The sequence below is a fragment of the Akkermansia sp. 54_46 genome (assembly GCF_001917295.1).
Classification (GTDB): domain Bacteria; phylum Verrucomicrobiota; class Verrucomicrobiia; order Verrucomicrobiales; family Akkermansiaceae; genus Akkermansia; species Akkermansia muciniphila.
Window position 1 is genome coordinate 1 of sequence record NZ_MNUD01000034.1, and the last position, 170,621, is coordinate 170,621.

The 170,621-nt window shown below is 55.1% G+C and carries 143 protein-coding genes, 1 tRNA gene, 1 other RNA gene, 2 pseudogenes and 1 riboswitch; of the genes and pseudogenes, 77 read left to right on the forward strand and 70 right to left on the reverse strand.

The features are described from left to right. Nucleotides 1–3,358: hypothetical protein (locus BHW66_RS08595; RefSeq protein ID WP_286689007.1), on the forward strand; the 3,358-nt coding region annotated here is incomplete at its 5' end. A 288-nt stretch (nucleotides 3,359–3,646) separates the two neighbouring features. Then, the gene (locus BHW66_RS08600; protein ID WP_286689008.1) at nucleotides 3,647–4,366 is read left to right on the forward strand and encodes a hypothetical protein; all 720 of its coding nucleotides are present in this window, start codon (nucleotides 3,647–3,649) and stop codon (nucleotides 4,364–4,366) included. Between the two features lie 190 nt (nucleotides 4,367–4,556). Here BHW66_RS08600 and BHW66_RS08605 read toward each other — a convergent pair whose 3' ends face one another. Further along, on the reverse strand, nucleotides 4,557–5,363 hold the full coding sequence (locus BHW66_RS08605) for a S24 family peptidase (RefSeq protein WP_102758387.1): 807 nt from the start codon (nucleotides 5,361–5,363) through the stop codon (nucleotides 4,557–4,559). Between the two features lie 161 nt (nucleotides 5,364–5,524). On the opposite strand from BHW66_RS08605, the gene BHW66_RS08610 reads away from it, so the two are divergent. From BHW66_RS08610 to BHW66_RS08660, 11 genes are all read left to right on the forward strand, one after another. Then, nucleotides 5,525–5,791, forward strand: a complete 267-nt coding sequence (locus tag BHW66_RS08610; protein WP_128153538.1) for a hypothetical protein — start codon at nucleotides 5,525–5,527, stop codon at nucleotides 5,789–5,791. 979 nt (nucleotides 5,792–6,770) lie between these two features. Further along, on the forward strand, nucleotides 6,771–7,643 hold the full coding sequence (locus BHW66_RS08615) for a DUF3737 family protein (protein WP_046435512.1): 873 nt from the start codon (nucleotides 6,771–6,773) through the stop codon (nucleotides 7,641–7,643). Next, on the forward strand, nucleotides 7,640–8,845 hold the full coding sequence (locus BHW66_RS08620; protein ID WP_046435510.1) for a MalY/PatB family protein: 1,206 nt from the start codon (nucleotides 7,640–7,642) through the stop codon (nucleotides 8,843–8,845). The genes BHW66_RS08615 and BHW66_RS08620 overlap by 4 nt, the downstream gene beginning before the upstream one ends. Nucleotides 8,846–8,884: 39 nt before the next feature. After that, entirely contained in the window at nucleotides 8,885–9,892 is a 1,008-nt protein-coding gene (locus tag BHW66_RS08625; RefSeq protein ID WP_046435508.1) for a DUF362 domain-containing protein, read from the forward strand. A gap of 46 nt (nucleotides 9,893–9,938) precedes the next feature. Beyond that, nucleotides 9,939–10,787, forward strand: coding sequence for an aldo/keto reductase (locus BHW66_RS08630; protein WP_102733399.1), 849 nt, complete (start codon nucleotides 9,939–9,941; stop codon nucleotides 10,785–10,787). Nucleotides 10,788–10,808: 21 nt separating this feature from the next. After that, nucleotides 10,809–11,888, forward strand: a complete 1,080-nt coding sequence (locus tag BHW66_RS08635; protein ID WP_046435505.1) for an alpha/beta hydrolase — start codon at nucleotides 10,809–10,811, stop codon at nucleotides 11,886–11,888. Nucleotides 11,889–11,930: 42 nt separating this feature from the next. Next, nucleotides 11,931–13,049, forward strand: coding sequence for an aldo/keto reductase (locus BHW66_RS08640; protein ID WP_022198207.1), 1,119 nt, complete (start codon nucleotides 11,931–11,933; stop codon nucleotides 13,047–13,049). A gap of 80 nt (nucleotides 13,050–13,129) precedes the next feature. After that, entirely contained in the window at nucleotides 13,130–14,266 is a 1,137-nt protein-coding gene (locus BHW66_RS08645) for a metallophosphoesterase (RefSeq protein ID WP_022198208.1), read from the forward strand. Nucleotides 14,267–14,452: 186 nt separating this feature from the next. Next, nucleotides 14,453–15,031: a flavodoxin gene (locus tag BHW66_RS08650; protein WP_233465482.1), complete on the forward strand. Its 579-nt coding sequence runs from the start codon at nucleotides 14,453–14,455 to the stop codon at nucleotides 15,029–15,031. Between the two features lie 7 nt (nucleotides 15,032–15,038). Next, complete coding sequence (locus BHW66_RS08655; RefSeq protein WP_022198210.1) at nucleotides 15,039–15,500, forward strand: antibiotic biosynthesis monooxygenase; 462 nt, start codon at nucleotides 15,039–15,041, stop codon at nucleotides 15,498–15,500. A 7-nt stretch (nucleotides 15,501–15,507) separates the two neighbouring features. Continuing rightward, nucleotides 15,508–16,326 (forward strand): carboxymuconolactone decarboxylase family protein, encoded by an 819-nt coding sequence (locus BHW66_RS08660; protein ID WP_180975764.1) that lies wholly within the window; start codon nucleotides 15,508–15,510, stop codon nucleotides 16,324–16,326. A gap of 124 nt (nucleotides 16,327–16,450) precedes the next feature. On the opposite strand, the gene BHW66_RS08665 is transcribed toward BHW66_RS08660, so the two are convergent. Then, nucleotides 16,451–16,936 (reverse strand): MerR family transcriptional regulator, encoded by a 486-nt coding sequence (locus tag BHW66_RS08665; protein ID WP_012420842.1) that lies wholly within the window; start codon nucleotides 16,934–16,936, stop codon nucleotides 16,451–16,453. 236 nt (nucleotides 16,937–17,172) lie between these two features. Between BHW66_RS08665 and BHW66_RS08670 the strand changes: the two genes are divergently transcribed. Next, nucleotides 17,173–17,622: a YhcH/YjgK/YiaL family protein gene (locus BHW66_RS08670; protein ID WP_180975765.1), complete on the forward strand. Its 450-nt coding sequence runs from the start codon at nucleotides 17,173–17,175 to the stop codon at nucleotides 17,620–17,622. Nucleotides 17,623–17,705: 83 nt separating this feature from the next. Here the strand turns inward: BHW66_RS08670 and BHW66_RS08675 are convergent, their stop codons facing one another. Beyond that, complete coding sequence (locus BHW66_RS08675; RefSeq protein ID WP_102758389.1) at nucleotides 17,706–19,184, reverse strand: alpha-amylase; 1,479 nt, start codon at nucleotides 19,182–19,184, stop codon at nucleotides 17,706–17,708. Between the two features lie 322 nt (nucleotides 19,185–19,506). Continuing rightward, entirely contained in the window at nucleotides 19,507–20,892 is a 1,386-nt protein-coding gene (locus BHW66_RS08680; protein WP_102758390.1) for an MATE family efflux transporter, read from the reverse strand. Between the two features lie 177 nt (nucleotides 20,893–21,069). Between BHW66_RS08680 and BHW66_RS08685 the strand changes: the two genes are divergently transcribed. Both BHW66_RS08685 and BHW66_RS08690 read left to right on the forward strand, forming a co-directional pair. Next, entirely contained in the window at nucleotides 21,070–21,516 is a 447-nt protein-coding gene (locus tag BHW66_RS08685) for a hypothetical protein (protein WP_146023890.1), read from the forward strand. A 110-nt stretch (nucleotides 21,517–21,626) separates the two neighbouring features. Beyond that, a complete protein-coding gene (locus BHW66_RS08690; RefSeq protein WP_180975766.1) occupies nucleotides 21,627–23,804 on the forward strand; it encodes a family 20 glycosylhydrolase in 2,178 nt (725 codons plus the stop codon). Nucleotides 23,805–23,934: 130 nt separating this feature from the next. On the opposite strand, the gene BHW66_RS12825 is transcribed toward BHW66_RS08690, so the two are convergent. Beyond that, nucleotides 23,935–24,684: a LamG-like jellyroll fold domain-containing protein gene (locus BHW66_RS12825; protein ID WP_102737298.1), complete on the reverse strand. Its 750-nt coding sequence runs from the start codon at nucleotides 24,682–24,684 to the stop codon at nucleotides 23,935–23,937. A gap of 861 nt (nucleotides 24,685–25,545) precedes the next feature. Next, on the reverse strand, nucleotides 25,546–26,496 hold the full coding sequence (locus tag BHW66_RS08700) for an enolase C-terminal domain-like protein (RefSeq protein WP_102737299.1): 951 nt from the start codon (nucleotides 26,494–26,496) through the stop codon (nucleotides 25,546–25,548). Between the two features lie 91 nt (nucleotides 26,497–26,587). Between BHW66_RS08700 and BHW66_RS08705 the strand changes: the two genes are divergently transcribed. The 3 genes from BHW66_RS08705 (at nucleotide 26,588) to BHW66_RS08715 (ending at nucleotide 31,356) form a co-directional block, all read left to right on the forward strand. Continuing rightward, on the forward strand, nucleotides 26,588–27,493 hold the full coding sequence (locus BHW66_RS08705) for an SDR family oxidoreductase (protein WP_164917463.1): 906 nt from the start codon (nucleotides 26,588–26,590) through the stop codon (nucleotides 27,491–27,493). Next, nucleotides 27,490–28,791, forward strand: a complete 1,302-nt coding sequence (locus BHW66_RS08710; protein WP_102733397.1) for a class I SAM-dependent rRNA methyltransferase — start codon at nucleotides 27,490–27,492, stop codon at nucleotides 28,789–28,791. Before BHW66_RS08705 ends, BHW66_RS08710 begins: the two co-directional genes overlap by 4 nt. A gap of 96 nt (nucleotides 28,792–28,887) precedes the next feature. After that, complete coding sequence (locus BHW66_RS08715) at nucleotides 28,888–31,356, forward strand: hypothetical protein (RefSeq protein WP_128153539.1); 2,469 nt, start codon at nucleotides 28,888–28,890, stop codon at nucleotides 31,354–31,356. Nucleotides 31,357–31,370: 14 nt separating this feature from the next. On the opposite strand, the gene BHW66_RS08720 is transcribed toward BHW66_RS08715, so the two are convergent. Together BHW66_RS08720 and BHW66_RS08725 are read right to left on the reverse strand one after the other, a co-directional pair. Beyond that, nucleotides 31,371–31,652 (reverse strand): KH domain-containing protein, encoded by a 282-nt coding sequence (locus BHW66_RS08720; RefSeq protein WP_012420852.1) that lies wholly within the window; start codon nucleotides 31,650–31,652, stop codon nucleotides 31,371–31,373. Nucleotides 31,653–31,983: 331 nt separating this feature from the next. After that, the gene (locus tag BHW66_RS08725; protein ID WP_094139163.1) at nucleotides 31,984–33,168 is read right to left on the reverse strand and encodes a class I SAM-dependent rRNA methyltransferase; all 1,185 of its coding nucleotides are present in this window, start codon (nucleotides 33,166–33,168) and stop codon (nucleotides 31,984–31,986) included. A gap of 185 nt (nucleotides 33,169–33,353) precedes the next feature. Between BHW66_RS08725 and nagB the strand changes: the two genes are divergently transcribed. The 3 genes from nagB to BHW66_RS08740 all read left to right on the forward strand — a co-directional run bounded on the left by nagB (nucleotide 33,354) and on the right by BHW66_RS08740 (nucleotide 36,668). Beyond that, on the forward strand, nucleotides 33,354–34,097 hold the full coding sequence (gene nagB / locus BHW66_RS08730) for a glucosamine-6-phosphate deaminase (protein ID WP_022198221.1): 744 nt from the start codon (nucleotides 33,354–33,356) through the stop codon (nucleotides 34,095–34,097). Nucleotides 34,098–34,482: 385 nt separating this feature from the next. Beyond that, nucleotides 34,483–36,102 (forward strand): PA14 domain-containing protein, encoded by a 1,620-nt coding sequence (locus BHW66_RS08735; protein ID WP_286689009.1) that lies wholly within the window; start codon nucleotides 34,483–34,485, stop codon nucleotides 36,100–36,102. Then, entirely contained in the window at nucleotides 36,102–36,668 is a 567-nt protein-coding gene (locus BHW66_RS08740; protein WP_094139166.1) for a hypothetical protein, read from the forward strand. Before BHW66_RS08735 ends, BHW66_RS08740 begins: the two co-directional genes overlap by 1 nt. 295 nt (nucleotides 36,669–36,963) lie before the next feature. On the opposite strand, the gene BHW66_RS08745 is transcribed toward BHW66_RS08740, so the two are convergent. Beyond that, the gene (locus BHW66_RS08745) at nucleotides 36,964–37,692 is read right to left on the reverse strand and encodes a TlyA family RNA methyltransferase (protein ID WP_022198225.1); all 729 of its coding nucleotides are present in this window, start codon (nucleotides 37,690–37,692) and stop codon (nucleotides 36,964–36,966) included. A gap of 184 nt (nucleotides 37,693–37,876) precedes the next feature. On the opposite strand from BHW66_RS08745, the gene BHW66_RS08750 reads away from it, so the two are divergent. The 3 genes from BHW66_RS08750 (at nucleotide 37,877) to BHW66_RS08760 (ending at nucleotide 40,537) form a co-directional block, all read left to right on the forward strand. Further along, nucleotides 37,877–38,440: a DUF2062 domain-containing protein gene (locus tag BHW66_RS08750; RefSeq protein ID WP_164917464.1), complete on the forward strand. Its 564-nt coding sequence runs from the start codon at nucleotides 37,877–37,879 to the stop codon at nucleotides 38,438–38,440. Nucleotides 38,441–38,584: 144 nt separating this feature from the next. After that, nucleotides 38,585–39,643 carry a hypothetical protein gene (locus BHW66_RS08755; RefSeq protein WP_094139400.1) on the forward strand — a complete coding sequence of 353 codons (1,059 nt, stop codon included), beginning with the start codon at nucleotides 38,585–38,587 and terminating at the stop codon, nucleotides 39,641–39,643. A 45-nt stretch (nucleotides 39,644–39,688) separates the two neighbouring features. Then, nucleotides 39,689–40,537 carry a hypothetical protein gene (locus BHW66_RS08760; RefSeq protein WP_146023891.1) on the forward strand — a complete coding sequence of 283 codons (849 nt, stop codon included), beginning with the start codon at nucleotides 39,689–39,691 and terminating at the stop codon, nucleotides 40,535–40,537. Nucleotides 40,538–40,653: 116 nt separating this feature from the next. Here the strand turns inward: BHW66_RS08760 and BHW66_RS08765 are convergent, their stop codons facing one another. Further along, entirely contained in the window at nucleotides 40,654–41,352 is a 699-nt protein-coding gene (locus tag BHW66_RS08765; RefSeq protein ID WP_286689010.1) for a pirin family protein, read from the reverse strand. A 205-nt stretch (nucleotides 41,353–41,557) separates the two neighbouring features. On the opposite strand from BHW66_RS08765, the gene BHW66_RS08770 reads away from it, so the two are divergent. Next, a complete protein-coding gene (locus tag BHW66_RS08770) occupies nucleotides 41,558–44,719 on the forward strand; it encodes an AsmA-like C-terminal region-containing protein (RefSeq protein WP_180975767.1) in 3,162 nt (1,053 codons plus the stop codon). 381 nt (nucleotides 44,720–45,100) lie between these two features. Here the strand turns inward: BHW66_RS08770 and BHW66_RS08775 are convergent, their stop codons facing one another. The 8 genes and pseudogenes from BHW66_RS08775 to BHW66_RS08810 form a co-directional block, all read right to left on the reverse strand. Continuing rightward, nucleotides 45,101–45,961: an autotransporter outer membrane beta-barrel domain-containing protein gene (locus BHW66_RS08775; protein WP_286689011.1), complete on the reverse strand. Its 861-nt coding sequence runs from the start codon at nucleotides 45,959–45,961 to the stop codon at nucleotides 45,101–45,103. A gap of 2 nt (nucleotides 45,962–45,963) precedes the next feature. After that, nucleotides 45,964–46,986 (reverse strand): hypothetical protein, encoded by a 1,023-nt coding sequence (locus tag BHW66_RS08780; protein WP_286689012.1) that lies wholly within the window; start codon nucleotides 46,984–46,986, stop codon nucleotides 45,964–45,966. 62 nt (nucleotides 46,987–47,048) lie between these two features. After that, nucleotides 47,049–47,663 (reverse strand): hypothetical protein, encoded by a 615-nt coding sequence (locus tag BHW66_RS08785; protein ID WP_146018686.1) that lies wholly within the window; start codon nucleotides 47,661–47,663, stop codon nucleotides 47,049–47,051. Between the two features lie 718 nt (nucleotides 47,664–48,381). Next, nucleotides 48,382–49,197: a class II aldolase/adducin family protein gene (locus BHW66_RS08790; protein WP_031931298.1), complete on the reverse strand. Its 816-nt coding sequence runs from the start codon at nucleotides 49,195–49,197 to the stop codon at nucleotides 48,382–48,384. A 13-nt stretch (nucleotides 49,198–49,210) separates the two neighbouring features. After that, complete coding sequence (gene fucK / locus BHW66_RS08795; protein WP_102758398.1) at nucleotides 49,211–50,635, reverse strand: L-fuculokinase; 1,425 nt, start codon at nucleotides 50,633–50,635, stop codon at nucleotides 49,211–49,213. Nucleotides 50,636–50,659: 24 nt separating this feature from the next. Continuing rightward, on the reverse strand, nucleotides 50,660–50,956 hold the full coding sequence (locus BHW66_RS08800; RefSeq protein WP_102758399.1) for a four helix bundle protein: 297 nt from the start codon (nucleotides 50,954–50,956) through the stop codon (nucleotides 50,660–50,662). A gap of 119 nt (nucleotides 50,957–51,075) precedes the next feature. Beyond that, complete coding sequence (locus BHW66_RS08805) at nucleotides 51,076–52,854, reverse strand: L-fucose isomerase (RefSeq protein ID WP_065529157.1); 1,779 nt, start codon at nucleotides 52,852–52,854, stop codon at nucleotides 51,076–51,078. 618 nt (nucleotides 52,855–53,472) lie between these two features. After that, nucleotides 53,473–54,816 (reverse strand): annotated as a pseudogene (locus tag BHW66_RS08810) (sugar MFS transporter); the annotation flags it as partial. Between the two features lie 188 nt (nucleotides 54,817–55,004). Here BHW66_RS08810 and BHW66_RS08815 point away from each other — a divergent pair. Both BHW66_RS08815 and BHW66_RS08820 read left to right on the forward strand, forming a co-directional pair. Further along, nucleotides 55,005–55,517 carry a hypothetical protein gene (locus BHW66_RS08815; RefSeq protein WP_102739423.1) on the forward strand — a complete coding sequence of 171 codons (513 nt, stop codon included), beginning with the start codon at nucleotides 55,005–55,007 and terminating at the stop codon, nucleotides 55,515–55,517. Between the two features lie 146 nt (nucleotides 55,518–55,663). Next, entirely contained in the window at nucleotides 55,664–57,712 is a 2,049-nt protein-coding gene (locus BHW66_RS08820; protein WP_102739422.1) for a sialidase family protein, read from the forward strand. Between the two features lie 207 nt (nucleotides 57,713–57,919). Here BHW66_RS08820 and BHW66_RS08825 read toward each other — a convergent pair whose 3' ends face one another. After that, a complete protein-coding gene (locus tag BHW66_RS08825; protein ID WP_012420868.1) occupies nucleotides 57,920–58,513 on the reverse strand; it encodes a sigma-70 family RNA polymerase sigma factor in 594 nt (197 codons plus the stop codon). Nucleotides 58,514–59,354: 841 nt separating this feature from the next. Here BHW66_RS08825 and BHW66_RS08830 point away from each other — a divergent pair. From BHW66_RS08830 to BHW66_RS08865, 8 genes are all read left to right on the forward strand, one after another. Further along, nucleotides 59,355–59,630, forward strand: a complete 276-nt coding sequence (locus tag BHW66_RS08830) for a metal-sensing transcriptional repressor (protein ID WP_012420869.1) — start codon at nucleotides 59,355–59,357, stop codon at nucleotides 59,628–59,630. Nucleotides 59,631–59,762: 132 nt separating this feature from the next. Next, nucleotides 59,763–61,640 (forward strand): cation-translocating P-type ATPase, encoded by a 1,878-nt coding sequence (locus tag BHW66_RS08835; RefSeq protein WP_102758400.1) that lies wholly within the window; start codon nucleotides 59,763–59,765, stop codon nucleotides 61,638–61,640. A 135-nt stretch (nucleotides 61,641–61,775) separates the two neighbouring features. Next, a riboswitch (TPP riboswitch) is annotated at nucleotides 61,776–61,895 on the forward strand. A 65-nt stretch (nucleotides 61,896–61,960) separates the two neighbouring features. Next, nucleotides 61,961–63,784: a phosphomethylpyrimidine synthase ThiC gene (gene thiC, locus BHW66_RS08840; RefSeq protein WP_102758401.1), complete on the forward strand. Its 1,824-nt coding sequence runs from the start codon at nucleotides 61,961–61,963 to the stop codon at nucleotides 63,782–63,784. Nucleotides 63,785–63,884: 100 nt separating this feature from the next. Then, complete coding sequence (locus BHW66_RS08845) at nucleotides 63,885–64,829, forward strand: thioredoxin family protein (RefSeq protein WP_102758402.1); 945 nt, start codon at nucleotides 63,885–63,887, stop codon at nucleotides 64,827–64,829. Nucleotides 64,830–64,924: 95 nt separating this feature from the next. Then, the gene (locus BHW66_RS08850; protein ID WP_022198241.1) at nucleotides 64,925–65,539 is read left to right on the forward strand and encodes a sigma-70 family RNA polymerase sigma factor; all 615 of its coding nucleotides are present in this window, start codon (nucleotides 64,925–64,927) and stop codon (nucleotides 65,537–65,539) included. Nucleotides 65,540–65,554: 15 nt separating this feature from the next. Next, a complete protein-coding gene (locus tag BHW66_RS08855; RefSeq protein ID WP_102738883.1) occupies nucleotides 65,555–66,226 on the forward strand; it encodes a hypothetical protein in 672 nt (223 codons plus the stop codon). A gap of 191 nt (nucleotides 66,227–66,417) precedes the next feature. After that, on the forward strand, nucleotides 66,418–67,371 hold the full coding sequence (locus BHW66_RS08860; protein ID WP_180972111.1) for a PDZ domain-containing protein: 954 nt from the start codon (nucleotides 66,418–66,420) through the stop codon (nucleotides 67,369–67,371). A 269-nt stretch (nucleotides 67,372–67,640) separates the two neighbouring features. Beyond that, a complete protein-coding gene (locus BHW66_RS08865; RefSeq protein WP_102738885.1) occupies nucleotides 67,641–69,998 on the forward strand; it encodes a PDZ domain-containing protein in 2,358 nt (785 codons plus the stop codon). 37 nt (nucleotides 69,999–70,035) lie between these two features. Here the strand turns inward: BHW66_RS08865 and dgt are convergent, their stop codons facing one another. The 4 genes from dgt to BHW66_RS08885 all read right to left on the reverse strand — a co-directional run bounded on the left by dgt (nucleotide 70,036) and on the right by BHW66_RS08885 (nucleotide 74,858). Beyond that, complete coding sequence (gene dgt / locus BHW66_RS08870; protein WP_215836771.1) at nucleotides 70,036–71,355, reverse strand: dGTP triphosphohydrolase; 1,320 nt, start codon at nucleotides 71,353–71,355, stop codon at nucleotides 70,036–70,038. Nucleotides 71,356–71,423: 68 nt separating this feature from the next. Further along, entirely contained in the window at nucleotides 71,424–73,625 is a 2,202-nt protein-coding gene (locus BHW66_RS08875; RefSeq protein ID WP_102732680.1) for a multicopper oxidase domain-containing protein, read from the reverse strand. Nucleotides 73,626–73,774: 149 nt separating this feature from the next. Then, nucleotides 73,775–74,701, reverse strand: a complete 927-nt coding sequence (locus BHW66_RS08880) for an EamA family transporter (protein ID WP_146023892.1) — start codon at nucleotides 74,699–74,701, stop codon at nucleotides 73,775–73,777. Between the two features lie 82 nt (nucleotides 74,702–74,783). Then, nucleotides 74,784–74,858 (reverse strand) — tRNA-Val (locus tag BHW66_RS08885). Between the two features lie 209 nt (nucleotides 74,859–75,067). Between BHW66_RS08885 and alr the strand changes: the two genes are divergently transcribed. Further along, entirely contained in the window at nucleotides 75,068–76,171 is a 1,104-nt protein-coding gene (gene alr / locus BHW66_RS08890; protein ID WP_102758404.1) for an alanine racemase, read from the forward strand. A gap of 118 nt (nucleotides 76,172–76,289) precedes the next feature. Here alr and BHW66_RS08895 read toward each other — a convergent pair whose 3' ends face one another. The 12 genes from BHW66_RS08895 to BHW66_RS08950 all read right to left on the reverse strand — a co-directional run bounded on the left by BHW66_RS08895 (nucleotide 76,290) and on the right by BHW66_RS08950 (nucleotide 90,872). Then, nucleotides 76,290–77,297, reverse strand: a complete 1,008-nt coding sequence (locus BHW66_RS08895; protein WP_102758405.1) for an oligopeptide/dipeptide ABC transporter ATP-binding protein — start codon at nucleotides 77,295–77,297, stop codon at nucleotides 76,290–76,292. Nucleotides 77,298–77,315: 18 nt separating this feature from the next. Further along, nucleotides 77,316–78,293, reverse strand: a complete 978-nt coding sequence (locus BHW66_RS08900; RefSeq protein WP_102739411.1) for an ABC transporter ATP-binding protein — start codon at nucleotides 78,291–78,293, stop codon at nucleotides 77,316–77,318. 3 nt (nucleotides 78,294–78,296) lie between these two features. After that, nucleotides 78,297–80,546: an extracellular solute-binding protein gene (locus tag BHW66_RS08905; RefSeq protein ID WP_102739410.1), complete on the reverse strand. Its 2,250-nt coding sequence runs from the start codon at nucleotides 80,544–80,546 to the stop codon at nucleotides 78,297–78,299. Between the two features lie 24 nt (nucleotides 80,547–80,570). Then, the gene (locus BHW66_RS08910) at nucleotides 80,571–82,178 is read right to left on the reverse strand and encodes an ABC transporter permease subunit (RefSeq protein ID WP_215833460.1); all 1,608 of its coding nucleotides are present in this window, start codon (nucleotides 82,176–82,178) and stop codon (nucleotides 80,571–80,573) included. A 5-nt stretch (nucleotides 82,179–82,183) separates the two neighbouring features. Continuing rightward, complete coding sequence (locus tag BHW66_RS08915) at nucleotides 82,184–83,539, reverse strand: ABC transporter permease (protein ID WP_257227961.1); 1,356 nt, start codon at nucleotides 83,537–83,539, stop codon at nucleotides 82,184–82,186. A gap of 202 nt (nucleotides 83,540–83,741) precedes the next feature. Further along, complete coding sequence (locus tag BHW66_RS08920) at nucleotides 83,742–84,479, reverse strand: metallophosphoesterase family protein (protein ID WP_102758604.1); 738 nt, start codon at nucleotides 84,477–84,479, stop codon at nucleotides 83,742–83,744. A gap of 125 nt (nucleotides 84,480–84,604) precedes the next feature. Further along, nucleotides 84,605–85,480 carry a hypothetical protein gene (locus BHW66_RS08925; RefSeq protein WP_102737324.1) on the reverse strand — a complete coding sequence of 292 codons (876 nt, stop codon included), beginning with the start codon at nucleotides 85,478–85,480 and terminating at the stop codon, nucleotides 84,605–84,607. Nucleotides 85,481–85,499: 19 nt separating this feature from the next. Continuing rightward, nucleotides 85,500–86,417 (reverse strand): 2-dehydropantoate 2-reductase, encoded by a 918-nt coding sequence (locus BHW66_RS08930; protein WP_102758408.1) that lies wholly within the window; start codon nucleotides 86,415–86,417, stop codon nucleotides 85,500–85,502. 27 nt (nucleotides 86,418–86,444) lie between these two features. Further along, nucleotides 86,445–88,067 carry a formate--tetrahydrofolate ligase gene (locus BHW66_RS08935; RefSeq protein ID WP_257227962.1) on the reverse strand — a complete coding sequence of 541 codons (1,623 nt, stop codon included), beginning with the start codon at nucleotides 88,065–88,067 and terminating at the stop codon, nucleotides 86,445–86,447. A 188-nt stretch (nucleotides 88,068–88,255) separates the two neighbouring features. After that, entirely contained in the window at nucleotides 88,256–88,855 is a 600-nt protein-coding gene (locus BHW66_RS08940) for a DUF1287 domain-containing protein (RefSeq protein ID WP_102734600.1), read from the reverse strand. 30 nt (nucleotides 88,856–88,885) lie between these two features. Then, complete coding sequence (gene purD, locus BHW66_RS08945; protein ID WP_022198256.1) at nucleotides 88,886–90,142, reverse strand: phosphoribosylamine--glycine ligase; 1,257 nt, start codon at nucleotides 90,140–90,142, stop codon at nucleotides 88,886–88,888. A 229-nt stretch (nucleotides 90,143–90,371) separates the two neighbouring features. Next, nucleotides 90,372–90,872, reverse strand: a complete 501-nt coding sequence (locus BHW66_RS08950) for a single-stranded DNA-binding protein (protein WP_012420891.1) — start codon at nucleotides 90,870–90,872, stop codon at nucleotides 90,372–90,374. 192 nt (nucleotides 90,873–91,064) lie between these two features. Here BHW66_RS08950 and BHW66_RS08955 point away from each other — a divergent pair, with 192 nt between their 5' ends. Genes BHW66_RS08955 through def form a run of 4 tightly spaced genes read left to right on the forward strand, consistent with a single transcriptional unit; the run spans nucleotide 91,065 to nucleotide 93,969 of the window. Continuing rightward, nucleotides 91,065–92,282, forward strand: a complete 1,218-nt coding sequence (locus BHW66_RS08955) for a hypothetical protein (RefSeq protein ID WP_012420892.1) — start codon at nucleotides 91,065–91,067, stop codon at nucleotides 92,280–92,282. 38 nt (nucleotides 92,283–92,320) lie between these two features. Then, nucleotides 92,321–92,953, forward strand: a complete 633-nt coding sequence (locus tag BHW66_RS08960; RefSeq protein ID WP_022198258.1) for a MotA/TolQ/ExbB proton channel family protein — start codon at nucleotides 92,321–92,323, stop codon at nucleotides 92,951–92,953. 7 nt (nucleotides 92,954–92,960) lie between these two features. Beyond that, the gene (locus BHW66_RS08965; protein WP_022198259.1) at nucleotides 92,961–93,389 is read left to right on the forward strand and encodes a biopolymer transporter ExbD; all 429 of its coding nucleotides are present in this window, start codon (nucleotides 92,961–92,963) and stop codon (nucleotides 93,387–93,389) included. A gap of 31 nt (nucleotides 93,390–93,420) precedes the next feature. Continuing rightward, a complete protein-coding gene (def, locus tag BHW66_RS08970; protein ID WP_012420895.1) occupies nucleotides 93,421–93,969 on the forward strand; it encodes a peptide deformylase in 549 nt (182 codons plus the stop codon). A gap of 158 nt (nucleotides 93,970–94,127) precedes the next feature. Here the strand turns inward: def and BHW66_RS08975 are convergent, their stop codons facing one another. Together BHW66_RS08975 and BHW66_RS08980 are read right to left on the reverse strand one after the other, a co-directional pair. After that, on the reverse strand, nucleotides 94,128–95,315 hold the full coding sequence (locus tag BHW66_RS08975) for a glycoside hydrolase family 57 protein (protein WP_022198260.1): 1,188 nt from the start codon (nucleotides 95,313–95,315) through the stop codon (nucleotides 94,128–94,130). A gap of 50 nt (nucleotides 95,316–95,365) precedes the next feature. After that, the gene (locus BHW66_RS08980) at nucleotides 95,366–96,664 is read right to left on the reverse strand and encodes a glycosyltransferase (protein ID WP_022198261.1); all 1,299 of its coding nucleotides are present in this window, start codon (nucleotides 96,662–96,664) and stop codon (nucleotides 95,366–95,368) included. Nucleotides 96,665–96,989: 325 nt separating this feature from the next. On the opposite strand from BHW66_RS08980, the gene BHW66_RS08985 reads away from it, so the two are divergent. After that, nucleotides 96,990–99,281, forward strand: a complete 2,292-nt coding sequence (locus BHW66_RS08985; RefSeq protein WP_215833462.1) for a TIM-barrel domain-containing protein — start codon at nucleotides 96,990–96,992, stop codon at nucleotides 99,279–99,281. A 38-nt stretch (nucleotides 99,282–99,319) separates the two neighbouring features. Here BHW66_RS08985 and BHW66_RS08990 read toward each other — a convergent pair whose 3' ends face one another. After that, nucleotides 99,320–100,333, reverse strand: a complete 1,014-nt coding sequence (locus BHW66_RS08990) for a chorismate-binding protein (protein WP_123052329.1) — start codon at nucleotides 100,331–100,333, stop codon at nucleotides 99,320–99,322. A gap of 345 nt (nucleotides 100,334–100,678) precedes the next feature. Between BHW66_RS08990 and nrfD the strand changes: the two genes are divergently transcribed. The 6 genes from nrfD to BHW66_RS09020 all read left to right on the forward strand — a co-directional run bounded on the left by nrfD (nucleotide 100,679) and on the right by BHW66_RS09020 (nucleotide 107,385). Continuing rightward, nucleotides 100,679–102,016 (forward strand): NrfD/PsrC family molybdoenzyme membrane anchor subunit, encoded by a 1,338-nt coding sequence (nrfD, locus tag BHW66_RS08995; RefSeq protein ID WP_046436345.1) that lies wholly within the window; start codon nucleotides 100,679–100,681, stop codon nucleotides 102,014–102,016. Then, on the forward strand, nucleotides 102,013–102,573 hold the full coding sequence (locus BHW66_RS09000; protein ID WP_046436206.1) for a quinol:electron acceptor oxidoreductase subunit ActD: 561 nt from the start codon (nucleotides 102,013–102,015) through the stop codon (nucleotides 102,571–102,573). The genes nrfD and BHW66_RS09000 overlap by 4 nt, the downstream gene beginning before the upstream one ends. Beyond that, entirely contained in the window at nucleotides 102,570–103,232 is a 663-nt protein-coding gene (locus BHW66_RS09005; protein WP_046436207.1) for a c-type cytochrome, read from the forward strand. Before BHW66_RS09000 ends, BHW66_RS09005 begins: the two co-directional genes overlap by 4 nt. Next, on the forward strand, nucleotides 103,229–104,461 hold the full coding sequence (locus tag BHW66_RS09010; RefSeq protein ID WP_022198268.1) for a hypothetical protein: 1,233 nt from the start codon (nucleotides 103,229–103,231) through the stop codon (nucleotides 104,459–104,461). Before BHW66_RS09005 ends, BHW66_RS09010 begins: the two co-directional genes overlap by 4 nt. Beyond that, a complete protein-coding gene (locus tag BHW66_RS09015; protein ID WP_183164000.1) occupies nucleotides 104,458–106,785 on the forward strand; it encodes a c-type cytochrome in 2,328 nt (775 codons plus the stop codon). The genes BHW66_RS09010 and BHW66_RS09015 overlap by 4 nt, the downstream gene beginning before the upstream one ends. Before the next feature lie 204 nt (nucleotides 106,786–106,989). Next, on the forward strand, nucleotides 106,990–107,385 hold the full coding sequence (locus BHW66_RS09020) for a hypothetical protein (RefSeq protein ID WP_022196893.1): 396 nt from the start codon (nucleotides 106,990–106,992) through the stop codon (nucleotides 107,383–107,385). A gap of 32 nt (nucleotides 107,386–107,417) precedes the next feature. On the opposite strand, the pseudogene BHW66_RS09025 reads toward BHW66_RS09020, so the two are convergent. Then, nucleotides 107,418–107,678 (reverse strand): annotated as a pseudogene (locus BHW66_RS09025) (VOC family protein); the annotation flags it as partial. A 152-nt stretch (nucleotides 107,679–107,830) separates the two neighbouring features. Here BHW66_RS09025 and BHW66_RS09030 point away from each other — a divergent pair. Beyond that, complete coding sequence (locus BHW66_RS09030) at nucleotides 107,831–108,952, forward strand: acyltransferase (protein ID WP_022196891.1); 1,122 nt, start codon at nucleotides 107,831–107,833, stop codon at nucleotides 108,950–108,952. 83 nt (nucleotides 108,953–109,035) lie between these two features. Here the strand turns inward: BHW66_RS09030 and icd are convergent, their stop codons facing one another. The 3 genes from icd to BHW66_RS09045 form a co-directional block, all read right to left on the reverse strand. Beyond that, complete coding sequence (gene icd / locus BHW66_RS09035) at nucleotides 109,036–110,283, reverse strand: NADP-dependent isocitrate dehydrogenase (RefSeq protein ID WP_022196890.1); 1,248 nt, start codon at nucleotides 110,281–110,283, stop codon at nucleotides 109,036–109,038. Between the two features lie 126 nt (nucleotides 110,284–110,409). Further along, entirely contained in the window at nucleotides 110,410–111,102 is a 693-nt protein-coding gene (locus BHW66_RS09040) for a DUF4230 domain-containing protein (protein ID WP_022196889.1), read from the reverse strand. Between the two features lie 23 nt (nucleotides 111,103–111,125). Then, a complete protein-coding gene (locus tag BHW66_RS09045) occupies nucleotides 111,126–111,413 on the reverse strand; it encodes a YkvA family protein (RefSeq protein ID WP_046436211.1) in 288 nt (95 codons plus the stop codon). Between the two features lie 539 nt (nucleotides 111,414–111,952). Here BHW66_RS09045 and BHW66_RS09050 point away from each other — a divergent pair. Both BHW66_RS09050 and tmk read left to right on the forward strand, forming a co-directional pair. Next, nucleotides 111,953–113,323: an MBL fold metallo-hydrolase gene (locus BHW66_RS09050; RefSeq protein ID WP_046436215.1), complete on the forward strand. Its 1,371-nt coding sequence runs from the start codon at nucleotides 111,953–111,955 to the stop codon at nucleotides 113,321–113,323. Next, nucleotides 113,320–113,940, forward strand: coding sequence for a dTMP kinase (tmk, locus tag BHW66_RS09055; RefSeq protein WP_022196887.1), 621 nt, complete (start codon nucleotides 113,320–113,322; stop codon nucleotides 113,938–113,940). The genes BHW66_RS09050 and tmk overlap by 4 nt, the downstream gene beginning before the upstream one ends. Nucleotides 113,941–114,003: 63 nt before the next feature. On the opposite strand, the gene queC is transcribed toward tmk, so the two are convergent. The 4 genes from queC to BHW66_RS09075 all read right to left on the reverse strand — a co-directional run bounded on the left by queC (nucleotide 114,004) and on the right by BHW66_RS09075 (nucleotide 119,077). Beyond that, entirely contained in the window at nucleotides 114,004–114,675 is a 672-nt protein-coding gene (queC, locus tag BHW66_RS09060) for a 7-cyano-7-deazaguanine synthase QueC (RefSeq protein WP_012420913.1), read from the reverse strand. Between the two features lie 8 nt (nucleotides 114,676–114,683). Continuing rightward, entirely contained in the window at nucleotides 114,684–115,094 is a 411-nt protein-coding gene (gene queF, locus BHW66_RS09065) for a preQ(1) synthase (RefSeq protein ID WP_022196886.1), read from the reverse strand. Between the two features lie 25 nt (nucleotides 115,095–115,119). Then, a complete protein-coding gene (locus BHW66_RS09070) occupies nucleotides 115,120–117,555 on the reverse strand; it encodes a mechanosensitive ion channel family protein (protein WP_046436216.1) in 2,436 nt (811 codons plus the stop codon). A gap of 220 nt (nucleotides 117,556–117,775) precedes the next feature. Further along, a complete protein-coding gene (locus BHW66_RS09075) occupies nucleotides 117,776–119,077 on the reverse strand; it encodes a glutamate--tRNA ligase family protein (protein ID WP_046436349.1) in 1,302 nt (433 codons plus the stop codon). Nucleotides 119,078–119,228: 151 nt separating this feature from the next. Between BHW66_RS09075 and tatC the strand changes: the two genes are divergently transcribed. Together tatC and BHW66_RS09085 are read left to right on the forward strand one after the other, a co-directional pair. Next, the gene (gene tatC, locus BHW66_RS09080) at nucleotides 119,229–120,377 is read left to right on the forward strand and encodes a twin-arginine translocase subunit TatC (protein ID WP_022196971.1); all 1,149 of its coding nucleotides are present in this window, start codon (nucleotides 119,229–119,231) and stop codon (nucleotides 120,375–120,377) included. A gap of 24 nt (nucleotides 120,378–120,401) precedes the next feature. Then, nucleotides 120,402–121,238 carry an undecaprenyl-diphosphate phosphatase gene (locus tag BHW66_RS09085; RefSeq protein WP_046436218.1) on the forward strand — a complete coding sequence of 279 codons (837 nt, stop codon included), beginning with the start codon at nucleotides 120,402–120,404 and terminating at the stop codon, nucleotides 121,236–121,238. Between the two features lie 189 nt (nucleotides 121,239–121,427). On the opposite strand, the gene BHW66_RS09090 is transcribed toward BHW66_RS09085, so the two are convergent. After that, nucleotides 121,428–122,234, reverse strand: a complete 807-nt coding sequence (locus BHW66_RS09090; RefSeq protein WP_022196973.1) for a hypothetical protein — start codon at nucleotides 122,232–122,234, stop codon at nucleotides 121,428–121,430. A gap of 127 nt (nucleotides 122,235–122,361) precedes the next feature. Here BHW66_RS09090 and BHW66_RS09095 point away from each other — a divergent pair, with 127 nt between their 5' ends. Both BHW66_RS09095 and BHW66_RS09100 read left to right on the forward strand, forming a co-directional pair. After that, the gene (locus tag BHW66_RS09095) at nucleotides 122,362–123,198 is read left to right on the forward strand and encodes a hypothetical protein (protein WP_128191330.1); all 837 of its coding nucleotides are present in this window, start codon (nucleotides 122,362–122,364) and stop codon (nucleotides 123,196–123,198) included. Next, nucleotides 123,199–123,552, forward strand: a complete 354-nt coding sequence (locus BHW66_RS09100) for a YkgJ family cysteine cluster protein (protein ID WP_094139600.1) — start codon at nucleotides 123,199–123,201, stop codon at nucleotides 123,550–123,552. Between the two features lie 85 nt (nucleotides 123,553–123,637). Here the strand turns inward: BHW66_RS09100 and aroA are convergent, their stop codons facing one another. Continuing rightward, the gene (aroA, locus tag BHW66_RS09105; protein ID WP_217730134.1) at nucleotides 123,638–124,945 is read right to left on the reverse strand and encodes a 3-phosphoshikimate 1-carboxyvinyltransferase; all 1,308 of its coding nucleotides are present in this window, start codon (nucleotides 124,943–124,945) and stop codon (nucleotides 123,638–123,640) included. 367 nt (nucleotides 124,946–125,312) lie between these two features. Here aroA and rnpB point away from each other — a divergent pair. The 5 genes from rnpB (at nucleotide 125,313) to BHW66_RS09130 (ending at nucleotide 129,643) form a co-directional block, all read left to right on the forward strand. Then, nucleotides 125,313–125,731: RNase P RNA component class A (gene rnpB, locus BHW66_RS09110), an RNA gene on the forward strand. Between the two features lie 140 nt (nucleotides 125,732–125,871). Continuing rightward, nucleotides 125,872–127,149: a UDP-N-acetylglucosamine 1-carboxyvinyltransferase gene (gene murA, locus BHW66_RS09115; protein ID WP_022196978.1), complete on the forward strand. Its 1,278-nt coding sequence runs from the start codon at nucleotides 125,872–125,874 to the stop codon at nucleotides 127,147–127,149. Nucleotides 127,150–127,230: 81 nt separating this feature from the next. After that, nucleotides 127,231–127,500, forward strand: a complete 270-nt coding sequence (locus BHW66_RS09120) for an HU family DNA-binding protein (RefSeq protein WP_012420924.1) — start codon at nucleotides 127,231–127,233, stop codon at nucleotides 127,498–127,500. 131 nt (nucleotides 127,501–127,631) lie between these two features. Beyond that, on the forward strand, nucleotides 127,632–128,717 hold the full coding sequence (aroC, locus tag BHW66_RS09125) for a chorismate synthase (protein WP_046436231.1): 1,086 nt from the start codon (nucleotides 127,632–127,634) through the stop codon (nucleotides 128,715–128,717). Nucleotides 128,718–128,749: 32 nt separating this feature from the next. Further along, nucleotides 128,750–129,643 (forward strand): hypothetical protein, encoded by an 894-nt coding sequence (locus tag BHW66_RS09130; RefSeq protein ID WP_022196980.1) that lies wholly within the window; start codon nucleotides 128,750–128,752, stop codon nucleotides 129,641–129,643. A 205-nt stretch (nucleotides 129,644–129,848) separates the two neighbouring features. On the opposite strand, the gene BHW66_RS09135 is transcribed toward BHW66_RS09130, so the two are convergent. The 3 genes from BHW66_RS09135 to BHW66_RS09145 form a co-directional block, all read right to left on the reverse strand. Then, entirely contained in the window at nucleotides 129,849–130,283 is a 435-nt protein-coding gene (locus BHW66_RS09135; protein ID WP_022196981.1) for a flavodoxin domain-containing protein, read from the reverse strand. A 143-nt stretch (nucleotides 130,284–130,426) separates the two neighbouring features. Beyond that, the gene (locus BHW66_RS09140; protein WP_102737345.1) at nucleotides 130,427–130,906 is read right to left on the reverse strand and encodes a hypothetical protein; all 480 of its coding nucleotides are present in this window, start codon (nucleotides 130,904–130,906) and stop codon (nucleotides 130,427–130,429) included. Between the two features lie 93 nt (nucleotides 130,907–130,999). Continuing rightward, a complete protein-coding gene (locus BHW66_RS09145; RefSeq protein ID WP_253822211.1) occupies nucleotides 131,000–131,857 on the reverse strand; it encodes a metallophosphoesterase in 858 nt (285 codons plus the stop codon). Nucleotides 131,858–132,010: 153 nt separating this feature from the next. Between BHW66_RS09145 and BHW66_RS09150 the strand changes: the two genes are divergently transcribed. Continuing rightward, nucleotides 132,011–132,703, forward strand: a complete 693-nt coding sequence (locus BHW66_RS09150) for a hypothetical protein (RefSeq protein ID WP_022196984.1) — start codon at nucleotides 132,011–132,013, stop codon at nucleotides 132,701–132,703. A gap of 45 nt (nucleotides 132,704–132,748) precedes the next feature. After that, a complete protein-coding gene (locus BHW66_RS09155) occupies nucleotides 132,749–133,756 on the forward strand; it encodes a GGGtGRT protein (protein ID WP_012420931.1) in 1,008 nt (335 codons plus the stop codon). Nucleotides 133,757–133,882: 126 nt separating this feature from the next. On the opposite strand, the gene BHW66_RS09160 is transcribed toward BHW66_RS09155, so the two are convergent. Next, nucleotides 133,883–134,473, reverse strand: a complete 591-nt coding sequence (locus BHW66_RS09160; protein WP_128153925.1) for a hypothetical protein — start codon at nucleotides 134,471–134,473, stop codon at nucleotides 133,883–133,885. Nucleotides 134,474–134,685: 212 nt separating this feature from the next. On the opposite strand from BHW66_RS09160, the gene BHW66_RS09165 reads away from it, so the two are divergent. From BHW66_RS09165 to BHW66_RS09190, 6 genes are all read left to right on the forward strand, one after another. Next, nucleotides 134,686–135,780, forward strand: coding sequence for a DNA adenine methylase (locus tag BHW66_RS09165; protein ID WP_022197223.1), 1,095 nt, complete (start codon nucleotides 134,686–134,688; stop codon nucleotides 135,778–135,780). 25 nt (nucleotides 135,781–135,805) lie between these two features. Continuing rightward, on the forward strand, nucleotides 135,806–136,693 hold the full coding sequence (locus BHW66_RS09170) for a tyrosine recombinase (RefSeq protein ID WP_022197222.1): 888 nt from the start codon (nucleotides 135,806–135,808) through the stop codon (nucleotides 136,691–136,693). A 224-nt stretch (nucleotides 136,694–136,917) separates the two neighbouring features. Beyond that, entirely contained in the window at nucleotides 136,918–137,988 is a 1,071-nt protein-coding gene (locus tag BHW66_RS09175) for a hypothetical protein (protein WP_217730133.1), read from the forward strand. A 593-nt stretch (nucleotides 137,989–138,581) separates the two neighbouring features. Beyond that, nucleotides 138,582–139,058 carry a hypothetical protein gene (locus BHW66_RS09180; RefSeq protein WP_240043186.1) on the forward strand — a complete coding sequence of 159 codons (477 nt, stop codon included), beginning with the start codon at nucleotides 138,582–138,584 and terminating at the stop codon, nucleotides 139,056–139,058. Between the two features lie 111 nt (nucleotides 139,059–139,169). Further along, on the forward strand, nucleotides 139,170–140,450 hold the full coding sequence (locus tag BHW66_RS09185; protein ID WP_217730131.1) for a hypothetical protein: 1,281 nt from the start codon (nucleotides 139,170–139,172) through the stop codon (nucleotides 140,448–140,450). Between the two features lie 101 nt (nucleotides 140,451–140,551). Beyond that, on the forward strand, nucleotides 140,552–141,712 hold the full coding sequence (locus BHW66_RS09190; RefSeq protein ID WP_102733355.1) for an iron-containing alcohol dehydrogenase: 1,161 nt from the start codon (nucleotides 140,552–140,554) through the stop codon (nucleotides 141,710–141,712). 238 nt (nucleotides 141,713–141,950) lie between these two features. Here the strand turns inward: BHW66_RS09190 and crcB are convergent, their stop codons facing one another. Continuing rightward, nucleotides 141,951–142,319 (reverse strand): fluoride efflux transporter CrcB, encoded by a 369-nt coding sequence (gene crcB, locus BHW66_RS09195; RefSeq protein ID WP_022197217.1) that lies wholly within the window; start codon nucleotides 142,317–142,319, stop codon nucleotides 141,951–141,953. Nucleotides 142,320–142,598: 279 nt separating this feature from the next. On the opposite strand from crcB, the gene BHW66_RS09200 reads away from it, so the two are divergent. After that, nucleotides 142,599–143,561 carry a PfkB family carbohydrate kinase gene (locus tag BHW66_RS09200; protein WP_046436248.1) on the forward strand — a complete coding sequence of 321 codons (963 nt, stop codon included), beginning with the start codon at nucleotides 142,599–142,601 and terminating at the stop codon, nucleotides 143,559–143,561. 180 nt (nucleotides 143,562–143,741) lie between these two features. On the opposite strand, the gene BHW66_RS09205 is transcribed toward BHW66_RS09200, so the two are convergent. After that, the gene (locus BHW66_RS09205; protein WP_022197214.1) at nucleotides 143,742–145,058 is read right to left on the reverse strand and encodes a bifunctional UDP-3-O-[3-hydroxymyristoyl] N-acetylglucosamine deacetylase/3-hydroxyacyl-ACP dehydratase; all 1,317 of its coding nucleotides are present in this window, start codon (nucleotides 145,056–145,058) and stop codon (nucleotides 143,742–143,744) included. A gap of 155 nt (nucleotides 145,059–145,213) precedes the next feature. Here BHW66_RS09205 and BHW66_RS09210 point away from each other — a divergent pair, with 155 nt between their 5' ends. Both BHW66_RS09210 and BHW66_RS09215 read left to right on the forward strand, forming a co-directional pair. Next, complete coding sequence (locus tag BHW66_RS09210) at nucleotides 145,214–146,125, forward strand: nucleotidyltransferase family protein (RefSeq protein WP_215833463.1); 912 nt, start codon at nucleotides 145,214–145,216, stop codon at nucleotides 146,123–146,125. Between the two features lie 2 nt (nucleotides 146,126–146,127). Further along, nucleotides 146,128–146,877: a phosphodiester glycosidase family protein gene (locus BHW66_RS09215; protein WP_161994040.1), complete on the forward strand. Its 750-nt coding sequence runs from the start codon at nucleotides 146,128–146,130 to the stop codon at nucleotides 146,875–146,877. Here BHW66_RS09215 and lnt read toward each other — a convergent pair. After that, on the reverse strand, nucleotides 146,844–148,733 hold the full coding sequence (gene lnt, locus BHW66_RS09220; protein WP_215833464.1) for an apolipoprotein N-acyltransferase: 1,890 nt from the start codon (nucleotides 148,731–148,733) through the stop codon (nucleotides 146,844–146,846). The genes BHW66_RS09215 and lnt overlap by 34 nt on opposite strands. 137 nt (nucleotides 148,734–148,870) lie before the next feature. Here lnt and BHW66_RS09225 point away from each other — a divergent pair, with 137 nt between their 5' ends. From BHW66_RS09225 to BHW66_RS09235, 3 genes are all read left to right on the forward strand, one after another. Then, the gene (locus BHW66_RS09225; RefSeq protein ID WP_012420949.1) at nucleotides 148,871–149,104 is read left to right on the forward strand and encodes a ferredoxin; all 234 of its coding nucleotides are present in this window, start codon (nucleotides 148,871–148,873) and stop codon (nucleotides 149,102–149,104) included. A 72-nt stretch (nucleotides 149,105–149,176) separates the two neighbouring features. Next, nucleotides 149,177–149,620 carry a DciA family protein gene (locus BHW66_RS09230; protein ID WP_094139589.1) on the forward strand — a complete coding sequence of 148 codons (444 nt, stop codon included), beginning with the start codon at nucleotides 149,177–149,179 and terminating at the stop codon, nucleotides 149,618–149,620. Between the two features lie 82 nt (nucleotides 149,621–149,702). Then, nucleotides 149,703–151,703, forward strand: a complete 2,001-nt coding sequence (locus BHW66_RS09235; protein ID WP_046436255.1) for a family 20 glycosylhydrolase — start codon at nucleotides 149,703–149,705, stop codon at nucleotides 151,701–151,703. 48 nt (nucleotides 151,704–151,751) lie between these two features. Here BHW66_RS09235 and BHW66_RS09240 read toward each other — a convergent pair whose 3' ends face one another. The 14 genes from BHW66_RS09240 to BHW66_RS09305 form a co-directional block, all read right to left on the reverse strand. Then, on the reverse strand, nucleotides 151,752–152,708 hold the full coding sequence (locus tag BHW66_RS09240; RefSeq protein ID WP_046436257.1) for an acyltransferase family protein: 957 nt from the start codon (nucleotides 152,706–152,708) through the stop codon (nucleotides 151,752–151,754). Nucleotides 152,709–152,782: 74 nt separating this feature from the next. Then, a complete protein-coding gene (locus BHW66_RS09245; RefSeq protein WP_046436258.1) occupies nucleotides 152,783–153,061 on the reverse strand; it encodes a hypothetical protein in 279 nt (92 codons plus the stop codon). Nucleotides 153,062–153,120: 59 nt separating this feature from the next. Continuing rightward, nucleotides 153,121–154,935: a cytochrome c biogenesis protein CcsA gene (ccsA, locus tag BHW66_RS09250; protein WP_094139587.1), complete on the reverse strand. Its 1,815-nt coding sequence runs from the start codon at nucleotides 154,933–154,935 to the stop codon at nucleotides 153,121–153,123. Continuing rightward, the gene (locus BHW66_RS09255) at nucleotides 154,925–155,659 is read right to left on the reverse strand and encodes a cytochrome c biogenesis protein ResB (RefSeq protein WP_237970219.1); all 735 of its coding nucleotides are present in this window, start codon (nucleotides 155,657–155,659) and stop codon (nucleotides 154,925–154,927) included. The genes ccsA and BHW66_RS09255 overlap by 11 nt, the downstream gene beginning before the upstream one ends. Before the next feature lie 105 nt (nucleotides 155,660–155,764). Further along, on the reverse strand, nucleotides 155,765–156,688 hold the full coding sequence (locus BHW66_RS09260; protein ID WP_022197205.1) for a siderophore ABC transporter substrate-binding protein: 924 nt from the start codon (nucleotides 156,686–156,688) through the stop codon (nucleotides 155,765–155,767). 42 nt (nucleotides 156,689–156,730) lie between these two features. Next, nucleotides 156,731–157,489, reverse strand: coding sequence for an ATP-binding cassette domain-containing protein (locus BHW66_RS09265; protein WP_094139585.1), 759 nt, complete (start codon nucleotides 157,487–157,489; stop codon nucleotides 156,731–156,733). After that, on the reverse strand, nucleotides 157,486–158,496 hold the full coding sequence (locus BHW66_RS09270; protein WP_094139584.1) for an iron chelate uptake ABC transporter family permease subunit: 1,011 nt from the start codon (nucleotides 158,494–158,496) through the stop codon (nucleotides 157,486–157,488). The genes BHW66_RS09265 and BHW66_RS09270 overlap by 4 nt, the downstream gene beginning before the upstream one ends. After that, nucleotides 158,489–159,454, reverse strand: a complete 966-nt coding sequence (locus BHW66_RS09275) for an iron chelate uptake ABC transporter family permease subunit (RefSeq protein WP_217730127.1) — start codon at nucleotides 159,452–159,454, stop codon at nucleotides 158,489–158,491. The genes BHW66_RS09270 and BHW66_RS09275 overlap by 8 nt, the downstream gene beginning before the upstream one ends. 4 nt (nucleotides 159,455–159,458) lie before the next feature. Further along, nucleotides 159,459–160,547: a RidA family protein gene (locus BHW66_RS09280; RefSeq protein WP_217730125.1), complete on the reverse strand. Its 1,089-nt coding sequence runs from the start codon at nucleotides 160,545–160,547 to the stop codon at nucleotides 159,459–159,461. A gap of 14 nt (nucleotides 160,548–160,561) precedes the next feature. Further along, nucleotides 160,562–161,965 (reverse strand): di-heme oxidoredictase family protein, encoded by a 1,404-nt coding sequence (locus BHW66_RS09285; protein WP_286689013.1) that lies wholly within the window; start codon nucleotides 161,963–161,965, stop codon nucleotides 160,562–160,564. A 369-nt stretch (nucleotides 161,966–162,334) separates the two neighbouring features. Beyond that, nucleotides 162,335–163,441, reverse strand: coding sequence for an imelysin family protein (locus tag BHW66_RS09290; protein WP_102732638.1), 1,107 nt, complete (start codon nucleotides 163,439–163,441; stop codon nucleotides 162,335–162,337). A 254-nt stretch (nucleotides 163,442–163,695) separates the two neighbouring features. After that, nucleotides 163,696–164,295 (reverse strand): GNAT family N-acetyltransferase, encoded by a 600-nt coding sequence (locus tag BHW66_RS09295; protein ID WP_022197198.1) that lies wholly within the window; start codon nucleotides 164,293–164,295, stop codon nucleotides 163,696–163,698. A 329-nt stretch (nucleotides 164,296–164,624) separates the two neighbouring features. Then, nucleotides 164,625–165,056 carry a hypothetical protein gene (locus BHW66_RS09300; RefSeq protein ID WP_022197197.1) on the reverse strand — a complete coding sequence of 144 codons (432 nt, stop codon included), beginning with the start codon at nucleotides 165,054–165,056 and terminating at the stop codon, nucleotides 164,625–164,627. 94 nt (nucleotides 165,057–165,150) lie between these two features. Then, nucleotides 165,151–165,693, reverse strand: coding sequence for a phosphoribosyltransferase family protein (locus BHW66_RS09305; protein WP_022197196.1), 543 nt, complete (start codon nucleotides 165,691–165,693; stop codon nucleotides 165,151–165,153). A gap of 238 nt (nucleotides 165,694–165,931) precedes the next feature. On the opposite strand from BHW66_RS09305, the gene polA reads away from it, so the two are divergent. Together polA and BHW66_RS09315 are read left to right on the forward strand one after the other, a co-directional pair. Next, on the forward strand, nucleotides 165,932–168,769 hold the full coding sequence (gene polA, locus BHW66_RS09310) for a DNA polymerase I (RefSeq protein WP_094139580.1): 2,838 nt from the start codon (nucleotides 165,932–165,934) through the stop codon (nucleotides 168,767–168,769). A 128-nt stretch (nucleotides 168,770–168,897) separates the two neighbouring features. Further along, nucleotides 168,898–169,083 carry a hypothetical protein gene (locus BHW66_RS09315; RefSeq protein WP_217730123.1) on the forward strand — a complete coding sequence of 62 codons (186 nt, stop codon included), beginning with the start codon at nucleotides 168,898–168,900 and terminating at the stop codon, nucleotides 169,081–169,083. Here the strand turns inward: BHW66_RS09315 and BHW66_RS09320 are convergent. Continuing rightward, nucleotides 169,049–169,387 (reverse strand): hypothetical protein, encoded by a 339-nt coding sequence (locus BHW66_RS09320; RefSeq protein ID WP_217730121.1) that lies wholly within the window; start codon nucleotides 169,385–169,387, stop codon nucleotides 169,049–169,051. The genes BHW66_RS09315 and BHW66_RS09320 overlap by 35 nt on opposite strands. Before the next feature lie 424 nt (nucleotides 169,388–169,811). Here BHW66_RS09320 and BHW66_RS09325 point away from each other — a divergent pair. Next, nucleotides 169,812–170,621, forward strand: an 810-nt coding sequence (locus BHW66_RS09325) for an IS1595 family transposase (RefSeq protein ID WP_286689014.1), incomplete at its 3' end; no start/stop codon positions are given.

Sequence of the window (170,621 nt, forward strand, 5' to 3'; positions counted from 1 at the left end):
TTTTTGGGATGGAGAAGATGGCACGAAACAGGAGGCACAGAAGGCCGCCAGCGTGTCTTTGCTGTCCAGCGATATTAAAGGCATCAGGTACGCAGACGGGCTATCCCGCTGGAAAGAGAAGGAGAAGCAGACGTATAATTACGTGATTTTTGACGGCAACGATATTAAGATTACGGCGTTTGCGGACGAGTCCACCGGGGGAGCGTGGGCGGATTATGAGGATCCGACGGCGAGTTTCTCTCTTGCCACGAGAGAAAGTGTCTGGGTGACGCTGGAGCGGGAGGCGCAGAAGAACCGTTTGGAGGTGCTGCGCAGCCAGACGGCAAAAGCGTTGGAGACATGGCGCCGGGTTTGCGCGGCCAACGATGTGAAGCAGGGAGACGGCGCGGAGGCGTTCGGAAGGGTCATGGCCGTGGTGGCTTCCATTTACAAGACGCTGCCGGAGGGGTACAGGTTTGGCCTTTACCCTTACATGAGAGCTGCCGAGAATCTTGCCACCCGTCTGGAGGACGGTCAGGTATGGCTTTCCGATGAGCTGAAGAAGGAGACGCTGATGGACGATACCAGCGAGCGCATGGATGCCGTGATTGACAAGCTGCTGGCCCGCACGCTGGAACAGGCAGACCGATATGCCGTCGACCAGATGCGGGCGGAGATGGTTGCCCGCATCAAGGCCGTGCAGCCGACGAAGAAGGCCAGCGGGAAGTTTAACAAGGGCAAGTTGAGCGCGGAGGATTACAGGCATTTGCACGGGATAGTCGCCATGATGAATACGGACCAGGAGGCGAAGGAGAAGCGAATGCTGGAGCTGGAGGGCGTGCTTTCCAGCAACCAGTCCACCGAAGAGGAACGGGATGCGGCCGAGCTGGAATTGAAGGATTGGCACACGTTCGGATATCTGGCCGGGATGGGACTGGAGCAGACGCGCGCCTGCGCGCGCGCCCTTGCCCTGTTTATCACGACGGGACGGACGGCTTGGTCCACCCGGTTGGACGAGGAGAGGCGCCGGACGAAGTTCAAGGCCGAGAAGATTGTGGAAGGGCTTGGGCAGGCCACTCCCCAGGGAGGACGTGACGCGGAAGAGGATGCGAAGGCGTCTACGAGAACGAAGGCGGCCAAGTACCTGAAGTACGGTTTGCAGTCTTATTCCCAGATGTTGAATGGATGGAAGAAGATTCCCGCCCTGCGCGGTCTGGCGCATGCCGAGGTTACTGCGATTGCCGAGGCGAATGTGGCGTTGAGGAATATGAAGCACGCCCGGGATCGGGAGGTGACGGCCCTGGTTAAGCGGTGTTTTGGCGTTCAGCGCACCAAAGATGTGGCAAGGGTTCTTTCCGATTTCAAGAAGACAGGGGATTCCGGCGTAGTGCTGAATCCGCTGGTGAAGGTGGAGCGCACCGTGAGGATCGCCGAGGCCCGCGAGTGGGTGGGGTTGTCTTTTGAGGAGAGGGAGGAACGACGCAAGGCAATCAGGAAGGAGTACAATGACCGGGGGCTTTCCGACGATAAGGCGTCCGTGCCGGAAGCGCTTATTCCGGAGATGCGCCGGCAGCTTGCCGAGCTGGATGAATTGGTGAAGGCCGGAGACGGACGGGCTAGAAGGAGGAAGAATATTACGGCGAAGGCGGAAGTGGTGCGCCCGGGCAGGAAGGGCGAGACGTTGAAGGTTTCCCGCGCCCAGGCGATGTATGCCATTTTGCTTTACGAGCAGGCCGAGTACGTGGAGACGATGCGGAATGAAGGCATTGGAGAAGCGGAGGTTGCCCGCCTGCGCGAGTTTGTGGGCGCCGAAGGGCTGGCGTTCGGCTACGGCCTGCGGGAGCTGATGAACCGGCAGGGAAAGCTGCTGGCCCGTGTGTATGAGGAGCGTGAGGGGGTTCCCTTCCCCGCGGTGGAGAATTATTTCCGGGCCGTGTTCCGGGCGGACCACAAGCTTGATACGAAGGCGTCTTTCGGGGAACAGACGAATGCCGTGGCCGGCGGGGCGAAGTACGGGATGCTGATTCCCAGGCGGAAGCACAATTTGCACCTGGCCTGGAATATGGATTGCGAGGCCGTGTTCCAGGCGGCGAGCGCCGAGGTGGAGAATTATATTTGCACGGCGGATATTACTGCCCGCTGGCGCGGCATTCTGGCGGACAAGGAGGCGGCAGCGTCCCTGAAGGAGCACATGGGGCGCCACGGGATTGATTCCCTGCGGCACTGGCTGGATGTGATTGACGGGGCCGGAGTGATGGAGGGGGGCGCCCTGCTGGCCGGAGCCCAGGCGACAAGCCGCTTCCAGAGCGCCAAGGCGGTGGCCTTGCTGGCCTGGAACGTGCTGACGATGCTCAAGCAGACCAGCGGCCTGATGCACGGGATGTTTGCCGGGGAGGTGGGCATGGGGAGTTTCCTGCTGCACCTGGGGCAGACGATGTCCATGACCGGACGCATGGGGGTGTTTGAGATGATGAAAACGGAGGCTTTCCGGGCGAGGACCAATGACGCGCAGGCGGAACTGGTGAGCCAGCTGATGGGGTATGCTTCCGATCAGAAATACACCGGAGCGATCAGGTTTTCCATGGCCGGCATGAGGGCTATTGAGAAGATGGACGTGTGGAGCAATGCCGTGTCCATGGCCGCCCTGTATAACGCAAAGTGGTCCGAGCTGGAAGAGGCAGGAAAAAGGACCGGAGCCCCGATGACGGAGGATGAGATGCACGCCCTGTGCATGCAGAGCGTGACCCGGGCTCTGGAGCTGGTGGCCCAGCCGCTGACGCAGAGCCAGAAGAGCATGCTGGGGGCTTCCACGGGCCTGTTTGCGAAGATGGCCTGTTTTATGAGTTCCGATGTGTTGAATAAGGTGGGGATGATCGTTTCTCATGTGAGCTCCGGGAATTGGGGGCAGGCTCTTGCTTTATATGGAATGATGTCCGTTGCCGAACAGACGGTGATTGCCCTGTGGCACGCCCTGCTGGATGACGAGGACGAGTGGGAGAAGAACGGCGGATGGTTCGGCGCCATGCTGGGAGCTCCTGTTGCCATGATTGGCGGCGTGCCGATGCTGGGGGCGGCGGTGGAGTTTGGTTACAAGCAGGCGACTGGCCAGCGTATTTACGCAGGCACCGCGTCCGGAGTGATTGATTATTCCGCGATTTACCGGGCGGCCAAAAATACGTGGAAAGCCGCCACCGGGGAGAAGGAGATGACGTTTGCCGATTGGGCGGAATTGATTCTGCTGGATGCCAAGGCGGCCGCTTACGTGGTCGGAGCGGGCGCCGGGAGCCGCAGCAAGGCGGCTGATTCCGTGGCGTCCTGGCTCTTGTCCGTGGCTGGGGTGGCGAATTTGTCCAAGCCTGGGTTTAAGCTGGCGGAATAAGATTGAATATTAAGGAGTGTACGGTGTATGTTGAGTTTACCATGCGCACTTTGCTCTACACTTTTTCCATATTTTTTACTGCTGTATCCTATGGAATAGATCGTCCTTTAACAGACTTTTTCCCCTTGGCGCAGGAGGCGAAACATTCCAACCTTCTTCCCGAGTCCTTTGATCATTTGCAGGAGAATGACGCCCCTACTTCCTTGCAAGACTGGGGACAGGTGCCGGGTTCCCGGAAGCTTCCGGAGTTCAAGCCCGACGAAAGTCGCCTGAGAAGCAAAAGGGTTGGTGAAGGCGGAAGGCTACCAGCCCCCAGTCACACCGGACGAGGAATATGATTTAGGATTAGGCATCTTCACTGCTTTATTTGGAGTAGAGAACATTAAATATCCATACCTTTATTGGAAGGTCCAAGGGAAGGAAACTCCTATATTCAATAACTCTAAAGAAATTTTTCGTACTGTTTGGAATGATTTTTCGCACAAAGTGCGAAATGCTCACAAAAGACGTATTAATGATGTATGGAGGCGTATTGAGCAAGAAAAGTACAACACGAAATCTCCTTCTGAAGCTCTTGTGCTGCATTTCCAAAGCGTCGTGAAGAATAACCCTGGACAGGCATGGCTGGATATTCAGTCTGGTGCATATCGCCAATTTGGAAACACTTTTAAGGAGAAGGCAATTCGTGAAATAGTCACAGAAATAAAATATCATATTAAAACTGATGAAAAGAAGAAAGCCATGCTTGACGCAGTAGCTTTAGATGCTCTAAAGCCATGCAATCTATGGAAAGATGAAACAAGATTCTTTGAGAAGTATCGAGATGTTGCAGGTGTTTTTGTAGTTAAAGTTATTCTTGGAGATAAATTTTTAGACTATCCTTATTGCTATTGGATTATGCAGGCGAAACCTATTCCTGAATATAAAACAACATATCATGCACTGGCTGATATATGGGAAGATTATAAGAGGCAAGTACAACTATTAGATTTGAAGAAAGCGCAATAATGCTATTTAACAAAAAAGCCCCTGACCAGCCCCTGACCAGGAGGCCAAGGGCTGAACAGGAGCGCTTTTCTGGGAGGATGCTACTGTACACGGCTGTAATGGCAATAAAAAACCGCCCGCGTTTCCCAACGTGGACGGCTAACGGAAAATAAAAAAAGATGATTTACCTATAGCACATTTACCCGGTGCGTCAAGCTTTCTCCCACCTGTCCAGGGTTTCCACATAGATGCCGGAGATTTTGCCGCCGTCCATGGGTTCGATGTCTCCGAAGTCGGGATTAAGTGGATGTAATACGTATTCCATTTTTCCGGTTTCCGGATTTTTTTTGCGGCCGAGCTTTTTCAGAGTAACCCCTCGTTCGTCATGGTATTGAACAATGGTTCCGGGTTTGGGGATGGGGGGGACGGTATGGCGCCGCATAATTACCAGGGAGCCGTCCGGGATAAGGGGTTCCATGGATTTCCCTTCTACGCGAACCACGTATTCGTTTTTACCCAGGGGCCTTTCCATGTAAATGGTAGACGGGACAGTGTCGCTTTCCGCAAGAGAGCCTGCGGCGATGTTGCCGATTATTTGCGTACTGTATTCACGCCTGGCGTGTCCAGCATGGGACGGAAATTGTCTGACCAGGGGAACCAGGGGGGAGTGTGTTGGCCGCAGCTGGCGTTCCTCCGCCGCTTCGTCCGCCAAATCCGTCAGCCACTGGCGGAGGGGGACGCCTTTTTCAGAGGCGGCCCGTTCATATTTCCTCATGCGCTCTTCCGTGATTTCCAGCACGAGGCGATTGGTCTGGACAGGTTCGTCTTCCGGTTGAACCGTTTTGTATTGAGACATCAGGGATTGGATTTTCAACATGGCGCTGGCGGGGAAGGGGCCGGAGGGGGAGAGCCAGTTATTCACCGTACCTTTTTCCGTACCGCATTCCATGGCAAGCCAGTCACGGTTTTTCCCAATGGCCTTCAACCAGTGTTTCACATCCCCTTTTGTCGGTGTCATGGCTTGATGATACACGATTTTCGTGAATTGTCGATAGAAAGAAATAAATTGAATTCGTTAAAATATGTTGACGCATTAACGAAAATCGTTAAAAAGGCGCTATGAAGTACATGCCTTTAGACCTTTCCGTAATGCAGCCGGAGCCATTTCCGCATCCCGTGATGATGAGGTCCGACCTGTATCCCAGAAGACAGCCCTCCCGGGAAGAAAAGTGGGGCATTTGCCCCGGTTCCGTCTGCGGCGCGCTGCGGGCGCTGGTTCGTCGATGCAGGGAAGAGGCGAAGCGGCGGAAGCTGGCAATGAACATTCTTTCCGTCGCCGGAGCCTGCGTTTTCGGCCTGATGGCTGTCGGCGTGTTCTGGCTGGCTGTTGAGATGGATAATTCCGCTTTGCAGGCTTCCAAGTCTTCCTGTTCCATAAAACCGTAAACCGGCCCTTGCCCAAGGAGTTCGGAACGCTTTTTCCTGCGGAGCTTGCTTTCGGAAATGAACGGCCGCGTTTGAGGCCTCCCGGTTTGTTTTTTCCGGTTGAAACGCCTGCGGACGCATGAAAGGTTCCGGCAGGAGTGGGCGCCGGATTTCCAGAGGGGCTTTTTTTATCCGCAGAGCAATTTGAACGGGAGAGACGGGGAAGGGCTGGAGTTTGGATAATTGCATTATTTGCCGGCTGCATCACCCGGGTTCCGGAAATGCCGTCCTCCAATGCCGTTCCTGTGCGGGAATAGCGGTTGGTCATGCGGGCGGGCAGTATGGTGTCCGTTTGCGAAGAGGATGAAGCTGCGGTTCCGGATTTCTGTCCGGAGGGAACCGTATGAGATGGAGCAGGGAAGCCTTTCCTCCACGTGGTCGTTTCCCGTTTATCTGGCGCGGTTTGATTTCATTCTGGCGTGGCCGCCGGGACCGGCTGTTGAAGTAGCTTCCTGAGGCGCAAGCGGGCGCAGGACTGTATGGAAATACCCTGTGGTGTCTGTCGTGCCGGGATGCGAGGCGGGGATGATGCGACCTGGGTCCGGGGCGCCCATCATTCCGGGCGTTATGGCGCTGGTCGGGAGACTGGAGACGGAAGATGCCGCCTGAAACGGCGGCCTTCCGCTTCTGGATTCTTTCCGGGTAAAAGATGCGCCTTTTGCGGAGAAAGTGAAAAATGAAGAGGCTTTTCTCGATTTTGCATGTTGAGAAATAATTTTATGACAGTTAATATGTATTTATTATAAATGAATTAAAAATAATGAAACAGAAAGTGCTAAAATTTTTTTGCATTATAGTTACTATAAGGAATAGCCTGAATGAAGAAAGAAGAGGGCATGGTACGCGGCCGGCGTCCTTTCCCTTCTTTTTCCGGAAGCCGGCCGTCGCCGTTTAAAAGGCACATCATGAAAAACAACAGACTTTTTATCAAATCATCGCCATGACCAAGAGAATGATTAAAAATGCTTCCTACGAAGGGGAACGCCCCCTGTTCGCTTCCCGCCATCTTAGGCTGGAAGACGTCATTATTTATCCGGGGGAATCCGCCCTGAAGGAATGTTCCGACATTGAAGCCGTACGGTGCGAGTTCCGGGGGAAGTACCCTTTCTGGCACAATGACGGGCTGCTGGTGGAACATTGCCTGTTCAGGGAAGGCGCCCGGGCCGCCATCTGGTATTCCTGGAATCTGCACATGAAGGATACCCGCGTGGAAGCGCCCAAGATGTTCCGTGATATGGACGGGATGGTTCTGGAGAACGTCGTTTTGACGGATGCCCTGGAATGCTGCTGGCACTGCCGGAATGCGAAGCTTCGCGGCGTTCAGGCGGAGCATGGGGATTACCTGTTCATGCACGGGGAGAATATAGATGTTGACGGCTTCCGCCTGAACGGAAATTACTCTTTCCAATATTGCAGGAATGTGGTGATACGGAATGCGGAAATCCATTCCAAGGACGCTTTCTGGAATACGGAGGACGTGACGGTGTACGATTCCGTGGTGGATGGGGAGTATCTGGGCTGGCATTCCAGGAACCTTCGTCTGGTGAATTGCCGCATTTCCGGCACGCAGGCGTTGTGCTACGCGGAAAACCTGGTTTTGGAGAATTGCACGCTCGGAGAGGATGCGGATCTCTGCTTTGAGTATTCCTCCGTGCATGCGGAAATCAAGGGGCGTGTGCACAGCGTCAAAAATCCGCGCAGCGGCCGCATTGTTGCGGAAGAGTACGGGGATATTATTCTGGACGAGCATTGCAAGGCTCCGGCCAATTGCTCCATTGAAACGGGAAAAAAACAATCCGGAGAAGCCGCATGAAGTACGATTTTGACACTGTTGTTCCGCGCCGCGGCACGAATTCCTACAAGTGGGATTCCATGCCCAGGGAGGATATTCTGCCCATGTGGGTGGCAGACATGGATTTCCGTACGGCTCCGGCGGTGACGGAAGCCATCCGGAAAAGGGCCGAACACGGCATTTTCGGTTATACGCGGGTTCCGGATTCCTATTATGAGGCGGTTACAAACTGGTTTGAACGCCGCCACGGCTGGAAGATTAATCCGGAATGGATGATTTATACCACGGGGGTGGTTCCCGCGCTGTCTGCCGTCATACGGGCCCTGACGGTCCCTGGGGACAAGGTGCTGGTGCAGACGCCTGTATATAATTGCTTTTTTTCCTCCATCCGCAATAACGGATGCGTGGCGGAAACCTGCCCTCTGAAATATGAGAACGGCAGATATGCGCTGGATGCGGAGGAGCTGGAACGGAAAGCCTCCGATCCCGCCGTCAAGCTGATGCTCCTGTGCAATCCCCATAATCCAGCCGGGCGCGTCTGGACGAGGGAAGAATTGGAGGAGATGGCCGCCATTTGCCGGAGAAACGGCGTTTTCGTAGTGGCTGACGAGATTCATTGCGAACTGACGTATCCGGGCCATCCCTATACGCCGTTCGCCTCCCTCTCCGAGGACGCCCTGCACCATTCCGTCACCTGTATTTCCCCCAGCAAGGCGTTTAATCTGGCAGGCATTCAGATAGCCAATATCGTCGCGGCGGATGAAGAAGTTCGGAAGAGGATTGACAAGGCCATCAACATCAATGAGGTGTGTGACGTCAATTCCTTTGCCGTAGATGCCCTGGAAGCGGCTTATAACGGAGGGGAGGAATGGCTGGAGGAACTGAAGCTCTACCTTTACGGGAATTACGAGATTGTCCGGGATATGCTGGCAGAACGTCTGCCGCAGCTTCGTGTGGTGCCGCTGGAGGGGACCTACCTGGTCTGGGTAGATTGTTCCGCGCTGGGATTTCCCTCCGCAGAGATTGTCCGCCTGCTGGAAGAGGAGGGGCGGGTGCTCGTCAACGGCGGGGAAATGTACGGGGAAACGGCGGGGTGCTTCATTCGCCTGAACGTCGCCTGTCCCAGGAAGCTGCTGCTTGAGGGGCTGGAAAGAATCATCCGCACGCTGTGCGGCCTCATTTCCGGAACACGGACGTGCCCGTCGGGTCCTGCAGGCTCTTAACAGGGAGAACGGTTATTAATCATCAACAATCAAGTTGCCATGGAAAATAAGATGACGAGAAGAACATGGCTCCAGTCTTCCACCGCAGCCCTGGCATGCCTGGCTTTGCCGGAGTATGCCCTGGGCGCGATTGCGGAGAAGGGTGGAGCTTCCAGGGTCTGGATGACGAAAGAAATTTCTCCGGAGGCTCTCGTGAGGATTTACGAGGCTCTGGGGCGTCCGGCCGGGGGAAAGGTAGCTGTCAAGATCAGCACCGGGGAACCGGGAGGCCGCAATTTTCTGAGTCCGGCCTTAATCAAAGACCTGGTGCGCCGGGTGAACGGCACCATCGTGGAATGCAATACGGCTTACGGAGGCAAACGCTCCCGGACGGAGGACCATTTGCAGGCTGCGAAGGATCACGGTTTTTCCGATATTGCGCGGGTGGACATCATGGACGCGGAAGGGGAGTTCACTATCCCGGTGAGGGACAGGAAGCACCTGGAATACGATATCGTGGGGGATCATTTAAAGAATTATGATTTCATGGTCAATCTGGCCCATTTCAAAGGGCATGCCATGGGCGGCTTCGGCGGTGTGATCAAGAACCAGTCCATCGGTGTTGCCTCGGCAGCCGGGAAGGCGTACATCCATTCCGCCGGAAAGACGCGGGATGTTTCCTCCGTGTGGAACAATCTGGCCAGTCAGGATGATTTCCTGGAGTCCATGGCGGCTTCCGCGCAGGCGGTGGCGGATTACTTCGGGGACAGAATTTTGTACATCAATGTGATGAATAATCTGTCCATTGACTGTGATTGCGATTCCCACCCCCATGCGCCGGAAATGAAGGACATCGGTATTCTGGCCTCCCTTGATCCGGTTGCTCTTGACCAGGCCTGCCTGGATCTCGTTTACGCCGTCAGGCCGTCCGAAGGGAATGACAACAGGCCCCTGGTGGAGCGTATTGAAAGCCGCCATGGGCGGCATACGGTAGAGTATGCCGAGAAGATAGGTCTTGGCAGCAGGAAGTATGAACTGAAAGAGCTGAAACCGCAGCAGGCCGTTTAGTCGGTCATTTCCTTTTTAGCATCAAAAAACAATAGAAAAAACTGTGATGGAAAAAGTGATGTTGAACAATGGCGTTACGATGCCTGTCCTGGGGTTTGGCGTTTTTCAGATTCCGGACGCTAAGGAGTGCGAACGCTGCGTGCTGGATGCGATTGAGGTCGGCTACCGTTCTATTGATACCGCGCAGATTTACGGCAATGAGGAAGCCGTAGGCCGCGCAGCGGAGAAGAGCGGGGTTCCGCGGGAAGAGTTGTTTCTTACCACGAAGGTGTGGATTTCCAACGGCGGGTATGAGAAGGCGAAGGCGTCCATTGATGAATCCCTGCGCAAGCTGCGCACGGATTATCTGGATCTGCTGCTCATCCACCAGCCTTTCAACGATTACTACGGCACTTACCGGGCCATGGAAGAAGCGAACCGGGCCGGAAAGGTACGCGCCATTGGCGTGAGCAATTTTTATCCGGACCGTTTTGTGGACCTGGCGGAGTTCTGCGAGATCAGACCCGCCGTCAATCAGGTGGAAACGCATGTGTTCCACCAGCAGGAAAAAGTCCGGGAGGTGATGGAAAAGTACGGTACCAGAATGGAATCCTGGGGGCCTTTTGCGGAAGGTCGCAATGGGTTTTTCTCCAACCCCGTGTTGAAGGGCATTGGAGAGAAATACGGCAAGACCCCGGCGCAAACAGCCCTGAGGTTCCTGATTCAGCGTGGAATTATCGCCATTCCGAAGACGACCCACCGGGAAAGGATGGAGGAGAATTTCAACGTCTTTGATTTTGCCCTTTCCCTGGAGGATATGGGCGCTATCGCCAGGCTGGACCGCGGAGAGAGCCTTTTCCTGTGCCACCGGGATCCGGAATCGATCCTGTACCTGATCAATTACGGGAAGCAGTAATTCGCATGAAGTTCCAGAAAGATGATACGTTACTCATTTAAAATATTTTGTGTGGCTTTTTCCGCCTGCTTTTGCTGTGCGGGGAGCCTGTTGGCAGAAGATAATAACCCCCATACGGACAAGATGATGAACGAGAAGCTGAATTTAACGCAGGAATGGGACAAAGTGTTTCCTAAAAGCGACAAGGTAACCCACCGCAAGGTAAGTTTCCGCAACCGTTATGGCATTATGCTGGCTGCGGATTTGTATATGCCCCGGAATGTTAACGAGAAATTGCCGGCTATTGCCGTTTCCGGCCCTTTCGGAGCTGTAAAGGAACAATCTGCGGGCCTTTATGCCCAGACGATGGCCGAACGAGGTTTTTTGACGATCGCGTTTGATCCCTCGTATACGGGAGAAAGCGGAGGATTTCCCCGCTATGTCGCGTCTCCGGATATCAATACGGAGGATTTCTGCGCCGCCGTCGATTACCTTTCCACCCGCGATGACGTGGATTCGGAACGTATTGGAATCATTGGCATTTGCGGCTGGGGCGGCATGGCGGTCAATGCGGCGGCTATCGACACCCGCATCAAGGCAACGGTAACCTCCACGATGTACGATATGAGCCGCGTGAACGCGAACGGCTATTTCGACGCGATGGATGCCGACGCCCGTTATGAGCTTCGCAAACAACTGAATGCCTGGCGCACGGATGATGCGAAGAACGGTTCTTATGCCCTCGCGGGGGGCGTGCCTGATCCTCTGCCCGCGGATGCGCCCGGATTTATGAAGGATTATTACGATTATTATAAGACGCCCCGCGGCTATCACAAGCGTTCGCTCAATTCAAATGGCGGATGGAACGTTACCTCGGCGCTTTCTTTCATCAATATGCCCCTTCTGGCGTACAGCGGTGAAATCCGCAGCGCCGTGCTCATGATTCACGGAGAAAAAGCCCATTCACGTTATTTCAGCGAGGACGCCTTCAAGAAGTTGAAGGGGGATAACAAGGAGCTGATGATCATTCCCGGCGCGAGCCATGTGGATCTTTATGACAATCAAGCCGGCGTTATTCCGTTCGATAAAATCGAACAGTTCTTTTTGAAGTATCTGAAATAAGGCGATTCTGCGGCTGAATTTGGGGAAGAAAGATGGAACGTAATGAAACGCAAGGATTTTCTCAAAATAACGTCCGGTTTTGCCTTATCCCTGGTTTCCCGGGGATGGGCCGGGGAGGGTTCTTCTTTGCTTCTTGATGGTCCGGGGTCTTCTTCCGGGGCGCCGAAGAAGGGTTTTCTTGGGGAATCCCGGCGCCTTGGAGACCTGGAAGTGTCCCCCATCGGGCTGGGTTGCCTGCCGATGGTGGGTTATTACGGCGGCAAGTATGATAAACAGGAGATGATTGCCCTGATACGCCGGGCTTTTGACAAAGGAGTTACTTTTTTTGATACGGCGGAAGTGTATGGGCCTTATACCAGTGAGGAATGGGTGGGTGAAGCTCTCGCCCCTGTCCGCGACCAGGTCAGGATAGGTACCAAATTCGGTTTTGGCGTGGAGGAAGGCCGCCCTTCTTCCCTGAACAGCAGGCCCGACCATATCCGGCGTGCGGTAGAAGGTTCCTTGAGACGTTTGCGTACCGACCATATTGACCTGCTTTACCAGCACCGGGTGGATCCGGACGTTCCCATGGAAGAAGTGGCAGGTACGGTGAAGGAACTGATGCGGGAAGGAAAAGTGCTGCATTTCGGCCTGTCCGAAGCCGGCGCCCGTTCCATCAGGAAGGCCCATGCCGTGTGTCCGGTGAGCGCCGTCCAGAGCGAATACGCTATCTGGTGGCGGGAAGCGGAGACGAAGATTTTTCCCACGTTGGAAGAATTGGGCATCGGTTTTGTTCCGTATTGTCCGCTGGGGCGCGCCTTTCTGGCAGGGGCCGTCCGGGAGGACAGCCGTTTTCAAAAGCGGGACCGCCGCGCCACTTTGCCCCGGTTTACTCCGGAAGCCCTCAGATTCAACATGCCGCTGGCTGTTCTTGTCCGGGAATGGGCGGAACGCAGGGGCATGACTCCGGCCCAGTTTGCCCTGTCCTGGATGCTTTCCCGGAAACCGTGGATTGCGCCTGTTCCCGGAACAACCAATCCAGCCCATCTGGATGATTTTCTGGGAGGGGCTTCCGTCCGCCTGTCCGAACCGGAACTCAAGGAATTCGACCTTGCCTGTTCCAGAATTCCCCTGATGGGGCACCGGGCGGATCCGTTTACGGAGAGCCAGATTGACAAGTAGTTTTGCCGGCGCGTTCCCTTCCGTTGAGTTGTTTGCGGCGGTGGAGGAAGGATGTTAAGCTGTTTTTAAGAAAGAGACATATGATTCTGATTTTCGGAGCATTGCTGGCGGTTTACGTTTTCTGCCGCGCTATTTTGCCGCTGAAGCTGAAATGGGGCTGGAAGCTTCTGCTTGCCGCCCTGTTGGCGGTGGCGGCATTCAAATTCCACTTGCTGCATTTGTTGGGAGGCCCCATGTTTTTCTCCCCGGTTTTGCCGGGAAACGTTCTGCTGGCGGCCGCGTGGCTGTTCTCCGTTCTTTTCCTGTTTTTTTTCCTGCTGCTGGCGGCGGATGTGGTGCGGGCGCTGTATCTGCTGGTTTTGTTCTGCCTGCGGAGGAACAGGACGGAAAGGTTCCGCATCATTGGCAACCGGGTGAATGCTGTTTTGCTGGTTCTTTCCGCTGTGCTGGCAACTGTGGGCCTGATCGGAGGCACCAGAGTGCCCCAGGTGAAGGAGGAAACGATTGCCGTGAACCGTCTGCCGGAGGAGGCGGACGGATTGACGGTCGCCGTGCTGGCGGATCTGCATGTGGACGGCATTACAAGGGAGGAGCGCATTCGGAAGATTGTGGAGCGCACGAACGCCCTGAATCCGGACATCGTCGTGATTGCCGGAGATTTCGTGGACGGGACGGTGCCCGTGCATGGCGGCGATTTGAGGCCGCTTGCGGATTTGAAGGCCAGATACGGGGTGTTCGGCGTGCCGGGCAATCATGAGTATTACTCCGGTTATGAGGAGTGGATGGAGTTCCTGCCCACTCTGGGCATTCGTATGCTTCTTAATGAACACGCGCCGGCGGGAGGGGAGGCCGTGGTATTGGCCGGTGTGACGGATCCTGTGGCCGGCATCATGAGGAAGGAGGAGCCGGATATAAGCAAGGCGTTGAAGGATGCCCCGGAAAAGGGAGTGCGCATCCTTGTTTCCCACCAGCCGCGGCTGGCCCGGGAGGCGGCTGCGCACGGCGTGGATCTTCAAGTGTCCGGCCATACGCACGGAGGCATGATTGCCGGCGTGGACCGGCTGGTGGCGCGTTTTAACGAGGGATTCGTCTCCGGGCTGTACACGGTGGGTAATATGAAGCTGTACGTTTCCAATGGGGCGGGGATTTGGAACGGCTTTCCCATCCGCATCGGCGTTCCATCGGAAATTGTTCTGATTCGGCTTCGGAACGAATAACATATATTGATAAAGCAGTTTAGGAAGTGATGCGGTCAGGCTTGCCGGAATTGTTGAAAAAATATTGACTTATAGTTACTCTAATGTTTAGACAGAAATAAGGAACAAGGTCAGGCAAGGGAAATGCCGGATGAAACCGTTTTTTCCGGACGCCTTTTGCCGCTCCTTTTAACCGGATAAAAATATATGAAAACGATATCAATGATATGCACGCTGGCCGCGGCCCTGATGACAGGAGCCGGATGTTCGGGACAGGAACAACCCAAGGTTTCCGCGGAACCTTCCAGGGTTCTCATTGCCTATTATTCATGGGGAGGCAATACGAAGTACGCCGCTGCTCAAATTCAGAAGGCGACGGGTGGAACGCTGTTTGAAATCAAGCCGGTCAAACCCTATCCCTCCGAATATCGGGAATGTACCGTGCAGGCCAGGAAGGAGATTCAGGAAGGGGGTCGGCCGGAACTGGCCGCCAAGGTGGAGGATATGGGCAAGTACGATGTGATTTTCATCGGCAGCCCCAACTGGTGGAGCACCATTGCGCCGCCGGTCGCGTCTTTCCTGGCAAGTTACGACCTTTCCGGCAAGACGGTGATTCCATTTGTGACGCATGGTGGCGGCGGCATGGCGCGCTGTGCGGACGAGGTTCGGAAGCTGTGTCCCAAGTCCACCGTTCTCAAGGGAGGCGCTTTTGCCGGGGAAGGAATACGGACGACGAGGGCCGCGCTCGTCAAGTGGGTCAATGAGACGATTTCCATCAACAAATAATGATTTTATGAAACGAACCATTGCGGGAATGGCTTTTTCCCTTGCCTGTCTGATGAACCTTTCAGGAGCCCAAACCATAAATCACGATAAAGTGGAAATGGAGAATGGCAAAAATACGGGCATGTGCGTCAAGCTACCGATGCAGCCTGATGGTATCGTTCGTCTCTCAAAAATAGAAGTGCATTCTGAATATTTGGAGGAATATATGAAGTACGCCATCGAAGTGGGGGAAATCTCCCTGCGCACGGAACCGGGCGTGTTGACCATGTACGCTGTTGCGGAGAAAGAAAATGCCTGCAAGATAACCATTCTCGAAACTTACGCCAGCCAAAAGGCATATAAGTCGCACATCGCATCGGCTCATTTCCAGAAATACAAGCAGGGAACGAAGCACATGGTTAAGGCATTGGTTTTATCCGACCAGACGCCGCTGAATCCTTCAAGCAGCATTGCTAATATTATTAAATAACATAATAATGAATAAGATTATTTTATTTCTTTCAATTAGTTTTTTCATAACAAATTCTATGTCGCAGGAAAAGATAGTACAGACGGCGGGACGCACTCAGTTAGGAGAGTTTGCTCCCAAATTTGCGGAACTCAACGATGATGTTCTTTTCGGTGAAGTATGGAGTCGGACTGACAAGCTCGGTCTGCACGACCGCAGTTTGGTAACCGTCACCTCCCTGATCAGCCAGGGCATCACCGACAATTCGCTCGTTTTCCATCTTCAGTCGGCAAAGAAGAACGGCGTTACCCGTACCGAGATTGCTGAAATCATCACCCACATCGGTTTTTATGCCGGTTGGCCGAAAGCATGGGCGGCATTTAATCTGGCCAAAGACGTATGGGCGGAAGATACGGCGGGCGAAGACGCCAAAGCCGCTTTCCAACGTAAGATGATTTTTCCTGTAGGCGAGCCGAATACGGCATACGCCAAGTATTTTACAGGCAACAGTTATCTTGCGCCCGTTTCACGCGAACAGGTGAATATCTCCAATGTGACCTTTGAACCCCGCTGCCGCAATAACTGGCATATTCACAAAGCGACGAACGGCGGCGGGCAGGTGCTTATCGGCGTGGCCGGACGCGGCTGGTATCAGGAAGAAGGAAAGCCTGCTGTGGAAATTCTTCCTGGCACAGTCATCCATATTCCCGCCAATGTGAAGCACTGGCACGGGGCTGCCGCCGACAGCTGGTTCTCCCATTTGGCTATCGAGATTCCCGGTGAGAATGCGTCTAATGAATGGCTTGAGCCGGTGACGGATGATGAGTACGGTCAGCTTCAAAAATAAAACGGATTTTTTATGACCGACGCGGAATATGCGGAGGCGGCGGGAAACAGATAAGAACGCAGAGCGGCCGGGATTCCTCATTGGGAAATCCCGGCCGCTTTCTGTTGCGGATTTAAGGCAGGGCTTATTCCTCAGGAGCGATGTTCGGCTCGCTGGCGCTGATGTAGTTCAGCGGATTGCAGCTGTCCGGCCTGCGGTTATCTAAAAGGTCCTGATAAAATTTTTTCTTGTATTTCAACACTTCCATTTGTTTTTTCAGGATGCGGAGCTGTTCCCGGAGACTTTTCTCCTGCTTGAAAATCAGTTCGGCGCGCTCCGGAATGGTGGAGTCCCCTTCCTGGCACAGGTCGATGTAGTGTTTGACGCCTTCAATCGGGAGGCCCGTCATCCGGAGGCAGTGGACCAGGCGGAGCCACCCCAGGGTATAGTCGGAAAACATACGGGCATTCCCTCCGCTGCGGTCCACGTCCGGGATTAATCCGGCGTTTTCGTAATACCGGATGGTGTAGGCTGACATTTCCATCATTTCCGCAACCTGCTTGACAGTGTATCTGGGGGTGCGGTCATAAGAAGGGCGGTAGGTGCCGGATGGATTTTTCTGTTTAATCATCGTGTGACTGATAGCTTACAGTTACTCCAATATACGAGGTGTTGCCGGATGACAAGTTTTTTACTGTGCTTCACGGGAATAACGTATTTAAAGGCTTGGGAAAACGGCGGTAACTTCATTCCGTGGAGGAAGGAACGGGCTGTGCGTCGGAATATCGGGGGAAGGGGGGCAAATGAGTTGACTGGCTTTTCCTCCCCGTTACAATGAAGCCCGCTCCGGGGACGGAGCCTGTAATTATGATTATTGCCTCCCTTTCCGATTCTGCCCGTTACGAAATGTTGAATCCCCTGTTCAGGAGAGCTTTCGATTTTATCAGGGAGGCTGCTCCGGCAGCCCTGGAAACTGGCCGCCATGTCCTGGAGGAAGACGCCCTGACCGTGATGGTGAATGAAGCGGTGATGAAGAAGCGGGAGAACGCCCGCATGGAAGTGCATGACCGGTTTATTGACATCCACGTGCCCCTTTCCCGGGAAGAGGGATTCATGTGGAAAGAGCGCGCGGCGCTGGAAAAGCCTTCCGAACCATTCAGCAGGGAAAAGGACGCGCAGCATTATGATGATGCGCCGGACACCTCTTTTGTCGTGAGACCGGGGCAGTTCGCCATTTTTTTCCCGGAGGATGCGCATGCCGGCTGCATTGGGGAAGGGAAGCTTCTGAAACTGGTGATTAAAGTCAGAACGGCCTGAACCCCATTCCGGAAAAACAGTCCGGAGTGGAGAACAGGCCGTTTCTTCATGCCCGTTCTGGCTCTTTGCGGGCGGGAACCGCGTTATTTGCCGTTTTCCTCCCGTGTGTGCTGAGATGCGTGTTCCGGAATCCATACGGCCACATTGCCGCCGTGAACGAGAAACCGGCCGTTGCCTTCTTCATCAATGATGACGGTTTCTTCCACGTTGCCGGTGGCTTCCTTCCAAGTTTCCCCTGCGTGCTGCTTGCCCACGTTCATGACTTTGTCTCCATCCTCTCCATTGGAAATGAGCACAGCTACGCCGGAATGCGGGTGTTCTTCATCTCCCACACGGGTAAAGCCGATGGTGTTCGGGTGGTCAAAGTAGTAATTTTGTTCCCCGAAAGCATGGTTTTTACGGATTTCCAGCAGATTGTCGATGATGGCGCGGTGCATGGGCGGATTGCCGCTCACACCGTAATAGTCCCCGTAGAAGAGGCAGGGATAGCCTTCCTTCATGAGCAGGATGAGCGCGTAGGCGGAGGGCTTGAACCAGTCTTCCACAGCTGATTCCAGGGAACTGCCCCACTGGGAATCATGGTTGTCCACAAAGGTAACGGCCAGCGTAGGGTGGTTCTGAACCAGGGTTCCGTCCAGAATTTTGGAAAGATCGTAATCGCGGCCCTGCTTGGAGGCCTGGTACATGTTGTAGTGCAGGGGGACGTCAAACAGGTCCACTTTGTAGCGTTCCTCCTTGAGGTAATCGTCCAGGGATTCCAGATCCTGTTTCCAGTATTCGCCCACGGCGTAGAAGTCTGCTCCCCTTTCCTTGCGGACGGCCGCCAGGAATTTCCTGATGAATTCGTCATTGATATGCTTGATGGCGTCCAGCCTCATGCCGTCCAGATCCAGTTCCCGGGATACCCATATTCCCCATCTTTCCATTTCTTTCACCACTTCCGGGTGGTTGAAGTCCAGATTGGCGAACATAAGGTAGTCGTAGTTGCCGTTTTCTTCATCCACGCCTTCGCTCCAGCTTTTGCCGTCTCCCATAATCTTGAAGATGGAGGTTTTTTCCGTGCGCGCGTCGTAGTCCGTTCCGGTGAAGTGGTACCAGTGCCATTTGAAGTCGGAATATTTGTTTCCGCGGCCGGGAAAGTTGAAGCCGGTCCAGCCTTCAATCTCGTAGGCGTCCGTAATTTCCTTGTCGCGGTTCTGCTGGTCCACTTCCTTGGCCATGAATTTTTCCGTATAGTCTGCTCCCGCTTTGTGGTTCATGACGGCATCCAGATAAACGCCTACATGGTGTTCATGAAGAGCCTTGATGGCCTCCTGGAGTTCCTGCCTGGTGCCGTATTTGGTGCGGACGGTGTTTTTCTGGTCGAATTCCCCCAGGTCAAAAAGATCATAGGTGCCGTATCCTACATCATTTTGTTCCTTCCCTTTATAGGCTGGAGGAATCCAGACGGCCGTGACACCCATTTCCTCCAAGTGGGGGGCGTCTTCTTTTAACTTGTTCCAAAACTGTCCGTCGTTGGGCAGATTCCACTCAAAATACTGCATCATGATTCCGTTTTTCATTTGATCTGATTCCTTGTCATACCGTTCGGGTTGTCGTGCTTCCAGGGGCTGTCCGGTGGAAAAAGCGGTTTTCCCGGGCGAGGTTCCGGATGATGAATCCATACGAAGAGCCCAACAGAATAGAGTCCTGAAAGTACGGCGCGTTAGGCATACTGCCGGTCTTATGTCCTGCAAAAATGCCAGCGGCAAAACGGTAGGCGGGGAGGGCTTTTCTCCAGAGGATGGGAAAAAGCGGTTTCACTCCCCCCCTGCCGCACCCCGGAAAGAACGAGGCCGGGAACGCGGATTCGTGCAAATAAAATAAGGCAGATAGGGAGAAAGGTTATGCCTTTCCCGTGCCGGGAACCAGGTAGTGCCTGTTTTTCAGCCGGTAGTATTTCAGGAACCGGCGGATGAAGAGCAGGGTGACGATAAAGGAAAGCACGTCTGCCAGGGGGAGGGATGCCCAGATTCCGTCCTGCCCCCAGAAACGGGGCAGGACCAGCAGGAACGGCAGCAGGAAGAGCATCTGGCGCGTCAGGGACAGGAAGATGGCCAGACGGGCTTTTCCGATGGCCTGGAAGAAGTTCCCGATGATGATCTGGCTGCCGATGAGCGGAAAGGCCAGCACGCAGATGATCAGGCCGTTGGCCGCCAGGCTGATGAGTGAGGCGTCATCCGTGAAGAGGCCGGCAATGCCGCGGGGAAAGAAGACGCAGGCCAGGAAGCCCAGCGTGGTAAAGGATGTTCCGGCCAGAACTCCGTATTTGAGGGTGAGCAGAACGCGGGCCGGTTTCATGGCTCCGTGGTTGTAGCCGATGATGGGCTGCATTCCCTGCGTGAGGCCGATGACGAGCATGGCGAACAGGATAAGAATGCGGTTGATGATGCCGTAGGCCCCGATAGCCAGGTCTCCCCCATGGTCCGCAAGCTGCCTGTTGATGGCGACGGTGACCGCGCTGCCGCAGACGTTTACCAGGCAGGGAGCCAGCCCGATGGACAGGATGCCGGTGATGATGGTCTTGCGCAGCTGCCAGATGCCGCGGCGGAAGTGGACCGTGCTGGCCGCATCGGAAAAGTGTAACAGCACACGCACCATGCCGACGACCTGGGCGAGAAGGGTGGCCACGGCGGCTCCGGTAATGCCCCATTTGAACCAGAAGATGAAGATGGGAGCCAGGATGATGTTGATTCCTACGGAAAGAAGGGTGGAGCCCATGGCTTTTTTAGGGTAGCCGGTAGCTCTCATCACATGATTGAGGTTGAAGAAGACGTATGTGACGGGCAGGCCCAGCAAGGTAATGAGCATGAAGTCGTACGCATAGGTGAGGGTTTGCCCGCTGGCTCCGAAGGCTGTCAGAATTTCCGTAAGGAAAAGAAGCGTGGGAATCACCAGCACCACAGCGGCAATCAGACTCATGATGAGGACGTTGCCAAGCGTACGCTCAGTTCCTTCCTGGTCTTTTCTTCCCAGCCGGATGGAGCTGATGGCCGCCCCGCCGATGCCTACCAGCGTGCCCAGCGCGAAAGTCAGGTTCATGATGGGGAAGGTGACGGCCAGGCCGGACAGGGCCAGAGGCCCCACGCCGTGGCCGATGAATACGCTGTCAATGATGTTGTACAGAGAGTATACCACCATGCCGGCGATGGAGGGCAGGGAGTACTGGATCAGCAGACGCCATACGGATGCGTTTTCCAATTCTGCGATGTTGCGTGACTGGGCTGCCATGGGCGTTCTTCCTTTCAAAACAGGCAGCAAACTATAAAAACGCGCGGATGGGTTGTCAAGCTGTCCACCTGTCCGGAAAACGGCCTTTTTCCCCCAGTTCCAGAGAGAGTGCTGTTTTTGATTGACTGTGGAAGCTTTTGGGGGTTGAGTCCTTTCCGCCTTTTTCAGAAGCACGCCATGACCATATCCGTTTTCCCTTTCCTGCGCCTTGTCTCCGTTTGCGGCGCCGCTCTTATGGGTTCTTCCTGTCTGCCCATGTTTGGCGCCGGGCAGGTGCTGGCGGGAAGCAGCCTCGCGGAAGGTCTGCTGCCCTCTTCCTCTCTGGATCTTGTGTGGAGAGGAGACATCCGTTCTTTTCCCTCTTCCGGTTTGAGGACGCCCCGCGGGTTCAAAGTTTCTCCCGCGGATTCTTATTCCCTGCTGATGGAAGCGCGCCCGGGGATTGCCGGAGAGTGGGCCTGCTATCATGACCGCAGTAATTACTACTGGGCTTTTGTAGCCGGAAAGAAGGAGGAGGAAGCGGGGCTTTACGCCGTGCGCCGCGGCGTGGCCGTAAGCGGCATTTCCGGAGAAATTGAAGATGCCCCCGCCGTGCAGGATGCTCAGCCATTCTCCGCCATGTAAGCACAGGTTCTGGTCTTTTTGCAAAAAATGCTGCCGGAACCCCGTTTTCCGGCAAGTTGGACACGATAGGTTTGACAGGCAGCTGTTATTGCGGGCGTATTATGAACCGCATGAAGTTCCTTTTATTATCGTTTGCATGGGTGTGCATGGCTTGCGCCGGAGCATGGGGGCAGGATACGGCCCCGTCTTTCCCGGCCAATGGGGCCAATTACAGGCTGTTTCCGGCGGACCGGCCTCCGCTGGTTCCCAAACCCCAGCAGCTGCGCTGGGACGACAGGGCCATTCCCGTGCAGTCCGTACGCATTTTGGCTCCGTCTCCGTCCAGGACTTCCTATCCGGAACAGATGAAGTTCATTGTTTCCGAATTGAAATCTTTTCTGGCGGAGCACCGCGTGAAGGTGGCTCCGGACGGGACGTTTGCCGTTAAATTCGTCAAGGGGGATGTGAAAGCCGGCACGGAAAATTCCAAGCTGAAGGAGGAGGCTTATTCCCTCCGTGTAACTCCCGGCGGCGCACTCATTACGGCGATGGATACCAGAGGATTCTATTACGGCATGAAAACGCTGGAGCAGCTTCTTTTGCGCCGCGGCGGGACGACGACCATTGCCGCCTGCGATATCGTGGACTGGCCGGATTTTGAAATCCGCGGATTCATGAACGATGTGGGACGCAATTACATGCCGCTACCTCTGATTGCACGGGAGCTGGATTCCATGGCGCAGCTCAAGCTGAATGTTTACCACTTCCATTTTACGGAGAACCCCGGCTGGCGGCTGGAATCCAAAATTTATCCGGAGCTGAACGCCCCCGAAAATTATACGCGCATGCCTGGCAAGTTTTACACGCAGAAGGAGTTTAAGCAGCTGGTGGAGTACTGCCGCCTGCGCAATATCCTGCTGATTCCGGAGATGGATATGCCGGGGCACAGCCAGATGTTCCGCAAGGCGCTCAACGTGAAGATGAGCGATGAAAAAGCCACCAAAGCCCTGGTGGCCCTGATCAAGGAGTTGTGTTCCCTGGTTCCCAAGGAGAAAATGCCCATCATCCACATTGGCACGGACGAGGTGCGCGGCAAGGATGAGCAGGTGAACAATGAGATTCTTAAGGAGTACATCCATGCAGTGGAGTCCTGCGGCCGCATTCCCATGAGATGGCAGCCCGGCCTGACGCCGAAGGGCTATAACGGCTCCATCCAGCAGTTATGGTCCGGCCGCCAGAACCGTGGCGCATGGCCTACCGACGGAGCGAAGTATGTTGATTCCCTGGAGACTTACCTGAACCACCTTGATCCGTTTGAAACGGCCATGACCATGTATTTCCGCCGGGCATGCCCGTTTCGGAATGCGGAAGGACTGGGCATGATGCTGTGTTCTTTCCCGGACCTGGAAATTACGGATCCGCGCAACCAGGTTCTTCAGACGCCCGTTTACGCCGGGATGGCGTTCGTTTCCGAACCCTTGTGGAACAATCCCCATGAGAAGGTTCAGGGAGATCCCAACCAGGACGAATATATGAAGTATTTTTCCAATTTGCCCGTGCAGGGGGATCCTCTGCTGAAGGGATTTGCGGATTACGAGAACCGAGTGCTCGCTATCCGGGACCGTTTTTTCGTGGATAAGGAGTTTAATTACGTGCGGCAGGCTAATATTCCCTGGAAATTGCTTGGGCCTATTCCCAACGGCGGCAAGACGGAAACGGAATTCGCCCCGGAGGAGGATAACAAGGCAGGGAAGATGAAGGATTCCTATGAGATTGACGGCGTCACCTATGAGTGGTCCGGAGACGATTACACGGGAGCCACCATCATTTTCAAGCATTACTGCGATTTCCCGACGCTGTTCAATGGAGCGAAGATGGGAGCTTATCCCCACAAGAACCACACTTATTACGCGCAGACCTGGATTTATTCCCCCAAGGCGCAGACGGTTCCTTTCTGGATCAGCGGCCATACCTGGGCTACGTCCGACTGGCGCAACGGCCCGGCGAGCGTTCCCGGTAAATGGTTCCATGCGGATCCCAAATTTTTCGTGAACGGCCGGGAGATTGCTCCGCCGCAATGGAAGAAGCCGCGCAACAGCGGCGTGATGGTGGATGAAAACTACCATTTCCGGGAACCTTCCATGGTTCCGTTGAAGAAGGGCTGGAACCGCGTGCTGGTGAAGAGCCCCAGCAACAATTCCGCGCGTCGGTGGATGTTCACTTTTGTTCCGGTGCTGGTGAATCCCAAGACGCCCGGCTGCAATGTGAAGGAATATCCCGGCCTTAAATTTTCCACACGTCCGGAATAGAAAATTCCGTGATGGGCATCCGGAGTTGAAATGATCCGGTTGCGGTGTCCTTCATGATCATCAAAAGTAAGAGCCGCGCTTTTGTCAGAAGCGCGGCTCTTTATTGCATGTAAAAGGAACGGATACGAAATCAAGCCCTGCGGCGGCGCATCATCAGAGCGGCAAGCCCCATCAGGCTGAGGGAAGTCGTGGCCGGTTCCGGCACGGGAAGCACCACTTCATTATAGAACTTGATGTTATTAATGTCTATTGAGCCTAACAATGCATGCCCACCGCCTCCGAATGCGCTTCCGAACTGAGCTCCGGTCAGAGCGGGAGACTGGGGATTCCACTCCGTAATGGAACCAGCCAGAGAGCCGTTGACATAAACGGAAAGAGTATTGGAATCCAAATCCGAGATGATGCTGAAACTGGTCCAAGTGTTCCTCTGGAGATCGGCAGATGTTAGTCCCGTATTGATGGAAGACGTGTTTCCTGTATTTGCTCCTCCAAAGGAAGTTTCGCCGCCAACCTTGTTGTAGAGCATAAGAGCTCCGGACGAGTTGAACTGCAGCTGTAGAGAGTTCCCATTTCCTGATGTCGTGTTATTGGAATACAGACTAAGGATGGAATTCCAATTGCTGTTTTGTGTAGAGAGATTTTTCAGGTCGAAACTGATCGTAAAACTGTTGGAAATACCTGAAATACTTGCGTTCCATGGATTATTGCTGCTTGTGAAAGAAGCGTAATCATTCCCCTCCGTGTAAGTGAAGTCATTATGCCAACCAGAAGCAGTTATTTGAGCTCCACCGGCCGTCCATTCCCAGGAATAGACTGGTTCCGCTCCGTTGGACAGAGCGGAAGCCGCTAAAAAGGACAGAGCGAATAAGGTTCTTTTCATAATTATTGATAATTGGTGTTATTCTTTCTATTATCTGGATTCCAACCCGGAATCTGAAAGAAGCCTATCGGATAAGCAATCCGCTATCTAAAAGAACCAGGCATCTTTTTCTTAATGAACCAATCAATTTCAAGCCCAGAAGAATGTTTTTCTAACACCAAGTAAAATATTTAGTTTTTTCATTCCTTCCTTGTTCACTCAAACAGGATGGGTAGTTTTGGACAATGAACTTTCTTTTCAGCATGCCCAATTTATATAAAATTCTTATTTTCAAAATTTACGGCTTTACACCGGATTGCTTATCCGGTGGATAAATATTTTCCTGTCTCCATGTATTAATGTGCGATATCATGGAACCTGACCGTTGAAGAAGGGGAGATTGCTAATGTTTTTTTGAGCTTGTTTCACGACAATATATTTCGTCACATATGAAAAGGGATTGAACCTTTCCCCTTGGGAAAAGAAAACCGGAATGTCAGGAGAAAGGTAACCGGTATCCGGCCAATACATTGCCAGGATAAAAAGAATGGAGCGTCATGGGTGTTCTGGCCGTTTAATGACGGCCAGTAGAAAAGATGTACAGGCGGATTTTATTGTCTATGGGTCAAAGAAAAGAAATTACTGGAATTCCTTATGGGTAAGACGAAGGTTGAATGATTGGATTTTATATGAATGCTGGAGGCCATAAAGACATTCCCATCCCTGTTCCTGTTGTTTGGAATGGAACGGCTGATGCTGCCAAGACACCGGAAAGAATTCAAAAATAATATTTAAAGATTTTTTAAGTGGTAGAATGGCTGGAATAGAAACTAAGGCTGTTGAGCCCGTATGGGTTCAATGAAGCAGATAAGGCTTGCATTGTTACAGTGTTTGCCAGGGGATGTTTTCCAAGATTTCTCCGAAGCCGAGTCCCGCTCCTCCGGGCACGGCCACTTGTGGGTTCATGCCGCCCATCTGGTCAATGAAGGGGTCCGGCTCAAACAGAAGGTGCGTGCAGAGGCCGCAAAGGGGAATTTCCGTGGGAAGGGAGTTGCGGTAATATTCCGCCGCCTGGTAAACGGCCCAGAGCTGTCCTACGGGGTGGTCCATGACGGTGGTGAAGACGGGAGGTTCGTAAAGGTATTCCGGAGTTGCTTCCCGTGCGGGCTTGACGATGCGGATGATGGGCAGGTCTGAGGAAATAGCCGGCTGGTGTTCCACGTCCGAACCCATGTCCAGGGCCAGAGGCATGCCGGCATCCACCAGACGTTCCCAGCTTTGGATGGAGAAAGGGCACGGGTCTTCTATGAAATCTATCCTGGTTTTCAGGTGGTGGGGCAGGGATTTCCAGAATTTCAGGGCATCGTTTTCATTCAGACTGCCGTTGAAGTCCAGCCTCCAGCGCCAGGAGGGGACCATGGAAGCCAGCATTGTCAGCCGTTCCAGAGCGGCAGCCAGGTTGGCGCTGGCCTTGATTTTTCCAGCCTTGAATCCCTTGGCTTCCATGATGCGAATGGTAGCGGGGCTGACGCAGGAGGGCAGCGTGGCGTGGCTTTCCGGAATGTGCAGGCCGTCAAACAGGCTGACACCCCTCGCGCGGGCTTCCCCGTCCGTTCGGGCGCACTCCGCAGCGCGGAGGCCCAGAGGCAGGGGGCGACCCTTCCTGAGCGCGTCCAATTCCTCCTGCAGGGTGGCGTCTCCCAGTTCCGGCCACGGCTGGATGCAGCCGTACCCGCCTTCATCCGTTTTAATGAGGGCTCCCTTCCTGCATACTTCCGCGGCTCTGGCGTTCAGCGGGCCGCAGGCTGTTAAAGAATATTCATGGTAAAACACAACTTTAATTCAAACAACCTTTCCATCTTTTGTCACGATGAAAAAAGGTTTTCATTGGATTTTGGAGGGTGAAGCGTCTAAGCTCTGCGTCATGTACAGAACATTGGTGTTCGGAGCGGACGGACGGGTGGGGGGGCGCCTGGCGGCGTATCTGGAGGAATATGGCCTGGAGGTGGTGAAATGCGGACGGGGTTTTTGTGATTTGAAGGATTTAAGCGCTTTAAAACGTGTTCTTCTTTCTTCCGGAGCCACTCATGTGGTGAACTGCGCCGCTGTGAGCGGATTGGAGGCCTGCCTGGATGATCCGGAGACGGCCCACCGCGTCAATGCCATGGCTCCGGAGATGATGGCGCGCATTTGCCGCCTGGAGGGTATGCGCTTTATCCATTTAAGTACGGATTATGTACTGGACGGCAGGAGGAAAGGCTTAAAAACGGAGGAGGGGAAGTGCCGCCCCGTGAATGTGTACGGGGAGTCCAAACTGGAGGCGGAATTCCGTGTGCGGGAGGAGATGCCGGATGCTTTGGTAGCCCGCGTTTCCTGGGTGTTCGGCAATCCGGTCCGGCCCTCATTCCCGGAAATGGTGCTGCGGCGGGCGATGAAAAGGGAGCCCCTGGCTGCCGTGGCGGACAAATGGTCCATGCCCACATGGGTGGAAGATTTATGTGCATGGCTCCGTTTTCTGGCTTATGAGAGCGGGGCGTCCGGCGTGCTGCATCTGTGCCAGTCCGGGGAGCCCGTTTCCTGGCACAGTTATGCCATAACCGTACTGAAATGCGCCGTGAAGCACGGGTTGCTGCCTTCTTTGCCGCCCGTGGCGGAACAAAAGCTCGACGAACAGGCCGGTTTCAGGGATGCTCGGCCCCGGCATACCGCCATGTCCTGCGAACGGCTCTCTTCTCTGATGAAGAAGCCCGTGAGGGCGTATGAAGAGGCCATCGATATGGCCGTGGCCCGCTATGCCGCAGATCCAACCCTTCTCTCCAGCATTTCATGAACGATTTCCGCAATTCCCGTGATTCCCGTCCCAGGCCCGTTTACCGGGACCGCCGTTCCCAGCCGGGCCGTCCGCGCACGGCTCCCAAAAAGAACCTTTTTGCCAACAAGGCTCCGGAAGGGAGCGAGCAATGGCTCAAGCCCTGGGTGGAGCTGAAGTATTTCACATACAATCCGGCCGTGTTCCCCCGCATGCTCGGCTCCGTAAGCGGGGAAATAGCGCCGGGTAGCCTGGTAAACGTCTATGACAAGAACGGCGAACTGTTCGGCGCCGGATTCTGGAATGAGGCCAGCCGCACGCCCCTGCGCATGGTGCACCACGGGAAGGACGCTTTTGCCGAACGGGATCTGGATGCCGCACTGGAACGCGCCGTGAAGCTGCGCCGGGAAGTTCTGCGCCTGGATGAAACCACTAATGCGTACCGCGTGCTGCACGGAGATTCCGACGGCCTGGGCGGCCTGGTGGTGGACCGTTACGCGGACGTGCTGAGCCTGGAGGTGAGTACTCTGGCCGTCTGGCAGAGGCTGAACCGCTGGCTGCCCCTGCTGCACCGCCTGTGCGGCACAAAACGCCATGTGGTGCAGGTGGATGAGGGAATTGCCCGCATGGAGGGAATCCGGGCGGAGGAAGCGCCGGAATCACCGGCCCCCGTCAGGCTGGTGAAGATTGTGGAAAACGGCATCACCTATGAAGTGGACTTCGCCCAGGGGCACAAGACGGGCTTTTTCTGTGACCAGCGGGACAACCGCCTCAAGTTCGCCTCCCTGGTGAAGGGGGCTACGGTGCTGGACCTGTGCTGCTACAGCGGCGGCTTTTCCATTGCCGCCAAGATGCTGGGCGGAGCGGCGGAGGTAACGGCTGTGGATTTGGATGAGAAAGCCGTCGCCATGGCTAAGAGAAACGGAAATATCAACCGTCAGCGCATCGACTTCGTGCATGCGGACGCCTTTGTCTATGCGCGCCAGATGGTGCGCAACGGCCGCCTGTTTGACGCTGTGCTGCTGGATCCTCCCAAATTCATCGTCGGCAGGGACGGGTATGAAGAGGGTATCAAGAAATACCATGACCTCAATATGTTGGGGTTGCAATGCGTGCGCCCCGGCGGCCTGTTTGTCACCTGTTCCTGTTCCGGGCTGCTTTCCCCCGCGGAGTTTGAGCATACCGTCATCAAGGCTGCCCAGCGGCAGGGGCGCAAGCTCCAGATAATGGCGATGACCGGCCCCGGCTGGGACCACCCTTTCCTGAGCACTTATCCGGAGGGCCGTTATCTGAAAGTTCTGTGGGCGATTGCCCTGTAACTGGAGTTGAGGCCCGGAACGCATTTGGGAGAAAACGGAAGAACCTTCCAGGCGTGTTGACGTTTTTTGCCCCTCTCTGCTTCTGTGGTGAGGAATATGGCAAAACAAGTATTGCAGCGGCTCAGTTTTACAGCCGGGGAACTGACCCCGTGGCTGGCCGGACGCGCCGACCTGGACCCCGTGTCCCGTGGTGCCTCCCGGCTGATAAATTTTCTGGTCAGCCCCTTCGGCGGTCTCCGGCGCAGGCCGGGAACACGCCTGGTCGCCCGCGCGGGATGCCGGGAGGGCATGGTGAGGCTGGTTTCCTTCAAGTACTCCACGGGCGTGCAGTTCATGCTGGAAGTGGGGCGCGGCTACGTTCGGTATTTTAAAAATGGCGCGCTTCTGACGGATACGGAAGGCGGGGTGCTGGAAACGCTTACTCCGTGGAAGACGGATGAACAGGTAAGCAACCTCCGGATGCAGCAGCTGAATGACGTGATTTACTGCGTGGAACCTTCTACGCCGCCTATGACGCTGGCCCGCTACGCAGACGATGACTGGCGGCTGGAAGCGTTGGAGTTTTCCGGAATTCCTTATGAGAGTTCCCTGTTGAATGCCGTGCGGCTGGAATGCCGCATGGTGCGGGAGGGGAGCGTCAACAGGCTGCTGGCGACGGCGGACGATGATGTATTCACTCCGGAAATGGAGGGAAAGGAGTTTTTGCGCATCACCAGGAAATATGGAGAAACCGTGGCGGAGGGAAACCAGATGCCTTTTTACCATTTGACGACTCTGAGCCGGGATCTTTACAAGGGAGAGACTTTTTCCATGAACCGGGAGGACGGCTGGCGGCAGGCTTATACCTGCATCCGCGATTTCAGCCGGGAAAGCGACTACCAGGAAGGGGTGGACCGCCCGGAGAGGTACACGGCCTTTTTTGAAAAAGGGGCCGATGCCAGTACCCGCATTTATGTCAACGGCGCGTGGACGTTGGAGACTACGGGGACCTGGGATGCGGAATGGGAAATCTGCCGGGGGTATCCGGACGGCTCCAATTACCTTCCCAACCGTCCGGAATTAGTGTGGCATTCCGTGAAGAGCTTCCAGCAGAGGGAGGGGTTCCGGAATAATTTCACCCTGAGCGGCAATGAAGAGGAAATGTCCTACTACAAAATCCGCCTCATGGCTTACAAGGACGGGTCTTCTGCGGGAACGCCCGTATTCCGCGCATCAGCCGGCTCCTTTAACCATGAGGTGGTGGTGGAGGAATATGTTTCCCCGCGCAGCGCCTATCTTGCGAGTGCCCTTCATCTGTCCTATCATACGCTGAGTGACTGTGATACCAATGACTGGTCTTTTGGTGCGTTCGGGGTCCGGAACGGTTATCCGTGCACGGTAGAGTTCCATCAGGGGCGGCTGTGGTTCGGAGGCACTCCTGGGCAGCCCCAGACGCTGTGGGCCAGCAGGGTGGATGATTTTTCCGCGTTTACGCCCGGAATTCCGGCGGATTCTCCCATGATTCTGACAATGGCCGCTTCCCAGCAGAACCGCATTTCCTGGATAGCTTCCCTCCGGGGGCTGATGATTGGAACCAGCGAGGGGGAATGGCGTCTGTCCGCCACCAATTCAGAAGGGTTGAATGCCTCTAATGCCGGATTTGAGCGCCATTCCGGCGTAGGCTCCGCTTCCCTAGATGCCCTGTCTGTAGAAAACAGCCTTCTTTTTGTGCAGCAGGGCGGGATGAAGGTTCGGGAATTATTTTATTCTCTGGAGGCTGACGGTTACCAGACAAGGGATGTGAGCCTGTTGTCCGACCATTTGCTGGGGGAGGGAATTGTGGACTGGACTGTACAGAGGAGCACGGCGTTCCATGTCTGGTGCGTTCTGGGTGACGGCAGCGCCGTATGCATGACTCTGAACAGGGAACAGAATGTGGTGGCGTGGCATGCACACCGCCTGGAACACGGCCGCATTCTGTCCGTGGCGTCCCTGCGCGGTTCCCGCAATACACCGGATGAGGAGGTATGGTTTGCCGTGGCGCGCGGGGAAGGGGAGGAGGCCTGCATTACGGTGGAATGCATGGCGGATGGGAATGACTGCCTGGATGCCTGCACGGAGGCTGTCGTGAAGGGGGAGACGCTGTCCGGCCTGAGCCATTTGGCGGGATGCGGCGCCTTTCTGGTGGGCGGGGACGGCGCATGCATGGACATCAGCGTTGACGGAGCCGGGAATGCCGCCTGTCCCGGAAGGGGGGATGGGGAAACAGTATCCGTAGGCCTGGCCGCTCCGGCGGAAGTAAGGACGATGCCCCTGGAAACGCTTGAGACGCTGGGTTGCTTTAAAAAGCAACTCGGTGCGCGCGTCCTGCTTCATGAAAGCACCCTGAAATTCCGCTACGGAACGGGAACTCCGGAGGCATGGAAGGATTTCCAGCCCGGCAGGTACAGTGTTTCCGAACCTTACTCCGGCTATGTGCGGATGATTCACAACTATGGTATGGATGAGCAGTCTTCCTTTGCCCTCCGTGTGGAGACTCCGGCTCCATTTAACCTTCTGGCCCTGGTGCTGGATGTGGAATTATAGGCGCAGGAGTGCGTTTACGGCTGTTCAGCCGCCTCTTCATGGGAAAGCATGTGTACAATGACCTTGATGCCGTGTTTTTCCCCAGCCGCCTTCGCCAGGGAACGAATGGCGGAGGCCGTCATTCCATTGCGGCCGATGATGCGTGCCACGTCCGTTTTTTCCAGAATCAGGCGGAAGCGGACGGCGTCTCCCTGCGGGGATTCCGCAACGCGCAATTCTGCCTGTTCCGGGTGTTGCACGAATTGCAGGGCGATCAATTGCAGGTACTGGCGGATTTGTTCTACGGCAGGATGCATGAAGGGAAATATGGGTTATTTTCATGAACCATACTATAAAGCCGCCTGATTGAAAAGATGCAATTCCAGACATTCCCTGAAAAAGAAAGTCGCCCCGGCCGTAAAACGGCCGGGGCGCCCCAACTACCCTATGAAACTGGATCGGTTAAGATCCAGAGAGCTTTTTTAACGAGCGCTCACCTGCTCGAGGCGCAATATAGTGGAGGAAAAGGGGATACACAAGTATTTTTTCATTGGAACGATGTTTTTGTTCAATGGAAATAGCATCGTATTTTTATTTCATTTTGACAATATCGGGACCGGAGGAATGGTTATTGTTATTGTCATGAAATCATCTTCCGGGAAGCAGTTCATACGTGAACCCCTTCAGGTATTCCGTTTCCGGAATATTCAATAAAACCGGATGATCCGCTCTTTGGCCGTGTTGCTGCATCAGACGCAGGGTGGCCGGAGCATCAATGGCGGCGTCAAGCACGCTCTCCCGGAACAGGTCCGCTCCGGCGTGGTGGGAACAGCAGAAGGTGGAAAGGATGCCTCCCGGAGCCAGAAGCTTCATGGCGCGGAGGTGGATTTCCTTATATCCGCGCATGGCGTCATGCACAGATTTTTTGTTTCTGGTAAAAGAGGGAGGGTCCAGGATAATCAAATCCCATTTGTGTTCTCCTCCGTCCCGGACGAGGGCCGCTTCCTTTTTCAGGAAGTCAAACGCGTTATCCGTGACGCACTGCACGGAGACTCCGTTCAGGCGGGTGTTTCGCGCTACGGCGTCCATGGCGTCCTGGGAAACGTCCACGGCCGTTACCTCCGAGGCTCCGGCCAGGGCGCAGGCCAGGGCGAAACCGCCCTGGTTGCAGAAGCAGTCCAGTACGCGGCGTCCGCGGGCGAAGCGCGCCACGGCGGCGTAATTGTCAAGCTGGTCCAAATACAGGCCGGTTTTCTGTCCCGTCTGAAGGTCAATCATGAATTGCACGCTGCCGCTGCGTGCGGCAAAAGGTTCCGGTTGCTGTCCTCGTGCCACCCGGACGGAGGGGGAAATACCTTCTGCCGCCAGTATGGGTGAATCATTCCTGACAATAATCCCGCGGGGAGAAAGAAGGTCTTCCAAAACATTCAGGATGATGGGGAGGCGGCATTCCATGGCGATCGTCAGCGTCTGGACGACCAGATAATCCGCGTAACGGTCCACAATGAGGCCGGGAAGCCCGTCGGATTCGCTCCAAACGAGCCGGGTGAGAGTTTCTTCTGGAAGCCGGCGGCGGCGCAGTTCTACTGCCTGGCTGATGCGCCTGGAAAAGAAATCTCCGTTCAGTTCCTGTTTGCGGCGGGAAAAGCGCCTGGCGACGATCTGGGAATGGGGATTGAACATGGCGGAACCCAGAAAGCGGTCCTTGAAATCCTTCAGGGCCACAACGTCCCCTGGCTGCGGGTTGCCGAAGACCTTGCGCACTTCCGTGCCGTAAACCCAGTCGTGTCCTTGAAAAATGCGTGCTCTTGGAGAAATAATCAAACCTGCCATGTCAGGAAAGGCAATACATGATCGGGGGGGAAAGTTCAAGGGTAATGCGGGCGGTTTCCTGAACGGATGGGGAAAGGGTGGAGGCCTCCGTACCCGGGGATTTTTTGCGCAAGTGCGCCGCTGTGCATCATTCCGGGACTATTTCGGTTGAAAATGCCCGGAAACGCAGTAAAATAGGGCGCGTTATGAAAGTAGAAACTTTTGAAACTCCCCAGGATGCTGCCAAGGCTTTGGCAGGAGAAGTTGCGGAATTGATCCGTACGCGCGCCGCTGAAGGCAAAAACGTGGTTCTCGGCCTTGCCACGGGCGCCACTCCGCTGCCTTTTTACGCGGAACTGGTTCGCATGCATAAAGAGGAAGGCCTTTCCTTTGCCAACGTCATTTCCTTCAATCTGGACGAATACAGCGGCCTGGATCGTGACCATCCGGAGTCCTACTGGTATTTCATGCACACCAACCTTTTCAACCACATCGACATCAAGCCGGAAAACATCAATCTGCCCTCCGGCACGGTGAAGGATGATGAAATTGCCGCCCACTGCGCCGCCTATGAACAAAAGATCAAGGACTGCGGCGGTATTGACCTCCAGATTCTCGGCATTGGCCGGACTGGCCATATCGGCTTTAACGAACCCGGCTCTGATGACACCACCATTACCCGGCAGGTTCATCTGGACGAACTGACCCGTTCCGACGCCGCTCCTGCTTTCGGCGGTATTGAAAATGTTCCCACCACCGCCATTACCATGGGCGTGGCTACCATCATGGGCGCTCGTGAAGTGGCTCTGATGGCTTGGGGTGAAAAGAAGGCGTCCATCGTGAAGAAGGCTGTTCAGGGGCCTGTGACGGTGGAGGTGGCCGCCTCTTACCTTCAGAAGCATCCGAACGCCAAGTTCCTTCTGGACAAGGGAGCTGCTTCCCAGCTTTAATTTTACGTTGTAGCAACGGAAACGCCGTCTTTCCCTGTTTCGTGGAAAGGCGGCGTTTTTTTATGGGATGAAGGAAGGCGGGAGCTTCTTCTTTCCATGGAGGTTATATGAGATAATGCCGCCTATTCAGGCGAAAGGGAAGGGGTGGAGGCTGGGCAGGGTAGATTTTGTATCATCGTATACTAATTCACATGTTCGTGTAGCGATACGTTCCAAACTACTAACATATATATGGCTGGTGCTGAGTGGCATCCGTCATTTTTATTGGAGATAACCGGGGATTTCTTTTTCATCACGTCTGAGGCGTGTTGTTGCTGGCCCAGGAACTCTTCATGATTTCCGGTGAACTAAGCGTTTAGTTCAGAAACAAGAAACTATCAGGAACATGAATAATTATATTCCTCTAAACAAGGCAGTCGGCCCGAAGGTCATCTGCGACGGATACCAGGCTCTCATCCCTCAGAAGCTCGGAGTCGATGCGATGACGTTCAACTTTGACGGGTCGGAGTGCGAACACGCCACTTGCGCCGGAGCGCCGGAAATGTTCATCAAGGTCGAGGAAGACGGCCTGTATTATTTCGGCGTGGAGGCTGACGACACAGGCAGTATCTCCATTGCGGGCGAGGAACTTTGTGAGAAGGATGGGACACCGACCAACGGCAAGCTGAATCTGGCAACTGGTATCAGGTACCTGAAAGCGGGCTATTACAAGGTGGCCTTATCTTACACGAATAATGCCTACACCCCCGTCAGCAACAACGCTGCCGCGTTTAACGTCACGATGGACAAAGAACCCATTAAGGAAGGGAAGTACGAAGGGAACTCGACAATGAAGCGCGAATTCTCACCGTCCCCCAAAATCAAATTGTGGACGATTGAGAAGGAATCCACCATTACCTGTGAAGAGTCCAAGAAAGTGGAGGTGACGCTCGAAGAACCTGCACCCGTTATCAAAAAAGGTATTGGCGCTTGCAAAACGAAATTCATCATCCCGCAAATCATCATAACGGCTTGTAAGGATGAAGTGCTTGAGCGATGGAACCCGCGCGTCCAACAAGTTTCTGCCGGTTCCACGATTCTTGTGCTCACGGGAACTTATAGAGACGCCCTCAAAAACCCTCCCGTTACCGAAGATGAAGCCATCGAAGCGGTCACTGTAATGAACGGTTATCAATCTCGTGCAGAAGTTGGAATATGGCACACGTCGGAAGCTTCCCTCGCTCACGAAGAACACCATCGCCGTCAATACAATGATGCCTTCAAATTCTACTGGGACAATTTGAGAATACAGGATTCGATCGAATTAAAACCTGTTTCCTGCGAAAAATTTCCGAAAATGGATGATGCCTTGGCAGAAATGAGGAAGTCCGTTCTTAATTGGACAACCACCTACTTGACCGCTGTTAAGCACTATATTGAATTGTTACCGGATGATGCCAATGATCGTCCCTACTGTGCCGGACAAAAAGTTCTGAATGAGGCGACCCGGAAGATTATTGCCCAGGCAAAGGCCAATGGATGGAGCAGAGTACCTGATGAAGTCACGGAACCGGGAACGATTGAACCGCCCTGTTTCCTTCCGCCTGTCAACGGCATGTATGCCCGCAGCGTGGCTGCTGCGGAGGAACCGGCTCCCTTGACCCTCTCCATTGCGGATACCTCCCGGTTCAGGGAAGGCAGAATCACAGTCCGCTTCCGCAACGAAGGAAACGAGCCTGTCCGGATTCCGGACGAAATCAATGACGAAACAGCCGATTATTTCTTTCTGACGGTGTTGAGGACAGAACGGGAGGATTCCCGCATTCTGAACTCTGAATTGGGGAAAATGACTTTTCTGCGACCCTTGAACTACCGGGAACTTGCCCCCGGTCAGGAATACAGTGTCACGATTCCGGTGTGCCTGGATGAAGTCGATCTGGAAGGCTGGAAACAATGTTCTTGTGAACTCGAAACGCGCTACTATAATCAGCAGGGTAAGGATTGTTTCCTGGGGATGATGCTGTGATGAAGAAAATCCTCCAGTTTTTAGTACTTCTGGCAAGCCTGTCCCTCCATGCTGCGGCATGGGGGGACATGGCCGACAACGGAGTGGAATGCTCCGTGGTGATGGAAAAGACCCGGTTTGACGCAAGAGAGACGTTCCCTGACTTTAAACTGGTGTTCACGAACAAGGGCGAAAAGACCGTGCGCCTGTTTGATGACTTCTATCCCCTCAAAGATGACGGCCCTAATATCCATATCGAAATATGGGAAAAAGTGGGAGGGAAAAGATATGGGTACAGAGTGGGCAAAATAGAGAATCCAATAGCCTGTTATGTAGCCGGGTATAAAATCGAACGGGTAGCGGCTTTGATACGCTTCATTACGTTGAAGCCGGGAGAAAAGCATGAAGTCCCCATCAAGGAAGCTTACCTGTTGCTGACGTATTTTGACCGTCTTCGCAATGGTCAGAACTATGAGCTGGAAGTATGTTTCAGGGATGGATATGCGGAACCCGGTGTTCGGAGGGTGTATATAGGGAAGACTGAATTTCATACGTCGAGCCGGTCGCCCAAAGGAGTGGCTCGGTGAATGTTCAACGTGGATTCAATGAGAATGGTGAAAGTCTCTTTTCATCACGTCTGAGGTGTGTTGTTGCTTCTTTGAGGTTCCCGGTAGGGTTTGTCATCAGGTTACACGGCCAGTCACCTGTGCATCAGAGGAATGTTTCCCTACCAGCGGAAAATACCGGTATTCTCAAGTTTTGATCAAGGGGCAGGCAGGGTAGACTTTGATGTGGAATCATGGGATGGCAACAGGTCTGTGAGAAACTGTTGACCCCTTCCACTGTGCCTGAAGGATTTTTCCGGACAGTAAAAGGCTGCAGCTATTTGAGCCATGCCAGAAATTCATGGTTGCCGTCCGTTCCCGTGATGGGGGAGGGTTCGCACCCCATCCAGGAACGGTTCAGCTCCTCCGTGACGAAAGTGCGTATGGAGTCCACCGCCCGCTGGTGCAAAGCCGGATCCCGGACGATGCCGCCGGGGCCTATGTCTTCCGGCTGAAGTTCAAACTGGGGCTTGATGAGCACCAGGGCGTCTCCTTCTTTTTTCAGCAGGGGAAAGGCGGCTGGCAGGATTTTTTTCAGAGAGATGAAGGAGACGTCGGAAACGATCAGATCCACTTGTTCCCCTATATCCTCCGGAGTCATGTAGCGGGCGTTGAATTTTTCCTTCACAATGACGCGGGGGTCCTGACGCAGTTTCCAGACGAGCTGGTTGGTTCCTACGTCTATGGCATGCACTCTGGCGGCTCCGTGCTGGAGCAGGCAGTCCGTGAAGCCTCCTGTGGAAGCCCCAATGTCAAGGCAGACCTTGCCTTCCGCAGAAACGGGGAAGGCGTTCAGGGCTCCTTCCATTTTCAGGCCGCCGCGGCTGACATAGCGGGGACGGTTTCTGATGGCGATATCCGCGTCTTCATTAACCTTGAGACCGGGCTTGGTGGAGGGATGCCCCCCCACGCTTACTTCTCCGGCAATGATGAGCCGCTGGGCCAGCTCCCGGGATTCTACGAGATTGCGGGAAACCAGAAGGATATCGAGTCGTTGCTTGCTCATGATTCGGAAAAAGGTGTGAACGCAGGTATTTCATGAAACCGCATGAAGAATCAAGAAAAACCGAGCGCAGAGAGGCATTCGGGCGTAAAAATGCGGCATTCCTCGTACTGGAACATTTTACGATTGATTCAAGGCCGGTTTATAGGAGACTCTGCGGCGGATGGAACACCGCTACAGGCAATTGATGCGCAAAGTCAGGCTTTACCTGCTGACGGAGGTGCGCAAAAAATCGTGGGCAAGCAAGTTCCTTTCCGCCAGTGTTTTTGATTCTGTTTACTGGTCGTGGAACAGGCAGTCCGTAGCGACGGGCGCCGGCTGGGGGGCCGCGGCGGCGATTGCCCCGCTGCCCATGCAGAGCCTGTGGGGCGTGTTTGCCTGCCTGTGGCGCAAGGGGAATATCCCCGTAGCCATTCTGATGGCGTGGCTTTCCCCTCCCGGCTTCACCTTTTTTGCCATTCCGGGCCAGTGGTGGCTGGGGTGGTTCCTTTTTTCCAGCGTGGGGATTCCCACCTCCGGGGCAAACTGGCAGATGCTGAAAACGGGGGTGCAGCAGTGGTCCTGGGCTCCGTTTGACGGGTTGAGCATCGGCATGGTAAGCCTGGAGTTCCTGACGGGCTGGATTGTTTCCAGCGTAGTGCTGGGTTTCCTGTGCTACGGGCTGGTGCAGCTTGCATGGGGAGCGGGCCACTTCCTGCGCAGTAGGAAAAATCCGGGCAAGCCTTCTTCCGGAAAAGGTTTTGGTAAATAAAGCCGCCCCCTGTCATGTGTTGCAGGAGGAAGCAAGCGTCTGCATGGGATAGATATATATTTTATGGACTTCTGGAATTTGAAAGTATCATTTTATTATTGACGTTTATGGTGAAAATATTATTTTTGGGAAACTTTCCTGAGTATGATGTCTCCCTCTATTGATGCCCTGTTCAAGAAATATTTACACTGCCTGATCTTTCTTTGGTTTGGCGGGGGCACGCTATTGGGCTGTTTTTGTTCCCAGGCTGAAGAACCGTTGCCTGATGGGGACACGGGAGCGCTCTCCATTGAATCGAAAACTGCCCTTTATTCCGCTGATTGTTATATCACGGGAGAAGAAAATGAAGACGATAAAAAGAGAAGTTCCATAGGCATAGGAGAATCCTTCACTCTTACGTTGACGGGAAAACCTATGGGAGATATTAAAAAACTGACGTGGGCGTTTGTTTCAGGGAAGGAGCTGGTGGAAGAAATTGGAGAAGATAAACTTAAAGGAACGGCAAAAATTACATTGTCGGTCAGAAAAGATTTGACGCCTGATCAGCTTAAGAACCAGTCCAGCATCACATTGAAAGTCACAACGAGCGAAGGCCGTACAGTGACCATGCAAGATTCGATGGTCGTATTTTTCCCCACCGGAATGACCGCCACACATAGGGGAGTCGGCACACCAGAGGTAGGTTGCAATAACCGGGGAGCTACACAACCTTCAGCCCAACTGGTTGTTACATTGCAGCCTACGAACGTCTCCTTTAAAAATATTAAAATCATTGAACGGGATTTGGGCTCCGATCCCAACAACCCTCGAAGAACTCTGGATCCTGGCCATACAGGTCACGGAGTTGATAATGCAATAGAGGTTAACAACGCAAATCGATTTGCAGACCATCTTAAAGGAACAGTTGCCCATCAGGATATTCAGGGGAAAATACATATTTTGCCACAGGAGTGGAAATGGAAATGCTCCTGGCGCGTCCATAAGGGCAGGGGCGGACCAATAGCAATTTCCGGAAACGACGATGTGGGGCAAATAGGGGAAATGGTCGAACAACGTTTTAAATTTTATTATAACCTCAATCCACAAACGGGAAGAATAAGTGCCGTTTGTGGAGAAGTATCAAAATTCGGATGTACGGCTATGGCTTATTCGGATGGTACCGGGAATCATTACAACTATTTGGGACCTAAAGAAACGGATTAACGGAATTAGATTATGAGAATGCAGTGTTGTCTTCTTTCCCTGTTCATGGGAATCGTGGTTTCTTCACATGGGTCAGATTTTCCAGTTCCCTTGGAGAAACCCAGTAGTATCAAATCCTTAAGGGATGTTCCGGAAGATATCAAGGCCTTGAATATCTTGCTCAAGGAAAACAAGCTCGAAGAATTTTACAAAAAATCTAGGGAATGGTATCTCAAAAGTTATCCTCATTCAGAAGATATAGCATCTGTACAGAAGTTTTTCTGGCTTGCCTACTATGTTTCCTCCGCGCCTCTTTTTCCTTTTGAGGATGATGATTGCAGAACAACGGCTTCCTTTAACGACAATATAGATTTACGGCTTTTGGGAGATGTTTTTGATTTTTCTCTCACAATAGCCCGGAATAATCTGGATTCATTCACTGTCCATCAGCCCCTGAAAAGGAAGGAATTGGCGCATCTTTTCAGTCTTTATGCAGCCCGCATGTTGCACAGGGTACGTAACGCCTATGTTAATGATCTGCCGGAACGGGAAAAGGCCGCCCGGCAGAACTATCAAAAAGCGGTTGCCGAACGCATGGAAAAAGCAACTACGCTGGAGGAAAAACTTGATCCGTTTGGAGCGGAGACCGGAAGGATGGCGAGGAATTTGGATAACAAAATAGTGGCCAACGACGGAAGGAACATGGAGATTAAAAATACCGTTGAGAGGATGGAAGAAGATTTCGTGCCTACTCTTGTCCGGTTGTTCCCTGGAAAAAAGGGGGAAGTAATTAAGTACATCCGCATGGCAGGCTATCAGGAAGGGGAAATTAATGATCTTGTGGACCGTACGGTGGGACGGGATTCCAGCACGGAATTCCTGTACAAGGGACGCAGTAAAAAGGATACCAGATAAAACCTTGTTAATTTTCCTTTTTGATGATCCTAAGCCATTCGTGATTGTAGCTGGAAGCTGAAAATACGGGAGATCCCAGTGGTTTTCTTCATTAAGCCGGAACATTTTTCCGATCGTCAGACGGCCACTTCCATCAGCAGAACGGTCGAATTCTGGAGGGCCTCCATGGTGATGGAGTCCGTATCCGTGATGCCGGCTCCGTCCCGGCGGTGCAGCACCGTGTCTCCGATCTTGATTTCTCCGTCTATCACGAAGACGTACACCCCCGTGTTCTGGCACTTGAATTTGTATTCGCGCTCCACGCCGCGGTTCAGCTCCGCCCAGGAGAACCAGGCCTGCTGCATGATGGAGATTTCCGTTTCCGGAGCCAGGAAGGTGGAAATCTCATTGTGTTTCAGCAGGGGAGCAATGTTGTAATCCCGGTACCTGGGAGGAGCGTTGACTCTGTCCGGAATAATCCATATTTGCAGGAATTCCAGGGGCTCCGTGGAGCTGCCGTTAAATTCGCTGTGCTGGATGCCCGTTCCGGCGCTCATCACCTGGATTTCTCCGCGCGTGATGGTATGGCTGTTGTTCAGGCTGTCCCCGTGGCGGAGTTCTCCTTTCAGGGGGATGGAAACCACTTCCATATTTTTGTGCGGATGGGTGCCGAATCCTTCTTCCGGGAGAACCTTGTCGTCGTTGAGCACGCGCAGAGCTCCGAATTGCATGCGTTCCGGGTTGAAATAATTGGCGAAGCTGAATGTGTGGTATGTATCCAGCCATCCGTGGTTGGCATGTCCACGGGAGGATGCACGGTGAATGGTAATGTTCATAATTGATAGGGGGAGTGGGAGCGGTTTTCCGCCTGCAGAATGTTTGACCGGCTGCAACTCGGGGTTGTTCAAGGCGAGTGACATTATTTCCAGAACCGTAAAACAAATCGGCAACACAAATTGGTGGTGCAATGTCTCTTCTTTTAGGGTAGCGTGTTGCAGTACCCGTGCAAAGAAGACAAGGCTTATGGCTCAGCGGACATTTATGAGATGGATCAAGGGACTGATTCCCACGGTGATTATTTTGCTGGGGGCGTTGCTGCTGGGCTGCATATGCTACATCTCCATCTGGGGGGTGCCATCCTTCGTTGTGCAGCGGGTGGAGAAGGCTCTTCTGGAAAAGGGCATTCCCTCCCATATAGAGACGCTGAAAGTTACTTTGTGGCCCCGTGCCGTCGTGACACTGAAAAATGTGGAATTGCTGGATCCGGAGGCCATGCCGGAAATTCGCCGGCCCATAGTTCTGCTGCATGAGGCGGATGTGGCGCTGAATTGGAAAAAACTGATAGAAGGACAAGTAGTGCCGGAGCGGGTGAATGTGAAGGGGATGAACGTCACTCTGCCCGTAGATGCGGGGAATCTGGAAAAAGTTTTTTCCGTAACGGGGGTGAACGCGGAATTGAATCTGGGGCGGCCCGGCATGGTGGACATCGTCAAGGCAGATGCCGTTGTGCAGGGCATCCGGGTGACGGCCCAGGGGGCATTTCCCATTGGTCAGGATGATTCCGGAGACTTTACGCTGACGGCTCAGGACATGGCCGCCGTCAGAGAGCAGTTGAATCAGGTCCTGAATTACATGGACCGGGTGAAGTGGCCTGATGCATCTCCTCCCCGCCTGATTGTCAATTTAAGCGACGATCCGAAAGGCGGCGTGCGCATAGGCATGGATTTGCAGGCGCCTTTTCTCAGGTACGGAAAAATCATGGTCAGGGATTTCCTGTTCAATGGGGATTACGCAGATTCCGTTATCATGGCCAAACGCTTTACCATGCGGGATGCGGAAACGGCCGGTTTCGTCAGCCTTTCCCTTCAGGCCGATTTGAAAAAGCGCACGCTGATCTGGGATGTCCGCAGTACGGCTCCGCTGGTCTCCTGGGCGGTGGCTATTGTTGATGAAGCTCTGGTGCCGAAGGAAATGAAGTTTCTGAGCGAGCCGCATGTACAGCTATCCGGTCGTGCGGTTTTTTCGGAAAATTGGGAGGGCGTGGAACATTTGAATGCTTTAGGTTCCGGGTCCATGGGTGCATTTTCCGTGCTTGGGGAAAAATTCCAGAGGGCCTCCTGCGATTTCAGTTATGAAAACGGTAATTTTTATGTAACTGATCTGGATATAAGGCATCCCGGAGGCAGCTTTTCCGGCAAGGTAATGGGAGTGGACGGAGAGATTAAGATAGACGTTCACAGCACGCTGCCAATGAAGGCGATGTTGGGGATGGCCCGTTCCATTGCCCCGGAGGATGCGAAGCTGCCGCCAGCGCTGGAAATCAGGGGAGACCCGGAATTGAAGGTGTACGGTTCCGTGGATATGGGAAAGGGTTGGAAAGGGCCGTTCCAGGTGGACCGCCTCCAGATTGAGGCTTCCGTGACGGATGTCTTTTACCAGGGAGTGGAATTCGTTTCCGCTGCGGCCAGGGCGGAATTGATTGGCCGTTCCGTTAATGTCACCCAATTGGATTTGGTGCGGGATGACGGCCGGGTGAAGCTGGAAGGAAGCTATCTGGGCACCGACCTTGTTTTTACGCTGGAATCTAATCTGAAACCTGAACTGCTGGAGACTCTGGCTGGAAATTGGTTTTCTGTCCCTGAACATTTGCAGCTTCCGGAAAAAGCGGTTTTATGGGTACACGGCAGGCTGGATATTCCGGAGGGCAAGCCTGTGGAGCCGACTCTGGTCCGAGCACGCATCCATGCGGAGAATCTTGCCTGGAACAAGGTTCCTGTCAAAATGGCGAATGTGGAAGCGGAATACCGTCCCAACCAGCTTTTTGTGCAAAACTGCCGGGTGGAAATGGAAAAGGGTGTCTTTGAATTGTTCGCCAACGGTTTTCTGGACGGTCAGATGTTTGTGATGGGGCAGTCCACAGTTCCGCTGCAAACGATAGACCAATTGTTGAGCATGGAGGATGACGACTTTTTCATGAACCGCTTTGTCTTCCGCAAGGATTCCGGCCTAGAGTTTTCCTTCCAGGGAACGTTGGGTTTGTACAATCTGGAAAAGGCTTACGACTTGCAGGCTACTATTTCTGCAACCAACACGCGCTACAGGGGGGTGGACTTGAAGTCCGCCCGGGCGGATGCCCATCTGGTGACAGACCAACTGGTGCTGACCAATGTGACGACTGTGGTTTCCAACGGAAATTACCTGTCTTCCGCCGGATTGTCCGGAGGTCCTTCGGAATGCACGCTCAAGGCCAAGAGCATAGATTTCCGTTTTGTGCAGGATACGGTGGAAGTGCTTGGCCTGGAAGGACAGGCCTATCCCGGCTATACCCTGCGGATGTTTTCTGATAGTGCCGCCAGGGTTTTGAAGGAGTTTGTCTTTACCCGGCCCGTAACGCTTTCCGGCGGTGGCATGTTTCCGATGGGGGATGACATGAAGCTGATGAAGGGGCGCATCCGCTTTGACGCTTCCGCCGGGCGCGTGCGCTATCCCCTGCTGGGAACCACGCTGGATCTCGGAAGGACAAAGGGGGAAGTGTTGATTTCCCCGCAATGGGTGGTTGTGGACAAGATGATGGGAACCATCTGGGACGGAACCTTCACGGGCCGCGTTCTGGCGCAGATTGACGATGGGGATGCCCTGAACGGTTCTTTTGTCCTCCAGGACATGAATTTGACGTCTATCGGGAAATCCTATGACAAAAAAATGGAGAAAGCCACTGTGCACGGAGCCATTGAGTTTTCATCCAAGGGCGGCAATATGAATTCTATTCAGGCGAAGGGGGAGGCTGCCCTGGTGCATGGCGACCTGGTGGAAATTCCCCTGTTCGGATTTTTGGGGGAAGCCCTCTCTAATTACATTCCTGGACTGGGGCATCTGATTAATTACAAGATATCCAGGGCCGATTGCGATTTTTCCATTGAGAAGGGTTATGTGCGCACCAGTAATTTCGTGGCCCAGGGAAGCAACATGTCTCTGGAGGGGGGAGGCTGGATACGCCTTTCCGATTTGCAGGTCAATTCAGATTTCAAGCTGGGGCTTCGCGGTTTGCCGGGGTTTATTACTTCCCCGGTTTTCCTGTTGGCCGGAGGGCTGTTTCAAGTGCGGGGAACGGGGCCTTTGAGCAATGTTTCCTGGAATTTCGCTCCGTTTTCCGGGGGGAAAGCTCCTGTTCCCCCTGCGTCGGTTTCCACGCGGAAGAGGTAGAGCATGGCAAAAGGAGCATGAAAAGAGACGCTTTGTCCTTCGTCAAACGAAGGCCTTTCCTGCCTCCCGGCATGACTCAGGAGAGCCATGCGGATGCAGCTTACGCCGCAGGAACGCCCTCGGAACCCCGGCACTCTGCCTCACGGACCGGAACCCGGAGCTGGTAGGAATATCTCCGGGGCACTCAGGTCCAGAATTGTCCGGGCTTCCTGGTCTGACTGACTGCCCTCCACCTCCATTTGAGCGCATGCGGCGCCGGCAGGACATCATCATCGTTCCGATGAGCCACAAATAATCAGAGGGGGCGCCTTCCGCGGCCTGCGCGGAAAACGCCCCCTCCTTACTTCCTTGATGACTTCAGGTTGTTACTGAAGAAATATTCTAGAAACTCCTGGACACCCCTGCGTTCACGCGGTGGTAGCAGGAGCTTCCCCTCACTTCCAGCCCGTAGCCCCCGTACACGCTCCAGCGCTCATTGCACTGCAGGAACGTGTTGTACTCCGCGCGCAGGCCGTGCCGTTCCGGGCTCACCGCCCTTCCTCTCCAGCCCATGTCGCTGTACGGGCTGTACACCGTTGCTTCCGGCACGTCCCTCAGCACGTCCCCCACATAGGACACGCGCAGCGACTGCGCCCACGGCCTCCCCTTCCATTCGTCCGTCCTGCCTATTTCCAGGCCCACGGGAATGGACAGGTGCTTCAGCGCCGCCCCTCCGAAGTCACGGCCATACCCTCCCTGTTCCCGGAAGGCGTCCTGCCGGCCATACGTGAATTCCATCCTCACGAACGGCGTCAGCCTCCACCCTCTCGCACAGCCCGCCGTCCGGGACACTTCCGCCTGCGCCAGCCACGTCTCGTTGTTCCATTTGCCCGTGGAGGCCGGCGCCCCGCTCAGGCGGCTGGTCATGTTGTTGCGCGTTTCCGCCCACGTGAGGCTTCCCTTGAAGATCCAGTACGCCCTATTGCTTTCTTCCATCAGGCGTCCCCAGTACAGGGAGCCCATCCGGGTGTCCTGCGTGTTGCGCCCCTGGAAATCCCGGCTTCTGGCATGGCCGCAGAGCTGCCCGAAGGCGATCCCCCAGATGCCCTCGTCCTCCCCTCCCATGCCGCTGTCCGCCCCCACGGAGTAGCCGCCTCCGTTGTAGTCGTAGCCGTCCACGCCTCCCCGGCTGCGCTGCCGGGCGAAGTCGCCCAGCCCCATGCCCCACAGGTTGCGGGCATGCCTGTCGGTCAGGCGCGGCACGCTCAGACGGGAGAGGACATTGCCGCCCAGGGCCGCCGCGTTGGACGCCGAGCTCCAGAGGGAGTTGACGGCCAGTTCCCCGGCCAGTTCCGGGTCAACGCGGCTGATGGGGGTTCCGTCCGCCTTCCAGACCAGCTGGAGCTGTTCGGCGTAGCCGTCTCCGTCGGCGTCCGTCCACCGGTGGCTCCAGGTTCCCGTGTAACGGCCCCGTCAAAGTCCTCCTCATGGATGTGCTGCACATCCGTCAGCACGTGGAAGACGCGGTCCTGCTTCCAGGAGCGGTCCGCGTAGAACCAGGGAGCGTTGGCTTCCGTGTCCGCCACGCCGATGTATCCCCCGGCCGTGAAGGTTTCCAGAGCGGAGAGCATCAGGCCCGGGCCGAAGGCCGGCCCGGCCTGGAGCTGGTAGCGCATATCGAAGGTGAAGCCGTGGGAGAGGTCGGCGTTGTGGGTGTTGATGAAGGCGCTCTCCCCGGGGCGCAGGACGGCGCCAGGGCCGGAGAGGGTGAAGCTGGAGGCGTTGGCCGTGCTTCCTCCGGTGATTTCCAGCACACCCTTTTCCACCGTCAGGGAGGAGTTGTATCGTTTATCCATTATTTCCTCAGGATTCCTGCCGAAGACAACATCGTGTTCCAGCAGGAGGACGCCGCCATAGAGGGTGGTATCCGCGCAGAAGTTGTTGTACCGGCTGGCGGCAAGATGCGTATCTTCTCCCTGGTAGAGTTCGCCGCTGAAGACGATCCCCTCTTCCGCGGCAAGCGTCAGATTGGGCGTATAAAGTGAAGAAAACAAAGAACCGTTCATGTCAATGGCATTCGCAATGCCGTTTTCCACCACGGGGAAGCCATCGTCGGACTGGCCGATGACGACGCCCCCAACCATGTTGCCGCTGAAAAGCACGTCCTTCGTCAGAGCGAGCAGGTCGCATTTCCCTCCCATCGTGATGGCTCCCCCGGAAGTCTTGGCATAATTGTTGATAAACGTAGCTCCATCGCTGAAAGAAATATCCCCATCGCTGTAAATCACACCGCCATAAGCATCAGCACTTCCGGAGTAAACAAAATTTTTGATGAAACTGGGGTTGGGCCCTATGGTGAAAGTACCACGATTGTTGCTGTGATAAATACCCCGCCCCTGGCGTTCCCTGAATTACTGGAAGCATAGTTGCCGGTAAACACGGCTCCAGCTCCAACGCTGATAGGGTATATTAAGTTACAAATAGCCCCGCCATAAATATACCCCGAAGTATTGGAGTCGAATACTACCCCGTACTCAGAAGAAATTGACGTTAATTTGGTTGATATAAAGAAAACTCCTGTGTTCGCATTACACAGGATGATGGAATTCAGTTCCAATTTTTCTCCTGTGGGAAATTGGGAATAATCATATAAACCTGACGAACTCAGCCCGGCCAGGTCAATGGTGCGGGACACCTCCGGATCATTGGAACGGAAATGGACAGCTACCTTCAGGGCTGAGGTCAGAGAAGAATCATCATTGCACAGGATAACGGTATCCCCGGAAGACAGCGCCCCGGAAGAGGACAATTCCTGAAGCGTGCGGTACACGTTCCCGGACGGGTCGGTTGCCTGGGAGGCGTCCACCACGAACTCCGCCCCGGAAGCGGCGCTCGCCATCGTTACGGAACACAGAAGCGCCCCCAGCAGAAAACGGCGCAACGGCCATGGAAGAGTAAGTCTCATATCTTTTAATAAGAATTGTTAATATTGGGAAGGCCGCTAAGTAACGGATTTCGAATCCGCTGTTTAAATGGCGCGTTGACAGAGAAAGTTTTAGAAAATATCCCGCTTATTCCAAAATAGTTCCTGCCGGAAACGGCAGGCGCGCGTCATTCCCCCGAAGAACAGCGGCAGCCAGTAGCCGGAGAGCCATGAAAAAGAAATACAATTATTTTATCATCAATATATTTTCGTTCATGTAAATCATACGGTTTCCATGGCGGCATGAAAAAATATATTTCCTACTAAAATAATAGGATTGACAGCGGATTCGAAATGCGATTATCAACATCCCGTTTTTTACAAGTCAGGAAACCCCTGCATAGTTATGTGGAACCGTTTATTCCCTTAGTTATTTTTTCTCTCTATGAGGGGATATTATATTTCAATTTTGTTTCCGGGCTGCAGGGGGGTATGTTCTCATTTGGGAAATATACGGATAATTTTTTTTGAAAATCTGTATTTTCCTTTTTCCGGGGATCATGGGAATCAATGGATTCGGAAATAAGGAGGCCATTCTGTAAAGCAGATAGCAGGAGAGACGGGCAAAACAGTCCATGGGAAAGGAAGGGAGCCCGATTTGGTCCGTGTGTGAACCCTATGAAAGAAAGGAGCAGAGAGGAAGCCGCAAAAAAGGGCGCCCGGCATGCGACGGCGCCCCAATGAAGAACGGTGAATTCCGTTATTTTCCGGATTTTCCCAGTTTGTACCCGGCGTAGGTTTCCGTGTTGTACAGGGGCTGGTTGTCCGGCACGGCGTAACCGATGGATTTGCGAATGGCAAGGAAGTCCGCCACGCCTTCCGGCCCCACCTGGTTCAGAGGTGCTTTGTGCAGGCCGGCCATCAGCACCATGCGGCAGTAGGCATCCGCATTTTCCATGAACCATTCCGCTTCTTCCACGTCACGTGCTCCGGTAATGACTCCGTGGTTTTCCATGAAAACGACGGTGGATTGTCTGGCTGCTTCCGCCACGGCCCGGGCCGTTTCCAGAGAGCCGGGCGTTCCGTAAGGGGCCAGCGGGATGTGCCCCAGGAAGATATCCGCTTCCGGATTGATGCCGGAGGGGGGAACCTGCCCGGCAAACAGGAAGGCATTGCAGTGCGGGGGATGGGCATGGATGCAGGCATTAACGCCCACGGATTTCATCATGGCAATGTGCGTTTTCACCTCGCTGGTGGAGGGGCGGATGCCCGCTTTCTGGCGCGCGTCCATGTCCACCATGCAGATGTCTTCCACAGTCATGAAGCCTTTGGAACACAGGGTGGGGGAGCAGAGCAGCAGGTTCTGAGCCACGCGCACGGAGATGTTGCCCCCGTTGCCGTCCACATATTCCCGGTTCCACAGGCGGCGCCCTATGTCGCACATGCGTTCCTTGATGACCAGAATTTCCGGGGAATGGAAGAATTCGTTCACTTCCTCCCGCGTGACGGGGTTGTATTTTTCCCATGGGAACACTTTGTCCGGCAGGGGAGGGGAGATTGACCAGTCTTCTGACATATTTAGTAGCGTGTTATTGGTTGAACTTTTCGTAGGCGGCTTCCTGGGAACCCGGCATATATGTCCGGTAGGTGATGCCGAAGGCGGCCCGGGCCTGCTCCGGCGTAGAGTACACCCCGGCGCCCGCAAAGGCAAACATGGATGCGCCCAATACCGTACTTTCTGACACTTCAGAGACTTTGACGGGAATACGGAGAATGTCCGCCCTCATCTGGGTCCAAACTCTGTTTCTGGCGCCTCCGCCCACTAGGATGAGGAATTCGCTTTTGAAGCCGCCCACGGATTCCAAACGGCGCAGGCGGGATTTCAGCCGCCAGGTGAGAGCCTCCATGGCGGCGCGGTAGATATGGCCGCGTGTTCTTCCCAGCACCAGTCCGTTGATGGAGCCTTTCCGGTCTCCGGAGGCCAGGAAGTCCGGAACCATTGTCACGCCGTCGCAGCCGGGTGGGACGGCGGCCGCTTCCGCATCCATGGTGTCATAGGATTCCCCGTGAAAGCAGGCTGCTTTCACCCATTCGATAATGCCGGAGCCCAGCCATTGGAGCCCGGGGTTAAGAAGGCCGGATTCCGCGTCGAATTCCGCCGTGGCGCCGTCCTCATAATCTTCCCGGGCCAGCCTGGCCTGTGCGGAGCGCGCCATCAGGATTTCCCATGTTCCGGAGGAAAGGACGGGCTGGTTCTTGTCTGCTCCGGAACCGAAAATGGCGAACTGGGTGTCGTGCCCGGCGGAGATAACGGGAATGCCCGCCAGGGCCGGGAGATTCATCGCGTCTGCCGCTTCCGGCGTAAGGAGGCCAATGGTTTCCCCTGCATCCACGATGGGGGGGAAGAGGCCGCGGCTCAAACCGAGGCAGTTCAAAATGAATTCGGAAAAATCTCCCGTTTCCAGATCCGTGAGCTGGGAGGTCCCTGCCATGGTCCGGTCTGTCGCCATGATGCCGGTGAGCTTGTAGGCCAGCAGGTTGGAGATGAAGAGCCACGCATGGGCTTTTTCCAGAAGTTCCGGGTGGTTTTCCCTGAGCCAGACGAGTTTGTAAATGGTGTTGAAAGCAAAGGCCCCCACGCCGGAGATACGGTTAAGTTCCTCCTGGGAGATATATTTGCCGATGTTTTTCATGACCTCCGCCGTGCGGGGGCATTTCCAGGATATGACAGGATAGAGCAGGTTGCCGGCGTCATCCACCAGCGTGCCGTCCACGCCGAAGGTGGTAATCGTGACGGCCGTCACCTGTTCCGCATTTAGCCCTTCCAGGGCCTTCACGGCACATTCGGAGAGCTGTCTGAAAATCCGGTCGGCGTCCCAGACGTGAAATTCCGGATTTTCCTCACCGGGCAGCGTGGCGTTCGGCTGTGAGGCCTTCCCCACAATGGCGCCTTGTTTATCCACAACCATGGCGCGCACATTAGTCGCGCCGCAGTCCAAGCAGAGGGAGTACATGAGTTAAGATTTAATAGTGAAAAGTTAATAGGAATCCGGCTGAGCTTGTTGAGTTGGTTTGTTAATAGAAATGAGCATTTTAGGGATTTCTGTGCTGTCCTGGTTGACAGAGGAAGATTCCGTTTCCGTCAGGCTTCCCGTGGCGCGCAGCAGTTTAGGCCGTGCATGCGTCCCGGAATATTCCTTCAGGGCGATGTGGGGGTTGGAAAAGAAGTCCCTTCTGCGGCTCCCGTAAACAGCTTCGGATAAATTGGCGGCAATGCCCGCACCGGAACGTAGGAGCTGGCTGAGCAATTCCCGCTCGACGTCCTGCTTTTTCAAGTGCCTTCATCATTGAATAATGCGGACCGCGAAAGAAAAGCTTTTCGCGGAAACGGGGCTTTCTGCCATGTTTTATCCGAAGCTGTTTACTATTACCTATTAACTGTTGCCTTTCGTTTTCAGTATTTTCCGTATAATGGCCCGTAGTTGGCGCAGGCCCGGAAATCAGCTCCTTCCGGATCCGCCGTACCGTGGAGACCCCAGGCAGAGGGGCGGTAGATTTGGTCATCCGGAATGTTATGGGCGTATACGGGAATGCGCAGCATGGAGGCCAGCGTAAGGATGTCTGCGCCGATGTGGCCGTAAGTAAAGGCTCCGTGGTTGGCTCCCATGTTGGCCATGACGCTGTACACGTCCGTAAAGGCTCCCTTGCCGGTCAGGCGCGGGGCGAACCAGGTGGTCGGCCAGCCCGGGTCAGTACGTTCGTCCAGGGTCTTGTGCACCTCGGCAGGCAGATCAACAGACCAGCCTTCCGCCACGATGAGGACGGGGCCGAGTCCCTTGACGATGTTCAGGCGCATCATGGTGACGGGAGCGCCGCCCCTGGTGACGTAGTGGACGGAGTAGCCGCCGCCGCGGAAGTATTCCCGGTTGGCCGGGCACCAGACGGCTTGTTCCATCATGGTTTTCGCATCGTCCGGGGTGACGTCCCAGTGTTTTTTCATGACGGGCTGTCCGTCCTTGCCCGTGCAGGCCATGCAGCCGTCCAGGGCGGCGGAGCCGGAATTGATGAGGTGGATGATGCCGTCCTTGGCATGGCCTTCCAGCGTATAACCCGTGACGCGCTTTACGGCTTCCGGGCTCCAGTAGGTGCGAACGTCCGCGAAGACATTGGCCTGTCCGGTCAGCAGATAGCCGAAGAGGAGGCAGGCGCCGTTGAGAGAGTCATTTTCCGTGGCGAAGGGAAGCGGGGCGCGTGGGCCGTTCCAGTCAAAGGTGGAGTTAAGCAGGGTTTCCGCGATGTCTCCGTTCGGGTAGAAGTCCGTCCAGTGGCGCTGGCCCTGGAAGCCGCCGGCAATGGCCTGGTAACCCAGGGATTCTTCTTCGCGGTCGATTTTCTTGAGCTTGGGATTGCCCTGCATCATGTCGCGGAAGATCATGGCCATCAGCACGCTTTCCTTGAAGGTTTTGCGGCGTCCGGCTTCATCCAGCTTCAGGTCCGGACGGTTTTTGTCCTCGGCGAATTTAAAGACGGAATCCGCCCATTGCATGGCGAGGTCGAATTCCGCTTCGTCATAAATTTTCTGGTCCATGCGGCGGCGCACTTCCGTCATGTCCACGGCCTGTACGCGGATGCCCAGGTAATTTTCCCAGAAAGACTGGTCCACAATGGAACCGGCAATGCCCATGGAGCAGCCGCCGATGGAAAGATAGCCTTTTCCGCGGAGGGTGGCTACGGCGAGGCCGGCGCGGCAGAAGCGCAGGATTTTTTCAGCTACGTCTTCCGGGATGGAAGTATCCGTGGCGTCCTGCACGTCTTTTCCGTAAATGGAGAAAGCCGGGAATCCTTTCTGGTTCAGGCCGGCCAGCGCAGCGGCCAGATACACGGCACCGGGGCGTTCCGTGCCGTTGAAGCCCCAGATGGCCTTGGGAGTGAACGGATCCATGTCAAATGTTTCACTGCCGTAGCACCAGCAGGGCGTAACGGCCAGGGAGACGCCGACGTTGTTGGCCTTGAATTTGTCCGCGCAGGCGGCGGCTTCCGCCGGGCCGCCGATGCAGGTGTCCGCAATCACGCATTTGACGGGTTCTCCGGAGGCGTGGCGGATGTTGGCCTCAATAAGGGCGGCGGCCGCCTTGGCCATGTTCATGGTTTGATCTTCCAGGGATTCCCGGACGCCGAGGCGGCGACCGTCAATCGTGGGGCGGATACCGATGGTTGGTAATGCTGTTTTCATATCTTGCGTAGGTGATGTGAAGCTGGTTCATGCCTGGGCAGGCTTTTCTTCCTCTTCCTTTTTCAGATGAGTGTTGCGGAAGAAGAAGCCGTAAATTAATACCACGGCAAAGCAGATGATGGGAATAAAGAAGGATGACCGCACCGCTTTTTCCACGAAGTTTTCCTGGGCCGTCTGGAATTGCTTCATGTCCAGGGGCAGGGCGATGAGGTTGTCCAGCACTTCCGCCTGGTTTCCGGATAACGTGGAGAGCGCCGGAATCAGGGAGAATTGCTGAATTTGCTGTTCTCTTCCGGCAGGAGCGGGGAGGCGTTCCAGATTGGCTTTGAAAACGGCCAGTTCCCTAGGCTTGAGGGAGGAGCAGCCGGGCAGGGATTTGGCCGCCTGCTCAAAAGCGTCCCCTTCCAAGGAGGGGAGGGTAAAGAAGGTTTCCAGGTTTTTCTGGAATTTGCCGGCGGCCCTAGCTTGTTCTTCTCCGTCCGCAGGGCTGGCTTCTGACATCCTGTACAGCGCCAGCATGGCTCCAGATAAGGATTTCCGAGCGTCCGCAGCTTCCGCCTGCGCGATCAGAGGACGGTTGATGGATTCAAAATAGGCCACCTGGTTTTTTACTGTGGTGTTGTCTATCCAGGAACCCATGTACGGGGTAATGACTGCGCCGCCCAGAATGGCCATGATAAGGCCCGCAGCTCCCAGTTTCACTTCAGACCCCAGTCCGCGCAGGGCGATGCCGTAAATAGTGGGGAACATCAGGGACATGCAGCCGGAGATTCCGACCAGTGTCCAGACGGAGATTTCCCTGGGCAGATAGATGGTGCCCAGGCAGCAGAGAATGCCGGCGACGGCGAAAAGGGACATCATGTTGGCCGGGTTAAATTTTTTCATCAGGGCCGTAGTGATGGCGCGGCAGGCGATGAACAGGATGATGGAAAAGATATAGTAGTTGGAGGCCGCCGCTTCCTGCATTCCGGGGAAGACGGACATGATGTATTTAATCGTCCACGTCCACACGGCAATCTGCACGCCTACATAGAAAAACTGGGCTGCCACGCCGCAGAAGTAGCGCGGAAGCTTCACCAGTTTCATAAGCTGGCAGCGGTAGTCCGGCATGATGAGCAGGAAGGCGATGGGCCCGATCATCATAATCAGGATTTGCTGCACCATGCTGAATTCGAAAGCGGAATAGTACTGGAACAGGAAGGGGATGAGAATCAGGGCGATGCAGAGTCCCAGGCGGCCGAGTTTAGAGGAAAGGGGCTGTGTGTTTTCCCGGGTGGGTACGTTTTCATCGTCGGATTTGTAACGGCAGAAAAAGAACCAGATGACGGCGGCGATGGCTACCAGGCCCACATAAGGAACGCATACCCAGAAAAGTTCATCGCTGACAATGGCGTTCAGTTGTTCCGGGTCCATGGCTTTGCGGGTGTCCATGTCCGCATCGTTCAAGTGTGCCAGAATGAAATATTTGGCCAGGAAAATACCTGTCAGGGAGCCTATGGGATTGAAGGCCTGGGCGAAGTTCAGACGGCGGACGCTCGTTTCCTGGGACCCCATGGAGAGAACGAAGGGGTTGCAGGTGGTCTCCAAAATGGAGAGGCCTCCGGCCAGCACGAAGATAGCCATCAGATAGATATCGAAACTTTGCCCGATGGCGGCGGGAATGTAGCACAGCGCGCCGATCATGTAGAGCCCCAGCCCGATGAGGACGCCCGCCTTATAGGAAAATTCCTCCAGAAGGATGGAGGCGAAAATGGCAAGCACCGCATAGGCCCCATAGAAGGAAATCTGAACTCCGGCGGATTCCGAAGCATTGATCATGAATATTTTGCTGAATGCCGGAACCAGGTTGTCCGTCATGTTGTTCAGGAGGCCCCACAGCGCAAAACAGGAGACCAGCATGAAGAACGGCAGCCGGTATTGTTTGGGAACGATCGGCACGGTAGAGGTACGGTTGTTATCCATATTGCTTTTGTCAATTTCTCACAAGGACGGCGGTGCGTCAATCTGGAAACCGAAAAGAGTCCAGAAATTATCCAACCTGTTGATAAAAAAAATAAAATGATGTTTTTCCATGGTGATATTCCGTCAGTGTCCGCAGAAGCTCTTTCTTCTTCTTGACTTGTGTTTCCGCGGCGGATAGGAATGAAGAGATGAAGAAGAGTATTCTAGCCGTCTGTCTGGGCCTGGCCGGATTCTGGAGCGTTCTGGCTGAAGATTCTCCCATTGCGGCCCCGGGAAGGGTAAATGAACAGGGGGATGCGGAACTGCCTTCCGGGGAATTGTTGTCGGATCATGTGGCGGAAGCGGAATTTACGGGAATAATTCATCGGAAATGCAGGTTCCTTACTTCCCTGTGCCCGGACAAGTGCGACCATGCCAGGGATTTCGCCGTTTTCCGGATCGTCAAGTACCTGGATTACCGGAAACCAGGCAAGTACGGCGATGAAAAGCAGGAGCAGCTGATGGTTGACGTTAATCCGGCGCACAAGCCCATCCTGCAGAGTGCGGATATTTTGAAGAAGATATCCGCCCTTAAACCGGGGGACAAGGTGGTTCTTCACTGGGCTCATTATTATATGCACCGGAATTCCAGTTCTTTCCCGGAACGTCCCGTGATTTCCGTGGAGCCGGCGGCTCTTTCCGGAGGAAAAACGGGAAAGTAAGGACTGGTCTTTCCTCAGGCCGTTCAAGCGGGGCTGGACGCAACGGAAAGCCGTGTGTTAGGAAACGGACCGGCAAATAACGCTGCTCCGGGCAAGATTGCCGCGGGGGGCGGCGTATATATCCCGCGAAACACACCATAAATACGATGCGTTTATCTTTGAATAAATTAATGGGGCTTGGCCTGTTGTGCGCACTGGGCCTGTCTATTCCCTCCGTTCTCGGCAAGGAAAGCTTTGAGCAGGCCAGGCGTGGCAAGTTTACAACGCTTTCCACCAAATACGGCCTTATGTCCTGCCGGAACGGTGTGGCGGAAATCGGAGGAGGGGGAAAATCCGGAGAAGCCTCCCTGCGAATGTTCGGCGGACAGGATGCTGAATTGAAACTGGACTTGAAGGATACGCCTTCCAGGGAAGTCCGGCTTTCTGCCTGGGCGGAGCGATGGACCGGGCAGGCCCCTTTTGAATTTTCCATTGTGGCCATAGGGCCGAATGGAGAAAAGAAAATTTATGACGGCAAGGATATCAGGACGGGCGGGTTTCATACCAGGATAGAAGCCAGTGTTCCTTCCGGAACGCGTTCCCTGGTGTTCAGGCTTACTTCTCCGGAAAACAAGGGAATGAAGCTGGACGACCTGTTTCTTGTTCCCTGTATTCCCATGAAAGTGAATCCGCAGGTGGAGATGGCCTCTTCCATTTACCCGGTGATGGTGCGTATCCCGTGCAGCCCCGTTCTTTCTCTGAATGTCCGGACGGACGGCTGCCTTAATCCTCAGTTCCTGACAGCTGTCAATCTGGATTTTACGGGTACGACGAAGCTTTCCGACATTGAGTCCGTGGCTGTAATACGGGGGGAAGAGGCCCCTATCATCCATCATGGGGAAGAGCCGTTCCCGAAAGACTCTTCCCAAGTTTTTGGTACAGTAAAGCTTGCCGGTTCCGCCAGACCCCAGATTTCTGTGAAGGGGAAAATGGAGCTGGAGCCCGGAGACAATTACCTGTGGGCTTGCGTGACGATGAAAGAAGGAGCCTCCCTGGACGGCAGGGTGGTGGTGCGTCCGGCCAGCGTTGTGGCGGGCAATAAACCGGTGAGGGTTGCCAATGCGACTCCCGTGGCGCAGCGCATCGGCGTGGCCGTAGTCAGGCATGGGGATTTCAAATCAAAATTCTACCGTATTCCCGGTCTGGCCCGTTCCAGGAAGGGAACCCTGCTGGCCGTGTACGATATCCGGTACAACCATTCCGGAGACCTTCCGGCCAACATTGATGTGGGCGTAAGCCGCTCTACGGACGGAGGCCGCACCTGGTCTGATGTCAAAATCGCCATTGATGATTCCAAGATTGACCCCTCTCTGGGGGCTACCAGGGGCGTAGGGGATCCGGCCATTCTGGTGGATGAAAAGACGGGGCGCATCTGGGTGGCCGCCATATGGAGCCACAGGCATTCCATCTGGGGCAGCAAGTCCGGAGACAATTCTCCGGAGGCCTGTGGACAGCTGGTGCTGGCCTACAGCGATGACGACGGCCTGACCTGGTCCAGTCCGATCAATATCACGGAACAAACCAAGAACAAGGATTGGCGCATTTTATTTAATGGACCCGGCAATGGCATTTGCATGAAAGACGGCACGCTGGTCTTCGCCGCCCAGTACTGGGACGGCAAAGGGGTGCCGTGGTCCACCATTGTTTATTCCAAAGACCGGGGAAAAACCTGGCACTGCGGCACGGGCGTCAGCCAGCAGACGACGGAAGCCCAGGTGATTGAGCTGGAAGACGGCTCCGTCATGATCAACGCCCGGTGCAACTGGGGCGGTTCCCGCATCGTGGGCGTTACGAAAGACCTGGGCCAAACGTGGGAAAAACACCCCACCAACCGCACTGCCCAGCTGAAGGAACCGGTCTGCCAGGGCAGTCTGCTTGCCGTGGACGGCGTTCCGGGCGCGGGCAGAGTGGTTCTGTTTTCCAATCCCAATACCACATCCGGACGTTCCCACATGACGTTGAAAGCTTCTACGAATGATGCCGGGTCATGGCCGGAAGACAAATGGCTTCTTTATGATGCCCGCAAAGGCTGGGGATATTCCTGCCTGGCGCCGGTAGATAAGAACCATGTGGGCGTGCTGTACGAATCCCAGGGGGCGCTGAACTTCCTGAAAATTCCCTATAAGGATGTTCTTAACGCAAAAAATGCGCGCTGATTCCGTTTCCCGGTAACATGTTCAACGGGCCGTTTTCGTTGGAGAACGGCCCGTTTTTTTGTTTCCGAGTGTTTTTGTGAAAGGACTTGGCCGCTGCGCTACGGGTTATTTGCCGCTAAAGACGGGAAACTGTACCAGGAACCGGCTCCCCACCCTTTGGCGGGAAAGCCGGCGGTGTGTTCTTAACTTGTTTTGAGGACGCCATTGTCAGGATAAAAAGGAAGCAAGAGCCTCCTTCAGCATGTTTCTGGCGCGGAACAGCAGGCTTTTGGTAGCGGGAACCGTCATATCCAGCGCCCGGGCTATTTCCTCATAGGGCATGTTTTCGAAACGGCGCAGTTGGACGGCCAGCCGCGCCTTTTCCGGCAGAGCGGCGATTGCCGCGTCCACGGCGTGCTGGAGTTCCGTATGTTCCAGTGCTTCGTCCGGGGTCTGGGAAGGTTCCAGAAACACGGCCATGCCTCCTTCCTCCTCCATGGCGTCTGCGGAGGTGGTGGGCTTGCGCTTCTGGCGGCGCACTTCATTGAACACCAGATTGCGCAGGATGGTGAACATCCATGTGGTAAACCGTGCGGAAGGTTCATAATTCCCGGCTCCCTTCCAGATGCGGATGAATACCTGCTGGGCGATGTCCTCTGTCTCCGGACCGTTGTTCAGCATACGGGCCACCGTCGCATATACGGAATTCTGGTGTTTGCGGACCAGCATTTCCATGGCGGAAGCGTCGCCATTCCTGACCCTCAGCATCAGCTTGGCATCTTCGTCTGGTTCCGCAGGCGGCATGTCTTGTGCTTCATCCATGAAATTCCCTTTTATAAACCCCGTCTCCGGTGAAAGGTTGCAGCCGGCAGGGCGCATTCCGGAAAAAGGTCTATCCCATTTTTACACGGCTGACTAGATGAAAACGGGTCTTTCTTTTCTTTCCGCAGGGAATGGAAGTAAAATGTTTTACTCTTTCCAAAGCCCGGGAAATATTCGCGCCTTTGCAGGAGAGAACCCGATGCACGATGGATTCCCTCCATGCCCGCCGATTTGACAGGGGCCGGAAGGGGCTTGTCAGGGCAGGGAAGAATGGAAGAAAGGAATATCGGCTAATTAATTTATTTAAGGAATCATTCCGAATTTCTTTTCTCGGCTTCTTCCTGGTTCAGTTCCAAATGGGGTATTCCCTCAGAAGTTTATGAAGAAAGCATGAAGGAATGCATGGAGCGGAAAACAGGGATTCCTCAATGGTACGTTATTGTGGACGGGCAGCGGAATACCATTGCGGGAGCCGGAGTAATTGAAAACGATTTTCATGACCGGAAGGACTTAACTCCCAATTTATGTGATCTTTTTGTAGAGGAAAGGAAACGCGTCAGGGGAATAGCCGGGGTGGTGCCGGATTTTGTGAGGAAGGATTTGGCCTCTCTCGGATATCCCAGGCTCCCAACCACACTCCGCGCGGAAAGAAGAGCAAGGAATGAAGAAAGTTCCCCGGCAAAAGGAAAAGAGGGGAAAATAATGAAAAACCGTCCGGTGTTTTCGTTGGAAGATGCACGGAGCCGCCTGCCGGGGGAGGACTCTGTTCTTGACAGCATTTCCTGTCTGCCTGATAACTTGATAATACGAGTACCCCTCAGCAGCATCAGGAAACGCCGCCATGAAACAATGCATGAATTCCGAAAATTTGCATCGCCGCCTCAAGAAGATTATCGGACAGGTGCAGGCAATCGACAGGATGATTGACGAAGACGTTCCCTGTGAAGATGTTCTTGCGCAGCTCAATGCCGCCAAGTCCGCCTTGCATAAGGTGGGGCAGGTCGTACTGGAGGGGCACATCAGCCATTGTGTCCGGGACGGGCTGGAACACGGAGACCCGGAAGAGACGATCGCGCGCTTCACCAAGGCGGTTGAGCGGTTTGCCAACATGATTTGAATGGGACAATGGGTTAATGCCTTTTTCCGGCAGGTTCGGGGGTGGCTCTCATATTTTTTTTCTTGAAAACCTATACCCCTATAGGTATATAAATGCCCGTACCTGTATGGGTATAAAAAGAAAAATCATCATATGCTGGACCGATTGGAAAAATTGCTGGAATGGGGAGGGACAAGGCGGAAAGTCGCACTGTTGTCCGTTTCCGGATTAGCTCTGTTAATGAGCATGCTTGGCATGGAACCTTTGCCCTTTGAAGTTTCATGGATAGCCATTGTGCTGTGCGGCGTTCCAGTTGTGCTGGAAGCCGTTCTTGGCCTGGCGACGGCCTGGGATATTAAGGCGGGAGTGCTTGTTTCCATCGCGTTGATCGCCTCCGTCATCATTGGGGAGGACTTCGCCGCAGGGGAGGTTGCATTTATCATGCAGCTTGGGGAACTCCTTGAGGAGCTGACCGTGGCCCGGGCCCGGAAGGGTATTGAAAGGCTGGTCCGTTTGACCCCGGCGACCGCCCGGAAAGTGGAAGGAACCAGGGAGGAGGTTATTCCGGCGGAAGAGGTTCGCATCGGGGATATTCTCCGCGTATTGCCCGGAGAGACGATTCCGGCGGACGGCGTTATTCTTTCCGGGCACACTTCCGTCAACCAGTCCGTAATGACGGGGGAACCTCTTCCGAGAGACAAGGAAGCCGGGGATGAGGTTTCCAGCGGGACGGTCAACCAGTTCGGAACCTTTGACATGAAGGCGGCCAGGACCGGGAAGGACAGTTCCATCCAGCGCATGGTGCGCCTCGTCCAATCCGCAGATGCGGGGAAGGCTAAAATCGTGAGGCTGGCGGACCGCTGGGCCACCTGGATCATTGCCATTGCCCTGGTTTCCGCAGGGGGGACCTGGATGGCCACGGGCGAATTGATTCGCGCCGTTACCATTCTGGTGGTATTCTGCCCCTGTGCGCTTGTGCTGGCAACTCCCACGGCGGTCATGGCCGCCATCGGGAACGCCACCAGGCATGGCTTTCTGGTGCGGGAAGGGGATGCCCTGGAACGCCTGTCCTGCGTGTCCCATCTCACTTTCGACAAGACGGGCACGCTTACCTGCGGTGCTCCGCGCGTGGCGGCCGTGCGCAGTTTCCTGCCGGAGCTCCCGGAACAGGAACTTTACAGATATGCCGCCTGTGCGGAACTGCGTTCTGAACATCCTCTGGGCAAGGCGATTGTCCGCTGTTACCGGAAAGATTCAGTGCGGGAACTTCCCCAACCGGAACAATTCCGCATGATTCCCGGCAGGGGAGTACGGGCTGTGGTGCAGGGAAAGGAACTTCTGGCCGGCAACCTGGAATTGTTCAGGGAAAACGGGGTGGAGCTGTCCGATGAGGCCAGACGTGCGGCGGAACGGTATCAGGAGGAGGGGTGCTCCGTGATTTTCATAGGAATGGACCGGCAGGCCGCAGGGTTGATCGCCCTGTCGGATACCTTGCGGGAGAATGCCGTAGCTACCATCCGGGAAGTACGGGATGCCGGAGTGGTTCCCGTATTGCTGACCGGGGACCATGGGAATGCCGCCGCGCGTGTCGCCGGACAACTGGGGATTGACCTGGTTTGCGCGGAATGCCTGCCGGAGGACAAATTCAACTGGATTGACGCGTGCCAGAAAGAGCGGAACCGTGTGTGCATGGTTGGGGACGGAATCAATGATGCCCTTGCCTTGAAAACCTCTCATGCGGGAATTGCCATGGGCGGCATAGGAAGTGACATTGCCGTGGATGCCGCAGATATTGTCCTGGTCAATGACGATATCCGGGAACTGCCCCATCTGCTCCGTCTGTCAAGGCGCATGATGGGGACAATCAAATGCAATCTGACATTCTCCATGGCCCTGAACTTCATCGCCATCATCCTGGCGGCGGGCGGCATCCTGAATCCCGTGGCTGGCGCGCTGGTTCACAATGCGGGCTCCGTCGTCGTGATCGCCAACTCCGTTTTTCTGCTGAAATGGAGGAGGAAAAACGCGTGAATCCGCCTGGAGGGTAGAGAAACTTCCCCGTGTTGATTGCCGGGAGGGAACGGAGTCCGTCTTTTTGACGCTCCGGTTTCACCGCGCCGGGCTGGAAAACGCTTGGATGAAGAGAAAGTCCGTGTTATTCTTTTTCCAGTTCGGCAGGGGTGCCCAAATAAAGGCTGAGATTGCAGGAACGGCATGCTGTTCCCGCAGAACCCTTCAAACCTGATGCGAATAATTCCGCCGCAGAGAGTTCGATTGAACGGGCTTGTCCTGTTTTTCGGGGAGGTTTCGTTTCCGCTGTTCCCCTGCCGGAACAGAACAGCATTCATCCCATGAACGATACCTCCAATTTGTCTTATCCCGGTTCCCGCCGCATTTATGTTCCGGGCCGTCTGTACCAGGATGTTCGGGTTCCCATGAGGGAAATCATTTTGGGCGATACCTTGTTGCCCGACGGCACCGCCCACCCTAATGACCCGGTGCGCGTGTACGATTGCTCCGGCCCCTGGGGGGACGCTGCTTATGAGGGAATTGCGGAGGAGGGGCTTCCCTCCCTGCGTGCCGCCTGGATACGGGCCCGCGGGGATGTGAAAGAGGATGTGGGGCACGAGCGCACCCTGCGTGCTGCGGGCAAGACGCCTGTGACACAGCGTTATTACGCCCAACAGGGCGTCATTACGCCGGAAATGGAATTTGTCGCCATCCGGGAAAATCTGGGCAGGGAACAGGCTTTCAAGGCGATATACGACCGCTATCCGAATGCCAAGAGCCGCCCGGACGAAGCAGCGGAAGCCCTGGAAACGCTCACCATGATGCCGCGTCCGTCCGAATTGGAGGCGCAGGAGGGATTTGGGCCGTCCAGCATGGTGGCCCGCGACCGCCTGGATCACCAGCATGCCCCGGAACGCCGGAACGGCTGCCGCATGCCTGCCTACTTTACGCCGGAATTCGTCAGGGATGAAATTGCCTCCGGCCGTGCGCTGATTCCCGCCAACATCAATCATCCGGAATGTGAGCCGATGGCTATCGGCCGCAATTTCCTGGTAAAAATCAACGCCAACATAGGCAACTCCGCGCTGGGATCCAGCATTGAGGAGGAGGTGGAAAAGCTGCGCTGGGCCATTCACTGGGGGGCGGATACCGTTATGGACCTGTCCACCGGGAAGAATATCCACGCGACGAGGGAATGGATTTTAAGAAACTCCCCTGTCCCCATCGGTACTGTTCCCATTTACCAGGCTCTGGAAAAGGTGGGAGGAAAGGTGTCTGACCTGAGTTGGGAGGTTTTTCGTGATACCCTGCTTGAACAGGCCCGCCAGGGCGTGGACTATGTGACGGTGCACGCCGCCCTTCTGCTCAGGTTCGTGAACCATACGGCGCGGCGCATGACGGGCATCGTTTCCCGCGGCGGTTCCATCATGGCGCAGTGGAGCATGATCCACGAACAGGAAAATTTCCTTTATTCCCATTGGGATGAAATTTGTTCCATTCTGGCGGCTTACGATATTGCCGTCTCCATCGGGGATGGCCTGCGGCCCGGTTCCGTGGCGGACGCCAACGACTTCGCCCAGCTGGCGGAGCTGGAAGTGCAGGGGGATTTGACCATGCGCGCGTGGAAAGCGGGCGTGCAGGTCATGAATGAAGGCCCCGGCCACGTTCCCATGCACCTTATTAGGGAGAACATGAGCAAGCAGCTGGAATGGTGCATGGAAGCGCCCTTTTACACGCTGGGGCCGCTGGTAACGGACATCGCCCCCGGTTACGACCATATTACCGGAGCTATCGGAGGGGCGATTATCGGCCAGCTTGGCTGCGCCATGCTTTGCTATGTAACCAGAAAAGAGCATCTGGGGCTTCCTGACCGGGAGGATGTGAGGGAAGGCGTGGTTGCCTACAAGCTGGCGGCCCACGCCGCAGACCTGGCGAAGGGGCATCCATCCGCGCAATGGAGGGATAATGCCCTGGCCCAGGCCAGGTTTGAATTCCGCTGGGAGGATCAGTTCAACCTTTCCCTGGATCCGCAAAAGGCCCGGTCCTTCCATGACCTGACGCTTCCCCATGCCAACGCCAAAAAAGCCCATTTCTGTTCCATGTGCGGTCCGGACTTCTGCGCCATGCGCCTGAGCCAGAATATCCGCCGCCGCTCACAGCAATAGGCGTCTTTTCTCCGGCATTTCGGGGGGCTTGCGGTTCCGTGGGGGGCCAGCTCTTAAAAAAGAATGACAAGCCCCGGTATCCTGCTATAGTACGGTTAAGATGAGAAATTCATTTTTTCCTGCAATTGGTGTTCTTTCCTTGGCCTCCGCTTTGATTTGTTCTGCGTCTTCCTCCTGGGAGACTGATTGGAATAAAGCGCTGGAGAAGGCCGGAAAGGGCGGACATCCTGTGCTGGCTGATTTTACCGGTTCCGACTGGTGTCCCGGATGCATTCACCTGCGCAAAAATATTTTTGACACGGATGCGTTCGCCAAATATGCGGCGGATCATCAATTCGTGCTGCTGGAACTGGATTTCCCCAAGGCTGCCGGGAAAATGCCGCCGGAACAGTTAAAATTCCATGAAGAGCTGATGCGGCGTTATGGCGTTTCCTCGTTCCCATCCGTTCTGTTGATGGAAGGAAATGGCGCTCCCTACGCTAAAATAGTGGGTGCCACCAGAACTCCGGAGGAATATCTGAAAAAACTGGAGGCTGCCGGAGAAACGAGGAGGAAGTTGAAAGAGGCCGTAGCGGCGGCCCAACCATTGAAAGGAAAGGAAAAACTGGAGCAACTGGTTAAGGCCTTGAACGTGCTTCCGGAAGATTTGCAGCCTTTCCAGAAGGGGTTGATTGCAGAAATTTCCGCTCTGGACCCGGAGGACAAATACGGTTTTGCAAAGAAGTCTGAAAAAGCCGCAGCCATGGAGAAGCAGCGGCTTATGTGGGAACAGTTCTGCCAAAAATATTCGGGGAGGCTCTCCGCAGAAGAAACGCGCGCCGGCCGGGAGGAAGCATTGCAGATGTTGGAAAAAAAGGATACGCTTCCTCCCATCCGCCTGAAGATCGCCAAATATATCAGTGATGGATATACCTTGGAACGTAATTTGCCCAAAGCTTTGGAATACCTGGAAATTGCCCGTGATGCCGATCCGGAGTCTCAAGCCGCCAAAAAACTGGAACCGTGGATTGACAATATGCGGAAACATATCAATCAGGAGAAGTAAAAATTGTTCCGAAAGGCATGGCCGTCTTCCGTCGAAGGGGGAGGGCCATGCCTTTCCGTTTTTTATTTTAAACAAAAAAACAGGGCTGTTGCGCTATGGCTGATGAAGGAACCGAATGTACGGATGCAGAAATGAATACGCCGGCTTACGTCAGGAATGAGGAGGTTGATGAAGAAAGCAGCCATTTGCTGAGTTGGGATGAGTGGCTGCGGGAACATGCTTCCCAGCTGCTTCTGTTTGCACGCCAGCAGTCCCGCTCACCGGAAGATGCGGAGGATATACTTCAGGATGCCCTGGTGCGTTTGGCTCGCAAGGAGGCTTCCGGGGAATTTGTGGGTGGGCAGGAGGCGTGGCTTTCCTATGTCTTTGCCTCCATCCGGCGTCTGGCGGTGGATTATGGCCGCAAATCCGACCGTCGCCAGAAAAGGGAGGATGAAGCCTGCGCCTCTGAACGGGACGAAGATGTTTATACGGACCCCTGGTTTTCCAGTGCTGCGGCAGATGAGGAACTCAAACAGTTCATGGAAATGCAGCTCAGGAAGCTCCCTTCCAAATTCTCCGAGGTCATTGTCTTGAAAATATGGGGGGAACAAACTTTTCAGCAAATTGCGGAAACGCTGGAAATTTCGCAGAATACGGCGGCGAGCCGGTACCGTTACGGTATTGACTTGCTCCGCAGGGCTTTGAGAAATAAAAAGAATCAATTCTAATGCCGCTCTACCCTTATGAACCATGAAACAACATCATCCGCCGCAGGGGAGGAAGACGGCGGTACTGCCGTCCTGCAGCCCCTTCCCGTATCTGATGAACTGATTTCCCGGCTGGCCGGAAAGTGTGAGGAAATCTTCCCTTTGGAGAGCCGTTTCCGGCGTGATGAAATCTCCGATGATGAAATTCATGAGATGGAATCCCTTTTGAAACGTTTTCGGCCCTCTCCGGCAAAAGTCCTGTTCAGGGAACAATGCTGTGCCCTGATGTGTGCGGAATCCGAACATGAGATGGAAACCCGGTTGAAAAGGCTTTCCGCTTCTTCCATGTTGGAATTTTCCGTCTGTAAAATGGCGCAAGCCATGAATTGCGCCAGTGATGAAAAACGGGAAAAAGCGCTGAACATCCCCCTGTGGCGGCGTTGTGCCTGTATTTCCGGCATTTCCGCGGCTGCCGTTGTGGGGGCCGTCATGCTGGTTCAACATGCTCTGGTGGCGCCCGTAGGGACGGTGGCAGCCGGAAATGCCGGGGAAGTTCCCTCGGAAAAGGCTGAAACTCCTGTGATTCCCGGTGAAAAGCGGGAGTTGCTCCGGACGCCCACCCTTTTTGAATTGCAGGGAGGGGATGAGCGCGTGCCTGTGATTGCTCCCGCCGTTATCCGCAAAATTCTTCCTGAAAAGGAATATTAAAAATTGCGGTGCATGAATATCGCCGGAATTGTGCGATCTGCTGCGGCATTGCGGCTTTCCTTGGCAGGCAGGAAAGATGCCTAGCGTTTTCCGGTGTTCTGCGGCGAAGGATGCCGTCCCGGAAGCGGCGAAAAAAATGCACAAATTTTGAACATTGTATGGACAGATGCTGTATATTATCTCACATGGATATGAAAACCTGTATCTTTCTGACATTGGGATTGCTGGTAGGTTCGGGCTCCGGATATTCCATTGACCGGCCCGCAGGAAGTACGGACAACCTTCAGCCGCCTCCTCTGACGCCGTACGCGCATCAGGTGAAGCCGCTCCCCTCTTCCAAACCGGCCAGACTGGGAATTGTTCCGGGCACGGTGCCTCAAGCGCTCGTTGCGCAGCTGGAGCTTAGCGGATTCCCCGGAGTGCTGGTGACCAAAGTGATGCCGGACAGCCCCGCCGCCAAGGCCGGGCTCCAGGAAAATGACGTCATGGTCAAGCTGGGGGATGTCTCCCTTTCCGGTCCGCAGTCTGTGACGGAAGCCCTGTCTGAAAAAGTGCCTGGAGACAGGATTACGGCTGTATTTTACCGGAAAGGAAAGAGGGAGACTGTTGAAATTACCCTGGATGGGGGAACGCTTTCCGCTGAAGAAATACTGGCGGCCCAGGGGGATCCCCGCACGCAGCCCCGCGCAGTTCCTTCCGTCCGGCGTCAGACGGCGCCTTTTTCCGGAATGGCTGCACGGCCTAATCTCCCCCAGCGTATTCTGGATATGCAGCAGATGATGGATGAGTTTTTGAAGGATTCCGCCATGGATGATTACCGGATGGACGACATCATCGGCCGGATGAACCTGACTCCCGGCGCGGCGCAGATGCTCCGGAGCTTGCAGGGACTTCATCAAATGCCCATGCCTCCCATGGGCAAGGTTTCCGGAGGGGGCCAGAGCATGTCTTCCGTCCGGATGTCGGATGCCAACGGGACTATCGTGGTTTCTTCCAATTCCCGGACGGGAACCACAGTTCATGTGACGGACTCTGCGGGAAAGGTTCTGTATTCCGGCCCCTACAATACGCAGGAGGAAAAATCCGCCGTGCCGGAAGCCGTCAGGGAACGCTTGAAAAACATAGAAACCAATTTCTGCTTTTAACGGCTTCATGAAATAGCGGAGAAATTCGTATTCATGAAGTTGACGACAGCTGCCCCGTGCGGGGCAGCTTTTTTATTACGTGGAAGAAGAGGGGAAAGCTGTGTTGATGCGGCTGATGAAAATAATGACGGGCAGAATGAAAGGAAAATCATGGAAATGCGTATCCTTTAACAAAATAGACCGCTTCATGGTTAAGTGCAGGTGTTGGGAAAACGGCGGTTTTTTCAGGCTGCCCGTTTTCTGGCGGCGGTCTTTTCACAAAGAACGACATGAATGGTTTTATTTTTATTTTGTGGATGCTTTGCTGCGCTTCTTGGAGCCTGGGAGCGGATATATTTGTTTCTCCTGACGGAGATGACGCTCATGCGGGGACGGAAGAATTTCCGATGCGTTCCGTGGAGGCCGCTGTGCGGAAGGCCGGGCAAGGGCATTACGGAAAAGGCTGCCAGATTATCCTGGCCGACGGTATTTATCACCTGGAGGAACCGCTGCTCCTGCGTCCGGTTCATTCCGGTCTGACTATTCGTGCCAAGAATCCGCATAAGGCGGTATTGAGCGGTGCTCAGCCCTTTGTTGCGGACTGGAAGCCCTTCCGTGATGGGATCATGAGAACTTCCGTGCCCTCCGGACTGGAAATGGACGTATTATTGGTCAACGGCAAACCCATGCACATGGCCAGGTATCCCAACGCAACTCCCGGAGAACGCATTTTCCAGGGAACGGCCCCGGACGCGGACGCTCCGGAACGGGTAGCCCGCTGGAAAAATCCGGCGGGTGCGTATCTGCATGCCCTTCATCATCGCATGTGGGGAGACATGCACTTCCGCATTGCGGGGAAGAATGGAAATACACTGGTCAAGCAGGGGGGCTGGCAGAATAACCGTCCCTCTCCGCCGCACGAAAAATATAAATTTGTAGAGAATGTTTTTGAGGAACTGGATGCTCCCGGAGAATGGTATCTGGACAGAAAGGAACATATCCTTTACCTGTATCCGGAACAGGGAACGGACCTGGCTGCAGCCAGACTAGAAGCCGGCGGCCTGGAAGAACTGGTCAAAATCCAGGGGGAAGGCTCATCCCCCGTCAGGAACGTGACACTCCGGGATCTGGTGCTGACTGGAACGCGGCGAACCTTCATGGAAAACCGGGAGCCCCTGCTGAGAAGTGACTGGACCATTTTCAGAAGCGGAGCCGTACTCTTGCGGGGAACGGAGGGGTGCCGCATTCTCTCCTGCGAATTTGCCAGGTTGGGTGGAACAGCCGTTTTTGTGGACGGGAATAATGAAAATCTTCTGGTGCGGTCCTGTTATATCCATGACATAGGTTCCAACGGCGTAGCGTTTGTGGGGGACCGTTCCTGCTACCGGGGACCGAAGAATTATCGGGAAGCCAAAGGAATGTCCTTGGAGGGAATCGACAGGGTTCCGGGACCTCGAAACAATGAATTTCCCAGGAACTGCATGGTGGATGATTGCCTGATCACCCGGACGGGGCTGGTGGAAAAGCAGACTGCCGGAGTGCAGATATCCCTGGCCCGGGAAATTACCGTCAGAAATTGTTCCATCTACGAACTTCCCCGGGCGGGTATCAACATAGGGGAGGGGGCTTTCGGCGGCCATGTGATTGAATACAATGACGTTTTTGATACCGTTAGGGAAACCAGCGACCATGGTTCGTTCAACTCCTGGGGACGGGACAGATTCTGGGTCCGGGACCAGATGGCGCTGAGCCAGGACAAGGACGTCGTCCTGCTGGATATCCGGCAGCCTAATATCATCAGGAACAACCGCTGGCGCTGCGATCACGGATGGGATGTGGACCTGGACGACGGTTCTTCCAACTATATTATTTACAACAACCTCATGCTTTCCTCCGGCCTGAAGCTCCGGGAGGGGTTTTACCGCAAGGTTTACAACAATATTATGGTTAACAAAACCCTGTACCCGCATGTATGGTTCAGGAACAGCGGGGACGAATTTTACAATAACATTATTTTTGAAGACCGCTACCGTCCTGCCGGCAACATGGATTTTTCCCCGTGGGGAAAACTGATGGACAGGAACTTTGTGCATGTGAAGGGAATGAAAGGGGTGGAACCCGCCTCCGAACTGGCCAGGCAATCCGGCAATGACAGGCACTCCCTGAAGGGGGATGCCCTGTTCTCTGCTCCCGGTCTGGGGGATTTTTCCGTCCGGGCTTCTTCCCCCGCCCTTAAACTGGGATTCCGCAATTTTCCCATGGACCGTTTCGGCGTGCGTTCCCGGCATCTGAAAGCCCTGGCGCGAACTCCGGATATTCCTGAAGTTGCCGGGAACAGGTTGGAGAAACGGGAAACGGTGCTGGTGAAGAAACTGGGGGCGGAAGTGAGGATAGCGGAGGGCGAAGGGGATTTGTCTGTCTTTGGGCTGATGCCGGAGGATCTGGGCCGGGCGCTGGTTATTGTCAAGGTGCAGAAGGACGGCCCTTGTTCCTCTGCCGGCATTCTGCCCGGCGACGTTCTTCTGATGGCGGGCGGGAATAAGGTGGATGGAGTGGAAAAGCTCGAACGCCTGCTGCCGTCTTCCGGTAAATTAACCGTAACCGTCAGGAGAAACCAGGAAAATAGAAAGGTGGATTTGCAGTTTTGAGGATGCTTCTGGCCTCCGGAAAAAGAGGAAGCGGAAATTACAGAATTCCGGTCAACTTCCGGTAAGTTTCCAGGGCAAAGGAATCCGTCATTCCGGAAATATAATCAAGCATGTGCGCCAGGCGTGCAGCCTTCCCGCCGTTGTTCCGGGGTACGCCGGTACCCTGAAGCATGATGGCGATTTTTTGGGATTGGCCGGAGGATGGATGGTTCACCCATTCCATAAAGAAGTCGATCAATTCTCCCAGTACCTTATAACCCATGGCTTCCACTTCAATAACCTCCCTGGCCTGGTACACATTCTTGATGGCGTACTGGTACAAGCCGTTCAGCGGGGCGGCCAGTTCCGAGCTGTCTATCAGGGATTGTTCCAACCTTCCTTGCAGCAGGTCTTCCTCGTGGTTCACGAAACTGTCCACGGCGGACTGAATGCTTTTGCCGATGGCGAGCGCGCGCATATAATGGATGCAGGAATCTTTTTCCTCTTTTGCTTCCAGTTCCCGGACATAACAGAGCTGGGATTCCGTCAGGAAAGGGCTGAACAAATCCTTGGTGGAAGCAAAATCCAGAAGTCCGGAAAAATACCCGTCCTCAATATCCGCAATGCGGTAACAGATATCATCCGCAGCTTCCATCAAATACGCCAAGGGATGGCGGCTCCAGCAAAGATGTGCTGCATCAGGTGTGGAACGCGGAATCAACCCCAGATGTCCAGCCATGAAAGAAGCAGCTTCCCTTTCCTGTTCCCCGATGCCGAATTTCTTGCATTCAAGCTTGTTGGCCGCAACTATGCTGCCTTTCTTGACGGCGGAGGAATAAGATTGCGTACAGGGATATTTCATAAAGGCGCCCAAAACAGCCGCCGTCAGTTTCAGGCCGTTGCCCTCCATCGGATCTCCTGTACGTGTCAGGATGCGGAATCCCTGGGCATTCCCTTCAAAAGGCAGCTCCAGGCCGTGCCGTTTCAGGGCGGTTTCAATGGCGTCTTCACCGGAATGGCCGAAGGGCGGATTGCCGATGTCATGGGCCAGGCAGGCGGTGGAAACAATAGTGGCGACATCGGAAGGCATGATAGGAGCGGGCAGGGACCCTTTCTTCGCCAGCCACTCCCCTGCCAGCATGCCGAGGGAAGAACCGATGTGGGCTACCTCCAGGCTATGCGTCAGGCGTGTGCGCACGTAATCATTGCGGCCCAGGGGAAAAACCTGTGTCTTATCCTGAAGGCGGCGGAAAGCACTGGAAAACAGAATGCGGCCGTAATCCCGGTCATAATTGCTGCGGTTTTTCTGTGGAGACGCCGTACCCCGATGCCTGGATCCCCAGCGCGCGTCCGACAAAAGCTGCTGCCAATTCATCATCCCTGACATGGTAAGGAAATGCTACAGGGGAATGCCCGGATGTAACAGAAGAAAAATAGAGAGGGAGTTCAATAGGTCAGCATCAGCCCCACGCCCCAGTGCAGGTTCTTGTCGTAATTGGTGGAAACGCTGAGGTGTGAGGTCAGGATGTAGTGCAGGCCCACGGAATAATCCTGGTCCGTATTCAGGGAAAAGGAAAGGCGCAGGCGGGAGGTGAGCGGGATATCGTCCCGCTCCAATTGCAGGCGCACCTTTCCGTCCGTGTCAATGCGCGCATCCGCAATCAGGAGCAGGGGCAGCGTGTACCGGGCGCCCAGGGTGCCGTCCATTTCCCGGTCCTTTTTGGTGGTCTGTCGGAACATGTTGCGTTCTCCGGCCTCCCCCTTGCGGCAAGTCCAGTCCGCCCCGATGTAGGGGTAAAGCCATTGCTTCTCCCCGATATACCTGCCCAGCCTCCCTTCCGCCTCATAACCCCGCGTATCCTTGTAGCCTGTTTTCCACTCTCCCTGCATGCTCCACCGGGTGCCCCCGAATTCCAGGTTCCCTATGTTCCCGTTGGTGGCGAAATCATTGTTCACGCTCAGGTACCATTTCCTGTCCATGTCGTAAACATGCTGAAGTGCCTGCATGGGGTGGGGAAGCTGAGGATTGGGGGGAGAATCCTCATACGTAAAAATCCGGCCCATGCCGCTCATCATGTGGTACAGGATATGGCAGTGGAAAAACCAGTTGCCGCGCGTTTTCTCCGCAGCGTTAAACTCAATCACCTGGGTGTCCATGGGCTGGATATCCGCTGTAAACTTGAGCGGAGAAAAATCCCCATGCCTGTTCACCAGCCGGAAAAAATGCCCGTGCAGATGCATGGGATGCCTCATCATGGTATTGTTGGTCAGGATTATGCGTACATTCTGTCCTTCCCTGATCATGATCCGGTCCGTCTCGGAAAGAGTTTTCCCGTTAATGCTCCATACGTAACGGTTCATATTACCGGTCAGCATGAAATGCAATTCCTTAACGGGCACGCTGGAAGGAAGAGTGGTGCGGGAAGGGGACTTCAACATGTCATACGTCAGGGTGGTTCCTTCTCCGTCCTCCTGCATGTTGCCGTGTCCTCCCCCATGGGAGGAACCGGACTTCATGTCCATTATCTCCATATTTCCGGAATGGGCGGTCGGCATGCCGTGATGATGCATCTTCATATTTCCTCCCATGGCCATCATCCCGTTCATTTGCTTCATCTTTTTGAAGTAATTCAGCTTGGGAAAGGGGCGCAAAGGCTGCCTTTCCCCATGGCCCAGCCACAGGGAGGAAGACCCGGAAGTATCCTCTGCCGTCGCCTGGAACTCAAAGGCCTTGCCTGATTCCGGCACTTCCAAGATGACGTCGTAAGTTTCGGAAACCGCGATTACCATGCGGTCCACGTCAACGGGAACAACGTCTTTCCCGTCGCTGGCCACCACGCGTATTTTCCCGCCTGCATACCTCAGCCAGAAATAGGTGGAGGATGCTCCGTTGACGATGCGCAGCCTGATGCGGTCGCCGCCCCTCAGCCGGGGCAGGGAAGCCCGCGGGATGCCGTTGAGCAGAAAACATTCATAATACACGTCACTCACATCCATGGCGTTCATGCGCTTCCATTCGCTTAACAGCTTGGTTGCCATGCAGCCGGAGCGCAGGGCCTCCCAATAGCTCTGTACACTCCCCTTGCGGATGGAAAACCAGTCGGAGCCCGTGTGAAGCATTCTGTTCACCTCCTGGGGATTCTCGTTCGTCCAGTCGCTCAGTACAAACGTATATTCCGGCAGGGCGTCCTCCGTCCTGCGTGCCGGGTCATCGGGCCGTTTGCGGACGATGAACGCTCCGTACAGGCCGCTCTGCTCCTGAAAACCGCTGTGGGAATGGTACCAGTACGTGCCGTTCTGGATGATGGGAAAAGTATAGGTATGCGTAGTGTGGGGCTTGACAGGAGCGGAAGTCAGGTACGGAACTCCATCCTGGTCATTGGGCACCAGCAAGCCGTGCCAATGGAAGGAAGTTTCCGTGTCCATCAGGTTATGCACCCGTATTACCGCAGTATCTCCCTCTGTAAAATGCAATGTGGGGCCGGGAATGTTCCCATTGATGGTCATGGCTTGGCGTGTGACTCCGGTAAAATTGACAGGAGCGTTCCGGACATATAAATCGTATTCTACCGTTTTTGCCAGAGAAGGGGAGAAGAGTATCGGCAAGCAGCACAGGAATGGAAGAAAATGGAAGGTTCGTGTGAACATGAATGGGAAAAAGCACTGCCAGGAAAGACCTGCCTCTTGAATTTCCAGTTCAAAATGAAACGGATGTGATGTGTCATGCCCACCCTTGGCCAAATCTGCTAAATGGCGGGGCCTCCAATTCGGACGGAATAGGGCGTCTGGAATTTATTTTATGCGTCGTTTTTTAAGGAAATAGGGACGATCAGGAAAGAGGCCAGGATAAGCAGGCAGCCGATGAACAGCAGGAACATGTTGGGATGCTCTCTGAACAGAAGCAGGGAAGTCAGAGCCGCCAGGGGAATTTTAAGATTGTTCATAACCGCCAGCTTCACGGGAGTGACCCGCCGGGCGCCGTAATTCCAGAGGAAAAAACAGACTCCTGAAGCGATGACGCCCAAATAGGCCAGCAGCCACCATTGCACGGCAGAAATCCCCTGCCAGCAGGACAGCCCTGACAGCAGGCCGGAGGGCAACGTGACCAGCAGAGCGCCTGCATAGGCATAGGCGAAGCAGGAAGCTTCACTTCTCCCGAACCGGGAATTTTTCAAGGAAATGTAGGCTATTTGACCTGCCGCGAAGCAGAGATTGGAAAGCTGGACAAGAACAATTCCTGTAAACACCCCGTTACCGGCGGAATATCCTTTCCAAAGGATGCCCGCTCCTCCTATGGCCGCAAGAATAGCCGCCGCCAGATGGAGCGGCGGAAGCTGTTTTTTCATCAGACCGTTAATCAGAACCACATAAATCGGCGTGGTGGCTGTAAAAAGGGCAACCTGGTGGGAAGGCAGATAGTGAAAGGCCGCGATATAGCAAAGATACATTCCTCCGAACTGGACGGCGCCTATGCCCATCATCACCAAGGCATGGCTGAGGGGCGCCTTCCGGACGAAGGGGAGAAAAACGGCAAGCGAGCCGGCCATGCGCGTCATCGCGACAAAGCTGGCAGGGTGGCCGGACAGGCAGTTTCCCAGAAGTCCGAATGACAACGCCCAGATGAAAGACGTGAGCAGCAACGCAGGCATGTGGGCGGAAGCATACGGAGAAAGGAAAACCAAGTCAATGCCCACGGCGCAGAGCATATAGTCGGGGACATGCAAGATTACCCAAAAAACGGGGTGAGATAATGGTCCTAAACATAAAAACACCCCGAAATATTGAATTCCGGGGTGTTTAGGAAAATGGTACGCGGTACTGGTTTCGAACCAGTGACCCCATGCGTGTGAAGCATGTGCTCTACCACTGAGCTAACCGCGCATTTGCAGTGCGGGGGGAATATATCGTTCGTGTCGGGGATTGGCAAGGAGTTTTTTGAAATCGGGTAAAAAAGGATTCCTCTTTTCCGCCGTCAACAAGTTCCCGGAGGAATGACCGATGTACAGTTTCTCCGAGGGACGGTTTGGAAAAGTGGAAAGGTGGCTTAATTCCGGCTTGTACAGCATCAACCGTCTTCCTACACTCCGGGCATGAGTTGCACAAGCCCTCCCAGAGCATGGGCCCAGATTGATACCAATGCGTTGAGGCACAATTTAAACGTCGTCCGGCGTGTTATGCCGGATCACCGTCTGATGGCTATTGTGAAGGCAGAGGCTTATGGTCACGGTCTGGAAGGGGTGGTGAAGGCTTTGGATGGCGAAGATTGCGCTTTTTTCGGCGTTGCCACGGTGGCGGAGGCCTGCCGGGTGAGGGATGCCGGGGCAAAAACATGCCCGTTTATTCTCGGTCCCTGTTTTGAGGGGGAGCGGGAGGAAATCGTGCAGAACGGCTGGCGCGCCGCTCTTTCCAGCATGGAAGAGGCGGAGCATTTCAATTCCTTGGGCGCCTTTTACGGCAAAACCGTCCATGTCCATTTGGGCGTGGATACCGGCATGGGGCGCAGCGGTTTTTTACCGAGTGAATTGCACGGCCTGACGGACAAGCTCAAACAGTTCAGTTATCTGGATCTGGAGGGCGTGTTTTCCCATTTATCCGCAGCTTCCGATGATATTTCCTTCACCCACGGACAGATCAGCGGTTTTACGGAGGCCGTAAATGAACTTTCCCAAGGCCATCGGTACAAGTTCCGGCACCTGTGCAGCAGCGCCGCTGTGTTTAATTACAAGGTTCCCTGCGCCAATATGGCGAGGCTGGGCAGAATCCTGTACGGGTATTCCCCCATGCCGTCTCCCTATAATAAGGAGCTGCGGCCTACCATGACCCTGTACAGCCGCATTACTCTGATACGCACGCTGCCGGGAAATCACGGCGTTTCCTACAACCACTGCTATATAACGAAGGGGAGCACGAAGGTGGCCACTATCGGCATCGGCTATGCGGACGGCTATCTTCAATACCTGTCCAACCAGGGAGCGAGGGTGTATATCAATGGCCAGTACTGTCCGGTTTTGGGCCGTGTGACGATGGACCAGATCATGGTGGACGTTACTTATATGGACCATGTGGAGACCGGAGACCTGGTGGAAATCATGGGGCCAAATGTAAGCTGGGAGGAACTGACGCGCCGTGCCAATACCATCCCCAGCAATGTGCTGACCAGCATCAGCGCCCGCGTGCCCCGGATTTACGTGTAGGATGATGCCGGGGGCATGGTGATTAAAAGCTGTTGTCCGCCGTCCGGGAAAAAATCAGGGGATTTGTTTGCAGATATATTTTTCCCCGGCGGGCACGGATAAACGTTTTACCGTACTTTTACCGCTGGCGGATCCTATTCCAGTCTTCCGGCTCCAGAGCGCAGGGATCAGGGGCTACCCAGTGGCCCGGTTCTATTTCCACAGGGGTAAGGTCCGCTCCCACCGTCTCCGGATAGGAGGGGTGCTGGATGCGGTGGCCGAAAGCAGAGCCGAGCGGCGGGTTGATGGGAGAGGGGACGTCTCCCGGCAGAGGCTGGTGCTTGTTGGCCCGGGCAGGGTCCGGTTCCGGAATAGCGTCCAGAAGAGCCTTGGTGTAAGCATGTTTGGGGGATTGATAGATGGTTTCCGCATCTGACATTTCCACGATTTTACCCAGATACATGACCGCCACGCGGTCGGAGATGTGTTTGACGACCGCCAGATCATGGGCAATAAACAGGTAAGAGAGTTTGCGTTCCTCCTGAAGTTCCAGCAGCAGGTTGAGCACCTGGGACTGGACGGATACGTCAAGGGCAGAGACGGGTTCGTCCAGAATAATGAGGCTGGGATTCAACGTCAGGGCGCGGGCGATGCCGATACGCTGGCGTTGCCCGCCTGAGAATTCAAAGGGGAAGCGGTCAATAGCGCTGTCCGGCAACCCTACGCGGTCCAGCAGACCGCGCACCCATTCCCGGCGCGCGGCGGGGGTGCCCATGCGGTGGATGACGAAGGGTTCCGCTACGATTTGACCGATGGATTGCCTCTGGTTGAGGGATTCCGCAGGATCCTGGAAGACCATCTGGATGTGCGGACGCAGAGGCCTCATTTTGCGCTGAGAGAGTCTGGCGATATTGTTGCCGTTGAACCGGATGGAGCCCCCGGTGGGTTTCAGCAGGCGGACAATGCTTTTGCCAATGGTTGATTTTCCGCAGCCGGATTCCCCCACCAGGCCCAGCGTTTCCCCCGGGTAAATATTGAAGGAAACGTCGTCCACAGCCTTGACCCATCCCGCTTGCCGCAGGAAAATTCCGGAGCGGACGGGAAAGTACATTTTCAAATTGTCTACTTGCAAGAGAGGTTCCGGCATGGCTGGGAGAAAAAGAAGTTAAAGGTTGGCGCAACGGGGGCAGGCTTCCACGAAGTGGTCCGGGGATATTTCCACGAGGGGAGGGCGTTCCGTGAGTTCTTCAGCGGGCACACCCTGCCTTTGGCAGAAGCGGCATCCGGGAACGAAATCCGCAATAGAGGCCACCTGCCCGGGAATGGTGGGCAGTTTGGTTTTCCGCATGGAACTTAGCTGAGGGATGGAGGCCAGCAGTCCCTTGGTGTAAGCATGGCGAGGGTTGGCAAAAAGTTCCCGGACAGGGGCCTTTTCCACCACGCGGCCAGCGTACATGACGACTACGGAGTCACAGCTCTGTGCGATGACGCCCAAGTCATGTGTAATGAGGATGGAGGATGACCCCATTTCTGCCTGAAGATCCTTGAGCAGGGACAGGATTTGAGCCTGAACGGTGACATCCAGGGCCGTGGTCGGTTCATCCGCAATGATGAGTTCCGGATGGCAGGCCAGGGCAATGGCTATGACGACGCGCTGGCGCATGCCGCCGGAGAGCTGATGAGGAAATTCGTCCACACGCTGTTCCGGGGCAGGGATACGAACGCGCTGCAGGAGCTGGATGGCTGCATCCCGGGCTTCCCTGGTGTTCATTCCCCGGTGGAGCATCAGGGATTCCCCAATTTGCCTTCCGATGCTGTGTACGGGATTGAGCGCCGTCATTGGTTCCTGGAAAATGACGCCGATATGGCGGCCGCGGATGCCGTGCATGTCCGTCTCTTTTGCCTGAACCAGGTCGCGGCCCTTGAACAGAATTTGCCCGTCCAGAATTTTCCCCATGGGCTGGGGCAGCAGCCGGACGATGGACATGGCCGTAACGCTTTTGCCGCAGCCTGATTCCCCTACGATGCCTACGCAGGTGCCTTTGGGGACGGTGAAGCTGACGCCGTCCACCGCTTTCAACAGGCCGGATTCCGTTTCGAAGCCGGTGACCAGGTTCTTGATTTCCAACAGGGGGTCGCTCATGTGTTATTTTTCCGTGGCAGAAGGTTCCAGAGGGTCGCCGCTTTCCGGGATGACAGGCACAGACGGCAGCTTGCCGCCTCCATCCTTGTTATCCAGGCTTTCAATGGAGTCCATGTAGCGGTACTGGTCATACACGGTATCCACTTCCTCGAATGTTTTTCCTTCCCGCTTGGCTTCCATTGTTTCCTTTTTGATATCGTTATCCACCCAGTACAGATAACTTTCCATGGGATCAAATACGACGGGATGGCAGAATTGCGTAGTCGCGCTGTTCGGCCATTTGACCCAGCGCCAGTAGCCCAGTCTGATGAATTCCGTGGTCCAGCAGGGAACCCACAGGGCTTCGTCATCAATTTTCTGCTGCACTTTCCACGTGGCCTTTTGGAGTTCGTCTTCCGTGGCTGCGTTTGTTTCTGCGTCCAGCAGCTTGTCCATTTCTTTGTCCGCGTAAGCGCAGATGTTATTGGTATAGGTAATAAGGCCACCGCGCTCATCATAGGCGTACCGGGAGTGAAACCCCTGCTCGTTCATCGGATGGGGGGGAGTGAATCCCCAGGCCATGAAGGAGGCCTGAGCGCGTTTTTCCATGATTTTGCGGAAAGCTACGGTGGAGTCCAGAGGGTCAAGCTGTATTTCCAGACCGCACTTGCGCGCATCTTCCTTCAGCTTGCCCAGAGTGGAAGCCAGGGAAGGAGATGAATTGGGGAAGGTGATGGCTGCAGTGAGCCGGGTGCCGTCCGGCTTGCGGAGGATTCCGTCCGGGCAGGGGATAGTGTAGCCCGCCCTGGCGAAATAAGCGCGGGCCTGTTCCGGGGAATAGGGGCGCGCCTTGATATAGGGATTGGTGAATTTGCCGAAACCTGAATTGTAGGAATTGAGCCGCTGGTAGTCTCCGCGGAAGGTAATGTCAATGATATTCTGGATATTAAGTGCGTGCTGGAACCCCCGGCGAACATTGAGGTCATTGAAGGGGGCTTTGGAGGTATTCAAAAAAACTCCGTAAGGAGGCCGGGGGTAAATAGTATAAAATGTGCTGCGGTTGATGTAGCCGTTGTGAACCTCCGGTATTTCCATGCGTTCGTGCCATAGTTCCGGTTTGGTGATATTCAAAACGTCCAGTTCTCCGATGCGGAAGAGTTCGATGGCCTTGGATGGCTCCGCAATGAAATTATACACGATTTGATCCACATTATACATGTATTTCGTGAATTTTTTGTCCCTGGCCCACCAGTCCGGCACGCGCTGGAGCGTTACCTGGCGGCCACGGATGATACCGTCCGGCTTGACAACGTAAGCACCCGTAGTGGGCGGTATGCGCCACTGGTAGCGTTCCACGTAGTTGGGGCCGAACTCGCAATAAAAGTGCGGCGGGGAAGGAATGAACAGCGTGCAGTAGTACGGAAGCAGAGGTTTGGCGAAGGGGAGTGTGATGGAAAAGCGGCTGTCGTCGTAGATGGTGATGTTGGAAGCGTTCTGGTAAAAAAAGTTGTTATAGAATACGTCCTGGCTGTATTCCGAAGTGCGGATGTACATGTTCACCAGGAGGTCGATGGCCTTTACCTTGGCTCCGTCCGTATAGCGGGCATCCGGATCCAGTTCGAAGTAAACAGTGCGCCTGTCTGGGGATTCCGCCCATTTATGAGCGATTCCCGGAATGATTTTTCCCGTAACCGGATGGATGGAAACGAGGCCGATGATGATTTCATCATACAGGGGGCCGCGGAAACCGCTGTTACTGTTCGGGCCGTTGGGCCGGAATGTGTCGGGATAGGATCCGGGGGCCCACTGGCGCAGCACGCCTCCTTTTTTGGCATTCGGGTCTCCTATCTCCGGATTGTCCAGTCCATCCTCCCACTTCAGGTCTTGGGGGATGTCTGCCGGGGTTTTGAATTTGATGTAGTCGCCTTCCGTCTGCCTGCGGTGAATGACGGACAGAGCAGCTTCATCCGCAATGAGTTTGCTTTGCAGTTTTTCCCTGACTTTAGAATCTTCCTCCTTGAAAAATTTGTCCCGGAGTTCCCGTATTTCCTTTTGCTTGGCGGCTTCCTCACGAGCCAGGCGGTCATTGATCTGTTTGTTCCATCGTTCCGGGAAGGAATCAAATCCCGGAGGGAGCGTGCCGAAAGGCACGTTTGGCTGCCAGCCTGCCCCCTGGGATTGGGAGGAATCCTTACAACCGGATCCGGCTGCCAGCAGAAGGGACAGCATCACGGAAGAAAGGATGGAGCGGAAGATGGTGGACAGCTTGAGCATAGGGAATGGCAAAACAGGAGTCTTTTATTTATAAGTAGTGAATTTTTTAGGGTCAAAGGCTTCACGGACAGCCTCCCCGATAAAGGTGACGAGCAGAAGGGTAATCACCAGGGCGGAAAAGGCGGAGGTGACCACCCAGCTGGCGGAAAGATCCGCCAGTCCGTCATTGAGCAGGCGGCCCCAGCTGGCGTATGTGTCAGGAAGGCCGAAGCCCAGATAATCCAGGGAAGCCAGAGCCAAAATGAGGGCGGAAACGCTGAACGGAACCAGAGTGACCAGAATGGCGACCAGGTTGGGCAGGATATGGACGAAAAGAATACGGCTGGTGGAAGCCCCAAGCACGCGGGCCGCCGCTACGTAGTCGCGCGCTTTTTCCTTCATGGTGGAGGTTCTGAGCTGGTAGGTCATGGACATCCACCCGAACATGATGAGAAGGCTGATAATCAGGAACATGCCTTTCATGTGAAGGGGAACCATATCTGAAATAATCATGATGATGAAAAGGAAGGGAACCTGGGAGAAGATTTCAATGAGGCGCTGCATGCCGAGGTCAAACATGCCGCCGAAGTATCCCATCATCATTCCAAAGGTGATGCCGATAAAATATACGATAGGCAGGTAGAAGAGTGCGGCTTTCATATTTACCTGGAGGCCTCCGTACAGATAAGCCAGAATGTCCGCCCCCTGGGTATTGGTGCCAAGCAGGTGGCCCCCCTTGAGGGGCGGGGAGGGGTGGTAGAAGATACGGCTGATTTTATGTTCATCCGTCTGTTTCAGGAATTCTTCCTTGGTGCCGGGGCCGCTGTAATGTTCCGCCACAATGTTGTTGTTTTCATATGTGGCGCTGTACACCTCCGTTCTGTCTTCCAGCCAGCCGGTGGCCCGGTCCACTTTCTTTCCCTTGCGGAATTTGTAGCTGATGTGGGGAAGGGCTTCTTCATCCTTATGCAAACGGGAGGCCAAACCGGAATACGGCTTGCCGCCGGGCTCGCAGACGAGGCCGTCTTCATTCACCATCAAAGCTTCCGAACCGGGGTTGGTGGAATCTCCCGTGGGATCGTATGGAACCAGAGGCATGATGACGAGGGAAGGTTTTCCTGGCTGGCCTGCCTGTTTTTTCAGTTCGCGGTAGTTGGCTTCCGCATCCGCAAAATCTCCGGTCTGGCCAAAGGTAGAACCCTTGTATACTTTACGCATAATGGCCGGAAAGTACCAGGAGCCGTTCTGAACGACAAGGAGGGCCCGCTTGCCTACCAGGCACTGGTCCATACAGGCCAATAGCGTCAATACAAGCAAAATGAGGAGGGATACGTAGCCGCGGGAGATGCTTTTAAAACGCTGGATGCGACGCTTGGTGATCGGCGTTGGATGGAACCTCCGGGGGCCTTTCAGCATGAGCCAGAACCCGAGGCCTCCCATGACCAGCACGCAAACCCAGCCGAACCACAGGAATTTCCCCTGAGGCGTCAGAAGGCCGCCGTTGTTCTGGTCCGTACAGATGATGTTGAGCATGCTCATTTCCCGTGAGACGGTGAAGGGCCAGCTTAACGTGGGCAGGAGCAGCCCGCACAGCTCTCCCACGGCAGTAAGAACCGCCAGAATGACCAAAAGGTATGCCAGTTTTCTAACCATGTGTATTATTCAAATTTGATGCGCGGATCCACAGCGGCCACGATGATATCGGAGAGAAGGTTGCCCAGCACCATCAGGAAGGAGGTAAGCAGCAGCGTTCCCATGATCAGGGCGTAATCCTTGTCCATCAGAGCCTGGTAACTCAGCATTCCAAACCCCTGGATATCGAAAACCTTTTCCACCAGCATGGAGCCGGCCACAATCAGGCTGATGAGGCTGCCCAGAGTGGAGGCAATGGGTATAAAGGAGTTGCGGAAGGCATGCTTGATGACGGCCCCTCTGAAACTCACGCCCTTGGCCATGGCTGTCCTGATGTAGTCCGCGGAAAGATTGTCCATCAGGTTGTTTTTCATCATCATGGTGGTGATGGCAAAGGAACTTACTACATAGCAAATCAGGGGGAGCACCGTATGGTGCAGCAGGTCTCCGGCCTGTTGCCAGAACCCCATGTCAGCAAAGTCCGGAGACGTCAGCCCGCAGAGAGGGAACCATTCCAGCCGCGCGCCCAAATACACCACCAGTACGGCGCCCAGGGCGAACCCAGGTACGGAGTACCCCAGGAAAATCAGGACGGAAGAGATGTTGTCCACCAGGCTTTTATGGCGGATTGCCTTTACTACTCCAAGGGGAATGCAGACGGAATAGGTAATAATGGCGCTCAGGATGCCGAAGTACAGGGAAACGGGAATGCGTTCCTTGATCATGTCCCATACGGGTTCATTGTACTTAAACGAGTTGCCCATAGTTCCCTGGAGCAGCCCGTCAAAACTGGTCTTGTACATAACGGCCCGCCACGCATAGCCCTGAGCCTTGTCGCGGACGGCCTCCGTATTATCCGTCTGCCTCATGCGGCGCGCCCAGCGTTCCGCGCGGTCCATGGGGGATTCTATATCCACGGTCCAGCCTTCTGAAGCGGCTTTCCGGGACGGAGTGCCGGAAAAGAAAGCATCTTTCACGCTGCCGGAATCCTTGTCCTGGCGAACTACGACGACTTGTTCTCCTGTTTCATTCAGATTGATCCGTGTATGCGTATCGGAAATGCCGGAATATTCATCTTCCTTGTCTCCCTCTCCCGCTCCGCCGATTTCCCCGAATTCCTCACGGGAAATGAAAATCTTTTTGGGCAGCACGCCCAGCCATTGCAGATAAGCCGTGATGATGGGCTCCTGCAGGCTGTACTGCTCTTCCAGCCGCTCCATATCCGCTTCACTCAGGTTATTGTCGCCGCGCTGGGAGCCGGCTTTCTGTCCGGACAGGGCGCTCATGCTTTGCTGCTGCATCATCTGCTCAATGGGACCTCCCGGAACAAAACGGGTTATGCAAAAGACGAGAAACGTAACCCCCAGGAGCGTCAAGGGCATGAGAAGGAGTCGTCTGATGATATAGGTCTTCATTCGTCGCGCTGAACTCTACCGATTTGTGGAAGGTGAGGCAAGTAGCAATGCAAATTTGTAAGCCTTTGCTAACATAAGGCGCTGCCCGGTTCTTCTTAAGATGAAAGGGAAACAATGCAATACGGCAGGTTTCCTTTCTTTTGGCAGGCCTTTCGGGAGGTGCGGAATATTACATTCCTTCTTCCAACCGGCGCGCCAGCATGTCCGGAAGACCAGCGGCCAGAATGCGTCTTTGGGCCTCCGCTACATCGTATTCCACGCGGCGCTGGTAGTACACCATGCTGTCTTCGTCAAGCACGCCGTAGGCGGCACGGGGGTCGCCGTCTCTGGGCTGGCCTACGGAGCCCACATTAATCAGATATTTGTTGGTTTTGAGTAGCTGGATATCCCCGGATTCATATTCATGGATGCTTCCTTCATGGCGGATGAATGTACGGGGGACGTGAGTATGTCCGTTAAAGCACAGGAATTGATTGTCGCGCAAAATATTGATGCTGTGGGTGGCCGTATCCACATTCGTGACGTAGGCCCAGGAGTTGGGCTTGTCCTGTGTAGCGTGCACCAGAACGATTTCATTGGGGAGAATGCGCTGGAAAGGAGCGCGGCGAAGCCACTTTTTCTGTTCTTCGGAAAGTTGCTGCCGCGTCCACATCAGGGCATTGTAAGCTACTGGGTTCATCCCTGCCGGATTGTCTTCTCCAATGGCTTCCTCATCATGGTTGCCGCGCACGGTGGGAATCTGGCGGCTGCGGATGAATTCAAGGCATTCGGACGGATTGGCGTTATAGCCCACAACATCGCCCAGGCAGTAAACGGCATTGCATTGAAGCTGTTCTATATCCTTCATCACCGCTTCCAGAGCGGGCAGATTGGCATGGATGTCACTAATCAGGGCTATTCTACTCATGGTATTGTAAGCAAAGAGCATAGCACTTTGGGGAGGTTTTGCCAAGCGCGTTTGCTCGCAGGAAATCATGGTAGGGGCACAGGGGGACCGGCCTTTTCATGTCCCCTTATTCCCGTCTGTTTGCTTTACTCGTCTTTTGCCGGTGGCAAAGATTCCAGGGCTTCTCTCAGCCCGTCTACAGGATACTTCAGGGAATTGGCCAGATGGCTGGTCATCAAGTCTCGGGCGATCTCATCCGTGGGAAACAGTTCCCGAAAGGGGATGCGCTCCTTTTCCGGTATGTTCAGCCTGTTTTCCAGAACAAAAATATTACTCACCAGGCTGGGTGTCCTGTTGCGGGGATCCTTGAATAACTCCCGGCCCAGTTCCAGAGCTTCTCTGGATTTGGAAGGAACACGGACGAGCGCATAAAATTCTTTGCGGGCCGTAAGGGGAGGCGCTCCCAAATCCCGTGCCTTGCGGTAGGCTTCCGCCGCCTTTTCAAAGTCAGGTTGCCGGTAGGTATCGCTGTACATGTTGCCCAGCAGGGATTGAAGGTACCAGCTGTCAGGATTGGCGTTGATGCCTTTTTCCAGGAAGCGGCGCCCCTTTTGAATGTATTTGCGGAAGCCTTCCCGGCGTTCCATGGGAGAAAGACGTTTATTTTCCAGATAACTGGAGGAAGCGTTATTGCCCAAATGCCACGATCCGTTGTCCCAGTAGAAATCGGAGTGAGGAGCGAGAGCGGTAACCTGGTTGTAGCGGCGTTCCAGGTTAGCCCAGTCGGAAATCAGGAAACAGTCGAAAGCTTCCATGCTCAGCACGGCCGCCACCAGGGAGCGGAGCCCTCCCAGGGAGACCATGGCAAGTTGTTGTTCCAGATAATCGGAAGAGGAAAGCTCTACCGGATTATCCAGCAGCCCCGCCGCCTTTTCCTGTTCCAGAATATGATTCTGCAAAGGCAGGCGAATCATGCCGAAGCCCAGCAGGGCAATGATGAAAATGACGATGGTCTTCAGCATGATTCGCAATTGGTTCGGGTTAATTTATATTCAGGCGCTTGCGGATGGCCTTGTCCAGAAGTTCCCATTCCGGCACGGAGGCTCCGGCTTGCCGGGCCTTGGAGAGAGGGTCTCCCCAGATAGCCGTGTATTCGACGGGACGGCCTTCGTTGTAGTCCACGGCGCTGGACGGAATGAAAGCTCCCATGGTTTCCGTACGGGAAAGGTGGAATTCAACCAAATCTTCCGGCAGGGCATAGCCGCGGGCTTTGGCTGCCTGCACCACTTCCTCCATGATGCGGCGCGCCCGCATGACGTTTTCCGGGTTTTGGTAAAGTTCCGCAATGCTGATGCCTCCCAGAGCAAGGCAAAGTCCGTTAAACGGGATGTTCCAGACGAGTTTGTACCACTGGATTTGCTCTGCGGCGTCAAAAGCGCGCGTTTTGATGCCGGCATTGGCAAACAGCTCGGAGAGTTCCCTGGCTTTTTCAGTCCCTTCCGGAGTGGGGATGAAGGGGGCAAATTGGATATTGCCCCCTTCCAGATGGTTGACATGACCCGGTTTTTCCCGCATGGCGCAGATGAAGCACAGGCCCACATAGATACGGTCCGCCGGGATGATGCGGGCAATTTCCTCCGCATTCCCCATGCCGTTCTGAAGTGTAACAACAGTCGTATCCGGTCCCATCAACGTGGGAAGGGCTCTGGAAAATCCGGCGTTTGCCGTGCTTTTCCATGCAACGACAACGAGGTCTACCGGGCCGACTTCCTCCGTGTCCCGGTAAACGTTGATGCGGGGCAGGGAGATATTCCCATGCAGGCTTTTCACCTGAAGGCCGTGTTCTTTCAGATAGCCGTATTCCGAACGTACGATGAAGGATACGTCCTGCCCCGATTCCTGAAGTCTGGCTCCGTAATAGCAACCCAGGGCTCCGGCTCCCAGAATGGCGATTTTCATGGCGTGCGGCGCAGTTGGTGATATTTTTCAGAGCCCCTGGACGTTGCCCTTGTCGTCCAGATAGATGTGCATGGCGTTCGGTGAGACGGGAAGGGCGGGCATGCGCATGATTTCCCCGCAGAGGGCCACCAGGAAGCCGGCCCCGTTGGCGATTTCAAAGTCGCGCACGGTGATGGTGAAGCCGGTGGGGCGTCCTCGGAGGCGTCCGTTGTCGGAAAGGGAGTTCTGGGTTTTTGCCATACAGACGGGAAGGTCCGTCAGGCGGCTGGCTTCAAACTGGGCCAGCTTCTTTTTGGCGGCGGCCGTCAATTCCACACCGTCCGCCCCGTAAATGTTGCGGGCAATGATGTTGAGTTTTTCTTCCACCGGCAGAGCGGATTCATAGAGGGGCTTGAAAGGGGCGGAACTCCTGTCCGCAGCTTCCACAACCATTTGGGCCAGGTCTTTGCCTCCTTCTCCTCCCTGGGAGAAGATATCCGCAATGGCGCAGGGAATACCGCGTTCCGCGCAGTGTTTCACGATAGCGTCCAGTTCTTCCCGGGAGTCGTCAAAGAATTTGTTGACGGCAACCACGACGGGGCGTTTGTAGTGGGCGGCAGCGTCCAGATGCGCATCCAGGTTGGCAAGGCCTTTTTTCAGCGCATCCACGTCCGTGTTTTTCAGATCCGCCAGGGCAGTTCCCCCGTGCATTTTCAGCGCGCGTGCCGTAGCTACGATGACAATGGCCGCCGGATCCAGTCCGGACTGGCGGCATTTGATATCCAGGAATTTCTCTGCACCCAGGTCAAACGCGAATCCGGCCTCCGTGACGGCATAGTCCCCAAAATGCAGGGCCATCCTGGTGGCCAGCACGGAGTTGCAGCCGTGGGCAATGTTGGCAAACGGGCCGCCGTGCAGGAAACAGGGCACTCCTTCCACAGATTGGACCAGATTGGGCATCAGGGCATCTTTCAGCAGGGCCATGACGGAACCGGTAATGCCCAGTTCCCTTGCGAATACGGGCTTGTCATCCGTCGTGAATCCGATCACGATGCGGTTGATGCGTTCTTCCATGTCCTTGTAGGAAGTGGCAAGGCACAGGCACGCCATGATTTCCGAAGCCGGGGTGATATCGAAGCCTGTTTCTCGGGGGAACCCCTGCTTGTTGAGCCCCACGATGATGGAACGCAGGGAACGGTCGTTCATGTCCATGACCCGCTTCCATATGACTTTGCGTTCGTCAATGTTCAGCGTGTGGAAGAACATGGCGTTATCAATGATGGCGCTGATGAGGTTGTGGGCGGATGTAATGGCGTGGAAGTCCCCTGTGAAATGCATGTTGATTTCCTCTGCCGGCGTCAGGGAGCTTTTGCCGCCTCCGGTAGCTCCGCCCTTGCGGCCGAACACCGGTCCCATGGAAGGTTGCCGGAGCGCCAGGCAGACTTTTTTGCCGATGGCCTGCAATCCCTGCGCCAAGCCGATGGAAACGGTGGTTTTGCCTTCTCCGGATGGGGTGGGAGTGATGGCGGATACCAGGATGAGTTTGCCGGGGGCTGCCGGCTTGTCCAATACGTCCAGGGAAATTTTGGCCTTGTTGCGGCCGAAGGGAATGACGTCTTTTTCATCGACGCCCAGCTTGTTGATACAGTCGGAGAATGCAGGTATAACCATGCGCACATGATGACGGAAGCCCCCTCTTTTGGCAAGAAGGTTCATGGGCATTCCGGACCGGATGAATCAATGAGCGGGAAAGGGCCGCCTTCTTCCTGTCCCGCGACATTCCCCGGATATCCATGCAACTCCGGGAGAACCTCCGGAAATACCCGGTATGGCAGGTTGCGCTAAGACGGGGGTAAGAATCAGGGTTGCGCTTTCTGTTTCCTCTCAGCCAGCACGGGACGGTAGTGGCCCGTGATGGTGTGGGAAAACAGGAAGTCTTCTTCCTGCGTTCCGGCGCCTACATTATGAATGATCAGCGGCGTGCCTTCCTCCGTTTTCCGGTCGGAAACGATGCCAATGTGGGGAATACTATCGGACAGGTTCCATGTAACCAGGTCGCCGGGCTCGTAGTCCGCCGCGTTTTCCGTAATGGGAACGGCCCAGCCTTTTCTGGCAAAGAAGGTACGAAGATTAGGGACCCTGCGGTGGTCAATGCTGCGGTCCGTCGTTTTCAATCCCCATATTTTAGGGTATTTGGAAAAGTGGGCCTTCATGTCCTCATGCACGGCTTTTTGAAGGTCCAGGCCGAAGGCCCTCATGGCGCGGATGACCACATCCGTGCATACTCCCGTTTCGAGGGGAACGTCTCCGTTGGGGTAGGGAATGGATTGATAGCCTCCGTTGTAGGAAACCGTTACTCCTACCTGTTCACGCGCCCTGGCCGCCAGCGCGGCGTTGTCCGCCATCAGGCATGCAGGGCAGGAAAGAAACAGGAGGATGAGAAGGGCCGCCGGTTTCATAGGGCAGATGGGGAGGGAAACGCGGAAAAATCAGACGAAGCTGGCAAAGCCGATGTCCGGCCGGCGCTGCATGCCGTGAAATTGAATCTTTTTGATTTCGTTGTGGGCACGCTGGCGCGCTTCGGAGAGGGTATCTCCCTGTGCCACGACGGCCAGGACGCGGCCTCCGTTGGTTTCATAACAGTTTTTATCCGCATTCCATTTGGTGCCGGCGTGGTAAACGGAAGCATTTGAAATATCGTCCAGTCCCTGAATAGCGTCGCCGGAATGGGAGGTCTCCGGATATCCTTTGGAGGCCAGCACGCAGCAGACGCTCCAGCCGTTTTGGAAGGAAATTTCTTCCGGCGCAAATTCTCCCTTGGCCCCATGCAGGCAGAAGGAAGCCAAGTCTCCGGAGAGCAGGGGCATAACGGCCTGGCATTCCGGATCGCCGAAGCGGCAGTTGTATTCAATTACTTTTGGGCCGTTTGGAGTCAGCATCAGGCCGAAGTACAGAAAACCCCGGTAAGGCAGTCCGTCTTTTTTTAGTCCGGCTACCGTCGGAGCCACGATTTCCTTTTCAATGCGTTCCAGCATTTCCGGCTCCACCAGCCGGCGGGAAGCCACCGCTCCCATGCCGCCCGTGTTGGGGCCAGCATCGCCTTCCTTGAGGCGCTTGTAGTCCCGTGCCGGGCAGAGGATGAGATAATGGTCGTCCACCAGAGCGCCGAAGATGGAGACTTCCGGTCCGGTAAGAAATTCTTCCACCAGCAGCCGTCCTTCACCAAAACGCCTGTCCGTAAATACTTCTTTCAGGAAAGAGTCTGCTTCCTCCTTGCTCATGCAGACGGCTACGCCCTTTCCGGCGGCCAGACCGTCAAATTTCAGCACGGTAGGATAGTTGTTTCCGATGAATTGCCGGGCTTCCTCCAATGTGGCCGCTACGCGCGCCTGCCCGGTAGGGATGCGGTGGCGGAGCAGGAAGTCCTTGGCAAATTCCTTGCTGGCTTCCAGCTGGGCGCTTTCTTTTACCGGCCCCCAGCAGGGGATGCCCGCACGGGAGCAGGCATTGGCCAGGCCTTCATCCTTGACCAGATAGCTTTCCTCCCCGGCAACGCAGAGATCCATTTTATTGGAAACCATCCAGTCGATCAGCGAGGGCAGATCCCTGGCCGGGATGGGGGTAGCCAGACGGTTGATGGCGTCACTTCCCGGGAAACAGTACATTTCCGGAGCGGAGGGAGATTCCTTGAGTGCCTTGACCAGTGCATGTTCACGTCCACCTTTTCCAATAACGGCTATTTTCATACGCCGCCAGTATGCCGGGACGGACTGATTTTGCCAAGCTGAAATGAACGGTGAGGTTTTCCCTTTTGTCCGGTTGTTCCCATGCTTTTCCTCCATTGCCGGGAATGGGGTTGTACCACTTTTTCTTTTCGTGGCACGGCGCAGCCATTCCGTTCGGGGAAGATGATGTAAAAAGGCCGCCTGACCCGGAGGAAAGGCGGCCTGTAAAAGGAAAGGGTGGTATTTGCGTTTAGAACGGGATTTCGTCGTCCATGTCTCCGAAGTCGTTAGACGGTTGATTGGTGGGGGGCATGGGGGGCGGGTTGTAGTTCTGGGCCGGGCGGGATTGTCCGTAGTTGTTGGAACGGGGAGCATTCTGGTACTGCTGGCGCGGAGCACCTCCCATATCGCCTTCACCGCCGCGGGGGAAGAGCTGGATGTTTTCCCCAATCACGCGCAGCTTGGTGCGTTTCTGCCCGGAGGCTTTATCTTCCCAGGAATCCAGTTGAAGGCGTCCTTCCACAAAGACTCCGCGGCCCTTGCTGAGGTAGTTGCCGGCAACTTCCGCCTGGCGGTTCCAAAGGGTGACGTCCACGAAAGTGGTTTCTTCCTGGCGTTCGCTGTTGTCGCCCGCGTAGTAACGGTTGATGGCAAGGCGGATGTCCGTAACGGCGGTTCCTTTGGGAGTGTAGCGCAGTTCGGGATCAGCGGTAAGGTTGCCCATTAAGAAGACTTTGTTGAGATTGGCCATATAGGATGGGTGTTAACGAGGTGTATGGTATATAGGAAAAGGGCCTTGCCGTTTAGGAGGAAGGCATGTGTTTGGTCGCTAGCAAGTATGGGCCTGCACATGGTCTTGTGCAATACTAAATTACGGAATCGTCCTTCATCATGTCTCCTTTCTACATTGCATTCGTCATGGAACCGTGAAAACTTTACCTCCATGAGTTTCAGGCAGCGGCGGAGAAACGGACTGTTCCGGGTTTCCTGGGGCACATGCCTTTTGCTGTCTGTGCTGGCACACCTGTTTTTGCTGGCGGGGAGCTGCCTGGTTCCTGAAGAATGGCTGGCTTCCCCACGTCCGGCTGAAGCGGCGCGGAGGAAAGTGGCTGTAAGCGCGCGCATGGTAAAGAAAGTGGAACCTCAACTGGAGAGCCGGAGACAAGAGCCCGCGGAATATCTGCCTGCCGTCGTGAAGACCAATGAGGAGCAGGAAAGCGCCACCAGGCCGGAAGTGCCCAAATTCCAGAGCAACAGGAACACGCGGGCGGAAGGCGGCCGGAAGGATCCGGACGGCGACAGGGATATGCCCGCCCAGGATGGCGTGGAACGGGAAAACGGAGAGATTGTCCTTTTTAACCAGGAAAGGCAGGATGGGGATTTAAGCCATGAACGGGACGGCAACAAAAACGCCTCCCCCGGAGCTTCTTCCAATGTTCCCTACCAGCCCCTGGAACCATCCATGCCGCCTGCCGGTCATCCCGGTTCCCTGGCTCATTCTCCCGTCAAGAAGGGAGAGCCAGGCAAATCGGAAGAGGAAAAAACGGCCCGACAAAACATCCGTCATGCACAGGAGAAGGCCATGCAGCTTCCCCATGCGGTAGTGTTGCCCAGCCCCGGAGATTCGGAGAAGCCGGATCCGCTTGAGGAATTGGCCAAAAGCATTGCGAAAGGGGCGGACAATCCTCCCCTAAATCTTCCCAATCTGGATTTGGTGCCCAATACAAAACCGGTTCAGAAACAGCCCTTGTATGATCCCATGTTCAATGCGGAGAGCCAGCCCGGCTTCAAGACACATGAGCGGAAGACCAAGCAGGTCGGCAAATTCAGCTTTGGCCGCCGTCCGACATTGGATGTGGAAGCTACGCCCATGGGAACGTACCAGGCGATCGTTTACCGGGCTATCGGGGAACAATGGTACCGCCAGTGCGATTTGAACCGCGACCTGATTGTTACCGGAACTGTGCGCATCCGCATCCTGATTAACAAGAATGGCAAAATTTCGTCTATGAGGCAGACTTCCCGCGTGGGAGCCAGCGAGGTACAGAAGTCCTTTACCTTCCTCGCCATCAAACTCGCCAGGCTTCCAGCGATGCCCCCGGAGGTAAGGAGTATGCTTGTGGGGGATTCTTTGGAAATGTATTTCGATTTCAATTTTTAACAACCTACCATCCTGCAACAAATACCATTCACAGATATATGATGATGAACTTGATCAAAGACTGCATTACATTCTTCCAGGCAGGCGGCGTTTTCATGTACCCGCTGGCAGCCTGTTCCGTTCTTCTTATTGCGGCCGTTATTTACCGCATGTTCAATATGAAGAAGAGCCTCATTTGCCCCGTCGTGCTGACCAGGGCAGTGGAGCAGTACACCCGCGGCGCCGTGGAGCGCACTGAATTGGAGAGAATAGCTGCGGATTCGGATTCCGTGGAGGGCCGCCTGGTGCTGGATGCGTTGAATTCACCGCTGGAGGATGAAGCCTCCCTGAAGGAAATGATCCAGGTGAAGGCCCGCGAGGAGTTTGTAACGCTTCAGGCGGGTCTGCCCCTGCTGGACATGATTGTGATGATAGCCCCCATGTTTGGCATCCTGGGAACCGCCAGCGGCCTGGTGCAGATTTTCAGCGTTTTCGGAATGGATGAGAGTCACGGCATGATTGCTCAGGGGATTGCCCAGGCTCTGAATACGACGATTGCCGGTCTCGCCATCGCCACTCCGGCCGTGATTGCCCACGTTTATTATTCCCGCAAGCTGGAGCGCATTTCCGCCTCCATGGAAGTCCTGCTGACAGAACTGGTTTCCTTCCGCTGCCATCATTCCCAACGCTGACAAGGCCATGCAGTTTTACCGCAAGAAAGCAAGGAGCATGGGGGTGCCCATCGTCCCCATGATTGATATATTGACCATTCTGCTGATTTTTTTCATTGTCCATACGCAGTGGAAGAAGCCGCAGTCCCTGCTTAAGATAGATGTACCCGGAGCGGAATTCATGGAAGGGACTCCGTCTTCGGAACAGCGGGCCGTTTTGGCCGTGACGGGGACATCCGCCATTTCCCTGAATGGCAGGCTGGTGGAGATGAATGAACTGGCTGCTGCCCTGGAGGCCTTGAAAAAGGAAAATCCGGGCGTCAAACTGCAGCTTGACGTGGATAAAAAAGCGGAGTTCGGCGTCATTGTCGGCATTTGGGATGCGCTGACGTCTGTGGGTATTGACGCAGGAGAGGTTCCTGCCAGAATAGAAATCAACAAGCCCGGCGCACGGTAAGCGCCTTAACATATATATTATCCCCCTCCCGATGTTATTGGAAATAGCACAGTATGGAAATCCGGTATTGAAGGAAAAATGCCGCCCTGTAGAACATTTTGACGACAGCCTGAAAACCCTAGCGGAGAATATGCTGGAAACCATGTACGCAGCAGAGGGCATTGGCCTGGCGGCTCCCCAGGTGAGCATTCCCATTCAACTGGTAGTGATTGATATCCCGAAGGAGGAAGAGTCCGTCACCTGGCTTAAAGTGAACGGAGAGGACAAGGAGCTTTCCGACATCATGCCTTTGATGTTTGCCAATCCTGTTCTGGAACCTTACGGACCCATGCATCCTTTTCATGAAGGCTGCCTTAGCGTGATGAAGATACGCGCTTCCGTCGTGAGGCCGGACTTTGTCAAGGCTACGGTGCTTCTGATTGACGGAAGGGAAATAACGATTGACTGCAACGGCCTTCTGGCCAGATGCCTGCAGCATGAATGCGACCATTTGAACGGCATCCTTTTTGTGGAGCGCGTTTCTTCCGCACAGAAGATTACCCTGCGCAACAAATTGAAGCGTCTGGCATTGGGATACTAGCTTTCCGTGACTTCCCTCAGGCCTTTATGGCAGCCAAAGGAGGGGGGCAAAGAAGACCGCATTCCGGAACCGCAAAGTTTTTACAGCCGGGAACCGTCCCGTGATGTTCCCGGCAGACTATAATCCACCCGGGTTCGCAGTATTCGGAAGAGAAGAGGTCAGGACGCTTTTTCCGGATCCGGCTGAACCGGTTTTCCAGATTCCCTTTTGACGCGTATTTGCAAATCCGCCAAAGCGTTCATGTAGTAAATGTACGCGTCAAAGGCGGATGCATACGGCGTGAAGGAGTTTTCCTTCTGCATATAATGGAAGTGGTCCGCACTCTGCAGTTTGCGCCAAACGTGGGTAAGATCCTTGTCATGGGCTGCCTTGACCGGTTTTTCCAGACGGTAGATTTTGCGGAGGGCTTCATCCTGCATGACGTTGCCATTCCAATGGGACATGGTTCCAAAAGTGGAGCAGGTCATTTCCTGGGTGCATTCACAGACGGAAACAGGTTTGATTTCCCGCGCCACTTCGGACGGAGTCATGAACCGGTTGCCGGCGTCTATGCAGGCGAGAATCATCGTACGCCAGAATTCGAAGACGCCTGTAGCGTCAGACTGGCGTTCCCCCAGCGTTTCATAGTCCATGGACAGGGTAGTGACGCTTCCCTGCTGGTGCGTCAGCCAATCCGCGAAAGTGGTGGGGGAAAGCGGGTATTCCGACCATTCCGGATCAGTCCGCATGATTGCCAGGTCATTGGAGAGTTCCCGGTTGCGGAAAATGGTGGTGGTGTTATACACCCACGGAGCCAAGAAGACTTCATTGCTGGTGAATCCCTTGAGCATGGCCGGGTTGCCGTCCGCCATGATGCCCTTGAAGCCGAGCGTTTCCGCCTGCGCCGCAATGGCGTTGGAGTACAGCATGCCGGTATTCATCAGCACATCCGTTTCCTGATGGAAGAGTTTTTTGAGAAGCTCCCGGTGTTCTTCAATTTGTTCGGCAAATTCCTGAGGAGAGTAAACGGAGGCCAGGGAATTGTAGTAAGGCATTGCCAGAAAGTCCACGCATCCGGTTTCCGCCAGATCCTTGAAAGCGGCAATCAGGTCCGGCCTGTGGTACAGGGCCTGTTCCAGAATGACTCCGCTGAGCGCCAGTCCAAAACGGAATTTGCCCCCGGTGAGTTCAATAAGCTGTTTCATCAGCCGGGTTGCCGGGAAGTAACAGCGCTCCGCCACCGTGCTGAGCACGCGGGCATTCAGATCATCATCTTCATAAAAGGCGTGTTCTCCAATTTTGAAGAAGTCATAATGAATCAGCCGGTTGGGCTGATGAGCCACGAAAGTGAGGGAAATGTTGCTCATGGACGGAGGGGAGAGGGCTGAGAGTTATTAAGTAAGGTAAAAAGGCGTTTTTAGCGGTTCAGCACATGTTCATAAACCCGGATGACCTTGTCCGCGGCGGCGTCCCAGGTGGAGGCCTTGATGTCCTCCGTGCTCTGTTCCACTACTTTCCGGTACAGTTCCTCATCCGTGCAGAGATGAACGATATGCTCCGCCATTTTGTTGACGTCCCAGAAGTCCGCTTTCAGGGCTCCCTTCATGACTTCCGCTACGCCGGACTGCTTGGAAATCACGGCGGGAATGTTGAATTGGGCCGCCTCCAGAGCAGAAAGGCCGAATGGCTCCGATACGGAAGGCATGCAGTAGATGTCCGTGATGGAGAGGAGTTCATTGACTTTATCCTTGTTCAGGAAACCAGTGAAGTGGAATTTGTCGCCCACGCCCTTGAAGGCTCCGGATTCAATCAACTGGCGGAGTTTTTCTCCCGTACCGGCCATGACGAAGCGTACGTCGTCCGTCTGTTCCAGAACCTTGGCGGCAATCTGAAGGAAGAATCCCGGACCTTTCTGCGCCGTCAGGCGACCCAGGAAGAGCACGAGTTTTTCCGGGAATTTTTTCTTGCCTTTGAAGACTTTGACCGGATCCGCGCCGTTGTGAATGGGAAATATCTTATGGGGGTCAATGGCATAGTGCCCGCTGGCGATGGTTCCCGTGTATTTGCTGACCGGGATAACGGCATCCGCCTGTTCCATGCCGAATTTTTCAATGTCGTAAATCCAGCCGCGGGCATCCGCTCCGGCCCGGTCAAACTGGGAAGCGTGCAGGTGCACCACCAGGGGCTTGCCCGTGGCTTTTTTCACTTCCACGCCAGCCAGGTAGGTCAGCCAGTCGTGGGCGTGGATAATGTCAAAATCCTGCTGGAGGGCGACTTTTACCGCTATTTTTGAGAATTGAATGACTTTCAGGGCCAGGTCTCCGGCGTAAAGGTCTTCCTTGTTCCTGAACAGCTGGAGGTCGGCTTCATGCGTTTTGGAGAAGGTGATGCGGCCTTCCTTGGTGAACTGCACCACGCCGGATTCCCCTTCCACGGTGGTGTAGGGGTCCAGTTCAATGGGCGCGCGCTCCACCAGGGCAAAGCTGTCATAGGAATATTTCCGGTCCACTTGCTCCACTTCCCGATAGGAGACGTTATTGAGACCGGTGAGCTGAAATCCGTCAAAAAGGACGGAAGGGTCGGCCTTGGGAACGATCACCCTTAAATCCACTTTTTTTGCCAGCGCCTTGGAAAGACCCAGGCAGGCAATGCCCAACCCCCCGTTGACCAGGGGCGGGAATTCCCATCCTAATGTAAGAACTCGAATTGTGCTCATCGGTTGATGTGGTTTGTCGGTGCCGGGAAGGATACGGACTCGTGCCGTGTTGTACACCAACGCAATAAAACCAGATTTTTCATGTTCGGTCTAGATTAATATGAATAATTTTACTCTAATAATGAAAAGAAAAGTGCTGCTTTAGTTCAATCTTGCGTTCGTCATGAAATTGATTTAGTCTGGACTGAACGCTTTTGATCCTCTCTTCCGTTCGGCTTCAATGTGCTCCGTTTCCAACATCCCTGAAAGACGAAAAACACCTCCTCTCCGGGGGAGTCTCGTCAAATGGGAGTACACGAATACGGTTTCCAAAATAACTCTCAGCGTGTGTCTTGCTGATGCCGGTATTGTCCGCGTAACGTATTTCCCCGGAGCGGTGCCGGAAGACGAGCCGAGTTATGCCGTAAGCCCCGGATATTCCGCGCCGGGAGCGGAAATCCGCGAGTATGATGAGGACGGGGTTCATGTCGTTGAGACGTCTCTGCTCCGCATCCGCATTCGCACGGAGGAGCAAAAGGTGGATTTTTACGATGTTGCTACGGATGAGCCCCTGCTGACGGATGAGGGCGGATTCGGCCGGGAGAGCAAGGACTGGACTGGAGACGCCCGGGTATGGATACGGAAAAATCTTCAGGAAACGGAGCATTTTTTCGGGCTTGGGGACAAGCCGTGCGCCTTGAACCTGAGGGGCAAGTATTTCTCCATGTGGGGAGCGGACCATTATGATTTCCATGAGGAATCGGATCCCCTTTACAAAAGTATTCCCTTTTTCCTCAGTTTGCGGGAAAGGAAGGCGTACGGCCTGTTGTTTGACAACACGTGCCGTTCGTATTTCGACTTCGGAGCTACGGATGAAAAGGTTCTTTCCTTCGGGTCCTTCGGGGGCCTGATGAATTATTATTTCATTTACGGCCGCACTCCTCTGGACATCATCTCCGCTTATACGCGCCTTACCGGTACGCCTGAATTGCCGCCTTTGTGGGCGCTGGGGTACCACCAGTCCAAGTGGAGCTATTATCCGGACAAGGCCGTATACAATCTGGTGGAGCGTTTCCGGGGCCTGGGCATTCCGTGCGATGCCGTGCATCTGGACCATCATTACATGGAACGGAAGGAGGGATTTACCTGGGACAAACAGAATTTTCCCGACGCGGAAGGAATGGTCCGCTCCCTGGAGAAGGACGGTGTGAAGACGGTTCTGATTGTCAATCCCGGCGTGAAGGTCAACCCCGCCAATCCGGTCTGGAAAGAAGGGATGGAACGCAATTATTTCTGCCGCCGGTCGGAAGGCAATTTATTGTCGGAGGAAGTATGGCCGGGACTTTGCAATTTCCCGGATTTTACGGCTCCCGCCGTACGCGGCTGGTGGGCGGATCTGTTCAGCAGGGATATTGGGAAAATTGGCGTGCGCGGCCTCTGGAATGACATGAACGAACCTGTCGTTTTTCCGGACCGCACTTTCCCGATGGATACGCGGCATGAATATGACGGCATGCCCTGTTCCCATGAAAAGGCCCATAATATTTACGGGCAGTGCATGGCGGAAGCCTCCTGGCTGGGCATGAAGCGTCACGCTCCGGACCGGCGCCCCTTCCTGCTGTCCCGATCCGGTTTTGCCGGATTGCAGCGTTTTGCCGCCACATGGACAGGGGACAACCGGTCCAGCTGGGAACATTTGAAGCTGGCCAATTTCCAGTGCCAGCGGCTTGCGGCTTCCGGCATCTCCTTTGCGGGAGCGGATGCTGGGGGATTCATGGGGCATCCCACGCCGGAATTGTTTTGCCGCTGGATGCAGATGGCCTCTTTCCACGGTTTTTTCCGCAATCATTCCTCCGGGGAGTTCGGAGGTCAGGAGCCATGGGTTTTTGGGCAGGAAGTCACCTCTTACGTGAAAGCCGCCATAGAGGGCCGCTACCGCCTGCTTCCCTATATCTACACGCAGTTCCGCCGGTACGCGGAGACGGGCATGCCCGTGCTGCGCTCCCTGGCCCTGCAATGTTTTACCAACAAGGACACCTACTGGCGGGGGGCGGAGTATTTCTTCGGAGACCATCTGTACGTCATTCCCATTCATGAGCCGCAGGAAGGCGGGCGGTTCCTCTACATTCCGGAGGGCGTCTGGTATTCCTACCACACGGACAGCCTGATGGAGGACACAGGAAAGGATGTATGGGTGAAGTGCCCCCTTTCTTTCCTGCCCGTGTATGTCCGCGGAGGGGCGGTAATTCCCCATTGGCCGGTGCAGCAATACGTGGGAGAACTGCCTCGACCGCCGCTGACGCTGGATGTATGGTGGGCGCCGGAAGGGGAGGTAGCCTCCCATTTGTATGAAGATGCAGGGGACGGATATGCATACCGGAACGGAGAATGCGCCGTGCATGATTTCCTTTACCGCGGCGGCTCCAATTCCCTGGAGCTGGATTGGAACTGCGAAGGGGATCCCTGTGCGTTCCATGAGTCCGCAGAGGTGGTTTTGCACGGTTTGCCTGCGGGTATTTCCGTCAGTGCATGCATGGACGGCGTGCCGTGCTGCGGCGTGATGAGGGAAGGAAGGGTGTGGAAAATACCGGTGAAGGATAAATTTGACACGCTTTCCGTCTGCTGGCCGGAGGAATAATGTTCTTCCATTAAGGGATGAGGCGTCCGGAGGAACTGTCATGGAAGGTGGAAACTGTGCCTGACCGTATCCCTCTTCAGTTTCAGTTCCCGCCATTCATGCGTCAGGGTGGAGGAGGCCACTACGCCGCCCCCGGTGCAGAGTGCGAGCCTCTGCCCCTGCCAGTACAGGGAGCGGATGCCTACCAGGCAGAAAAAGTCTCCATCTTCCAGAAACCCGAACGGGGCGCCGAAGTGAAGCGGACAGCGGAGACGTGAACGCCAGTCGTCCAGCTGGGCGAGCGTGTTTTCCGTGCGGGGCTGGGAACCCAGGGCGGGGGTGGGGTGGAGCAGCCGTATCCAGTGGGCCGGAGTATGCTGTTCGTCCGATTCCAGTGTGAGGTAAGTGACGAAGTGGATCAGGGTGCCCAGGTTCAGCACGCTGCGTGCCGTTCTGGTGACGCTGCCGAAGGGGGACAGGCGGGAAAGAATGCTGCCCGCCACGATTTCATGCTCGCGGATTTCCTTGTCGTCGTTGATGAAAACCCCTTCATCCTCCGGACGGGCCGTTCCTGCCAGGGCCATTGTCTCCAGGCGGCGGCCCTGCTGGTGGAACAGTGTTTCCGGAGTGATTCCGCAGAATCCTTCCCGTTCCGTCCACCAGGCGTAGGGATAATGGGACGGAGAGCTGCTGATGGCCCGCAGGATGAGTTCCCGGGGTGTGTGTGGGAGCAGCATTTCCCCGAACTGGGGAATCGCCGGAACGCTTTTCATCAATTGCCCGGCAGCGATTTGCTCCATCATTTCCGCAAAAACCTGCGCGTATGCGTCCGGAGATGGTTCCGCCCACCGGATTTCCGGAGCAGGCGGGGGAGGATTTCCCTCCGCCGGGAGAGCATGAAGGGCTGCCGGTATTTTCCATGGCCGCGGGTCGTCCAGCCGGAATGTATCAATATAAAAAGCGGGGCCGGAATCCGGCGGTTCCGCTGATTCCCGGAAAGGCCCGGTTCCGAGAAGAAGGCCGCGGGAAGGGTGCTTGATCAGGGCTCCGGAAGTCAGCGTTTTTATGTCCATGCGCAATTCATGTTAAAATGCCGCCGCCGGGAATTCCAGCTATTTGAATGTTTGTGAAGTGCGGAAGAAACGGGAATGACGGTTCAGTGGGCGCCTCCGTTTTTCCAGAATGTCCCATGGATGGCATGGACCTGAAAAAGGGCATTCCCCTTCGTCCCTGACGCTTTTTCCTCCTCCGTTGAAAAAGCAGGGGATGACGGCCTTTCCCTGCCCGGAGCCTGTAACGGAGAGGAACTCCGCCCCTGTCTCCTAGAGCCGTGCGCCATGTCACGTGCGTTCCCCTTTTGAATTGACGGGGAAAAGCACTCAAGTAAGCTCTAAAGAGCTTCCGACCCTATGCAGATAATGAACAGACCAGCACCATCAGTCCCCACCGCCGATATTCCGGTAGAGGCCATGCTGGCAGAGGTGCGGAAGCCGCTGGGACCCGTTTGGTGGAGCGTGTTTCTCGCCAGCGCATTGCTGGCGGCGTGGGGCATAGGGTGGAGTTCCTGGCGTATTGCCGCAGAGGGTGTGGGCGTGCTGGGGGTGAATAATAATGTGGTGTGGGGGCTGGACATCGTGCATTTTGTTTTCTGGATAGGCCTGGGGCATGCGGGCACCCTGATTTCCGCCGTCCTGCTGCTGACGCGCCAGTCATGGAGAAGCCCGATTGCGCGCGGAGCGGAACAGATGACCCTGTGCGCGGTTATCTGCGCCGCCGTTTTCCCTGTGGTGCACGTAGGGCGTGTCTGGATGGCGTGGATGGCTTCCCCGTTGCCGGAAGTGAGCGGAATTTGGCCGGACATGGCCTCTCCTTTGATGTGGGATGTCATGGCAGTCAGCACCTATTTTCTTCTTTCCCTGTTGTACTGGTATATCGGCCTGGTGCCGGATTTCGCGTTGCTGAGGGATTGCTGCAAGGGGCGTCTGAGGCGCCGGTACGGGTGGCTGGCACTGGGCTGGCAGGGGACGGGGCGCCAGTGGCGCGCCTATGAAAAGGCCAGCCTTCTTTTTGCGGTTATTCTGACTCCTCTCGTGGTATCCGTTCATTCCGTGGTGAGTTTCGATTTTTCCGTGACTCAGGTGCCGGGGTGGCACCAGAGCATTTTCCCGCCCTATTTCGTAGGGGGGGCCATCCTCAGCGGCATGGCGATGGTTCAGCTGATTCTGCTGGGGGTGAGGCGTCTGATGGCCGGCAGCGGCGTTCGCCGGGCCGTTACTCCGGCCATTCTGGATTTAAGTTCCCGGTTTGTGCTGGCCCTGAGTCTGGTGATGGGAGCCATGTATTTGTGGGAGCATCTGGCAGCCATTCTGAATGGAGGCTCTCCGGAGCCGTTTCCGGGCAGAAATCCTGTGAATGCCGTGTTCCTCATCGTCATGGTTGCCGGGAATGTGGCGCTGCCCCAGTTGTTCTGGTTCCGCTCTCTGCGAACCAACCGCTGGGTGATCGCCGCCGTGGCTCTGGGAGTGCTTGCGGGCATGTGGATGGAACGTTTCTGGATTGTCGTGAATTCCCTGAAGGCATCCCTGCTGGCTGCCAACATCGGAGATTATTTCCCCAGCGTGACGGATTTGGCCATGATGGCCGGGAGCGTGGGGCTGTTTATGGCCCTGTACATGGCGCTGGTGCGTGTGGCTCCATTCTTCTCCCTGTGCGACGTGCGGGAACAGCAATCCCTGAACAAGGAGGGCGGGGCATGAAAAAGCCCGTCATTTCCGGCTGGGTGCTTTCCTTCGGTTCGGAGAAGGCGCTCCTTCAGGCCGTCCGCGTGCTGGTGAAGGAGGAAAATCTGCGCTGGGAGGTTTGCGCACCTTATCCCTGCGCCGCTGTTCGTCTTGCCAACAGGCACGCCGGGAAGGCCGTGGGAGCAGGCGTCCGGCTGTGGGCCGCAGCGGGCGGCGTCTGCGGGTTTCTGGCCGTGGCTCTGTGGCTTTACTGGACGCAGTTCTGTGCGGATCCCCTTGTGACCCAGGGCAGGGTCCAGGGCTGGGACAGCTGGCCCGCATATGTCCCTCCCCTGTTTGAAGGAACTTTGCTGGGGGCCGGATTGCTGACCGCCGCCGGTTTCCTGAAGGGGGCTCTTCTCCCGCAGTGGCACGACTGGGCGTTCGAGTGTGATTTTTTCAGGACGGATGAGCACGGGAACGGTTACTTCATTCTGCTGGAAGGCGGGAGCGAAGGCCATGCCGCCGTTTTGGCTGAAGCCCTGCATCCGGATGCCCGCGAGTACGTTCATGGGAAAGGAGGCCGGGCATGAGAGGAGGCATCACGGCGGTAGCAGCCCTTGTTCTCCTGGGAGCGCTCTGGTTCCTGGCAGGGGACGACGATGGAAGAAATGCCGTTCCCCGTTTGTTTGACAATATGAATGATCGTCCTCTGGCGGATGCCCAGCAGGTGGGGATTTCTTCCGCCGCCCCGGATCGGAAAGCGCGCCTGACGCCTCCCCGCTCCGTGGCGCAGTCCCTGGGCATGAACGGAACGGTCCGAAAACGGGAGGATGACCGGGACTCCTTTGCTGCGGAAGGTTCCTATTTTTCCTCCGGCCGCATGCAGGGCGGAGAGGAGGATTCCATGCCTCTGGAACTGGGCGGCATCTCCCGCAGCCGCGACGTGCTGGCGGAGGGGCGCGCGCTTTATCTGGCGCATTGCGCCGTTTGCCACGGAGAGGACGGAAGCGGACGCGGAAGCATGGCCGTTTATGAAACCTATCCGCAAATAGGCTCTTTCCGGGATGAAAAGTATGCTTCCTATTCTTCCGGAAAAATGTTCAGGAGCATTCGGTTGGGGCAGGGAAACATGCCCGCTTTCGGAAACATTCTCACGGCGCGGGGAATCTGGTGTCTGGTGGCGTTTATCCGTCATTTGCAAGCGCCGCCGGAAGAACCTGCCGTTCAACAGAAGGAACAACATTCATGAACAGCAATACATCTTCAACAGGCGGGGAACGCCAGGACCGTCCGGGATTCGGCTGGGCCGGGCGTTCCGTTGCCCTTTCCCTGTGGATCATTTCCGTTCTATTATGGTGCGTGCTGATGCGCCAGTCCTTTACGGCCATGCCCTGGGACGACATGACGGTAGCCGGAGAAAGGCTGCAGGAATTGAGAAGGCCGTTCGCCGCTGCCGGAATGGCCGTAGGAGTCCTTGGCTCCAGCCTCTGTCTGGGGTGCCTGTTCTGGCTCTGCCTGTCTTCACTGACGGGTTCCGGCTGGGGCATTGCGCTGAGAAGGGTGCTGGCGGCGGGTTGCTGGGGGTTTTTACCCGGTGTTTTGGTATTGGCCGGAACGGTCGGCTGCCTGACTACCGTGATTTTTCCGGAAGCAGCCCGCTATTGGGGAGTGGCGGATGTTGCCTCTCCCGGCGTCCAGCCCTTCGGCGTTCTGGATTTGGCTGACTTCTCATGGTGGAACCCGGCATGGCTGTACGTGCGCGTGGGGAGTATTGCGGTGCTTTCCTGGAGCATGACCCAGGTATGGGAAACGCTGGTTGCGGAAAAAAATGTCTGGCAGCCTTCCTTCCGCCGGGGCTCTGCCGCCTTCTGCATGGTTGTGACGGTGATGATGCTGGGCCTGCTGGGGATGGACATGCTGGGAGGGACGGGAAAGGTCGTTCTTTCCATGTTCCCCGTATACATGATTGCATATGTTCTGCTGGTGTCCCTGGCATTCGCTGTGTTGTCTGCCGTGTTCCTGAGGCGGCTGGACGGAGGGAAGGAGCTGCCTTGGCCCCGCCTGGGCGGCATGCTGACGGCCATGGTTCTGGTGAAAGCCTATATTGTGTATTCTCAGTACATGATTACCTGGTACGCCTCCATTCCGGCTGAAATGTCCTTTTATAACGCAGCCGCTTCCTCCGGCTGGTCCGGAATGTTTGCCGCGGCTCTTGTTCTTCAGCTTCTGCTGCCTTTCCTTATTTTGCTGTTCCCCGCGTTGAGACGCCGGCTGGTCGCTTTGGGCGCTGTATGCGCCGGGGTGCTGTTTGGCTCCCTGCTGGAAGCATGCTGGATGTTTGGCCCCGGCTTTGGGCTGGACCCGTCTGCATGGAAGGCATGGCTTCCGCTTGTCCTGCTCTTGGGAGGGATGGCCCTGATCTGCTGTTTTTCCTTTCTGGGGGCACTGAGCGTCCGCAGGGTATTTCCCGAATCATGATGAACCGTACCGCCGCCGTTTTTTTTCTGTTTTTCCGCCGTCCGGGCGAGTATCTCCCCCTGTTCTGGCTGGCAGGGGCTTTCGTGCTGGGTTTCCTGTGGTCGCTGGCGTACGCTTCCGGTCTGGTGGCGGAGGAGCCTTTGCCGTGGCCGGCCGGCCGCCTCATGTTCGCATTCTACGGCATGCTGGTGTACGGCTGGGCCCTCCCCATCCTGTTTTCCTTTGCGGCGGGAAGCAGGAGCCGGTGGATGAAACCCGCAGAATGGCTCTGGCATACCTGCGTTGCGCTGGGGTTGGCGACTATTGCCGCGGGGAATGGGAGCGGCGTGCTCCTGATGCCTTTTGACTGGTGGGTTTGCCCGGTTTTTGCCTTCCTTGCCGCAGGGGCGGCGTGCGTCGCATGGTTCCGTCCGTTTCCGTGGCCTGTACGGCTGTTGTTCAGTTCCTCCGCCGGGTGTGTGGCTGCGGCCCTTTGGGCGTTGGGATATACGCAGGCATTGTCCATGAATGGCCTGCTGGATGTTTCCGCCCTGGGAGGAAGCCTGTCCTGCGGGCTGATGTTTGCCGCCCTGGGAGCGGCGGCGCTCCGCCTGGATATGGCGCAGGGGAGGGCAGCCGGAATTCTGTCCGTCTGGATGGCCCTGGTGCTGGCAGCGGCTCCGGTGATTGGCGGGCTGGGGGGGCTTCAGGGGTTTCCCGTGTCGTGGATGTTGGTGGAGGCCGGTACCGCCTGGTTTTGGTGCGCCGTTCTTCCCGCCGTCCTGGCGGTGGCGCGTTTTTGGATAAAATCCGGTACGAAGACCGGAATATGGGTGAAGACCGGAGTTTCCCTGCTTGCCTTGCTGGCGGCATGGAACGTGTTTGTTGTGGGTGCGCCTGAGCTGATGCAGTTTTCCCTGTCTGCATGGCATGAACCGGAATTATGGATTCTGCTGGGGGCCGGAGTTTTGATGATGGCAGGGGGGAAGGCCCCCGGACATTTCCCTGTGGCATGGCGGCTGTTGGGCGCAGGCGTCTGCGGCGTGCTTCTGGCGTATGCCGTGGGCGTGCTTGCCGCCCTGGATGTCCAGGCTTTTCCTGAGGCCCGTCGCGCGGAGCTGATGAGCGGCTGGGTGGGCATGGCTGCCTGCATCCACGCCGTTGCCATGGCTTTTTGCCTGGCGGGCAGCCTCTGCCTGTGGCGGCCAGCGGGAGCGGAAGACGGAGGCCGGGAGCCTTCCCCTCCGTTTTTGCGGCGTTTCTTCTTCATTTCAGCCGTAGCGGCGGCTTTGGCGCTGGCGACGGCTGCGGCCGTTGTTCTGCATGCTCCGCCTCCGGATTCCATGGAGGTCAGGAGACCCGTTCATGATGCGGAAGGTTCCGGTATTTATGCCGCGGAGGGGTGTGCCCTGTGCCATACCCAGATTATCCGGCGTTCCCTGTCCGGAAAGGACTGGCAGACGGCGATTGACCGCGGCACGGATCCTGATTTCCCCTACCGGGTCAGTGAACCGGAAGACATGGATGCCGAATTCAACAGGGAAGGAGCGCCGCAGGCGGGGGTGGCGGCCATAGGCCCGGACCTGAGCAATGCGGCGGAATACGCCGCCGGGAGGCTGGAATATGAAGACGCCGTATCCGGCGGCACGCGCCGCGCCGCGCAGGTGCGGGAATGGCTGGCCTTGCATCTTTACAACCCGCGGGAAATGCAGTTCAACAAACCCTGGACCATGTGTCCGGCCATGCCCGGACTATTTGAGGAACGCCCGGTGGAAGGGAACGCCCCCTCCACGGCTGCCCTGCCTGTCCGGATGGAACGGGGCCGGGAGCTGGTGCCTTCCCCGCGCGGGGAGCGCCTGTTGAACTACCTGGAGTCCCTGCGGAGGGTGGAACCCTCCCTGAAGCGCGACCAAATCCATTCCTTCCCGGCCCTGTCCCACATTCACCCGGATTATGCCGCGCATCCTCCCGCCGTGGACATGGAACGCCTGAAGAAGGCCCGCGCCGCCGCCGTGATGGAAAAGGGCAGGGGCGTGTACCTTTCCAAATGCGCCATCTGCCACGGCAACGACGGCATGGGGGACAAGGTGACCTATCCGCCCCTGGCCGGATCCGAATGGCTGAAGGAAAAGCCTGATGCGGAAATCGTCAGGATCATCCTCCAGGGACTGACCGGACCCATCACGGTGAATGGAAAGGAATGGGATTCCACCATGCTGCCGCCCGGCGTCACGGATTCCCGCGACCTGGCGAACCTGCTCACATTCCTGCGCCGCCAGTTCGGCGGGGTGGAGAAGGCGGCCTATACGCCGGAGCAGGTGGACGCCATCCGCCGGGATCTGTGACGGGAGGGCCCCCGATTACAACGTTTCATGCTCCTTGCCCCGGGAACGGAAATGGCTGCAAATGCCATTCTATGAATTTAGATGATACGTCCGCCCTTTCTACGGACAGAAACGTTGTAATCGGAACAAATGCCAGTGCCGCCAATGGCACGGACAATGTTGTGATAGGTTACCTCTTCCACCAGAGACGACCGGGGTACCGTTGTGGGTTCCACGTTCGTGGGCACCAACTCCGCCGGAACCGCCCTGGGGGATCATATTAAAGTAGGGAATTCCTGCGTTTCCGTAGGTTCCTGGTCCAATACGGACCACTGTCACATGGGGATTGCCCTGGGTTATCAGAGTAATACGTCCAATGAATCGGAGAAGCTCCATACGGCCACGGCCTATTCCTTCTGCGCGGGCATGGGTTCCCGGATCGAGGGGGACCTTCTGCATAGGCATCGGCAGGGGGGGTATGTGGAAGACGGCTGCGGGCACAGCATCGTGCTTGGCGGCTATTCCAGGTCGGAAGTACTCAGCGACATTGTGATTTCCGGCGGCCACGCGACGGCCACCCGGTGTGGTTCGTCAGTCCGGGCGTCACCAGCGGGGAGATGATGCTGGCCAGACAAGCCCTTTTAGATTTCCACAACTTCCTCTTTCGTGATGGCATTGTAGGCCAGTGTTATCCCTCCGAAGCCGGAACCGGGGGCCGGAGGATTGCCCGGGTCAATGTCCTTTGCCAGCAAATCCAGCGGGTATAATTCCAGTTTGGTGCCGGGGGTGCAGAAAAATACCACGTCGGGATTGTCCCCGGTCTCGTCCGTTTTAAAACCAAGCTTGTCCCGGTAAAATTGCAGGGACTTTTTCATGTCTATGACTCCAAGGCAGATGCCGGTTACTCTGTTCATGTTCTTCTTCATGGAATTGGCGAATAGCCTGTTTTTCTGTTTAATGTTTTGCGCAGCCTCCGCCAGGAAAATGTGTTTTTCCCGGTTTTGTTAACGTCTGGTTTTATGGTGAAAGAAACGGAGCCGTCCGCAGGTAGTTAAGGAACCCTTTCATGAATCTTCCTTCCTCCCGCATTCCCTGGCTGGACAACATCCGTGTTTTTGCCTGTATTCTCGTTATTGCCAGCCACATCGTGGGGCAGTTTTTTGTGTCGCCTCCTTTCACTCCGGACAATGAAACCTTTGCCTGGTCCTCCTTTTATACGGTGCTGGTGCGGGTCTCCATCCCCCTGTTTTTCATGATTTCCGGCGCCCTCCTGCTGCCCGTTCGGGATACGACGGGGCAATTCCTGAAAAAACGCTTCACCCGCGTCCTGTTCCCCTTCCTGCTGTGGTCTGCGTTTTACACTGTTTTTCCGTGGAGCTATGAAACGCTCACGGGGGACAGTTTTCACTCCGTCTTCCCCCTCTCACGGGTCACGCCGGACCTGGAAACCATGGGAACGAACCTGCTGCTGATTCCACTGAAATTCAGCGTGGGCATTCATCTCTGGTACCTCTACGTGCTGATGGGCCTTTACCTCTTCCTGCCAGTCATATCCCCCTGGGTGGAGAAAGCGGGAAAGGCGGCCTTTGCCTACTTCCTGCTACTGTGGGCGCTCACCCTCTTGTTCCCTTATCTCCAGACCATTTTCCCCAGCTATCTGGGAAAATGCCCCTGGAATGAATACGGGGCCCTGCATTCCTTCTCCGGGTACCTGGGCTACATGGTGCTCGGCTGCTTTCTGAGGAAATACCCTGGGAATGCCTCCTTCGCCCGCACGGCCTGCTGGGCCGTTCCGTGTCTGGCCGCGGCCTTTTGGTTTACCCTCCATTTCTACCGGACGTCCACGGCTCAGGCCTGGTCCTCAAGCGGCGACTACATCGGCTTCGCCAGCATTAATGTGGCCCTCATGTCCGTGACCTTATTCGTTCTCTTCCAGTCATTTACCGCATTCAGAGCCGGGTCCGCGCCGCGGCGGTTCCTGGCTGATTTCTCCAGCATGAGTTTCGGCATCTACCTGGTCCACTTTGTGCTGGTGGGAGCCGTTTACCGCCTCTTTGGCATGCTCCATCTGTTGTTCCTTCCGGCTTCTCTTTCCATTCCGCTGCTGACTGCGGCGACGTGCCTGGCAGCCTGGGGAATCATCAAGCTGCTCTCCTTCCTCCCCGGCAGCAGGTACCTGATCGGATAAATTCCGGCATGGAGACAAAAAACTGCCCTCCGCACCGTGTGGCGGGAGGGCAGTCCGGATGGAAAAAGCGGGAAAAACAGGGATCAGCTCAGGGTTTCCACCAGTTTGTCGCCGTAAGCGGAGCAGGTAATTTCCGTGGAACCGGGAATCATTTCCGCAAGGTCGAACGTAACCGTTTTTTCGGAAATCACCCGGTCAATGGCCTGAATCAGCAGATCGGCGGCTTCCGTCCAGCCCATGTAGCGCAACATCATCTCCGCAGACAGGATGACGGAGCTGGGGTTGGCCTTGTTCAGTCCGGCCAGTTTCGGCCCGGTGCCGTGCGTAGCTTCAAAAATGGAATGCCCCGTCAGGTAGTTGATGTTGCCTCCGGGGGCGATTCCGATGCCGCCGACCTGCGCCGCCAGGGCGTCGGAGATGTAATCCCCGTTCAGATTCAGCGTGGCTACCACGTCGAAGTTTTCCGGATGGAGCAGAATTTCCTGAAGGAAGGCGTCTGCAATGCAATCCTTGATAACGATACCGTTGGGAAGTTTCAGCCAAGGGCCGTCCCCTATGGGGAGGGCGCCGTATTCCCGCCGTGCGACATCGTATCCCCAGTCACGGAAGCCGCCTTCCGTGAATTTCATGATGTTGCCCTTATGCACCAGCGTGACGCTTTTCCTTCCGTTTTTCACGGCATAGTCAATGGCGGCGCGCACCAGGCGCTCCGTGCCTTCACGGGAAACGGGCTTGATGCCGAAGCCGGAGCTTTCCGGGAAACGCACCTTTTTCATGCGGTCCGGGAAAATGCGGCTCATGGTATCAAAAAACAGCTTGGCATCCTCCGTGCCTTCCTTGAATTCGATTCCGGCGTAGATGTCTTCCGTGTTTTCGCGGAAAACGACCATGTTCACTTTTTCCGGAGCTTTGACGGGAGTTTCAATGCCGTTGAAATAGCGCACGGGACGCAGGCAGACAAACAGATCCAGATCCTGCCGCAGCGTGACGTTCAGGCTGCGGATGCCTCCGCCCACCGGAGTGGTGAGGGGGCCTTTGATGCCGATGAGGTACGTGCGGAAAGCTTCCACCGTTTCATTCGGAAGCCAGGTGCCCAGATTATCAAAAGATTTCTGCCCGGCAAAAACTTCATACCATGCGATGGAACGCCTGCCCTGATAAGCCTTGGCTACGGCTGCGTCAATGACACGGGAGGCCGCCGCCCATATCTCAGGACCGGTTCCATCACCGATGATGAAAGGAATGACGGGCCTGTCCGGAACGCAAAGCCTGCCGTTCTGCATGGTGACGGCTGCACCGTCCGCGGGAGGGGTGAATGTTAAATTGGCCATGACGTGCGTTCCTTTATAGGACGCAGCCCGGTTTGGCAAGATAAAAGAGCGGAATGAGGAACTGTGCTTCTGGAGCTTTGCCGGCTCCTGAAGCAACCGGCCTTGAAAATGTTTTCCTCTTGTACCTCAGAACCAGCGGTCCTTCCCGGAAGGTTCTTCCGGCTGCCCGGCTTCTTCCCGGAGGCGTTTGAGGAAATTTTCTTCAGCCTGGTGTTTCAAGCCGCTCTCCATGATATGCTTCCGGGCGTTTTCGTTCAGCTGGTTGACGGCAATGGCGGCATCTTCGGAAGTCAGCCTGTTCCAGATGCCGGCGTCATCCTTCACGATTCGCAGGGACCCCTCCACCATCTCACAGGAAATCAGCTTGCCATGAAGGCCCTCTGCCGTAATGGGGCCTTTGTTTCCTGCGGGAATGATAATCCGAAGAGGTTCGGGCCCTTCCAGATTGATGCCCCCGTGGGCGCGGTAGGCCGCTTTCAGAATCAGCGTTTTCCTGCTCCACCACCAGGTGGTGGAGTAACGGTATTCATATTCAAAAGTCCGTTCCACTGTTACCAGGTTGGCCACTTTTTCATCCTTCTGCACAATCAGGGCCACGCCGCCGTGGTTGGAGGAAAAACCCTTATTGATCAGGGTGAGGCCCGCTTCCCTGCCGGCTTCAATCAGTTTTTCCGCTACAGCCATCGGCTTTTCCGCCGGGGCGGTGATGCAGGTGCGCACGCCCCAGAACAATACGGCCAGCACACCTATCAGAACGGCTCCCCTGGCCAGCGCGACAACGGCGGGGGAATGGAAAAAGGTGGGGGAGGATCCGCTCATGAGATGTTGTGCGTGGCGGAAATTCAGGGTTCCGGGTCTTCATGGGAGCCATGTTCCCTGATAGGGGGCATGAACAGGGCCAGGAAGGTGAAGGCGATGACGGTCAGGTCATCTATCTGTCCTACTCCCGGAATGAAATCCGGAATCAGGTCAATGGGGGAAAAGGCATAAAGAGCCGTCAGAGTCAGAAGGACAAGCTTGCGTCTGGTGAACAGGCGCGGTTCTCCTTCCCGGCTGCGGAAGTAATTGATGGCCCTGACCAGAAGCTGCTGCCTGGAGCCGTTGGGCGGAATGGGAATCTTGTTTTTCATGGAGCTGCAGGGGTGAATTTACCGTCAATGGAAAGGAAACTCTTTTTTATATGGACCGGAAGCAGACCCGGAGGCGGGATAACGGGCCCCTTCGTCCTGCCTTGTTCCGGCAACGGCACGGGAAGGGATTTTTTTGAAGCCGTTTTCTGTAGGCGTCTTTTCATCAGGAAAGCTCTTTCCTTATTGTCTCATGCACTCCCGGCCGCGTCCAGAGCAATTCCCGGCTTCTTCCGGGAATGAGCTTCCTTGCGTTTGAGAGAGCATAACGTTTACGGCGGTTGCGCCGTGCATGTATTTCTTTTTCCTGGCATTATCATCGGCAAGGGAAGAGGGCAAGTGCCGGAAAGCGCGGAAGGAACCGGAATATTTGTTCTGTCCCTGCCGTTTTCCGAGCCTGTTTTCCCCCAGCCGCAAAAACGTTCCGCAGGGTAAAGGAGGGCTTCTTCCCCATTGGCCTGCGTTCCCTTCCCGGCAGGGGGCCTCTTGGGCTTGCGGCATTGACACGGCGGGAGGCACGGGGTACTCTCCTGCGGCATATAATGATCAGTTTTACCAATATCAGCGGGGCCGAGGAAATTGGGGCCAATTGCTATTTGCTTGAGATGGACGGCACCAGGATTGTGCTTGACAGCGGGATGCACCCCAAGAAGGAGGGGAAGGCGGCCATGCCGGATTTTGATTCCCTGGAACCCAATTCCGTGGAAGCCGTTTTTTTAAGCCATTCCCACCTGGACCATCTGGGAACGCTGCCTGTGCTTCAGGAGAAACAGCCAGCGGCGGAGGTGTTCATGACGCCCGCCGCGGCAGCCCTGTCTGAAGTGATGCTGCATAATTCCGTGAATGTGATGAGCGCCAAGAGGCTGGACCTGGGCATTGTGGAGTATCCTTTTTTCACCCATAATGATCTGGACAGATTGAGCGACGCCTGGCATGCCAAGTCCTGCAATGAAGTGTTCCGCGTGGGCTTCCGTCAGAACGTGCTGGCCACGTTTTATGATGCCGGGCACATCCTGGGGTCTGCCGGCGTGATGCTGGAGGGCGAGAGCGGCCATACCGTATTTTACACGGGGGACGTGCAGTTTGAAGACCAGAGCATGATTCCCGGGGCTGATTTTCCGGAATCCGGCGTAGATACGCTGGTTATGGAGTGCACGCGCGGCGGTTTCCAGCGCAGCGCCCACTATTCCCGGCCGGAAGAGATGGTGAGGTTCGGGAAAGCGATTGCGGAGACGCTGGAACGCGGCGGCGCCGTACTGATTCCGGTATTCGCCATCGGCAAGAGCCAGGAGATGCTGTTCAACATTCACCGTTTCAAGCAGCAGGGGGTGATTCCCTCCAATACTCCCGTGTACTTCGGCGGGCTGAGCGCGAAAGTTTCCCTGTTGTACGACCGTTTTGCCGGGTTGACGCGCAGGCATGACCATGAATTCAAGCTGAAGGAGGAGATTCAGACCGTGCCCCTTCCGCGCAAGGGAAAAGCTCCGCTGGTGTGTTCCCCGGGGAATATTTATGTGGTGTCCAGCGGCATGATGACGGAAAATACGCTTTCCAACGTCATGGCGGAGCAGGTTCTTCCCCAAGAGAAGAATGCTATTTTGTTCGTAGGATATGCGGATCCCGATTCTCCGGCGGGACTGCTGAAGGCAACTCCTGAAGGGGAACTGGTGAAAATGAGGCCCAACGGGCAGCCGGTGCGCCGCAAGTGCACCGTGGACTGTTTTGATTTTTCCGGGCATGCCACCCGGGACTCCCTGGTTAATTATGCCGTGAAGCTGAACCCCAGGCAGGTGGTTCTGGTGCACGGGGACCCGGATGCCATGGAGTGGATGCACCACACGCTATCCGCCAAAATGCCTGATTCCACCATCGTCGTTCCTGAGCCGGGGCGCCGCTACACTTTCGAGCCATGAGTTTTACCGGAGAAAGAAAGGGGAGGCTGATCGTCTTTGAAGGCATTGACGGCACGGGCAAGTCCACCCACATCGGCCACTTGCGGAAGTATTTGGAGGGGAAGGGGCTGGAAGTGGTGCAGAGTTTTGAGCCCACACGCGGACGGTGGGGCCGGATGCTCCGGGACTCCGCCGTGACCGGACGCCTTTCCGTAGAGGAGGAAGTAGCCCTGTTCCTGAAAGACAGGAGGGAACATGTGAAGATGCTGATTGCTCCCGCATTGGCGCGGGGGGCATGGGTTCTGCTGGATCGCTACTATCTTTCCATGATGGCTTACCAGGGCGCGCGCGGCATAGATCCGGAGGTTATCCGTGCCGCCAATGAAGAATTTGCCCCGGTGCCGGATGCCGTGGTCTGGCTGGACATTCCCGTTTCCGTGGCGCTGGAACGCATTGGGAACCGCGGGGAACGCGACGCTTTTGAGACGGAAGCGGGCCTGGCGGCCTGCCGCAGCGTGTTTGCATCCGTCCATGCTCCCTGGATGCTCCGCATAGACGCGGACGCCGGGAAGGAAGAGGTGGCGGCAAGAGTGCGGAAGGCTCTTTCCATGCGTTTCCCCGATGTCATTGGGGCATAGGCATCTCCTTTCGGCCATAGGCCGGGGATTTTTCCTTAGCGTTTCATTCCTGGCATTTGGATGCTATTCCGCAGGCGCATAAGCCGTTGGATCCGGAATTCCGGCTTCCCTGAAGGCTTCCCGGCGTTCCATGCAGGTGGAACAGACGCCGCAGTGGACGGCTCCGCCCTTGTAGCAGGAATAGGTGCGGGAAAAGTCCACGCCCAAATCCTGGCCCATGGCGGCGATGCCGCCCTTGGACATGTGGATGAAAGGGCGCAGGATGCCCAGACCGGCATAGGTTCCCAGGCGAATGGCTTCCGTCATGGCGGCCATGAATTCCTCCCGGCAGTCCGGATAGATGCTATGGTCCCCGGAATGGGCCGCAATGACGAGCTGCTGCGCCCCGCAGCTTTCCGCAACCCCGGCGGCGATTGACAGGAAGATGCCGTTGCGGAAGGGGACGACGGTCTGCTTCATCAGTTCTTCATCATAGGAACCGTCCGGAATATCGTCCGCGCCGGAGAGGAGGGCTGATTTCAAATGGGAGGAGATGGAGGAAATGTCAATCACGCGGTGTTCTATGCCCAGACTGGCGGCCTGCCAGGCAGCGCATTTCAGCTCTCGTTCCGCGTGGTTGGAGGCATAGTCAAAGCTGAGGGCCACCCGGACGCGGTGGTTCCGGTGGGCCCAGTGCAGGGCTACGCTGGAGTCCAATCCCCCGCTGAGCAGTACGGCTGTTTCCATTTTGTCCATGGTCTGGATTACAGGGGGCGGTTTTCCGGATTGTGTTCGGCTGTTGCGGTCAGCTGGATGCCGCCGCGGGGGGAGAAGCGGCCTTCCACCTTCAGCCACCGCGGGGAAATGGCGGCCACCAGATCATCCGTGATGCGGTTGACGATTTGTTCATTAAAAGCCGGATAGTTGCGGTAGGAGGCCAGGTAGTATTTGAGAGATTTGGTTTCCACGCACTTTTCCGCCGGAACGTAGGTGATCGTCAGGTGACAGGAATCCGGTTGACCGGTAACGGGGCAGAGGGAGGAAAATTCATGGGTGTCCAGCGTGATGGTGTAGGGACGCGTGCCGCGGTTGGGGAAGGATTCCAGCCTGGCGTCGTCGGGATTGGTAAAGAAGGAGCTTTGAGAGCCTAATAGAGTCAGATGGTCGTCGGACATGGTTGTTGTATATGGTAATGGATGTTCAGGTCCCCTGGACGGGGGCTCCGCCGGGGAATTCTTTCACGTACAGGTCCTGTTGAGGGAATGGGATGGAAATGCCGTGTTCATTGAACGCATTATAGATGTGTTCCCGCACGGAGGAAAGGCTGGAGGACTTTGTCATGACGGGAACCCAGACCCATACGCCCAGATTGACGGCACTGTCTCCGAAACTGTCCAGCACCACGCTGGTTTTCTTGACTTTGGAAAGGAATGGCAGGGTTGCCAGCGTTTCCAGAATGATTTTGCGCGCCCTTTCCACGTCCGTCCCGTAGGAAATGCCCACTTCCACCTTCACGCATTCGAATTTGTGGTTGCGGGTCATGTTGCGGAAGTTCTTGTTGAAAAGCTGGGAGTTCTGGAAGGCGATGATAGAGCCGTCCAGCGTCTCGATCATGGTGGAGCGGTAGCCCAGGGAGGAGACGCGGCCCCGGTAGCCGTCGCATTCAATCATGTCGCCCTGGCGCAGGCGACCCAGCATTAGGGAGAGGCCGCTGATGATGTTTTCAATGGTATCTTTCAGGGCGAAGCCGATGCCCATGCTCAAGCCTCCCATGACCATCAGCAGCCCGTTGTAGTTGGCGTTCATGATGATAAGCGCCGTAAAAACGAAGAGCCCCCAGAGAAAAAGGGTGGAGAGTGTCACGAAGGTGGGGATGGTGCCTACTTCATAATCTTCTCCATAGATTTCATGCAGCGTATTTTTCCCCAAGAATATCAAGTAGTTGAGAACAATGGCCATCAGGATGACCGTGATGACGCTGCTCCAGCTGAAAGTGAGCAGATCCTTGATTTCCGTGGTTGCGAAAATTTTATTAATGATGAGGTCCCCCATGTCGAAGGTGGCGGCGGGCCAGATGATGCTGAACAGGATGAGGAAAATGGTCAGGCAGGGAAGCAGCAGCTTGGAGATGAAGGGGCGGAACCACAGGATGGCCCTCTTGTTCCGTTCCTTCCGGCGGTTTTCATAATGGTGGAGCAGATCCCACAGCCCCACCAGCAGCAGGATGCTGGTCATCAGCATGATCCAGGTCATCAGCACCAGGAAGGCCATGAAGCTGAATCCAGTCCAGCACAGGACGCTGCCCAGGATGGTGAATACCAGAGATACGGTGGAGAAAAAACGGTCCAGCCGGGGCAGCTTGTGCCTCTGCCGCACCCAGGTCAGCAGGGAGAAGAGGGAAACCAGCGTGAACAGGATGGGCATGGAAATGTCCACGATGATGTTGGGGGCCATGAACATGCGCAGAAGCATGAAGAATCCGCCCAGAAGTAGATAGGGCATGTAGATGCGGATGCCGGAGTTAATGGTGCCATACGGAAGGCGCGTGACCAGGGAGAACAGGATGGCGCTGACCAGAAGAAGGAATTCCGCGCCCAGGGAGGCCGCGCTCTCCAGCAGGTAGTTCGGCGTGCGCAGTGAGGCAATGACGAGGATCAGAGCCACGATAAGAATGGTGGTGACGTTGGCGAAAGCATGGCGTTTGTTGTAATGCCCCGTCTTTTTCAATGTATTTCGGAATCCCAGGAAGATGATGAGGCGGGAGAGGCAGTAGGAGCACAGGATGATTCCCAGCAGGATAAGTCCGTAATGCTTGAGCGTTTCCGGGTCTGATGGAAGCTGGAGCTTGCTGTCCGCGGATGTTTCCCATACGCTCATGCATATTTCATACGTTTTGAGCGGCTTGAGAAAGATATACCTGGCCGCATGGGAGGGGGTGTAGAATATCCTGTTGAACAGGGAGGTGAACATTTGGGCGCTTTCATAGTTCAGCGCGTCTATCTTCCTGTCCAGATTATTGAAAAGTTCCTTAAGGTAAATAAACTGCTCCTTTTCTCCCTGAAGGGATTTTTCCAGCTCCTGGCAGGCATACAGAGCTTCGTCCCTCTGCACCAGGGATGGTTCCGACAGGTTGGCCGTGTTGACTTCCTCCAGGGATTCCGCCAGTTTTTCTATGCGTTCTATTTCCTTGCTCAGCCGTTCCTCCTGTTCCTGGAAGTCCGGTTTTTGGGCGTAATACATTTCCACCAGCCTGGTGGCGGCCTTGCAGTAAAAAGCCAGCGTAAAGATTTTTTGATCGTCCAAGGCGTAAAGCACGGCGGACATTTCATATACCCTAGTGTCAAAATAATTGTAGGTGGCGTCCGCATTCTTTACCAGCACTTCCCGGACGGCCATCCTTTTTTCCTCATTCTTTTTCAGGATGGTGATTTCATGGCACAGGGCCATGATAACCGCATCCATTTCCGATTGGTTCGGCTGCGTCTGAGGCTGTTCCTGCTTGGCTTCCTCCGCCTGTTCCGGGGCGGCGGAAGGCGGTTCCGCCTGCTGTGCGGACGCAGAACCTGCGGCCAGAACCCCCGCCAGAAAAAAGGCGGCGCAGCGGCGGAAAAAGATCCGGTAATCAGGGATGCTCATGAATGGTCCCTGTTCTAGGGGCTGCGGGCATTACGGTCAAGGTTATATATTTTTCCTGCTGACGGAGGGGGAGATTCTCAGGAAAAGCCCGTTTTCTTCAAAGCAGGACGTAGGAAAGGGCAGGGCATTTTCCGTGAATTCGGAAAATGCCCTTTCGTAAACAGGAAACGCTCCGGAAATCTTCCGGAGCGTTTGAAGAGAAAGCTGATTCCGGCGGGAATCAGTCCAGGGAAAAGGAACGGATTCTCCTTACGGTTTCCTCCCGGCCCAGCAGGGAAAAGACGGAGGAAAGATCCGGGCCGCCGCTTAACCCGGTGAGGGCCACCCGGGCAGGGAACATCACGGCCCCCATTTTTACGCCGTTTTCCTTGGCAAAGGCTTTCAGCACGCCAATGAGTTCATGACCATCCCATTCCGGTTCCTGTTCCAGCCTGTCCGCCAGTTTGAAAAGCAGTTCCAGGGCTTCCGGCTGAACCTTGGAGACGGCTTCCGAATCCATGCACAGTTCAAAAAAGAAACGGATTTTATCCGGGACTTCCGCCAGGGTCTGCACCTTCGTTTGCACGGTGGCGATGGCGGCGTCCAGAATCGGGGAATCAGGCAGGCCGGCTTTCAAACAGAAAGGGCGTGCCCGGAGGGCGAATTCTTCCGCAGGCAGGGCGATGATGTGCTGCTGGTTGACCCAGCGGCATTTGGTGATATCGAATTTGGCGGCGGAGTGGTTAACGGCTTCCAGAGAGAAGCGTTCGATCAGCTCCTGAGGGGAGAAAATTTCCGTATCGTCCTTGGGGGACCAGCCCAGCAGGGCCAGAAAGTTCATGACGCCTTCCGGCAGAAAGCCTTCTTCCGGGTAGGTTCCCAGGGCGGCGCCCACGTCACGCTTGGACATTTTGGAGCCGTCCTGATTCAAAATCAGCGGCATGTGGGCGAAAACAGGGGGAGTGACGCCGAAGGCCTCAAACAGCTGGATGTGCTTGGGCGTGTTCATGATGTGGTCTTCCCCGCGAATGACGTGGGTCATCTTCATCTCAATATCGTCTACCACGTTGACAAAGTGGAAGATGTAGGAACCGTCCGCGCGGCGGATAGCCATGTCCGGGGTGTTGGAGGCGTCCCGGTAGTCAATGGTGATGTCTCCGCAAATCAGGTCATGGAAGGTGACGGGTTTGGAGCGGTCAAAGCGGAAACGCCAGGCTCCTTCATCCTCGTACACGCGGCCGGCGTCCTGGAGCTTCTTGAAATAGGCGTCGTAAATATCGTTGCGCTGGCTTTGAAAATAGGGGCCGCAATCGCCGCCTTTCATGGGCCCCTCATCCCAGTCCAGCCCCAGCCATTCCATGCCGGTGAAGATTGCGCGGGTAGCCTCCTCCGTATTGCGGGCGTTGTCCGTGTCTTCAATGCGGAGGATGAAGGTCCCCCCCATCTTGCGGGCGAACAGCCAGTTGAACAGGGCGGTGCGGGCGCCCCCGATGTGAAGGTAGCCTGTGGGGGAAGGTGCGAATCTTGTTCTGACGTGACTCATGATGGGTAAGAGAGTAAGGGCCTCTCTTCCCGCGTCAAGCAGATACAGGGGGTGCATGCCAAAAAACGGGGATGCGGAGGCAGTGGATTTTTTAGGACGTTGTCGGCCTTGCGGCTTGCGTGGAGAAGGCTTTTAGGCTTCATTTAACGCCGTGTTCTTTTTAAAACACATATTCCGTCTGCGGGAGAAGTGGCAGATTAAAAGGGAAGATGAGGAAAAGCCCTTTCTGGAGCATCTGGACGACCTGCGGACCATGCTGCTGAGGATGGCCCTGTGCCTGACCGTCAGCACAATTCTGTGCGCCGGGTTTGCGTCCAATCTGATGGACATCCTGAGGCGTCCCGTCAACCAGGTGTGGGATATGTTTGAAGAATCCCATCTTCCGGCAGGTATTGGTCTGGATGCCTGGGGCAAGGCCAAGGAAATGGCAACGGCCATGACGAGCCTGGGAGCTTCCCAGCGGGCATTGTTTCTCCGCCAGGTTTCCCCATCCCAGGCAGATTTGACGGAGGCTGCCCTGGTGCTTCGCGGCGCGCAGCCGCTGCCGGAGGACAGGAAGCAGATTTTCATCAGGGAAGGCAGCCCCTCCACGGCCGTGAGGGATCTGGCGGAATCCCTGTATTCCAAAGGAGCCGTGCTGGCAGACGGAACGGGGCGGGGGGCCCTCAAGATGATGAGCGCGTTCCAGCCCGGGGAGGCGTTTATGCTGACCATCAAGCTTTCCCTGTATGCTGGAGTGGTCATTTCCTTCCCGCTTCTGTTGTACTTCCTGCTGCAATTCATCATTCCGGGGCTGCTGGAACATGAACGCAAGCTGCTGTACAAGTGCATGGCTGTCGGTTTTGGTCTCTTCCTGGCCGGAACGCTGTTCTGTTACTTCATCGTCCTCCCGCGGGTATTGACGTTTTTTTACACCTATTCCTTGGAATTCGGCATCTCCAATGAATGGCGCATCGGCTACTACCTGTCCTTCGCCACGCAGATGATTTTAATGTTCGGACTGGCTTTTGAATTGCCTGTGGTAGTGATGCCCTTCGTCAAACTGGGGGTGTTGACCTATGACATGATGAAGTCCACGAGACGCTATGCCATTGTGGCTATCGCCGTCCTGGCTGCGGTCATCACCCCTACGCCGGATGTAGCTACCATGATGCTGATGGCCGTTCCCATGTATGCGCTGTATGAAATATGCATCATTCTGGCCTGGATGCATGAACGCAAGGAAGCCGCGCGCGCCCGGGAGGAAATAGCCCGGTTTGAAGAAGATTTCAACAACAACAATTCTCCCTACAACCAGTAAATACATCCAACCCACGCCAATATCATGAACCTTCTGGAAATTATTATCCTGGGCATTGTAGAGGGCCTGACCGAATATTTGCCGGTCAGCTCCACGGGCCACCTGCTCCTGACGGAATCCCTGCTGAACATGTCCCAGAGCAAGGAAGCTCTGGATGCCCTGGCCGTCTGCATCCAGGGGGGAGCCATCCTGGCGGTTCTGAGCCTGTATTTTCCGAGGGTAAAGGCCATGGCGCAGGGCGTGCGCGGCAATAACCCCGCCGGGCTGAAACTGCTGGTCAACCTCATTCTGGCCTTCCTTCCCGCCGCCGTGGTGGGCCTGTGCTGCGCTTCACTGATTAAGGAATATCTGTTCAACACATATACGGTGGCTTATTCATGGATCGTAGGGGGAGGCGTTATTCTGGCGTATTGCGCCTGGCGCACCAGGGAGGGGCGTTCCAATGAAGGGGACTCCGGCGCCTCCATTGAAAGCCTGACGCCGGGCAAAGCGCTGACGGTGGGTGCGCTCCAGTGCGTGGCCATGATCCCCGGCACCAGCCGGAGCCTGATGACCATGCTGGGAGGCATGTTCGTGGGGTTGAGCGTGGAAGCGGCCGTGGAGTTCAGCTTTTTGCTGGGATTGATTACCCTGGGCGCGGCCACGGTCCATGATGCGTATAAGGACGGAGCTCTGATGCTGGAATCCTTCGGGTGGGAAGCCCTTGCCGTGGGGACGGCGGTCAGCTGGCTTTCCGCATGGCTGGCTGTAAAATGGATGGTATCCTATCTGCAAAGGCACAGTTTTTCCGTATTCGGATGGTACCGCATCGCCATTGGTATCGTGACGCTGGTTCTCCTGTCCATGGGGCTGGTGCATTGAAAAACGGATTCCGGCATTCAAGCACCGGAAAACGTTTTTTTCCGGCAAGGCGGTTCTCTCCCGCAGCGGGAAGCGGGTTTTGAACAATCCCGGAGAAGGTTGGCCGCTGCCTGGACAAAGCCATGACACAGGGCCGTTTTGCATCCCCGGAACAAAACAGCCCTGCGATGAATAGCGTTTCAGGAAAACTTATCTCCTGTGCGTTCCGTGGGAATTCCCGGGATTGGAGGGTTTCGGTGAAGGAGATGAATGAGGGGAGGACGGCCTGCTGGGTGCGCTGGCGGAATGGGGCGGGGAAGAAGGCCGGGAAACGGGAGAGGGCCTGCCGGGACGGTTGATGCCGGAGTGGCCTGGATTGGGGGAGGAAGGCCTTGAAGACGGCAGGGTGGAAGGGCGGCTGGGACGTCCGAAATCCGGTCTGGAGGGACGATTGCCTTCCGGGCGGTTGATGACGGGGCGATTCGTGCCGCCGGGACGGGAAAGATTATTGGCGGAGGGGCGAGAAGGCCGTCCGGGCTGGTTGATTCCCGGATGATGTACTGGCGGTCGCTGTAAATTGCCGGGTTTTCCAAAGTCCGGCCGTTGATTGGGCCGTCCGGGCTGAGGGGCCGGCCTGTTGTTTCCCGGACGGAAATGGTCAGGCCTGAAGTGGGGTTTCATCGGCGGTTTTGCCATGGGGCGGCAGTTATGGGGACGGACATAATGCCCGCGGTAATAAGGAGCCGGCCCCCACGTGGGAATATAGTAATTCGGACGGATCAGGTTGATGGAGTAAATGGGGCTTCCGAACGTGTCGTAGGCATAAATGGGTCTTCCTCCATAATATCCGTAAATGGGGTAGCCGGAGCTGTCATACATGTACGACACGCCGGAACCTCCGCTGCTGTAGGAGCCTGACACGCTGAAATGGTCATAATAAGGATCGTAGCAGCTGGACAAAGCACAGCCGATAGCGGCCGCCAGCAGTGAGTTTTTTAAGATAACGTATGCTTTCATGATGACGAAACGGGGTGAATTATATTTTCCCTTCGCCTGAAAAGCGGCAAGGAAAAAGTACATTTGTTTAAAATTATTTTGCTTGGAAACGCACTTACTGTTGTCTTAGACTGCAAAAACGTTCTACGTGATGGGAATTCTTTTTCAAAATAAAAAAGTCGGTCTGGCTCTGCTGTGCGATAACGCCCCTTATACGCTGGCCATGACTCTGGCTTCCTATGGCAGGTCCGGGCTGCTTGGCTATTTTGACGAAGCATGCGCCGTTTTTCCGGAAAGCGCCGTCAAGGTGCGGGAGACGGCCCTTTCCCATGGGCTTTCCGCGGTGGCCGCCCCAGTGGAAGGCGGTTTTATTGGAGCCCTGCATACGGCGGTCAACGCTCTTGATACGGATTACGTGCTGCTGGCGGAGGATGACTGCATGATCTGGGAACACCTGCGCGGGGAAAACCTGGAAAAGCAGTTGAAACGGGCATTGGACCTGCTGATTTCCGGACAGGCGGATATGGTGCGCCTGCGCCATGCATGGCGCGGTTGCACGCGCTATAAGGCCGCTTATACATATTCCTACTTTTATCCCGTGGAACAGCTAGCCACCATGTGGGTGCATGCGGAAGGTTTGTCGGAAGCGCCGGACTGGATTAAAAGCATCCGGCGCTTCTTTCACCCTCTCCGCTCCAAGCGTTCGATAGGCCGTTGCGTTTATGTGGAGCAGAACCCGCATCTTCGCTTTCCCCAGTACATTACCAAGATTGATGAAGGCTATATTATTGACAGCGAGGTTTTCCAGTGGACCAATCAGCCTACGCTCATCGCACGTTCCAGAATCAGGCAGATTCTGACGGGGCTGGAGCAGATGTCCGGCTCCATCGGGAAATTGCCGCAGGATTTTGAACATGCCGTCAATAGCCCGCGATGGAGGAACGCCCATATGAACATAGGCGTCATCAGGGGAATTTTCACTTAAATGCGTATGGAAAACGGCGGAAAAGCGGTGCGGTATGAATGCACCAGATGCGGCGCGTGCTGCCGCTGGGCCGGGGATGTGTGCATTGAGACGGATGAAATCCACGAGATTTCCCGTTTCCTGAACATGGACGAACAGGTTTTTATTGACACATGCTGCCGGTTGAGAGCCAACCGGCGCGGATTGTCTATCCGGGACGCGGAAGACGGAGCCTGCATGATGCTGACGAAAGACGGCTGCCGGATTAATCCCGTTAAACCCCGCCAGTGCCGGGATTTTCCCAACAAATGGAATTTTCCCGGCTGGCGGGATTTGTGCCGCGCCAGAGAAGTGGGGGAGGAACGGGAAGCATAATATTTGCCGGGATGCCGCAAGATTCTTTTCTTCTTCCGGCATTATTCCATGGACGGGGTGAAATCCGGCCGGAATCTTGTGTTTTTTACAGGAACTGAGCCAGATCCCGTTCAAAACCGGGATAGGACGTATTGATGCATTCCGCATCCGTCACTACGGTTTCTCCCTGTGCGCTGAGTCCGGCCACCAGGAAGCTCATGGCGATGCGGTGGTCCCCATAACTGGATAATTCCGTTCCCTTCAGGGGGGTGCCGCCGTGAACAACCATGCCATCATCAAATTCTTCCACATCCACGCCTATGAGCCGGAGGTTGGCAGCCGTGGTGGCAATGCGGTCCGTTTCCTTGACGCGCAATTCGCGGGCGTTTCGGACGATGAAGTCTCCCCGGCCCAGGGCTCCCGCTACGGCCAGGATGGGTATCTCGTCAATGAGGTTGGGTATTTCTTCCGGGAGGAGGCTGGTGCCGTGCAGGGAATCCGAACCGTACACGGTAATATCGCCGTATGGTTCGCCGGCATCTTCCGGAGAAGTGGGCACGATGTCCATTCGCGCGCCCATCCTTTGCAGAGCGCTGATGACGGCGTTCCGCGTCTTGTTCAGCCCCACCTGGTGCAACGTCAGGCGGGACCCCGGCCGGCTGGCGGCGGCTACCATCCAGAAGGCTGCGGAGGAAATATCTGCCGGGACTGTCAAATTATGGGCGACGGGGAGAGCCGGCCCGCAGGTTCCGACGGTAAGTCCATCCACGGTGCAGGGAACGCCGAAATGGCGGAACAGGCGTTCTGTATGGTCGCGGGTGGCGGCCGGCTGGCGCACGGTAGTGGTTCCGTCCGCAAACATGCCCGCCAATAGAATGGCGCTTTTAACCTGGGCGCTGGCCATGGGAAGCGCGTAGGAAATAGGGTGCACCCGCCCGCCGTGAATGCTCAGCGGAGCACAGCCCGGTTTGGTTCCCCGGGCTTCAATCCGCGCTCCCATTTGTTCCAGCGGCTGCATGATGCGGCCCATGGGGCGGGAGCTCAGGGAAGCGTCTCCAAACATTTCCGAATCAAAGGGGCAGGCGGCCAGCATCCCGGCCAGCAGCCTCATGCCCGTACCGGAATTGCCGCAGTCGATGGGCCGTTCAGGAGCCTTGGGGCTCATGGCGACGCCCGTAATTCGGAAGCGGACGGGACCGTATCCCTGCCGTTCTTCCAGCACATCCACTTTGGCGCCCAGCTGCTCCATGGCGCGCAGGGTATTCAAGCAATCTTCACTGCATAGAAAATTATCCACTTCCGTCACTCCTTGCGCCAGGCCTCCCAGAATGGCGGCGCGGTGGGAAATGCTTTTGTCTCCGGGTACGGTCAGTACCCCTTGCAGGGAGGAAATGGAATGGGAATGAAGGTTCATGAGTTTCCGGAATAACTACCCTGTATCGGCTGCCGAATCAAGCCAATTACGAGACGGGCGGAGGCATCAGGGGACATTCCAGAATGGAGTTGATTTTCCGGGACGGTAGCGTATATTCATGTGCGTTATCGGCTGCATCCCCCTGAAAAGAAGGAGAGAGCTTTTCAGGATCAATGGATCAAGCTGGTTTTCATAGGTAGTAAGTTGGAGCGGCCACGGGAGCAGTCCTGTGGCCGCTTTGCCTTATTCAGGGAAGAGGGCGCCCATTGGCTTGAAGAAGGAAGCGGAAGGAAGAAAGAAACAAAATTCTTTCCATGTCTGCTTTGGGCTTTACCGCGAGCCGATGAAAGCGTATGTAGTCCATGCCGATCAGGTTCGGGTGGTCGCTGTTCCGGTCTCCGGACCGGAGTAGAGGAAAGTCCGGACATCACAAGGCAGCGTGTCCCGTGAAAGCGGGAGACGGGAATCTCCCAAGGGTTCCCGGACGGAAAGTGCCACAGAAAACAAACCGCCCGGATGGGGTTCTCCTCATGCCGGGCAAGGGTGAAAAGGGGAGGTAAGAGCTCACCGCTCCGAGGGTGACCAAGGAGGCATGGTAAACCCCGCGCGATGCAAGACAAACAGGGGAAGGGTCGCCTGCCCGCCGGATCCCCGGGTATTAGTCGCATCCGTTTCGTGAAAGCGAACGGGCGCGCGGAACGTCTGACCGCGGTCCGCGTGAGAAAAATGACCGCACAGCCGGCTCTGTCCGGCGGACAAAATCTGGCTTACAGAACCTGGTCGGCTCCTGCTTTTTTACCATGCCGTTTTCCTTCCCTCTTTTCGGGGGAAGAGAAACATCCGGGAATTTGTCCCGTTCCGGGGGCTCTTTGGGGTTGCATGGGCGTTTTAAATGTGTAGAATCCGTCACCTAATTGCAACCCACTATGGAGAAGCTTGTCGTACATGGAGGTTTTACGCTGAGGGGAGCCGTCAATATCAGCGGGTCCAAAAATGCCTCCCTGCCTATTTTGGCCGCATCCCTGCTGACGGATGAGCCTGTAGTGGTGCGCCGGGTTCCGGATGTTTCCGATACCAATTTCATGGTTCAGATCATGGGCCAGCTGGGAGCCTCCGTGGAACGGTCCAGCGGCAATGTGCGCGTGGAAGCCAGGAGTCTGCATTCCGAAGCCGCTTATGAACAGGTACGCAAGATGCGCGCCTCCATCTGCCTGATGGGGCCCTTGATGGCCCGCATGCAGCGGTGCGTGATTCCCCTGCCGGGCGGCTGTGTGATTGGCGACCGTCCTGTGGATCTGCATATCAGGGCCATCCAGGCATTGGGGGCACAGGTGCAGATTGAGCGCGGCAACCTGATTATTGAAGCTCCCAGGGGGTTGAAAGGAGCCACGGTGGATTTGAGCGGCGACCACGGCCCCACCGTTCTGGGAACGGACAACCTGATGATGGCCGCCGTATTGGCGGAAGGCACCACCGTTATTGAATCCGCAGCCTCCGAACCGGAAGTGGTGGATCTGGCGAACTTTTTAATCAAGATGGGCGCCAATATTCAAGGTGCGGGAACGCGCCGGATCGTCATTGAGGGAGTGGAAAAGCTCCGTGGCTGCAACCATACCGTTATCCCGGACCGCATTGAGGCCGGCACCTTTATGGTGGCGGCGGCCATGATGGGGGATGGCGTGACCCTGCGGCGCGTGTGTGAGGAACACATGACTGTGGTGACGGATTTGCTCCGGAAGTGCGGCCACCACGTGGAATTCAACGAGCGGGGGGATACGGTCACCATCATTGCCGGGAAAACGCCCAAATGCGGAGAAATCAAGACTGCCCCGTATCCCGGCTACCCCACGGACATGCAGGCCCAGATGACGGCTCTCTTCGCCACCACGCCGGGCATCTCCGTGGTGAAGGATACTATTTTCCCGCAGCGTTTCATGCACTGCTCCGAACTCAAGCGCATGGGGGCGGACATCAAGGTGGATAACGGCACCGCCGTCATTTCCGGAGTGGAAACGCTCAGCGGCGCCCCCGTCATGGCCTCCGACCTGCGGGCCTCCGCCGCCCTGGTGCTGGCAGCCCTGAAGGCGGAAGGCACTACGGAAATCCACCGCCTGTACCATATTGACCGAGGCTATGAAATGATTGACGAAAAACTCCTGGCCATCGGCGCTGCAGTAGAAAGGCTGCCGGATGACGACAATTAACGCCGTTTTAGGTCCTGATTTTCCTTCATACCGCATTTTTTCTTTACTGTCAGGGCTCCATATGCTATTCACCGAAGTCCTATGAACAAGGCTCAACTGATCGAACTGATTCAAAGCAAGCTGGGTGCTGATACGACCAAGAAGCACGCTGAAGAAGCTCTGGCCGCTGTACTGGAATCCATCAAGGAAGGCGTGAAGGAATCCGGCAAGGTGCAGATCATTGGCTTTGGTACTTTTGCTACCAAGACCCGTGAAGCCCGTACCGGCCGCAACCCGAAGACCGGCAACACGATCAATATTCCCGCCTCCAAGACGGTTGCTTTCAAGGCATCTTCCGCCTTGAAGGACTAAGACGGCAACTCCTTCTCAAGGGAGTACTTTTCTTTCAGCACCCCCGTCCTTTGAGGACAGGGGTGTTTTTTATGTCCCGCTGCGGATGCCCACGGCTTGACCGGATGAACGCCGCCGTCTAGAATGCCGCCATGTCCAGCAGTTTTGGTCAGGTGTTCAGAATTTCTACCTGGGGTGAATCCCATGGAACTGGGGTAGGCGTGGTGATTGATGGTTGCCCGTCCCTCGTCCCGGTGATGGAAGAAGACATTCAGCGGGAGCTGGACCGGCGCAGGCCGGGACAAAGCGACATCGTAACCCCCCGCAGGGAGGAAGACCGCGCGGAAATCCTTTCCGGAGTGCTGGACGGCAAAACCCTGGGAACGCCTATCGCCATCAGTGTTCGGAACAAGGATCACCGCTCTTCCGCCTATGACGAGATGGCCAGCACGTACCGGCCTTCCCATGCGGACTACACATACGACGCTAAATACGGTATTCGCGCCTGGGCAGGGGGGGGCCGGGCCTCCGCACGGGAAACCATCGGCCGCGTCGCAGCCGGAGCCGTGGCCAGGGCTGTACTGAAGCAGGCTTTTCCCGACATGGAGGTCATAGCCTGGGTGGATCAGGTTCACCATGTGAAAGCTTCCGTGGACTGGGAGGCCGTGACGGCTTCCGTTATTGAAAGCAACATCGTTCGTACGGCGGATTCCTCCGCTGCGGAAGCCATGATCGCTGCCATCAAGGAAGCTCGTGACTCCGGAAACTCCTTGGGCGGCGTGGTCAAATGCGTGGTGCGCGGCTGCCCTCCCGGGCTGGGTGACCCGGTCTTTGACAAGCTGGACGCTACGCTAGCCCACGCCATGATGAGCATTCCCGCCACCAAGGCTTTCGCCGTGGGTTCCGGTTTTGAAGCGGCGGGCATGACCGGTCTGGAACATAATGACCCTTTTTACATGCAGGGCCGCCGGGTGCGTACCGCCACCAACCACTCCGGCGGTATTCAGGGAGGCATCTCCAACGGGGAGGACATTCTGATGCGCATCGGCTTCAAGCCTACGGCCACCTTGATGATTGACCAGCAGACGGTCAACAGGGACGGGGAGGATGCCCGGCTCAAGGGCAGGGGACGGCATGATGCCTGCGTACTGCCGCGCGCCGTGCCCATTGTGGAGGCCATGGCCTGGCTCTGCCTGTGCGACCACTACCTGCGCCAACGCTGCCAGAGGGCTTTGTAACAACCGGTTTCACGGCTTCTTTTCCCTCACTCATGGATTCCTCCCTCACATTTTACCTGGTTCTGGGCGCATTGCTGCTGGGTTTCATCGTGCTCGGCATGCTGAAGGGGATGATTAAGATGCTCCTGTTCGGTGCGGCAGTGCTCTCTTCCGTAGCCGCTTACTTCTGGCTATCCAAATACGGTTTCACCTACCTCTCTTTCATCACCAGCGATCCTCGGGAATGGATGGTCACTGTGCTGTCCGTCGGAGGCGCGGCGGCGGTCTTCTTTGTCTTTATGCACGGTCTCTTCTGGTTCAGCGACGTCTTCTCCTGGGGACGGCGCATGGGCTTCGGCGGGACCAAGGGAATCGTCACGACGGTACTGATGGCGGCAGTCGTATGCTGGGTGGGAGTCATGTGCATCTTCTTTTACGGCTCCATGGCGGAAATGACCCGCGCCCGAGAACTGGCCCTGTACCACATGGACCCCAACCGCACCATTTCCCTCCCTGCCATTTATTCCATCAAAAAGTCCATCATGGACAACCCCCACCTGAGCTGGCTGGAAAAAATATCTCCGGAGCATGATCCGGAACGGCTTTCCCTGGCAAAAATGATCGCCTACCTGGTGACGCTCAGTCCGGAGCTCTCCGACCAGCGGCGCACCCAGCTGGACTGCTATATGCCCCGTTCCCGCATTACCAGCCGCGTGCTAAGCCTGAAAAGCCTGAGCGAAGACCCCGCCATCCGTCTTCTGGTGCAGAAGGGGGATATGCAGGGCTTATACAATGACGTCAAGCTGACCCGCTTTCTGGAAGACCACGATGTCCGTTCCGTCCTGTCCCAACTGGATGTTGATCGTGTGCTGGGCTTTGTCACGGAAATTCGCCGGACGGCCCCAGCCGGAAATGAATACATTCCCGAAGCCACGCCAATTGAGTGATAAACGCGGATTTTTTGTTCCGCCGTAGTGGATTCGTTCCTTTTATCCGCCTTTAATTCAAGAAAAAATCAGGGAATTATCCCCCCTTGCGCCCGAACCGGAAAAAGAGAGTTCCTGCTTTTTTAGGAAAAAGCGCTTCCTCCAGGCGTTCGTCCCGGAAGAAGCGCTCTTTTGAAGATAAGATGACTGAAATCTTGAAAAAACATCAGGAGAGTTTTTCCGCGATGGCATCCACCCATTCCGGGAAGGTGTCATCATGGTCTCCATTGGAAAGCACTACCGGCAGAAGCCTTTGCGCTTTCAAACGTTCCAGGAAGGAATCGAAGTCCTTGCCAGCCTGGCAGAAGTTTTCATAAAATTCATCTCCAAGGGCAAAAACGGCGTAGCTTACCTCGGACAAATCTTCCGAAGAGTCCTTCAATTCCTGATGGAGGGCCTCTGCGTTGGTGGGAGGTTCTCCGTCCCCCCACGTACTGGTGATGACCAGCAGCGTTCCCGCATTCTTCAACTGTTCCACCGTCATACCTTCCATGTCAACCACCTTTGCCTGATGGCCGAGCTTGGTCAATTTTGCCCGCGCGTCCTGGGCCAGACTCTCCGAATTGCCGGTTTCCGTTCCGTAGATAATAGTGATTTCCATGCGTTCTGATTATTGGTTCGACAACGAAAGTTAGATTGAACTAATTAAACAGGCAAGACAAAACAGCGGAACGACGGTTGAATTTTTCTTCCTTGTTCATCCTTCCGGGTAACTGGTTTTCCGGAAAATTCTCCGATGCCATACTACTCTCGTTTGATTATCAAAGTATTCGGATGCTGTGGAAAGGTGAAGCACCAGCCGAAAAGACGCGCAAAACGGTAGTATAATCCCTTGCGGCAGGAATTTTGGCTGGTCATGATATCGTAAAAAGCCAGGTCAATCTGGCTTCTGGAAATAGGGGCTCCATTCATTTTGGCGTGCAGCATGGCGTCGTGGAACAGGGAAGGGAGGAGCATATCCGGAGGGGTGGACCCCCAGGTGACGCCGTCCCAGCCATAGCCGGGAGTAATGCTGAAACGACCGCCCTCCGCCTGCATGCGTATGGATGGGTCATACACGCTGACGGCTGTCCAGCGGCCAAAATCCGCCTTTTTTCTTCCGCTGGTCCAGCTGATGGCGTTTTTAGTGATGTAGAAAGGCTTGTCTTCATAGAGGGTTCCTTCATACCAGCCTGCCACGGGTTCCGGAGCCGCGGCTGGCGTGGAGCAGGATTTCAGAAACATGGCTGCACATATTGTTGTGAACAATATGTAAATACAATGTGAATAAGAAATAAAGGGCATGAGGGGACGGAGCGTTATCCGGATAGTTGTTTCTTATTGGATTTCCAGCACGATGATTTCCGGAGGGCAGCAGAAGCGCAGGGGAAGAACGCTGCATCCCAAACCTCGGGTAATGAGGAAGGGAGTTCCGTTCAGCTGGGACCAGGGATAGGAAAATTTGACCTTCTCTCGTGAGATGTTTGCCAGGGCCCTGCCTCCGGGAAGGCATATCTGGCCTCCGTGGGTATGCGTGCTGATGACGAGGTCCGCCGTGCCGGGAGCCAGCAGGGGAAAAATGTCGGGTACATGTGAAAGAAGGATATGCGGAATATCCGGGGAAAAACGCAGAGGCAATTCCTCCGGCCTGATTCTCAGGTGGTAGTCGTCCCTGACGGAAGAGAGCTGCAGCTCACGGCCTCCGGGAAGGTGCAGCAGCAGGGAATCATTCCACATGGGCAGGATGCCCAGCCCGGAAAACATGTTGCGCCATAAGTTCCAGCCGTAATACTGGTCATGGTTGCCCTGCACGGCAAAAATGCCGAGAGGGGCTTTCAACATCTTGAAATATTCCCGGGCCGTCTCCGGGGCCATGCTGCTCTCCCTCGTGTGGCCGTTGGCATAATCCCCCAGCAGGAAAATCATATCCGGCCGAGCTTCCATGATTGTTTCCATGTACTTGTGTGCCAGATCGCCTCCGTTCGGACGCAGATGGAAATCCCCGGCAATCGCGATGCGGAGGGGAGGGCCTTCTTTTCTCTTCCACTGAGGCATCTCCATCGCAGCCGTGACGGTTTCCACACGCCTGGGTTCCACCTGCCATGCCCACATGAATAAGGAGAAGCCAATCATCAATATTGGGACAAAGATGATTGCCAATTTGTTGAGAAAGGGTCGGCGTGGTCGTGACTTCATGCAGGGCAGGGCTCCTGACTGATTATGAGGCCTTTTAACCGATTTTCAATCATTCGTGTTTGCTAATCGGGAATTTGCTGGTATGATCCGTCCCGCTCAAGGTAGGGCTGTCCGATGACTGCAGCTCTATCTTCATATTAACATCCTAATACCATGCAGTTTACACACGAAATCGAACAAATGTGTTGCGTCAAGAAAGGCTGCAACCATGGTCCGGCCCCTATCCCGCAGGAAGGCAACTGGACGCAATCCAGGGAAATCACGGATATTTCCGGCCTGACCCACGGCGTGGGCTGGTGCGCTCCCCAGCAGGGCACCTGCAAACTGACGCTGAATGTCAAAAACGGCATCATTGAAGAAGCACTCGTGGAAACCAGCGGCTGCTCCGGCATGACCCATTCCGCCGCCATGGCTGCGGAAATCCTGCCCGGCAAGACCGTACTGGAAGCAATGAACACGGACCTCGTGTGCGACGCCATCAACACCGCCATGCGCGAACTGTTCCTGCAGATCGTGTACGGCCGCACCCAGAGCGCTTTCTCTGAAGGAGGCCTTCCCATCGGCGCCGGTCTTGAAGACCTCGGCAAGGGGCTTCGCTCCCAGATTGGCACCCTGTACGGCACCCGCGCCAAGGGCCCCCGCTATTTGGAAATGGCTGAAGGCTACATTACCAAGCTTGCCCTGGATGAAGACGGTGAAATCATCGGCTACGAGTTTGTGCGCATGGGGCCGATGATGGAAATGATCAAGAAGGGCGTGGACGCCAACGAAGCCGTCGCCAAATGCACGGGCAACTACGGTCGTTTCGACGAGGCAGCCAAGTACATTGATCCTCGTCACGAATGAGATTGAATTAAAAAGAGTATCTTAACTTCAAGCACTATTACTATTATGCCTCTTTTCGAATCCTACGACCGCCGCATCAAGCAGATCAATGAAGCCCTGGCCAAATACGGCATCGGCTCCATTGAAGAAGCGGAACAACTCTGCCTTTCCAAGGGAATCAACCCCCGTGAAATTGTGAACGGCATTCAGCCCATCGCGTTTGAAAACGCCGGCTGGGCCTATGTGGTGGGAGCCGCCATCGCCATCAAGAAGGGCTGCACGAAAGCCGCCGACGCTGCTGAAGCCATCGGAGAAGGCCTTCAGTCCTTCTGCATTCCCGGCTCCGTTGCGGATGAACGCAAGGTGGGCCTGGGCCACGGCAACCTGGCCGCCATGCTCCTGCGCGATGAAACGGAATGCTTCTGCTTCCTGGCCGGGCACGAATCCTTTGCCGCCGCTGAAGGTGCCATCGGTATTGCCAAGTCCGCCAACCGCGTCCGCAAGCAGGATCTCCGCGTCTGCCTGAACGGCCTCGGCAAGGATGCCGCGTACATCATCTCCCGCATCAACGGGTTTACATATGTGCAAACCAAGTTCGACTATGCCACAGGCAAGCTGAACATCATCCAGGAGAAAGCTTTCTCCAAGGGCCCCAAAGCCGCCGTGCGCGTGTATGGCTGCGATGATGTGCGCGAAGGCGTGGCTGTCATGTGGAATGAAGGCGTGGACGTTTCCATTACCGGAAACTCCACCAACCCCACCCGCTTCCAGCACCCGGTGGCCGGCACCTACAAGAAGGAATGCAATGAGAAGGGCAAGAAGTACTTCTCCGTGGCTTCCGGCGGCGGCACGGGCCGTACCCTGCACCCGGACAACATGGCGGCCGGTCCCGCCTCCTACGGCATGACTGACACCATGGGCCGCATGCACTCCGATGCCCAGTTCGCCGGTTCTTCCTCCGTGCCCGCCCATGTGGAAATGATGGGCCTCATCGGCATGGGCAATAACCCGATGGTTGGCGCTTCCGTAGCGGTGGCCGTGGCTGTTGAAGAAGCCGCCAAGCAGAACGCCTGAGCGAGCAGCTGATCAAAAAAACCGCAGAGCCGCTTTCCCTAATCGGGAAAGCGGCTCTTTTAGCAATTGAAAGAAAAAGGGGGATGTCCCCATTTCCGGCCCCCTCTTCCTTCCCTTGTATCCGCATCAGCTTCCGATACGGAATCTTCCATCCCGGTCCGCCCGGGGAGGAAGTCCGCGCGAAGGAACGGATCTTCTGGAAACGGATTCCTGGCTGGCAGAGGACGGCTTGACGGAGCGGATTTCCGGGCGGGAGGCAGAAGCGGGAACAACCGTTTTTCCCGGTTGCGTGCCGTGGGAGGAAGGGAGAACAGGAACGGTTCCGACAACCGTTTTTTGCCGTTCATGGGCCTTATAGGCGCGTTGCAGGGTAAAATCCCGCTGTTCTCCCGGTCTCAGGGAATAATCCGCCTTTTTGGGAGCTCCGGCTTTTTGCGCCAGAGGTTCCACGCGCCGCTGCAGCTGTGCGGCGGCATCCAGTTTGCCTGCCACCCATTCCGGATTCCATTCCGGCTCGGATATTTTCAGGGACTGAAGCAACTGCGCCGCTTTTTTGCCGCTTTCCAGGGCTGCCTTATAATCCCCCTCCTTCTCCTGCCGTGCCGCGCGCGTCAGGGAAAGGTTGGCTTCGTAAAAAGTGTCTCCGGGATTGCCAAAGGCCGTTGTAGCCGCCAGGAACATGCAGAGCAGGGAACAGGGTAGAAACTTCCTTTTCATGATTGTTGGCACGATAACATGATTCCTCGTTTTGGAAAGTCCTTTCTTCCGGCATGTTTTGCGCAGGGCCGGACTCCGTTTCCCTTGCGGATAGAGGAAAGGTTCTCCATCCCGCACCCCGGAGCAACTTGACGGAAAGTCCGGAGTGCCGTATGCTGGGCGGGACCTGCTATATGACCCGGAACGAGCCATCATCCCTTCCAGCTCCGCAGATGGAGGAAGATCCCAGATTCCTGACGGAACAAATTGTAACCTATTTGGGCAATAAGCGTTCCCTGCTTCATTTTCTGGGGACGGGACTGGAACAGGTGAAAAAACGCCTGGGTAAGGAAAGGCTGAAAGCAGGGGATCTTTTTTCCGGCAGCGGCATTGTGGCGCGTTTTCTGAAACAGCATTCGGAAGAGTTGATCGTCAATGATCTGGAGGAATACAGCCGGGTCGTCAATACCTGTTACCTGAGCAACGCGGAGGAAGTGGAAAATCTGGAGCTGGACAGGCATTACAGACGCCTGCTGCGGTATATGGAAACGCATGAATCCCCAGGCTTCATCACGGAACTGTACGCTCCCAGAAATCCGGACTGCATCACGGCGGATGACCGCGTTTTCTATACGCGCCGCAACGCCGTGTACCTGGATACGGCGCGGCAGACCATCAATTTGCTTCCGGCAGAAATCAGGCCCTATTTTATCGCTCCTCTACTGGCGGAAGCTTCCGTCCACACAAACACGTCCGGCGTATTCAAAGGCTTTTACAAAGACAGAAACGGAATCGGCAAATTCGGGGGAACGGGGGGCAACGCCCTTTCCCGCATTCTGGGCGACATTTCGCTGCCGTTTCCCGTGTTTTCCCGGTTTGACTGCCGGTATTCCATCCATTGCCGCGATGCCAATGAACTGGCTGCCGAGCTTCCGGAAATGGATGTGGTGTACCTGGACCCTCCCTATAACCAGCATCCGTACGGTTCCAATTATTTCATGCTGAATTTGCTGTCTTCTTATGAAAAGCCGGAGGAAACCAGCCGAGTTTCCGGCATTCCCGCAGATTGGAAACGCTCCATGTACAACAGCCGTCAGCATGCTCCGGAGGCCCTGTTCCGGCTGCTGGAGGATTGCCCGGCCAAATTTATTCTGCTTTCCTACAGCTCGGAGGGATTCATCAACTATGAGGAAATGACCGGTTTCCTTGGACGCCTGGGCCGTACCGTTACGCTGGAAACGCCGTATGCCGCGTTCCGGGGCAGCCGGAATTTCAGAAACCGTCCTCAGAACGTGACGGAATTCCTGTTCCTGGTGGAACGGTTTTAACAGACAACAGGAAAGGCAAGCCTCCATGCAGACTCATTTGGAACGCTTCATCCGTTTTCTGGCCGCGGAGAAAGGCTTGAGCACCGCCTACCAGCTTTCCGTGAGACAGACTCTGGAGGAATTTGCCCGGTTTCTGGAAATGGAAAATACCGGCCTTGCCCAAACGGGCATTGATACGCTTTCGGCATTTCTGCGGCATTTGCAGGACCGGGGCATGGCCCGCAGCTCCATGCGGGTGGAAATGGTGCATCTGCGTATTTTTTTCCGGTGGCTGGCCGGAACGGGAATACTGGAAAAAGACCCTTCCGTATTTCTGGAAATGCCCCGGCAGGGGCTGTCGCTTCCCCATGTGCTGGATCAGAAAACCGTTTCAAGTTTGCTTGAAAGCATTGACATTCAAGATATTCCTTTAGGATGTAGAGACAGAGCGCTCCTGGAGATGATTTACGCCTGCGGGATGCGTGTTAGCGAAATAATCAATTGCAAATTAGAGAGTTTTGATAGAGATGAAGCTTTTGTCCGCGTGCTGGGGAAGGGGGATAAAACCCGGCTGGTGCCCGTAGGGAGATCCGCTTTGAACGCTTTGCAAATGTATTTGGAAAAAGGAAGACCCAAACTGGTCAGGACAGTGACGAAAAGTCATATCTTTCTGACAATGCGCGGTCGACCGTTGACGAGGGAGCGGGTTCGCCAAATTCTCCGGGAACGTGCCAGAGCCGCAGGACTGGAACAGCATGTTTTCCCGCATATCCTGCGCCATTCCTTCGCCACGCATCTTCTGGAAAACGGAGCGGATCTGCGCATTATTCAGGAGATGCTGGGTCATGCCGATATTTCAACCACCCAGATCTATACGCATTTGGAGCAGCAGCGGCTGAACTCGATTCATCACCGCTTTCATCCCAGAGGATAGGAACGCTAATTCATCATTCATTCCCATGCCGCGTTTTTTCACATCCTCCCAATCATATCATAATCATTTAAATATTAACGCCCGGAGAATTATTCTACCGGAATTATATTTGGCATTACATATATTATGCGAAGTATAGTTTAGGCAGCATTCTCCCATTCTCATTGGACGGAAAACGCGCTCTGTCACTTGACAAATATGCAAGCATTTCATAGCTTCATTAAATGAGTGGCCCTTGCCTTGTCCGTACCGTTGCCATTTTCATCCTTTTTTCATCTTTTTCCCTTCTTCATGCCGAAGATGAGGAATTTTCCGATATCATGGAACTGGTATCGGAAACGGAGAACTGTTCCGCCAAACTGGCCCGTGACAAAAACGCGACGGAAGAACAGAAGAAGGAAGACAGAAAGCGCAGGAAAATCGGCATTGGAGAAACGGTCACCGTTACCCTGAACTGTAAAAAACCGTTTTTACTGGAACCGAAGGATCAAATCCAATGGAAAGTGATTGAGGGAAAAGAGTTGCTTGAAGGCGGTCTGAGAAAAATCCCCAATAGTTATCACTCGGTAACATTTCAAATAAATCCTTGCGCCAGTAAAGAACAAATTCAGCAGTCCGGAGGGAAAGTAGCCATTGAAGTGGAAACAGAACAGGGAACAGCCCTCCCCCGCCCTATTGAATTTGACGTGGTTTTCCCTGAACATCTTACTGCGGAACATGAAACTTTGGGCGGGATGGTTAAAGGCGTTCCTGCGGCAGATATGGGATTTCCAAGGGATGGAGATTCTGCACATGGAGTTTCTGCCCAGCTTCTCGTCTCCATCCATCCCCTGGACGTCTGTTTTGACGGGGTCTATGTAATTGAAAAAGACAAAGGCTATGCAGGAGCTGCCGGAAGCCTGGCTCAGACTCATTCGGCGGACAGCATCTGGCGTGTAGGTATCGACAATCGTTTTGACCAGCACGACAATATCGGCATAAAATCCGGGAAAAACGGGGACATGCAGTGGGATGAGATTCAAAGTTATGACGCTGACGGAAATCCTGTCTATAAACATTCGTATCCCAACGCATTCACATGGAATTGCCTGTTCAGAACATACCAGTTTATGGGGAATAAAGAGGGGATATCCGATATCTCCACTGTCTTTCAGAGGTTTTATATAGAGACAGAGGCAATGGCCTGTTTTACGCCAGAATCCGAAAATTTCTGGTTGATCCCGAAAAAAAGGATGAATGTTCCGTCGAACGCACTACCGGCGGCAGCCATATTTTTAAACCCTGATATAATATAAATATGATGATAAAATCTCGGAAGAACTGTTTTCTGACTTGTTTTGCCGCCATAACGCTGTTTGCTGTCTTTTTTTCTGTGACAGCCTTGCCAACGTTCGGCTCTATCCCGACAGATTCGCAGGAATTGACATTCCATGCAGATCCTGTGCTGAAAGAACTTAAAATTCTGCTAAAACAGGGAGATCTGGTAAAGTTTTACCAAACAGCCCACACCCATATGGGGCAGCTTGAGTGGAGAGACATCAGAGGGGGAGTTTCCCCGGATAAGCTGGATCGGTTATTGCTGATCGCCCGGCTAGCTTCCGCAGCCCCCCTGTTTAAAGAAAACGAGAGCACGCCGTTCGAACAAATGACGCAGGATTTCGATTCGGCAGGAGATATTCGTCTCAAGGGGAAAGTTATGGTAGATCTGGTCATCATTTCCAAAATCAATCTTAGGCAACAATGCTCTGCCGTGAGAAAGAAAGAAGTGGGGCAGCTTTGCTCCATTTACGCGGCAACGATGCTGAAGATGATGAAAGAATCCTACATTCCTGATTTCGAGGGCTGGAAGAAGGAAACCATGGAAAGAAAAACGGCGGCCTGGAAAAGAGTGTTTGACGCCAAATGGGAGTCTTTCCTGAAAGAAAGAAACGAGAGAGAGGAGCGAGCCAGGAAGGAGCTATCCATACCCTTCAAACAGAGAATGAGAATGAGACAGCAAACAACGGAAGAGGAAAAGAAAAAGGATCGGGAATTCGCGGAACAGGACGACGCCTATATGCTGGAGGCTCGAAAGGAATGGGACAAAAAAAGGAACCTGTCCAACATTCTGGGGTCCATGGGAGGAAGGAACTCCAGAATCAGATCATTCCTCAAAGATGGAGGAGGAGGTTTATTACGAATTTTATTGGACAACTACCCCGGCAAAGCCACCGAAGTGTTTAAATACCTGAAGCTGGCGGGATATGAGGAAGGAGAAATGATGGAGTTGGTTGATCGGGAGGAGGGAAAAACCGAAGAAACGGAATTTTTGTATCAAAGCCCGTTGGGAAGAAAGTTCCTTAAAGAGAAGAAACAAAAGAAATAATTCCTGCCAGAGCGCGGAATCATGATATTTTTAGTTTGCAAGGGTATTTTATCTTTTTGAGATTCCTTCTCTCTTGCCAGATCACCTTTCATCCTTCATAATAAAAAAAGCATGAATACTTTCGTTTCTCTTTGCCTGGTCGGGAGCCTCAGCCTGGGTTCCTTTTGTTATGCTCAGTACATGGATAACGATGCCAAGAAGAAGGTAATCAAAGATTTGGATAATCTGCTCGCTCTGAACAGGTCTGCGGAAACCAAAGTGATCAATGCCGCTATCAGCAAACTGAATTCCGCCGGCAGGGATCCCGGCGCCGCATATGACCTGCTGATCCAGTCCAAGAAATTTCTGATGGAAACAGAAAAGGAAAAGGACAGGAGCCAGGGAAAGAGCGCCAAAATCGCCTCCAATTCCATGAAGGACTGGATGGACCGTGAAGCGAAGAAGTACCAGGATAAAAATGCCCGTAAAGGATTAATGCTTCAATATCAATGGGGTGTTCTCGTCCTCAAGGCGCGCCTTAAGGAAAATTTAATGAACGCCACTTCCCATTCCTCCGGCGGAACAGCGGAGGAAATCCTGGATGTTACGGAGTTCCAGAAGCCGGCCATGGATTTGCTGAATGCCTACCTGTCCGCCTGCTCAGACCCTGATTTTATCGACCCTTCCTCTTCCAAAAATAATAATGGAGCGGCCGGAAGAGCCGGCGCCCGTATTGCGGAACAATCCGTCCTGAATACGGAAGTGGGTGAGGCCCTGGGCATCAGCAGCATGTCTTCCAAGGCTTTCCCGGATTCCATGAAGAACCGGGATGAGATTTTTGACAAACTGTTCTTTACCGGATACCGGAAGACCCGCAACCTCCCTGCCCTCAGGCAGGCATGGAACAAGAGAATTTCCATGGAAGTGGCTCTGGGAAAAATCAGCCATGCCATTTCTTCCGGAAAGAAGTCCGGCATGCAGGGCCGCATCGCCAATGCGTCCGAAGACGAATTTGACGAGCAGGGAGCCGCCGTTCTGGATCGGCTGCGCTGGCGCTGCGAACTTGATTGCTTCGACTTGGGAGACCAGGCAAACGCTACGCGGAATATGATGGCGCTCATCCGGACGACGGTGGATCCCGTGCGCCGGGAACAGGGTATCCGCACCCTCCGGGATAAACTGGTTCAGAGCATGAAGAGCATGATTGATTCTCCGGAAGAAGGGGGCATGGCTGACGGTTCCGCTTCATCCCCTGCTCCACGCCCTGCCGTGCGCGCGCCCAAAAGGAAGACGCCCTCCACCACGATCACGACCAGTCGTGAAATGGATGATCCCGGTGCCATTGGAACGGATGTGCCGTCACCGCCCAAACCGGATCCAACCCGGAGCGACGATTTTTTTGAAGACGTTTAACGTTCTTCAGACAAAGATGCTGCCCGAACGGCGGTTTCCCTGTTCATGGAATGCACAGAGCATCCTTGACGTCCGGAACCGCCGTTTTATACAGTAAGGGCATGTATCAGCCATTTCAATTTTTCATGCCCGCGCAAATCTTCTTCGGCGCGGGTTCTTTGGACAATCTTGGTTCCGCTCCCCTGCCCGGCACCAAGGCCCTGATCGTCATCGGTGGCACGTCCGTCAAACGCCTCGGATATCTGGACCGCGTGCAGGCTCTTCTGAAAAAACAGGGAGTGGAAAGCGTCGTTTTCGACAAAGTGCAGCCCAACCCCGTGGTGGAGCATGTGATGGAAGCCGCCTCCCTGGCCAGGGAAACGGGGTGTGATTTCGTCATCGGCCTGGGCGGGGGCAGCAGCATGGATTCCGCCAAGAGCATCGCCGTGATGGCAGCCAATCCCGGGAACTACTGGGATTACATCCAGGGCGGTTCCGGCAAGGGGCTTCCCATTCCCAACAAACCTCTTCCCATCGTCTGCATTACCACTACGGCGGGAACCGGAACGGAGGCGGATCCGTGGACCGTCATTACAAAGGAGGACACGCAGGAAAAAATCGGTTTCGGCTGCAGGGGTACTTTCCCCACCATGTCTATCGTCGATCCGGAGTTGATGCTTTCCGTACCTCCCAAATTAACGGCATACCAGGGATTTGACGCCCTGTTTCATGCCGTGGAGGGATATATGGCCACAATCGCCTCTCCCATGGGGGACATGTTCGCGCTCCAGGCCATTGAATACATTGCCAAATATCTTCCGCGCGCCGTGAATAACGGGGATGACCTGGAGGCGCGCGCCTATGTGGCTCTGGCCAATACCTATTCCGGATTTGTGGAAACCATTTCCTGCTGTACGTCGGAACATTCCATTGAACATGCCCTCAGCGCCTTCCATCCTTCCCTGCCCCACGGCGCGGGGTTAATCATGATTTCCTGGGCCTACCATGAAGCCTACGCGCCCTCCTGCCCGGAACGTTACGCAAGAGTTGCCGCGGCCATGGGGCAGGAGGCCTCGGTGGACGGGTTCCTGAACGGCTTGAACAAACTGAAGGAAGCCTGCGGCGTGGACAAGCTGAAGATGTCCGAGTTCGGCATTACCCCGGATTTATTTGACGAATACGCTAAAACGGCTTTTTCCACCATGGGCAACCTGTTTGAGCTGGACCGTTGCAAATTGACTCCGGCGGACGTGGTTAGCATCCTGGAAAAATCCTATTCCTAGGAACAAGCCGTCGAGGAAACGCAGGCCGGGCGGGCAGCTTTCTTGTATGGCAGCCCGTCCGGCAAAAGATTGTTGTCGTTCTGATGCGTTCAGGAATGCCAGCCATTTCCGTCATGCCGGGGCATTCCCTATAGAGAAGGAGCATGGTTCGGTTGGCTGTCCATTTTCCATTTCAGCAGTTCCCCTGTAACACAGCGCGGCTGGACATGTGTCGCGCCGGGGTTGCCATGTTGTTCTCTTATCGGGCGGCCAGATAGCCCAGGCCAATGGCAAGGAGCCCCCCGGCAAAGCTGATGAGAGTGTAAAGGAAGAAGGCGGAGAAGTTCCCTTCCTTCAACAACAGGAAGGATTCATTCATCAGCGTGGAAAAGGTGGTGAAACCGCCGCACAGGCCTGCGGTAAGAAAGAGCCGCGTTTCCGTATGCGGCAGGTTCCGGTCGAACAAACCGTAGAGGGCGCCCAGGATAAAACATCCCAGCAGGTTGACAGCAGCCGTACCCCAGGGGAACGAACTTGCCGAATTGACCTGGACGAAACGGGACAGCAGGAAACGCAATATGCCGCCCGCAAAGCTTCCCAGACCCACCATCATCAGCATTTTTATCATAGCGGCTTTTCTACGTTTGAATAGAAAATAAAGTTCCGGAGCAATCCCGAAATCTTCCGGGAAAAAGAACTGCCGGCTACGTTCCTGAAAACTGGTCTGGAAACATCCGTGCCTCCTGGTGAAGCCCTTTAACTGGAAACAGACTTCTGCGGAAGCTGTCGGCCAGTATGCCGGCAGAACCCATTTCCTTTAACGCGTGCGGATAAAATACCCTGTTTTTTCCATATCGCCAGCCTTTTTGTTCTTGATTGCAGGGTAAAACCGTATTTCCCTTTTTCCATGTCCCAGCCCCTTCTCGTTACCGGAACCATCGGAATTGATACCATCCTTACTCCCAGCGGCAGGGCGGACGGCGTTCTGGGCGGTTCCGTCTCCTTTGCGGCCGTGGCCGCCCTTTTGTTTGCCGACCGCGTGGATGCCGTCAGCATCATCGGGGAGGATTTCCCCGCCCATTATGAAGCGGCCCTTGAGGCCAAAGGAGTGTGCATGAACGGGGTAGAACGCAAGAAGGGGCCTTCTTTCTCCTGGACCGGGGAATATTTTGACAATATGAACAAGCGGAGGACCGTTTGCGCCAATGATTCCGTGATGCTGGAATGGGATGTGCACGTTCCGGAGCCTTTGAGGAACCATCCGGTTCTGGTTTGCTGCTGCATGGTTCCGGCCCAGCAGCTCAAGTGCATGGAACAATGTCCGGACGCGGCGCTGGTGCTTTCCGATTCCATGGACAAGTGGCTGCGCCGCCAGCCGGAATTGCTGGATGCCGTGATCAGCCGTTCCCATATCACCATGATGAATGAGGATGAGGCGAAGGAATATGCCCAGGCGTCCACCGTCCTGGAAGCCGGGGAATTCCTGCTTTCCAAAGGCGCCGCGTACGCAGTGGTGAAACAGGGGGAATACGGAGCCACGCTTCTGGGCCGGGATGTCGGCGGGAATCTCCGGATGTTCCGTTGTCCCGCCTATCCTCTGAAAACGCTGGTGGACCCCACCGGCGCGGGGGATACGTTCCTGGGGGCTCTGGCCGGCTATTTGTCCACCCTGCCTCCCGGCCTTCCTCCGTTTGAGGAAGTGAAGAAGGGAATTGTGTATGGAACGGTGGCGGCCTCCTTCACCTGCGAGTCCTTTTCGGCAGATGCTCTTCTTTCCATGACCAAAGAGACCTTTCGCCGCCGTCTTGAAGAGTACGCGGAGATGTGCCGCCTGCCTGATATCCGGCTCTTTTCCGCAAGTGACTGTTAAGACGGGATCAGATCTCCTGAAAAGGAGGAAATACCGCCCTTGATTTCGTTTTCCGGTCTCCGTTTTTGCGGGATGTCCGGAATGTTCAGGTAAAGAAAGCCCGGATGCGGAACATGAAAAACCCCGGCGTGGCATGCACGGCCGGGGTTTCCGTAAAAACAGGGGATGCAGTCGGCGGGATCAAGCATCCTGAAGGCCGAATTTAAGCTCGGCTTCCGAAACCACCTGTCCGTTCACCAGGCAGCGTGCCGTCGCCTGGCCAATGTTTCCGCGCATCTTGGTCAGCTCCGCTTCAATGATGAGCGTATCGCCGGGAACCACGACGCGGCGGAATTTTACCTTGTCCGCACTCATGAAGTAACCGAGCTTGCTGGCATTGCCGGGCTGGCGCAGCATGACGATGGAGGCCACCTGGGCCATGGCTTCCACCTGGAGAACGCCCGGCATGACCGGATGGCCCGGGAAGTGGCCCTGGAAAAAGAGTTCGTTCATGGTCAGGTTCTTCAGACCCCGGCACTTGGTTTCTCCTTCAAAACCGATAATGCGGTCCACCATCAGGAAGGGATAGCGGTGCGGCAGAAGGCTCATTACTTCGTTGATGTCCAGCACGGCGTCTCCGTACGGCACGTTGACGGGATTGGGAGCCATTTGCTGGTTGCGGTGGTGTTCCTTCTTGAGCTTGGCCGTGAGTTCGGTGTTCGGGCCGTGGCCCGGCTTGATGGCGATGACGTGGCCCAGAATGGGCTTGCCGCACAGGGTCAGGTCCCCAATAAGGTCCATGGCCTTGTGGCGGGCGAACTCATTGATGAAACGCATGGGTTCCTTGCTCATGAGCTCCTCGCCGCGGATGACCACGGCGTTTTCCAGGCTGCCGCCCTTGATGAGGCCCTTTTCCAGCAGGGGCTTGATGTCTTCGTAGAACGTAAAGGTGCGGGCCGGGGCCAGTTCCTTTTCATACGTTTCCGGCGTGATGACCGCGTCAAAGTACTGGGTGATGCGGTTTTCCGGTCCCACGCAGGTGACGGAAACGCGGAATTGCTTGGAGGGGAGAATGGTCAGGATGGAACCGCCCTTGGTTTCAATGGTGACGGCCTCGCGCACTTCCAGATAGCGGCGCGGCACATCCAGTTCCACGATGCCGGCGCTCTTGATCAGTTCTACGTAGGGGGCTGAGGACCCGTCCCCGATGGGCGGTTCATTGGCGTCCATTTCAATGACGGCGTTGTCAATGCCCATGCCCGTGAGGGCGGAGAGAATATGTTCCACGGTATGCACTTTGACGGAACCTTCAGCCAGGCTGGTGGCGCGTTCCACAGTCTGCACCTTTTCCACGTCCGCGCTGATGAAAGGCTGGTCCGGAATGTCCACCCGGCGGAATTTAATGCCGAAGTCGGCAGGAGCCGGCTTCAGGGTCAGGGTAACGGGCTGTCCCGTATGCAAAGAGGTACCGGCCAGGGAGGCCGGAGAGCCGACAGTTCTTTGGTTTCCACATGCCATGCGGGGATGCTAGTGAATGAGCTTCCGTTTGGAAAGCACGAAATCACGGATTTTCCTTTAAATTCGGGGAAGAGGCGGCATGCCGGCGTGTCATCCCGGAAAGAAGAGGATAAAGGGCGCTTGAAAAAAAGCCGCTCACCCAGTAGTGATGTTCCATGCACATCACAGCAGGCCTCCGCATTTCCCGTGCGTTTATTCTCGGCGCCGGGCTGGGTACCCGCCTGCGCCCTCTCACCGACATTCTGCCCAAGCCGCTGATTCCCTTTTTCCATGAGCCCCTTATTCTGCATTCCATGCGCCGATGCTACGATTGCGGCATACGGGAGTTCATCATCAACACCCACCATCTGGCGGCAGCCTGGGACAAAGTGTTCCCTGAACATTCATGGAACGGCTGCCCCGTTCATTTCAGCCATGAACCCGTGCTGCTGGATTCCGGCGGCGGCGTCAAAAAGATAGAGCCCCTGGCTTCCGCGGAAGAGCCGCTGCTGGTGGTGAACGGAGACATGGCGGCCACATTTGATCTGGGCCGCCTGCTGGAGGAGCATTTGAGCCGCCGCCCTCCCGTGACGCTGGCCCTCCGCACCTCCGGAGATAAGAAAAACGTGGGATTTGATTTTTCTTCCGGCCTGGTGACGGATATGAGGCACGCCCTGGGCCGCGACCCCGGATCCTACCAATTCACCGGCGCGTACTGTATGGAGCCGGAAATATTCCGACGCATCCCTTCCGGGGAAGCCGTTTCCATTATTCCCCTGTTTCTGGATTACATCCGGGAAGGACGCCTGCGCGGCATTCTGGCGGACGACGGGTTGTGGATGGACATGGGAACACCGGAGGCCTATCTTCAAGCCCATCTGGATTTCCCATCCCCCGTTCCACGCATCCACCCCCAGGCCAGAGTGTCCCCCCGCGCCTTTGTGGACAGCCATTGCGTGATAGGCCCCGGAGCTGCGGTAGAGGACGGTTGCCGCCTGCAAGGCTGCGTTGTCTGGCCGGGCGTATGCGTGCCTTCCGGCACTTGCGCGGAACGCCGGATTTTCTATTGTTCCCCCACCGATTACTGACGATGCTTTTTCTGCGCCTGCTTCCCCTGATATTGTGCTTTTCCGGCCTGGTTCACGCAGAACACCGCGTTTTCACCAGGAAGGACGGATTTTTGTCCATGCGGGACAAGCTGAACGTGTATTTTTTCCGTTCTGATACGCACCGCCTGCTGGTAAGGGATGAAGGGAGCGTCAAAACGCCCCGGTACGGCTCCCTGGACAAGGCCATGAGGAAAAGCCCCTGCGTGGCCGGAGTCAACGGAGGATTCTTCAGCGCAGACGCGGAGGGAACTCCCCTGGGCCTGGTCGTCCAGGACGGCAAACGGCTTTCTCCGCTGGCCACGGGATCCTTCGCTGTTTCCGGTGTCGTTTACGAAGGAGGCAGAGACGGATTAACCCTGATCCGCAGTTCCGTGCTGAGGCGCATGAGAAGACTGCCGGCCATGCAGGCGGCTATCCAGGGGGGGCCCTTTCTGGTGGAGAACGGCTCCGCCGTAAAAGGGCTTAACGCGCAGAAGTCCACCTACCGCACCTTCATTGCCACGGACGGCGGCAGGAGATGGTGCATCGGCGTTTCCTCCTCCCTGACTCTGAAGGAGCTGGCAGCCTGGCTGGCGGCTCCCGGGGCATTGGGAAATTTCCGGGTGGAAACGGCCCTGAACCTGGACGGCGGCTCTTCTTCCGCCTTCTGGTGCCATGAAACAGGCATTTCCTACCCTGCGTTCAAACAAGTCAGGAATTATCTGGGCGTAGCCCCCGTGGAACGCCGGTAAACTCCGTTCTCCACGGGACCATGGACGCGTTTCCCTGCGCCTATCCTGCGCAGCAACAGAGCCGCGAACATCAGGAAACAAACCAGGACGGCCCAGTCGCCCAGCATGGCGTACAGGGTTATTTTCGTACAGCCCACAGGCAATGTGGCAGCCATCACCCCTCTGGTAAACGGTGAACCGGAGGAATCCCGCAAATCCGCAATAACCGCGCCGTTGGGGGCCAGAGCCACGCTTACGCCGGTATTGGCGGCACGGACCATGGCACGGCGCAGCTCAATACACCGGAACGCCGCATTGCGCCAATGCTGTTCGTTGGCGCAGGAACGGTTGAACCACCCGTCATTGGTCACGTTCACCATCAACTGGGGCTCCTGCCGGATGAAGCGGCGCACCCAGCTTCCCACAACATCCTCAAAGCAGACAAGAGGGATGACCCCCACCGTAACGGAGCTTCCGGGACGGATGGGCACGGGAACGGGGCTGGAGGAACGCCCGGGCGTATAATTCAGGCCCATGGCTGTTCCGGCGGAAGCCTCAAAGGCTTTTTCCAGAAACGGGAATGTTTCCCGCATAGGGATATATTCACCGAAGGGAACCAGCATGGCCTTGGCGTGCGGACGGGCTGTGGAATAATCCCCCTCAAAGACGGTAAGGCAGTTGTAAGCCCGCGCCACACGCCCCTCATCAGACAGGTAAATATCATCCGTGCCCGTCAGCAGGATAAAATTGCATATCCCGTTCCGGAGGGCCTGGACGTAATCCTCTTCCGCGCTCAGAAAGTTGACATTGTCCTGATTGGGGAAGCGTTCCCCTGTGGAATCACGGTAAAACGTGGAAATGGGGAAGGAACTTTCCGGCCAGATGACCCATGCCGGCATATCCAGGGAGGCTTCCGCGCCGTTTTTGACCGCCTGTTCCAGAGCGCGGTTTTGAAGATCCAGCATTCCCTGTTCCGTCATGTCCAGCAAAGCCCGGTAAATGCTTCCCCGGTTGGCCGGATCCCATTTTTCCTTCTGGCTCAGATTCAGCTGCACGGCCATGACGGGAACGGTAAGCCTGCCGTTTCCCGTAACCGCGGCAGACTGGGGGGAGTAGCGAGCCGTCCAGCACACGCCGACGACAAACATGGTTAAAAGAACCGCCACCAGGATGAAAAAGTCCCAGGGAACGGTACGTCTGCCTTCATGGACAATCATGGTTCCGGCCCGGCGGCAAACACGCCAGAGCCAGACGGAAAAGACGGCCGGAATAAAGGCCAGCGCCGTCACGCCAAAGTATTCCGCCCATTGGGCCAGCGGATTTCCGTACAGGGCCACTCCCAGATTGTTCCAGCCGAAACCCGGTATCAGCCAACCCCGCCCCCATTCCAGGCATACCCATAAAGCGGCGCCCGCCAGAGCGGCGGAAGCACTGGGCAATATGTCGCCCATGGCCCAGGCTTTCCAGGCGGCCCGACGTTCCTTTGCCGCCAGCTTCGCATCAGGCAGCGGCCGGGCGTCCGGACGGAAGAACACTCCCATGACCAGAGCCCAGAGGCCGGGAAACAGGCCTCCGTAAAAAATCATCAGGGGAATATAGCCCAGCGTGCTGACTTCATTGACCCACCAGAAGGAAATGCCGTAAAATACTACCCCAAACATCCAGCCATACAGGGCGTATGCCAGCATTCCCCTTTTCCCCTCCCGCCTGCGGCCGTACCACAGGGCTGTCAGCAGAGGCAGGAACCCTATCCATACGCACCCGCCCCAGTCCACCGGGATAAAGGCGCAGGCCATCAGAATTCCGGAAAAAGCGGCCAGCAGCAGCCCTGCCCACACGGGCAGGAGACGAGGGAGGGAAGCAGGTGGGATATTCATCGTGAAAAGCCTTTTATTCCGGGAACGGGAATGCCGCCATTGTCCCCCATGCTGACTCATTCCTGCAACAAAAAAGATTGCAAAATTTACTCAAATGCGGAAATAGTGGGCGCAGTTCATACAACCCATCATACACAATGGCAGATATCGACGAAAAAACACCTCTAAACGTCCCCGGCAAATTTTACGTGGACAGTTCCTGCATTGACTGTGACCTTTGCCGCGAAACGGCTCCAGAAAACTTTGGACGGGATGACGATGAAGGAGTATCCTATGTCAAGAAGCAGCCGGACAACGACGAAGAGCTGAGCGCCTGTGAGGAAGCCCTGGAAGGCTGCCCCGTGGAAGCGATTGGCGACGACGGCGAATAATATTCCCCCATATATTATTTTAACCGCCCGGGGCTGTTGGTATTCAACGCTCCGGGCTTTTATTTTCCCCCTATGTCCTCCCCCTGGTTTCCCTACACGCCGGACAGAGACCGTCCGGATCCCCACGCCTCTCCCGTCCGGTATGATTATCTTTCCCGTGACGAACAGGAGGTGAGGCAGGCGCTGGCGGACTGGTTCCAGATATCCCCCGCCACCAGTGAAACACGTAACCTCCATACGGCGGAATCCCTGCTGGGGGATATTCTGTCCAAGCTTCCCCTGGACGGCGACGGGATGGATCCCGAATTGCTCCGGGCAGGATGGCTGAAAGCTGCGGGGCCATTCCTGGGCCAGCAATCCAACCTTCTTTCCATTGTCAAGGGAGTGGCCACCATTCAGGTGCTTCAACCGGCCATGCGCTACCATCTCCAGCAGTGGCAGGGAGCCCTGCTGGGAAAACTGAAGGACCAGTTCGGCAAAGACGCCGTTCATTCCATCCGCATACGGATAGGATAATTTTATACTGCGTAAAATGTTTTCTTTTGCAATTTCTCTGTTTCCTTGAAAAATCATTCATCATTCACGTGTAATATTTGCCATGCGATTATCCCTTTCCGCGCCTTTGCTGGCTTCCGGCCTGATGCTTTGTTTTACCTCCTCCCATGGAGACTGGACATCCCCGCACCCTCTCCAGCAGGAAAAAGCCGCTCCGGTCCCACTGATTCCCTTCCCGTCCCAGGTGGACTGGAAAACGGGAACATGCCCTAAAAAGGCTCCCGTTTCCGTGAAAAAAAACGCGTCCCTGTCCAAGACGCTGGGCAAGGAAGGGTATGAACTGCGGATCCGCCCCAACGGCATTCTGATTACGGCCGCTGACGATGCGGGCGTTTTTTATGCCCGCAGAACGCTGGACCAGCTGGGAGCCAGGGGAGATTACCCGTGCTGCGACATCAAGGACAGCCCCGCGTTCGCCATCCGGTGCTTCATGCATGACGCAGGCCGCCATTTCCGGACTGTTGAAACACTCAAGGCGGATATTGATGAAATGGCCCGGCTGAAAATAAACGCTTTTCACTGGCATCTGACGGATTACCCCGCATGGCGCATCCAGTGCAAAAAGTACCCTGTTTTGAATGATCCCTCCAAGAGGATTCAGGGACGGGACGTTAACGGCACCTACTCCTACGACCAGATACGGGACTTATTCCGCTACGCCAGGGAGCGCCATGTCCAGATTATTCCGGAAATCGATATGCCCGGGCACAGCACCTATTTTAAAAACTGCTTTGGCTTCCCGATGCATGATCCCAGAGGCATCAACATTCTGGAAGAACTGCTGGAAGAATTTTGCAGGGAAATTCCGGCGGAAATGTCTCCCTACCTTCATATAGGAGCGGATGAAATCCGCATTCCCAACGGAAAGCAGTTTGCGGACCGGATGGCGGCCAAGGTCAAATCCCTGGGACGGCAGCCCATCCAATGGGCGGGCAACAATGACCTGCCTGTGTCCGGAGACAGTTATGCCCAGCTGTGGAATGATGAAAATTCCGTAGGCCTGCCGGATCCAGCCAGGCAGAAGAATCCCTACTTCGACTCCACGGCAGGATACGTCAATTCCTTTGACCCCGGCATTCTGGTGCGCAGGAATTTCTTCCGCCAGCCCTGCGGAACGGCCAGGGGAAACAACCATTCCCTGGGCGTCATTCAGTGTCTATGGCCGGATACCCGGGTGGAGAACAAAAAAAACATTCCTGTTCAGAGTCCCCAGTGGCCTGCCATGTTCGCCATGGCGGAACGCAGTTGGAAAGGAATTCCAGAGGATGGTTCCCGTTTTGCCGGCAGTCTGCCGGAAAAGAACACGGAGGCTTATCAGGCCTTCTCTCTGTTTGAAAAACGCATGGAAGCCCTGGCCGGAAGCAGGCCTTTCCCTTACTGGAGGGATTCTTTCGTGGAATGGACGGTATTCGGCCCCGTTCCGCAGGACAGGCAGGAAGAAGTAAGAAATAACCTGCTGGCGGGCAAATCTCCCGCAGGGTTGTCTTCCATCCAGACGCGCGGAGGCAATTTGTATTTCCGTACCCGTGCGGGTGCGGAGGGTCTATTTTCCAAGACAAAACCGGGGAATACGGTATGGGCGGAGACGACGTTTCACTCACCCGTGGAGGGCACCATGCACGCTATGGTGGGGTTTGACGCTCCGGCCCGTTCCACACGGCGCTGTTCCGGAGTACCGGCTGCCGGGGAATGGTCCCAGTGCGGCACCAGAATATGGGTAAACGGCAAGGAAATGAAAAATCCCCAGACTTACAAACTGGCAGGCCAGCGGCGTTACGAAAAGCATACATGGAATTCGCCCGCAAATGAAATACCCTTTGACAACGAGGAATTCTGGTGGGCCCGGCCTCCTGTTCCCTTTCAAGTGAAGGCCGGGGAAAACAGGATCCTGATAGAACAACCGTACACAGGAGAATTCCAGTCGTGGGGAGTCAGCTTCATTCCGGTGAAAAAAGCGGGAGACCGCTGGATTGCCGACCCAAGCTATTATGCCAAACCCAGGAGAGAGAAACAGGATGACGTCTCTCCGGTGCCATCAAAGTAAGCGACAAGGAACACTCCCGGCGGAGCTTCCCGTCCATTGTTTCAAAGGTCATTTTCCCCCGCTCATCAGGACGAGGGAACAGGGGAAACAGCGTTTGAGGAATACGTAAACGCTCCGCGCCATCATGTAAACCGCGGGAACCAGGCACCACCACGCCCAGGCAGGCCAGGGGGAGGGAAAACAGCTCTCTACGCCCATCAGGGCTATCAGAACAAAAATATGGGAACAATACACGAAAAAGCTGCCGGACGCCCACCGGGCCAGCTTTTCCGACCAGCCGGGGCTGACGGCTTTTACAATAATTCCGAAGCTGAGGAAGGCCAGAACGATCAATCCTGAAAAAGAGCCGTCCGCAATCAGGAAAGAGTCCGTACAGCTTGCCCAGACAAGAACCACGGAGGCTAAAAGAATGGAACCATGCACGGCAAGGGGCATGTTGCCCCAGCGGTTCAGACAGCCCGGTGCGGCGGACGCCAGCATAACGCCGAGCGCAAAATCACCAAACATGTACGGACTGGGCCATGCCAGGGAGTCGTCCCACCGGTGCAGAAACAGGCAAAACAGGCCAAAGGCGTAAAGAGCTGGACGGAAACGGGAGAGCAAAAACGCAGCCAGGGTAAACATCATCAAGTCTCTCAGGAACCACATTGGGGTCAGCATGGGACATGTTCCCAGCCCAAACACGGAAGCCAGCGAACCAGGGGAAAGAGGCATGCCCGCCGCCAGCCAATAGGCCGCGCACCAGAAAAGATAAGGCCGCAGCAAAACCAGCAGGCGGCGGGCCGCCCACGTTCCGGCCCCCTGTTCATCAAGGCCGGAGGCGGAAAAATACCCCGCCAGCAGGAAAAACGTCGCCAGCGCCGGACCAATCAGCCATTGGTTGGGAGGAAACCCCATGGAAGGAACGTGCTGCATGATAACCACCAGCGTCGCCAGCAGCCGAGCAATCTCCACCCAAGGCAAACGAGGGTGAATTTCTTTACCGGACGCAGGGGAGACGGTCATGACAGCCCCATTCTGGATGATTGCTTTAAAAAAGCACTATTTTTTATTGATTTTATAGACGAAAAGCGGCCTTATCAGGCCTTCACAGGCATCGTATTATGGAAAATACCTGAAAATGATTTTTTTCTCATATTTTCATTTACGGCTTTATATTTCCATATGGGAAACAGCATTTCTTTCTGCACGCATTCCGAGCGCAGAGGCTGCATCAATACACGCTCCTGCACTGGATATTCTCTGATTTTGCCGAAACAGCTGCTGCCACACCACCTGCATTGATAAATGGTGAAATGCATCTGCCATATTGCAGGTTCTCCCGAATGGTTCTCCCATTGCAATTCCGTATTTTCCATTCATCAATGCCGTATGTCGCGAACGCCTCCCCTTCCCTGCCCGATGGTTCGTAAAATCATCAGCGGCTCCTTTGGGGAATCAGGGCTGAAGCTGCCGCAAGGACCTGAAGGCCCACAAAAAGGAAAAACCAGAACCAGCCACCTTCCACAAAACCGTAGGAGTGCAGGCCAATCCCCATGAGGTTGACACCGAACCACCCCCAGGCTGCTACGATATTTCCGAGCGAGGCAAGAACGAGGAAGCCTTGACAGGAACAGACGTGTAAAAGGCGGGCATGGAGGGTGCAGGAGCACCAAAGGAGTGTCATTAAGGCACCGTTTTCTTTAGGGTCCCATCCCCAAAACCGTCCCCAGCTCATGTCAGCCCAGATGCCGCCGAGCATTGTCCCCAGAAAACAAAAGAAGAGCGCCACGAGAAGGATGCGATAGACTCCGCAGGACCCGGCTTTCAGCCCCTTTTCACCCTGTCCGAAGCCGAAGAAACGGGCCACCAGATGATATGAGGCTAAAAACCCGGCAAAAAAAACACTTCCGTAGCCTATCATGATGGTCATTACGTGCATGGTGAGCCAGAAATTCGAATTGAGAACGGCACGCATCATGCCCATGGTATCGCCGCTGTAGGGCAAATTCATGGCTACCAGCAGTGAGAGAAGGCCGGAAGCGCAGGCGACCGCGGCAACAGGAAGCTGACGGCGGAGAATATAAAGCGTCCCGCCGAATAATGAGGCTACCACGCCCGCAAAGACGACTGAGGAATACAAATTGGTAACCGGGGGGCGCGATTGAATGTACATGCGGGCCGCAATGCCGAATAAATGCCATAATACCGCCATACACAGAAAGACCGTCGCAAAATGCAGCAATGCCTTCCGCCGCTTGAGAAACAGAGAGACTACGAAACAAACCAACGACATGCCGTAGAGAAGGAAGCCTCCAAAGAAGGGTTCGAGAGCATTGATGCAATGCTCGAAATGCAGTTTGAAAGAATCCATGGGCAGTATTGACTCCAATTCCCCGGAAAGTTGACGCAGAGTCTCTGCAGCAGTAGATTCATCTCCGGCAGCATAGGCATCGCAGGCTGCGGCATAGGCTTTCAGGGCGGTCCGCCCGGCGGGACTGAGATTTTTTTCGAGCAGAGCAGCAGCCGGAGTCAGGTAGCTTCCCTCATGTGGGATTACTCGCAGGGCCACATTCGGGTCCGCTTCTTCTACCTGCACAAGAGCCTGGAGGAATTGAAAATAGCGATTGGCACGGTAGAGCCGGTCAAGCGAGGGATGGCGTTTTTCGCGTTCAGCGGCTTCAAGCTCTGCTGAAGCTTCAACCATAGCTTCATGCCATGCATCAAGCGTCCCCAAACAGCCCGATGTCCCCTCCAGGCGGAGAGCGAGCGCAACGCCGGCCTGCTCATAAACGGCGAGTGCGCCCAGTATGGCTTCCGCGGCATGGGCCTGATGAGAATTGCCCCGCAGAGAGCCGCGCAGCAGGCCAGCCTTCTCAACTGCATCGGCATAGGAAAAATAACGGCCTCGTCCGCCAAGGAATTCGACCATATCCCTGTTATCCGAACGCAGAAAAGGTTCGCCGGCCATTTTTGCCGGGCAGGCGTTTAATGCCAGCAACCACTTCACCGGCCCGGTCCGAGAGCCTCCAAGATTCACCGACGTGCGGCCGCTTGCCAATTTAAGGGAATCCGCCGCTGCGCTTGAAACCGGCATCACTCGTCCTGCCTTCAGGCATGGCAGCGCTCCAGGTGAGGGCGCCCCTATGCCGTCAAATGAGGAAAAAGAATCCCCCAACCTCTGAAACAGAGGCGATAATGCAATCACAAGAGCAACGAAAAACGCCGTAAATAAAATAATTTTACACTGCATGTTTTTTTCGGGCACGCAGGGTTGAGAGAAAAATCAGCAGCATGCCCGCAAATACGCCGAGCACCGATATCCACGGAAAAAAGCGCACCGGATTACGTACGGCTGTGATTACACTCGTGCGGCCCCCATTGGCGTAACTGTTCTGGTAAAAAATCCAGCCTCCAAAGGAGACCGGAGCATTCATGCGAATAACCGTTTCCGTGCTTTCCCCGCCGCGCATGAAGCAAACCTCGCTTGAAAAGCTGCTGGGGATATCGCTTCCCGTCCATGTCCGGGCATCAAATTTTTTCAGCTTTACTGAAAAACCAAGGGGGATATTTTTCCTTCCATTCCCTCCGCCTGCCAGTATTTCGTGTGAGACCTCACCTGCATCCAGAACGAGTATTCCCTCCGTACGCAGAAAATACTGCAACGCCCCCGCCAAAATCAGCACTACCAGAAAGGCATGCGTGAGGCTCACTCCCACGCCGTGCAGTGTGAAGCGCGCACGCCGGAAAACAGACGCCGAAATATTCAGTACGGCCAATGCCCCTACGCCGGCGCCGCCAATCAGAGGAATCATCCCGAAGGAAAGGCAGCCCCAGCTTTCAAAATACCTGGCCTGCACAGCGGAAACATCGATAGACCGCGCCTCAAGAGTGCCGAGAAAAATGAGCAACACGGCATAAGCCATCAGCGCGCACGCGAGACGGGGAGATGCCATCCACTGCAAAATTTTCTTCATCAGCAGATCCTGAATGAAAAAGGGCCGCACGCCTCTGCCGCTCCAGCCGGGAAACGGAAGCATAGGGTCGTGCGGCCTGCTTCGTGATGAATAAGGACGGAATAATTATTTTTTGTCCGTGAAGGCAGCTTCCACTTCAGAGATCATCTTGTTCAGAGAAATGATGCCGCCGCCGGAAAGATACCATACCTGCGGGTCAAGCAGGATGATGGCGCCGTTTTTAGCCGCCTTCGTTTTGTTCACAAGCACATTGTTGAGGACATTCGGATTTTTGGCCGAACGGCCGATAGCAACCGAACGGTCCACCACAAAGATGATATCGGGATTGAGCATGGCAACGTATTCATAAGTCACCTGCTGCCCATGAACCCCCACCTTGATGTTTTTATCGGCCTGGGCCACCCCCAGGGCATCGTGCACCAACCCGAAGCGGGAACCCGAACCGTAAGCGCTTACCTTGCCGTCGTTCGTGAGGAGAACGAGAGCTTTCTTGCCGCTGGCCTGGGCCTTGTCTTTCGTACGGGTTACGGCTTCATCAATGTTTTTGACGGCTTCGGCTGCCTTTTCGGGCACGCCGAACACATCACCCAGAAGCCTGATGTTTTTCTTGGCTTCCCCCAGCTGATCCTTGGCCAGAATATCGACCAGGTAAACGGGGGCGATGGAGGAAAGTTTCTGATAATAATCCTGCTGACGTCCTGAAATAATAATCAAGTCCGGCTTGAACGCATTGATGGTTTCAATATTGAATTCCTTGACCGTTCCAAGATCCGTATATTGTTCTCCGGAGAATTTGGAGAGGTAAGGAGGAAGGAATTTTTTGGGTAAAGCCAGCGCGGGAGTGACGCCCAGTTCGCTGATGGTCTCAAGCGAACCGTAGTCCAGCACGGCGACACGTTTCGGATTGACCGGAAGCTCGACCGTGCCCAGCGTGTGCGTGGCGGTGATCGTTTTGGCTTCATCTGCCGCGGCCATGGAAAGACCGGGAAGAATCAATGCGGCCAGAAATGCGGTGATTGTTGTTCTCATATTATTTGTTATTGTTTGTTGTTTTTGGAATTTAAGGAAATTCTATTCATAGTATACGCATATCTTTTTATCACCATAGGGTTCTATGGCGATATCCATACCGTAAATATCACGCAGCACATCTGTCCGGATGATATCTTCTGTCGGCCCTTGATGGCACAGGACTCCGTCCCTGAATGCCACCACGTAATCCGCATAGAAAGAGACAAAGTTAATATCATGAATTACGATGCAGATCGTCTTGCCCTGCTCCCGCACCAGGGAACGCAGCAGTTTCATAATGCGCGCCGCACGATGCATATCAAGGTTGTTCAAAGGTTCATCGAGAAAGATGTACTTCGTGTCCTGTGCAATGGCCATGGCAATATAGGCCATCTGCCGCTGGCCGCCCGAAAGTTCATCAAGGTAGCAATGGCGCAAATCGGCAATCTCGGTAAGTTCCAAAGCCTTTTCGATTTGCAGAAAATCCTGATTTTCCAGGCGGCCGCGGGAATGAGGGAAACGTCCGAAGCGAACCAGTTCCTCGACCGTGAGCCGCGCCGGAGTATGGAGGGTTTGCCCCAGGATGGTGAGGGTTTTGGCTAGCTCCCGGGAATCCCATTTCCTGAGTTCCCTGCCATCAATGGATACAGAGCCTTCTGTGGGTTCCAGAAGGCGGCTGATAATGTTGAGCATCGTGCTCTTTCCGGCGCCATTGCTGCCGATAAAGGCCACCATCCGATCAGAGGGAAGCCTCGTGCTGACGTGCCTGAGCACGAAGGTTTCACGGTATTTTTTGGAAATGTCTCGTATCTCAATCATATACGTTTAATTTTCATGATCAGGTAGATAAAGTAAACCCCGCCAACGAAATTGATGATTACGCTCAGGGGCACGGAGAAGTTGAGCCACCGTTCGGTAAGCAGCATGCCGAAAGTCAATGCAGCTACGCCCACGAGAGCCGTGCCGGGCATGAGGACAATGTGGCGGTAGGTCGGGAATATGAAGCGGGCAATGCTCACGATGAGAATGCCCAGGAAAGTCACCGGCCCTACGAGCACCGTCGAGGCCGAGGCCAGAATAGAGACGATCATCAGGGAGCGCAGCACCACCCATTTGTAGTTCACGCCCAACGTAATGGCCGTGGAGCGGCCCAGCGTAAGCACATCGAGCTTCCTGAGGTCGCAAACCAGCCAGATGACCGTCGCGGCGATCACAAGCCCCGCCGTAAACAGCAGTTCTTCATTAATGCGATTGAAACTGGCGAAAAGACGCCCCTCAAGTATGGCAAATTCACTCGGATCTATCAGCACCTGCATGAAGTTCGACAAGCCTCCGAAGGTTATGCCGAAGATCATGCCTACCAACACCACAAAATAAATATTGCCGCCATTCTGTCCACGGAACATGTAGAAAAAAATACCCGTAGATACGCAGACCATCAACAACAGGGCTCCCATGAAACAGAGCGGGCTCTGCATGGTCGTCAACTGTGTGCTGCCCACAAAGTAGAGCACGAGCGTCTGCAGTAATACGTAGAGGTTATCCAGCCCCATTACGCTGGGCGTGAGGATATAGTTGGTTGTAATCGTCTGGAAGACGACTGAAGACAGCCCCACGGCCGTTCCTACCAGCACCAGCGCAATAACGATGGGAATGCGGCGGGCCATGTTAAAGTCCCACGTTTCGGGGGTCATCCCCTGAAAGACATATACGAGCGCCAGCCCCACGCAGAGCAGACCCAGAATCAGGAAGGCCGGGAACGCGCGACGCCGGCCGGCAGCATTGCGGAAGGCATCATCTTTTTGATGTTGAATGGAATCAGGCATACGTTTTTCTATGGAAGAGCATGGCCAGAAATACAGCACCGCCGACCACGCTCAGGATAACGCCGATGGGGATTTCGAAGGGGGCGATAAGCATGCGCCCTGCCACGTCGCAAACAAGAACAAGCATGGCCCCCAGCCAAGCCGTATCAAACAAGATTTTCTTCACGGCATCCCCCCGGAAAATGCTCACGATATTGGGCACGATCAATCCGATGAAGGGGAGGTAGCCTACCTCCACAATCGTGATTGAGCTGATGATGGATACAATCACCAGTCCCATGTGCATGATGCTTGCGTGGTTCAGCCCCAACGCCACCGCGGCATCGCGCCCCATGCCGGCAATCGTAAAGAGATCGGCATAAACATAGGCCAGCAGCATCAACGGGATGCTGGCATAGAGCAATTCATAATTGCCCTCAATGACAAGGGAGAAACTCCCCTGCAGCCATGACGCCATATTCTGTACAATATCAAACTGGTAGGCATAAAAAACGGCTCCGGCATTCACCACGCCGCCCAGCATGATTCCTATCAAGGGCACCAGAATGACATTCTGGTGCCGCACGCGCGCAATCACCGCCAGAAAGCATGAGGTGCCTATCAGAGAAATCACGAAGGCGGCCCCCACGCGCCAAATGGGAGAGGCTCCGGGCAGATAAAGGATGGCGATCATTACCCCAAAGCGGCACCACTCCATCGTGCCTGCCGTAGTCGGCGACACGAAGCGGTTATTGGTGATGCGCTGCATGATCAAGCCGCTGATGGCCAGGCTGCTGCCTACCACGAGAATGCTGCAGAGGCGCGGAATGCGGCTTTGCAGCATGATTTCCCACCAGAATTGCAGCTGCTCGCCATCCATGTGCCACAGGTCGGACAAGGACACTTGAGCCGCCCCGATAAAGAGCGAATAAAAGGCAAGGCCAAGCAGAAAGCTCCACTGAATGATTCTTAACACCATTTTCTCAGGCCTTCAACACAGCTGCATCAAGTTCCATTTCAAACAGCAGATTGTCCCGGCACACATCGGCCTGTATGCCGATGCAGGGCATGATGGAGAGGCCGCGGCGCAGAGCTATTTTTCCGTAGTGAGAGGCATAATCCTTATCTTTGAAATAGGCTACGGCGCGGACAACATCCTTCCAGCCCATGCCGCGTGATTTCAGGATGGCTTCAATCACGTCCAGCGAGAGCTCTGTCTGCCTATCGATATCGCCGGGATGCAAGGATTCTCCGCCAGGGGCAATGCTGGCCGTACCGGAGACGATGACTTGCCGGAACAGCAGGTGATCCACTTCCACCGCACGGCTGAATGAGCTGCGGTAATCCTGAGCCGAACATTGCAGCGGCGAAGGGATATCTTTTACTGTCACACGGCCACTCTTCGGTCGAATGGCAAATGCGCGGGCCAACAAGGCCGCATTTTCCCGATTGCCGGATCCAATCCCCGTACTGGCAGGAACAAGGCGATCAAACACGCCGCGGCTTGCAAAAAATATGTCGCGGGCGCGATTGAACTCTTCATACCAGTCCAGCAGGCTGTTGTTGTAAAACCATGTGCGGACCACGTGGGAAAAATCCATACCGGTCCGGTTCAGCGCTTCTTCCATTTGCCGGAAGACATCCAATGTCTGCTCGGTGCGTCCGGCTGTCCGGTCGCGGGGCGACAAACCGCCCAGAACGGCATACTCGGCATATTCATCCTCATAAAAAACGCCGGCGGAGCGGCCATTGAACTCAATCGTCCGGGCATTCCCCCCCTCCACCGCGCAGATTTGCATGCCTCGATAGAAGGATGCGCCCGTTTTCGTACCCAAAACGGCAGTCAACCCCGCCCCGGGAACCGGGGAGAGATCCAGATCAGCGCTGCCGTACACTTCCGGGCCAACCCATTGGAGACCGCTTTTCTCAGCTTTTTGGAGCAATGCGGCATGCTCGGCCAACTGCTCAGGTTTGTTTCCGGCAAGCGTAATGAATTGCAGAGATGCGCCTTCGCCGCCCAGCGGGAGCGACTTGACGGAAACACCTTTGTTTTTTTCCAGGTTGCAGGTCATGAGTATTTTCTTTTTTAAAGTGCTTTCAGAAATTGAATCAGCTGGCCGCGCTCTTTGGCGGAGAGATGGCGGAACATTTCACGGGAGAATTCGCTTTCGCCGAAGTGCCACAGGATGGCTTCTTCAAAATCGCGGGCGCGCAGATCATGGAACATATCGGTATGGTTGGCGGTTTTGTGCATCAGCCCCCTTCCCCACAGGGGCGGCGTACGCCAGAAACGAGAACGCCCGCGGTTGATTTCCCCCATATCGTGACGCAGCATATCCGTATAGGGGCGGATGGTCTGGTTCGCATAGCCGGGAAGCGGTTTGTATTCTCCCGTTGTCCATTCAGGTTTGTGGCAACCGGCACACCCCAGTTTATTGAAAAGTTCCCGCCCGCGGCGCACGTCAGGCTTGTCGAGGTTGCGGGCGGCAGGCACGGCCAGCCCGCGATGCCAGACCATGAAATCCTCATACTGCTGCATTGAGAGTTCCTCTTCCTGCGGGCCTTCAAGACCGCTTACATCAATGCCAAGTTCCTTCTGTTTTTCGAGCCATTCGGGCGTCATGTAAATGTTCGGACGGTTTTTGCGCGTTACATTCGTCACGTTCCAAAGCGCATTGGCGCCAGGACCGTTTTCCAGTGTGGCGCGCGAGCAGTCCCACGTGAACTTTCCGAGGCGCCGGGTACCGTCGGGCTCGTCAATCCATTTGCCAGGAATCCCCTTCACCGGGCCTGTCATGCTCTGCTGGCGCCTGTATTCGGCAATAATATCCTCGTCACGGATGGCATCAAGCAGCCCCGTTCCGTAAATGCCGATTGTTGATTCGATTGACACGCGGTAATCGGCCGGAAGCGGAAGCAACGGCTCAATCACATCTGCCGTGGGATAAGTCAACGTGCCCTCCGTCGGCTTGCCCGCATTGTAGGGCGTTCCGTCCGGGTATTTGTTTCCGTACTGGTCAACAAAATCATGCCATTCTATTTTCACTCCCTTGGCATAAGGCACAAAAGGAGGAACCGCTTTCGTCTGCAGCATGCCCGTGTACCCCTTAACCGGGGTGCCATCGGGATTATGTACAAAGGCCAGATAACCGTTGCCGTACTGCCTGTCAAAATTGCCGGTGCGCTGTCCGCGGCCATAACCGGGGTGGCAGGCCAGACAGGATGATTTAATGTAAGTGGGACCGAGACCGCCGAAGCGATTGCGCTTCACGGGTACGAAGTTCCCTTCAAAAATAATTTCGCCCGCCTTGAAACGATTCGTCAGGCCGGCTTCAGTAATTGCCGGCGATTCCTGCTCAAACGCTTTACTGGTGGCATTAAACACCGTTCCCTTTTCACCGCCCAGATAGTAAGCCGGCCCGGGCTCGCCTTCTTTCGTCCTGAGCGCGGGGGGCGTGAAATCACGGCCACGGTTTACATGGCAGCTCACGCATGAAGCTGTCATGTATTCGGCTTTGATATTGTCAAATTTTGATGCACTCCCCTGGGCCGGATTAATCAGTGCGCGTCCGGAAATGCGGGGATGTCCCAAAACGCCGGCATTCCTTGCCGTGTCCGGGATAAAAGATTGTTCAGGAGCCGCATCCCCAGAACCTCCGGAATTCACTATTGCCCAGGCGGCCGCTCCCGCTCCGAGCACCAGGACAGCCGCAGGTTTTGCAAATTGTCGATACTCCATGTGCATTGATGATTGGCAGGCTTTCCAGAAATACGGCCCGTGGTACACGTCTCCGTCAGCCGGCCGACAATATGATATTGCAGCCCAGGGCCTTGCCGACCCTGGGCAATGCGGGTTAAATTACTTCACAAGAAGTTCCTGAACCTTGTCGAGGTTTTCGGAAAGTTCCTTGCAACTGTCGATGATTGCCTTGAGCTGCTCCTTTTTGTCGAGATTTTTCACCAGGGGCCCCTGTATGGCGTCAAGGCTCTTGAATACCTTGGCGATAGAACCTTTCACAGCCTGGTCAACCTTCGCGGACTTGGCGGCTACGAGAGGGGAAATCACATTGTAGGATTTTTCTACGCTCTGTACGTTGTGGCGAGAGTCCACCAGAGAAGTGTAGCTGTAAAGGGATTCACAGTCGGCGGCGTCAGCCGTTTCGTAGGGCTTGCCCACCTTTGAATCGGCTATTTCGTCAATAATGTCCTTGCTGCCGCCGATGATTTCATCAAGCACTTCCGAGTTTGACTCGTAGCGGCTGCCTGCCTGGCCAGCTTTTTTGAATTCCCCCGCATAGGACTTGCCGGGTTCTATTTCAGCTTCTTCAAGAATCTTGGCCTTCTCTTCGCTGATCTTGTCAGAACCCGCCCACCAGGCTTCAAGCGTGATGGAATCCTCAGCAATCACCTCGGCCACAGCGGCAAGGTAGGAAAGCTGTCCGGGCGTCAGATCGGCGGCCTTGCGGGGCTGCCCATCTCGGAACAGCAGGTATTCGGCAGCATGGAAACCGCGCGTTTCCGCGCCGAGGGAATTGCGTACGTAGGCGGCGTCAATCGTTACGCTCTTGCTGTCCGCGTTTTTGGCGACGGCATCAAGATTCGTGGTATCCAGGGGCCAGGAGTCCAGCTTCGGGTCAAGGTTGGCGAAAGCAGCCGGGCCAAAGAGGAAGGATTCCGAAAGTTCCCACGGCACGCGCGTTTCAAGAAGAAGCTTCCCTGCTTCAGCAACCTTGGCATCGGTAGGAGCAGCCTTCAGCTCTTTAGCGGCCTTGGCGAATTTGAGAGCGTTATCACTCATCGTCTTGTAGGTGGGAATGACAAGCTCATCCGCGTAGGCGGCAATCGCCGCGCTCGTTTTGTCCACCTTGGGGGAAGCGGCCTTGGCCGCCTGAGCCTGGCTACCGAAAGCCAGGATTGTACTTCCGGCGCAAAAGCCGGCCAGCAACATGCGTTTGTATGCGTTCATGGTTTTTTATTGATAATGAAAACATCCGTATCCTCCTCAGGGAGGCATCCTCCAATCCGGCAGGATTTCATGGCATATCCGCCATTTTTTCCCGCCGGAGCGGAAAATAATAATCCGGCCAAACGATGTCAATTAAAAATTAGTTTAAACTAACTTTGCAACAAAAAACCCTCTTGTGGCCGCATGCCGGAACATCCGGCATGTTATTGATTCGGAAATATTTTCTGTTTCCGAATGCGCCCAGGAGCCGCCTTTCACCAAATTCCGAGTTTCTCCGCGACAAGGCTCCTTACCTCGCCAAAAGATTTCACTACGGGCGGATTTTCCGTATGGCCTCCAAGAAACTTCTCCATCCAGATCATATGGTACCAGCGGCCGAATTTGTATCCGCACCGATGAAATTTCCCTGCAAATTGATACCCCAAACGTTTATGGAACTGGACGCTGTCCCGTGTAAGATAGGGGTCCTCAGCTTCACAGGGATAAGCAATGCACGCGTTTAAATTCAAAATATTCTGCATGGAGAGAATCTTTTCCAGAGCTGCATACAGTTCCCTTCCCGTTCCCATTTTTTTCATGTCTTCCCGCACGTATACCGTCGTTTCCACAGCCCAGCGATACGCTGCGCGGTCCTTGAACACTCCTGCATAGGCATAACCGGAAATATCCCCTGCCCTTTCCGCAACCAAATAGGGGTATTTTCCCAGTATGTGATCTATTCTTTTTTCAAACTCCGTCACTGCAGGCACTTCATATTCAAACGTGACAGCTGTCTTTTCCACATACGGAGCGTAAATTTCCAGCAGCTTGGCCGCATCCCGCCTCGTTGCAATTCTGATTCTGCTGCTTTTCATTTCGGTTGACTGTGCTGGGCCCCTGAGCCGGAAGCGCTGCCGATCATTCTAATATTTCACAAGCGATTGTCAATTTGAGGCCGCCCAAGCACCCGCCATTTCCGGGAAATATCATCCGCCGCATGTTTTCCGCCGTTCCCGTTCATGAACGGGAAGAAACGGGGTCAATATTCATTTCAAAATCAGAGTAAAAACCGCATTTTTTACCTTGTCCGGTACCCCGTGTCCATTTATGGAAAGCCCTCCCGAAAAAGTGAAAAAAGGCCGGAGTCCATAGAGAATCCGGTCTTTTGGAAAGGATAGGATGCCACTTCGCGGCGAAATCCGTCTCAGGAGTAAAAACCGATGTCCGGTTCCCGGTCCCGCCGCCTGCGTTTAAAATACGGATTGCGGTAGCGGTGGATGCATTTGCCGGAACTCCCAGGGGTATAATGAAGAGGGGCCGCCTCCTTGACGGCTTCACGGCTCAATATCTCCACAAAATCCTTCAAGGACATTTCCAGATCTGCATCGTGGCATGCCAGCGCGGCGGACAGGCGCACTTTGCCGTTGTCATAGTCCACATACATGGCGAACAGCGTGGTCTGGTACAGGTGCCACGGTTCCCCGCCCATTTTTCCGGACTGGTGTTGGCTGATGGCCTCCAACAGCCACGTCAGCGCATGTTCCAGTTCCAGATTGTCCAAAACATCCCGTATAAGAGATGTTTCGCGGCCGAAAACGGCCACGCTTTCCTGTTGTCTTGCCCTGTTGATTTTCATGTCTTGGTTCTCCTTTCCGGTTTCCCTTGTTAAGCAGAACGGCGGATAATTCTGCCGCTCCAATTGTTTTGGACACTTTTTTTCAACAGGTTGTTCAATCTGAATTCTCAACTGTGTCAGCCATGACCACTTTCCCAATGTACGGGAGTTCCCGGTAATGCCCATCCAGGTCCATTCCAAACCCCACCAGGAAATCGTTTCCCTGCGTAAAAGCCACGTAATCAGCCTCAAAAGGCACTTTCCGGCAACAGTGCTTGTCCACGGCTACAGCAGTGAGGACTTCCTTCACCCCTCTTCTTTTCAATTCCCGGCAAACTTCATCCAGCGTAGCACCCGTATCCAGAACGTCATCCACCACCAGAACAGGCACATCGGGCTGGAAATCCCCGCAATCCCCCTCCCACGCCACGGAACCGGAATTTCTCATTCCGGCATAACTGGAAATTTTGACGGCTTTCACCGCAGGCCGGGATTTCAAATGCTTCTCCAACATCGCAGCGAAAGGAAGAGCGCCGTTCAGCAGCAGCAATAAAATATAGGGTTTTCCTGCCATGGCCCTGTCAATGGATGCGGCCAGTTCCCTGACGCGCGCGCAGATGGCATCCTCTGCAATCAAAGGAGTGATGGTGTAAGTCATGGAAACGGAGTATGATAATGTTTCCTGTAAGAAAATCAATCCTTAAAGAAGGATGAACGGAGACAAAACATTCCCGGCCGGGCTCCAGCAAATTTTACAAGAAGCAGGACTGGTCTTCATAGTCAGGAGGCAACAAAAAAGCGCTCTCAAGATTGTTTCTCCGCCCCGATCGGCAGAGAATGCGGAGGCGCATTTAACGGTGGCTTCCCGCCGGACCGCATGGTAAAGTAAGGCAGAAATGACTGATTCCCCTTCCAAGCGCCTTTTTATTCTGGATGGAATGGCCCTGGCTTACAGAGCCCACTTCGCCTTTTTCTCCAATCCCATCCGCAATTCCAAGGGAGTCAATACTTCCGCCGTGTACGGCTTCGCCAATACGCTGCTGGGCATTCTGGAGCACGAACGCCCCACGCACATCGCGGCCTGTTTCGACACTTCCGCTCCCACGGCGCGCCATAAGCTTTACCCTGCCTATAAAGCCAACCGGGAATCCATGCCGGAAGAGTTGAGCGACCAAATGCCCCTGATTTTCAGATTGCTGGAAGCCATGAATATTCCCATTCTGCGCTATGAAGGCTATGAGGCGGACGATACGATAGGCACGCTGGCACGCATCGCGGACGGTACGGAGGGATTCCAGACCTACATGGTTTCCCAGGACAAGGACCTGGGCCAGCTTATTTCCTCCACCTGCTTTCTGTGGAAACCCGGCAAAAGGGGCAATGACCACGAAGTGATTGACCTGGCAAAGCTCAAGGAGCAATGGGGCATTGAACGTGCGGACCAGGTAGTTGATATTCTGGCCCTGATGGGCGACAGCTCCGACAATATTCCGGGGCTTCCCGGCGTGGGGGAAAAGACGGCCAAGCTGCTGATCAGAGAGTTCGGCTCCGTGGAAAACCTGCTGTCTAATACGGATAAACTGAAAGGGAAGCGCAAACAGATTGTGGAGGAAAACGGGGACATGGCAACCCTTTCCAAGCAACTGGCCACCATTGACCGGAACGTTCCCCTGACGGTGACCCTGCCTGAATTGGTTAAAAGAGAACCCAGTCCGGAAGAACTGCAGGCCCTTCTCCAGGAGTTGGAATTCCGGTCCATGCAGGCCAAGCTGTTCGGGAAAAAAGCGCCGGAGCCCAGAAAAGCCCCCCTCCCGGCAGACGATTTGTTTGCTCCCGCCCCCCGGACGGAACAGCCTTCGTCGGCGAAACCCTCCGCCCCTGTGTCGGGAGTACGGCAGAACGGTTCGGGACAAATGGATTTATTTGAGGAACGCCATTTGAAAACGGTAGATGATTTCAGGCACGAATATATTATTGCAGATACGCCGGAAGCCCGTTCCGCCATGGCAGCCGAGCTGGAAAAGTATGATTCCTGGTGCTTCGACACGGAAACGACGGGCCTGAATCCCCTCATGGACAACCTGCTGGGCGTCGCCTTTTGCGCTGAACCGCACAAGGCATGGTACATGCCTGTCTCCGGTCCGGCGGATCTGGAAGCAGTCAGGCCGCTCCTGGAAGGCCCCGCAGAGAAGATAGGGCATCATCTGAAATTTGACCTGGAGGTTTTGCGAGCCAACGGCATCCATGTCAAAGGCCCCTTTTTCGATACATTGCTGGCTCATGCCCTGATCGCTCCAGGCATGAAGCACGGAATGGACGTTCTGGCGGAAAATTTGCTGCAATATTCCACGATTAAACTGAAGGACATTGCCGCTCCAGGAGCAAAAAAACGGGAACTGGACACCAGCGGCGTTCCCGTGGAAGTAATGGGCAAATATTCGGCGGAGGATGCAGATATCACCCTCCAGCTTTCCGCCGTCCTGAAAAGGCAGGTCAAGGAAAGCGGCATGGAAAAACTGTTCCGTACCGTGGAACTGCCCCTGCTTCCCGTGCTGGCGGACATGGAGTTTTCCGGCATCCGCGTGCTTCCGGAATCCCTGGAGAAGGCTTCCGTCAAGGTAGGAGCCATCATTGACGGCCTACGGGAAAGAATTGAAGAAGCCGCAGGCCATCCCCTGAATCTGAATTCCCCCAAGCAGCTCGGAGATTTCCTGTTCGGAGAACTGGAGCTGGTGAAGAAGCCCAAGAAGACGAAGACGGGCCAGTTCGTGACGGATGAAGACACCCTTTCCGCTCTGGCCCCCCAGCATCCCATTGTAGCGGATATCCTGGCTTACCGGGAGAATATGAAGCTGAAGAGCACATATCTGGATGCACTGCCCAGGTATATCTGCCCGCGGGATGGACGCATCCATACCCAATTCCACCAGATGCTGACCGCAACCGGGAGGCTTGCCTCCCAGGATCCCAATCTTCAGAATATTCCGGTAAGGACGGAACAGGGGCGCCTGATCCGCACCGCCTTTGTCCCCGCCTCAGAGGAATACACCATGCTGTCTGCGGATTATTCCCAGATTGAACTGCGCATCATGGCGGCTCTTTCAGGAGACCCCGCCATGTGCGGAGCATTCAGGGAAGGACGGGACATCCATACGGAAACGGCCGCCCGTGTGTACGGCATTCCCCGCGACCAGGTGGACGCCGTTATGCGCCGTGCGGCCAAAACGGTGAATTTCGGCATTATTTACGGCATTTCCGCCTTCGGTCTCTCCCAGAGGCTGGGCTGCCCCCGCGGAGAAGCCGCCACTTTGATTGAAAACTATTTTACCCAGTTCCCCATAGTTAAATCCTTCATGGAAGACCTGGTTCACAAAGCGGAACAAGCCGGTTACGCGGAAACGCTATTGGGGCGACGGAGGATGATTCCGGAAATCAATTCCGCCAACAAGACCATTAAGTCCGCCGCGGAACGTACTGCCATCAACACCCCCATCCAGGGCACGGCGGCGGATATGATTAAAATAGCCATGATCCATGTGGACAAATTGCTGAAAGGCACCAGATCCCGGCTTATCCTCCAAATTCATGATGAATTGCTGGTGGACCTGCACAGGGATGAGTTGGCTCTCATTCCCAAGATAGAGGAAGCCATGGTCAGCGCGCTGCCCCTGCCCAACGGCGTTCCCATTCTGGTGGAAGCCAGGACGGGAGGCAACTGGCTGGAAGCCCATTAAAAAATATGGGACCTACATACTTGACTAACCATCCAACAGATCACCTCTTCCTTTTCAGGAAATCCACTAAATAAAAACGATCTGTTTCACAAACGAGTGAAACAGATCGTTTAAGAATAATTTTAAATATGAATGTTACACCTCAAATTGAAAAATTAGATAACGGATCGTACCTTGTAACTCCTTTCACTAAGGCTGAAGAACGATTCTTTGATGCCTTTTTTGCGGCTTTTGCAGAATTTGAACGCCTTTATTATCCTACCGATGAGGCTAAATCCTTTACTGAAAATTGCACGGAGGATTTTGACCATTAATCAAATCAGTTTCAGCGTCCATACGGGCAGATTCTCCGCTAATTTGCATAATTGAAATATGAGTACATCCGAGCCTATCTACATAGGGCCATTTCTCATGATTTAAAATTCGAGTTCCAAGTTTTTCAGATTCCCCTATGTATAAAGGTTTTTGAAAATAAGAACCATCTAATTTTTGTACTCTTTTGGTAAAGATATATACTGCACTTACATCTCGAAAAGAAGTATCTTTTGTATAAGTATCAAACTTATATTGTTTACCGCTTTTACCGGTGAAGGTAACTGTTGTTATTTTATTAGACATTTTTTTTGTTTCTATGGTTTGATGTTTGAGTCTAAAGAGATCATCGCAATATCTACCACCATCTCCTTCAACTCCCTACAACATCTTATGCAAATGGCATGCCAAAAAATCTCTATCCATTAATATTTGTTAAAAACAATTAATTATCAATAATAATAACAAATATCTAACAATTTATCTAATGAGATACCATATTATCATTGAGACATTTTGACACATTTTTATGGGACAATTTGTCTCATATAGACATTCTGTCGCACTGTTTAACCTCCGTTAATTTTTATACCTTTAAATTCTGAGAACAATTTTCTACTCGCCCAATATGGGTAAGAAAATTGTAATACAAAATAATTCTCAATACGCTGAAAATAAACGCGTACGAACCAATCAAAACACGACAAAATTTCCATATCACAACAACGATATGGGAAACAACAAAACCAAATATACTTCCTTATATGAGTTCTTCTCCAAATTTCCTAATGAGGAATCTGCCCGGAAGTATTTTGAGTTAAAAAGATGGAATGGTCATGTCCGTTGTCCTCATTGCGGTTCAGATCATATCACCAAATGTAAAAACCACTTTCCGATGCCCTATCGCTGTAAGGATTGTAGAAAGTTTTTCAGCGTCAGATTTGGTACAATTTTAGAGGAATCCAAATTGCCTCTTCACAAATGGTTGATGTGCATGTATCTGTTGGCGACTTCCAGAAAAGGCATTTCCTCCATCCAGATTTCAAAAGAACTTGGAATCACTCAGAAGACTGCCTGGTTCCTCTGTCACAGGATTAGGGAAGTTTGGATGAAGGATAAAAAGGAGAAGTTGGACGGTATTGTAGAAGTGGATGAAACCTTCATTGGAGGCAAGGAATCCAACAAACACTTTTCCAAGAAGCTGAACAAGGGAAGAGGTTCAGTAGGTAAATTGATTGTGATCGGAGCCAAACAGAGAAACGGAAAAGTAATCGTCAAACATATCGACGATACATCCGCTTACAATTTACAAGGATTCATCGGAAAACATGTAGAGAGAAATTCCAATGTGTTTACTGACGAGTTCAAATCCTATAAAGGACTTGTCGGATTTGTCCATGAGTTTGTCAACCATAAGGGGAAACAGTATGTCAATGGAGAGGTTCATACCAATTCCATTGAGAGCTTCTGGTCTCTACTGAAGAGAGGTTACTATGGCGTTTACCATTACATGTCCCCTAAGCATTTGAAGAGGTACATT

Excerpts from the sequence above, each read along its gene's own strand:
- BHW66_RS09040 (WP_022196889.1), bottom strand. The coding sequence starts at position 111,102 with ATGAGCGGATCCTCCCCCACCTTTTTCCATTCCCCCGCCGTTGTCGCG.
- BHW66_RS08625 (WP_046435508.1), top strand. The coding sequence starts at position 8,885 with ATGGAAAATAAGATGACGAGAAGAACATGGCTCCAGTCTTCCACCGCA.
- BHW66_RS08825 (WP_012420868.1), bottom strand. The coding sequence starts at position 58,513 with ATGGATGAAGCACAAGACATGCCGCCTGCGGAACCAGACGAAGATGCC.
- BHW66_RS09290 (WP_102732638.1), bottom strand. The coding sequence starts at position 163,441 with ATGAACGCATACAAACGCATGTTGCTGGCCGGCTTTTGCGCCGGAAGT.
- BHW66_RS09300 (WP_022197197.1), bottom strand. The coding sequence starts at position 165,056 with ATGAAAATCAACAGGGCAAGACAACAGGAAAGCGTGGCCGTTTTCGGC.
- crcB (WP_022197217.1), bottom strand. The coding sequence starts at position 142,319 with ATGATAAAAATGCTGATGATGGTGGGTCTGGGAAGCTTTGCGGGCGGC.
- BHW66_RS08710 (WP_102733397.1), top strand. The coding sequence starts at position 27,490 with ATGAACGATTTCCGCAATTCCCGTGATTCCCGTCCCAGGCCCGTTTAC.
- BHW66_RS09270 (WP_094139584.1), bottom strand. The coding sequence starts at position 158,496 with ATGCCTGATTCCATTCAACATCAAAAAGATGATGCCTTCCGCAATGCT.
- BHW66_RS09010 (WP_022198268.1), top strand. The coding sequence starts at position 103,229 with ATGAACAGCAATACATCTTCAACAGGCGGGGAACGCCAGGACCGTCCG.
- BHW66_RS08635 (WP_046435505.1), top strand. The coding sequence starts at position 10,809 with ATGATACGTTACTCATTTAAAATATTTTGTGTGGCTTTTTCCGCCTGC.
- ccsA (WP_094139587.1), bottom strand. The coding sequence starts at position 154,935 with ATGCAGTGTAAAATTATTTTATTTACGGCGTTTTTCGTTGCTCTTGTG.
- BHW66_RS09320 (WP_217730121.1), bottom strand. The coding sequence starts at position 169,387 with ATGTCTAATAAAATAACAACAGTTACCTTCACCGGTAAAAGCGGTAAA.
- BHW66_RS09295 (WP_022197198.1), bottom strand. The coding sequence starts at position 164,295 with ATGAAAAGCAGCAGAATCAGAATTGCAACGAGGCGGGATGCGGCCAAG.
- BHW66_RS08935 (WP_257227962.1), bottom strand. The coding sequence starts at position 88,067 with ATGGTTATACCTGCATTCTCCGACTGTATCAACAAGCTGGGCGTCGAT.
- BHW66_RS09200 (WP_046436248.1), top strand. The coding sequence starts at position 142,599 with ATGTCCCAGCCCCTTCTCGTTACCGGAACCATCGGAATTGATACCATC.
- aroA (WP_217730134.1), bottom strand. The coding sequence starts at position 124,945 with ATGAACCTTCATTCCCATTCCATTTCCTCCCTGCAAGGGGTACTGACC.
- nrfD (WP_046436345.1), top strand. The coding sequence starts at position 100,679 with ATGAACAGACCAGCACCATCAGTCCCCACCGCCGATATTCCGGTAGAG.
- BHW66_RS08680 (WP_102758390.1), bottom strand. The coding sequence starts at position 20,892 with ATGGCAGCCCAGTCACGCAACATCGCAGAATTGGAAAACGCATCCGTA.
- BHW66_RS12825 (WP_102737298.1), bottom strand. The coding sequence starts at position 24,684 with ATGAAAAGAACCTTATTCGCTCTGTCCTTTTTAGCGGCTTCCGCTCTG.
- BHW66_RS08950 (WP_012420891.1), bottom strand. The coding sequence starts at position 90,872 with ATGGCCAATCTCAACAAAGTCTTCTTAATGGGCAACCTTACCGCTGAT.
- BHW66_RS08610 (WP_128153538.1), top strand. The coding sequence starts at position 5,525 with ATGATGAGGTCCGACCTGTATCCCAGAAGACAGCCCTCCCGGGAAGAA.
- lnt (WP_215833464.1), bottom strand. The coding sequence starts at position 148,733 with ATGAATATCCCACCTGCTTCCCTCCCTCGTCTCCTGCCCGTGTGGGCA.
- BHW66_RS08690 (WP_180975766.1), top strand. The coding sequence starts at position 21,627 with ATGAAGTTCCTTTTATTATCGTTTGCATGGGTGTGCATGGCTTGCGCC.
- BHW66_RS09175 (WP_217730133.1), top strand. The coding sequence starts at position 136,918 with ATGAGTGGCCCTTGCCTTGTCCGTACCGTTGCCATTTTCATCCTTTTT.
- BHW66_RS09160 (WP_128153925.1), bottom strand. The coding sequence starts at position 134,473 with ATGAAAAGGAAGTTTCTACCCTGTTCCCTGCTCTGCATGTTCCTGGCG.
- BHW66_RS09135 (WP_022196981.1), bottom strand. The coding sequence starts at position 130,283 with ATGGAAATCACTATTATCTACGGAACGGAAACCGGCAATTCGGAGAGT.
- BHW66_RS08785 (WP_146018686.1), bottom strand. The coding sequence starts at position 47,663 with ATGAGACTTACTCTTCCATGGCCGTTGCGCCGTTTTCTGCTGGGGGCG.
- BHW66_RS09000 (WP_046436206.1), top strand. The coding sequence starts at position 102,013 with ATGAAAAAGCCCGTCATTTCCGGCTGGGTGCTTTCCTTCGGTTCGGAG.
- BHW66_RS09245 (WP_046436258.1), bottom strand. The coding sequence starts at position 153,061 with ATGGAAAATACGGAATTGCAATGGGAGAACCATTCGGGAGAACCTGCA.
- BHW66_RS08960 (WP_022198258.1), top strand. The coding sequence starts at position 92,321 with ATGATGATGAACTTGATCAAAGACTGCATTACATTCTTCCAGGCAGGC.
- BHW66_RS08930 (WP_102758408.1), bottom strand. The coding sequence starts at position 86,417 with ATGAAAATCGCCATTCTGGGAGCCGGAGCCCTGGGTTGCTATTACGGA.
- BHW66_RS08670 (WP_180975765.1), top strand. The coding sequence starts at position 17,173 with ATGATTATTGCCTCCCTTTCCGATTCTGCCCGTTACGAAATGTTGAAT.
- BHW66_RS08975 (WP_022198260.1), bottom strand. The coding sequence starts at position 95,315 with ATGAGCAACATTTCCCTCACTTTCGTGGCTCATCAGCCCAACCGGCTG.
- BHW66_RS08765 (WP_286689010.1), bottom strand. The coding sequence starts at position 41,352 with ATGAACATTACCATTCACCGTGCATCCTCCCGTGGACATGCCAACCAC.
- BHW66_RS08725 (WP_094139163.1), bottom strand. The coding sequence starts at position 33,168 with ATGGCAGGTTTGATTATTTCTCCAAGAGCACGCATTTTTCAAGGACAC.
- BHW66_RS09215 (WP_161994040.1), top strand. The coding sequence starts at position 146,128 with ATGCTTTTTCTGCGCCTGCTTCCCCTGATATTGTGCTTTTCCGGCCTG.
- BHW66_RS08920 (WP_102758604.1), bottom strand. The coding sequence starts at position 84,479 with ATGAGTAGAATAGCCCTGATTAGTGACATCCATGCCAATCTGCCCGCT.
- queF (WP_022196886.1), bottom strand. The coding sequence starts at position 115,094 with ATGTCCGACGACCATCTGACTCTATTAGGCTCTCAAAGCTCCTTCTTT.
- BHW66_RS09240 (WP_046436257.1), bottom strand. The coding sequence starts at position 152,708 with ATGACCGTCTCCCCTGCGTCCGGTAAAGAAATTCACCCTCGTTTGCCT.
- BHW66_RS08605 (WP_102758387.1), bottom strand. The coding sequence starts at position 5,363 with ATGACACCGACAAAAGGGGATGTGAAACACTGGTTGAAGGCCATTGGG.
- BHW66_RS09315 (WP_217730123.1), top strand. The coding sequence starts at position 168,898 with ATGAATGTTACACCTCAAATTGAAAAATTAGATAACGGATCGTACCTT.
- BHW66_RS09305 (WP_022197196.1), bottom strand. The coding sequence starts at position 165,693 with ATGACTTACACCATCACTCCTTTGATTGCAGAGGATGCCATCTGCGCG.
- BHW66_RS08915 (WP_257227961.1), bottom strand. The coding sequence starts at position 83,539 with ATGCCCTTGACGCTCCTGGGGGTTACGTTTCTCGTCTTTTGCATAACC.
- BHW66_RS08855 (WP_102738883.1), top strand. The coding sequence starts at position 65,555 with ATGAACCATGAAACAACATCATCCGCCGCAGGGGAGGAAGACGGCGGT.
- BHW66_RS09070 (WP_046436216.1), bottom strand. The coding sequence starts at position 117,555 with ATGAGCATCCCTGATTACCGGATCTTTTTCCGCCGCTGCGCCGCCTTT.
- BHW66_RS08630 (WP_102733399.1), top strand. The coding sequence starts at position 9,939 with ATGGAAAAAGTGATGTTGAACAATGGCGTTACGATGCCTGTCCTGGGG.
- BHW66_RS08660 (WP_180975764.1), top strand. The coding sequence starts at position 15,508 with ATGAATAAGATTATTTTATTTCTTTCAATTAGTTTTTTCATAACAAAT.
- BHW66_RS09030 (WP_022196891.1), top strand. The coding sequence starts at position 107,831 with ATGAATCTTCCTTCCTCCCGCATTCCCTGGCTGGACAACATCCGTGTT.
- BHW66_RS08955 (WP_012420892.1), top strand. The coding sequence starts at position 91,065 with ATGAGTTTCAGGCAGCGGCGGAGAAACGGACTGTTCCGGGTTTCCTGG.
- BHW66_RS08875 (WP_102732680.1), bottom strand. The coding sequence starts at position 73,625 with ATGTTCACACGAACCTTCCATTTTCTTCCATTCCTGTGCTGCTTGCCG.
- icd (WP_022196890.1), bottom strand. The coding sequence starts at position 110,283 with ATGGCCAATTTAACATTCACCCCTCCCGCGGACGGTGCAGCCGTCACC.
- BHW66_RS09255 (WP_237970219.1), bottom strand. The coding sequence starts at position 155,659 with ATGAAGAAAATTTTGCAGTGGATGGCATCTCCCCGTCTCGCGTGCGCG.
- BHW66_RS08685 (WP_146023890.1), top strand. The coding sequence starts at position 21,070 with ATGACCATATCCGTTTTCCCTTTCCTGCGCCTTGTCTCCGTTTGCGGC.
- BHW66_RS09260 (WP_022197205.1), bottom strand. The coding sequence starts at position 156,688 with ATGAGAACAACAATCACCGCATTTCTGGCCGCATTGATTCTTCCCGGT.
- fucK (WP_102758398.1), bottom strand. The coding sequence starts at position 50,635 with ATGTACTCCCTCTGCTTGGACTGCGGCGCGACTAATGTGCGCGCCATG.
- BHW66_RS09005 (WP_046436207.1), top strand. The coding sequence starts at position 102,570 with ATGAGAGGAGGCATCACGGCGGTAGCAGCCCTTGTTCTCCTGGGAGCG.
- BHW66_RS08965 (WP_022198259.1), top strand. The coding sequence starts at position 92,961 with ATGCAGTTTTACCGCAAGAAAGCAAGGAGCATGGGGGTGCCCATCGTC.
- aroC (WP_046436231.1), top strand. The coding sequence starts at position 127,632 with ATGTCCAGCAGTTTTGGTCAGGTGTTCAGAATTTCTACCTGGGGTGAA.
- BHW66_RS08755 (WP_094139400.1), top strand. The coding sequence starts at position 38,585 with ATGATGTCTCCCTCTATTGATGCCCTGTTCAAGAAATATTTACACTGC.
- BHW66_RS09265 (WP_094139585.1), bottom strand. The coding sequence starts at position 157,489 with ATGATTGAGATACGAGACATTTCCAAAAAATACCGTGAAACCTTCGTG.
- BHW66_RS08640 (WP_022198207.1), top strand. The coding sequence starts at position 11,931 with ATGAAACGCAAGGATTTTCTCAAAATAACGTCCGGTTTTGCCTTATCC.
- BHW66_RS08720 (WP_012420852.1), bottom strand. The coding sequence starts at position 31,652 with ATGCATCCTGCCGTAGAACAAATCCGCCAGTACCTGCAATTGATCGCC.
- BHW66_RS08740 (WP_094139166.1), top strand. The coding sequence starts at position 36,102 with ATGAAGAAAATCCTCCAGTTTTTAGTACTTCTGGCAAGCCTGTCCCTC.
- BHW66_RS09170 (WP_022197222.1), top strand. The coding sequence starts at position 135,806 with ATGCAGACTCATTTGGAACGCTTCATCCGTTTTCTGGCCGCGGAGAAA.
- dgt (WP_215836771.1), bottom strand. The coding sequence starts at position 71,355 with ATGATGAATTGGCAGCAGCTTTTGTCGGACGCGCGCTGGGGATCCAGG.
- BHW66_RS09130 (WP_022196980.1), top strand. The coding sequence starts at position 128,750 with ATGGATTCCTCCCTCACATTTTACCTGGTTCTGGGCGCATTGCTGCTG.
- BHW66_RS09275 (WP_217730127.1), bottom strand. The coding sequence starts at position 159,454 with ATGGTGTTAAGAATCATTCAGTGGAGCTTTCTGCTTGGCCTTGCCTTT.
- def (WP_012420895.1), top strand. The coding sequence starts at position 93,421 with ATGTTATTGGAAATAGCACAGTATGGAAATCCGGTATTGAAGGAAAAA.
- BHW66_RS08845 (WP_102758402.1), top strand. The coding sequence starts at position 63,885 with ATGAGAAATTCATTTTTTCCTGCAATTGGTGTTCTTTCCTTGGCCTCC.
- BHW66_RS08760 (WP_146023891.1), top strand. The coding sequence starts at position 39,689 with ATGGGAATCGTGGTTTCTTCACATGGGTCAGATTTTCCAGTTCCCTTG.
- BHW66_RS08675 (WP_102758389.1), bottom strand. The coding sequence starts at position 19,184 with ATGAAAAACGGAATCATGATGCAGTATTTTGAGTGGAATCTGCCCAAC.
- BHW66_RS09145 (WP_253822211.1), bottom strand. The coding sequence starts at position 131,857 with ATGAAGTCACGACCACGCCGACCCTTTCTCAACAAATTGGCAATCATC.
- BHW66_RS09280 (WP_217730125.1), bottom strand. The coding sequence starts at position 160,547 with ATGACCTGCAACCTGGAAAAAAACAAAGGTGTTTCCGTCAAGTCGCTC.
- BHW66_RS09210 (WP_215833463.1), top strand. The coding sequence starts at position 145,214 with ATGCACATCACAGCAGGCCTCCGCATTTCCCGTGCGTTTATTCTCGGC.
- BHW66_RS08655 (WP_022198210.1), top strand. The coding sequence starts at position 15,039 with ATGAAACGAACCATTGCGGGAATGGCTTTTTCCCTTGCCTGTCTGATG.
- BHW66_RS08830 (WP_012420869.1), top strand. The coding sequence starts at position 59,355 with ATGAAACAATGCATGAATTCCGAAAATTTGCATCGCCGCCTCAAGAAG.
- BHW66_RS08865 (WP_102738885.1), top strand. The coding sequence starts at position 67,641 with ATGAATGGTTTTATTTTTATTTTGTGGATGCTTTGCTGCGCTTCTTGG.
- queC (WP_012420913.1), bottom strand. The coding sequence starts at position 114,675 with ATGGACAAAATGGAAACAGCCGTACTGCTCAGCGGGGGATTGGACTCC.
- BHW66_RS08615 (WP_046435512.1), top strand. The coding sequence starts at position 6,771 with ATGACCAAGAGAATGATTAAAAATGCTTCCTACGAAGGGGAACGCCCC.
- BHW66_RS09050 (WP_046436215.1), top strand. The coding sequence starts at position 111,953 with ATGATCAGTTTTACCAATATCAGCGGGGCCGAGGAAATTGGGGCCAAT.
- BHW66_RS08805 (WP_065529157.1), bottom strand. The coding sequence starts at position 52,854 with ATGAAAACAGCATTACCAACCATCGGTATCCGCCCCACGATTGACGGT.
- BHW66_RS08905 (WP_102739410.1), bottom strand. The coding sequence starts at position 80,546 with ATGCTCAAGCTGTCCACCATCTTCCGCTCCATCCTTTCTTCCGTGATG.
- alr (WP_102758404.1), top strand. The coding sequence starts at position 75,068 with ATGAGTTGCACAAGCCCTCCCAGAGCATGGGCCCAGATTGATACCAAT.
- BHW66_RS08820 (WP_102739422.1), top strand. The coding sequence starts at position 55,664 with ATGCGTTTATCTTTGAATAAATTAATGGGGCTTGGCCTGTTGTGCGCA.
- BHW66_RS08620 (WP_046435510.1), top strand. The coding sequence starts at position 7,640 with ATGAAGTACGATTTTGACACTGTTGTTCCGCGCCGCGGCACGAATTCC.
- BHW66_RS08715 (WP_128153539.1), top strand. The coding sequence starts at position 28,888 with ATGGCAAAACAAGTATTGCAGCGGCTCAGTTTTACAGCCGGGGAACTG.
- BHW66_RS08750 (WP_164917464.1), top strand. The coding sequence starts at position 37,877 with ATGCGCAAAGTCAGGCTTTACCTGCTGACGGAGGTGCGCAAAAAATCG.
- BHW66_RS09155 (WP_012420931.1), top strand. The coding sequence starts at position 132,749 with ATGCCTCTTTTCGAATCCTACGACCGCCGCATCAAGCAGATCAATGAA.
- nagB (WP_022198221.1), top strand. The coding sequence starts at position 33,354 with ATGAAAGTAGAAACTTTTGAAACTCCCCAGGATGCTGCCAAGGCTTTG.
- BHW66_RS09075 (WP_046436349.1), bottom strand. The coding sequence starts at position 119,077 with ATGAGTCACGTCAGAACAAGATTCGCACCTTCCCCCACAGGCTACCTT.
- BHW66_RS08745 (WP_022198225.1), bottom strand. The coding sequence starts at position 37,692 with ATGAGCAAGCAACGACTCGATATCCTTCTGGTTTCCCGCAATCTCGTA.
- BHW66_RS08835 (WP_102758400.1), top strand. The coding sequence starts at position 59,763 with ATGCTGGACCGATTGGAAAAATTGCTGGAATGGGGAGGGACAAGGCGG.
- BHW66_RS08990 (WP_123052329.1), bottom strand. The coding sequence starts at position 100,333 with ATGGACATAAAAACGCTGACTTCCGGAGCCCTGATCAAGCACCCTTCC.
- purD (WP_022198256.1), bottom strand. The coding sequence starts at position 90,142 with ATGAAAATAGCCGTTATTGGAAAAGGTGGACGTGAACATGCACTGGTC.
- tmk (WP_022196887.1), top strand. The coding sequence starts at position 113,320 with ATGAGTTTTACCGGAGAAAGAAAGGGGAGGCTGATCGTCTTTGAAGGC.
- BHW66_RS08895 (WP_102758405.1), bottom strand. The coding sequence starts at position 77,297 with ATGCCGGAACCTCTCTTGCAAGTAGACAATTTGAAAATGTACTTTCCC.
- BHW66_RS08735 (WP_286689009.1), top strand. The coding sequence starts at position 34,483 with ATGAATAATTATATTCCTCTAAACAAGGCAGTCGGCCCGAAGGTCATC.
- BHW66_RS09120 (WP_012420924.1), top strand. The coding sequence starts at position 127,231 with ATGAACAAGGCTCAACTGATCGAACTGATTCAAAGCAAGCTGGGTGCT.
- BHW66_RS08790 (WP_031931298.1), bottom strand. The coding sequence starts at position 49,197 with ATGTCAGAAGACTGGTCAATCTCCCCTCCCCTGCCGGACAAAGTGTTC.
- BHW66_RS09150 (WP_022196984.1), top strand. The coding sequence starts at position 132,011 with ATGCAGTTTACACACGAAATCGAACAAATGTGTTGCGTCAAGAAAGGC.
- BHW66_RS08705 (WP_164917463.1), top strand. The coding sequence starts at position 26,588 with ATGTACAGAACATTGGTGTTCGGAGCGGACGGACGGGTGGGGGGGCGC.
- polA (WP_094139580.1), top strand. The coding sequence starts at position 165,932 with ATGACTGATTCCCCTTCCAAGCGCCTTTTTATTCTGGATGGAATGGCC.
- BHW66_RS09205 (WP_022197214.1), bottom strand. The coding sequence starts at position 145,058 with ATGGCATGTGGAAACCAAAGAACTGTCGGCTCTCCGGCCTCCCTGGCC.
- BHW66_RS08900 (WP_102739411.1), bottom strand. The coding sequence starts at position 78,293 with ATGAGCGACCCCCTGTTGGAAATCAAGAACCTGGTCACCGGCTTCGAA.
- BHW66_RS08665 (WP_012420842.1), bottom strand. The coding sequence starts at position 16,936 with ATGATTAAACAGAAAAATCCATCCGGCACCTACCGCCCTTCTTATGAC.
- BHW66_RS08910 (WP_215833460.1), bottom strand. The coding sequence starts at position 82,178 with ATGGTTAGAAAACTGGCATACCTTTTGGTCATTCTGGCGGTTCTTACT.
- BHW66_RS09045 (WP_046436211.1), bottom strand. The coding sequence starts at position 111,413 with ATGAAAAACAAGATTCCCATTCCGCCCAACGGCTCCAGGCAGCAGCTT.
- BHW66_RS09185 (WP_217730131.1), top strand. The coding sequence starts at position 139,170 with ATGAATACTTTCGTTTCTCTTTGCCTGGTCGGGAGCCTCAGCCTGGGT.
- BHW66_RS09165 (WP_022197223.1), top strand. The coding sequence starts at position 134,686 with ATGGAGGAAGATCCCAGATTCCTGACGGAACAAATTGTAACCTATTTG.
- BHW66_RS08860 (WP_180972111.1), top strand. The coding sequence starts at position 66,418 with ATGAAAACCTGTATCTTTCTGACATTGGGATTGCTGGTAGGTTCGGGC.
- BHW66_RS09225 (WP_012420949.1), top strand. The coding sequence starts at position 148,871 with ATGGCAGATATCGACGAAAAAACACCTCTAAACGTCCCCGGCAAATTT.
- murA (WP_022196978.1), top strand. The coding sequence starts at position 125,872 with ATGGAGAAGCTTGTCGTACATGGAGGTTTTACGCTGAGGGGAGCCGTC.
- BHW66_RS09090 (WP_022196973.1), bottom strand. The coding sequence starts at position 122,234 with ATGAAAGCATACGTTATCTTAAAAAACTCACTGCTGGCGGCCGCTATC.
- BHW66_RS08770 (WP_180975767.1), top strand. The coding sequence starts at position 41,558 with ATGAGATGGATCAAGGGACTGATTCCCACGGTGATTATTTTGCTGGGG.
- BHW66_RS09230 (WP_094139589.1), top strand. The coding sequence starts at position 149,177 with ATGTCCTCCCCCTGGTTTCCCTACACGCCGGACAGAGACCGTCCGGAT.
- BHW66_RS09015 (WP_183164000.1), top strand. The coding sequence starts at position 104,458 with ATGATGAACCGTACCGCCGCCGTTTTTTTTCTGTTTTTCCGCCGTCCG.
- BHW66_RS08980 (WP_022198261.1), bottom strand. The coding sequence starts at position 96,664 with ATGAGCACAATTCGAGTTCTTACATTAGGATGGGAATTCCCGCCCCTG.
- BHW66_RS09100 (WP_094139600.1), top strand. The coding sequence starts at position 123,199 with ATGCGTATGGAAAACGGCGGAAAAGCGGTGCGGTATGAATGCACCAGA.
- BHW66_RS09085 (WP_046436218.1), top strand. The coding sequence starts at position 120,402 with ATGAACCTTCTGGAAATTATTATCCTGGGCATTGTAGAGGGCCTGACC.
- BHW66_RS08645 (WP_022198208.1), top strand. The coding sequence starts at position 13,130 with ATGATTCTGATTTTCGGAGCATTGCTGGCGGTTTACGTTTTCTGCCGC.
- BHW66_RS09140 (WP_102737345.1), bottom strand. The coding sequence starts at position 130,906 with ATGTTTCTGAAATCCTGCTCCACGCCAGCCGCGGCTCCGGAACCCGTG.
- BHW66_RS08650 (WP_233465482.1), top strand. The coding sequence starts at position 14,453 with ATGAAAACGATATCAATGATATGCACGCTGGCCGCGGCCCTGATGACA.
- BHW66_RS08815 (WP_102739423.1), top strand. The coding sequence starts at position 55,005 with ATGAAGAAGAGTATTCTAGCCGTCTGTCTGGGCCTGGCCGGATTCTGG.
- BHW66_RS08940 (WP_102734600.1), bottom strand. The coding sequence starts at position 88,855 with ATGAAACCGGCGGCCCTTCTCATCCTCCTGTTTCTTTCCTGCCCTGCA.
- BHW66_RS08925 (WP_102737324.1), bottom strand. The coding sequence starts at position 85,480 with ATGCTGAAGACCATCGTCATTTTCATCATTGCCCTGCTGGGCTTCGGC.
- thiC (WP_102758401.1), top strand. The coding sequence starts at position 61,961 with ATGAACGATACCTCCAATTTGTCTTATCCCGGTTCCCGCCGCATTTAT.
- BHW66_RS09190 (WP_102733355.1), top strand. The coding sequence starts at position 140,552 with ATGTATCAGCCATTTCAATTTTTCATGCCCGCGCAAATCTTCTTCGGC.
- BHW66_RS08850 (WP_022198241.1), top strand. The coding sequence starts at position 64,925 with ATGGCTGATGAAGGAACCGAATGTACGGATGCAGAAATGAATACGCCG.
- BHW66_RS09235 (WP_046436255.1), top strand. The coding sequence starts at position 149,703 with ATGCGATTATCCCTTTCCGCGCCTTTGCTGGCTTCCGGCCTGATGCTT.